Genomic DNA, 230,023 nt, shown 5'->3' with positions numbered 1-230,023 from the left:
GGAGCACGAGAATCCCGTGGAGGCCGCGGACCGGGTGCAGGCCGCATTGTCCGCGGCCGAACCGGGTACTGCCGATTCCTGACTACCGAAGGGAGGATGCGGTGGAACCGGCAATCGCGCTCGTTCTGGGAGCGCTCCTCGGGGTCCTGCTCGGCCTCCTCGGTGGCGGCGGATCCATCCTCGCGGTTCCCGCCCTGGTGTACGGCCTCGGACTCGAGTTCCGCCAGGCCATCCCCATCTCGCTGATCGTCGTCGGAGCGGCAGCCCTGTCCGGGGCGATCCCCAAGATCCGGGCCGGGCAGGTCGACTGGCGGCTGGCCGCGGTGTTCGCCGCGGCCGGCATCCCCGCGACGTTCGCGGGGACGGCGGTCGGCACGTTGCTGCCGCAGCCGGTACTGCTGGTGGGCTTCGCCGCCGTGATGGTGCTGGCGGGCATCCGGATGCTGCGCGAGAACGACGACGCCGGAACCGCGTGCACGACCGGTGACTCCGGCATCGACTGGAAGCGATGCGCGCCGAGGTCGATCCCGGCCGGTGTGGGAGTGGGCTTCCTGACCGGGCTGTTCGGCGTCGGAGGCGGCTTCCTGATCATCCCCGCGCTGGTGATCCTCCTCGGGTTGGAGATGAGCGTCGCCGTGGGGACCTCGCTGATCGTCATCGTCGCCAACTCGACGGCCGGGCTCGTCGCGCACATCGGGGACGCCGACATCGACTGGCCGCTCACTGCGGCGTTCGCCGGGGCCGCGGTCGTCGCGTCACTGGTTGCCGGTCACCTCGGTACCCGCATGGAAACCGACCGGCTGCGGCGGTGGTTCGCCTGGCTCGTCTTCGTCGTGGCCGCGTACGTGCTGGTGGACACCCTGTTCCTGCGCTGAGCCGGAACTCGTCGCGTAACCGGCGCATTCTTCGTACGCCCCCGGGTATCCGGGGGCATAGTGAGAAAGCACCGTGGGAAGGCACCGACATGGACGTATCGATCATCGAAACCTCGAGTCTCGGCGACCGCAGCTATCTGATCACCGAGGCGGACGTGGCCGTCGTGGTGGATCCCCAGCGCGACATCGACCGGGTGCTCGCGCTCGCCAACGACCGCGAAGCGCGCATCACCCACGTCCTCGAGACCCACATCCACAACGACTACGTCACCGGCGGGCTGGAACTGTCCCGTGCCGTCGAGGCCGAGTACATCGTCCCGGCCGGCGACGATGTGGACTACGAGCGACGCGCCGTCCACGACGGCGACCTGATCGACGCCGGTCCCATCCGGCTGCGGGTGATGCACACACCCGGGCACACCCATCACCACGTCAGCTATGTGCTGCTCGACGAGACCGGTGCCACGCACGGAATCTTCACCGGCGGGTCGATGCTGTACGGATCCACCGGCCGCACCGACCTCGTCGGCCCGCAGTACACCGAGGAACTGACCCACGCGCAGTTCCACTCCGTGCGACGGATCGCCGACGAAGTGCCGGCCGACACCCCGGTGTATCCCACCCACGGCTTCGGCAGCTTCTGCTCGGCCACCCCCACCAGCGGCGACTCGTCCACCGTGGGACAGCAGCGCGACGTCAACCCGGCGCTGACCCGTGACGAGCAGGCCTACGTCGACGAACTCATCGCGGGACTCAACACCTATCCCGCGTACTACGCCCACATGGGTGTGATCAACAAGGCGGGTCCGTCGTCGGTCGACCTGTCGCCACCGGAACCGGTCGACCCGGCCGAGCTGCGCCGGCGTATCGACGCCGGCGAGTGGGTCGTCGACCTGCGTGAGCGCACCGCCTTCGCCGCGGGACACCTGGGCGGCACGCTCGGCTTCGAACTGTCCACCTCCTTCGTCACCTACCTGGGTTGGCTCTACAAGTGGGGTGCGCCCCTGACCCTCATCGGCGAGAGCGACGAGCAGATCGCCGACGCCAAGCGCGAGCTGGTCCGCATCGGTATCGACGAACTCGCCGGCGCGGCCGTCGGCGAGATCCACACCCTCGTCAACGGGCACGAACTGCGGTCGTACCGCGTCTCGGACTTCGCGGAACTCACCGGGGAGATCGACAACGAGCGGGTCCGGATCCTCGACGTGCGCCAGAAGGACGAGTTCGAGGACGGCCACGTGCGCGGGGCGGTCAACATCCCGCTGCACGACCTCGCCGACCGGCTCGACCAGGTCCCGCACGGGGAGGTCTGGGTGCACTGCGGGTCCGGCTACCGGGCCTCGATCGCCGCCTCGATGATCGACCGGATCGACCGCACCGTCGTCCTCGTGAACGACGACTTCGACAAGGCGTACGACCACGGTCTGACCGACTCGTGAGGGTCCCTTCCGGGACCGACGACGAAAGAACCCCCACCGGAGCGGTGGGGGTTCTTCACTGTGCGCCCGAAGGGATTCGAACCCCTAACCTTCTGATCCGTAGTCAGATGCTCTATCCGTTGAGCTACGGGCGCAGTTCTTGCACGCAGTTGTGTCCTGCATGCAGTTCTCGTATTCAGTTGTCGCCGGTGACGCTGCACCGACGTGGCGGAGGCGAGAGGATTTGAACCTCCGGTCCCCCGTAAAGGGGACAACTCATTAGCAGTGAGTCCCATTCGGCCGCTCTGGCACGCCTCCCTGGGGGGTTTCGATTCTCTCGAACCGCCGGGACGAAAGATTACACACGTTCGGACAGCAAACGCAAAACGGCTGGTCAGCGCAGGTTCGAGTCGAACCAGTCGAAGATCCGACGCCGCGCGTCGATGATCGCCGCCTCGGCCGGATCGGTCTCGGGATCGGCCGTGTCGTGCTCGACGGGCGGCTCGTCGGGTCGATGCGCCAGCCCCGGATACCCGATCACCAAGGTGGGCGCATCGGCCCGTCCGGCCGCCTCGCGCAACTGCTCGACGTCGCCGGGCGGGGTCGTGGGATCGTCCTCGCCGTACAGACCGAGCCACGGCGCCTGCAGGCTGCGCACGGCCTCGACGAGTGCGGGGACGTCGGGCCGCAGCGGTTGCAGGATGCCGTGCGCCGCGACGGTGACCGCGGCCCCCACCCGCCGGTTCGCGGCGACGAGGAGCGCCGCCGTGCCGGCGTCGTCGAATCCGATCACGCCGACCGCGTCGGGGTAGACCCCGCTGCGGACCAACCAGTCCATCGCGGCATCGACGTCGTCGAACAGGTTCTGCCCGAACACCTCGTCGTCCTCGGTGAACTCGCGATGGAACAGGTGCGGTGCCACGACCAGCCAGCACTCGGCAGCCAGCACCTCCATGAAGGCCAGCAGGGCCGGTGGAAACTCGCGGGATTCGTGCAACACCACGATGCCACCGCGAAGGGCGCCCTCCGGCCGGAACACGGTCAGCGGTACCTGCCCCGACCCGTCCGGCAACCTGGCCGCGGCAGTGTGGATTCCCGACATACCGTCCACGATGACACGACCCACCGCGACAGTGCACGTGATCGCCGGGCGCATAATCGGCTGGTGACCCCACGGACCCGCCCCGACCTCGTCTCGATCCCGTCCTATGTGCCCGGCCGCAGCTTTCCGGGCGCGATCAAGCTCGCCAGCAACGAGACCACGGTCGGTCCCCTGCCCAGCGTGCGCGACGCGATCGCCGAGGCGGCGTACTCGGTCCACCGGTATCCGGACAACATGGCTGCCGTGCTCATCGGCGCGCTGGCCGAACGGCTGGGGGTCGAGCCCGAGAACATCGCCGTGGGCAACGGTTCGGTGAGCCTGTGCCAGGAGCTGGTGCTCTCGGCCTGCAACGACGGCGACGAGGTGGTGTTCTCCTGGCGCTCGTTCGAGGCGTACCCGGTGGTGACGGCGGTGGCCGGCGCGAAACCGGTGCCGGTGCCCAACACCCCCGAGCACGGCCACGACCTCGACGCGATGCTCGCCGCGATCACCGATCGCACCCGGGTGGTGTTCGTGTGCAATCCCAACAACCCGACCGGTGCGCTGCTCGGCAGGGCGGAGCTGGAGCGGTTCATCGACGCGGTGCCACCGCAGGTGCTCGTCGCGCTCGACGAGGCGTACTTCGAGTACACCCGCCCGAAGCCCGGCGCGGAACTGGCGGACGGGGTCGTGCTCGCCGCCGGCCGGCCGAACGTCGTGGTGCTCCGCACTTTCTCGAAGGCCTACGGTCTGGCCGGTCTGCGGGTCGGCTACCTGGTCGGCGACCCCTCGGTGATCAAAGTCCTGAACAAGGTGCACACCCCGTTCAGCGTGAGCTCGCTCGCGCAGCAGGCGGCCATCGCCTCCCTGGCGGCCGCCGACGAGCTGCTGGCGCGCACCGACAGTGTGCTCGCCGAGCGCGACCGCGTGCGGACGGGGCTCGTCGACGCCGGATATCCCGTGCCGGAGAGCTACGCCAACTTCGTGTGGTTGCCGCTCGGAGACCGGTCGGCGGCGTTTGCCGAAGCGTGCGCGGAGGCGGGCGTGCTGGTCCGCCCGTACGCGGACGACGGAGTGCGGGTGACCATCGGCGATCCGCACGAGAACGACGCATTCCTGACATTCGCGACCGGCAAGGGCCTCGACATCGCGGAAATTTCGACGTCCTGACCTGCGAGAAAGCGTCTACGAGACCCAACCGTTATCAGCGGGTGGCGATCACGTGACCAACCGTTGGCACACTCGTCCGGTCGGCTAGGGAGCGGAGTGTGCGGATGGGTTCAGGCGTGACACGCCGGTGGACCTTGTCCGCGGCCCTGCTGACCGGCGTCCTGTGGACGTCGCTGGCCGTCCCCGCGACCGCACTACCTCCGGACGCCCTGCCGCTGCGACTGATCGCCTTCCGCGACCTGCACGGCAGCCTGCTCCCACCCCAGGGTCCCCGCAGCGAGGTGGTCCGTTCCGACGGCGCGTCCGTTCCCGCGGGCGGCGCGGCATATCTCGCCGCCTACGTCCGGCAGCTGCGCGCGCAGGCGGACAACTCGGTGCTCTACTCCGTCGGCGACACGTGGGGCTCGTCGCCCATCGAATCGGCGATGTTCCACGACGAACCCACCGTGGACCTGCTCAACGGCCTCGATGTGACCGCGGCCGCCCTCGGCAACCACGAATTCGACAACGGCTACGCCGAGTTGCGGCGCCTGCGCGACGGCGGGTGCCACCCCGAGGGCTGCCGGTACGACGAGGAGTACGCCGGAACCGCCTTCCCGCTGATCGCGGCGAACGTCGCGGAGGCCGACGGCAGTCCCGCGGCCCTGCCGTTCAGCGTGGACTACGTCGACGGGGTGCCGGTCGGCGTCATCGGTGTCGCCCCCCAGGACACACCGCAGGTGGTGCGTGGCGACGACATCTCCGGCCTGCAGTTCACCGACGAGATCACGGCCGTCGACCGCACCGCCGACGCGCTCGATGCCCTCGGGGTCCGCTCGATCGTGCTGCTCTACAAGGGGGCGCTGACCCCGTCGGCGGGGACCGACCCGTGCGACCCGGCCGCCGGGCCCGCGCGCGCCCTCACCTCCCGGGTGTCACCGAAGGTCGATGTCGTCGTCACCGCGGACGGCGAGGACAGTTTCAACTGCAGCTACCCGGATCCGGCGGGCAATCCCCGGACCGTGCTGCAGGGCGCCTCACACGGACGCATCGTCTCGGTCGCGGACCTGACCATCGACCGCGAGAGCCGCGACGTGCTGCGCGACCGTACCCACGCGTTCAACCAGGTCGTCACCCACGACATCGCCCCCGACCCGCGCACGCAGCAGTTCGTGGACCGGGCGGTCGACAAGTCCCGCGACGTCGCCGAACGCTTCGTCGGCCGCATCGCCGCCGACCTGACCCGCGACACCACGGCCGGCGGCGAGTCGGCCCTCGGCAATCTCGTCGCGGACGCGCAGCTGGCGGCCGCCGAACCCGCCGGGGCGCAGCTCGCCCTCACCAATCCCGGTGGAGTGCGCGCCGACCTGCTGCATTCCGAGGACGGCGTCGTCACCCACGGCGACACCTACGCGGCCCAACCGTTCGGGAACCGGCTGCAGGTGCTCGAGCTCACCGGTGCGGAACTGGTCGGGGTCCTCGAACAACAGTTCCAGCAGGACGCCGGCGGCGCGAACCGCGAGCGGATCCTCGCCCCGTCGCACACGCTGCGCTACGTCCTCGACCGGGCCGCGGCGCCGGGCGGCCGGATCCGGGACGTCACCGTCGCGGGCCGCCCGCTCGAGCAGGCCGCGACGTACCGGGTGGTCGTCAACGGGTTCCTCGCCGACGGCGGTGACGGGTTCACCGGGTTCACGCACGCGCGACGGACCACCGGGGCGGGCGCCGAACTCGACGCCCTGAACGCCTACCTGGCGGCACACTCGCCCGTCGCGCCGCCGGCCACCGACCGCATCACGGTGCCCTGACCGATCCCGTTCAGTCGAGCCCGAGAGCGCGCTCGAGCGTCGGCCAGGCGGTGCGCAGATCGTCCTGCCAGTACGGCCACGAATGCGTGCCGTACGGGCGGTAGACGATCGTGGCGGGAATCCGCAGCTCCCGCAGTCGCCGGTCGAACCCGATCGTGCACACGAAGGCACCGACCTCGAGCGGGCCGCCCACGTCGAGGGCCTCCGCATCGGGTCCGACGTCGTACGGGCCGGGCAGACCGTTGCCGGTGCTGATGAAGATCTCCTTGCCGCGCAACCGCTCGGCGAGGACGTACGGATCGTGCGCCGCCCACGCCGGATCCCCCGGCGCTCCCCACATGTTGTCCGGATTGCCGCCCTTGTAGGCGACGGTGCCGCGGACCGCGTCCTGCGCGGACGCCTTCGACGTGTCCAGGCACCCGCTCAGCGCGGCCACGCCCCGGTACAGGTCCGGATTCCGGGCGATCAGGCTCGCCGCCCCCGTCGCGCCCATCGACAGGCCGCCGACGGCGTTGACGCCGTTGCCCGCGAAACGGGCGTCGATCAGCGGCGGCAGTTCCTTCGTCAGGAACGTCTCCCACGCGTTCACGCCCAGGACGGGATCCGGGGCGAGCCAGTCCGTGTAGTAGCTCGCGGTTCCGCCGACCGGCAGCACGACGTTCACGTTCTTGTCGGCGACGAAGTCGACGATGTCCGTGCGCTGCGTCCACGTACTCTCGCGGTAGTCCGACTCGGCTCCGGCGCTGACACCGTCGAGCAGGTAGAGAGACGGGCGCGGCGCGTCCCCGGCGGGATGCAGCACCTGCACCTGCACGACCCGCTGCATCGACGGCGAGTACACGAACACCGCCGAACGACGAGGCGTGACGGACTCGACCCGCTCCACCCGCGCGGACGTCGCCGGTTCGGCGGACGCGACGGACAGCGTGGACAGTGGCACGACGAACGCCGCGACGAGCGCCGCGACCGCAGATCTGAGCATCAAGTTCCTTCGTCCCCCGACTTCGGAAACACCGATTCCACAGTACGGACCGGGGCGGGTCAAGAAAGTGGGGCTCGTCACCAACGCGGAGCGCAGCCCTTGGTGACGACAGGACACGAGGACGCGGGCTACCGCTGCGGGACCGGTTCCGGCGGAAGCCAGCCCTGGTCCGCAGGCAGGTACGACCGGAACATCAGCACGAACTCGCCCGGCGGCGCCGGCAGCCAGTTCGGGCCGGCCGCAATCGGCGGCCGCGACGAAACCCACACGTCGAGCCCACCGTCGGGACCACGGACGAGCCCGGGCGTCCGGTCGCCGACGGCGTAGCGGTCGACGGGGTTGGCGACGAGGAACATGTCCGGGCCGTACACGGTGACGGACCAGAAGCCGCGGTCGTCGACCGGCGGCAGGCCCCCGGGTGGGAAACGCAGGAGATAGCCGGTCTCACCCCGGAGCGTCGTTCCGTCGGCCGCGACGCGGGCCACGTGGTACGTCGACTCCTCCGGCACGTTCGCGCCGAGCCCGATCGTCGCGACGACCGCGCGCTGGAGGTAGTCCGTGCCGTACCGGCCCGCGGTCGGCAGCGAATGCCACACCTCGCCGGACCCTCGATCCGAGTCGACGAGGTCCCGGATGCGTCGCTCGCCGCGGACCACCCCGGTCGCGAGTGCGGCGACGGTGTCCGCGGAACCCGTACTCGGCCGGGCGCCCGGCCGGACCCCGAGGTCCGCGAGTTCGTCGAGCAGCGGTGCGTCCGCCGGCGGGGGCGGATTCGCGGCCAGGATCGCCGACAGTTCGTCGAAGAACTGCGGACCCGACGCCGCGAGCGCCTGCGGGTCGGGGTTGCTGCCGCACGCGGTCGGCGGCAGCGGCGGCGGTGCCCCGGCGACGGGCGCGGCCAGCACGGTCAACGAGTACTGCCGTTGCGCGGCACGGGCGGCCTCGAGGTCGGTCGCCGACTCCACGAGCGTCCGGCCGATCATCCACGCGTCCCAGGTGGACGACTCGACGACGGCCGCGTCCGCGGGCAGCGGACCGTCCCACCCCGGCGGGACGACGACGTGGGCACCGGCCGCCGGTCCCGTCGCCCGGGTGCCGACGTTGGCGAAGACGTCGGTGTAGATGTCGAGAAACTGGAAGTCGAAGTACCGGGCTCCCATGTCCGGATGGGTCAGCAGCACCGGACCGCCGCGAAGATCCAGCCACGCGATCGAATACAGCGTGTCGACGTTGGGAGCGACGACGACACGCGAGGTGGGATCGGCCGTCGCGGACTGGTGGTGCAGCCGGTTCACCGGTAGCAGGCAGAGCATGTTCGCCCGGGTCCGCGCGAGCGTCACGGGTGCGTAGCCGTAGACGTAACCGTCGGCGGCCACGTCGACCGCGGTCCGTTCGGCCGCCGGTTGCGGCGCCGCGCAGGCGGTCAGCAGGCCCACTGCCAGCGCTGCCGCCGCTCGAACCGCTGCGCCGACCATGGCGCCAGTGTAGGAGGCGAGAACGCGTTCCAGGGATTGTCGGCGGGTCCGCGCGCTGTGGTGCTACTTGCGCGCGTCCGAACGCGCGCGACAAGCACTTTTCCGCGCGACCGTCCCACGAGGAAGCCCGCCACCTGACATGCAGGGGGCGGGCTCCGGCGGAAGCGGAGGGATTTGAACCCCCGGTCGCTCTCACGACGCTCGCTTTCAAGGCGAGTGCATTCGGCCGCTCTGCCACGCTTCCGTGGCAAATCCTAACCACACCGCTCGTCGACGGCCGCCTCCACCTTGGTGAAGATCTCGGAGAGGGCGCGGATCTGCGTCCTCGTGAGCAGGTCGACGAGGTTGCGGCGCACCCCGGCGACGTGGGTGGGCGCGGCCTCGGTGAGGCGGCGCCGGCCCTCGTCGGTGAGAGTGGCCAGGACCCCCCGTCCGTCCTCGGCGCAGGAACTGCGCACCACCATCGACGCCGCCTCCATGCGACGGATCTGGTGGGTGAGGCGGCTGCGGGAGGACAGCACGCCGTCGGCCAGGTCGCTCATGCGCAGCGACCCGTCCGGGGCTTCGGAGAGCAGCACCAGGATCCGGTACTCGGCGAGGGACAGACCGTGGGCCTGCTGCAGGTCGCGATTGAGTCGATCCATCAGCCGGTGATTGCCGTCGATGTAGGCCCGCCATGCCCGCTGCTCGTCCGTGTCGAGCCAGCGCGGGTCGGGACGTTCGGCATGCGGTTCGGCTGTCACGCGGGCAGTGTAAGGGCAGGCCACCACCGGTGTTACTCACTGGTCAGTTCGCTGCGTGTCGCCCCTGCGTCGGCGTGTCGCGATAGCGTCGAACCCATGCGCGCAATCACGATCACCGAACCCGGCGGCCCCGAGGCCATGCAGTGGGCCGAACAGCCCGACCCCACGCCCGGTCCCGGACAGGTCCTGATCGACGTGGCCGCGACGGCCGTCAACCGGGCCGATCTGCTGCAGCGGCGCGGCCTGTACCCGCCGCCGCCCGGATCCAGCGACATCCTGGGCCTCGAATGCTCCGGAGTGATCGCCGAGCTCGGCGAGGGCGTGAGCGGCTGGTCGATCGGCGACCGGGTGTGCGCGCTGCTCTCCGGCGGCGGCTACGCCGAGCAGGTCGTCGTCCCCGCCGGACAGGTCCTGCCCGTACCCGAGGGGGTGGATCTCGCGGTGGCCGCGTCGCTGCCCGAGGTGGCCTGCACCGTGTGGTCCAACGTGGTGATGGCGGCGGGACTGCGCCGCGGCGAGGTGCTCCTCGTGCACGGCGGCGGTGGCGGCATCGGCACCCACGCCGTCCAGGTCGGCAAGGCGCTGGGCGCGAAGGTCGCGGTGACCGCCTCGGCCGGCAAGCTCGACTACTGCCGTGAACTCGGCGCCGACCTGGCGATCGACTACCGCACGCAGGACTTCGTCGCCGAGGTCCGGAATGCGTTCGGCGGCGCCGACGTGGTGCTCGACAACATGGGCGCGGCCTACCTGTCCCGCAACGTCGACGTGCTCGCCCCCGACGGCCGGCTCGTGGTGATCGGCATGCAGGGCGGCGCGAAGGGCGAACTCAATCTCGGCAAGCTGCTCGCCAAGCGGGGGCACGTCCTCGCCACGGGTCTGCGGGGGCGACCGGAGACCGGCCGCTCCGGCAAGAGCACGATCGTCGCGGAGGTCCGTGAGCACGTGTGGCCCTTGATCGCCGAGGCCCGCGTCCGGCCCGTCGTCCACGCAGAGGTGCCGATCACCGAGGCCGGGCGGGCCCACGAGATGCTGGATTCCCCCGATACCGTCGGCAAGGTCGTGCTGCGGATCGACCGGCACTGATCCCGGTCCGCCGGATCAGGGGGCGGTGAGGTTGCGCAGTTCGCGCACGAGCTGGTCGAGCTCGTAGCGGGTGGTGTACGGGGCCAGTCCGACGGTCACCGCGCCGCCCTCGTCGCTGACGCCGAGCGAGTCGAGCAAACGACTCGTGCCGCGGCTGACCGCGACGGACGCGATGCGACGGTCGGCGAGATGCGCGGCGATCTTCTCGGCCGGCACCCCCGCGACGGTGAAGCTCAACGTCGGGACCCGGCTCGACGCACGACCGATCACCATCACGTCGGGCAGGTTGTCCAGCAGGCGCATCAGCCGCTCGAAGAGCTGGTCCTGGTAGCCCTGGAGCGAGCTGATCGACGTCTCGAGGCGCTCCCGCCGCGTACCCGTCGCCTCGTCGTCGAGGGCCGCGAGGAAGTCGACGGACGTGACGAGCCCGGCGAGCATCGCGAACTGGTGGCCGCCGACTTCGAGCCGCTCCGGACCGCGGGCGTGCGGATCCAGGGAGACCGCGGGGATCCGGTCGAGCTGCGCCGGGTCACGGAACACCAGGGCGCCGACCTGCGGTCCTCCCCAGGCGGAGGCGTCGAGGGCGAGCACGTCGGCGCCGAGCTCGTGGATGTCGACGTGCGCGTAGGGCGCGGCCCCCGCCGCGTCGACCACCATGAGTCCCCCGACCTCGTGGACCCGGTCGGCGGCGACGCGCACGTCCGGCGCGGACCCCACCAGCGACGATGCCGCGGTCAGCGCGACGAGCCGCGTCGTCGGGGTGATCAGTTCCTCGAACTGCCAGCTCGGCAGCTCGCACGTCTCGATCTCGACCTCGGCCCACCGCACCTGCGCGCCGTACCGGCTCGCGACGCGCAACCACGGCGCCACGTTCGCCTCGTCGTCCAGCCGGGACAGCACGAGCCCGGTGCCGAGCCCGAGCCGGGAGCTGAGCGACTCCGCGAGCCAGGCCAGCAGGACCGCCCGATCCGGTCCGAGCACCACACCGGCCGGGTCCCCGCCGACGAGATCGGCCACGGCGACCCGCGCCGCCTGCAGTAGCGACGCGCTCCGGCGGTTCGAGGTGTGCCGGCCCGCCGGGGACGCCGCGGCGTTGCGGAATGCCGTCGACACCGCTCGGGAGACCGCGTCGGGAATCTGCATTCCGGCCTGGGGATCGAGATGGATCCAACCGTCGCCGAGCGAGGGAATCAACCCCCGGATCCGGGCAACGTCGTAAGCCATGCGTGACACTCTAAATCCCGGTGTCAATCGGATGTCGTCCACGTCGGTCCTGCCTGCCCTCCGCAGGTGCACGTCGACGGGCGGAATGTGGGGCGAAACCTCTCGTATCGGGAACCTGACTCGGCAGGGGCAGCGGCGAGAGGACAAGATGGAACCATGACGCATTCGGAGAATGAGCACGTCCTCGTGATCGGGCCCGACGGCCGACCCGTCCCGGTCCCGCGCGACGGGACCGCCTCCGGTGATCCGCGAGAGTCGCCCGCAGAGCCTCAGGAGAAGCCGGACGACGGCGAGTCGCTCGCCGACATGGTCGAGCAGCCGGCGAAGGTCATGCGGATCGGCACGATGATCAAGCAGCTGCTCGAGGAGGTCCGCGCCGCGCCGCTCGACGATGCGAGCCGTGCCCGTCTGCGGGAGATCCACCAGTCCTCCATCCAGGAACTCGGCGAGGGCCTGGCGCCGGAGCTGCGCGAGGAACTCGAACGGCTCGCGCTGCCGTTCGGTCAGGACGAGGTGCCCTCCGACGCGGAGTTGCGGATCGCGCACGCTCAGCTCGTCGGATGGCTCGAAGGCTTGTTCCACGGGATCCAGACGGCGCTGTTCGCGCAGCAGATGGCGGCGCGGGCGCAGCTCGAGCAGATGCGTCAGGGTGCACTGCCGCCCGGCATGCTCGGGGGCGGACCGCGTCCCGACGAGCGGCACGGCCCCGGTCCGGGTGCACCCGGTACCGGGCAGTACCTGTAACGCCGGCCCGGACCCGATCCCCGGTAGGCTCGAACCTCGTGTCAGCTTCTGCCCTCGATCCCGAGCCCACCGCCGCGGACTCCCCGGTGGTGTCGGATTCGCAGACCTTCCGGCGCGGCCTGAAGGATCTGCGCGACGGCTTCGCCCAGCGCGAGCTGTGGCTCAGCCTGGCCTGGCAGGACATCAAGCAGCGCTACCGGCGCTCGGTGATCGGCCCGTTCTGGATCACGATCGCCACCGGTGTCCAGGCCACCGCCATCGGCATCCTGTACGCCGCGCTGCTGGATATTCCGCTCGACGAGTTCCTGCCGTACGTCACGGTCGGGCTGATCGTGTGGAACATGATCAGCGCCTCCATCCTGGAGGGCTCGGAGGTGTTCATCGCCAACGAGGGCCTGATCAAACAGTTGCCGTCGGCGCTGAGCGTGCACATCTACCGGCTCGTGTGGCGGCAGTTGCTGTTCTTCGCCCACAACCTGGTGATCTACGTGATCATGGTCGTCGCCTTCGGGGTGTGGCGGGACCTGACGTGGACGTCGCTCGCAGCGATTCCGGCGCTGGTCCTGATCGTGCTCAATGCCGTGTGGGTGTCGATCGTGTTCGGCATCTTCGCCACCCGCTACCGCGACATCGCGCCGATCCTGTCCAGCCTCACGCTGCTGCTGTTCGTCCTCACCCCGATCATGTGGACCACGCAGAGCCTCGAAGCGCAGGGCGGGGAGGCCGCCAAGCGCGTCAAGCTGGCCGAGATCAACCCGCTGTTCCACTATCTCGACATCATCCGGGCGCCGATGATCGGCCAGGATCAGCAGGCCTACCACTGGTACATCGTGCTGGCGATCACCGTGGTCGGCTGGGCACTGGCGCTGCTGGCACTGCGTAAGTACCGGGCACGCGTGCCCTACTGGGTCTGAGGGGCCGTCGATATGACCGAACATGTGAGCATCGAGACGCGCGGAGCGTGCGTCGACTTCCCGATCTTCGACGCGAAGACCCGGTCGCTGAAGAAGGCGTTCCTGGGCAAGGCGGGCGGCTCGATCGGCCGCAACACCTCCGACGTGGTGGTGGTGGAGGCGCTGCGCGACATCACCATGTCGCTGAAGGAAGGCGACCGCATCGGCCTCGTCGGCCACAACGGCGCCGGCAAGTCCACCCTGCTGCGGCTGCTCGCGGGGATCTACGAGCCCACCCGCGGCAGCGCCCGGATCCGGGGCCGCGTCGCGCCGGTGTTCGACCTCGGTGTGGGCATGGACCCGGAGATCTCCGGCTACGAGAACATCATCATCCGCGGGTTGTTCCTCGGTCAGACCCGCAAGCAGATGCTCGCCAAGATGGACGAGATCGCCGAGTTCACCGAGCTCGGCGAGTACCTGAACATGCCGCTGCGCACGTACTCCACCGGCATGCGTGTCCGCGTCGCGATGGGTGTCGTCACCAGCATCGACCCCGAGATCCTGCTGCTCGACGAAGGCATCGGCGCGGTCGACGCCGAGTTCATGAAGAAGGCCCGGGTGCGCCTGCAGAAGCTCGTCGAGCGCTCCGGCATCCTCGTCTTCGCCAGCCACTCCAACGAGTTCCTCGCGCAGCTGTGCGACCGTGCGCTGTGGATCGACCACGGCCGGATCCGCATGGAAGGCGGCATCGAGGAGGTCGTGCGCGCCTACGAGGGCGACGACGCGGCCGATCACGTGCACCACGTCATCGCCGAGCTGGAACGCGAGCAGGGTCTGCCGCAGGAGCGCTCGGCGTGAGTGAACGCATCGTCGGCGTGGTCGTCACCCACCGGCGGCGCGAACAGCTGGCGCAGTCCCTGAAGGTCCTGAGCGCCCAGACGCGGCCGCTCGACCACCTGGTGGTCGTCGACAACGCCGACGAGGCGGCGGTGCGTGAGCTCGTCGAGTCCTGCCCGCTGCCGACCAGCTACCTCGGGTCCAAGCACAACCTCGGCGGCGCCGGCGGCTTCGCGCTGGGGATGCTGTACGCGCTGTCGCTTGGCGCGGACCGGGTGTGGCTGGCCGACGACGACGGCCGTCCCGAGGGCCCCGACGTCCTCGCGACACTGCTCGACTGCGCGCAGCGGCACGGCCTGGCGGAGGTGTCGCCGGTGGTGTGCGACATCGACGACCCCGACCGTCTCGCGTTCCCGTTGCGCCGGGGCGTGGCGTGGCGGCGTCACCGCAGCGAACTCGGCGACGTCGAAACCGATGATCTGCTGCCGGGCATCGCGTCGCTGTTCAACGGCGCCCTGTTCACCGCCGCCGCGATCGACGCGGTGGGCGTGCCGGACCTGCGGCTGTTCGTGCGGGGCGACGAGGTGGAGGTGCACCGTCGCCTGGTCCGCTCGGGTCTGCCGTTCGGCACCTGCCTGCGCACCGCCTACCTGCACCCCAACGGCGCCGACGAGTTCAAGCCGATCCTCGGCGGCCGGATGCACACCCAGTACCCGGACAACGACACCAAGCGGTTCTTCACCTACCGCAACCGCGGCTACCTGCTCTCGCAGCCGGGCCTGCGCCGATTGCTGCCGCAGGAGTGGGTGCGGTTCGGCTGGTACTTCCTCGTCACCCGTCGTGACCCGGCCGCGCTGCGCGAGTGGGTGCGGCTGCGCAAGCTGGGCCGGCAGGAGCGGTTCGAGCGGCCCGCCTGATCGACCGAACGGTGTGTGGCCGAATGTCACATTGCGTCGATCGAACCGACGCGATGTGACATTCGGCCGTCCCGGGGGAGGGCGATTGCACCCTGTCGACCCACTGTCTAGGTTCGGGGCAAGATCTCGAGCACGGGAGGGCGCGATGCTGGGTCGGTGGCGGGCGACGACCCGGGGCAAGCTGCAGCGGGCCGTCGCCGAGGTCGTCGATCTCTCTGCGCGGCGCACCCGGGAACTGCAGGAGAACCACCACGACCGGATTCTCGCCGAGCTGACCGCGACCAGCGCGGAGCTGCGGCAGGTGCTGGCCGAACTCGCGCAGACCCGGTCCGAGGTGGGCCTGCTGCGGGAACGCGTCGCCGACCTCGAGCACCGGCAGCGCCGCGACCTGCGCTACGCGATGGACCACGCCGCCACCGACACCGCAGCGGCGTTCGCCGTCGCGAACATGCCCACCGCCGCCGTCCTCGACACCCCGCACGACACCCTGCGGTTCGCGCTCGACCGGGTGTCCCGGCCCGGCCTGGCCCTCGAGTTCGGCGTCGCGTCGGGCACCACCTTGCGGATCGTCGCCGACGCGCTGGGCGCGGACCGCCCGGTGTTCGGGTTCGACGTCTTCACCGGCCTGCCGGAGGCGTGGCGCAGCGGGTTCCCGGCCGGCGAGTTCGCGCAGGACGCCCCGCCGGAGGTGCCCGGCGCCGAGCTGGTGCCCGGCCTGTTCGCCGACACGCTTCCCCGCTTCCTCGCCGCGCATCCCGGCGACGTCGCGTTCGTCCATCTCGACGCCGACCTGTACTCGTCCACGACGACGGTGCTCGACTTGCTCGAGGACCGTCTGGTGCCCGGCACCGTGCTGGTGTTCGACGAGTTCTTCAACTATCCCGGCTGGCAGCAGCACGAGTACCGGGCGTGGACCGAGTTCGTCGCGCGCACCGGGGTCGCGTTCGAGTACCTGGCGTACACGGCCGACAACGAGCAGGTCGTCGTGCGGCTGGGGTGACTGTCATGGCCCCAGCCCGCACCACCTGGCTGACAGTGAAGGTTCATCGGATGCGACGCGTCGGCAACCACGACCGTCATGAGCTCGGCGACTCGGGTTCGGTGCCCTGCTCGAAAATTCGTGCCCAATTGTCGCGACTGGTGAGCTGTGGGAAGGCTGCCCGGTACTCGTCCTGCAGGCGGGGCGCCTCGGCGCGCAGCCGACGCAGCACCTTGACCGTCCGCATCAGCAGTTGCTTTGCAACTTCCTTGTCGCGCTGTCGAATTCGCACTCCGGACTGGGAAGCGTCAGTGACGACTGCGCAGTCGAACTTTGACACGTGCCACCAGTAGGCGTCCTCGCGGGGCACGGCCGCCAGCCCCGGCACGGTGCGGCCGAACCACTGGTCGATCGCCCGCTTCACCAGGATCGTGCGCATAAGGCTCGGCTCGCCCGGAGAGCGCCGCGTCATCAACTCCGCCGAATGCACCGGCGCCTTCGCCGCCGGGTGGTTCACCGTCTCGGGGTAGGCGGCGCGTTCCGCGCGTACCTGCGGCACCGTGGAGAGCCCACCATCGTCGAGGACGGAGGGACCGCGGAGGAAATCCTCGATTCCACGCAGGGTGGTCGCGGCCAGACCGTACTGCATCGCGACAAGAAACTCAACGATGTTGCGGAAGTACTGCTTGGACAACGCCTTCGCGTCCAGGTCGCTGTGCAGGGCGCCGACGACGAGGGCGTTGCGCGTGCTGAAGTAGCGCGCCCAGTCGTCGTAGTCCTTCCAGTAGAAATCAGCGTGCCACACGGCGGCATTGGGCAGTGTGACCGTGGCGTAACCGGCCCCGCGTGCGCGAACCCCGTATTCGACGTCGTCCCATTGGAAGAAGATGGGCAGCGGTAGACCGATCTCTGCGACGACCCGACTCGGGATCAGGCACGTCCACCAGGCGTTGTATCCCGCATCGACGCGGCGCTCCTGATTCCGCTCGAGCATGCTCGTGTTGTAGAGGGCCTTGGAGACCCGCCGCCCGTGCTGCAGCGTGGCGAAGTCGACCTCCTCGGCCCCGACGTTGAGGTAGTCCGGGTTGAGCAGGTACAGCATCTGCGCGCCCACCAGGGTGGGTTCGACGGTGCAGTTGGCGAACGCGCTGAGCCGCAGCACCGTTTCGGGTTCACAGAGGATGTCGTCGTCCATCAGGATGATGTCGGTGTCTGCACCCGTTGCGGACACCTCGTACAGGCCGCGGGTGAAACCGCCCGCCCCACCGAGATTCGGCTGACGGAGGTAGTGGAGCCGGTCGCCGAACCGCTCCGCGACCCGGGCGAACTGCTCCCGGTCGGCCACCGGATCGGTGCCCTGGTCCACCACGTACAGGGCTTCGATCGAGGAGAGCACCTCGTCGTCGGACGCGAGGGCCGTGACGGTCGCCGCGCAGTCGTCGGCCCGGTTGAAGGTGCAGATCGCCACAGCGACGGGCCGCACGACCTCCGGGGCGGGGGCCGCCCAGCGGACGTCGTCGATGTCCACGGCCGCCCCGACCGCGTCGAACTCGAGCCAGAGGGCACCGCCGTCGACGAATCTGTCGAGCGCACAGGACATCGTCACGATGCCGTCGCCGGTGGCCTCCTGCGTGTCCACTATCCGACGATGGCCGGCGATGTCCGACGCCGCTAGGCGGATCCGGCACGTACCGGCGGTAGCGATCCGGAACGTGACCCGAACATCGGTCACCGTGGTCCACCGCTGCCAGTAGCTTGCCGCGAACCGGCCGAAGTAGGTGTTGGTGTGTGCGCGCGCCCCGTCGTCGAGGTGCAGCGCGAACCGCTCACGGCGGCCGCCGCCGTCGAGCACCGCGTAGAGCCCGTCGTTGACGATGGGGGACGTCCCGGTGAACAGCCCACGTTGCAGGTCGAGCTGGCCTGTCGCGGCGCGGTCGACCCCCGGGTTCGCGGATACCGGTGCGGGTCGATTCATGACAAACTCCATACCTCGGTCGGGGATCATTTAGGCTGCTCGCGGCATCCCGAGGCTATCAATCCACGGCGGCGCCGGTCGCCTGTGCTGCTGCCGGCCCGATCCGCGCCCGGTCGTCGCGGAACACGAACTTGTCGTATGCCCAGTACCGGAAGACTACCGCGACGATCTGCCCGATCGCCGTGCCCGAGACATTGTCGGCGAGCGGGGTCGACAGGTCGAGAACATAGCGCGAGAACCCGAGGCACCCGAGTTGCAGGGCGATCGCGACGACGTTGAACAGCGCGTACAGCGCGTACTGGCGCAGCGCATTGCCGGAACGACGATGGGAGAACGTCCAGTACTTGTTGCCGACGTAGGTCACCACCGTGGCCACCCCGATCGCGACGATCTTGGCGGCGAGCGGGTGATCGAACATCGGGCCGCGGCCACCCCAGAAGACCAGCACGTTGTAGGTCCCGGCATCGACCAGGAATCCCACCACGCCGACCACGAGGAACACCCCGCCGCTGCGGAGCATCGAGCGGATCCGCCGAGCCGGGGAGGAGAGAGTCGACACGTCGCGAGGGTACCCGCCTGCCCACGCGGATTCTGTATCGGTGAGGCCATCGACTAATCTGCCTCCACGACGCATCCGATCAGCATCGACGATCCGAGGAAGTTCAGCCGGTGGATTACTCCACATTGCGGGTGGCGGCGATAGTGCCCTGCCATAACGAGGAAGCTGCCGTCGGCAAGGTCGTCAGCGACCTCAAGGCAGCTGTTCCCGGGATCGCCGTGTACGTCTACGACAACCTCAGCACCGACGGCACCGCCGAACGCGCCGCCGAGGCGGGGGCCATCGTGCGCCGCGAGGACGTCAAGGGCAAAGGCAACGTCGTGCGCCGGGCCTTCGCCGACATCGATGCCGACGTCTACGTGATGATCGACGGCGACGACACCTACGACGCCTTCGCCGCGCCGAAGATGATCGAGACCCTCCTCAGCGGTCCCTACGACCACGTGCTGGGGGTTCGCACCCAGGACGCGGACGTCAACGCCTACCGCTCGGGTCACGAAGCTGGCAACAAGGTGCTCAACGGCGTCGTCGGCTGGGTGTTCGGCACCAACGTCCACGACATGCTCAGCGGCTTCCGCGTGTTCTCGCGCCGCTTCGTCAAGAGCTTTCCGGCCGTGTCCCGGGAGTTCGAGGTGGAGACCGAACTGACCGTGCACTCGCTGCACCTGCGCGTGCCCCAGACCTCGGTACAGGTCGGCTTCCGGGATCGGGCGGCGGGCAGCGAGAGCAAGCTGCGCACCTACCGCGACGGAACCAAGATCCTGTCGCTGATCGTCGATCTCGCCCGGCACGAGCGCCCCGTAGCGTTTTACGGTCTGTTCGGCACGCTGAGCCTGCTCCTGTCGGTCGTGCTCGCAGTGCCCATCGTGATCGAGTTCTACGAGACCGGTCTCGTACCGCGGTTCCCGACGCTCTTCCTCGCGTTCACACTCGTGATGCTCGGCTGCCTGGCGTGGACCGCCGGGCTGATCCTCGACGGAATCCGGCGTTCGCGGCACGAGATGGCCCGTCTCCTCTACCTCCGCGGCGCCCTCCCCGGGGAGACCGTGGACCGTGAGTGACAAGTCCACCCTGGCGACCGAACCGGAGACGCTCGAGCCCGGACTAGCCACCCCGCAATCGCCCCGGCGCCCCCTGTTCGGCGCGGCCACCATCGCGTTCCTGATTGTCGCCGCCATCGGAGGCACGGTCTTCGCCGTGATCACCCCGGCCTTCTGGGGGCATGACGAGATCACCCAGTTCGGCCGCGCCTACCAGGTCGCGCACGGGGGAATGCTGCCCCAGCAGATCCCGGACGACCGGGGTGTCGCCTACGGCGGCGACGTTCCCGTCTCCGTCGACGCGCTGATGGCCTACGCGCTGAACGACTACGCGAACAACCCTCCCGAGCCCGAGCCGATGGTCGAGTCGCCGGAGGATTACGACCGGCTGGAGTCGGCAGCGGTATCCGACGGGCGCGCGACGATCTGGTTCTCCAACACCGCGGCGTACTCCCCTGCCACCTACCTGCCCTCGGCAGCGGGAATCCGGATCGCCGAAGCCCTCGGCTCCAGTGTCGGCGGGCTCCTGCTGTCCGCACGCCTCGCCGGCCTCGCCGCTTACCTCGCACTCGCCGGGTACGCGATCAACACCCTGCGCGCGTACCGCATCGGCTGGCTCGCGTTCACCCTCGCCCTGCTGCCGATCGCGGTGTTCCAAGCCGGCACCATCACGGCCGACACCGTCACCAACGGCGTGGCGCTGACGGTCTCCGCGCTGCTCGTCAAAGCAGTGTTCCTCGGCGCTCGTCTCACCCGGCCGGAAAGCGCCGTCCTGCTCGCCTCGGCCGTGCTGCTGCCGCTGTGCAAGCCGACGTATCTCCTGCTCGCGATGCTGGTCGTAGTGGTTCCGGTGGCGCGGCTCGGCTGGACCCGTCGGATGCGGTGGCTGCCCATCGTCGCCGCCGCCGCCGGTGCCGCGCTGTTCCTGGCCTGGACGAAGATCTCGGCCGGGACCACGGAGGGCATGGGGCGGATGCGGCCGCAGGCGCAGTGGTACAGCGTCGTCCCCGAGGAGCAGCTGTCCGGGGTCCTGCACGACCCTGCCCACTTCGTCGCGGTGTTCTTCCGGACGCTCATGCTGCGCGACCAGCTCTACTTCATCCAATTCTTCGGCGAACTCGGATTCGGCTACGTGCAGGTGCCGGGCACCGCGATCGTCAGTGCGCTCCTCGCGATCGTGCTCGCCTTCGGGATGTCCGAACGCCTGCGGTCCAGCGCCGCGCAGACCTGGATCACAGCGGCTGTGGTGCTGCTGACCGTCGGGATGATCTTCGGGACGCTGTACCTGTCCTTCTCCCCCGTCGGATACCACTTCATCGACGGGGTGCAGGGTCGCTACTTCATCCCCATCGCGTTGGTCGGAGCCGCCGTGCTGCTGCGCTGGATACCGCTGCGCGTGGTCGGCGCGACGGGGGCCCCTCCGGGGCGCGGGACCGCCGTCGCGGTCGTCGCCCTGACCGCGACCTCGCTGCTCGCAACGATCCTGCGGTACTACTTCGTCGTCTGGTGAGGTCCTGAGCCTACGTCGGCTCCGCACGCGCTCACCGATTCGCGCGCGGCATATCCACGTTCCGTCGCGTCCTTCTGCGGCCGCCACCAGTGCTCGTGCGTGCGGTACCAGTCGATCGTCGCGGCCAGGCCCTCGCGGAAGTCGCGGTAGCGCGGCTGCCAGCCGAGTTCGGTGCGCAGCCGGGTCGCGTCGATCGCGTAGCGCAGGTCGTGGCCGGGCCGGTCGGTGACGAAGTCGAAGTCGCCGCGGTCCCTGCCGCACAACTCGAGGACGGTCTCGACGACGGTGCGGTTGTCGGTCTCCCCGTCCGCGCCGATCAGGTAGGTCTGCCCGATCTCGCCCTTGTCGATGATCGTCCACACCGCCCGGTTGTGGTCGTCGACGTGGATCCAGTCCCGCACGTTCGCCCCGGTGCCGTACAGCTTGGGCCGCACCCCGTCGAGGACGTTGGTGATCTGCCGCGGGATGAACTTCTCCACGTGCTGGTACGGGCCGTAGTTGTTCGAGCAGTTCGAGATCGTCGCCGCCACCCCGAACGAGCGCACCCACGCCCGCACCAGCAGATCCGAGCCGGCCTTGGTCGAGGAGTACGGGCTCGACGGGTTGTAGGCGGTGGCCTCGGTGAACCGCGCCGGATCGTCGAGGTCGAGGTCGCCGTACACCTCGTCGGTGGAGATGTGGTGGTAACGCACCGAATGCCGGCGCACCGCCTCGAGCAGGGTGAACGTGCCCATCAGGTTGGTCTGCACGAACGGCGACGGATCGGCCAGGGAGTTGTCGTTGTGCGATTCGGCGGCGAAGTGCACCACCAGATCCGACTCGGCCACCAGCTCGTCCACCAGGTCGGCGTCGGCCACGTCGCCGCGGACGAAGCGGACCTGCTCGGCGACCGGGTCGAGGGAGGCGAGGTTGCCGGCGTAGGTGAGCTTGTCGAGCACCGTCACCTGCGCCTCGGGGCGGTCGGCGACGGTCCGATGCACGAAGTTCGCACCGATGAAACCGGCACCGCCGGTGACGAGCAACCGCATGCGGCAACCCTACCGGCGGTGCGGTCGTTGGTCCGCGTCCACCCCGGATGGGAGACTGCCCGTCATGCGCGGAATCATTCTCGCCGGCGGCACCGGGTCCCGACTGCATCCGATCACCCTGGGAGTGAGCAAGCAGCTGGTGCCGGTCTACGACAAGCCGATGATCTACTACCCGCTGTCGACGCTCATGCTCGCCGGGATCCGCGACATCCTGATCATCACCACCGCCGAGGACGCTCCGCAGTTCCATCGGCTGCTCGGCGACGGGTCGCGCTACGGGGTGAACCTGACCTACCGGGTCCAGCCGGAACCGAACGGCCTCGCCCAGGCGTTCGTCCTCGGCGCCGAGCACATCGGCGACGGCAGCGTCGCCCTGGTCCTCGGGGACAACATCTTCTACGGTCCGCGCCTGGGCACCCAGCTCACCCGGTTCGCCGACCTCGACGGCGGGGCGGTGTTCGCCTACCGGGTGTCCGACCCCAGCGCCTACGGCGTGATCGAATTCGACTCCGACGGCCGAGCCCTGTCGCTCGAGGAGAAACCCGCCACCCCCAAATCGAACTTCGCGGTGCCCGGACTGTACTTCTACGACAACGACGTCGTCGCCATCGCCCGCGACCTGCGCCCGTCGGACCGCGGCGAATACGAGATCACCGACATCAACCGCACCTACCTCGAGGCCGGCCGCCTCCAGGTCGAAGTCCTCCCCCGCGGCACCGCCTGGCTCGACACCGGCACCTTCGACTCGCTGCTCGACGCCTGCAACTACGTCCGTACCATCGAACAACGCCAGGGCCTGAAGATCGGCGCCCCCGAGGAGGTCGCGTGGCGGCGCGGCTTCATCACCGACGACGAGCTGCGTGCCCTGGCCGCGCCGCTGGTCAAATCCGGCTACGGCAGCTACCTGCTCGACCTGCTCGACCGGGAAGGACACTGACGGTGCACTACCGCGAACTGAAGATCCCCGGCGCCTTCGAGATCACCCCCCGCCAGTTCGGCGACGACCGCGGCGTGTTCTACGAATGGTTCAAACAACCCACCTTCGCCGACGCCGCCGGCCGTCCGCTCGACCTGGCCCAGGCCAACTGCTCGGTCTCCGCCGCCGGGGTGCTGCGCGGCATCCACTACGCCGACGTCCCGCCCGGGCAGGCCAAGTACGTCACCTGCGTCGCCGGCGCGGTCCTCGACGTCGCCGTCGACCTGCGCGTCGGCTCCCCCACCTTCGGACAGTGGGACGCGGTCCTGCTCGACGACGTCGACCGCCGCGCGATCTACCTCCCCGACGGCCTCGGCCACGCCTTCTGCTCCCTCGCCGACGGCTCCACGGTCGTCTACCTGTGCTCGACCACCTACAACCCCGACCGCGAACACGAGATCGACCCCCTCGACCCGCAGATCGGCATCGACTGGCCCACCACCGGCCGCGACGGCACACCCCTGCACTACGAACTCTCCGCCAAGGACAAGGCCGCACCGTCGCTGGCCGACGCCGTCGCCGCCGGGTCGCTGCCGCGGTACCTCAGGTGAGCGCGCAGCCGGTGCCCTCCCCCGATCCCGCCACCGAGCCCGCCGGCGCGCCCGGCGGGATGACGGGGGCGCCGGGTCCGCTCATGCGCCTGTTCAAGAACCAGGCCGTGGCGTTCCTGCTGGTGGGGGCGTTCAACACCGCGCTGGGCACCGCGTGGTTCATCGTGTGGCAGCTCGCCGTCGGCGACACCCTCGGCTACCACTTCGCGATCGTGGCGGGCTACGCCTCGAACGTGCTGTGTGCCTTCTCCACCTACCGCTATCTGGTGTTCCGGGTGCGCGGTCACTTCCTGCGCGACCTGTGGCGGTTCGTGACGGTCAACCTGAGCGCCTTCCTGCTGAACCTCGCCCTCATGACCGTGGCCGTCTCGGTGCTCGGGTTCCCGCCGATCCCGTCGCAGATCGTGATCACCGTCGTGACCGCGACGGCGAGCTTCTTCGGCTACCGGGACTTCTCCTTCCGTCGCGCCGAGCGCGGCTGACCGCCGCCCCGAGGGAACGGTCCGTGCCGCCCCGGAGACGAGCGAGACATTCGCTCGCCCCACGGCTCAGCGCAGGCGGAAGATCACGGCGCGCTGCACCACGAAGTTGATGACGGTGGCCGTGCCCTGCGCGACGACGAACGCCAGCGGCACGCGCCACCACTCGTCGGGCAGCGCGTCGTACAACACGTAGTTGATGCCGACCTGGACGGCGTAGGTGATCGCGTACAGGATCACCACCGCGACGAACCGGGCCCGGCTCGGTTCGGCCCTGAAGGTCCAGCGCCGGTTGATCAGGTACGCGGTGGTGGTGCCGGCGACGAACGACAGCGACTTCGCGACGTTGACGTGCAGCCCCACGGCGAGCAGCAGCACGTAGAGGCCGAAGTCCACGATCGCGGACAGCCCGCCGGTGAGGACGAACCGCACGATCTGCGTCTTCAGGTCGAGCGCCTCGTCCGCGGTGCTGTCGGTGACGGGGATCTCCACCGGTAGGGGGGCGTGATGCTCCGGTTGCGTCTGCCAGTGCGGGTGCTGCGGATGCTCGGACACGGGCGACAGCCTATGCGAGCGGGGCCCGCGTCCCCGCTGCGCGACGGAACGCAGCCGGACGCTTCCGGCAATCCGGACGCCGGGACGCCGGGCGTCACCGGCGACACACTCTCGCCGCTGCGACCGGCGGGTAACCTGTACGGCGATGTCCACGACAGCTGCAGAGCCGGCCGCCGCGCCGCTCCCCACCCAGACCCGCACTCTGACCGGCTGGGGGCGCACCGCCCCGACCACCGCGGAAGTGCTGTCCACTCCCGACGTCGAGGTGATCGCGCAGGCGGTCGCCCGGGTCGCGGAGCAGAACGAGTCCAAGCCGTCGCACCTGCGCCGCGGTGTCATCGCCCGTGGTCTCGGCCGCTCGTACGGTGATCCGGCGCAGAACGCGGGCGGGCTCGTCGTCGACATGACGGCGCTGGACCGGATCCACACGATCGACCGCGAATCGCGGCTGGTCACCGTGGACGCGGGCGTCGACCTGGACCAGCTGATGCGCGCGGCGCTCCCGTTCGGGCTGTGGGTCCCGGTGCTGCCGGGCACCCGGCAGGTGACCGTGGGCGGTGCGATCGGCGCGGACATCCACGGCAAGAACCATCACAGCGCGGGCAGCTTCGGCAACCACGTCCGGTCGATGGACCTGCTCACCGCGGACGGCCAGGTGCGCACCCTCACTCCCAACGGGCGCAATTCCAAGCTGTTCTGGGCGACGGTCGGCGGCATGGGCCTGACCGGCATCATCCTGCGCGCCACCATCGAGATGACGCCCACCGAGACGGCGTACTTCATCGCCGACGGCGTGGTCACCAGCACCCTCGACGAGACGATCGCCGTGCACAGCGACGGCTCCGAGGCGAACTACGACTACTCGAGCGCCTGGTTCGACGCGGTCGCGCCGCTGCCGAAGCTCGGCCGGGCCGCGATCTCGCGCGGTTCGCTGGCCAAGCTCGACCAGCTGCCGAAGAAGCTGCAGAAGAACCCGCTGAAGTTCGACGCGCCGACGCTGCTGACGTTCCCGGACATCTTCCCGAACGGCCTGGCCAACAAGTACACCTTCAGTGCCGTGGGCGAGCTGTGGTACCGCAAGTCCGGCAACTACACGGGCAAGGTCCAGAACCTGACGCAGTTCTACCACCCGCTCGACATGTTCGGGGAGTGGAACCGCGCCTACGGCTCGAACGGGTTCCTGCAGTACCAGTTCGTGGTGCCGACCGAGGCGGTCGACGAGTTCAAGAAGATCATCGTCGACATCCAGCGCTCGGGGCACTACTCGTTCCTCAACGTGTTCAAGCTGTTCGGGGAGGGCAACAAGGCGCCGCTGAGCTTCCCGATGCGCGGCTGGAACATCTGCGTCGACTTCCCCATCAAGGCGGGGCTCAACGAGTTCGTCCGCGAACTCGACCGCCGCGTCCTCGAGTTCGGCGGCCGTCTCTACACCGCGAAGGACTCGCGCACCTCCGCCGAGACGTTCCACGCGATGTACCCGCGTATCGGCGAATGGATCAAGATCCGCCGCTCGGTCGACCCCACCAACGTGTTCGCCTCCGATATGTCCAGAAGGTTGGAACTGCAGTAATGATCAACGCCGTCGGCAACCCCCAGACCCTGCTGCTCCTCGGTGGCACGTCCGAGATCGGACTCGCCATCGTCGAGGAGTACCTGCGCAAGGCGCCGGCCCGGGTGATCCTCGCCGCCCTGCCGAACGACCCCCTGCGCGACGACGCCGTCGCGCAGATGAAGGGTGCGGGGGCCACCAAGGTCGACCTGATCGATTTCGACGCCCTCGACACCGGCAACCACCCGGACATGATCGCCCGGGCCTGGGATCTCGCCGGAAACGGTCGCTCCGCAGGCTCCGCTCCTGCCGGGGACGTCGACGTCGCGATCGTCGCGTTCGGCATGGACGCCGATGCCGAGGAGCTCTGGCAGAACCAGGCCAAGGCCATCCGGGTCGCGGAGATCAACTACACCGCGGCCGTGTCGGTCGGTGTGCTCCTCGGCGAGAAGATGAAGGCGCAGGGCTACGGGCGCATCATCGCGATGTCCTCCGTCGCCGGTGAGCGGGTCAAGCGAGCCAACTTCGTGTACGGCTCCGCGAAGGCCGGGCTCGACGGCTTCTACCTGGGCCTCGGGGAGGCCCTGGCGCCGTTCGGTCCGCGGGTGACGGTGGTGCGTCCCGGACAGGTGCGCACCAAGTTCAGCGCCCACGTCGAGGAAGCGCCGCTGACGGTCGACAAGGAGGACGTCGCCGCGCTGGCCGTCGCCGCGTCCGCGAAGGGCAAGGAGATCGTTTGGGCTCCGGGCGCCTTCCGGTACGTGATGATGGTGCTGCGGCACATCCCGCGCGCGATCTTCCGGAAGCTGCCGATCTAGGCTGCGGGGGTGTCCGACCCAGTCGTATCCTCTTCCGACGTGGCCCCCTTCCGGCGAGCCCTCCGCACCGCCGGCGAGGGGGCCGCTGCGGTTGTCGTCGCGACGATCGTCGCCGCCGTGGGGCTGTTCGCGTTCGCGCGCGTGCAGTGGCCCGCATTCAACTCCTCGAACGTCACGCAGGCCGTCACGACGGTGCTGCAGGTGGGGGCGCTCGCCGTGCTCGCCGGCTCGGTCGTGCTGCTGCGCCGGCGACGGTGGACGGCGTTCGCGCGGGTGCTGTCGTGGGCGGGTCTGTCGGGTCTGGTCACCGTCACCCTCGGGATGCCGTTGGCGGCGACGAAGCTCTATCTGCACGGCATCTCCGTCGACCAGGAGTTCCGCACCGAGTACCTGACGCGGCTCACCGACTCCCCCGCGCTGCGGGACATGACGTACGCGGACCTGCCGCCGTTCTACCCCGCCGGCTGGTTCTGGATGGGCGGCCGCTTCGCGAGCCTGCTCGGCCTGGACGGCTGGGAGGCGTTCAAGCCGTGGTCGATCGTGTCGCTGGCCGTCGCCGCCGTCGTCGGGCTCGTGCTGTGGACCGCGCTGGTGCGGGTCGACCTGGCCGTGCTGGTCGCCACCGCCACCACCGCCATCGTCCTCGCCTACGGCTCTCCGGAGCCGTACGGCGCGTTCGTCGCGCTGCTGATCGCGCCTGCCCTCGTCATGGCGTGGGGGGCGCTGTCGCGCCCGGTGCGTCCTTTGGGCGGCTGGGGCAGCCCAAAGGACACACCGGGCGGCGGAGCCGTCGTCGGGACCGGGCTCTTCCTGGGCCTGGCCGCGACGTTCTACTCCCTCTACCTCGGGATCGCGGCGTTCGCGGTGACGGTGATGGCCGTCGTCGCCGCGGTGCTCGCGCGACGCGCGGCGGGCACCTGGCGGGCCGCTCTCCCCGTGCTGGTACGGCTGGGCGTGATCGCGGGGATCGCCGTCGCCGTCGCGCTGCTCGTGTGGGCGCCGTTCGTGCTCGAGGTGCTGCGGGGCGGGTCCACCGCCGGATCCGGCACGGCGACGCACTACCTGCCCGAGACCGGGGCGCGGCTGCCCCTGCCGATGTTCCACGGTTCCCTGATCGGGCTGCTGTGCCTGCTCGGCACGGTGTGGCTGGTCGGGCGGGCCACGTCGTCGCGGCGTGCGCAGGCCCTCGGGCTCGGCGTGGTGTCCGTGTACCTGTGGTACCTGGCGTCGATGGCGCTGACCGCGATGGGCAACACTTTGCTGGCCTTCCGCCTCGAGGTGATCCTGCTCGTGCTGCTCGCGGCGGCCGGCACGTTCGCGTTCGTCGACTTCACCCGCTGGATCGTGCTGGCCACCAGCGAGAACCAGCGGGTGCGGTGGTCGCTCATCGCGGTCGGCGCGCTGGGTGCGCTCGCGTTCACCCAGAACATCCCCCAGGTCCTCGCGAACGAGATCACCGTCGCCTACACCGACACCGACGGCAACGGTGAACGCGCCGATCAGCGTCCGCCCGGCGCGGGCGCCTACTACGCCGAGCTGGACGAGACGATCACCGCGGCGCTGGGCCGGCCGCGCGACGAGATCGTCGTCCTCACCGCCGACACCACCTTCCTCGCCTACTACCCGTATCTCGGGTTCCAGGCGCTGACGTCGCACTACGCGAACCCGTTGGCGGACTTCGAGGGACGCGCCGCCGCGATCGAGGACTGGGCGTCGGTCGAGACGACCGACGAGCTGCTCGCCGCGTGGGACGAGTCCCCGTGGCGGGGACCCGATGCGGTCGTGTTCCGGCAGGGCGCCGAGGGTTACACCCTCCGGCTCGCCGAGGACGTGTACCCCAACGACCCCAACGTCCGTCGCTACACGGTGACGTATCCGAAGTCGCTGTTCGACGATCCGCGGTTCACGGTCTCGGAGATCGGACCGTTCGTCGTCGTCGCCCGGACGGGATAGCGGGCACCACGACGGTCCGCGAACACCGTTCGCGGACCGTCGCGACGTGGGCGTGCTATCCGCGGCGCAGCGGCATCACCGACCGCACCACCGGATCACGCAGATACAGCCCGGCCCAGACGAACACACCGACGTAGACCGGGAACAGGATGGTGCTGAAGAGCGGCATCTCGTTGAACATGTTGGTGGCCACGGCGCCGCCGAGATACCCGGTCAGCAGCACCGCCCCGAGGATCGAGGTGACCGGGACCAGGTACAGCGCCAGGCACACGAGCATGACGACGCCGATGACGTAGTTGAGGTTCGGATCGAAGCCCAGATCGATCATCGCCTGCCGCGCCTGGTCGACGTTGAGGACGTGGATCGCGGCGTCGAACAGCAGGAACAGCACGACGAGGCCGGTGATCACCAGGCCGGCGATGCGGAATTTCCGGTCGGTGGGACGCTCGGCGGGGCGGGTGGTGGTCGAGATCATGGCAGGCTCCTCGGTCGGGGTGGCGGTCTCGCTACGGACTGACCGGCCGGCCCCGGAAAACTCATCGCACCGCACCGCACCGCACCGATCCGGCGACCCGAGCCGCCCCAGCCCGGTCCCGACACCCGGAACCGAGCCCCGGCTCACAACCGGGACGCCAGCAACTCGGCGAGGTGGAGGCCGCGACGCTCGGTGAGATCGGTGATCTGGGTGCGGCAGGAGTAGCCGTCGGCGAGCACGACGTCGTCGGGACCCGCCGCGGCGATCGCGGGCAGCAGCTGGTGCCCGGCGACGGCGACCGAGACGTCGTAGTGCGCCGGCACCACCCCGAAGTTGCCGGCGAGACCGCAGCATCCGCCGAGCCGGGTGACCGTTGCACCGGCCCGGCGCAGCAGCGCGGCGTCGGCGCCCCAGCCCATCACGGCGTGGTGGTGGCAGTGCGGCTGGGCCACCACCGACGTCCCGGACAGTGACGGCGGTTCCCAGTCGCCGAGCAGTTCGGCCAGCGTCACCGTCGAGTCCGCGACGGCGCGTGCCGGTTCGAACCCGAGCAGCTCCACGGCGTCGGAGCGCAGGACCGCCGTGCACGACGGCTCGAGGCCCACGATCGGCATGCCGGCCGGGAACAGTGCGGAGATGGTGCGGCCCAGGATCTTCCGGGCCGTATCCAGCTGGCCGGTGGTGATCCACGTCAGCCCGCAGCACTGTTGCTTTTCGGTCACGCACACCCGTCGGCCGGCCGCCTCGAGGACCCGCACCGCGGCGATCGCCACCTCCGGCGTGAAGTACTCGGTGAAGGTGTCGACGAACAGCAGGACGGGCTCGCCGTCCGTGCGACGTTCGGCCGCCGTGTCCGCGAACCAGCGACGGAACGTGCGGGGCGCGAACTCGGGCACGCGGCGACGCCGGTCGACGCCGGCGAGGGTCAGTCCGGCGGACGCCACCCCCGGCAGCTTGGCGAGGGTGTTCACGACGCGTGGTGCGCGACCGGCCAGCGCCGCCCAGCGCGGGAGCCGTCCCAGCGTGTAGTGCGTGGCGGGACGGAGCCGACCCCGGTAACTCTGGTGCAGCACTTCGGATTTGAACGTCGCCATGTCGACACCGGTCGGACAGTCGGAGGCACAGCCCTTGCATGCCAGGCACAGTTCGAGGGCCTCGTGCACCTCCGGTGAGCGCCAGGACCCGGTGACGAGCGTGCCGTTGAGCATCTCCTGCAGGACCCGGGCCCGGCCGCGGGTGGAGTCCTTCTCCTCCCGGGTCGCCAGGTAGGACGGGCACATCACCCCGCCGAGGCCGGCGGTGTCGGCGCGGCACTTGCCGACGCCGGTGCAGCGGTGCACGGCCTGCCTGAAGTCGCCGTCGTCGCCCGCGTACCGGAAGGCGAGCAGGTCCCGGACCCGGTGCGCGGCCGGGATCCGAAGGTCCCGGTCCACGGGAGCCGGGTCGACGAGCACACCGGGATTGAGCAGGCCCTCGGGGTCGAACACCGCCTTGACGGCGCCGAACAGTCGCAGCGCGGTCGGCGAGTACATCAGGGGCAGCAGTTCGCTTCGCACCCGGCCGTCGCCGTGCTCGCCCGACATCGACCCCCCGAACGACGCCACGAGTTCCCCTGCTGCGAAAAGGAATTCGCGGAACATTCCGGGCATCTCGAGCGGCACGTCGAGGCGGATGTGGATGCAGCCGTCGGCGAAGTGACCGTACGGATAGCCGGTCACGCCGTACCGGGACAGCAGCGACTCGAACTCGCGCAGGTACTCCCCCATCCGTTCCGGCGGGACGGCGGCATCCTCCCAGCCGGAGTGGGCGGGCCGCCCGGCGGGGCTGCGCCCGGCCAGTCCCGCCCCGTCCTCGCGGATGCGCCACAGCTGCGCGGCCTTGCCGGGGTCGGTCACGATCAGTGAATCCACCGCCACCGCAGCGTGTTCGACGGATCGCGCCCGTGCCAGGACCTCGTCGGCGTCGTCGCCGGACAGTTCGACGAACAACCACGCCGCCCCCCGCGGCAGCGGAGGCACCGCCGCCGCGCCGCGCCGCGCGCGCACGACGTCGACGATCCGCGAGTCGAGCCCCTCGCACGCGGTCGGACCGAAGCCGAGCAACGTGTGCGCGGCGTCGCCCGCCGTCGCGATGTCGGGGTAGCCGAGGGCCACCAGGACGCGGACCGCGGGGTCGGCGACGAGCCGCACCGTCGCCTCGGTGACGACACCGAGCGTGCCCTCGCTGCCGACGAAGAAGCGCAGGACGTCGAACCCGTTCTCGGGCAACAGGTGTTCGAGGGCGTAGCCGGAAGCCTGCCGGCCGAACCGGCCGAACTCGGTGCGGATGGTGGCGAGGTGGTCGAGGGTGATCCGGCGCAGTGATTCGAGAACGGGGGCGTCGTCGGGCAGCGACAGGTGCCGGCCCGCGCCGGTGAGCACCTCGAGACCGAGAACGTTGTCGGATGTGCGTCCGTAGCCGAGGGTGCGGGCACCGCAGGCGTTGTTGCCGATCATCCCGCCGACGGTGCAGCGGTTGTGGGTGGACGGGTCGGGTCCGAAGCGCAGTCCGTACGGGGCGGCGGCGCGCTGCAGTTCGGACTGGACGACGCCGGGCTGCACGGTCGCCGTGCGCGCCTCGGGGTCGATCCGCAGGACCCGGCCGAGATGGCGGGCGAAGTCGAGTACGACGCCGGGCCCGACGGCGTTGCCGGCGACGGAGGTCCCGCCGCCGCGTGAGGTGAGCGGAACGCCGTGCCGGCGGCACACCTCGAGCACGGTGCCGACCTCGTCGATCTCGCGGGGCCGCACCACCGCCTGCGGGGGCACCCGGTAGAGCGAGGCGTCGGACGAGTAGAGCGCGCGGGTGGTGGTGTCGTCGAACACCTCGGAGATGCCCGCGTCGCGCAGGGCCTCGCCGATCGTCCTCGCCCGGGCCATAGGCCGATGCTAGTGCCTGCAGGGGTCGCTTCGTCGCAGGTCGGACCGGCACGGCCGGGGTCGATGCGCCGTCAGCGGGAGGTGAGGACGACCGGTCCGTCCTCGGTGATCGCGACGGTGTGCTCACAGTGCGCGGCCCGGCTGCCGTCGGCGGTGCGCAGCGTCCATCCGTCCGGGTCGTGCCGGTAGGCGTCGCCGCCGCCGGCGTGCAGCATCGGCTCGACGGCCAGCACCAGTCCCGGCCGCAGCCGCATCCCCCGCCCCACCCGGCCCTCGTTGGGCACGTGCGGGTCCTCGTGCATGCGGCGGCCGATGCCGTGACCACCGTGGTCGGCGAGCATGCCGTAGCCGCGGGAGCGGACGTATCCGCCGATCGCCGCGCCGATGTCGCCGAGACGGTTTCCCGGCACGGCCGCGGCGACGCCGCGCGCGAGGGCGTCCTCCGCCGCGGCGATCAGGGCGAGGTCCTCGGGGTCGGCGGTCCCGACGGTGAAGCTCACGGCGGCGTCCCCGCACCAGCCGTCGAGCACCGCCCCGCAGTCGATGCTCACCAGGTCACCGTCACGGAGCCGGTAGCTGCCGGGAATGCCGTGGACGACGGCGTCGCCGACGCTCGCGCACACGACACCGGGGAACGGCGACGGCGCCCAGTCGGGGTGGTAGCCCAGGAACGGGGAGGTCGCGCCGGCGGCTCGGAGGACCTCGGCGGCGACGTCGTCGAGGTCCTTCAGGCAGACCCCGATTCCCGCGTGGGCCCGTACGGTTGCCAGCGCCTCCGCGACCACGGCACCGGCGGCGCGCATCGCCTCGACCTCGCCGGGCGTCTTCAACTCGACCATCACACCTCCAATAGAAATACCGGTATTACTATACGGGAATGGTGCGCGAACCACTTACTCCGGCCCAACTCGAGCGAGGACGACGCCTGGGCGAACGCCTCCGCGCGGCACGCGGCGCCGCCGGGATGGCGACGGTCGCCGCCGAGGCCGGCATCTCCGTCGAGACCCTCCGGAAGATCGAGACCGGACGCATCGCCACGCCCGCCTTCTTCACCGTCACCGCGCTCGCCCGGGTCCTCGGACTCTCCCTCGACGACCTGGCCGGCGACCCGACGGACGATCCCGCCGAGCACGAGGCCGCCTCCTGACCGGAGGAGGCCACCCCCGCCTCCCCCGTCCCTCGCCTAGCATCGATCCTTGTGCCCGTCGATGTCCTTTCGCCCGAAACGCCCGCTTACGCCGATACGAAGGCGCGCGTGCGCACGGCCAGGATCGTCGCGACGGTCAGCGGACTGCTCGGCATGCTGCTCGCCCTGGCCGTGCCGTTCCTGCCGGTCCGGCAGGAGGCCGCCACCGTCAGCTGGCCGCAGGGCAGCGACCTGACCAACATCGAGGCGCCCCTCGTCTCCTACGCCCCCCTCGAACTGCGCGCGAGCGTGCCTTGCTCGGCCTTCCCGCTGCTCGGCGACGAGGGTGGCACCCTGATCTCGACCGTGCCGCCGGACGCCCCCGACGCCACCGAGAACGCCCTCGTGATCCGCACGGTCCCCGGCACCGACGGTGGGCCCGCCGCCATGGAGGTGGTGCTGCGCAACTCGGTGGTCGTGTCGGCACCGATCGACGACGAGCACCGCTGCACAGCCGTCACCGTCGCCACCAACGCCGACCGCACCGCCGCCGAGATCGTCGGCCTCGGGCAACACGACGACGGGCACCACATCGCCACGCTCGACGGCGATCATCGGCCGCAGATGGTCGGCGTCTACTCCGACCTGCAGGGATCGGCGCAGGCCCTCACCTCCGGCCCGGACGCCGAGCGGCTGTCCGTCCGTGCCGCCCTCGACTCGCGGTTCACCTCCACCCCGACGCTGGTCAAGTTCGTCGCGATGCTCGTGTGCATCCTCGCGACCCTGCTGTCGCTCGTGGCGCTGCACCGCCTCGACGGCGTCGACAACCGCCGCGCCCGCCGGATCCTGCCCGCCCACTGGTGGCGGTTCACCGCGGTGGACGCGGTCGTCGTGGGCACACTGCTGCTGTGGCACGTCATCGGCGCCAACACCTCCGACGACGGCTACATCCTCACCATGGCCCGCGCCTCCGACGAGGCCGGCTACATGGCCAACTACTACCGGTGGTTCGGTGTCCCCGAGGCCCCGTTCGGCTGGTACTACGACGTGCTCGTCCTGCTCGCGAAGATCTCCACCGCCAGCGTGTGGATGCGGCTGCCCGCCCTGCTCGCCGCGATCGCCTGCTGGATGGTCATCAGCCGCGAGGTCATTCCCCGGCTCGGTGTCGCCGTCCGCCGCAACCGCATCGCGCTGTGGACCGCGGGGCTGGTGTTCCTCGCCTTCTGGCTGCCGTACGACAACGGCCTGCGCCCCGAGCCCGTCATCGCGCTCGGCGCCCTGCTCACCTGGTGCTCGATCGAACGCGCCGTCGCCACCGGCCGCATGCTGCCCGCCGCGATCGCCGTGCTGCTCGCCGCTTTCTCCCTCGCCGCCGGACCCACGGGACTCATCGCGGTCGCCGCGCTCGTCGCCGGGGCGCGGCCCGTCCTCGTCCGGCTGGTCGGCCGCCGCCGGCTCGTCGGGGTGGTCCCGCCCCTCGCCGCCATCCTCGCCGCGGGCACCGTCGTCCTCGTCGTCGTCTTCGCCGACCAGACCCTCGCGTCGGTGCTCGAGGCGACCCGGGTGCGCTCGGCGGTCGGACCCAACGTGCCGTGGTTCGACGAACGGCTGCGCTGGGACGCCCTGCTGACCGTCTCCCCCGACGGATCCCTCAGCCGCCGGTTCGGCGTGTTCGTCATGCTGCTGTGCCTGGTCGTGTGCGTGATGCTGATCCTGCGCAAGGGCCGCATCCCCGGCACGGCCCTCGGGCCGTCGCGCCGCATCCTCGGCATCGTCTTCGCGTCCCTGCTGCTGATGATGCTCACCCCGACCAAGTGGACCCACCACTTCGGCGTGTACGCCGGACTGGCCGGATCCGTCGCCGCACTCGCCGCGGTCGGGGTCGGCGCCGTCGGCATCCGCTCGGCCCGCAACCGCGCGCTCTTCACCGCCGGGGTGCTGTTCGTGTTGGCGCTGGCATTCACCGGCTCCAACGGCTGGTGGTACGTCTCGAGCTACGGGATTCCCTGGTGGGACAAGCCGCCGTCGATCTCCGGACGCGCCTTCTCCACCGGCCTGCTGGCGCTGGCCCTCGTCGCGCTGGGCGTCGCCGCCTGGTTCCATCTGCGCGAACCGTTCGCCACCCCGAGACCCGACCGCAACGGCCGCGTGAAGGCGATCGCCTCGGCGCCGCTGACCGTCGTCGCCGCGGGCGTCGTCCTGTTCGAGGTGCTCTCGCTCGTCAAGGGCGCGGTCGCGCAGTACCCGGCGTACTCGATCGCCCGGTCCAACGCCGCCGCCCTGACCGGCGGCAGCTGCGGCCTCGCCGACGACGTCCTCGTCGAGACCGACCCGAACGCCACTGCGCTGGCCCCCGTCGACGGCGACGTCGCCGGCGCCCTCGGCGCCGGCACCGCCGACGGCTTCACCCCGAACGGCGTCGCCCTCGACCTCACCGCCGACGAGGAGATCTCCACCACGGGCGGCGCCAACACCGTCGACACCGAGGAGGGCGGCACCACCACCTCCACGGGCGCCGGCACCGGCGGCGGCCGCGGTGCCGCCGGCATCAACGACAGCACCGTCGCGCTGCCGTTCGGCCTGGACCCCGCCCGCACCCCCGTGCTCGGCAGCTACCGCGCCGGCGCGCAGCAGGAAGCCGTGCTCGAGTCCGGCTGGTATGCGCTGCCCGACCGCACCGACGCCACGCCGCTGCTGGTGGTCACCGTCGCCGGCCGCGTGCACTACGTCGACCCCGACGGCGTCCTCACCCCCGGTGCGGACGTGCTGCTCGAGTTCGGCCGGACCGGCGACGGTTCGAGCGTCGAGCCGCTGGCCCGCGTCGCGCCCATCGACATCGGACCGTCTCCGTCGTGGCGCAACCTGCGGGTGCCGAGCGACCGGATCCCCGCCGACGCCGACACCGTCCGGCTGGTGGTGACCGACGGCAACCTGGCCCCCGACCAGTGGGTGGCGGTCACGCCGCCGCGGATGCCGCGCCTCGAGACCCTGAACACCGTCGTCGGCTCCACGGCACCGGTCCTGCTCGACTGGTCGGTGGGGTTGGCGTTCCCCTGCCAGCGTCCGTTCGACCATCGCTACGGCGTCGCCGAGGTCCCCGAGTTCCGGATCCTGCCCGACCGGGTCGGGGCCGACTCCACCAACGGCTGGCAGGACGACATCGGTGGCGGCCCGCTCGGCTGGATACCGCTGCTGCTCACCGCCGAGACCGTCCCCACCTATCTGAACCACGACTGGGACCGCGACTGGGGCTCGCTGGAGCGATACTCACCCATCGATCCGAGCGCGACGACTGCCGAGATCACCACCGAGGACGTCGTCCGCTGGGGCTGGTGGACACCCGGCCCGATCCGCGACGGTGTGCCCGTAATGCGTGAATGAGGTCCTACGCGTCGGTAGGGACGGTGCGTCCGCTCATCTGCGCCCGATACCATCGACAATCGTGCCCGACGACGTGACCACAGTTCCCGCCCCCTCCGCAGCCGTGTCCCGGCCGCCGGTTGCCCGGGATCTGCGGGCGCAGTACCGCACCGCCCGGCTCGTCGCCACGGTGGCGGGCCTGCTCGGTGTGCTCCTCGCCGTCGCGACCCCGTTCCTGCCCGTCAAGGTCACCGAAGCCACCGTCACCTGGCCGCAGAACGGCTCGACCGGGCCGGTCGAGGTGCCGCTCATGTCGCAGGTGCCGCTGCAGCTGAGCGCGACCGTGCCGTGCACCGCCGTCGCGAGCATGCCGCCCGGCGGTGGCATGCTCCTCGCGACCGCACCACCGAGCGGTGAGGGCGCCGCACTCAACGCGATGTTCGTGCGGGTGGGCGCCGCGAACGTGGACGTTCTCGACCGCAACGTCGTCGTGGCCACCGCCCCGCGCAGCGACGTCGAATCCGCCGCGTGCACCGAGATCAGCATCTTCTCCGACGTCGACCGCACGACCGCGGAGTTCGTCGGCCTGAGCGACGAGAACGGCAACCCGCGCGCCGGTGAGCTGACCGGCGACCTGCGCCCCCTCGTCGTCGGCGTGTTCAGCGACCTGGACACCACGGTGCCCGGCATGTCGGTGACCGTCGACGTCGACTCCCGGTTCTCGTCGTCGCCGACGGTGGTCAAGCTCCTCGCGATGATCCTGGCGGCCCTGTCGACCGCGCTGGCGATCGGTGCGCTCGCCAAACTCGACGGCACCGACGGCCGGGGCCATCGCCGCTTCCTGCCGTCGCACTGGTGGAAGTTCACCGGCGTCGACGCGGTCGTCGTCGGCACCCTCCTCGGGTGGCACTTCTTCGGGGCGAACACCTCCGACGACGGCTACCTGCTGACCATGGCCCGGGTCTCCGAGCACTCGGGCTACATGGCCAACTACTTCCGCTGGTTCGGCGTCCCCGAGGCCCCCTTCGGCTGGTACTACGACGTGCTCGCCGCGTTCGCCGAGGTCTCCACCGCCAGCGTCTGGATGCGGCTGCCCGCCCTGCTCGCCGGCATCACCTGCTGGATGGTGATCAGCCGCGAGGTGGTGCCCCGCCTCGGCCGCGCCGTCCGGCACAACGCCGTCGCGCTGTGGACCGGCGGCCTGGTGTTCCTCGCCTTCTGGCTGCCCTACAACAACGGCCTGCGCCCCGAGCCGATCGTCGCGCTCGGCGCCCTGCTGACCTGGTGCTCGATCGAACGGGCGATCGCCACGGGCCGGCTGCTGCCCGCCGCGACGGCGGTGGTGATCGGCGCGTTCACCCTCGCCGCCGCCCCCACCGGCCTGATGTGCGTCGCCGCCCTGCTCGCCGGCATCCGGCCCATGACCCGCATCGTGGTGCGCCGCCACCGCGAGGTCGGGACGCTGCCGCTGCTCGCCCCGATCGCCGCCGCCGGCACCCTCGTGCTCGTCGTCGTGTTCTCCGACCAGACCCTCGCCGCCGTGCTCGAGGCCACCCGCGTGCGCACGATCATCGGCCCGAACGAGGAGTGGTGGAACGACTTCCTCCGCTACTACTACCTGTTCGTGCAGACCGTCGACGGCTCGCTCGCCCGCCGGTTCGCGTTCCTCGTCATGCTGCTGTGCCTGTTCACGTCGCTGCTGGTGCTGCTGCGCCGGCGCCGGATCCCCGGCGTCGCGACGGGACCGTCGTGGCGGCTGATCGGCATCGTCTTCGGCACGATCTTCTTCATGATGTTCAACCCCACGAAGTGGACCCACCACTTCGGGGCGTACGCGGGCATCGCGGGGTCCCTCGCGGCCCTCACCGCGGTCGTCGTCTCCGCGAGCGCGCTGCGGTCGCGGCGCAACCGCACGATCTTCCTCGCCGGACTGCTGTTCGTGCTGGCCGTGTCGTTCGCGGGCATCAACGGCTGGTGGTACGTGTCGAGTTACGGCATCCCGTGGTTCGACAAGACCGTCTCCTTCAAGGGCAACCAGTCCAGTTCGCTGTTCCTGATCCTCTTCGGGCTCGCCCTCGGGCTCGTCGCGTGGCAGTACCTGCGGGAGGGCTACGCGCCGCCGCAACCCAGACCCACGACCCGCAAGGGCCGCCGGATCCGCAAGTTCGCCGCGGCGCCCCTGACCGTCGTCGCCGGAGCGATGGTGCTCTTCGAGGTGCTGTCGCTGCTCAAGGGCGCGGTATCGCAGTATCCGGCGTATTCGCTCGCCCGGTCCAACGTCGGCGCGCTCGCCGGCCAGACGTGCGGGCTGGCCGACGACGTCCTCGTCGAATCGGACCCGAACTCCGGTCGGCTCGCGCCCATCGTCGACCCGGACAACCCACCCCGCGGCGGCGACGCCCTCGCCGGAGCCGAACCCGTGGGCTTCGATCCCAACGGCATCCCGTCGGACCTCACGGCCGACTACGTCGAGGTCAAGCCCGGCCAGGGCAACACCGACAACCAGAGCGTCGGGCCGACGTTCGAGACCGGCGCCGGCGGCGGCACCACCGGCGGCACCGGGGCGCGCACCGTCAACGGCTCGGACGCCAAGCTGCCGTTCGGCCTCGACCCGGCCGTGACCCCCGTGCTCGGCAGCTACCAGGAGGGCGTGCAGGAACCGGCGTTGCTCACGTCGAGCTGGTACGGGTTACCCGAGCGCACCGACGACGCGCCGCTCGTCGTCATCTCGGCGGCCGGTCGCATCTGGTCCGTCGACGACACCGGCGCCACCACCTACGGCCAGTCGCTGCTTGTCGAGTACGGCAGGCGCCTGCCCGACGGCACCGTCGAACCGCAGGGCACCTACCTGCCGCGCGACATCGGGCCCGCGCCGTCGTGGCGGAACCTGCGCATCCCGCTGTCGGAGCTGCCCGCCGACACCGACGCCGTCCGCATCGTCGCCAACGACCCCAACCTCACGGGCGACCAGTGGCTGGCGTTCACACCGCCGCGCGTGCCGAAACTCGAGACGCTCGACACCGTGGTCGGCTCGGAGCAGCCGGTGCTGCTCGACTGGGCGGTGGGCCTGCAGTTCCCGTGCCAGCGTCCGTTCGACCACCGCTACGGCATCGCCGAGATGCCGAACTACCGCATCCTGCCGGACCGACCCCTGGCCGTGTCCTCCACCGACACGTGGCAGTCCGCGGACAACGGCGGACCGCTGGGCTTCACCGAGGCCCTCGCGCGCCCCGAGCAGATCCCCACGTACCTGAAGGACGACTGGGCCCGCGACTGGGGCTCGCTCGAGCGGTACGTGCGGTTCTACCCGGACGCGGTGCCGGCCGAGCCGCAGACCGAGACGGTCACCCGCTCCGGGCTGTGGAACCCGGGCACGCTGCGCGTGTACGAGTAGGCCACCCGCTGCCGTCGCATGCGGTCCTCTCGCGCCTTCCGGACCGAATGTCACACCGGTTCGGCTCCATCGACCGAATGTGACATTCGGCCAGTCGCGCCGCCGGTAACGTCGTCCGTTTCGGGCGCGATGTCACGAATGTTCGATTCTGCTCGATCGCGAACTGTTCATCGGGCCAGCGGGGGTGGGCCGGCTACGGAAGGAACTGTATGTCGAAGAAGCGTGCATTCGGACTCGCGGCGGTTACCGCCGCGGTTCTCGGCGCCGGAGTGGCGACTGCCCCGGTAGCCGTCGCCGCTCCCGAAAATGCCACCACGCTCACGCGTGTCATCGGATCGGGCGAGTCCGGCTCGTTCGGTTACGGCGGAGCCTTGGTGAACGAGGCGGTCACGGTGCGCGTCGACCCCGACGAGCCCGGCATCAGCTGGTTCGGCGGCAGCATGTGGTGCTACTGCAAGATCTCCTGGACCAACATCACCACCGGGGCCAGCGGAACCAACGAACTCCCGTCCCGGCCGGTGCTCGGCGGAGGAATGACCGGTACGCCCCGCGCCGAGACCGGCTCCGGCCGAATCGTCGCCACCGTCACCGTCCCGAACGGCTTCACGTACCTGCCGGGAGTCGGGACCTGGGTCGTCCCCTGACCGTCCGGACCGAATGTCACATCGCTTCGATTGCATCGAACCCATGTGACATTCGGTCCGTCCGTCGGTCCGCCTCGGTCCGCCCGCGACGGGTAGTCCACAACCTCACCGTTCATCCACAGATTTCGCCCACCCTCCCGTTGCACCCTCGAGCGCGGCATTTCCCGGTGATCATGGGCGGCATGAGACGCGGAACGTGGGGGGACGACGTCGAACAGCTCGTCGGGCTGAGTGTCAACGGCATCATCCGCACCTCGACACTGTTGGGATGCGGGATGAGCAGCAGCACCATCTCCGGCCGTTGCCGGAAGGGTGGTCCGTGGCAGCGGATTCTGCCCGGTGTCGTTGCGCTGCACAGCGGCCCGCTCACGCAACTGCACAGACAGACGGCAGCGCAGATGTACGGAGGCGACGAGGCCGTCATCTCGGGCCACGCCGCGCTCGGCGTGCACGGATACGCCCCCTCGGCGACGAAGAGCGACATCCTGCTACTCATCCCGCAGAATCGGCATCGCAGGAACTTCTCGTTCGTCACCGTCGAACGTAGTTGGCGTGTACCCGAACCCGTACGCAAGGGCACACTGCGGATCGCACCCGTCGCGCGCAGCCTGCTCGATGCCGGACGGCGGACGTCACGAACGGACGACTGCCGCGCCTTGTTCGCCGCCGCACTCCAACGCGGCGATGTCACCGTGGACCACCTGGCACGCGAACTCGCAGACGGCAGCAGTCGGGGAACCGCAGTGCCCCGCAAGGTGATCCAGGAGCTGGTCGACGACGCGCATTCGGTCGCCGAGATCGAGGCCCAGAAGCTGTACTCCACCTCGGGTCTTCCCCCGATGGTGCACAACCGGGAGGTCGAGGACTCGAACGGAACTTGGATCGCCCGTCCGGACGGCTGGCTCGATGCCGTGGCACTGGCGTGGGAGATCGACTCGTTCGCACATCATCTCAGCGCAAGAGACCACGAGGCAACGATGCGGCGCCGGGCGGTCATGCAGCGGCACGGGATCATCGTCGTCACCCATCTGCCCAGACAGATCCGGCACGAACCGGCGATCGTGCTCGCCGATCTTGCGGCGGCCTACCGGCAGGGTCTCGAACGTCCACGACCCGACGTACGGGTTCGGTAGCCCCGCGAGGCGAACCGAATGTCACATTGCGTCGATACGATCGACGCAATGTGACATTCGGCCCACCAGAAGGGCTAGAGCGGAAGCAAGTGATGCTTGCGCGGATTCTTGAACACCTTCTTGTCGCGCAGCAACGTCAGCGCCTTGCGGATCTCCAGACGCGTCTTGTGCGGCTCGATCACCGCATCGATGTAGCCGCGCTCGGCCGCGATGTACGGCGTCGCGATGTGCTCGTTGTAGAAGTTGATCAGCTGCTGACGGACCGCCGGAGCGTTCTCGCCGGCCGCCTCGATCTGGCGACGGCCGATGACCGCTACCGCACTCTCGGCGCCCATCACCGCGATCCGCGCCGTGGGCCACGCGAAGTTCACATCCGCGCCGAGCTGCTTGGAGCCCATCACCGCGTAGCCACCGCCGTAGGACTTGCGTACCACCACGGTCACCTTCGGCACCGACGCCTCGACGAACGAGAACAGGAACCGGCCGCCGCGCTTGATGACCCCGATCTTCTCCTGCTCCACACCCGGCAGGAAGCCGGGGGTGTCGACGACGAACACCAGCGGAATGTCGTACGCGTCGCACACCCGCACGAAGTGCGCGGCCTTGTCCGAACTCGCCGCGTCGAGCGCCCCGGACAGGTACAGCGGCTGGTTCGCCACCACCCCGACGGGCCGGCCGTCGACGCGGGCGAAGCCGGTGATGATGTTCGGGGCGACCTGCGAGCGGATCTCGAAGAAGTCGCCGTCGTCGAAGATCTTGAGCAGGACGTCGTGCATGTCGTAGCCGGAGTTGTCGGCGTCGGGCATGAACGTGTCGAGCTCGAGATCGTCCGGCGTGATCTCCGGTTCGAGGCCCGGATTGATCACCGGGGGCTTCTCCTGCGCGTTCGACGGCATGTAGCTCAGGTACTTGCGGGCCCACTCGAACGCGGCCTTCTCGTCCGGCGCGACGTGGTGCACGTTGCCGTACTCGGCCTGCTTACGGGCGCTGCCGAGTTCGTCGAGGCTGACGTCCTCCCCGGTGACGGACTTGATGACGTCCGGGCCCGTGACGAACATGTACGCCTCTTCGGTGGCGACGACCACGTCGGTGTTGATGGGCGCGTACACGGCACCCCCGGCGCACTTGCCCAGGATGATCGACACCTGCGGGCACAACCCCGACAGCGGCTCGTGCCGCTTGCCCAGTTCCGCGTACCACGCCAGCGACGTCACCGCGTCCTGCACCCGGGCACCGCCGGAGTCGTTGATGCCGACCACCGGGCAGCCGATCTTCAGCGCGAAGTCGAGGATCGCGGCGACCTTGCGGCCGAACATCTCGCCGACGCTGCCACCGAACACGGTCTGATCGTGCGAGAACACCGCGACGGGCCGGCCGTCGACGGTGCCGTGACCGACGACGACGCCGTCACCGTAGAGCGCGTCGTCACGGCCGGGCGTCTTCATGAGCGCCCCGATCTCGACGAAGCTGCCCGGGTCGAGCAGCATGTCGATGCGCTGTCGCGCACTGGGGATGCCCTTGGCGGCGCGTTTGGCCACCGCGGCCTCCCCGGCCGGCTCCTTGGCGATCTCGAGATTCTTGCGCAGCTCGGCCAGCTTCTCGGCCGTCGTCGTGGTCACTACTCGATCAGCTCCTCGTGGCCTCGATGTCGGCCAGCTTGCGTGTCAGGTCGGCCCCCACCTTCCCGATGTACGGCTCGTCGACCACCTGGAGGTGATCGCCGCCGACACGGATGACCTCCAGATTACGGACCGACTCACCCCAGCCACCGTCGGGCTGCCTGGTCCCGAATGCGGGCTCGAGTTCGATGGCGTCGTCGTGGTAGCGGTCCGCCATGTACAGCACCACGTCGCCGTCGTACGGCTCGAGCTTCGCCGTCTGGATGGCCCGGTTGTCCAGCCACGACGTGCGCTGGTGCTCGATGATGCCGCCGGGGATCCTCGTGCCGCTCATCTTGAGCAGGTCCATGAGGATGCGCACCTGGCCCTCGTCGTCCGTCGCGGCGAGCTTGTCGTACGGCAGCGGAGCGTCGACCCCGTAGGTCTTCTTCGCGAACTGCGCGTACCGCTGCCAGCGGGCGGTGATCTCCTCGGGGGTGTCCTCGACCTTCTGCCCGGCCATCACCGTGTCGATGAGGCCGACGAGCCGCACGTCCTTGCCCTCCGCGCGCAGCAGCCGGGCGACCGCGTAGGCGAGCACACCGCCCAGCGACCAGCCGTACAGCACATACGGACCGTCGCCCTGGATCTCCTTGATCTGCGGGAGGTACTCCTGGGCACGCTGCTCGATCGGGCCCTCGGTGCGTTCGAAGCCGTACATCGGGGTGCCCTCGGGCAACCGGCGCAGGAGCGGCTCGTACACGACGGTGGATCCGCCGGCGGGGTGGAACACGAACACCGGCACGGCGTCCGAGCCCTCGGGCCGCGGGCGCAGCGTACGGACGAGACCGTCGATGCGATCCGCCGATTCGAGGTGCCGGCGCACGCTCTCGGCGAGCTGCTCGATGGTCTCGGCGTCGAGCACGTCGTCCACGGTGATCTCGCCGTTCGCCCGCTCGGTCAGCCGGGCGGCGAGGCGCTCGGCCGTCTCGTCGTCGAGGATCGGCAGGGTGTTGAAGATGCCCTTCGCCGACTGCCCGGTGATCACGGCCCACGTCGCGAACGTGAGCCGCTCGGCGGCGTCGCGCGGCGGCACGTCGGTGCCGGATGCCTCCGCGACCGCCTGCCGGTCGGTGACGTCGGTGGCCTTGTCCGCTTCGGTGCTCGCAGCGGTCTCACCGCTCTTGCCTGCCTCTGCGGCCTCTGCGGCCTCTGCGGCCTCGAGGATCGCCTCCGCCTCGTGCACCACCCCGGTGTCCTCCACCGGCGAGACCGCCGGCAGCTCGAGCGACGCGTCCTCCCGAGCGGCGGTGTCGCGGTCGGCGGCCTGCTGGGCGGCGAGCGCGGCGACCTCCTCGCGGTTCTCCACGGCGTACCGCAGGTACTTCGCGACGTCGCGCAGGCTGGCGTCCTTCACCGCGGCGAGCTGCAGCTGCGGGATGTCGAACTCGTACTCGACGCGGTTCTTGATCCGCACCGCCATGAGCGAGTCCAGCCCCAGCTCGATCAGCGGAATCTCGACGGGCAGATCCTCGGGTGCGTACCCCATCGATTCGGCGACGATCAGCGCCAGCCGATCCTCGAGGGTCTGCGACCCGTTCGGATTCCACTTGTCGCCGAAGCTCTCCACCACCTCGGGCAGCGTCTCGACCGGCCCGGTGGAGCGCTCGGCCGGCGCGGGCGTGGGAGCCGGCAGCGCGTCACCGGAGGCGACGACCGCGTCGAACAGCAACCGGAACTCGCCGTCCGCCGCGTCCCGGCCGTGCACGTGCAGCGACGCGCCACCGAGGTGCCGGGTCAGCGTGGTGGTGAGGGTGCCGGTGGCGGGGACGTCACCGTACGGCACGGACGCGGTGAGGGTGACGTCGGCGAGCACCTGCGACGCGGCGGCGACGGCGAGTTCACCGAGGTCGGTGACCGCGTCGGCGCGCACCTCCCACACGTGCCGGCCGTCGGGCAGCGCGACGTGCGCGCCGGGCACGCGGGCACTGCCGCCGGTCCCGATGCGGGTCTCGAGCCAGAACGGCTTGCGCAGGAACACCGTCCGCGGCAGATCGGCGTACGCGCCGGCCGGGAGCAGGCTGTGCAGGTCCACGGTGTGGCCGTGCACGTACAGCTGAGCGAGGGCGGTGAGCACGCCCAGCGGCTCGTCCTCCTTGCGCTTGAGGGTCTGGATCAGCTGGGTGTCGATGACCCCGGCCGCGTACGCCGTCGCGGCCACGGACATCAGCGCGACCGGATTGGGGGCCAGCTCGACGAAGGTGGTGTGCCCGTCGGTGACGGCCAGCTTGACCGCATTGGTGAAGTAGACGCTGTGCCGCAGACCCTTGGTCCAGTACTCGACCTGGTGGATGCCCTCGTGCCCGGCGCGGTAGTGGGTGTCCTGGTCGACCGACGAGTACACGTCGACCTTCAACCGGCGCGGCTCGATGCCGGCGAGTTCGGCGGCGAGCTCGCCGAGGAGCGGATCCACCTGCGAGGTGTGGCTGGCGCCCTTGGTCTGCAGCACGCGGGCGAGCTTCTCCTCCGACTCCGCCCGCGCGACGATCGCGTTGACCTCGTCCTGCGGGCCGCCGATGACGGTGTGCGTCGGCGCGGCGTAGACGCAGACCTCGAGGTGCGGGTAGTCGGTGAGGACCTGCTCGATCTCCGCGGCACTGTACTCGACGAGCGCCATGAGCCGGATGTCGTCGCCCTCGAGCAGCGCCTCGGCCTCGCCCATCAGGCGCGAGCGCGCGCAGATGACGCGGACGGCGTCCTCGAGCGACAGCCCACCCGAGATGTATGCCGCGGCGGCCTCACCCATGGAGTGGCCGACGACGGCGGACGGCTCGGCGCCGTGGTGACGCAGCAGCTTCGCGAGGGCGACCTGGATGGTGAAGATGCCGACCTGCGAGGTCTCGACGTCGTAGTCCTGGGCGTCGTCGAGGAACTTCTCCTTCATGGAGTAGCCGGCCTCGTCCTCGATCAGCTCGTCGATCTCGTCGACGGCCGCCGCGAACACCGCGTTCTCGAGGTACAGCTGCTTGGCCATCTTGCGGTGCTGCGATCCGAACCCGGACAGCACCCACACCGACCCGTTGGCGGCGGGGGCGTCGGCGGAGAACACGCCCTGGGCGGGCTTTCCGGCGGCGACGGCGCGCAGCCCGGCGATGGCCTCGGCGCGGGTCGTCGCGATCACGACGGCGCGCGAGCGGCCGTGGTTGCGGCGGGAAAGGGTGCGGGCGACGTCGGCGAGCGGCGTGGTGCTGCCCGCCTCCGTCTCGAGCCAGTCGGCGAGGTCGGCGGCGGCCCGGCGACGGCGCGACGGCATCGCCGCGGACACCGCGAGCAGCACCGGGCGCTCGGCGTTCTCGTCCGAGCGAATGTGCCCCTCAGCTCCTTCAGCCGACGGAACGACACCTTCGCTCGGCTCTGCCACGGGCGCCTCGTCCGGCCCGGCCGGCGCCGCTTCGGGGCCGGTGTACTCGCGGACCACGACATGGGCGTTGGTGCCGCCGAAGCCGAACCCGGAGACGCCGGCGATCGCCTTGCCGGTGTAGCGCGGCCACTCGGCGCCCTCGGGGATGACCTTCAGGCGGGCCTGCTCGAACGGGATGTACGGGTTCGGCGCCGTGTAGTTCAGCGTCGCCGGCAGGTGGTTCTCCTGCATCGCGAGGACCACCTTGATCAGGCCCGCCGCGCCGGCGGCCGCCTCGAGGTGGCCGAAGTTGGTCTTCGCCGAGCCCAGCAGCACCGGCTTGTCGGCGTCGCGTCCGCGGCCGACGACACGGCCGAGGGCGTCCGCCTCGATCGGGTCGCCGAGCACGGTTCCGGTGCCGTGGGCCTCGACGTAGTCGACGCCGGACGGCAGGATGCGCGCGTCCCGGTAGGCGCGGCGCAGCACGTCGACCTGGGCCTCGGGGTTCGGCGCCGCCAGCCCGTTGGAGCGGCCGTCCTGGTTGACGGCGGAACCGGCGATGACGGCGAGCACGGTGTCGCCGTCACGCTCGGCGTCCTCGAGCCGCTTGAGCACGACGAGGCCGCCGCCCTCGGCGCGGACCATGCCGTCGGCGTCGGCCGAGAAGGCCTTGATGCGGCCGTCGGGGGCCTGCACGCCGAGCTGGTCGAAGCCGAGGGTCGCGGCGGGCGCGACGAGCATGTTCACGCCGCCGGCCAGCGCCACGTCGGCGTCGCCGTCGCGCAGGGCCCGCACCGCCTGGTGCACGGCCACGAGCGACGACGAGCACGCGGTGTCCAGGGCGACGGACGGTCCGCGGAAGTCGAAGAAGTACGAGACCCGGTTGGCGACGATGGACGTGGCCGTGCCGGTCAGCGCGTACGGATGCGCGGCGGACGGGTCGCTCACCGCGAGGAGCTGGTAGTCGTTGGCGGAGCTGCCGATGAACACGCCGACCGGGCGGCCCTTGAGGTCGCTGGCCGGAATGTGGGCGTGCTCGAGCGCCTCCCAGGTCAGTTCGAGGGCGAGGCGCTGCTGCGGATCGACCATCTCGACCTCGCGCGGCGACATCGCGAAGAACTCGGCGTCGAAGCCCTTGACGTCGTCGAGATACCCGCCGCGGGTGTTGGCCGCGGCGATGGCGGACGAGATCTGCGGGTCGTCGGCGAATTCGGACCACCGTCCCTCGGGGAGGTCGGTGATCCCGTCGCGGCCCTGTGCGAGCAGCTGCCACATCTCGGCGGGGGTGCTCACGTGCCCGGGCAGCCGCGTGGCGAGACCGACGATCGCGATGTCGTGTGCCCGGCCGGCCGGACCGGCGGCGTAGAAGGCGCTGTCGTCCCCCTCCGGGAGCTCGGGCTCGCCCTCGATGATGCGCGTGGCCAGCGACGCGATGGTCGGGTGCTGGTACGCGATCGTCGCGGTGAGGGTGACGCCGAGCAGTTCCTCGATCTCGCCGCTCAGCGCGACGGCGTCGCGGGACGAGAGACCGAACTCCTCCATCGGGCGATCGTCGGAGATCTGTGCCACCGGTTGCCCGGTGGCCTCGGCGATCCAGTTTCGCAGCCATTCGCGCAGCTGCGCGACGGTCATTTCAGTGTCAGCCATCAACCCACCACGCTACCCGGGAAAGAGAACAATGTTTAAACGCTATCGGGGAAGGCCTGCTGCGTGTAACCGCCGCGCAGGGTTCCCTCGATGTACGCGGCCTTGCACGCGCGCCGCGCGATCTTGCCACTCGACGTGCGCGGGATCGACCCGGCCGGAACGAGCAGGACGTCGCGTGCGGTCACACCGTGCCGTGCCGAGATCGCCGCCCGCACGGTGTCCGCAACCGGCTGCGGATCCGCCTTGCCCGCGCCCGGCGCCCGCTCGGCGACGATGACCAGCTGCTCCGAGGCGTCGTCGGGGTCGAACTGCAGGCCCGAGTGCGAGTTCTCGAACACCACCTGCGGCAGCTGGTTGGCCGGCACGGCGAAGGCGGCCACGAAGCCGGGGCGCAGCGCGGAGCTGGCCTCCTGCGCCGAGAACTCCAGGTCCTGCGGGTAGTGGTTACGTCCGTCCACGATGACCAGGTCCTTGACGCGGCCGGTGATGTACAGCTCGCCGTCGACGTACACGCCGTAGTCGCCGGTGCGCAGCCAGTGCGCGTCGGCCGGCGTGCCCTCGGCGTGGCTGCCGACGGTCAGGCGGTCGGCGATCGTGTTGCGGAAGGTCTCCGCGGTCTCCTGAGTGCGTCCCCAGTACCCGATGCCGATGTTCTCGCCGTGCAGCCAGATCTCCCCGACGTGCTCGTCCGGCACCTCGGTGGCGGTCTCGGCGTCGACGATCGCGGCCCACTGGCTGCGCGCGACGTATCCGCAGGAGACCTGCGCGATGGCGTTCGGCGCCTCCTTGTCGACCTTGACGATGCGGCCGGCGCCCAGCTGGTCGCGGTCGACGTAGATGACCTTGGCCTCGTCGGTGTGCCGGGTGGACGAGACGAACAGCGTCGCCTCCGCCATGCCGTACGACGGCTTGATCGCGGTCTTGGGCAGGCCGTACGGCGCGAACGCCTCGTTGAACTTGCGCATCGAGGACGTGGTCACCGGCTCGCTGCCGTTGATCAGGCCGATCACGTTGCTCAGGTCGAGGGTCTCACCCGGCTTCGGCAGTCCTCGCGCGGCCGCGTGCTCGAACGCGAAGTTCGGCGCGGCGGCGAACGTGCCGGCGCCGTCGGAGACGGCGGCGAGTTCCTTGATCCACCGGCCCGGCCGCTGCACGAAGGCGCGCGGGCTCATGATGGTGATGTACTTGCCGCCGATCGCGGGCAGGATGATCGTGAGCAGGCCCATGTCGTGGAACAGCGGCAGCCACGTCACACCGCGCGAACCCTCGTTGAGTTCGATGGAGTCGGCCATCTGGATGCAGTTGGTGAGGACACCGCGGTGGGTGATCTCGACGCCCGCGGGCACGCGGGTCGATCCGGAGGTGTACTGCAGGTAGGCGATGTCGTCGGTGCCGATCCGGGGTCGCGTCCACGAGTCGGCGACGGTGTCGGGGATCGCGTCGACCGCGATGATGCGGGGGCGCTGCGCGGCGGGCAGCGGCCGGAAGAACTGCCGGACCCCGGCCGCGGAGGTGGTGGCGGTGAGGATGGCGCTGGGTGTGCAGTCGCCGAGGACGGCATGCAGCCGGTCGGTGTGGCCGGGCTCGTCGGGATCGAACAGCGGGACGGCGATGGTGCCGGCATAGATGGCCGCAAAGAAGGAGACGACGTAGTCCAGGCCCTGCGGGGCAAGGATCGCGACGCGGTCGCCGGGCTCGGTGACCTGCTGCAGCCGGGCCGCGATCGCGCGCAGACGTACCCCGAACTGCTGCCAGGTCAGCTCGTGGACCTCGCCGTCACGTTCCCGCGAGTAATCGATGTAACGGTACGCAAGATCGTCGCCGTTCTCGGCGAAATGCTGCTCGAGGTGGTCGAGCAGAGTGTTGCCCTCGGGCAACACGATCTGTCCGTTCTCATCGATGAACTCTTCGAACCCGACGCTCATTCCTTCTCCCTGTCGAAGCGATCCCACAACCACTCGACATGGTTGCGCCCCGTCCTTGTCCTCGCGCTAGCGGATCGTCGTACCTGTACAGCTCAACAGCATCCGGCGGTGCATCTCACGAATCTGTCCATCGATCCGAAATCACGATTATGTTACAGATCCGCATCGGTCATTCCCCCGCCAACAGCGGAATCACCGGTGCGAACGCCTCCATCTGGGTGGGGAAGACCCCCACATAGGACATCCCCGTCTTCGCCCGCACGTTACGGATCTGTTCGGCGATCTCCTCGTAGGAACCGATTGCGAGATACGGCGATTCGAGGATCTCGTCCACGGTGAGCCGGACGTCCACCTCGATGTTCGGGGGGAAGCCCTGGTCGAGGGCAGCCAGCGCCATCTCGGCAGTCTGCTCCCGATCATCCGTGACGAGAATCATCGTGATGGTCCAGTTCAGCTCGATGTCATCGAACCGATCCCCCGCTGCGCGACGGATCACGTCCACCCGCTCCACAGTCTTGCCCATCGTGATCCCCGACAGCAACAAACGGCCGTCCCGATTCGTGGGGGTGGCCACCGAGATGATGTCGGCGTACTTCGCCGCCAGCGCGAGCATCTTCGGTCCCCCGCCGCCGACCGCGATGGGCGGACGCGGGCCCTGCCGCGGGCGCGGACTGCCCTTGAGGCCGTCGATGCGGTAGTGCTTGCCCTCGAAGTTGCATTCCCGGCCCCGCAGGAGCACGTCCAGAATCTGCAGGCTCTCCTCGAGCTTCTCGATCCGGACGCCGGGACGTTCGTAGGCGATGCCCGCCTTGTCGAACTCCTCCTTCATCCACCCTGCGCCGATCCCGAGCTCGAGCCGGCCGCCCGAAAGGACGTCGACGGTCGCGGCGTCCTTGGCCAGGATCGCGGGATGCCGGAAGCCGTTCGCGAGGACGGCGGTGCCGAGGCGGATCTTGTCGGTGGCGACGGCGAGCGCACCGAGGGCGGCCATGGGCCCGACCTGGTTACCCAGGTGGTCCGGGATCATGAAGCTGTCGTAGCCGAGCTCCTCCGCCTTGCGCGCCAGCTCGACGAAGCGCCGGGCACCGCCCTCCTCGGCGTTGCCCTCGCCACCCGCGGCGAAACGAAACTTCCGCGTGACAGCCGAGCCGGCGGTGGCGCTCATCGAACCTCTTCTCGTGTGGCGGTGGTCGCGCGTCACGGGCCCGGAAGGATTTCCCGGGTCATGACCGAAGGTCGAGTCTAAGCGCCGACCGACCAGTGAGTGTATCGGGTGGTGATCCCCGACACTACCGACCGGTAACAACGAGGAGAGTTCACTCCTCGCGAGGGGTCGGCGCCTCCTCGATCTTCTCGATCGCCCAGTTCGCCACCCACTGCGTCGCCGTCGTACCCGAATCGTCCACGACGAAGGTGTTGTACAACGCGTGCACGGGGTTGTTCATGTACTCGAGCAACCGCGGCGCGCTGGCGAGCCAGTTGCCGGGATTCAGCGCATTCGGCGGGGCGTCGCAGATCCCGTCCGTCGGTGCACAGATGTCCACCACCTTGTCCTCGAGCTCGCCGAACCCACCCGGTCGCGCGCCGGTCATGGTGATCCCCGGCAACCGCAACCCGTTCAGCGACAGCTCGGCGCCGACGCCCGCGACGGGCGGTCCGATCGTCTCGACCGTCCCCGGGTCGCGACGGCCGTCGGCGATGAGGGCCACTCCGAGCACGCGATCCGCCGGAACGGGCCCGTCACCGGCACCGATGCGCGACGCGACGTCGCCCGCGATGACCGCGCCCTGCGAGAAGCCGGTCAGCACGTAGTTGGTCAGCGGGCACTCGGCGAACCGTCGCTCGAGGATGTCCTCGGTCGCTGCGGTGCCGGCCGTCCGGCTGTTGTTGTACGACTGCTGGCCGTCCGGCGGGAGCGCCACCGGATTCGAGAACTGGGCCACGTACGGAACGGTGTACACATCGGCACGCTGCGCGTCGAAGCGCTCCTGCAGCGGACGCGTGACGTTCAGCATCAGCGAGAGCGGATTGAACGTCGGGTTGTACGGATCGTCCCAGGCGGCCGACTCCCACGTGCCCGGCACCGCCACCACCTGGACGTCGGGGCACGAGGCCGGCTGCGCCTGGGGCTTCTCGGGCCCGAGCGGCCCCGGCGGCCCCGGCACCGGGAGCCGGCCCGCGAGGATGTACCACATCGCGAGCACGGCCGCCAGGACGACCAGGATCCCGAGTACGAGGATTCCCCGCCTCCGGCGTCGTTGCTTCGCTCGGGCCGTCATGGTTGCTGCTCCTAGCAGAAGGTGTCGCGGGCGACGGTGATGTAGACGTCGGCGGTCGTCGCGGCGTCGGCGTCGGAGATCTCCTTGCCGGCGGCCGTGGCCTCGCTGCCCACTGCGGCGGTGACGATCGTCTTGATCTCCTCGGGCGAGCTGCCCTGTGCGGTCGCGGCGCAGATGTAGTTGGCCGTGTTGATGGCGATACTGCCGTCGGCGGCGGGTTCCACGCCCCGCTCGCGCAACCCGTCCAGGAACGCCTGGCCGCGGTCGTCCACCGGCACCTCGGCCGGGCCCGGGAATCCGGGTTCGGTCTCCGGCTGCGCCGGGGGTGCGGTGGCGGCCTCGCCCGGACTGGTGGTGGCCGCGCCCTCGGGAGCGGTCGTCGTCGCCTTGGCGGCGGTGGTCTCGGCGGCGGATGTCGAGGTGGTCGCCGACACGGACGTCGACGGGGTGTTCGTCGCCGTGGAATCGTCGCTTCCGCAGGCGCCCAGGAGGGCGGTGGCGGCGAGCGCCGCGGCGCCGGCGCCCAGGACGCGGGTCAGGCTCGAACGGGTCCGTGCAGGCATGTGGTGGTGTCCTCGCATCCAATCGTCGGAAATGGGCAGTGCCCAGGCTACAGATGCGAACCGGGCGGTGACCGCGACCCGTGCGTCGCGGTCACCGCCCGATCCGGTGGTTGCGGGCCGCCGCGGCGGCACCGGAACTGCGGGTGACGATCCTAGGGGCGGACGGTGGCCACGTTGTCGACCACCGTGACGAATCCGCCCTGGAAGTTCTGCTGGACACCGCCGGGGATGGGGAACTCGTCGCCGATGGGGAAGCCGAGTCGACCGTTCTCGTAGCCGGCGCTCTTCCACGCGTCGAACACGGGCCCGTTGCGAACGGACCAGGCGCCGCTGAGCGGACTCCAGTAGATGTTGCCGCCCTCGAACTCGTTGAACCGGCCGCCGTCCTTGACGGGGATCTCGCTGGTCTTCGGGAATCCGAGCCAGCCGTTCTCGTAGCCGAGTTCGGCGTACTTGCCCATGATCATCCCCTGCACGGCGTGGGCGCCGAGCGGCTCGGTCCAGTAGAGGGCGCCGATCTCGAAGCCCTGCACCACTCCGGGCTTGTTCGGGGTGGCCACCTCGTCGGCCACCGGGTAGCCGAGCGGACCGCCCTCCCAGCCCTGGCGCGCCCACTCGTCACGGATGGCGCCGCGCACGGCGTGCGCCCCGGTCTGCGGGGTCCAGTAGATCGAGCCGTGCTGGAAGTGGTTGAACCGGCCGCGGCCGTCGGGGGTGCCACGTTCCTCGGTGGTCGGGTAGCCGAGCGGACCGGCCGGCCCCCCGGCGGCCTGGTAGGCCCCGCCGACGGCACCCGCCACCGGGCGGGCGCCGCCCTCGGTGGAGGAGAAGATCCGGCCGAAGCGGAAGTCCTGGACGCGCCCGCCCGCGACGGCGTACTCCGGTGTGAGGCAGTCGCCGATCCACGGGGCGGCGGCGTCGCCGATCGCGCCGGATGCGCTGCAGTTCGGCTTCGTGACCTCCACGCCGAGGGCGTTGGCGAGCTGCGGCCACAGCTGGTGCAGCTCGAATTCCCAGTACGGCCACGAATGGGTGCCCGACGGCCGGTAGACCACCTGCGCGGGGATGCCGACCTTGTTCAGTTTGGTGGCGAACGCCTGCGAGGTGAGCCGCGACAGGATCTCGAGGCCCATGCCGGCATAGTTCGTGCTCACGCCCGGGACACCCGACGGCTGGTCGTACGGTCCGGTGCTGCCGCTGCCGCTCGAGACGTACAGGCTCACGCCCTCGAGCTTGTCCGCGAGCAGGTAGGGATCGTGGGCGGCCCACTGCTCGCCGCCGGGGGTACCCCACATGGCCGACGAGTCGAAGCCGCCGGCGTCCTGCATCGCGTACTGGATCGCCTGCGGCATGCCGAGGGTCGTGGTGGTCAGGATGCCGGAGAGCGACCCCGCGAACTTGAAGAAGCCGGGGTTGCGCGCAGGCAGGAACATCGCGGCGGTGCCGCCCATCGACAGGCCGACGACGCCGCGCTCCTTCGTGGTGCGCCAGTTGCCCTCGAGGATCGGGGGAAGTTCCTTGGTGAGGAACGTCTCCCACTGGTAGTTGCGCCCGTTGTTCTGGTCCACCCAGTCGGCGTAGAAGCTGGACTGTCCGCCCACCGGCAGCACGACGTTGACGTTCTTGTCCGCGAAGAAGGCCTCGGCGTCCGTCTCGATCGTCCAGCCGTTCTCGTCGTCGCGGGCGCGCAGGCCGTCGAGCATGTAGACGGCGGGGAACCGCGCTTCCGGTTCGATGTTCCAGTCCCGGGCCAGCAGCAACTGCACCTGGATGGGCGTGCCCATCGCCGGCGAGTTCACCCACAGGGCCACGCGCCGGTCGGTCAGCCAGTCCACCCGCTGCACCGTCACCCCGGACGGGGCCTGCGCGGCGGTGGGCTCGCTGCGGTCCACCGGCACCGCGTACGCGGCACCGACGGCGAGGGTTCCGGCGACGAGCGGGGCGACGAGGGCTGCGGCGACCGCCCCGAGGACCCGCCGGCTCCGTCGTGCGGGCGGCACCGGCTGCCGGGCGCGCACGGTTCGACGTCCGCCAAGCACAGTTCGCATCGGCATCGCTCACTTTCTGCGTTGCTGGGGCGTCGACGGGCGACCGGGCCCCGCGTCTCGAAGACTGTTTCTACACGTGAACGGGCGCCGGGTGGGGGTGCCGCGCTGTGACGGCTGTGGTTTTTGTCAACTATCCGGGAAACGGCGCATGCCGCCCCTCGTCCCTCTCGGGTCGTGGGGCGGCATGCGGACCGTCAGTGTGTGCCGGGTGGTTCGGCGCGATCAGTAGGCGTTCAGTGCCTCGAGGATCTGGGGACGAGCCTTCCACAGCTCCTCTTCCCAGTACTTCCAGGAGTGCGTGCCGCGCGCCGGGAAGTCGAAGCGGGCCTGGATGCCGAGGGTGGCCAGCTTGATCTGGAAGGCACGGGTCTGGGCGAGGGCGAGCGCCTCGAGGCCCATGGCGTTGGCGGTGTTGTAGACACCCACCAGGCCCTGCGGGTTGTCGTGCTGACCGGGCAGGCCGCTGGCCGCCGAGATGTACATCGACAGGCCGGCGAGCTTCGGCGCGAACACGAACGGATCGTTGCGCAGCCAGGCCGGGCTCCACGGCGGGCCCCACATGGAGTCGACGTTGAAGCGGCCGGCGTCGAGCATCGCGACGCGGATGGCCTCACGCATGCCGGGAGCCGACAGGTTCAGGTATCCGGAGAGCGACGACGCGAACTTGAACTGGTCGCGGTGGTAGGCGGCCAGGGTCAGCGCGGCGCTACCGCCCATCGACAGGCCCAGGATGCCGTTGTTGCTGCGGGAGACGCCGCGGGTGGCGAGGTAGTCCGGCAGGTTCTCGGTCAGGAACGTCTCCCACTTGTAGGTGACGTCCTGGCCGTTGAGGTTGCTGGGCGCGTACCAGTCGGTGTAGAAGCTCGACTGGCCGCCGACCGGCATCACCAGGGTGACGTTGTCGTTGGCGAACTGGTCGCGCGCGTTGGTCTCGAAGCTCCACGCGTTCGCGTCGTCCCGGGCGCGCAGGCCGTCGAGCAGGTACAGCGCCGCGTCACCGCCGCGGGCGGCCCACTGGATCTGCACCTTGATCGGGCCCATGTCGGAGTCGACGAAGACTTCCTCGAACCCACCGGCCGGTGCCCGGTGCGAGATCGGGGTGGCGGCTGCGGGAGCGGCGAGCGCGGCGGTGCTTCCGGCGACGCCGGCGGCAACCGGCAGAACGAGGGCTGCGGCGCCCACGCCGAGCACGCGCCTGCGGAGGCGCTGCGACAACCTCGGGACAAAACGCATGAACAATGCTCTCTTTCTCGATCTGCGGCGTCCGCGTGCGCGTCCCCCGTCGGATACCGGCGGCGACGACCGAGCGGGCCGTCACAAGTCACACTGCGGTCAAGACTGTAAAGGACACCGTGGGCTCTGACAAACCCTTGGTAACCCAGGTCGACGAACCGTGTGTCGGCTTCGATATCGGCCCACACTGCCGATGCGTTACTCGTCCGTTATCGGCTGTGATCATACCGAGATAATTCCGGCGGTCTACTCCGGGCCGCCCGGAACGAAACGACGCCGGTGTGATTCGCAGCCCGGACGCCCGCGTTCAGCCCCCGTCACGTGGGGGCGGAAGCTCGAGGCCGCAGCGCTGGATCTCGTATTTCGGCACCCGGTCGAGTCGATAGTCCGCATATTCGAACGAATTGCGAAGATTTCGCTTGAACAGCGGCCAGGTCAATTCCGCGCGGGAGGACGCGAGCAGTTCCTGCGTCTGCGGACACGTCAGCGCCACCTGCGCCTGCGCCACCCAGTCCTCGTCCAGGTAGGCGGGCAGCCACGGGTGCACATCCACCATCCCCGTGTCGGCGACGACCCAGTCGGAGTAGAGCAGCTTGTCGTGCCCGATGCGCCCGTCCTCGAGCCGCTCGGTGTGCGCCGCCAACGGGTATGCGAGCCCCATCTGATCGAGCACCTGCACGTCGAGCCCGACGTTCATGCTGGTCATGCCGAGGTTGAGGAAGTACACGGTGTGGCCGGCACCGCCCGGCGGTACCGGTTCCGGCGGCGGGACGACGTCCCAGGCGTCGAACGACGGTGTCGGCAGCAGCAGGCCGCCGTCGGGGGTGTTCGAGATCGCCTCGACCATCGCCCGCATGCGCGGATAGTCGAGGTAGTCCTCGGCCCGGACGGGATGCAGATGGCCGGTGTTGAGGGCGTAGAACGCCCGCTCGTCGACGATCCCGGAACGGCCCACCACCGCCCCCTCGGGCATTCCGGTGGTGTTCGCCGCGATCGCCGACCACACCACCACACCGAGCCACAACGCGCCTGCCGCACCCGCGACGGCCGTCGTGCGAGTGCGGCCGATCTCGGTGGGAACACGCAACGGAATCACGGCGACGGGAACGAGCAGACAGAACAGCGGCGGTAGCAGCACCCGGCCGTGCATGAAATCACCGCCGACACGAAGGGCGTAGAGCGTGAGCAACACCCCGGCGCCGAGCATGAAGACGACCACGGCGGACGGAGTGCGCAACGCCCGCTGCGCGCGGACCGCGAACGAGGCTTCCGTGTGACGGATTTCACGTTTCGACGCACCCGGTGCGAGCGGTGTCCGGTCGCGCCACGCGAGCGCGGCACCGAGCAGCAGCAACAGCAACGGCAGCCACAACAGGTACGGGCTCACCAGGTTCCCGAGATACTCGAAGCCCTGCGACCACTTCGCGCCGCCCGCATCCTTGGCCACCGCAGTGTTCGGGTAGGGCAGCCCGTAGTAGCCCATCCGCCAGATCTGATAGGCCACCGGCACGGCACCGGCCACCGCCACCATCGCGATCCGCACCCGCCACGTGAGGCCCGCGGCGAGGAAGAGCATGAGCAGGGCCGGAAGCGCGAGAAGTGCCAGTTCGGGACGCACGAGCGGGCCGAGGCCGGCCACGAACGCCGTCGCCAGCACCGACGGCGCCGACGGGGTCCCCGGCGCCGTCGCCCACCGCACGAGCAGCAGCCACAACAGGGCGATCCAGCAGATCACCAGCCCGCTCTCGAGGCCGGAGGTGGCGAAGTCCCGCGCCGGGGGCACCGCGATGTAGACGAACATGCCGGCGGGAACCAGCAGGAAGGTGGCGCCGCCGCCGCCCCGCAGCCGCCACCGGTACAGCCGGCCCGTGCCGAGCATCGCCAGCACCACCGCCGCGGTCGACAGCACGAGCGCCGTGGCCAGGACCACGTACTCGAGCCGCACCCCGGTGAGCCAGCCCATCGCGTACACGAGATACGTCCACAGGGTGGACGTGTTCGCCTCCACGCGGTCGCCGGCGTTGAACACCGGGCCGTTGCCGGCCAGCAGATTGCGCACGGTGCGCAGCACGATGAGGCCGTCGTCGGCGATCCAGCGGCGCTCCCACGCGCCCCAGAACATCAGCAGGGCCGCCAGCGCGACTCCACCGGAGAACACCGCGGTCGGCACCCACGGCCGCATGCCGTCCCGACGGGCCGGCCGGGCCCGGCGGGCCGGGGTGCCGAGATCCTCGTCGAGGTCAGAAGAGGTAGACAGCACCGCCGACCGCCCCGATCCAGGCCACCGCGAGGAGTTGCAGCACCCGGTCCTTCAGGGCGATCTCCTCCGGTTCGCCGGCCTCCCCGCCGTCCACGTCGACCGCGTACCGCAGGATCGCGATCACGAACGGAACCATCGAGATCGCGAACCAGTTGGTGTCGTTGGCCTGGTCGCGTTCGAACGCCCACAGGCCGTAGCAGATGACGACCGCCGTCGCCGACAACGTCCACACGAACCGCAGGTAGGTGCCCGTGTAGTACTCGAGCGACTTGCGGATCTTCGCGCCCGTCCGCTCCGCGAGACGCAGCTCCGCGTACCGCTTGCCCGCCGCCATGAACAGCGAACCGAACGCCATGATCAGCAGGAACCACTGCGACAGGAGGATCTCCGCGGCCACACCACCGGCGATCGCGCGGAGGAGGAACCCGGACGAGACGATGGCGATGTCCAGCACCGGCTGGTGCTTGAGCCCGAAGCAGTAGGCCAGCTGGACGGTGATGTAGACGGCCATCACCACCGCGAGCTGCCAGTTCGCCAGGAACGACAGGCCGATCGAGCCGACCAGCAGCACCACCGCCATGCCGTAGGCCAGGTTCACCGGCAGCACGCCGGCGGCGATCGGCCGGAACCGCTTGGTCGGGTGGGCGCGGTCGGCCTCGACGTCCATCGCGTCGTTGACCAGGTAGATGCCCGAGGCGGCCATGCAGAACACCACGAAGGCCAGGGCGACCGGGATCAGGACGTCCACCTCGGTCGCCGAGCCGGCCGCGAGCGGCGCCGCCAGCACCAGCACGTTCTTCACCCACTGCCGGGGGCGGACCGCCTTGACGATGCCCTCGGCCAGATTTTTCGGAGGTGCCGCGACGGCTACCGGTTCCTCGCTCATCTCTCTCCAAACTTCTTCTCGGCCCGCACGACGGCCGCGGCGGACGCGGCGCCGAGCGCAGCCCCCGCCAGCACGTCCGTCGGATAGTGGACTCCGAGCACGAGGCGGGACAGCAACATCGGCGGGACCAACACCGCCGGTAAGGGTAGCCCGGTCAGCCGGCCGAGCAGCACGGCAGCGGCCGTCGTCGAGGTGGCGTGCGAGGACGGGAAGCTGAGCCGGCTCGGCGTGGACACGTTGACCTGGACGGTGGGGTCCACGGGCCGCGGCCGCCGCACCACCCGCTTGACCACGATGGACGCGGCGTGCGCACCGACGGCGCCGACCGCGACACCGGCCCAGCGGCGCCGGCGCGGGCGGTCGACCAGTGCCCCGACACCGCCGATCACCGCCCAGCCGAAGGCGTGCTCACCGAAGTGCGACAACCCCCGGGCCGCCGCGAGCGCCCCGGGACGCGAACCGACCGTGGACTGCACGGCCTGCAGCACCTGGATCTCGGCCTCGGTGGTCGGCCATTCACGATTCGAAGACACGCTCCCACTCCTCCTTGCTCGTCAGGGCGGGAACCGCGGCCTGGTACTCGTCCTTCAACTCGGGGAACCTGCGGGCAAGCTCCCGGCGCAGCCGCACAGCCTCGGACAACAACGCCTGCGCCTGCCGCGGGTCGCGCTTACGGTAGACGACGCCGCGCCCGTCCGCGGTGGTCACGGTCACACCGTCGACCTGCGAGAGCAGGAACCAGCGGGCGTCGAGGGTGGGCACGTTCAGCTGCGGGCGCTCGTGGTGTTCCGGATGCGCCGGCCGCACGTTGTGCACCAGGCCCTTGGCGAGCCGCACCATCTTGCCGACGGCGCCGCGCGGCTCGCCGACCGCCCCGACCTCGGCACCCGACGGCAGCGGCAGCTCGGTCGACGACGGCAGCACCACGGCGTCGGAGAACCGCCTGCGCAGCGCGTGCACCTCCCCGAGCGCGGTGGGCAGCAGTTCGAACAGACGGTCCGGGCCGGCCAGGAAGTCCTCGATCGCCTTGTTCTGGATCGCCACCGTCGAGTACTCGAGGCACAGCAGGTGCTTGAGCGTGGCCTTGACGGTGTCGAGGACCAGGCCACGTCCGTCGCCCGGCATGTGCAGCGCCGCCACGACGAGACGGTTGCGCAGGTGGAAGTACGCCTGCCAGTCGATGGCGTCGTCCTTGTCGCTCCACGCCATGTGCCAGATCGCGACGCCCGGCATGGTGACGGTCGGGTAACCGGCGGCACGCGCCCGCAGCCCGTACTCGGCGTCGTCCCACTTGATGAACAGCGGCAGCGGCTGACCGATCTCCTCGGCCACCTGCCGCGGGATCATGCACATCCACCAGCCGTTGTAGTCGACGTCGATGCGCCGGTGCAGCAGCTTCGACTGCTCGCGGTCGCGCAGCGGCTTGGTGGAGAAGTCGTGGTCGTACTCGACGTTCGGCGCCGCCGTCCACATGAAGTTCGCCCGGTCGATCACCTCGCCCATCGTGTGCAGGTGGCTGCGTTCCTGGAGGTTGAGCATCTGACCGCCGACGAGCATCGGGCTCTTGGCGAACCGGGACAACGCGAGAGCGCGCAGGATCGAGTCGGGCTCGAGCTCGATGTCGTCGTCCATGAACAGGATGTACGGGCAGTCGGTCGTCTTCAGCGCCTCGTACATGATGCGGCTGTAACCGCCCGAGCCGCCGAGGTTGCCCTGGTCGTGGATGGCGAGCCGGTTGCCGAGCGCGGCCGCCGCCTCGGTGAAGCCGGGCTCGTCCCGAACCTTGCGGGTGCCCTGGTCCGGAATGATCACGGCGTCGACGACGTCGAGGACCAGCGGATCGGAGGCGAGGGCGACGAGGGCCTTCACGCAGTCCGTCGGGCGGTTGAAGGTGGGGATGCCCACGGCCACGGAGGCCTCGCCGGGCGCCTCGACCGGCGCGTACCACCCCGCCGAGCGCAATGTGACGTCGGAGTCGGTGGTGATGTCGAACCAGATCCAGCCGCCGTCCTCGAAGGGGCCGAGGTCGATCTCGAACTCGACCGTCGCGGCGTCGTGCGCGGCGGAGAACTCGCGGCCCTCGACGTGGATGCGGCTCGAGTCGGCCTTCGAGCGGTACACGTCGGCCCGGCCGTGCCCGGTGAGTTCGAGCCGCAGCACCACGGAGGTGAGGGTGCTCCAGCGTCGCCAGTAGCTCGCCGGGAAGGCGTTGAAGTAGGTGCACATCGACACCTCGGACTCGGCGCCGATGTTCAGCGACGTCCGGCCGACGGCGTGGGCGCGCCGCGCGTTGGTGGGCGATTCCTCCAGGTAGAGGGTGCGCACGTCGAGCGGTTCACCCGGACGCGGCAGGATCACCCGCTGCAGCAGCGCCTTGCCGAGCCGCTCGTCCACGGGTGCGTCGGGCTCGACGAGCAGGTGCCGGGCGCTCACGAGGCGTCCCCCGCCAGCGGGGTGCCCGAATCGAAGTACGGCGCGAGGGCGTTGTCGAACATGCTCAGGGCGCTCGCGATGGCCATGTGCATGTCGAGGTACTGGTAGGTGCCGAGCCGGCCGCCGAACAGCACCTTGTTCTCCGTGGCCTCCCGCTTGGCCCGCTCCCGGTAGGCCGTCAGCTTGGCGCGGTCCTCCGGGGTGTTGATCGGGTAGTACGGCTCGTCGTCGTTACCGGCGAAGCGCGAGTACTCGCGCATGATCACGGTCTTGTCGGCGGGGTAGCTGTCCCGCTCGGGGTGGAAGTGCCGGAACTCGTGGATGCGGGTGTAGGGCACGTCGGCGTCGTTGTAGTTCATCACCGGGGTGCCCTGGAAGTCCGCGGTGGGCAGCACCTCGGTCTCGAAGTCGAGGGTGCGCCAGCCGAGCCGGCCCTCGGAGTAGTCGAAGTAGCGGTCGAGCGGGCCGGTGTAGACCACCGGGGCCTCGGGGCTCGCGGCGCGGATCTCGTCGCGCACCTCGAACCAGTCGGTGTCGAGCCGCACCTCGATCTTCTCGTCCTTCGCCATGTTCTCGAGCCACGCGGTGTAGCCGTCGGCGGGCAGGCCCTCGTAGGTGTCGTTGAAGTACCGGTTGTCGAAGGTGTAGCGGACCGGCAACCGGGTGATGTTGCCGGCGGGCAGTTCCTTCGGGTCGGTCTGCCACTGCTTGGCGGTGTAGTCGCGCACGAACGCCTCGTAGAGCGGCCGGCCGATCAGGGAGATGGCCTTCTCCTCGAGGTTCTGCGCCTGTGCGGTGTCGATCTCGGCGGCCTGCTCCCTGATCAGGGCCCGGGCTTCCTCCGGGCTGAAGTACCGGCCGAAGAACTGGGACACCAGCCCCAGCCCCATGGGGAACTGGTAGGCCTGTCCCTTGTGCATCGCGAACACGCGGTGCTGGTAGTTCGTGAAGTCGGTGAACCGGTTCACGTAGTCCCACACCCGCTTGTTGGAGGTGTGGAACAGGTGGGCACCGTACTTGTGGATCTCGATGCCCGTCTCGGGTTCGGGCTCGGAGTAGGCGTTGCCGCCGAGGTGGTGGCGGCGCTCGACGACGAGCACGCGTTTGCCGAGTTGCGTGGCGGCACGCTCGGCGATCGTCAGTCCGAAGAACCCGGAGCCGACGACGATCAGGTCGTACTCACCGGTGGCAGGCTGGGGCGAGGGTGCAGCGGTCACGGAAGACCAGGGTAGGCGACCCGCGCGCCCGTGCGCGTTTCCGGTAGCGGGAGCGACCGGAAACACACACGGGTCAGGCGAGGTGGGCCCGCAGGGCAGACCGGACGAACGTCGCACCGTCCGGGCCGCCGTAGTTCGCGGCGAACCGCTCGTCGGCGACGTACATGTCGGCCAGGCCCAGGACGTAGTCCCGGTTCGGCTGCGCCCCGTACCCGGGGGTGCCGGGGATGCTGCCGAGCCACGCGATGTGGCGACGGGCCAGGTCCTGTCCTTCCGGGCCGGCGGGGTCGAGGCCGGCGGCCGCGGCGGCCGTCCAGTCCGCGCCCAGGCGGGCGGCGACGGTCTTCCAGTCCGCCCGCTCGTCGTCGCTCATGCCCCGCCACCAGCGGTCGCTGCTCTCGTAGGCGTCCTCGCCCCAGCGTTCGATCACCTCGTCGCGGTACTGCGTGTGGTCGAACCCGTCGAACACTTCGTCCGCCATCAGTTCCTCACCTCTCTCTGTTCTGCGGATGGTGGTGCGCACCGACTCGATCTGCCGGGCCAGCCGCCGCTGCTCGTGCTCGAGCAGTTCCAGGTGCACGCGCAGCGCCGCGGTGGCGTCGCGGTGTCCCTCGAGCACCTCCGCGATGGCGGGCAGGCTCAGGCCCAGGTCACGCAGCAGCAGGATGCGCTGCAGCCGGACCAGGGCGTCGGCGTCGTAGAACCGCATGCCGCCCGGGCCGGTGCGGCTGGGCTCGAGCACGCCGACGTCGCCGTAGTGACGCAGCGTGCGGCTGGTGACTCCGGCCGCGCGGGCCAGTTCCTGGATGGACCATTCGCCCTTCATTCGCGGGCCTCTCTCGTCGGGTATCCCCAGGATGCGTCTTGACGCTGCGTCAACGTCAAGCGCGTTCGGGTCCCGTTCGTCCGGATCCCCGCCTACGGTTTCCCTGATGCTCCGGCCGGAAGGAAAGACGGTATGACGCTGATCAGCGGACTGCCCGCCCACCCCCTGCTCGTGCACGGGGTCGTCGTTCTGGTGCCCCTGGTGTCGCTGGGACTGGTCCTGTGCGCGCTGTGGCCGGCCGCGCGGCGACGCCTGCTGTGGCCGGTCGTGGTGCTCGCGGCCGCGGCGCTGGTCCTGACCCCGATCACCGCCGAGACCGGCGAGCAGCTCGCCGGTGTCCTGGGCCCGTCCCCGCTGATCGAGACGCACGAGGAACTCGGCGAGACGATGACCCTCGTCGTCGCGCTGTTGTTCGCCGCGACGATGCTGCTCGCGGGTGCGCACGTGCTGCGCGGCCGCGACGACGGCGGCGGGCGACGAGCCCTGATCGTCGTCGCGGCCGTGCTGGCCGTCGTCGCCGCGGTGGGTGCGACGGTGCAGACCGTCCGGGTCGGCGAGTCCGGCGCCGAGGCCGTGTGGACCGGACGGCTGCCGTAGCGACAGTGCGTCAGACCGCTGCCGGTGCCCCTGTGTCCGGCGCCGCTGTGTCCGGCGCCGCTGCGTCCGGGGCCGCGACCGGGGTGCGTGCCGGTCGCAGCAGCAACAGCGCCACCGCGGCCAGGACGACCACGCCGGCGACGGCGAAGTACAGCTGCGCCGGTGACCAGCCCGCGTCGAGCAGCATGCCCGCGGCGGTGGGGGCGAGGATCGCGCCGGCGCGGCCGACGCCGATGGCCCAGCCGACGCCGGTGCTGCGCACCCGCGGGCCGTAGAGGGACGGGGCGAGGGTGTACAGACCGGCGATGCAGCCGTTGATCAGACCGCCGATCACGATTCCCAGCGCGAACGCGACGGCGAGCACCGAGATCGAGGCGAGGAACACGGCCATGGCCGCAGCCGACAGGCCGGTGAAGGTGATCAGGACGGACCGAGTCGACCACCGGCTGGCCAGGACGCCGAACAGCACGGAGCCGGCCGTGCCGCCGAGGGTGAGCATCATGCCGGCGGTCGCGCTCTGATCCTTGGTCAGGCCGGCCGTCTCGAGCAGCGACGGGGTCCAGGAATTGACGAAGTAGAAGCCGAACATGGTGGTGAAGAACGCCGCCCACAGCAGGAGGGTCGGACGGGCGCGGCTTCCGGTGAAGAGGTCCGCGATGCGACCGGCCCCCGCCCCGGCGTCGCGGCTGGAGCCGTCGAGCGAGTGGATCGGGTCCTGGCCGATACGACGGGCGATCCGGTTGATCGACGCGAGGTCGCCGTCTCGGCCGCGGGCCCCGAGGAACTCGATCGATTCCGGCAGCAGCGCGGCCAGCAGCACCAGCACCGTTCCGGTCAGCACCGCACCGACGACGAACACTGCCCGCCAACCGTATTCGGTCTGCAGGCCCACCGCGGCCAATCCGCCGAGAGTGGCACCGACGCCGTACCCGGCGGTGTAGATGCTGATGGCCAGGCCGCGCCACCGCGCCGAGGAGTATTCGCTGGCGATGACGGTGGTGCAGGCGAGCACTCCGCCGATGCCGAGACCGGTGAGCACACGCCAGGTACCGAGCTGCCATGCCGATCCTGCGGTGGCGGACAGCGCCATTCCGGCGGTGGCGAGTGCGACCGACAGGAGGATGAGCGGCCGGCGGCCGATCCGGTCGGCGACCGGGGCGAGGGTGATCGCGCCCACGGCCATGCCGATCAACCCGGCGCTGAGGAGCACACCGATCGCCGAGCCGCCGAGCGCGAAGTCGGCGCCGATGCTCTTGGCCGTGAAGGCCAGGGCCATGACGTCGTAGCCGTCGAGGATGTTGAGCACCACACACAGGGCGACGATCAGCCACTGGTAGGGGCGCATCGGCGACGTGTCGATGCGAGCACGAAGGTCCATGCCGAATTCCTTTGAGGGAGGGTGTATCCGATGACCAGGCCGTCAGCGGACGGCGAGGGTGACGGTGCCGGGCACGGCGGGAGCGCCGGGACGGCGCACCACCCGCGACACGCAGGCACACAACTTCGTCGCGGCCGCCTTCTGCTCTTCGCTGTAGAAGACGTCACGGTGGTCGACGGCGCCGTCGACTGCGGCGATGCCGACCTGGCACAGACCGCATTCGCCCTTGCGGCAGTCGAACATCATGTCGACGCCGGCGCGTTCGAGTGCGTCGAGCAGGGACTCGTCGGTTCCGACGGTGGTTTCGACGCCGAGGTCGGGAACCTTGACGACGAACTCCTCGGCGTCGAACCAGCCGCTGTTGCCGAAGGTTTCGTACCTGAGGTTCGGCAGGGGCAGCTCGCGGTCCGTCCAGGCGCGACGGACCGCGTCCATCAGCCGGATCGGCCCGCACATGTACAACTCGGTGTGCGCATCGACGCCGTCGACCAGGGTGCCGACGTCGAGGCCGGTGCCTTCGTCGTCGAGGTGCAGTTCGAGCCGGTCTCCGTGGAGCGCGGCCAGTTCGGAGAGGAAGGCCGCCGCCGAGCGGGTGCGGGCGACGTAGACGAGACGGTAGTCGGCGCCGACCCGCTTCAGCGCCGTGCCCATCGCGGAGATCGCCGTGATGCCGATACCACCGGCGAGCAGGACGTAGCGCCGCGCGCCGATCCGCAAGGGGAAGTTCTGCAGCGGTGCGGTGACGTCGAGTTCGTCGCCGGGGCGCAGCGCGTGCATGAATCGCGATCCGCCCCGCGAGGTCGGGGACAGGTGCACACCGAGGGTGACGGTCCGGCCGTCGGCGCCGGCGGAGACGACGGTGCCGGCGGTGCCGGTGGAGACGACGGTGCCGGCGGTGCCGGTGGAGACGACGGTGCCGGCGGTGCCGGTGGAGACGACGGAGTAGGACCGCACCTCGCCGGTGTCGAGGCGCACGTCGACGTGGGATCCCGGTTCCGCTCGGACCGGTGTGTCGAGGGCGAGGACGATCCGGGCGATCGCGTCGGCCGCAGGGTCGGTCGAGACGACACGGCCGCGCTGCCAGGAGGGCTGGTTGAAGGCACTCATCTCAGCGCACCGCCTCGGGGATCGAGGTGCCGGTGGCGACGATCCGTTCGGCCTCGATCATGCGCTGGATGATCCTGCGCACCCACATGCCGCCGGCGTCGATGTTGAGGTTGTAGAACTCGTGGCCGGGGTTCGCCTCGATCGCCTTCTGCTGGGCGGTGAGCATCGCCTCGTCCTCCCCGAAGACGCCGTGGACGCCGTCGCGGGTCTGGGTGGTGATCAGCTGGCTGTCGAGGCAGTAGTTGCGCATGAACGCCCAGAAGTAGAGCGCGGTCTTCTCGTCGACCGGGGAGATGGTGTTCATCACGAATCCGTTGACGCCCTGGCTGCGGTCCCCCTCGGGGGCGCCGGTGCCGGCCTTGGCGACACCGACGTCGATGCGGATGGTCGACGGCGCCTGGAACTCGATGATCTGCCAGCGGTCGACCTTGCCGCTGAAGCCGGGGAACTTGTCGCGCATGTTCTTCTGCCAGAACGGGGGCGCGTCGATGTCGAGCATCCACCGGGTGACGGTGACGGTGCGGTCGTCGTGGGTGACGGTGAAATCGGACTCGCTGAGTTCGTCCTGCCCGATCGACGACGAGTGCACGAACTCCTCGTGGGTGAGGTCCATGAGGTTGTCGAGCACGAGCTGGTAGTTGGCCTGCACGTCGATGGTGCGTCCGTCGCCGGCCCAGTCGGGTGAATCCATCTGGAACATGTCGGGGATGGTGTCGGGGTCGGCGAGCATCGGATCCCCGGGCCACACCCACACGAAGCGGTGCCGCTCGACGACCGGGTACGAGGCCACCATCGCGGACGGGTTGATCGTCTGCTGGGCGGGCATGTGGGTGCACCGGCCGGCGGAGTTGAACTGCAGGCCGTGGTAGGGGCACCGGATTCCGTCGGCGCCGACGAGGGTGCCCATCGAGAGCGGGGCGAGGCGGTGCCAGCACGCGTCGGCGAGGGCCACCGGCCGGCCGTCCTCGGTGCGGTAGAGCGCGAGCGGCTTGCCCGCGATGGTGCGGGCCAGGATCTCGCGTCTGCCGACCTCGTGGTCCCAGGCCGCGACGTACCAGGCGTCGAGCGGGTAGGCCATGTTCTTCGCGGTCGCCCCGGCGGGCCCCAGATCGGTCATGTCGTTCCTTCGGGAAGATCGGCGAGACTACCTATCGACATAGATAGTCGGTGACGTGAACCACACACTAACTATCGATATAGTGGTTGGCAAGACCGGTCCCCGAAACGAGAGGTGAGGACGAGATGAGCCTCCGCTATGCCCTGCTGGCGCTGCTCACGGCCGAACCCCTCACCGGGTACGACGCCGCCAAACGCTTCGGCGGCTCCGTCGGTTTCGTCTGGCACGCCCCCGACTCGCAGATCTATCCCGAACTCCGCCGGATGGAGAAGGAAGGCCTGATCGAAGGCGAGCAGGTCCGCTGGGGGCCGAACAGCACCAAGACCCGCTACTCGATCACCGACGACGGCATCCGCGCCTTCCGGGACTGGATGAACGCCCCGGTGGACTACGGGCCGATCCGCGACGCCCCGCACATGCGAGCGGCCTACTTCGAGTGGGCCGACCCCGACCGCGTCCGCGAGAACCTACAGCGGCACATCGACTACTACACCGAACAGCGGGCCCGATGGGCCGCGATGCGCGCCTCGATCCTCGACGCCTCCCACCCCACCATCGCCACCCGCATCGAGAAATACCCCGCGCAGGAACACGAACGGATCATCGCCTACAAGGCATTCGCCTACCAGGGACTCGTCGACCGTGCGACCGCCGAGATCGAATGGGCGCGCGACGGCCTGGATCTCGTGGACAAGCTGTCCCCTCCGTCGCCCTGATCCCGGCCACGGCGGAACGTCGCGGGGTGCAGGCACCGCCGCGGATGCGACGCCTGCGGCGATCGGGAGGTTCCGCGGGCGTTCACCGCGGCGCCCGGCGTCGTTGGCGCGCCCGTCGCCGCGGTCCGGCTCACTGAGACCGGTGCGCATCGTTCAGCTCGCCAACTTCTACGGGCCCCGGTCCGGCGGCCTGCGCACCGCCCTGCACCAGTGGGGCGGCGGGTACGTCGCGCGCGGGCACGACGTCGCACTGGTGGTGCCCGGCGCCCGGCGCGGCGAGGAACTGCTCGGGAACGGGGTCCTGCGGATCACCGTTCCGGCGCCGGTCGTGCCGTGGACCGGCGGATACCGGGTGGCCGACCCGCGACGCGTCGCGGACGTGCTGCGCGGCCTGCGGCCCGACGCGGTGGAGGTGTCGGACCGGCTGACCCTGCGCGGGTTCGGGCGATGGGCGCGACGGCGCGACGTCCGCAGCGTCGTCGTCTCCCACGAGCGGCTCGATCGCCTGCTCGGCCAGGCGCTGCCGGCACCGGCCGCACGCCGGGCCGCCGACCTGGCCAACCGCCGGATGGCTGCGGACTACGACACGGTGGTGTGCACGACGGAGTTCGCGGGTGCGGAGTTCACCCGCATCGGGACGCCGAACCTCGTGCGGGTGCCGCTCGGCGTCGACCTCGACCGCTTCCATCCCGCCCGTCGCGATCGGGGCCTGCGCGAGCGGTTCGTACCGGGCTCGGTGCGGCTGCTGCTGCACTGCGGCCGGCTGTCCGTCGAGAAGAAGGTCGAGCGCAGCATCGACGCGACCCGGTTGCTGCGTCGTCGCGGGCACGACGTGCACCTCGTCGTCGCCGGCGACGGGCCGAGACGACATGCCTTGGAACACAGAGCCAGAGGGCTCCCGGTGACGTTCACCGGGTACATCGGGGACGCCCGCCGGCTCGCCGCGCTGTTCGCCACCGCCGACGTGTCGCTGGCCCCGGGCCCGCACGAGACGTTCTGCCTGTCGGCGCTCGAATCGCTCGCGGCCGGCACGCCGGTGGTGGCGTCGCGCTCGTCGGCGTTGACGGAGATCCTCACACCCGAGTGCGGCGCCCTGTCGGCCGACCGCGGAACGGCGTTCGCCGAGGCGGTCGACGAGATACTCCGCGGCCCCGACGACGTCCTGCGCCGCTCCGCCCGTCGTCGCGCCGAGCAGTTCGGCTGGGCGGCATCGGTCGACGGGATGCTCGCGGTACTCGGCGCTTCCGGATAGCCGTTCACCGACGCGGGGCTCCCGGCCGAATGTCACATCGCGTCGATCGGATCGACGCGATGTGACATTCGGCCACGAAACCAGGTGCTACTCGGCGCTTCCCGTCCCGGGCAGCCACTCACGCATGATGCTCGAGTCGATCACCTGCGCGCCGAGGTCGGGGGTCCAGACGATGATGCCGCCGGTGAAGACGCGGAACTTGCCGCGTTCGTCGGGCAGCATCAGCTCCGGTCCGACCGGGGTGCCCAGGGCCCCGTCGTGCCCGCCGAGCTCGAGGTACTTCTCCTCGATGGGCGAGCCATGACCGGTCTCGAAGGGTTCGTCGCCGACCTCGGGACCGGGCTCGGGCGCGGGAGTGGACGGCGGAACCGCGGCCTCCGCACCCTCCTGGACGGTGAACCAGTCGGAGCGCAGCCCCAGTTTGGCGCGCGCCTCGGCACCCGTGGTCTCGACCGTGCGGTCGGCACCGACGATGCGGACGTGGGTGACGCGGCCGCCGTCGGCCCCGAGGTTGTTGCGGCCGACGATCTCGAACGCCTGCAGTTCGCCGACCCCGAAGGCCGTGCCGATCTCCCCCGCGGTCATCGTCTCGGCCCACTGCCGGTTGGGAGCGACGGCGTCCCCGAGGTCCTCCACGGAGGGGAAGGTGCCACCGGCCGAGTAGCCGCCCGTCGAGGCCGAGAACTCGCTGGCGACGACCTTGCCGTCCGTCATCAGGACGGTGCCGCGGGTCGAGTTCACCGCCTCGTTCGTGCGGGGGTCCTCCTTGCTCGACCCCGCATACACCTGGCAGTTCTGGCTGTCGCACGTCTGCCACAGCGGCGAGCGGTTCTCCGCCGCGGCGTAGGAGCGGGCGGCGATGGCCTGCGCGCGCAGCGCCTCGGCCCCGCCGGTGTCGGCCCAGCTGGGCAGCGACTCGGCCGGGACGACGCTGAGCAGGTAGTCCTCCATCGACAGCCGGTTGACGGTGCGCGGCGCCGCGCCGTCGAGGACGACACCGAGCGAGCCGCGGTAGGGGGCGCTGTTGCCGCAGAGCTTGAGGTGTTCGGCGACGGGCCGGCCCTCACCCATGTCGACGGGGTCGACCCACGGCAGGTCGGCGCGGCCCTGCCACAGCACCTCGCCGGAACAGCCGGCGGTGACGACGACGTCCGCTCCCCCGTCCGCGGTGGGCGTCAGGTGGGCGGCCTCCCCGGGCCCGGTCTGCCGGCCGGCGACGGTCATCCCGGTGTCGGAGTAGACGTCGAGGGGCGCGTCGTCCTGCCCGACGAGCCGGACCGCGATCATGGTGTTCTCGGGCAGAGCGCCGAGGGTGGTGCCGCCGTAGTAGTGGCCGAGGATGCGATCGGCGGACCAGCCGTGCTGCGAGGCGTAGCCGTAGGCACCCCACTGGCCCATGCCGCGACCGTGACCGTGACCGAAGCCCACGAAGGTGAACGGGGTGTCGGCGGCGACGGCCTGCGCCACGTCGGGTTCGGCGGTGCGCACGTGCATCACCCCGCCGATCGCGGCGCCGATGAGCAGCGCGGGGGCGAGGCCGATCGCCGCGGCGCGGGCCGTGGCGGGCCGCCAGCCGTTGCGGAGGGGGTGTCCGACGACGAGACGCCGCCGGCGATGGGTCCGGCGGATGGACATTCGTGGCATGCGCTGCACTCCCTCGTTCTCGCACCGTGTGCCGCCCGGACGCAGGTCCGCGCGTATCGGACATTCGAGACGGATCCTCAAGCTCAGGTTGAGGCTTAAGGTTGTCTGCGACTAGTGTGGCAAGAGTGACTGAATGAAGCAACAACAGCCACAGCAGTAACACCAGAATCACAAGTTGCACACGATTCTCGGCCGTTCCGCACGTCGGGTCGTCCGGATGACGGAGGATTCGGTTCGATTCGAGCCGGCTCCTCGGCCTCGGCCGAGCGCCGCCCGGCCGCCGAGGACCGCCGCGAACACCGACAGGGAGAAGCACCGTGCCGCATCGCCGACCGAAGCCGTCGATCGTCCTGGGTGCCGTCGCCGCCCTGGCCGTCGCCAGCCCATTCGCCGTCTACGGCGTCACGAGCACCACATCGGACGTCCGCACCACCAACGAGTCCGTCCCCACCGTCGTACCGCCCGAGATCGCGGAGGTCGTGCTCGCATCCGTGCCGGACATCGTGATCCCGATCCACGAACTCACCGGCCTGAACCTGCCCGATCTGAGCCTGAGGGAACTCGCCGCGGGGCTGCCGGAGATCGCCGCGCCCGCCCCGTCGACCACCCCGGCGCCGGCCCCCGCGGCCGCGGACGTCGTCGACCGCATCGGAGCGACCGTCAAGCAGCTCACCAGGGACGCCCCGTTCAGCATGATCGCGCTGGCCGCCAAGGACGTCGCCGACACCGACGCGCGCATCCGGGCCCAGCGGGAGGACGGCAGCTGGGGGCCGTGGACGGCCACCGAACCGATCGACACGAGCCGCGACGACCAGACGCCCGACGAGCGGGCTGGCACCGAACCGATCTACGTCGGCGCCACGAAGGTCGTGCAGGTCCTGCTCACCCCGCGCCCGAAACCTGAACCGACACTCGCCGGCGCCGAGATCCCCGCGCCGGCCCCGGCACCCGCACCGGCCCCCGCTCCCGCCCAGCCGGAGCTGGGCTATGCGCCCGCGTCGTCGTCACGGCCCCTGCACGCCCAGGAACCCGCCGCCACCGAGGACGTCAGCGCCGTGCTCATCGACCCGGGGTCGAGCAGCGCCGACGCCGCGCTCGACGACATCGCCGGTCCGGTCGGAGGGTCCGGGCCGAAGGTGATCACCCGAGCGCAGTGGGGTGCCGACGAGTCCATCCGCTGTCAGGACGCCACCTACGACGACTCGCTCGGCGGAGCCACCGTGCACCACACCGCCGGCAGCAACGACTACTCCAAGGCCGAATCGGCGGAGATCGTGCGCGCCATCTACGCCTACCACGCGCAGACCCTGGGTTGGTGCGACGTCGGCTACAACGTGCTCGTCGACCGATACGGGCAGATCTTCGAGGGCCGCGCCGGCGGCCTGGACAAGCCCGTGCAGGGCGCGCACGCCGGCGGCTTCAACGAGAACACCGTCGGCATCGCGATGATGGGCGACTTCTCCAACGTCGAGCCTCCGAAGGCCGCGGTCGACGCGGTGGGCCGCTTCCTCGGCTGGCGGCTCGCGAAGGCGGGGCTCGACCCCGAGGGCGAGACCACCATGTACTCGGAGGGCACGTCCTTCACCCCGTACCCGCAGGGCGCGGCCGTCGACCTGCCGATCATCTTCGCGCACCGCGACGTCGGCAACACCAGCTGCCCCGGCGACTCCGGCTACGCGAAGATGGACGAGATCCGAGACATCGCCGCGGCCACCGCCGCCGGACAGAGCACCACGCCGTCCGAGCCCAGCGACGACTCGTCCGACCTCGTCACCGACAACCCGCGCGCACAGGTGCCCGACGTCGACGCGGGGGCTCCGGCCACCGGCTCGGCGGACCGCCTGCCAGACACCGGCTCGGCGGACCGCCTGCCAGACACCGGCTCGGCCGAGAAGGTCGCGGACCTCGTCGGCGAGCTGATCCGGCTCACCGACAACTCGCCGCTGGCCCAGAAGTGGATCGCCGAGGGCGGCGAGACCGGCCGTCTGGGGGCCGCTGTGTCCGGCATCCTGCCCGCCAAGGCAGGGTACGAACGCGCCGAGTTCGTCAACGGCGCCATCTACACCTCGCCGAACGGTGGTGTGTGGACGGTGCTCGGCGAGATCTACAAGACGTGGCAGCGCAGCGGCCTCGACGCGGGTGAACTCGGCCTGCCGACCAGCGACGAGTACCGCGTCCCGGACGGCTGGCGCTCGGACTTCGAGTTCGGCTCGCTGATCTTCAACGAGCTCACCGGCGCGGTGACGAAGGTGCTGCGCGCCTACAACGACGCGTACGAACAGGCACAGACCCCGGCCGCCGCGCCGGCCCCCGAGGCCCCGGCTCCGGCCCCCCAGGCTCCGGCCCCCCAGGCCCCGGCCCCCCAGGCCCCGGCCCCCCAGGCCCCGGCTCCCGAGGCCCTGGCACCGGAAGCGCCGGCCCCCGCTCCGGCGCCCTGACCGATCGATCCGTCACCGCCACCAGCGCTCGAGGATGCGGGCCACCCCGTCCTCGGTGTTGGTGGCGGTGACCTCGTCCGCGGCCGCCTTCGCGTCCGGATGCGCGTTCTCCACCGCGACCCCGTGCCGCGCCATCGACAACATCGGAATGTCGTTGGGCATGTCCCCGAACGCGACGATCCCGTCGGCGGCCACCCCGAGGTGTTCGGCCATCAGATGCAGGCCCGACGCCTTGGTCACCCCGGAGGCGGAGATCTCGATCAGGCCGTTGTCCGTGGAATAGGTGACGTCCACCATGCCGCACAGCCGCGGAGCCAGCGCCTCGGCCATCTCGTGGCTCGTCGCCGACGCCAACCGGATCAGCAGCTTCACCGCCGGCTCGGCGATCACCTCGTGGTCGGCGAGCTCGGTGTTGTCCGGATTCAGCCACGCATGCTCGTAGCCGGGGGCGCTGACGAACTGCGGTGTCGCGGCGTCGTGGGCGCTCGCCCCGATCCGCTCGGCGGCCAGACCGCAGCCGGGCAGCACACTGTTGGCGACGTCGGCGACCCAGGCCAGTTCGTCCGCGGACAGCACGGCGGCGCTGAGAACGCGGTCGGCGGCACTGTCGTAGAGCACCGCACCGTTGGCACACACCGCCAGGGGCGCGAAGCCGAGTTGCTCGACCACCGGCGGGATCCATCGCGGGGGACGACCGGTGGCCAGGACGAACGGCGTCCCGGAGGACACCACGGCCTGTACTGCCGCGCGGGTCCGGTCCGAGACGCGCTCCTCGTCGTCGATGAGGGTGCCGTCGACGTCGGTGGCAACCAGGCTCGGCAGATCTCGTCTCACTTCGCCATTGTGCCGGTCCGCCACAGCGCGGCGCATCCGGGAGTCACCGCGCCGTAGGGCCGTCACCCGTCGGTGCCGGCATCCTTCTGCGCGCGGCGGGCCTTGCGTGCGGCGGTGTCGGCGTCGTCGAGCGCGGTGGCCTCCGCGAGCGTCGGAGCGGTGCCGCCGAGCCGCACGGGCACCCAGTAGGCACCGGGCTCGTGCACGTAGCTGCTCTGCAACTCCCGCAGCATGCTTTCCATCCTGCTGTGCAACTCCGCAGTCAGCTCCGACGCCGACTCGTACGGCCGGATGGGCTCGCCCACCGCGATGGAGATGGGCGTCTTCGTGCGGCCGAGCCGCTTCGGGTGGCCCTTGGTCCACACCCGCTGCGACCCCCACAGGACGACCGGGATGATCGGGACGTTCGCCTCGATCGCCATCCGCGCGGCACCGGTCTTGAAGCCCTTGATCTCGAAGCTGCGGCTGATCGTGGCCTCGGGGAACACGCCGACCAGCTCACCGGCCCGCAACGCGTCGACGGCGGCGCGGTAGGAGTCGGCGCCGTCGGCCCGGTCGACGGGGATGTGCTTCATCGCCCGCATCAGGGGACCGGAGATCTTGTGGTCGAAGACCTCCTTCTTCGCCATGAACCGGATGTAGCGCTTGGAGGTGCGGGCGGGCAGGCCCGCGTAGGTGAAGTCCATGTAGCCGACGTGGTTCATGGCGATCACCGCGCCACCGACGGCGGGGATGTTCTCGGCGCCGGTGACGGTGAACTTCAGTCCCTGCGCGGCGAAGACGGTCCGGGCGAGGCCGATGACGGTCCGGTAGAAGGGTTCCACAGTCGGTCAGAGTAGCCGGATCGGCGCCCGCGGGCTTCGCCCGATGTCCGCGGGCCCGCCCGATTCGGGATCAACGGCCCGTATCCGGCCCGGGTTCACCGCCTGGGCGAGGCGCCCCACCGGCGTCCCCCTACCCTTGGGGGTACGTCGGTCAGCACGTCAGGAGGCAACGAAGTGCAGATCACCAGCGTCGGACACGCCGGGTTCCACATTCAGACCGAAGCGGGATCGATCCTGTGCGACCCGTGGGTCAACCCCGCGTACTTCGCGTCGTGGTTCCCCTTCCCGGACAACACGCAGCTGGACTGGGGTGCGCTCGGCGACGTCGACTACCTGTACGTCTCGCACCTGCACAAGGATCACTTCGACCCGGAGAACCTGAGCAAGCACGTCCGCAAGGACGCGACGGTGCTGCTGCCCGACTTCCCGGTCCCGGACCTGCGTCGCGAGCTCGAGAAGCTCGGGTTCACGAAGTTCCTCGAGACGACCGATTCCGTCAAGCACACCGTCAGCGGGCCCGAGGGCGACCTGGACGTGATGATCATCGCCCTGCGCGCACCCGCGGACGGACCGATCGGCGACTCCGGTCTCGTCGTCTCGGACGGCGAGACCACGGTGTTCAACATGAACGACGCCCGCCCGGTCGAGATGGACACGATGCTCGAGTCCTTCGGGAAGATCGACGTCCACCTGCTGCAGTACTCGGGCGCGATCTGGTACCCGATGGTCTACGACATCCCCAAGCGCACCAAGGCGAACTTCGGCAAGCAGAAGCGCCAGCGCGGCATGGACCGCTGCCGCAGCTACATCGACCAGGTCGGGGCGACGTGGGTGGTCCCGTCGGCCGGTCCGCCGGTGTTCCTCGACCCGGCGCTGCGCCACCTCAACGACGACCACGGCGACGAGGGCAACATCTTCCCCGACCAGATGGTCTTCCTCGAGCAGATGCGCCTGCACGGCAACGACGGTGGCGTGCTGATGATCCCCGGCTCGGTCCTCGACGTGCACGGCAGCGAGTCGATGACGCTGACCCATCCGATCCCCGACGCCGACGTCGAGAAGATCTTCACCGACAAGGCCGCGTACATCGAGGAGATGGCCCAGCGCCTGGCCCCGGTGCTCGAGGCCGAGAAGGCGACGTGGGCCCCGGCCGAGGGTGAGCCGCTGCTCGGTCCGCTCAAGGCGAAGTTCGAGCCGATCATGGCGCAGTCCGATCTGATCTGCGACGGCATCGGCTACCCCGTCGGCCTGGTGATGGGCGACGAGACGGTCGTGCTGGACTTCCCCAAGCGGGTCGTCCGCGAACCCATCGAGGGAGAAGGCAAGTACCGCTACGGTTTCCGCATTCCTCCGGAGCTGGTGCGCACGGTCCTGCGCGACGACGAGCCGGACTGGGTGAACACCATCTTCCTGTCCACCCGATTCGAGGCGTGGCGGGTGGGCGGCTACAACGAATTCCTGTACACGTTCTTCAAGTGCCTCACCGACGAGCGGATCGCCTACGCGGACGGCTGGTTCGCCGAAGCCCACGACGATTCCGCGTCGATCGAGCTGGGCGGCTTCGAGATCCAGCGCCGCTGCCCGCACCTGAAGGCGGATCTGTCGAAGTTCGGCGTCGTCGAGGGCACCAGCCTCACCTGCAACCTGCACGGCTGGCAGTGGGACCTCGTCACCGGTCGCTGCAAGACCTCCCGCGGTCACGAGCTGCGCTCCCGCAAGCTCTGACCCCTCGCGCCGCGTGTGGTGACCGAATGTCACATCGGGTCGATGCGATCGAAGCGATGTGACATTCGGCCACGACCCAGGGCGGGGACGGCGAGCACCAGCGCCCCCGACGCGACGAGCGCGAACGGCCACCACTGCCGCTCCCCGGTCGTCGCCCCCGTCGTCACGACGTCGGGCGACGAGGCGGCCGGCGACTTCGGCAGCGCGGCCGTCGCCTCCCGCACGTTGTCGGAGACTCCCTCGATCACCCCGGTGACCGGACCCACGCCGGCCACGAGCTGCCCGGTGCCGTCGACGAGTTGCCGGCCGCCGTCGTCGAGGAGCATCAGTCCGTCGCGCAGCTGCCGCGAGCCGTCGGCAGCCTGCATCATGCCGGCGACGAACTGCGCGTTCGGGTCACTCAATTCGTAGGCGAGCTGCCGCGCACCGCCGCGCAACTGCTCGAGCTGCGCGAGCGTCTCCGGCCCGAGCCCCTCGCTGTCCAGCCGGCCGACGAGCCCGTCGAGCCGGGCGGCGGCCTCCTGGGACACCGCGTCGGGCGAGCGCCGCAGGGTGCCGGCGACGGCCGTCAGCTGCTCGGTGACGCCCGCCTGCATCTCCCCGAAACCGGCGAGCCGGTCGACGACCTCGTCGACGCCGCCGCTGACCTGGGTCGCACCGTCGCCGAGCAGGTCCACCCCGCCCTGCAGCTGCCCGAGCCCGTCGGCGAGTTGCTGCCCGCCGGCACTGGCCTGCGCGAGTCCGTCGGCGAGCTGGTGAGCACCGTCGTCGAGCTGCCGGCTGCCGTCGGTGAGCTGCCCGATTCCGCCGCCGAGCAGAGCGAGCGGCAGTCCGGCCTGCTGCAGGTTGTCGCGGGTGTCGGTGAGCGGGTCGCCGGTCGACGGGGGCGGCGCCTCGGTCGTCGTCGCGACGGTGGGCGCATGGGCGTAGGCGAGGGCACTGCCGGTGCCGATCAGGCCGAGACCGGCGGCGACGAACAGGACGGGAAGGAGACTGGCACGCACGGCGGAGGACCCTAGTCCGGCGATCTGAGAGAGCTCTGAGACGGCGGCAGCCACCGCACCGCGGCGGCGGCCAGGCCGAGCAGCGGCACCGCCCATGCCGCGAGCACCGCCGACAGCGGCAGCCATACCGTTCCCAGCGCGAATCCGGCGTAGACCGCCACGGACACGACCTCGCCGACGACGCCCGACACCGACGTCACGGTCGCGCGGGCGGTTCCGCTCATGGTGTCCTGCATCCGCGCCTCGGCGACGATCATCGCGTTGTTCAGGGCGCCGTAGCCGATCCCGATCGCCACGAAGCCCGCCACTCCGCCGAGCGCGGCCCCCGTTGCCAGCAGCAGGCCACCGACGGCGATCACCGCACCCATCGCGCGGCCGGTCGTCGCCGCCGTGCGACCGGCGGTCGCGGCGCCGAGCACCTGTCCCGCCACGGTGATCGCCACCAGCGCCGGCGCCGCGGACGTGCTCGCCCCGCCCTCGCGCGCGAGCAGCGCGAAGTACTCCTCGAAGGCGAGGCACGCCGACAGCAGCGCCGCGAGCAGCACCGCGCGGCGGACGCCGGCGCTGCGCCGCGCCTCGGCCGTCCCGGCATGCAGCACCGCGCGGTAGCGAGTTGCGAAACTGCCCGGAACGAAACCGGTCTCGTCCGCCGAGGTGTCGCGGGGTGCGGACGGCAGGGCGAGCACGAGCAACCCGTTGGCGACGGTGATCCCCACCGACAGCCATCCGACGAGCGGATAGCCGCCGAGCGCGAACAGCGGTGCGGCCGACAGCGTCGCGACGAGAACGCACATCGTCTCACCGGCGTTCGCATAGCCCAGCACCGCCGGGAACCGGTGTGCCGCACCGCGGGCGGACAGTTCGTCGTACACCAGGGCCTCGAAGGTCCCGGACTTCAGCGATTCGCTGATCCCCCACGCCACGAAGCCGGCCGCGAACCCCCAGTAGCCGGGGAACAGCAGCCAGAGGGCGAAGCCCGCGGTGAACAGGGCCGAGCTGAGCAGCAGCAGACCGCGGCGGGACACCGTGTCGGCCCACGCGCCCGACGGCACCTCCGCGACGAACGCGACGACGGACCACAGCACGAACAGCGACGAGATCTCACCCGTGCCGAGGCCGTGGTCCTCGAAGAGCAGGGCGTACACGCCGTAGAGCGGCACGAGTTCACGGGTGGCCGCATACGCCACCACCCGGAAGGTCGGAGCAGAGCCGGATCAACATCGATGTCGCATGGCTCCAGCGTGGCACGCGCGGACGGGTTTGTCACCGCGCGATACGGTCGGCAGGTGACCGAACGCCAGCGCACCTACACGTGGGACGACCCCGCCCCGACGTCCGCCGCGAACCGCGACATGCACGGCCTCGACTTCCTGCGCGGACTGATCGACGGCTCCATCCCGCACCATCCGACGTCGCGCACCCTCGGCTTCCGGGTGACCGAGGCCCGGGAGGGCTGGGTGGAGGTGAGCATGGAGCCGCAGGAGTTCCACGCCAACGCGGTGGGCAGCATGCACGGCGGGGTGATCGCGACGATGTTCGACACCGCCATGGGCTTCAGCGTGTCGAGCACGCTCGAGGCCGGTGTCGGATACACGACGCTGGACCTGCAGGTGCGGTATCTGCGCGGCATCCAGGCGGGCAGCGGCGTCGTGCGCGTGCACGGCATCTGCGAGTACAGCGGCCGTCGCACCGCGACCGCCCGCGGGGAGGCCCGCGACGAGAACGACCGGTTGCTCGCGACCGCGTCGACCACGTGCCTGATTCTGCGCTGACAACCGTCGCCGGACCTGCACACTGAAGAACATGAGCGTGGAACGCACCGCACTGGACCGCTTCTTCACCCTCTACGGGGAGGCACTCGCCGGGTTCGACGCCGAGGCCTCGGCCGCGCTGTGGGGGGAGCCGGGCACGATCCTCACCGATTCGTTCGCCGGATCGCTGCCGACCCGGAAGGAGATCACCGAGGCCCTCGCGCAGAGCAACCAGACCTACCGGGAGCACGGTCTCGCCGGTGTGGGGCACGAGTTGCTCGACCTCTCCCCGGTGACCGAGAAGATCGTGCGGGCCCGGGTGCGCTGGTCCTTCCGGGATGCGAACGACAGTGTGATGGGCACGAGCGACTACGAGTACCTGCTGCGCGACGATCCGGAGGGCCTGCACGCGTACGTGGCCGTCGGCTGCGACCCGGGCAGCTGAGCCCACCCGCCCCGCCCTCCGTGGCCGAATGTCACATTGGTTCGGTCAGATCGACGCGATGTGACATTCGGCCACCACCACCACCCACACGCAGGGGGACGGCTCACGCGGGCGGTTCGAGCACCTCACGCCCGACGAACGGCACGAGCGCCGACGGGACGCGCACGGACCCGTCGGCCTGCTGGTGGTTCTCGAGGATCGCGACGAGCCAGCGGGTGGTGGCGAGGGTGCCGTTGAGGGTGGCGGCGATCTGCGGCTTGCCGTTCTCGTCGCGGTACCGGACGCCGAGGCGGCGGGCCTGGAAGGTGGTGCAGTTCGAGGTGGAGGTCAGCTCCCGGTAACGCTCCTGGGTGGGCACCCATGCCTCGCAGTCGAACTTGCGGGCCGCCGACGAGCCGAGGTCGCCGCCGGCGACGTCGATGACCCGGTACGGCACCTCGATCGCGGCGAGCATGTCGCGCTCCCACGCGAGCAGCCGCTGGTGCTCGGCGACGGCGTCCTCGGGCTTGCAGTAGACGAACATCTCGACCTTGTCGAACTGGTGGACCCGGATGATGCCGCGGGTGTCCTTGCCGTAGCTGCCGGCCTCGCGGCGGAAGCACGACGACCAGCCCGCGTACCGCTTCGGGCCGCCCGACAGGTCGAGGATCTCGCCGGAGTGGTAACCGGCGAGCGGCACCTCCGATGTGCCGACGAGGTACAGGTCGTCGTCGGCGAGGTGGTAGATCTCGTCGGCGTGGGCACCGAGAAAGCCGGTGCCCTGCATGATCTCCGGGCGCACGAGCACCGGGGGGATCATCATCTGGAAGCCGTTGGCGACGGCCCGCTGGGCCGCGAGCTGCAGCATGCCGAGCTGCAGCAGCGCGCCGTAACCGGTGAGGAAGTAGAACCGGGCGCCGGAGACCTTCGCACCCCGTTCCATGTCGATCAGCCCGAGGGACTCCCCGAGGGCCAGATGGTCCTTCGGTTCGAAGTCGAAGGTGGGCAGCTCGCCGACGGTCTCGAGGGTGACGAAGTCGTCCTCCCCGCCCGCGGGAGCGCCCTCCTGCACGATGTTGGAGATCGCCATGTGCGCGCGCCCCAGGGCCTCCTCGGCGGCGTGCTGCTCGGCCTCGAGCTTCTTGACGTTCGCGGCGAGTTCCTTCGCGCCCTCGAGCAGCGCGGGCCGTTCCTCCGGGGAGGCCTGCCCGACCTTCTTTCCCAGTGCCTTCTGCTCGGCACGGATGTTGTCGCCGGCCAGCACCGCAGCGCGGCGGGCGGCGTCGGCCTCGAGCAGCGCGTCGACGAGACCGGGGTCCTCGCCTCGGGTGCGCTGCGAGGCGCGGACGACGTCGGGATTCTCGCGGAGGAACTTGAGGTCGATCACGAGGTCACAGCCTACTCGGCGACGTCCCGGGCCGAGGCCGGCCTACTGCGCCCACAGCTGCAGGTAGTCCTCGCGTTCGAACATCTTCGCCGAGTCCACGGCGCTCGGATGCCCGGCGTGCGGGTCGGCTCCGGCCTCGGTGAGCACGCGCACGACGTCGATCGCCCCCTTGAACACCGCGCCCGCGATGGGCGACTGCCCGCGGTCGTTGAGCCGGTCGACGTCGGCGCCCCGTTCGATCAGGGCCCGCACCGCGTCGGCGTGTCCGTGGTAGGACGCCAGCATGAGCAGGGTGTCGCCCTTCTCGTTGCACAGGTTCACCGGTACTCCGGCGTCGATGTAGGCGGCGAGGGTCTCGACGTGCCCGGCGCGGGCGGCATCGAACAGTCGCTGCGCGATCTCCTGGACTTCGGGATCGATGGGCTCCGTCATGCCCACCGAAGTTACCCGGGGCGGCGCGCACAGGCATGATGGACGGTGATGGCCGAGGAGAGTGAGCAGCAGTCCGACCGGACGACACCGTCCGCCTCGCGGGTCCGGCGTGCCCCGTCCGCGAAGCTGACCCGTCGCGCCCTGATGCTGGTCGCCGCGGGCGCGGTGCTCGCGGCCGTCGTCACGGCGGTGGTGGCGGGATTTGGCGGGTCCGACGACGAACCCGGCGATTCGACCAGTGCCGTGGTCACCACCGGCGCGGTGGCCGGCGAGGCCTTCGGCACTGCGGTCGCCGGGGACTGCCTGACCTGGACCGAACTCGATGCGAGCGACCTCGCGAAGGTGGACTGCGCCGAGTCGCACCTGTTCGAGGTGGTCGAGGACATCGATCTGAGCGTGTATCCGGGCGCCGAGTGGGGTCCCGGGTCGCGTTTCCCGTCGGTGCTGCGTTTCACCGAGCTGCGCGACGAGCTGTGCGCACCGGCCGCGATGGATTATCTCGACGGCCGGTTCGATCCGCACGGCAAGTTCAGCGTGGGCCTGATCAACCCCGGGGAGGCGGGCTGGGCGGCCGGCGAGCGGACGCTGCGCTGCGGCCTGCAGTTCTCCTCCACCACCGGCAACCTGCTGCCGATCCAGGGCAAGGTCGCCGACCAGGACCAGTCCAAGGTCTGGGACGTGGGCACGTGCATCGGCATCAACAACGGCGTGCCGGCGGATCCGGTGGAGTGCGCCCAGCCGCACGCCTTCGAGGTGATCTCCGTGGTGGACCTGTCCGGGCAGTTCCCCGGCGGTCTGCCCAGCGTCGAGGACCAGGACCGGTACCTCGAGGGGACGTGCACCGAGAACGCCAACGCCTACCTGGGCAGCCCCGACGCGCTGCGCAACAAGACCCTCACGCTGTTCTGGGACAACCTCGACTTCGACAGCTGGCTCGCGGGCAGCCGCAAGGTCAACTGTTCGGTGGGCAAGCAGGTCGAGGGCGGCGGATTCGCGTCGGTCACCGGCACCGCCAAGGGCGACATCCTCATCGACGGCCAGCCGCCGGTGCCGCCGCCCGCCGCGCCCGAGGGCCGCTCACTGCCGACCCCGCTGCCGGGCGCAGGTCCCGTGCCGGGCTCCTGAGGTGAGGGCACGAATGGGCGACGAGCGGTTCGAGGAACTCGTCGGCGAGGCCCTGGATCTGATCCCCCCGGAACTCGCGCGGGCCATCGACAACGTCGTGGTGCTGGTCGAGCCCAGAAACGAGGAAGAGCCCGACCTGCTCGGGCTCTACCACGGGATCGCGCTCACCGAGCGCGACAGCCACTATGCGGGGGCGCTACCGGACACCGTGACCATCTACCGCGACGCGATTCTCGACATCTGCGACTCCGACGACGACGTGGTGCACGAGGTCGCGGTGACGGTCATTCACGAGATCGCTCACTACTTCGGAATCGAGGATGCTCGTCTGCACGAGCTGGGGTGGGGCTAGTGGCCCCGTACCGCGGTCCCGTCGCGCCGTACTTCGGCTTGCGTTGCAGAAAGTGCGGACTGATCGTCGAAATGATCAGCAGGGCGAGCGTTCCGATGATCACCTCTGCGACGACGATGTAGACGAAAGCAATACCGACGATCTTCGCGATCTCTTCCATGTGTCGATCACCTCCGGTCCGACCGTACCGCGGGACGGCCGTCCGGACGGGGTAACCGGCAGTGCCGTTGCCGGGCCTCCGCGGCCCGGCAGCGGCGGCCGGTCACTCGATGCGGTCGAGATCGACGCCCTTGGTCTCGCGGCTGCTCAGCACCGCGACGACGGTGATCATCATGGTCACCACCAGATACGCGACGACGGTCCCGACCCCGAACCGGTCGACGAGCCAGACGGCGATGAAAGGCGCGGGCGCACCGGCGATGATGGACGAGCCCTGGAACACCAGCGAGGATCCGGCATACCGGTACCGGGTCGGGAACAGCTCGGTGATCCAGGCGGCCTCGGGACCGGCGAGAGCGCCGTGGAAGAAGGCGCCGACGCAGACCCCCACCCACAGCATCGGCACGCTCTGCATCTGCACGAGCCAGAAGAACACGGGCGCCCACACCACGAGCACCACGGCGGGGACGAGCATCGCGACGCGGCGGCCGACCCGGTCGGACCAGCGGCCGCCACCGATCATGCCGACGAACTGGAACACCGACGCGAAGGTCACGGCCAGCATCACGTCACCCCGGGCGAAGCCGTGATAGGTGGTGGCGTACGCGATGACGAAGATCGTGTACACGTAGAACGCGATGTTCTCGCCGAGCCGCATGCCGATGCCGATCAGCACCGGGCGCGGACGGGACAGCGCTTCGACGATGCTCGACCGGGGCTCGGGGCGGTCCGCCGCGGCGGCCTGCGCCGCCCGGAAGACCGGGGACTCCTCGACGCCGTGCCGGATCCAGAAGCCGATGACGAGGAGGGGAACGGCGAACAGGAATGCGATCCGCCAGCCCCATGCGTCGAACGCGTCGGCCGGAAGCAGCAGCACCAGGGTCGAGACGACCACGGCGGCGAGCACGGTCCCCGACGGCGCGCCCGCCTGCGGCCACGACGCCCAGAAGCCGCGACGCTTGGGCTCGCCGTACTCACTCACCAGCAGCACCGCCGCACCGAATTCACCGCCGAGCGCGAAACCCTGGATCATGCGCAGCGCGACGAGCAGGACCGTCGCCCAGATGCCGATCTGTTCGTAGGTCGGCAGCAGCCCGATCGACGCGGTGGCCGTACCGAGCATCACGAACGTGATGACGAGCATCGGTTTGCGGCCGAACCGGTCACCGAGATGACCGAAGACGATGCCGCCGAGCGGCCGGGCGATGAAGCCGAGCCCCTGGGTGGCGAGGGCGAGCAGCAATTTGGTGATGCCGTCGGATCCGGGGAAGAACAGAGGTCCGAGGACGGTGGCGGCGAGGATGCCGTAGATGGCGAAGTCGTACCACTCGAGCACGGCCCCGGCCATGCTGCCGGTGAGGACCCGCTTGAAGCTGCTGCGTGGCGCGTCCGGCGCGGTGCGCACGGCGATCGGGTCGAGCGTGGATCCCATGGCGGGTCCCTTTCGGATCGGGTGAGTCAGAGTCGGAGGGTCAGTCGGTCGCCGCAGGCACGCGAGCAGCAGGTCATCATCTGCCGGTTCGCCGCCCGCTCGGCCTTGGTGAGCACGGTGTCGCGGTGGTCGACCTCGCCTTCGAGGACGGTGACCTCGCAGGAGCCGCAGAGGCCTTCCTCGCAGTCGCTGGGCACGTCGATGTTGTTGGCGCGCAACGCGTCGAGGACGGTCTGGGTGGGCTCGACCCGCACGGTGAGTCCCGAGTCGCGCAGGTCGAGGTCGAAGGCGTGCTCGACGTCCGGGTCGAGTGCCGTGAGGGACGAGGTGAAGTGCTCGACGTGCAGCGCACCGTCGGGCCAGTGCCGGCTCGCGTCCTCGAGTCCGGCGAGCAGCCGTCCGGGCCCGCACGCGTAGATCTGCGTGCCGGGCACCGGCGTCGCGAGGAGGGCGGCGAGGTCGACCCGGGTGCCTTCCGCCGAGACGTGCAGGGTGGCCCGGTCCCCGTGCCCGGCGACCCGCTCGAGATAGGCCATCCCGGAACGGTTCCGGCCGCAGTAGTGCAGTTCGTAGCTCCACCCCCGGGCGCGGGCGTGGTCGGCCATCGCCAGGACGGGGGTGATGCCGATGCCGCCGGCCACGAACACGTAGTGCTCGGCGTCGGGGTCGGGCGCGAAGTGGTTGCGGGGCCCGCGAATCCGGAGCGATCCCCCCACCCGGAGCTGTTCGTGGACGTAGCGCGAGCCACCGCGGCTCTCGGGGTCCAGCAGAACGGCGATCTCGTAGGTGGGCGCGTCGGACGCGCCGCACAGGGAGTACTGCCGCGACAGCGCACCGAGGTCGACATCGATGTGGGCGCCGGGAGTCCACGCGGGCAACGCATTTCCTGCCGGAGCCCGTAGGACGACGCGCAGCACGTCGTCGGCGATCCGGTCCAGGCGCTCGACGGTGACGGTGCGTGACACCGACCGGGTGGAGGGCTCGCCGATGGTGACGGGATGGTGCCGTTGCAGCACCGCCGGGTCGGTGCGCTCGGGGTTCGCCTGCGGATCCCACTGCACCCACACGTGATCGGGACCGCGGAACGAGGTGTTCGGCAGGTAGGTGAACTCCTGATCGGGTACGAGTTCCATGTGGGGAAGCCGCGTGGTCAGTTCCTCGAGGAAGATCTGCATCTCCATGCGGGCCAGGTTCTTGCCCATGCACTGATGGCTGCCGTACCCGAAGGTGAGGTGGTCGCTCGAGTTCGGGCGCCGGATGTCGAACTCGTCGGGACGGTCGAAGTGCCGCTCGTCATGGTTGGCGGAGGCGTTGACGACGAGCAGCTTTGCGCCGGCGGGGATGTCGACGTCGCCGATGCGGGTGTCGGTGGTGGCCACCCGTCGCCACGCCGCGACCGATCCCGAGTGGCGCAGGCACTCCTCGACGGCGTTGGGGATCAGCGACGGATCCGCGCAGATCTCCTCCCACACCGGGCGGTTCTCGAGCAGCAGCTTGAACGCGTTCGCGGACGCGTTGGCCGTGGTCTCGTGCGCGGCGACGATGCCGGCCATCATCATCGAGTGCAGGTAGGAGTCGGTGACGACGTCCGGCATCTGCTGCTGCATGCGGATCCCGTAGGGCATCCAGCCGTGCCCCGAGGGGTCCTGGCGCATCTTCTCGAGCACCGTGCCCGCGTACTGCCAGAACCTGCCGACCGCCTCGGCGACGGCGACCTGCTCCTCGGGCGCGGGGCGGCCCCAGGTGTTCACGGTGTGGGCGATCGAGTACTTGCGCATCGTCGCCATGTCCTCCTCCGGCACGCCGAGGAAGTGCAGGGCGACGGTGAGCGGTACCTCCCACAGCATCTCGTCCACCAGGTCGGCCTTGCCGGATTCGACGAAGCGGTCGACGTATTCGCGCGTGAGCCGTCGCACCATCGCCTCGTGGTGCGCCAGTTCCTTCGGGGTGAACGGGTCCATGAGTGCGCGGCGGCGCGGCATGTGGGCGGGCTCGTCCTCGTTCACGAGGGTCCGGGCCATGGCGTAGTCGTAGCGGGCGAGGGTGGCGGTGGCCTCCTCGGAGACCGGGGTGATCTTCTCGAGGGCGATGGCCGGTGAGAACACGAGGTTGTCGCGGAACACCGCCTTCACATCCTCGTAGCGGGTGACCACCCAGTAGCCGAGTTCGGGGCTGTAGAACACCGGCTCCTCGTCGCGGGACCAGCGCAGCGACTCGGCCGGATCGGCCTGGTACGCGGGCCCGAACGGATCGAACGCCGCGGCGTTCGTCGACACCGGACAGCCGCCGGCCAGGGCCGCGTGATCGACGGGACACGCCGACGCCGGAACTGATGCACTCATGCTGACACCGAAAACCTCTCCACCTGCACTGTTACTTTTATCGAACAGTTCCGTCCTGTATACGGACAAGCAGCAGAGTAAGGGGCGTCACAGATCAGGTCAAGCCGAGATCCGGTCACATCCGCCGGGCTCCACGTCGGGGAACCCGCCCTCTCCCGCGGCCGACACCACCTGCGCCCGATGCCGGAACCGGACGTCCCGAGGAAACACCCGCTCGGCCGGAACGGCCCCGATCGCGCCTCAGCCGACGGCGGCTCCGAACCACTCGGACAGCCGGCCGAGCAGATCCTGCTGATCGTCGCCGACCCACGCGACGTGGCCGTCGGGTCGCAGCAGCACCGCAGGCACGTCCAGTTCCTCGCTGACGTCGACGATGTGGTCGACGCGGTCGGCCCAGCCCGCCACCGACAACCGGCCGTTCTGATCGAGCAGCAGCCCACGGCCGCCGTGCATGAGTTCGTAGAGACGGCCTCGCTTCAGTCCCACATCCCGCATCCGCCGGCCGAGCAGATCGTGCCCCGCACCGAAGTCGTAGCGGACCCCGACCGCGGTGATCATCCCGGTGATGTGCCGGTTCACCTCCTCGAGGTCCATCAGCTCCGAGAACAGTTCCCGCAGCGCGGTCGCGCCCGGATCGGTTCCCATCAGCGCGATCTGCGCACGGGTGTTCGCCAGCACGCGCGCCCCCACCGGGTGCCGCTCGGCGTGGTAGCTGTCCAGCAGCCCCGCCGGCGCCCAGCCGTCCACTGCCGCAGCCAGTTTCCAGCCGAGGTTGAACGCGTCCTGGATGCCGAGGTTGAGTCCTTGCCCGCCGGTCGGCGGATGGATGTGCGCGGCGTCGCCGGCCAGCAGCACCCGGCCGACCCGGTAACGCTCGGCCTGCCGGGTGGCGTCACCGAAGCGGGAGAGCCAGCGCGGCGAGTGCGCACCGAAGTCGGTGCCGGCGATCGCCCGCAGCTGCTGCGTGAACTCCCCGAGGGTCGGTGCGGCCGCCCGGTCCTCGCTCACCCCGTCGGCGGGCACGACGACGCGGTACATCCCGTCCCCGAGCGGTGCGGCGCCGAACCGCAGCTGGGTCTTACGGACTTCCGCGACGACGGCGGCCACCGTCGCCGGGTCCTCGGTCATCCTCATCTCCCCCAGCAGCGTCTCGACCCTGCTGGGCTCACCGGGAAAGCCCACGCCGAGCAGCTTGCGCACCGTGCTGCGGCCGCCGTCGCAGCCGACGAGGTACCGCGAGCGCAGCCGAGCGCCGTCGGCCGATTCGACCGTCACCCCGTGATCGTCCTGGCTCAGCCCGACCACCTCGCAGCCGCGCCGGATCTCGGCACCGAGTTCGAGGGCACGCTCGTCGAGCAACCGTTCGGTGACCGGCTGCGGAGTGGCGAGGCCGTACGGGTGCGCCGTGTCCAGCCGGTCCGGCCACGGCTTGACGATTCCACCGAAAAGACCGCCGAACCGGAACTTCTCGCTGACGGCGAGGAACCGGTCCAGCAGGCCGCGCTGGTCCATCATCTCGACGCTGCGCGCGTGCAGACCCTGCCCGCGCGACTGCCCGCTCGGTGCGGTCGCCTTCTCGAGCACGAGCGTGCGCACGCCGTGCAGCCGCAACTCGGAGGCCAACATCAAGCCGGTCGGTCCACCGCCGACGACGATCACATCGATCATGAAAACCCCGTTCACTGGTTGAATTTCGGCCACCCCTCCACGCGGGCCGGCGGCCCGCCCGGCGTCCCGCGCCCGCAGATCCCCACCGGCGGCGCGACTCCCCCGGGATCACGTCCGGTCACACCTGCGAATCCCCACTTTCCGCAGGTCCCGGCTTCGACTGGCGATTCTGCAGCACGACGGGGGCCTTGCGGCAAGGCCCCGTGCGCGATATACGTTGAAAGGGGCAGGGAGTCGAAGACATCCCGGCCGTTCTTTCTCCCGCACCGTGTTCGATGTGCACCGGATTTCAGTCGATTCCCGGACTCGTGCCCGGCAGCGGGGGTGTCAGTCGGTGAGCAGAACGCTCAGGCGCGCTGCCGCGTCCTGGACGGCGAGCGCCGCGGCGTCGACGTCGAGACCGGCGATGGCCACCACCCCGACGCTGCATTCGAGACCGGCCCCCCGGGGCGCGCGCACCCCGGCAGCGACACCCACGGCGCCGCGTTCGAGCTGCCCACGGGTGACGCTGTAGCCGAGCTCCCGGGCCTGCTTCACCGCGTCGGGGTCGCGGGCGTCCTCGGGCCGCAGCGCGAGGATCGCGATCCCGGCCGCACCGCGGTCGAGCGGGTGCCGGTTGCCCACCCGGTAGCCCACGTGCAGGAGCGCTCCCTCCGGCTCCGCGACGAGGATGACGATGCACTCGTTCCCGTGCGCGGCGGAGACGAAGGCCGTCGCCTGCGTGCGCTCGGCCAGGTCGTGCAGCACCGGGCCGGCCGCGTGCTGGAACTGCGGCACGAACCGCGACGAAAGGACGGCGGCACCGGCGCCGAGCCGGATCCGGCCGTCGTCGGCCCGCACGACGAGCGAGTGGGTTTCGAGCGTGGCGACGATCCGGTAGCAGATCGCCCGCGCGATCTCGAGCTCCTTGGCGAGGTCCGCGACCGTGATTCCGGCGGGTGACCGGGAGATGAGGTCGAGCGCGCGCAGACCACGATCGAGCGTCTGCAGCGTACTCATGGCTTCCTCCGTCCGTCCGGATCCGACCCTACCGGCGCGGGCATCGCGCCCGATGCAGCGCATTGCAACGCTTGAGCGCCGCGTGCCGCACTGATTGCCTTCGAGTGACACAGATCACTACGAACGGGAGTCGGCATGAGCATCGAAGGCAAGGTCGCGCTGGTCACCGGGGCTGGACAGGGCATCGGACGGGCGATCGCGCTGCGACTGGCATCCGACGGTGCGGCCGTCGCACTGCTCGATGTCGACGGCGGCAAGCTCGCCGCGGTCGAGGACGAGGTGCGGGCGGCCGGCTCGAAGGCGGTCTCCGTCGTTGCCGATGTGACCGACCGCGAGCAGATCCGGGCCGCCGTCGACCGGACGGAGGCCGAACTGGGCGGGTTCGACATCATCGTCAACAACGCCGGCATCGCCCAGGTCAACCCGATCGCCGACGTGACGCCCGAGGAGGTGTCGCGGATCATGGCGGTCAACGTCGAAGGCGTGCTGTGGGGCATCCAGGTCGCCGCCGCCAAGTTCCGCGAGCGCGGGCACGGCGGCAAGATCGTCAACGCGTCCTCGATCGCCGGTCACGAGGGCTTCGCGATGCTCGGGGTGTACTCCGCGACCAAGTTCGCCGTCCGGGCGCTCACGCAGGCGGCGGCCAAGGAGTACGCCTCCGACGGGATCACCGTCAACGCCTACTGCCCCGGCGTCGTCGGCACCGACATGTGGGTCACCATCGACGAACGCTTCTCGGCGCTGACCGGGGCGCCGAAGGGGGCGACGTTCGAGAAGTTCGTCGGCGGCATCGCGCTCGGCCGGGCGCAGACACCGGAGGACGTCGCGGCCTACGTCTCCTACCTGGCGGGCCCGGACTCCGACTACATGACCGGGCAGTCCGGGTTGATCGACGGCGGCCTGGTCTATCGGTGACCCGAACCCGCGGCACCGGAAGGACATTCCCATGTTGACCAGAACGGTACGGGCACTCACGGTGCCCCTGCTGGTGCTCCTCGACCACATGATGGCGCCGAAGCTCTGCGCCGAGCTGTTCGAGCTCTCCGAGCAACTCGCGGAACCAGCGTGCCGGCCGGTGTCCGGGGCATGTCGCCACTGACCACGATCCGGTGCGGGGGCCTGTACTCGGCGAGGCGACCGCGGAGGTGGCCGGCCGGGGCGCCGGGATCGAGGTCGGCGACGGCGAGCCGGCGACCGGCCTCGTTCAGGCTGCGCAGCTCCGTCGCACCGACCAGCGCATCGAGTTGCCGGGCGGTGTGGAACATGACCCACGCGCGCACCAGCGCCTGCAACTGCGCGTCCGGCGAACCACCCGGCCGCAGCAGCGCCCCCGGGTCATGGCGATCGCATCGTGCAGCGCCCGGGTCATGATGTCCTGCAGAATCTCCTGCTCGGACTTGAAGTGGTGGTAGATCGAGGCGACGGTGATGTCGGCGTCGCGGGCGATGTCGCGCATCGAGGTGCCGTGGTACCCGCGCTCGGTCATGTTCCGCAGCGCGGAGTCGAGGATCGCCTGCCGACCGTTGCCGGTCCCGACCGAAGTCGCCTTCGCCGCGCTCATCGTCTGCTCCGTCCCGCCGGTCGTGAACCGCTGACAGCGTAGTCGCAGGGCGTGTGCCGGAATCGGGCAGATCCGCGCCACGAACCGCCGTCTCCGCGTGCCGAACCGACGAATGTCGGTCCGACCTGGCAGCATCAGCCGCGGCAGCCTCGCCCGGGGCCGCTCACCATCGGACAACACAGGGGGCCGTCATGCCAGCACCCGTTCTCACCGACGAACAGCGCACCGCCGCACTCGCCAAGGCGGCCGAAGTGCGCAAGGCCCGCAGCGAACTGCTCGCCGCCGTCAAGGCCGGAGAGATCGACGTCCCGGCCGTGCTCGAGAAGGCCGAGACCGACGAGGTCGTGAAGAAGACGAAGGTCTCCGCCCTGATCAAGGCGCTGCCCGGCGTCGGCGCGGTCAAGGCCGCCAAGCTCCTCGAGCAGCTGTCGATCCCGGACACCCGCCGCATCGGAGGCCTCGGCGCCAACCAGCGTCAGGCGCTGCTCGACGCCACGACGGCCGCCTGACACACCGGACCCGACGCAGGTGTTCCCGCGCCCCGGGAACACCTGCCCGGGCGCGTCCTGCGCCCACCGCGCGCTCCACAGACAAGGAGACCGATCGAGCGGGAGGAGTCGGATGACGACGTCGGTGCCCGAGTCGCGACAGCAGCAGGACCGCCTGCTGTTCCGTTTCATGCTGCTCTCGCTGGCCGCCGCGGTGGTCACCATCGTCCTCAAGGCGAGCGCCGCGTGGTCGACCGGCTCGGTCGGCTTCCTCTCCGATGCCCTCGAATCGGGTGTCAACCTCGTCGCCGCGGTGGTGGCGCTGATCGCGCTGCGGGTGGCGGCCCGCCCCCCGGACGCGAGCCACCACTTCGGCCACGGCAAGGCCGAGTACGTCTCCGCCCTGGTCGAGGGCGCGATGATCTTCGTCGCCGCCACCGCCATCATCTGGACCGCGATCGAACGCCTGATCAGCCCGGTTCCGCTCGTCCAGCCCGGGCTCGGACTGGCACTGTCGACCGTCGCCTCGGTGATCAACCTCGGCGTCGGCCTCACCCTGCTGCGCGTGGGACGCACGCACCGCTCGATCACACTCGTCGCGGACGGCAAGCATCTGCTGACCGACGTGTGGACCTCCGCCGGGGTGATCGTCGGCATCGCGCTGGTCGCCGTCACCGGCTGGGAGCCCCTGGACCCGATCGTGGCGCTCGCCGTGGGCGTCAACATCCTGTGGACCGGGTACCGGCTGCTGCGCGGCTCGGTCAGCGGCCTCCTCAGCGCCGCCCTCCCCCAGCACGAGCAGGACCAGGTCAATGCCGTGCTGGACCGGTTCCGCGCCGAGTGCCCGGTCGAGTTCGCGCCGCTGCGTACCGTCGAATCCGGGCGGCAACGTCAGGTGTTCGTCGTCGTGACCGTGCCCGGGGACTGGACCGTGCGGACCGCTCACGACATGGCCGACCGCATCGAGGCGGCGATCGACGCGGTGCTGCCGCACACCGAGACCTTCATCCACGTGGAACCGGCAACCGCCGGCCCGGGCAGTGCCTGACCCAGGGTAGGAGGTGCAGCGACCGCTGCCGTCGTCTTACGCTCCCGCATTCTCCGTGCTCGCGGGACACCCCGCGAGCCCATCCGAGCCGGAGTTCCGAATTCCACTGCCGTCCGGAATGTCTCGTCACAACCCAGAAGTGACGCAGGTCAGTACCGTGCCGGCGCCGCGGCGACACCGGGAGTGCACCGCGGCACCGGTGGCAGCGAGGAACGGTCGACGGTGTGCCGTCCGCCGGCGGCAGTGTCCGACGTAGGGCTCAGCGAAGCTCCTGGATCCGCACCAGATTGCCCGCCGGGTCGCGGAAGGCACAGTCGCGGATGCCGTACGGCTGCTCGGTCGGCTCCTGGACGACCTCGGTGTCGCCGGCCTGCACCTTCTCGAACGTGGCGTCGAGATCCCGGGTGGCCAGCAGGATCCAGCCGTAGGTGCCCTTGGCCATCATCTCGGCGATGGTGCGGCGCTCGTCGTCGGTGATGCCCGGGTCGACGGCCGGCGGCGCCAGGAGGATGGACGTGTCGGGCTGACCGGCGGGGCCCACCGTGATCCAGCGCATCTTGCCCTGCCCGACGTCATTGCGGACCTCGAAGCCGAGGACGTCGCGATAGAAGGCGAGGGAGGCGTCCGGGTCGTCGTGCGGCAGGAAGCTCGTGTGAATGGTGATGTCCATGACGAGCAGGTTAGGAGCGTCTCCGTGTCCCGCGCTTCTCGATTCCTGATCGATCCGCCGAGCGCGAGTCCGTTCCTCGCCGTCGCGCGGCCGATACCGCTTCGTCGACGAACTCGCCGTCCACGCGTGGCACGCCGGAAGCGCTGGGCAACTCCGTTGCCACGTGGCACGATCGCGTACGTGACCGGGGGACCTGCTGACGCGCAGCGCCTGCGCGATCTCGCGCGGCTGCGCCGCGTCCGCGACCGCATCGACCGGGAGTACGCCCAGCCGCTGGACGTCGAGGCGCTCGCCCGCGGGGTGCACATGTCGGCGGGGCATCTCAGCCGGCAATTCCGGGCGGCGTACGGGGAGTCGCCGTACGCGTACCTGATGACGCGGCGCATCGAACGCGCGATGGCACTGCTGCGTCGCGGCGATCTGAGTGTCACCGAGGTGTGCTTCGCGGTGGGCTGCTCGTCGCTGGGCACCTTCAGCACTCGCTTCACCGAGCTGGTCGGTGTGCCGCCGAGCATCTACCGGCGTCAGGCGGCGCACGCGGCGGCGGGGATGCCGTCGTGTGTCGCGAAGACGGTGACCAGACCGATCAGGAATCGAGAAGCGGGAGCCGCGGAGCCGCAACTAGCCTGACCGCCATGACGTCACCGTTGACCCGAGCTTTTCCCCTCCCGGCAGATGGAGACCCGATGAGCATGGCCACGAAGACGGACACGCGGTCGCACGCGCCGCACGTTGCCGACAGCCACGACCTGATTCGCGTCCACGGTGCGCGGGTGAACAACCTCCACGACGTCAGCGTCGAGATCCCGAAGCGCCGGTTGACGGTGTTCACCGGCGTCTCCGGCTCGGGCAAGAGCTCGCTGGTGTTCGGCACGATCGCCGCGGAGTCGCAACGGCTGATCAACGAGACCTACAGCGCCTTCGTGCAGGGCTTCATGCCGACCCTGGCGCGTCCCGACGTCGACCTGCTCGAAGGACTGACGACGGCGATCATCGTCGACCAGGAGCGGATGGGTTCCAATCCCCGCTCCACCGTCGGCACCGCCACCGACGCGCACGCGATGCTGCGCATCCTCTTCAGCCGGCTGGGGCAACCGCACATCGGTTCCCCCAACGCGTACTCGTTCAACGTCCCCTCGGTGAAAGCCAGCGGTGCGATCACGGTCGAGCGCGGCGCCGGCAGGACGAAGACCGAGAAGGCGACCTTCCACCGGCTCGGCGGCATGTGCCCGCGCTGCGAGGGGATGGGCTCGGTCACCGACTTCGACCTGTCCGCGTTGTACGACGAGAACCTCTCGCTCGACGAGGGTGCACTCACGATTCCCGGGTACAGCATGGACGGCTGGTACGGCCGGATCTACCGGGGCTGCGGATTCTTCGACCCGGGCAAGCCGATCCGCAAGTACACCAAGCGGGAACTGCACGACCTGCTCCACAGGGAACCGACCAAGATCAAGGTCGACGGGATCAACCTGACGTACGAGGGGCTGATCCCGAAGATCCAGAAATCGATGCTGTCCAAGGACGTCGATGCCCTCCAGCCGCACATCCGGGCGTTCGTGGAACGGGCCGTGACCTTCTCCACCTGCCCCGCCTGCGGCGGCACCCGGCTCGCCGAGGAGGCCCTGTCCTCGAAGATCGGCGGCAGGAACATCGCCGACGTCTGCGCCATGCAGATCAGTGACCTGGCCGACTGGGTCCGCAGCCTGGACGAACCGTCGGTGGCTCCGCTGCTGACCGGGCTGCAGCACCTTCTCGACGCGTTCGCGGAGATCGGGTTGGGCTACCTCTCCCTCGACCGGCCGGCGGGCACGTTGTCCGGCGGAGAAGCCCAGCGCACCAAGATGATCCGACATCTCGGTTCCTCCCTCACCGACGTCACGTACGTCTTCGACGAGCCCACCATCGGACTGCACCCGCACGACATCGCCCGGATGAACGACCTGTTGCTGCAGCTGCGCGACAAGGGCAACACCGTGCTCGTCGTCGAGCACAAGCCGGAGGCGATCGCGATCGCCGACCACGTCGTCGACCTCGGACCGGGCGCCGGCACCGACGGTGGCGAGGTGGTGTTCGAGGGCACCGTCGAGGGACTGCGCACCAGTGGCACGCTCACCGGGCGGCACCTGGACGACCGCGCATCGGTGAAGCCCGCGGTGCGGACCCCGTCGGGTGTGCTCGAGGTGCGCGGCGCCGACACGCACAACCTGCAGAACGTCGACGTGGACATCCCACTCGGCGTGCTGGTCGTCCTCACCGGCGTGGCGGGCTCCGGGAAGAGCTCGCTGATCGACGGTTCGGTGGCCGGGCGCGAGGGCGTGGTCACGGTCGACCAAGGGGCGATCAGGGGTTCGCGGCGGAGCAATCCGGCGACGTACACCGGGCTGCTCGATCCGATCCGGAAGGCGTTCGCGAAGGCCAACGGCGTGAAACCGGCGTTGTTCAGCGCCAACTCCGAGGGCGCGTGCCCGGCGTGCAACGGCGCCGGGGTCATCTACACCGACCTGGGAGTGATGGCCACCGTCGAATCCACCTGCGAGGAATGCGAGGGGAAGCGGTTCCAGGCGGCGGTGCTGGAGTTCACGTTCGGCGGGCGCAGCATCGCGGACGTGCTCGCGATGCCGGTGGCCGAGGCCGAGGGGTTCTTCGGCGCGGGCGAGACACGGATCCCGGCGGCGCACAAGATCCTGCAGCGGCTCGCCGACGTGGGGCTCGGCTACCTCAGCCTCGGTCAACCGCTGAGCACGCTGTCCGGCGGTGAACGCCAGCGGCTCAAGCTGGCGACCCGGATGGCCGAGAAGGGCGGCGTCTACGTCCTCGACGAACCGACGACCGGTCTGCACCTCGCCGACGTCGAGCAGCTGCTCGGGCTGCTCGACGGATTGGTCGACGCCGGCAAGTCCGTCATCGTCATCGAGCACCACCAGGCGGTCATGGCGCACGCCGACTGGATCATCGACCTCGGTCCCGGCGCCGGCCACGACGGTGGCCGGATCGTCTTCGAGGGCACCCCCGCCGACCTCGTCGCCGCGCGGTCCACCCTCACCGGCGAGCACCTCGCGGCCTACGTCGGCGCCTGACCGTGTCCGTCGCGCGTGCGCCCCGCCGGCACGACGGTCAGTTGGGACGGACGGTGAGGATCTGGGACACGGTGCCCACGGGACCGCGGGTGTCGTGGAGGACGCTGCTCGTCAGGCCGAGACCGTCGGGACCGAACGAGACGGTGGTGTCGAAGCCGAGCCAGTCACCGCGGGGTTCGGTGAACAGGTGGGCGGTGAGGTCGACGTTGGGGAAGGCGACGTCTTTCGGGGACACCCGCGCGGTCATGCCGTTGGCGATGTCGAACAGACCGGCGGCACCGGCCGGCGCGCTGACCTTCTCGTCGAGCACCAGGGGGAGCGGCGTGCGCACCCAGTACGCCGCCCGGCCCGGCTCGAGCTGGGCGCGGCGGACCTCGGTGGAGGCGATGAACCCGCCCGGCCACACCGTCGAGGCGTCCCACGGCTCCATGGCCTCGGGCGGGTCGATCCGCGGCAGCGACGTCGCCTCCAGCGCGGGGGTGGGACGAGGTTGCATCAGCCAGGCCCGCAGCCGGACCGCGGCGCGACCGTCGTGCGTGAGGACGGCCTCGACGAGCTCGATGGTGCGCCCGGGACGCAGGACCGTCACGGTGGTCTCGACCGTGTCGACCGGGACGGTGCCGAGGATGTCGTAGGACAGGCGGGCGACGACCAGTCCGTCGTCGCGGCGGGCATCCCGGTCGCATTCGACGGCGTGGACCAGCAGCCCCAGCGCGGGCGCGATGTGCTGCTCCTGCGGGTTCCAGGCGCCGCCGACGTGGTGGGTCGGCCGGAACGCGGCCGGACCGATCCGTTCGAAGTAGGCCATCTGCTGCTCCAGAGGTCGGGGACTCGTCCAGGCATGATCCCAGGCGGGCACGCTCCTCCGCGGACCGGACGGTGCCGAGCAGGACGGTGCCTGATAGGACGGTGCCTGATAGGACGACGGCAGCCCGCCCCCTGGTCGACCAGGGGGCGGGCTGCCGTGAATTGCGGAGGTACCGCGGTCAGGCGGGGACGTGGGCCTCGGCCCAGGCGTTGTACCCGCCGAGCAGGTCCGACACGTTCTCGAAGCCCTGCGCCCGCAGCAGCGACGCGGCCACACTCGACCGCCACCCGCCGGCACAGTGCACCACGATCGGCTTGCCGGTGGGCACCTGCTCGAGCCGCGCCCGCAGCTGCGCCAACGGAATCGGCACCGCCCCCGGAATCGTCCCGAACTCCCGCTCCCCCGGATTGCGGATGTCGACCAACGCCACCGTCTCCGCGGCGAGCATCTCGTCGAGCTCGGCGACGGTGGTGCGCGGCGCGCTCTGCACCAGCTCCGCCAGCTCCGCCGGGAACACCCCGTCGTGATCGACCGTCAGATACCCCAGCGCGTTGTCCGACCCGATCCGGGCCAGCCGCACCGCCGCGTCCTGCTCCTCCCCCGGATAGGTGATCAACACGATCGGCTCCCCCACCTCGGCGACCATGCCGCCGGTCTCGGCGAACCGCCCGTCGAACCCGACGTTGACCGACCCGCGCAGATGCCCCGCCGCGAACTCGTCCACGCTGCGCGCATCGAGCACCCGGGTCCCGGCGGCCAGCTCCGCGCGCACCCGCTCCGGGCCCAGCGCCGGGATGGCCCGGCCCTGATCGAGCAGCGGATGCAGGCTCTTGTTCAACCCGGCATCGACCGAGAAGTACGACGGCGCCGCGGGCTGGCCCTCGGTGACCAGCGCGACGAACGCCTCCTCGCTCATCGGCTGCACCGACGGGTTGCTCACCCGCTGCTCCCCGATCGTCGAGGTCAGCTCCGCCGACAGGTTCTTCCCGCACGACGAGCCGGCGCCGTGCGCGGGCATCACGGTGACCTGATCGGGCAGGGTCAGCAGCTTCTCGTGCACCGTGTGGTACATCGCCCGGGCCAGGTCCTCGGTCGACGAATCCCCCAGGTTCACCAGGTCCGGCCGGCCCACGTCCCCGATGAACAGCGAATCCCCGGTCAGCACCGCCGTCGGCGTCGCCCCCGGATGCTCGCGCACCAGCACCGAGATCGACTCCCAGGTGTGCCCCGGGGTGGACAGGATCTCGAGGTCCACCTCCCCGAGCGAGAGGTGCTCGCCGTCGCGCAGCCGGCGGATCGGGTAGTCCGCCTCGGCGGCCTCGCCGAACCCGATCCACGCCCCGGTCGCCTCGAGCAGCTCGAGGTGCCCGGAGACGAAGTCGGCGTGGAAATGGGTGTTGATCACACCCTCGATGCTCAGCCCGTGCCTGCGGGCGTCGTCGAGGTACTCGGTGACGTCCCGGCGCGGATCGACCACGATCGCCCGGCCGGTGCTCTCGTCACCGATCAGGTACGACGCGTGCGACAGGCACTCGATGTAGTACTGCTCGAGAATCATCGTGGTTCCTCCGTATGAGTCGATTTCGTCCTCGATGTGGACAACCCTGCCACATACCCCCTAGGGTATGTCAAGTACCCCATGGGGTATCCAAGCGAACCCCGCTCCCCCCCGACCGGAAGCACAACCATGAACACTCCTGCCGCCCCCGTCGCCCGGACCGCCGTCACCCCCGAAGCCGATACCCAGGTGCTGCATCGGCTGCGCCGCGCCCAGGGGCAGCTCGCGGGTGTCATCGCCATGCTCGAATCCGGCCGCGAGTGCCGGGACGTGGTGACCCAGCTCGCCGCCGTCTCTAGGGCACTCGACCGAGCCGGCTTCAAAATCGTTGCCGCACAGCTTCGTCGGTGCATGCTCGACGAAGATGACGACACATGCCCGGACCGGCTCACCGAGGAGCAGCTCGAGCGCCTCTTCCTCGCACTGGCCTGAGGGCTACCGCCCGGCAACACCGAGGGCTACCGCCCGGTGACACTGAGGGCTACCGCCCGGTGACGATGTTCGGACACTGAGGGCTACCGCCCGGTGACGATGTTCGACGGGATCAGCGCCGTCGGGCCCTGACCACGGTGTCGTGCACCGTGACGACCCGTCCGTCCGGGTCGGTGACCGGCCGCGCGACGGCGGTGTCGGTGACGACGTCCCAGCCGTCGGGATCGAGCAGTGCCACGACGTCCGCCCCCGTGAAGAACAACTCGGGTCGCGGCGGACGCGGCACGGTGGTCTGCAGGTCGGAGGGGTGATGCCCGACGATCAGGAGGGTGCCGCCGGGGGCGACCGCCTCCCCCAGCCGACGGAAGAGGACGTCACGTTCCGGCGAGGGCAGGTGCATGTACTGCGCGGAGACCAGGTCGTATCGCCCTCGGCCCGGGTCCCAGGCGGTCAGGTTCTCGTGCAGCCACGAGATGCGGCCGACGACCTCGGCGCCGGCCCGGTCCGCGTGCTCGGCGGCGCGTTGCAGGGCGACGCCGGAGACGTCCACACCGTCGACTCGCCAGCCGCGCTGCGCGAGCCAGATGGCGTCCGCGCCTTCGCCGCACCCGACGTCGAGGGCGAGTCCGGGCGAGAGGCCGGCCACCTCCCCCACGAGGTGACGATTGGGCTCACCGCTCCACAGCGCGGGACGGGAACGGTAGCGCTCGTCCCAGAGTTCTTCGTCCTGTAGATGTTCGGGCACTACGACTCCTTCGATCGTCGGGAGGGGGGCGCGGCCGGCCGGCCGCGGACCGTATCGGCGAGTCGGGACCACACCGTCCGCGGCCGAGGCCCGATCAGCTCGCCCACCCGGCCGGGGAGATGCCGCTCGATCGCCGATTCAACTTCTTGCACAGAGGGATTGACGAGCGCGACCGGTCCGACGAAGACCGTCGGCACGATCTCGTCGCCGCCGCTCACTGCCCGGATCCGCGCGGCGGCGGCCCGGTCCTGCCAGATGTCGGTCTCGACGACCTCGATGCCGCGCCTGTGCAGGCCCCGGCGCAGGCGCGAGCAGAACGGACACCCGGGCCGCCACAACACCTCGACTCCGTCGACGAAGTCGGGCAATGTCATCCGGTTTCTCCTTCCGCCTACGTCTCGTCCATATACCCAGAGGGGTATACGACCTCACTGTACCGGCCCGCCCGGCGCTGCGCCGCGCGGCCGGCGCCGTTCCCCGGCACGGTGACCTTCGACCCTTTCCGGCGACGCCCGAGGGGTGGACCGTGGAACCACAGCCGCGAGGCGATGCGGAAGGAGAAGCCGTGGCCACGTGGGTCGTTCTGACCGGTGTGCTCCTGGTGGTGGCGCTGTTCGTCCTGTCGCAGGCAGTGCACGTGGTGACCCAGTACGAGAAGGGCGTGCTGTTCCGGTTCGGCCGGCTCATCGGCGTCAGGGAACCCGGACTGCATCTGATCATCCCTCTCGTCGACCGGTTGACGAAGGTGTCCCTGCGGATCGTGACGATGCCGATCCAGTCCCAGGGCATCATCACCCGCGACAACGTCAGTGTCGACATCTCTGCCGTGGCGTACTTCCGGGTCATCGATGCCGTGAAGTCGGTCGTCGCGATCGAGAACGTGGCAGCGGCGGACGAACGTGATCAACGCGAACATCCGCGAGTTCCTCGACGTGTCCACTCTGGAATGGGGGGTCGAGGTGACGCTGGTGGAACTGAAGGACATCCAGCTGCCCGACAGCATGAAGCGGGCCATGGCGCGGCAGGCCGAGGCGGAGCGGGAGAAGCGGGCCAAGATCATCGCCGCCGAGGGCGAGTCGATCGCCGCGACCGCCCTCGGGCAGGCATCCGACACGATGCTGGCCCACCCGCTCGCCCTTCAGTTGCGCAACCTGCAGACACTGGTGGAACTGGGCGTCGAGAAGAACACGACCGTGGTGTTCCCGGCCCCCATGATGAGCGCCATCTCCGAGCTGAAGACGTTCCTCGACCGCGAGATCACCGCCGCCACGGCGGGTCCGCCGCGTAGCGCCGCGGACAGCGCACGACCACCGGAATCCGGGATCGCCCGAAACGGCACCCCGGCACCCACGGTATCGGCACACGAGGGGTTGGGGTCATGACGGAACTCGACGGAGGTTCGGTCCTCGTCACCGGGGGCAGCCGCGGCATCGGCGCCGCCGTCGCCACGATCCTCGCCGGTGAAGGCGCCGGTGTCGTCGTCGCCGACGTGCTCGACGACGAAGGCACCCGCCACGCCGCGACACTCGGCAAAGGCTCGAAGTTCGTGCACCTCGACGTGACCGACGAAGCGCAATGGTCGGAGGCGGTCGCCGTGGCCGAATCCATCGGTCCGTTGCGGGCGTTGATCAACAACGCCGGCATCCTGGCCGTCGGCACCATCGAGGAGCAGACCCGAGTCGAGTTCGAACGCGTGCTGCAGGTCGATCTCGTCGGCCAGTGGCTGGGAATGCACGTCGCCGGCCCGGCGCTGCGTCGCGGGCGCGGGGTCGTCGTCAACATCTCCTCGACGGCCGGCCTCATCGGCTACGCCGGCCTCGGCGCCTACGTGGCGAGCAAATGGGCCCTGCGCGGCCTGACGAAGACCGCCGCGCTCGAGTTCGCCCCCGACGGGGTCCGGGTGTGCTCGGTGCACCCCGGCCCCATCGACACACCGATGACGGCGGGAATGGACCGCGGCATCGCCGCCACGCAGCCGATTCCCCGCTTCGGCAGTCCCGAGGAGGTGGCCCGGATGGTGCGATTCGTCGTCACCGAGGCCACCTACTCGACCGGCTCCGAATTCCTCGTCGACGGGGGTGCCACCACCGGCTCGGTGCTGGACCTCGAGACAACGGATTCCCCAGCGACACAATAGCTCGGGAAACCAGAGCACCGGCGCCGGTGGAGTGATTCGATGACCGGGTGTGCAGATGGATGGCCTACTCGGGCGAGCCGATCCTCGTGGAGGACCTGCTGTTCAAGCCCGAGCATTCGCTCATCGACCAGAGCCTGCACTCCCACCTCGGAGCCACCACCACCAACGGTGACGGATTCGGAATCGGCTGGTATGGAATAGGTTCCGAGCCGGCCCTGTTCAAGAGCATCGATCCGGCGTGGAACAACCACAACCTGCGGGAGATCGCCGGGCAGATCCGCACCCCGCTGCTGTTCGCGCACGTGCGCGCCTCGACCGGCACGCAGGTGCAGCGCAGCAACTGCCACCCGTTCCGGCACGGGGAATGGCTGTGGATGCACAACGGCGAGATCCTCGGCTTCCGGGAGATCAAACGAGAACTGATGATGGCCGTGGATCCGTCGCTGTACCCGGACGTCGCGGGTACCACGGACTCCGAGGTGCTGTTCTTCCTCGCTCTCACGTTCGGTCTCCGGGACGATCCGTTCACCGCGGTCGGCCGCGCGGTCGGGATGGTCGAAAAGGTCGCCCGCGACCACGGAATCGACGACCCCGTACAGATGACCGTGGCCACCACGGCCGGCGACACGATCTGGGTGTTCCGCTACTCCACTGAAGGCCGGACCCGGTCGCTGTTCTACTCCACCGAGGTCGCCAAACTCCGCGAGCTGCACCCCGAGGTGGAGATGTTCCATCGTCTGGGCATCGACACCCGGTTCGTCGTGTCCGAACCGCTCCGCGATCTGCCGGGCGCATGGAACGAGATGCCCGAGTCCTCGGCCGCCGTGGTCGGCCCCGCGGGCAACGACATCCGGCGGTTCCGGCCGCTCGAGCCGGTGTAGCCGAGATCCGGGACGTTGTGCCCTGTAGCTGTGCGTCGGCAGCATGCGATGGTCTAACCTGCGTGAACGCAGCAGTGTCGAGGGCCCCCGAGAGGTCGATGCCATGAGTCTCGAGAGTTCACAGAAGGGGCCGGCGACGGCCTCGGGTTCCGCCCTGGTGCTCGCGGTGCTGGCTGCGGGCCAGTTCCTGATGACGCTCGACAGCTCCGTGATGAACGTGTCGATGGCGACCGTGGCCGCGGACGTGAACACCACCATCACCGGCATCCAGACCGCCATCACCCTCTACACGCTGGTGATGGCCACCCTGATGATCACCGGCGGCAAGGTCGGCACCATTCTCGGCCGGCGCCGGGCGTTCGGGCTCGGCCTGATCATCTACGGTGCCGGCTCGTTCGTCACCGGCATCGCACCGAATCTCACCGTCCTGCTCATCGGCTGGTCCCTGCTCGAGGGCATCGGTGCGGCCCTGATCATGCCCGCGATCGTCTCCCTGGTCGCGGCGAACTTCCCCGCCGAACGCCGTCCCGCCGCCTACGGACTGGTGGCCGCCGCGGGCGCTGCGGCAGTCGCGGTGGGGCCGCTGCTCGGCGGGGCGGTGACTACGTTCGCGTCCTGGCGCTACGTCTTCTTCGGTGAGGTCGTCGTCGTCTTCTTGATCCTGCTCACGCTGCGCCGCGTGGAAGACATTCCACCCCAGCGGATCCGGCTCGACCTCGTCGGCTCGCTCCTGTCGGTGGTCGGCCTGGGAATGTTCGTCTACGGCGTGCTGCGCTCGAGCGAGTGGGGCTGGATCCAGACCAAACCCGGCGGACCGCAGATTCTGGGTCTGTCCCCCGTCATCTGGCTGCTGCTCGGCGGCCTGTTCGTGCTCTACCTGTTCCTGCGCCGGGAGACGTACCTGGCGAAGACGGGCGGCGAACCGCTGGTCGATCCCGCGCTGTTGAAGAACAGCCAGCTCACCGGGGGGCTGAGTATGTTCTTCGCCCAGTTCCTCATCCAGGCCGGAGTGTTCTTCTCCGTCCCCCTGTTCCTGTCGGTGGTTCTCGAACTCAGTGCGCTCGAGACGGGCGTGCGGATCCTTCCGCTGTCGATCGCTCTGGTCCTGGCGGCCATCGGAATCCCGAAGCTGCGACCTCACGCGAATCCCCGGCTCGTCGTCCGGCTCGGTCTCGGGACCATGGCCGTCGGCATCCTCATCCTTGTGGGCGGAATGGATCCCGGCGCCAGCGCGGCGGTCGTGTCGATCCCGATGCTGCTGATGGGTCTCGGCCTGGGGGCGTTGGCCTCCCAGCTCGGTGCGGTCACTGTGTCCGCGGTGCCGGACTCGCAGAGCGCCGAGGTCGGCGGTCTGCAGAACACGGCGACCAATCTCGGGGCGTCACTGGGAACCGCCCTGATCGGGTCCATCCTCATCGCCACCCTGACCACCTCCGTCATCGCCGGTATCGAGAACAACCCGGCGGTACCGGACTCGGTGCAGCAGCAGGCCGCCACGGACATGGCTGCCGGGGTGCCGTTCCTGTCCGACACCCAGCTCGAGGGGGCGTTGGCCGATGCCGGGGTGGACGAGTCCACTGCGGACGCGATCGTCGAGGTCAACTCGGACGCGCGGCTCGAGGCGCTCCAGGTGGCCTTCGCCGTCACGGCGCTGCTCGCCGTCGCCGCCCTGTTCGGCACCGGATCGCTGCCGCGCGTGCCGGTAGGCTCGCGGCCCGGGGAAGGTCAGCGCAGGCCCGACGAGACCGACGACGAACGCTGAGGCCGGAAGGCCAGGTCCCGGAGCCGCGCCCAGTCCCAGGTCGGTGCCGAGACCAGGGTTCCCGGACGCCGTCGGGGCACCCGCACCCGCAGCGCCTGTGGTTCGACGGTGCAGCGCACCGGTGTGGGCAGCGTCAACGCTTCCCCGTCCACCCCGACCGGTATCTCCGGGGCTTCCGCGTCGACGACCACCTCGGTGGCCACGCGCTGAACCAACCCCCGGCTGTGGGTGCGGCGCAGCAGGTCGACCGCCTGCCCCGCGCCGGCTACCGAGATCGTCACCACCCCGAGCACCCCGCGATCCAGCCGGGGCCGGCGTCCCAGCCCCGCGAGGTCGTCGGTCGCGTACGGGTCGTTGCTCACCAGGACGGCCTGCGCGCCCTCCACCGTCGTGTCGCCGTCGATGCGGGCCCGCAGCCGGGTGGCGCTGTCGCGGGCGAGCAGGTCGGGCATCATCCGCAGGGCCGTCCCGGCCTTGTCGTCCCGGTATTCCGGGCTCTGCACCACGTCGGCGTAGACGCCGAACGAGGCGTTGTTGACGAACACCCGTCCCCCGATCCGGCCGAGATCGACGCGGAGTTCCACCCCGTCCCGCAGCGCGTCCAGGCCTGCGGCCGGGTCCTCCCGGTCCAGTCCCAGGTCCAGCGCGAAGTGGTTCCGCGTGCCGGCGCTGATCACCAGGAACGGCAGCCCGTGCTCGGCCGCGATCGCCGCCACCAGGGCTTGGGTCCCGTCACCTCCGGCGACGCCGAGCAGGTCGGCGCCCCGCTCCACCGCCTGCCGGGCCAGGGCCTCGACGTCGACGGGGCCCGGCCCGGCGAGCAGGGCCACCTCGGCGCCGAGTTCCTCGGCTTTGCGTTGCAGATCGAACTTCACGACCTTGCCGCCCCCCGAACGGGGGTTCATCACCAGGAACGGGCGGTGGACCGGCGGGGCGGGGTACTCGGGCATCCCGGTGTCACGGCGCAGGGCCGCCCGCGCGCACGCCAGGGCGAGCAGCACCAGCGCGACCGACACCAACGCGACCCAGAGCACGCGTTCCCGCACGAACAGCACGGGCAGGGCGAGGGGGACGACCACCGCGAGACCCAGCGACAGCGCACGCAGCAGCCCACGGGTCGCGAGGAACCAGTACAGGGCCGCGACCGTCACCGCTGCCACCGCCACGCTCACCGCCAGGAGCGCGAGGGCGCCACGCAGGCCCGCGACGATCACCGGAACGGCGGCAGCGCCGAGGACGGCGGCGAACGCCGCCCGCGCCCACCATCGGCGCGAGGTCGGCACGTGGTCACCGGGAACGGCGTCCACCGGGCTCACGTCCCCGTCTTCGTGCCCGGGAGTTTCTCCGTCGGTTGTTCGTCCGTCGGCGGTGCCGACACCACGCCCTCCGTCGGCGGTGCCGACATCACATCCTCAGTCGGTTGGTCCCAGGTTCGTGCCGGCCGGATCAGCACCTCGAGCGCAAGCAGGGCCAGCAGGGCACCGAGAACGATCCACACGACCACCATGCCGGTCGGATAGCGCCAGAACATCAGCATCAGCGCGGCGACGCCGATGATCGCCAGCCGCAACGCCGTCCGGGCCCGGTAGGCCCCGGCTTCCACCTGGTTCGGTGGTCGCGGCTTACGGGACCGCTGCACCGCGTCCATTCCTCGCCCGAATCCACGACGGACGGCTGCCGCGGAGGCCGATCCCCCGGTCAGGTACGCCCCGACCGCGATCACCAGGCCGAGGACCGCCACCGCCCGCAGCGCGGTCCGCAGCGGCACCAACACCGTGTCGACGATCGCCGAGGCGGCGTCCGGGGACAGCACGTCCGGGGGAATGTCGCCGAGGTAGAGCGATCGGACGACGATCAGCGCGACCGCGAGGATCAGCATCCCCACGAGCAGTGCCGCTCCGACGAACGCCAGGGCACGACGACGACGGCCGGGCGGAGCCACTGCCACCGCGGCCACCGCGGCGGCGATCGTGAGCCACGGCAGCACATCCGACGCCGTGTCCAGTGCACTGACCGCCCGTTGCGCCTTGATCAGTTCCGGGGACTGGAACAGCACGAACTGCTTGTCGATGTCGGGGATCCTCTCGACGAAGGTGAATCCCCGGTCCAGCAGACGAGCCTTGACGTTGTCGATGATCGTGCCGAGGGAGATGCTGACCGTGCCGCTCTCGTCTACCGTCACCGAGGACGGCCCGCCCTCACCGGTGACGACTGCCACCAGACCGGTGTGCGCGGCTCGGTTGGCCTGGATCCACAGGTCCTCGAACTGGTCGGTCTGCACCAGCGACAGCACCGTCTCGTACACGAAGTTGCGTGCCTGCCCGGCGATCACCGGCGCGAGGCCCTCCACCGCCCGGTCCACGCGCGGCGCGTCCGCGGTCGCCGGAACGGCATCGGTCAGGGCGGTCAGCGCGTCGGACGTGAGGCCTTCGACATCGACCCGCGCAAAGATCTCGTCGGTGATCGTGCCCGCGATCTCGGTCTGCACCGCGGGATCGGAACCGAGCGGTGCCACCGTGGTGACGTACCGGTCCGTGTCGAGGATTTGGCTGCGGACGAACCGTGCCGTCACCGACGTGATCGCCAGCAGAGCGACCAGCACGGTCAGGATCGCCACCGCAGTCCAGCGAAGCCCGTGCCGCGGCGGACGCGACACGGGCGGGGGCGACGGCGGGGGCGCCTCGGGTGCGGCCTCCGTCCGCGCCCGCAGTGCGGCCACCTCGGCCCGCAACCGCTCCAGCTCGGCCCGTTCGGCGGTGTCGAGCGGAGCGGTGCCCGTGCCGCTGCGCGTAGGCTCGCTGTCCATCGTCATCTCATTCCACTCGGTGTGACACGGCGGCGGACGAAGCGCTTCAGGGGGATCGAAACCTCTGCACCCTTTGATATTCCGCCGATCGGTGGACGGCCCGGGGTCGATCACCTCGGTCCGGCCTTCACGCGAACCTAGTAGTCCAGCCGTGGATCCCAGGTCGAGACCGCCCAGATGACCACCACGTCGAGAGCGATGATCAGGATCGACCACCACGGGTAGTACGGCAACCACATGAAGTTGAGCAGGATCGACAGGGCCGCGACGACGATCGCCGCGACCCGCCCCCAGGTGGCCCCGGTGAGGAGGGCAGCGCCTACCACGATGAGGACGGCACCGGTGACGATGTGGATCCAACCCCACGTGGTGAGATCGAACTCGAAGGTGTATTTCTGCCCCACCACGAACAGTTCGCCCTCCGCGACGGCCGCGATGCCCTGCAGCAGTTGCAGAATTCCTACAGTCGCGAGAACGACGGCGGCACCGACCGAAATGCCCGTCGCGATCTTCTGCCCGACGCTCCTTTCGGCGGTACTGCCCCGGCTCACGCCGCCGTGGCCCGCACCGCCCTGACCGACACGCACATCCTCGGACACGCCCCGTCCCCTTCCCTGAGATCCGGCTCGGTGATCTGCGTTGAAACGACCTGCCGTATCGCCTCCGTTCCTCATCCGGCGGGTGAGCTTCGGAGCCGGGACGCGACTCGGGTCTGCGCCCAGGACTCGGGCCTCAGATCGTCGACCTGCACGCGGGGACCGTAGAACTCGTGAACCAGGCCTAGGACGCGGACGAGCACCTCCGCGTCCGTGAGATCGTCGCGGAGCACCAGATGCAATTGAGCCGGACTGTCGCCGGAATCCTTCGGCATCGTCAGCCGGCACACCCAGTCGCTCATCCGGGCCTCCCGACGCAAGATCTTACCCGGCAAGAAGATCGAGAATGCCGCTTCGCGCCGGCCGGCATCCCGACGGTCAACCCATCGACCATCCCGGGCTCCTTCCGACGTCGTTCCACTCCCGATCCAGGGCCGAGATCCTCCGCTTCGCACCGGCCCGGTGCACTCCGTAGAGGAGCAGCAGCGCGACACCGGAGCCCATCCCCCACACCGTGAGCGCGGCAACGACACCGGCTACGACGCCGTCCGAGCCTGTTCTGGGCGCGGCGACGGGATCACCGTTCGAGTCGATCCAGATATCGATCGTCTCGCCGGGTTTCGCACCGAAGGGCACCTCCACCCTGCCCGAGCGTGTTTCACCGGTCCCGGTCGTCCACCGCGCGGTCGCTCGATCCGGGTCGCCCGGACCCCGTGTCGCGGTGTCCGTCAGTGCATCGGCCCGCGCAGGTGCCGGTTCCTCGAGAAGGACCGCCGCCACCTGGTGCCGTTGCTGATGCTCCTGCATCGCCAGTTGGCCGATCCGGGCGTAAGTCGCCGTCCCGTAGGCGGCGGCGAACGGAATCAGGACGAGCACGAACAGTGCCACGGCCAGGACGAGTGCGGATTCCACTCGCTCGGATCGTCGCATCAGGGGATTGCCGCTCCACGGAGCGCGGCGCCACAACCGGAGGGCCAGGGGCTGCTCTGCGTTCATCTCGATACTCCTGCGTTGCTCGACTACAGTGTTCCGCCGCCGACGGCCAGTGGTGTAGAGCACAAGGTCACCGCTCGATTCGGGTGGTCGCGGGAGGGATCCGGAGCCGCCGCCCGGTGGTGAGATCGAGGGTCTTTGTCCCCTGGGGAGCGACCGGTCGCGGTGTCATTCTCGATGTGAGTCGCCCGGGTCCTCGGGAGCTCCGCCCCACCCGGGGTCCGCACACAGGAGGTGCACATCATGGATTCGTTCTGGGATTACGTGTGGTACACGGTCATCGTCTTCGCCTTCGTGGCCTACCTGATCGTGCTGTTCCAGATCTTGGTCGACCTGTTCCGCGATCACACCGTGTCCGGCTTCGCCAAGACCCTCTGGGTCATCGGGCTGGTCCTGTTGCCGTACCTGACCGCCTTCGTCTATCTGATCGCCCGGGGCCGCGGCATGGCGGAGCGGTCGATGCGCGCCCAGCAGGAGACCAAGCAGGCCACCGACGAGTACATCCGGCAGGTGGCCGGCAAGTCCCCGGCCGAGCACATCGCCGATGCGAAGGCGCTGTACGACTCGGGAGTGATCACCGAGGCCGAGTTCGAGCAACTCAAGGCCACGGCACTGGGACGGACATCCGCTGGGGAGACGGGCATGCAGGTCCGGTAGGGCCGGTCCCGCACGGCATCGCGAGGACGGGCGATCCGGTTCCGAGATGCTCGAAGCAGGCAACCAGTAGGCCGCGCACCGAACGACATGAGGTGGTTCCGGGCGGGGCCTTCCGGATGGGGTCGGAGGACTTCTGCCCCGAGGACATCACCGGCAACGTGCGAGAACGGACGACGGTGCCGACACCCACCCCGGCGGGTCCTCGAGGGCGGATCACACCTCTGCGCACCGACTGCCGGCGCTATCGGCCCGCAGCCAGGCAAGGGGAAAGCACGGAAAGGTCCACCTGCCTCATCGGGTTCCCCTGCCTCATCGCGCTTTACTGCATCGTGCGCGGTCGCTGAGCAACGCGGGTCAATCGATCGAGAACCAGGCCCGCACCTGCGCCTCGTGGTCGACGTAGCGCTCGCCGGAGACGTCGACGACGACCTTGTCGATCGTGCCTCCGGTGAAGCGGAACGGGGACACGTAGTCCGGGGTGACCGGCGAGGCGCTGTCGCGCCCGACGCAGATGCCGTCACCGACGAGGCAGAACGCCCCCGGCTGGGTGACGATCTCATCGGAGGCCACCTGCTGATCGTCGACATAGAGAGTCAGGGTGCCGGCGAAACCCGGCATTGCCGGATCGGTGTTCTTCCCCGATACGGCGAATTCGGCGGTGCACACGTGAGCGCCGGGGGTCAGGTCCCGGTCGGCGACCACGGTCTGCAGGTGCGTGCCGACCCAGTTGAAGGCATAGCGCAGACGACCGTCCTTGACGTACAGGCTGTGCCCGCCGGCCAGGCCGCCGTGGGCGTACAGAACTCCCTCGGCAGCGGCCGACTCCACGTGCACACCGGCGACGATCGTGTAGGACCGTCCGGTGATGGCGACGCCGGCCGCCTCCGGGACGTCCGCGCAGTCCGGATAGTAGACATAGTGGTCGCGCTTCTTCCCGGGATGGGGACGTTCGGCGAGCACCTGTTCGAGGGCGCTGCGATCGTCCAGCGGTAGCCCGTGGTGACGACCCGCGTAGTAGAACCACAGGCTCTTCAGAGCTTCCAGCCGCTCGGGTTCGGCGTCTGCGAGATTGTGCAGTTGGGCTCGATCCTCCGCGAGGTGGTACAGCTCCCACACGTCCTTGTCGAAGTGCCCCCACCCGGACAGGGGCGGATGCACGGAACAGACGAGCCACCCTTCGTGATACAGCGAACGCTGCCCCAGCATCGTGTAGAACTGCACGTCCTTGCCCGGTGCTGTGGGATCGGTCAGGGAGGCCGCGAAGCTCTCTCCCTCGAGTGGGCTCTGGGTGTATCCCTTCAGAACCGCGGGTGGGGTGATGCCGAGCAGCTCGTAGATCGTCGGGACGACGTCGACGGCGTGGACGTACTGCGAGCGAGGTTCGGCCGACGCCTCGATCCGCGCCGGCCACGAGACCACGCACATGTCGGCGACTCCACCTTCGTAGCCGGCCCAGCGCTTCCAGTACGGGAACGGGGTGTCGAAGGCCCACGCCCAGCCGGTGTTGTAGTGGTTGTACGACGCCGGTGTGCCCAGCTCGTCGAGGTGCGGCAGGGTGCCCTCGGTGGTGTCGGGGATCCCGTTGAAGAAGCGCCATTCGTTGAACGATCCGTTGGGTCCTCCTTCCCCGCTGGCACCGTTGTCGGAAACCACGACGACGAGGGTGTTGTCGAGCTCACCGCTCGCTTCGAGCATGTCGATCACCCGGCCGAGCTGGTCGTCCGTGTAGGAGATGTAACCGGCGAAGACCTGGGCCATCCGGACGAACAGGCGTTGCTCGTCGGCGGTGAGCGAGTCCCAGGGCCGGACGGTGTCGAGCAGCGGCCACGGCTGACCGTCGGGCCCGGTGGTGGCCGGCTCCCCGTGCGGATTGATCGGCGACAGCTCGGTGTTCCCGGGCAACAACCCGAGGTCCTTCTGCCGCTGCAGGATCTCGACGCGGATGGCCTCGTAGCCCTGGTCGAACCTGCCCTTGTACCGATCGGCCCACTCGGTGAACACGTGGTGCGGGGCGTGCCCGGCCTGCGGGGCCACGTACATGAAGAACGGCTTGTCGGGGTCGATGGTCTTGGCGTCGCGGATGAACTCGATCGCCTTGTCCGCAAGGTCCTTGGACAGGTGGTAGCCGTCCTCGGGCGTTCCGGGCGCTTCGATCGGGTGATTGTCGTAGACCAGGTCGGGGTACCAACTGCTGGATTCGCCGCCGAGGAATCCGTAGAAGCGCTCGAATCCGCGGCCCAGCGGCCACCGGCTCTTGACCGCCGACATGTTCATTTCTTCTCCCGGCGTCAGGTGCCACTTGCCGACGCAGTAGGTGTTCCACCCCCGCTCGGCCAGGACCTCCGAGACGAACCCGTTCTCGAACGGGATGTGGGTGCTGATGCCGGGGAATCCGGAGCTCAATTCGGCGATGGTCGCCATTCCGTTGGTCGTCGCGTTGCGTCCGGTCAGCAGCGACGCCCGGGTCGGGGAACACAGCGCGGTGGTGTGGAAGTTCGAGTACTTCACGCCGCGGTCCGCGATCCGCCGCATCGTCGGGGTCTCGATCGGGCCGCCGAAGATGTCCATACTGCCGTACCCGACGTCGTCCCAGGCGATGATCAGAACGTTCGGGGCACCCTCCGGCGCCTGCGCGGGCAGATACGGCGCCCAATCCGGGACGGAATCACGAATGTCGACCGCGATCTTTCCGTGGTGGGTTCTTGCCATGGCAACGCTCCCGATCTCGAGCAGACCTGTCGTTTTCCGGCATTCCGAGCGTATCGACCGGCCGAATCGCCGCACGTGCAAACGGCGCGATCCGCCGAAATTTCGTCGCACGATGTCTCGGATTCGGCAGAATATGACGACGCCGCCCCTCCGGTCGCGCCTGTCCCGGAACTCCGGTGCGGCGAGGCAAGGACCCGACTCATGATGTGGATCATCTTGGTGTTCCTGGGAGTTCCACTGTGGTCGGGTGTGGCAGCTCTCGTTCTGCCGCGCGGACGCCGATGGCCGGCCGGCGCACCCCGCCACCGCCCTCCGCCCGCGGAGGGGGCAGCATGACCTGGGCACTCCCGGCGATCGCCGGCATCTTGCTCGTCTTCGCGGCGATCTCCGGACGGGTTGCGGGCACTTCCGTCACGGCTCCGATGGTCTTCACCGTCGGCGGCCTCGTGCTGGGCGCACAGGCTGCCGGGCTGATCGACATCGAGGCGACCAGCGAAACGGTGAAACTCCTCGCCGAGGTCACCCTTGCCCTCGTGCTGTTCTCCGACGCCGCTGGTGTGGACCCGACCGCTCTACGGTCCGAGATCTCGCTTCCTGCACGTCTTCTCGGTATAGGACTGCCGCTGACCATCGCGGCCGGCTTCGCCGCCGCGGTGCTCGTGCTGGGCGACCTCTCCTGGCCCGAGGCGCTGCTGCTCGCCGTTCTCCTCGCGCCCACCGACGCCGCTCTCGGGCAGGCGGTGGTCACCCTGCCGATCCTGCCGACGCGGGTGCGCCAGGGACTCAACGTCGAAAGCGGCCTCAATGACGGCATCTGCGTACCGCTGTTCCTGATCGTGCTGGCGATCGCACGCGCCGAGTCCGGGGCGATCGGCGGCGGTGCAGCCGTACGGTTGGTCACCGAGCAGATCGGCTACGGCATCCTCGCCGGGGTAGGTGCCGGAGCGGTCGCGGCGGCGGTACTGATCCTCGCCGTCCGGCATCGCACGATCGACCCCCTGTGGGTTCAGATCGTGCCGGTGGCCGCCGCCACGCTGGCCTACACCGTCGCCGTGCCCCTCGGCGGCTCGGGATTCATCGCCGCCTTCGTGGGTGGGCTGACCTTCGGGACGATCCGGCGCCGCGCCGACGGGGAGGTCTCCCAACTGATCGACGAGGCGGGGATGTGTTCAACGCCGTGACGTTCATCGTCTTCGGGGCGGTGTTGCTCGGGCCGGCCCTCGAACACCTGTCGTGGCCGATACTCGCCTACGCCACGCTGAGCCTGACCGTCGTGCGCATGGTCCCCGTCACACTGTCGCTGCTCGGCACCCATGCCCGCGCCCCCACCCTCGCCTTCCTCGGCTGGTTCGGCCCCCGCGGACTGGCCACCATCGTCTTCGTCATCCTGATTCTCGAAGAACCCGGTACCCTGCCTCACGAAGACCTGCTACTGCTCACCGCTGTTGTCACCGTGGGCCTGTCGGTGCTCGCCCACGGAGTCACCGCCGCCCCCCTCGCCGACCGGTACGCCGCATGGTTCCGCCGCCACCCCCGACCCGAACGGAAGCCGGCACACGAGGCGTAGACGCCGCGGCCCCGGATCTGCGTCCGGAATATCCGGTCTGTCCTGCTCGGGTCCATATCAGGCGCCGTAGGTCACCGGATCGAGCGGTCTTCACCGAGCTCCTTTCCGGGCGCGGCCATCAGGTCTACCGTCGATTGCGTAGAACCCACCGGCAGACCGACTTGCCAGGTCGTCATCGGACTCTCCGACAAGCCGGCCGTCCGGGACGAGGCGGCACGTGGACGCCGCCGAATCAGACGTGGAACCCGCCACGGGTATGTGGCCTTGCCACTCCATCGACGGCAACTCGGCAAAGGAGACGACGCGATGACCGAACAGGTCGAACGACAAATCGACAGTGACATCGACGAACTCGGTCCGGTGGACTGGATCGTAGTGGAGTTCCCGGGCAGCAGGTTCAGGGGCGAGATCGCACCCGCCCTCGAAGAACTCGTCGAACGCGGAACAGTACGCGTCCTGGATCTGCTGTTGCTGAAGAAGGACACCGACGGATCGCTCGAAGCGTTCGAGCTCGCCGACCTGGACGAAGCCGAGATCGGCGCGCTGCGCTCCTACGAAGCCGAGCTGGCGATGCTGCTCAGCGAGGAGGACGTCGAGGCGGTCGCCGCGGCCGTCGAGCCCGGCAGCACCGCGGCCTTGCTCGTGTGGGAGAACCTGTGGGCCGCGCCGTTCGCGTCGGCGATCCGCCGCGCCGGGGGACAGCTGGTGGCCAGCGGCCGCATTCCCGTACAGGCCCTGCTGGCCGCAATCGAGGCCGACGAATCGGAAGGAGACTGACATGCCTCTCGCAGCCAGGCGCATGCGCCGCGCCGCAGTGATCGGGCCCGCGCCCGTGGCTCGTACGGCCACGACTGTCGCAACCGCAGCGGTGGTCGCTCACGGCGTCCGCCGGCGTTCCGACCGCCGGGAAGATCGGCGAGAAGACCGCAGAGACCGGCGCTGACCCGACGGCCGGAACACGGCCGGCTCGTCCGTAAGCCCGACAGTGGAAGGGACTGCCATGGCTGCCACGACGTCAGCGGTGTCGCCGCGCCGGCCCGCCCTCGAACGATTGCGTGAGGCCGAACACCTCGTCCTGGAACTGCCTGTCATGGGCCACATCAGCCTCCCGCCGCCCGAGCAGCTCGCATACCTCGCAGGCGTCGGCACCCTGGTGGCCCTCGAGCTCCTCGAGTGGCCGGTGGCGGTTGCCATCACCGCGGGCCACCTTCTGGCCGAGGCGCATCACCACCGCCTGCTCCAGGGAATCGGCGAGGCGCTGGAGGAAGCCTGAGCTCCAGCTCGGCGAGGCGGTCCGGCAGGCGTCCGGACAGCAACGCCGGGACGGGGCGGGCGGCGCTCTCTCGGATCAGAGACCGCGCTGAGCGGTGATCCGCCCCGCGGCGATCGCATCGACGAGCGCAGCGTGGTCCCGGACGTTCTGCTCGGCGTAGGCGACCGCGAAAGCCGCTATGGCGTCGTCGAATTCGGTTCCGGATCCGAGGTATGCGGCGATCGCGATGCGGTCGCCGGATCGGGCGTGCCCGTACGCCAGCACCCGTCCGCACAGCCGCCCGTACAGCGTCATGCCGGTGGGGGTCATCGCCTCGACGACCGCAGAGCCCTTGCCGTCCCGCAGCTGCCGCAGGTAGAAGTCGCGCCGGATCCCGTCCGGGCCGGGGCCCTGCTGCCAGCCGAGGAAGATGTCGCTGGCCGCCTGCATCAGCCGCTGGCCGTTGACCACCCGTTCGCCCTCGTTGGCGAACGTCGGTCCGTCCACGTAGTACGAGAGCACGGACCGTTGCGCCTCCTTGGCCTGCAGGAAGAGCGGGTCGTCGTCACCCGTGCCGCGCAACAGGAAGATCCACGCCCGGGTCCCGACGCTACCGACACCGACCACCTTGCGCGCCGCCTGCACGAACTCGAACTGCTCGAGCAATACCCGCCGATCCCACTGGAGGGTCGAGCGGTACTGGCGCAGGCGCTGGTGCAGGTCGGCGTAGAGTTCGTCCGCGTCCGCGTCGGGCAGCACCTCCTCGATGGGGACGATGAGCGGCGGGTTGCTGATGATCCGGCGCCGGCCGTCGACCACCTCGGTCAACTTGGCCAGCGCCTGGACGCTGTCCCGGTGCCGGGACTTCTCGAGAGTCTTGCGCAGGCGCTTCTTCATGGACGAGTCGAGTTCGTCGCGCAGCTCCGCGAGTTCCGCGCCGGCTTCGATGTGCGAATACCAGACCGCCAGATTCCCACGCTCCGCCTGCCGGGCGATCGTCTCGCGGTATTCGGCGGCACAGGCGCGGGCGATGCGCGCCTGCTGCTTGCTCGTGAATCCGTTGTCCTGCGCGGCGATCACGAGACTGGCGACGAGCCGCTTGACGTCCCACTCGAACGGCCCGGGATACGTCTCGTCGAAGTCGTTGATGTCGAAGGTCAGCTTGCGTTCCGGGGTGGCGAAGATACCGAAGTTGCTCAGGTGCGCGTCCCCGCACAGCTGAGTGAGGACGGTCGTGGTCGGCCCGCGGGACAGATCGTCGGCCATCACCAGGGCCGCACCGCGATAGAAGGAGAACGGAGTTTCTGCCATGCGGCCGTAGCGCACCGGAACCAGGTCCGGCACCCGGGACGTCGCCTGCTGCTCCAACAGGTCGAGCGGATCGGGACGACCGCTCGTATCGAACTCGGCGAGCGCGGAGAGCGGGATCCGGGCGCGTGCCGCCCGGCCGCGTTCCGCCCGCTCCTCCCTGGTGAGGTGTTCGACTGCTGTTGCGCTTCTCGAGGTCTCGGCCATCGGATTCTTCCTCTCACGTCTTCTTCTGCTGCTGGCGCCACTTCACGGCCGCGGTCAGGAAACGGATGCCGAGCGCGATAAGGACAAGGTTGCCGACCATCTGCGCCGTGACGAGCGCCCGCGCGCCCTCGGTGGTCGCGACGATGTCGCCGAAGCCCACCGTCGCGAAGACGGTCATGCAGAAGTACAGCGCGTCGATCCGCGAGAGCGGCTCGTCGAACGCTTCCGGATAGTTGTAGGACAGGACGTGATACACCGTCGAGTACCCGACGAGGTAGACGGCGACCGACAGCAGCAGCGCCTCGATCGCCTGCACGGCCGGGTACGGGGACCGCAGCACCTGCCGGATCTGCCAGGCGCACACTGCGCACACCAGGAGGGTCCCGCCGATCAGCAACGCCAGGGTGGAGACATCGTCGATGTCCTCGAGCGGCAGCACGAAGTACGCGATCACCAGCAACACCGTGGTGAGCAGCGGCCGCAGCACCGCCAGCCAGAGCAGCCGTCGGCCTCCTACGTCGGGCAGGCCGGACGGGGCGTCACCGTCGGTCATCGGCGACGTCCCGGCCTGCCGGCGAAGCCGTCAGTAGGAGTCCCGACGCGGGTTCCACGTCGACACCGCCCAGATGACGACCACATCGAGCGCGATGATCAGTATCGACCACCACGGGTAGTAGGGCAGCCACATGAAGTTCGCAAGAATCGACAGTGCCGCAAGCACGATGGCCGCAACCCTCGCCCAGGTCGCGCCGGTGAAGAGGACAAGACCGACGAGCGTGATCACCGCACCGAGCACGATGTGGATCCATCCCCAGGTGGTGAAGTCGAACTTGTACGTGTACTCGATCCCGACGACGAACAACTCGTCCTCGGCTACGGCGGCGATCCCCTGGAAGATCTGGAGGATACCGATCGTGGTGAGGATGATCGCGGCGCCGATGGACGTACCGGCCGCCACACCCTGTTTGACACTCGTGTCCTGGGACATGCCAATCGCCTTCCCTTCGCTCCGGCCCGACGTACGGTATTGTGCGCGCGTCACCGGCCACCCCGCATTGAGTTGACGATCTTCGTGCGATCCCGACCGCATGGCTGCGCGGGAGGGATCCGAAAGGTCTTCGGTCACCACATCGACCGAAGGGCGAGTCGTCCGCGGCCGAGCGGAGAACAACGCCACTGCCGGTCGTGCGCTCCAGTCACCGCCTCGACACAGCCGGACACGGCCCGGCCACCCGTTCCCGGCACAGCGGAAAGAGGAATCCCATCAGCGATGCCGACATCCTGGGTCCTGTCGACGATCTCGTCGTCGAGTTACCGCAGACCGACGGCTCGGCCCTGCCGCTGCCGGACGGCCTCGTCGCGCGCGGGATCATCGCGGTGCCGGACCTCGCCTTCGTCCGCAAGGACACCGACGCCTCCCTGGGCGGGATCGACGTCTCCGAGATCGGCTCGAGGACGACATCGACGTGATCCTCTTCGCCGGGGCGGCCACCTGCATGCTCGACGACACCGACCTCGGTGAGACCGGTGCGGCCCTCGGGTGCTCGGCGGCGATCGTCGTCTACGAGAACACCAGGGCCGCACCCTTCGCGGCCACCGTGCGCCCCAACGGCACCCGACTCGTCGCCTCACTCGAGGTGCTCGAAGACCAGACCTGAAGTGCCAGGGAGCACTGACCGAGCTCGAGGCCGAGAACTCGGTCCTCGGCTCGTAGCGGTTTCCAGGAGTTCTCTACTCCGCGCGCCATACCGGCGCGCGCTTCTCGGCGAACGCGCGGGCGCCTTCCTGCGCGTCCGCGGAGGCGAACACGGGCTCGACGAGCGCCCGCTGCGACGCGAACGCCTCCGCATCGGTGTACTGCACCGCCGAGGACATGATCTGCTTGGACGCCCGGACGGCGAGCGGCCCGTTGCCGCTGATGCGGGCGGCGAGCGCCCGCGCCCCGTCCAGCGCCGCACCCGGCTCGGTGAGGGTGTTGACCAGACCGTGCGCGTGCGCCACCTCGGCGGTGAGCGGGTCGCCGGTCAGCACGATCTCCATGGCGAGCTGGTACGGCAGCACCTTGGGCAGGCGCAGCAGGCCGCCGGCTGCCGCGACGAGTCCGCGCTTGACCTCGGGCAGCCCGAATTTAGCGCCCCGGGCAGCGACGACGAGGTCCGCCGAGAGCGCGAGTTCGCATCCGCCGGCGAGAGCCCAGCCCTCGACCGCGGCGATCAGCGGCTTCGTCGGCGGACGCTCGGTGAGCCCGGCGAATCCCCGGCCGGGCAGCGACGGCCGCTCGCCCCGGGTGAACGCCTTGAGGTCCATGCCGGCGCAGAAGGTGCCGCCGGCGCCGGTGACGATCCCGACGACCAGGTCCGGCCGCGCCTCGAACTCGTCGACGGCGGCAGCGAGCGCCTTGGCGACCTCGAGATCGACGGCATTGCGCGCCTCGGGCCGGTTGATGGTCATGACGGCGATGCCGTCGCCGAACTCGGTCAGTACAGCGCTCACGTGGCGTCTCCTCGTCGCGGGGGTTCCGGCCGCACCCGCGGCGCCGCCGGAGCGTCCCGTCGAGTCGATCACCGGACCGGCGCCCGGGACAAAGTCCGAACGGGAGATCGACCCATAGCCGAAACCTATGTAGCGGAACCCGGGCCGTGAGGTACCCGTCACTGTTCTCGCACCGAGGGGAAGAACCCGGGCGGCGGGGGGCGTTGGACTCGACCGATCGACGACGACCACGACATGGAAGGAGACACGCGATGCGCACAGCGCCACCGGCTGCCCCGCCGGAACGACCGGCGCCGCAGCCGATGCGACATCCCGTCGCGTGCGTCCTTCCCCCAGCGGGACCCCGGCAGGCGGGTTCGCCGACGACGCGACCCGGCACCTGCTGACCGCCGCCTCCGCATCCATCCGTTCCTCGACACCGTTCTGCGCCACAACGCGTTTCGTTCTGCCACGACTTCATGCCGGGGCACTGCGCCGCCCCGACCGAACCCGCATTCCATCCTCGGAAGGAGGACCTGCCCGTGACTACGATGCTCACCGACCTGCTCGCCCCGTCGGACACCACGCCGGACTGGGACCTGGCCGCGTGCCGCGGCGACGCGACGCCGGACGCCTGGTTCCCGGACCCGTCGGAGTCGTTCGACTACGCCCGCCGGGTGTGCGCCCGCTGCCCGCTCGTCGCCGCATGCGCCGCCTACGCCGGCGAGACCCGGCAGTCCGGCATCTGGGGCGGCAAGGAGTTCCGCCGCGGCCGCGTGACCCGCGGATAGCCCCTGCACGTCACGCCTGCGCCCCCGTCACCGACTCGCGACGGGGGCGCCGCGCTTTGCGCGCGACCGGGACACCTACCGATCGCTCAGTAAACCTGTCATGCTGACCGACGTGGAACACATCGCCCTGTCCGTCGCCGACGGCATCGCCACCATCACCCTCGACCGCCCCGACCAGCTCAACGCCTTCACCACCACGATGGAGCACGAGCTGATCGAGGCCTACGACCGCTGCGACGCCGACGATTCCGTACGCGCCGTCGTGATCACCGGCGCCGGACGCGCCTTCTGCGCCGGTGCAGATCTCTCCGCGGGCGCCGACACATTCGCGCAGCGGCTCGACGAACCGGGTGCCGACGACGTCCGGCGCGACGGCGGTGGTCGCGTCGTCCTGCGCATGTTCGAGTGCCGCAAGCCGATCATCGCGGCGATCAACGGCCCGGCCGTCGGCGTCGGCATCACCATGACGCTCGCGGCGGACTTCCGCCTCGCTGCCGACGACGCCCGCATCGGCTTCGTCTTCAACCGCCGCGGCCTCGTCCCCGAGTCGTGCTCCACCTGGTTCCTGCCCCGCCTGGTTCCATTGCAGACCGCCCTGGACTGGGTGTACTCGGGACGGATCTTCGACGCGACCGAGGCCCACGCGGCCGGGCTCGTCTACGCGCTCCATCCCGCAGCCGATCTGCTCGATCGGGCCCGTGCGCTGGCCCGCAGCCTCACCGAACACTCGGCGCCGGTCTCGGTGGCGTTGTCACGGCAGATGATGTGGCGCACGCTCGGCGCGGAGCACCCGATGATCGCGCACCGCATCGAGACTCGCGGCATCAACATCCGCGGCACGGGCCCCGACGCCCGGGAAGGCATCTCGTCCTTCCTCGAGAAGCGCCCCGCGTCGTTCCCGGACCGGGTGTCGAGCGATCTGCCCGACCTGTTCGGCGACGACCTGCCGACGCCGCCGTTCCATCCCTGAACGGTCACCATTGACTGTTTAGGTCGGAGGCCCCTACGCTCGGGGGCGACGAACCGAGAGGGGATCCGCATGCCGACCCACGTCCGACCCGACGTCGTCGAACGCTGGCACCACATCGTCGAGCACGGTGACGAGGCAGCCCTGGACGATCTGATCGCCGACGACGCCGTCTTCTACTCCCCCGCGGTGTTCACGCAACAGGAGGGCAAAGCCCTGACTCTCGCCTACCTGCGGGCCGCGCTCGCCGTGTTCACCGGGCGGGACTTCCGGTACGTCGGCGAGTGGTACTCCGCCGGGTCGGCGGTGCTCGAGTTCACCGCCGACCTCGACGGCATCCACGTCGACGGCATCGACATGATGCACTGGAACGACGCCGGGCAGATCACCTCGTTCAAGGTGATGATCCGGCCGGTCAAGGGCCTGCACGCCCTGATGCCGCTCATGGCCGCCCAGCTCGGGCAATCGTAAGGCCGCACCGTACGACCGCACCGCCTGCAAGACCGCACCGTCTCAAAAAGCACCGCCTCCGAAAAAGCACCGTAAGACCGCACAGCACAAGGAGTTCCGCATGGCCCTGCCCCCGATCCTGCAAGACCGGCTGCGCCTGCCCGTGGTGGCGTCGCCGATGTTCATCGTCTCCGGCCCGGACCTGGTGATCGCCCAGTGCACCTCCGGCGTCGTCGGCTCGTTCCCCTCTCTCAACGCCCGTCCCCAGGCGATGCTGCGCGAGTGGCTCACCCGCATCACCGAGGCCCTGGCCAAGCACGACGCCAACCACCCCGAGGCGCCGTCCGCGCCCTATGCGGTCAACCTCATCGTGCACCGCTCCAACGACCGCCTCGAGGAAGACCTCGCCACCATCGTCGAATTCGAGGTCCCGGTCGTCATCACCTCCCTCGGCGCCCGCACCGACGTCAACGACGCCATCCACTCCTACGGCGGCATCGTCCTGCACGACGTCATCAACAACACCTTCGCGCGCAAGGCGATCGACAAGGGCGCCGACGGGCTCATCGCCGTCGCCGCCGGCGCCGGCGGGCACGCCGGCGCCCAGTCCCCGTTCGCGCTGGTCCAGGAGATCCGCGAGTGGTTCGACGGCCCGCTGCTGCTGTCGGGCTCGATCGCGCACGGCCGCTCGATCCTCGCCGCGCAGGCCGCCGGCGCCGATCTCGCCTACGTCGGGTCGGCGTTCATTGCCACCGAAGAGGCCAACGCCGACGACCGCTACAAGGACATGATCGTCGACTCGACCGCCGCGGACATCGTCTACTCGAACCTGTTCACCGGCGTGCACGGCAACTACCTGCGGGGCAGCATCGAAGCCGCGGGTCTCGACCCGAACAACCTCGCCGTGTCGGATCCGTCGGCCATGGACTTCGGCACCGGGGAGACCTCCGGAACCGGAGCGAAGGCGAAGGCCTGGCGCGACATCTGGGGTTCAGGACAGGGCATCGGCGCGGTCGACGCCGTCGTACCCGCTGCCGAACTCGTCGACCGGCTCGCCACCGAGTACCGCGCGGCGCGCGAGCGGCTCGCCGGCCTGTAGGCGCACCGTCCGGCTGACGGCGGCCGCCACGGCCACCCCACCGAGGAGGGCGGCGAGCATCCACGCGGTGCTCGCCGCGCCGAGGGCCGTCGTCAGCACGCCCACCGTCAGCGGCGCGAACATCGCCGGCAGCGACGTGACCAGGCCGGTGGCCGCGCCGACCCGGCCCCGCACCGCGTCGGGTACCAGTTCGGCACAGCGAGCGGTCACCACCACCGACCACGACGGGGTCACCGCCAGCAGGGCCGCGTAACCGGCGGCGGCGACGAACGGCGACCCCGTGGCCGCCGCGAGGACCGCCAGAACCCCGAGGGCCGCCGAGAGCACGAGCAGACGGTGCGCCGGGATCCGGCGCCGGAGCCGCGGCACCGCCAGGGCTCCGAGCATGCCCCCGCCGTACGCGCCGGCGAGCACGATCCCCACCGTCGAGGACGGCGCACCGCTGCCGGCCAGGAGCACGACCACCACCAGCCCACAGCCGTTGACCACGAACTCGGCGACGGCCGTCAGCGCCGCGGTGGTACGGACGAACCGGTGGGATGCGAACCACCGCAACCCTTCCCGGATCGACGCCCACGGCCGCTCCGCGACCGGGCCGGGGCCGCGAGGCGCCTGCAGCGGGGTGCGGACCCGGGCCGCGGCGGCCCCCGCCACCACGAACGACACGGCATGTCCCGCGAAGGGCAGCGCGGCGCCGAGGCCGTAGAGGGTGGCCGCGAGCGGCGGTCCGGCCACGCCCGTCGCATACCCCCGTGCCTCGAAAAGCCCGTACGCCGTGCCGATCTGCTCGCGTTCGACCACCTGCGGCACCGCCGCGTCCTCGGCGAGGCCGCGCACCGCCCACCCCGCCCCGAGCACCGACACGGCGGCGAGGACGGGCACCGGGTCGAACGCGCCGCGCCACGCGCAGAACGCCAGCACCGCGGCGGCGGTGGCCGAGCAGGCGTCGACGGTGAGCATGACGCGGCGGCGATCGAAGCGGTCGACGATCCAGCCGGCGGGCACCGTGGCGGCCGTGAAGGCACCCATCGTCACGGTGGAGACCAGACCGACCGTCGCGGCCGACCCGCTGACCGCGAGCACCCACAGCATGATCGCGACGCCGTAGCCGCGGCTGCCGAGCTGCGCGACCGCCTGCCCGGCGCACAGCCGCGCGAAGTCGGGATTGCGGAGCGCACCGGACACCGGACTTCACCCGAGTCCGGCGGCAGGGTGCCCGAGCGCCGTGACCGCCAGGACCGGTTCGGCGGTGGGGTCGCAGCCGAGCAGGTCTTCGAGCTCGCGGTCGCGCATCGCCGTCGCCGTCACCGCACCGAGTCCGAGCGCGGTGGCGGTGAGCAGGACGGTCTGACTGACGTGGCCGAGCTCGACGAGGATGTCGCGGTAGGCGCGCGAATGTTCGTACCGCCACCGGGTCCGGGCCGGTACCGCCGTGTAGATGAGCAGCGCCGGGCAGTCCGACAGCCACGGCTGCTCGCCGAGCGCCGCGTCCAGCACGGACCGGGGCACGCTCTGCCCGATCCGTTCCAGCCCACCGCGCATCGGCGCGTAGTGGAAGAACCCCGGCTCGAGTCCGTCGACGCGGTTCGCGTAGAGATACAGCTCGAGGGGGGTGCGGGCACCGGCGGACGGGCTGGTCTTCAGCAGCACCTGCCCGACCTGCGGATGGTCGATCACCGTGACGGGCCCCGCCGCGACGCGCGCGACGGTGCCCACGGCGTCGAGAGACACGGGATCTGCGGTGAACTGCCGGACCGAACGGCGCTCGAACAGGGCCTCGACGAGGCCCGGACGCTGCCATCCCGACGAGTCCGGCCGATCGCCGGGTACGGGAATCATCGGGTGCTGCGGATAGGACTTGGCGGCTGCGGGCGCCGGCTGCTCGCTCGCTTTGGCAGCCGACCGCAGTTCGTCGTCGACTACGTCCGCGAACCGGACGTCCGAGCCGGTGCGGGCCGCGAAATGCAGGTAACGGGCCGACGGGCCCCACGTGCCCCATTCGACGAGCATCTGCTCCTGCTCGGCGTGCTCGGCCGAACCCTCGGCGACGAGCACCTGCGCCTCGAGCAGCCGGTGAGCGATTCCGAGGGGTAACTCCCCCAGCTCGGAGATGCTGTCGAGTTCGCGCCACGACGCGAACCAGCGCAGGACCCGCTCGCTGTCGGGGGTGAGGGCGAACTGCCGGTGGTGCAGGTAGTCGTCCCACACCAACGTGCCGTTGCGCCAGAACAGCACCGCGTACTCGGCGACGGCGACACGGGTCATCGGTTCTCTCCTCGGTGTGCGGGGACGGCGGCGGCGATCAGAGCGCGCACCGCGTTCGTGGTGTCGGAGTCACCGGCGCCGTGTTCGGCCCAGCGCCAGTCGAATTCGGGATTGACCTCGAGGAACACCGGGCCGGTGGGCGTGTCGAGCAGGTCGACGGCGGCGAGGTCGAGCCGGAACCGGTCGAGGAGCCCCCGCACCGCTTCGTCGATGCCGGACGGAATGGCACAGCGCCGCACGGTGATCGACTCCGGCCGGGTCCACAACGACTCCGGGGTGGGCCGCGTGACGGCGTACCCGATCAGGGTTCCGCCGACGGCGTGGATGCGCAGCTCCCGGTCGGCCGCCACGTACTCCTGCACGAGCACGGGTGCACCCGTGTCCTGTCGACCGTCGAGTGCCGTGCGGGGGACGCGCTGTGGGTAGATGCCGCGCAGACGGCCGGGCCGTGGTTCGACGCAGTGCCGGCCGAGGCTCTTGACCAGCAGGTCGCCGTCGCCCGGGAGGGCCCGGGCCGCGACGTCGAGCCGTGTCGTCACGAGGGTCGCGGGGACGCGCAGCCCGGCCGCGCGCGCGGCAGCGAGCTGGGTGAGCCGATCGGGGGTTCCGGGCCGCGCGGCGGGATTGAGCGTGCGCACCCCTTCGTGCGCTGCCAGGGCGGTGACGAACGCCTGCCACTGGTCCCGCACGTGCAGTGTCACGTCGGGTGCGGTGTGCCCGCTGTGCAGGGCGTCCACGTCGAAGTACCGCGACCAGCACACCCGGGGCCGGAACGTCCGGCCGTCACGGACGAGCAGGCCGTCGAGCGGGTCCCACTGCACGTCGGTGCCGGCGCAGCGGTCGCTGTCCAGACGCACCAGCGCGGTGCCGCGCGCGGCGAGCCACAGTGACAGAGCGTCGACCTCGCGGTCGGCGGCCCGGGTGAGGACGAGGACGCACGGCGCGGGATCCGGCGCCGTGGGATGTCCGACGCGGGCCTGGAAGTCCAGGGATTCGGCCGAGGCCGTCGTGACGTGGGGGTGCGGGCGCAGCAGCAGCGGCAGCGCAGCGGTCATGGGGGTTCCTCCGGTGGCGGTCGAGGGGACGGGACGGCCGGAGCACCGTGGTACTCCGGCCGTTGCACGTCCGTCGATCAGCCGCCGTGACACCCCTTGCAGCCGGGCCGGGTCATGGCTTCGACGTAGTCGCTCGCATACGCGGCGAAGGTGGCGTCCTCGATCGCCGCGACGCTGCGCAGCGCCGCTTCGTCATCGAGGGTGAGCAGGGTCCGGGCCATCTCTTCGACGTTCATGGCGTCCGCCTTTCCTGGGGGTTCCGCCGTCCCCGGGACCGGGTGGGCGGGCGTCGATCCGACATACCGATCGTCGACCACGGCGTCACCCGTGCCCAGGCACCCCAGGGCGGAATCTGCCCACCCCCTGCCGGTCAGACCTCGTCGAAGTAGGTCAGCTTCGGCGCGCCGGCGAGCAGCGGGCCGAGTTCGGTGATGGCGCCGGGCCCGGCCCGGAACTCGCGGTAGGCGGCGTCGTGCTGTTCGGACTCCCACTTCTCCACGACGACCCAGTGCGCCTCGTTCGACCGGTCGGCGAGCACCTCGATGCCGAGGCACCCGTCGAACGCGCGGGTCTCCTTCAGAACCCGGTCCATCAGTGCGCGGCCCTCCCCGAGCGTCTCGGGCTTGAACTCGAGCTCCAGGAATGCGGTCAGTGCCATAGTTCCTCCTCGTGGACGATTCTTGCTGGACAACATTTCCGGCGGCTCAGAAGATCGAGTATCCGCCGTCGATCAGGGTGGACGATCCGGTCTGGAACGCGGAAGCGTCACTCGCAAGGTACACGGCGATGCCGGCGAAGTCCTCGGGAGTTCCCCACCGGCCCAACGGTACTCGCGAGATCACGTGGGACTCGAACGTCTCCGAGTCCTGCAGCGGCCCGGTCATGTCGGTGGCGATCCAGCCGGGCAGCACGCTGTTGACGCGGATGCGGTGCCGGGCGAGTTCCACCGCGCAGCCGTTGGCCAGCGCCAGGACCCCGGCCTTGGTGGCGGCGTACGCCTGATTGCGTCCGGCGCCCTGGATCGCACCCAGGCTCGACGTGACGATCATCGATCCGCCGGTGCCCCGGCCGACGAGCACCCCGGCCGTCTCCCGCAGGGTGAAGTACGCGCCGTCGAGGTTGGCCGCCATCACCTTCCGGTAGTCCTCGGTGCTCGAGTCGACGAACCGCGCGAGCGGCACCCCGATTCCGGCGTTGACCACGACGACGTCCAGCCCGCCGAGTTCCTCGACCGTCGCGGCGACACCGTCGCGGACGGCCGCTTCGTCGGACACGTCCACCGATCGGGTGAGCACGCGGACCCCGGTCGCCTCGAGGTCGGCCGCCGCCTTCGCGAGCCGGTCGGTGCCGCGGCCCCACAGCGCGACGTCGGCGCCCGCGGCGGCGAGTCCCCGCGCCATGCCCAGGCCGATGCCGGCCGAGCCGCCGGTGACCAGTGCCCGCTTCCCGGACAGATCGAACATCGTGTCGCTCCTTCGAAGGTGGCGTGGATCAGGCGTATTCGGCGGCGATGTCCCGGCCGATGATCTCCTTCATGATCTCGGTGGTGCCACCGTAGATGGTCTGGATGCGGGTGTCGACGTAGGCGCGCCCGATGGGGTACTCCATCATGTACCCGTAGCCGCCGTGCAACTGCACGCACCGGTCCACGACGCGCTTCTGCAGCTCGGTGGCCCACCACTTGGCTTTGGCGGCGTCGACGGCGGTCAGCTCCCCGGCGTTCAGTGCGAGCACGCACCGGTCGACGTGCGAACCGGTCACCTCGATCTCGGTGAGCATCTCGGCGAGGGCGAAGCGGGTGTTCTGCAGGTCGCCGATCGGCTTGCCGAATGCCGTGCGTTCGAACACGTAGTCCTTGGTCCACCCGTACGCCGCCCGGGCCGCGGCGACGGCACCGACGGCGATGGAGATACGTTCGAGGGGAAGGTGTTCCATGAGGTGGACGAATCCCTGACCCTCGGTCCCGAGCACGTTGCCCGCCGGCACCCGTACGGCGTCGAAGGACAGCTCGGCGGTGTCCTGGCCGGCCAGGCCCACCTTGTGCAGTTTGCGGCCGCGGGTAAAGCCCGGCATGTCGCGTTCGACGACGAGCAGGGAGAAGCCGCGGGCGCCGGCCTTCGGGTCGGTGCGGGCGACGGCGATCACCAGGTCGGAATGGATTCCGTTGGTGATGAACGTCTTCTGCCCGGTCAGGATCCAGTCGTCGCCGTCGCGCACCGCGGTGGTCTTGATCCCCTGCAGGTCGGACCCGGTGCCGGGCTCGGTCATGGCGATGGCCCCGATGAGTTCGCCGGCGGCCATGCCGGGGAGCCAGCGGCGCTTCTGCTCCTCGGTGCCGAGGTCGGCGATGTAGGGGACGGCGATGTCGTCCTGCAGGCTCATGCCGGAGCCGAAGGAGGTGGTGCCGGTGCGGGCGATCTCCTCGGCGACGACGCAGCGGAACCGGTAGTCGGTCACGCCGGACCCGCCGTACTCCTCGGGGACGCCGAGGCCGACGACGCCCGCCTTGCCCGCGGCGATCCAGGCGGAGCGGTCGATCAGCCGCTCGTCCTCCCAGCGTTCGTAGTTCGGTTCGACCTCGCGGGCGAGGAACTCGCGTACCGTCTCCCGGTACGCGTCGTGGTCGGCGTCGAAGAAGTGGCGCTTCATGAATGTCCCTGTCTCGGTGTGCACGGTCTCGGTGTGCAGGGCGGGCGGTGCGGCCCGGCAGTCACCCTGTGCGCGCCGCCGCGGACGGGCACCCCACGATGCGCAGCGCGATGACGGTGTAGCGTGCGGCGACCTGGTCAGGGGTCAGGGGCCCGCCGATCCGATACCAGCGGGCGATGGACTGGCACATGCCGAGCAGGGCCCGCACCGCCTCGGCGATGTCGTCGACGACGAACACGCCGCGTTCGACGCCCTCGCCGACGAGATCGAGGGCGATCAACTCGACACGCTTGCGGGTTGCGGCGTAGTGGCGGCGATTCTGCGGCGACACGTGGCGCAATTCGGAGTCGAGGGCGGACTGCCGGGATCGGTAGGTCGAGTTCAGCACGATCGCCTCGACGAAGTGGGTGAAGCGCCGCACGGGGTCGTCGCCGCCCGCGGCGACGGCCGCGAGGGCGCGCTCGGTGAGATCACGTACGGCGGTGTGGAGGAGCGCGACGAGGACGGCTTCCTTGTTCTCGTGGTGGTAGTACAGCGCGGGTACCGTCACCCCGACCCGGCGGGCCAGATCCCGGACGCTGGTGCCGTGGAAACCGTTCTCGCCGAAGGCGTCCAGGGCATGCTCGAGGATGGGGTCGAGCTGCAGCGCCTCGAACTCCCGCCAGTTCGCCAACCGGCGGAGTTCGGGCTGGGCAGTCATCGACCCCGTCCTCTCACATGTTGCTCGTGTGCGACGATCAGCGCGGGGCCATGCGGATGGCACCGTCGAGGCGGATGACCTCGCCGTTGAGCATGGGGTTGGAGACGATGTGCGCGGCCAGGGCGCCGTACTCGGACGGGTCGCCGAGGCGGGCCGGATGCGGGACCTGCTGACCGAGGGACTTCTGTGCCTCCTCCGGCAGCGACCCGAGCAGCGGGGTCTTGAACAGGCCCGGCGCGATGGTGACGACGCGGATGAGCAGCGACGCGAGGTCGCGGGCGATCGGCAGGGTCATGCCGACGACACCGCCCTTGGACGCGGAGTAGGCGGCCTGCCCGATCTGACCGTCGAACGCGGCGACGGAGGCGGTGTTGATGATGACGCCGCGCTCGCCGTCGACGGGCTCGGTCTTCGCGATGCGCTCGGCGGCCAAGCGGATGACGTTGAACGTGCCGAAGAGGTTGACGTCGACGACCTTCTTGAACGCGTCGAGCGGGAAAGCGCCCTTCTTGCTCACGGTCTTGACGGCGTTGCCGATGCCGGCGCAGTTGACCGCGACCCGCAGCGGGCCGAGCGATTCGGCCAGGTCGAGGGCCTCGGTGACGGCGGCCTCGTCGGTGACGTCGGCGGCGGCGAAGCGGACGCGGTCGCCGAGTTCCTTGGCGATGGTCTCGCCGTTGGAGGACGGCAGGTCGATGATGACGACCTGGGCGCCGTCGGCGAGCAGGGCCTCGACGGTCGCGAGGCCGAGGCCGGAGGCGCCCCCGGTGACGACGGCGACGCTGTCGTTGACGATCATGTTCTTCCCTTCGGTTCTGTTGTGTCTCAGAGGCGTTCGATGACGGTGGCGTTGGCCATGCCGGCACCCTCGCACATGGTCTGCAGGCCGTAGCGGCCGCCGGTGGCCTCGAGATGGTTCACCAGTGTGGTCAGCAGGCGGGTGCCGGACGAGCCGAGGGCGTGGCCGAGGGCGATGGCGCCGCCGCGCGGGTTGAGCTTGGCCGGGTCGGCGCCGAACTCGTGTGCCCACATCAGCGGCACCGGGGCGAACGCCTCGTTGACCTCGTAGGCGTCGATGTCGTCGATGCTGAGCCCGGACTTGGCGAGGATCTTGCGGGTGGCCGGGATGGGCGCGGTAAGCATGAACAGCGGGTCGTCGCCGGCGACGGCGAACGAGTGGAACCGGGCCCGCGGCGTCAGGCCCAGCTTGGCCGCGGCCTCCTCGCTCATGATCAGCGCCGCGGAGGCACCGTCGGACAGCGGCGACGAGTTGCCCGGCGTGATGTGCCACTGCGCCTCGGGGAAGCGCTGGGCGTACGCCTCGGTGTAGAACGACGGCTTCAGCCCGGCCAGGCCTTCGACGGTGGTCGCGGCGCGCACCGTCTCGTCGACGGTGTGCCGGACCTGCGCACCGGCGGCATCGGTGACCGTGATCGGGACGATCTCCTTGTCGAAGAAGCCGGCGGCGATCGCCTCGGCGGCCCGCTGGTGCGACTGCGCCGAGAACGTGTCGAGCGCCTCGCGGTCGAACTTCCATTTCGCGGCGATCAGTTCGGCGGAGATGCCCTGATTGACCAGGCCCTCGGGGTAGCGGGCGGCGATGCCCGGGCCGGAGGCGTCCTGGCCCATCGACGAGGTGCCCATCGGCACGCGGCTCATCGACTCGACACCGCACGCGATGACGATGTCGTAGGCGCCGGCGATGACGCCCTGCGCGGCGAAGTGCGCGGCCTGCTGGCTCGAGCCGCACTGGCGGTCGATGGTGGTGGCCGGCACCGACTCGGGGAAGCCGGCCGACAGCAGGGCAGTGCGGGAGATGTTGAGGGCCTGCTCGCCGGCCTGATTGACGCAGCCGCCGATGACGTCGTCGACCAGCGCCGGGTCGAGGTCGTTGCGCGCGGTGATCTCCCGCAGGACGTGGGCGAGCAGTTCGACGGGGTGGGTGCCGGACAGGGCGCCGCCGGGCTTGCCCTTGCCGACCGCGGTGCGGACCACGTCGACGATGACAGCGTTGGTCATGAGGAATTCCTTTCGAGGGGTTGGAGCGGCCCGGGTGTCCCGGAGGGATCGACGAGACCCCGGGCCGAGATCAGAGGGTCAGCGACCCGTCCAGACCGGCTGCCGCTTCTGCGCGAACGCGGTCGGGCCTTCCTTGGCGTCCTCGCTGGTGAAGACCGTCCGCAGCGCGGCGTCGTTGGCCTCCCACACCCCCGGCTCCCAGTCGTCGCCGTGCGCGGTGCGGTGGATCATCGCCTTCGATTCGCGCACCGACAGCGGCGCGTTCGCGGCGATCGTCTCGGCGAGGCCCAGCGCCACCTCGAGCGCGGTTCCCGCGGGGGCGACCCGGTTGACCAGGCCCAGTTCCCTGCCCTGGGCGGCGGAGATCGGCTCGCCGGTCAGCGCGATCTCGAGGGCGATCTTGCGCGGGATCTGCTGCTGCAGGCGGATGACCCCGCCCGCGGCGGCGAACAGGCCCCGCTTGACCTCGGGCAGGCCGAGTTCGGCGTCCTCGTCGACGACCGCGAGGTCGGACGCGAGCACCAGCTCGGTGCCGCCGCCGAGGGCGAACCCGTTGACCGCGGCGATGGTCGGCTTGCTGATCCAGTGCTGGGCGTACCCGGCGAAGCCCCATTCGGGATGTCCCTCGGCGGCGAGACTCTCGCCGGTGGCGAGGGCCTTGAGGTCGGCGCCCGCGCAGAACGCGCGGCCGGCGCCGGTGAGGACCACCACGCGCACCTCCTCGTCGGCCTCGGCCTGCTCGAGCAGCGTGCCGACCGCCGTAGAGAGCGCCGCGTTCACGGCGTTGAGCGCCCGTGGGCGGTTGAGCGTGATGACGGCGACGTTGCCGCGGCGCTCGTACAGCGCGGCAGCTTCGGTGACGGTGGACTCCTCGGCCATGGGGCTCCTGTCGGAAACGGTCAGGTCTACTTATCGATCGCTAAATCACTATCACGGACCGATCGATCGGTCAATGGTCTCGTCTAGCTAGCGTCCGATCAGGACGTTCTGGTATGGATGAGCGGTACGCGATCACCGGGCCGCGGAGCACCGAAACCCGCTCGGCCACAAGGACGGCAGGAGAGCCCATGCAGGCCGTGCAGTTGATCGACAGAACCGGACCCGAGGGCGTGCGGCTCGTGGACGTGCCCGAACCCGACCCGCACGGCAGCGTCCTCGTCGATCTCCACGCCGCCGGAGTCTCGTTCCCGGACCTGTTGCAGACCACCGCCGGCTACCAGGTCGTGCGCCCCCTGCCATGCGTGCTCGGCGTCGAAGGGGCCGGCGTCGTGCGCTCCGCACCGGCGGACAGCGGCCTGACACCGGGACGACGGGTCGCCGTGCTCGCCGCCGCCGGCGCGTGGCAGCAGACCGTCGCGGTGTCCCCGGAATCGGTGTTCCCGCTTCCCGATTCGGTGTCCCTGACCGCCGGCGCCGGGTTCCTCATGAACTACCTCACCGTCCACTTCGCGCTCGACGAACGCGCCCGGTACCGCGCCGGCGACACGGTGCTCGTGCACGGCGCCGCGGGCGGTGTCGGCGTCGCCGCCCTGCACGTCGCGGCCGCCCTCGGCCTCGAGACCGTCGCGGTGGTGAGCACCGCGGAGAAGGCGGCGGTCGCGAAGGCCAACCGCGCCACCCACACCGTCCTCGCGGACGGCTTCAAGGACCGGGTCCTCGAGCTCACCGGCGGCCGCGGGGTCGACATCGTCCTCGACCCCGTCGGCGGAGACCGGTTCACCGACAGCCTGCGTAGCCTGGCACCAAACGGACGCCTGGTGGTCCTCGGCTTCACGGGCGGCGAGATCCCCACCGTCAAGGTCAACCGCCTGCTGCTCAACAACATCTCGGTCCTCGGCGCCGGATGGGGCGAGTACGTGCGCACCTTCCCCGGCTACACCGCCCGCCAATGGGCGCAGCTCGAACCGCTGCTGCGCTCCGGGGCCCTGCAGGTCCCCGAACCCACCGTCCACCCCATGGCGCACGCCGCCACGGCACTGCGGTCGCTCGCCGACCGGACCGCGACCGGCAAGGTCGCCCTGAACCTGCGCCCCTGATCGTCCCGAGCACCCGACTCCCCGGAGGACCCATGACCATCGACCCGATCGGAGTCGACGTGACCGTCGACGACGGCATCCTGCGTATCACCCTCGACCGGCCCGCCCGGATGAACGCCGTCACCGCCGCCACCCTCGAGGCCGTCGCCGACGCCTTCGAGAAGCACGCCGGCGACGACGCCGTGCGCGTCGCGGTCCTCACCGGTGCCGGCCGCGCGTTCTGCACCGGTGCCGACCTCGCCGGCAAGGACCTGTCCGCGCCGCCGTCGGCCGAGACCATCGACGCGGCCAACCGCACCGTCGCCGCGATCCGCGCTTTCCCGCGGCCGGTCGTCGGCGCCGTCAACGGTCCCGCTGCCGGTGTCGGTGTGTCCCTCGCACTGGGCTGCGATCTCACCGTCGCGGCGGAGTCGGCCTACCTGTTGCTCGCCTTCACCCGCATCGGCCTCATGCCCGACGGCGGCGCGACGGCACTCGTCGCCGCGTCGATCGGTCGGGCCCGAGCGCTGAAGATGGCGCTGCTCGCCGAACGGCTGCCCGCGAGCGAGGCCCTCGCGGCCGGCCTGATCGCCGAGGTGTACCCCGACGACGGTTTCGCCGCCGCCGTCGACGCGCTCGCCGCCCGGCTCGCCGCCGGCCCCGTCGAGGCCTTCCGCTCCACCAAGGACGCGATCAACGACGCGACCCTCGGCGAGCTCGACAACGCGTTCGGCCGCGAACGAGCCGGCCAGCTCGAGCTGCTGGCGTCCGCGGACTTCCACGAGGGCGTGAGCGCCTTCCAGGAGAAGCGGACGGCGGTGTTCGGGCGGAGCTGAGCCGGCCCGTCAGGCCGTCGAGGCGGGGGTGGCGCCGACCGTCTTGAGGGCGATCGCGACGTACTTGCGCGCCACCTCTTCCGGAGTCAGGGAGCCCTCGCGGTGATACCACCGCGGGATGGACTGGCACATGCCCAGCAGCGCGCGGGTGGTCTCGGCCGGGTCCTCGACGTCGAACACCCCGCGCCGGGTCCCGTCCTCGACGATCTCGAGGACGAGCTTCTCGATCTCCTTGCGCACCGCGCGGTAACGCTGCCGGTTCTCGGGACTGAGGTAGCGCACCTCGCCCTCGAGCGCGGCGAGTCGGGGACGGTTCGTCATGCGCAGCACGATCGCCTCGACGGCATTGGCGAGCCGCTGCACCGGGTCGTCGCCGCCGTCGGCGTCCGCGGCGTAGGCGCGCGCCATCACGTCACTCGTCGAGAGCTCGAGCAGCGCGATGAGCAGGCCTTCCTTGTTCTCGTGGTGGTAGTACAGGGCGGGCACGGTGACGCCCACCCGGCGGGCGATCTCCCGCACGGAGGTGCCGTGGAACCCGGTCTCGTAGAACGCATCGAGCGCCGCGGAGAGGATGGGAGTCAGCTCCATCGGCTCGAGACGTCGCCAGTCCGGCCCAGCGACACCGTCCGCGACGGTGCCGTCGGTGGAAGTTCCCATGTGCCGTACCCAACCTATCGATCGCTACGTTCGGACGGCTCGAGGATACCCGTGCGCCGGCAGCACCCGGGACGCCTCCGCGTCCGGGCGCTTCCAGGGCGGACGGTGGGGGCGAACTCAGCCCATCGGATCGTCGGCGCCGGCGCGCCCGGTGTCGTGGAACGGCCCCTGGAAGGTGCCCCAGCGGACGCACTCCCAGCCGCCACCCGGCAGCGGGACCAGCTCGACGCTCTCGGTGTTGGCGAGGTGGTTGCTGGTCGCGAAGCTGCCCGGCACCCGGCCGAGGTGGGCGGCGACGAGGCGGATCGCGGCACCGTGGCTGACCACCACGACGTCCCCCGAACCGCTGTCGAGATAGTCGGCCCGCACCGACTCGACCACCGGCAGGTAGCGGTCCAGGACGTCCATGCCCGATTCACCGCCCGGCACCCGGTCGCGCAGGTCGCCGGTGTGCCAGGACTCGTACACCTTCATGAACAGCGTGTGGGATTCCTCGTCGCTGCGGTCCTCGAGCTCCCCGACCTGCACCTCGTGCAGGCCTTCGCGGACGACGGTGGTCACCCGCGCGGCGAGTTCGACGTGCTCGGCGGTCTGCCGGGCGCGCAGGGCCTGCGAGGCGAACAATGCCGTCGGCGGCTGCTGCGCGAACCCCCGCCCGAGGGTGCGGGCCTGCGCGACGCCGAGCTCGGTCAGTTCGGCGCCCGGCAGTTTGGTGTCGAGGCGACGCGCGACGTTCGCCACCGTCTGTCCGTGCCGCACCAGGATCAATCGGCCGCTCAACGCTCTTCCTCCCCGCGCCGCAGCCGTTGCAGCCACCGCGCATCCTCTTCGTCCGACACCGGGGCCACACCGTGCTGGGACACCGCCGCCCAGGAGCCGAGGAACCGCACCTGCGCGAAGCGGTGCAGCGCCTTGAGCGCCTCGGCGACGAGCGCGTCGTCGATGTGGCCGACACAGTCCAAGTGAAAGAAGTAGGTCCCGTATTCCTGACGGGTGGGACGGGACTCGATCCGGGTGAGGTCGATGCCGCGGGTGGCGAACTCGGTCATGGCCCGCACGAGGGAGCCCGGCTCGTTGGGCAGCTGCAGGATCACCGAGGTGCGGTCGACGCCGGTGCGGGCCGGGGTGGCGGCGGGCCGGGTGGCCAGCACGAAGCGGGTGCGGGCGCCGGAGTGATCGGCGACGCCGTCGGCGAGGACCTGCAGGCCGAGTCGCTGCCCGGCCAGCGCGGTGGACACGCCCGCGTCGGCCTTGCCGGCCGCGACGTCCTCGGCGGCCCCGGCGTTGGACGAGGCGGTCACCACCTCGGCCTGCGGCATGTGGTCGGCGATCCACTGGCGCACCTGTGCGGCGGCCACCGGATAGGCGTGCACGGTGCGGGCCTCGCCGAGCGTGACGCCGGGCCGGGCCACGACGGTGAAGGCCACGTCCAGCTCGGTCTCGGCCACGATCTGCAGGCGCGGGCCCACCGCGAGGGCATCCATCGTGGGGGGCACGGAACCCTCCACCGAGCTCTCGATCGGCACCACGGCAGCGTCGACCGCGCCGTCGCGCACGAGTTGCAGCGCCGCGGGCGGGCTGGCGGCCGACACCCGCTCGACCGGACCGTCGAAGGTTCCGGCATCCTCGAACCGGGCGAGGGCCATCTCCGTGAAGGTTCCGGTGGGACCGAAGTAGGCGATGCGTGGCACGCCTAGAAGGGTACGCACCGAATTCGTCCGGACCCTGTCGTCACGGCAAACGTCGTCACGGCAAACGGAATCATCGCGGCGGCAGGCCGAGGCCGGCGAGGTCCTGCGCGACGGCCGGCGGGTCGTCGACCTCGACGGCGAGCAGGATCTCGCGCACCGCGGCCGCGGCCTCGGGGATCAGCCGGGTCAGCCGGGCGGGGTCGGGTGCGGCGAGCGCGGCGCGCACGTCGTCGCCGCGCAGGGCGGCGACGGTGGCGGCGAGCAGGGCGAGCACCTCGTCGGCGTCGCGGGCGCGCGCGGCGAAGCCGGTGCCGGCGTGGGCGAGGACGGACAGGAAGTCGGCGACCTCCCCCGCCTCGCGCCCGGCGGGCAGGCCGGGGCTGTGCCCGGCACCGACGAGCGCGCGGGCCGTCTCGGGCAGGTCACCGGCGTCGACGTAGACGGTCAGGGGGGCGGGGACGGCGATCGCGAGCGCCACGTCGAGCTCTTCCGCGGGGCAGTCGAGCTGGTAGCGGACCGGGACCGGATGCAGGCCGGACAGGCGTTCGGGTGCGACGTCGAGTTCACCGACGATCCGCAGCGTGGCGGCGCTCCCGGCGAAGGCCTCGGTCAGCGCGGACACCGGCACGACGGGGTCGCCGATCGCGGTGTGGGCGGGGGCGGCGAGTGCGTCGGCGAGGGTCGGGTGCCGGCGGGTGAGCAGGGCGGTGAGCAGGCCGCGGGGCTCCTCGCGGGACGGCGGCATTCCGAGCGTGAGCGGGATGGGCACCTCCTCAGGTTAGTCGCCGGGAGGTTGCGACCCCGGTCACCATGACTTAGGTTTGCCTCACCTACTAATCGAGGAGGATCCGATGCCGGCCACCACCGCCCTTCCCGCACCCTCGACCGCCGAGACCGTCCGCACCGCCATCGTCCGTGCCGGCTCCGCCGTGCTCGCCACCGGCTCTGCCGTACTCGCTACCGACGGAGCCGCGCCCGTGACCACGGTGCTGCACCACCTGCACAGCGACGGCGACCTGCTCGTCGTCGTCCCCGACGACTGTGCCGCCGTCGCGCTGACCTGGCAACGGGGCGCCGCGGGTCTGCACGCCGTGCTCGAGCTGACCGACCATTCGCCGCTGCGCCTGCGCAACCCCGTCCGCTCGCTCATCTGGCTCCGCGGCACCGCACACACCGTCGCCGAGCCCCGGCGGCTCGCCGCCGACATCGCCGCGACCCTCCCGCACCCCGCGCTGCTCGACGTCGGGCACCGCGCCGAACTGCTGCGTCTGCGGCTCACATCCGTCGTCGCCGCCGACACCACCGGCGCCGAGGCCGTCGAGGTCGCCGACGTCCTCGCCGCCGCCCCGGACCCGTTCGCCGCCGTCGAGTCCGCCTGGCTCGAGCACCTCGAGCAGGACCACGGCGACCTCGTCCACCGCATCGCCCGGCACATTCCCGCCGCCGAGCGGCGTGGCCGCATCCGGCCCCTCGGCCTGGACCGCTACGGCCTGCGCCTGCGGCTCGAGTCCGGTCACGGCGACCACGACGTGCGGATTCCGTTCCCCGAACCCGCCGACGACGCCGAGTCCCTCGGCCGCGCCCTGCGCCGCCTCGTCGGCTGCCCCTTCGCCAACGGGCTGCGCGCCAGGCACTGATCTTCCCGCCCGCTTCGGCGGTATCCTCGAGTCAGCAGTGCGTCGCATGTCGAAAGCCGCGAATCATGGCCGATTTCGATCCGGAAGCCACCCGTCCCGCCGGGCAGGGGATCGCGGCCGAACTCGCCGCGGCGGGATTCGACGATGCCCTCGTCGTCGGCCGAGGCGGCTTCGGTGTGGTCTATCGGTGCCGGCAACGCTCCCTCGGACGCACCGTCGCGATCAAGGTGCTCTCCTCCGACCTCGACGCCGAGAACCGCGAACGGTTCCTGCGCGAGGGCTTCGCGATGGGCGGACTGTCCGGCCACCCGAACATCGTCAACATCCTCCAGGTGGGCGTCACCTCCACCGGCAGGCCCTACATCGTGATGCCGTACCACCCCAACGACTCGCTCGCGGTGCGGGTCCGCCGCGACGGTCCGATGCCGTGGTGGGACGTCGTGCGCGTCGGGGTCAAGCTCGCCGGCGCCCTCGAGACCGCCCACCGCGCCGGCACCCTGCACCGCGACGTCAAGCCCGCCAACATCCTCGTCACCGAGTACGGCGAGCCACAGCTCACCGACTTCGGTATCGCCCGCATCGCCGGCGGTTTCGAAACCGCCACCGGCGCCTTCACCGGATCGCTCGCGTTCACCGCCCCCGAGGTGCTCGAGGGCAAACCCCCCACCCCCGCCTCGGACATCTACGGCCTCGGCGCCGCCATGTTCGCCCTCATCACCGGCCGCGCCGCGTTCGAGCGACGCACGGGCGAGGAGATCATCGCCCAGTTCCTGCGCATCACCAGCCAGCCCATCCCGGATCTGCGCCCCCACGGCATCCCCGACGACGTGTGCACCGCCATCGAGCACGCCATGTCGGTGGATCCGGCCCGCCGGCCCGCCACGGCCGCCGACTTCGGCCGCGAGTTGCAGCAGGTCCAGGCCCGGCACGGCCGTCACGTCGACGACATGGCCCTGCCGGGCGAGTCGCGGTTCCACGACCAGCCGACGGGCCGGCACCCTCTCGTCGGACCTGTCACAGCCGGGCCCGGCAGCACCGGCCCCGGCGGTACCGGGCCCGGCACAGCCGCGCCTGCCACGGTCACCGCGGTCTCCCCGGGGTCCGCCCCACCCCGACCGAACGGCCCACCACCGTCGTCCGGCCCCCCACCGCGGTCCGGGCCCCCGTCGTCCGGTCCGCCGCGTCCGGGCGAGTCACCCGCGCGACGAACCGCGCGGCTGCCGGTGCTGCTCGCCGTGCTCGCCGTCGCGCTGCTCGCCGTCGCGGCCACGGCCGTCTTCGTGGCGACCCGGCAGGCCGGCGACGCCGGGACCGCCGCGGCGGGCGAGACCACCGAGGTCGCCCCGACCGCCGGTTGGCGACCGCTGCGGGACGCGCCCACCGCCCGCCAGCAGACCGCCGCCACCGTCGCCGACGGCACCGTGTGGGTGTTCGGCGGCCTGGACGACTCCGGCTCCTCCCCCGCTCACGAGGGCTACGACCCGGCCATCGACACCTGGAAGGCCGGACCGGACCTGCCGATCCCGCTCAACCACGCGATGGCCGTCACGTGGGACGGCGTGCCCGTCGTCCTCGGCGGCTGGATCCCGGACGGACCCGACCTCACCGCCACCGCGTCGAACCGGGTCTTCGCCGTCCGCAACGGCGAATGGGTGGAGATGCCGCCGATGCCCCGCGCCCGTGCCGCCGGGGCCGCCGTCACCATCGGGGACCGGATCTACGTGTTCGGCGGCCAGGCCGACGACACCCTGATCCGTCCCACCGACGTGTTCGACGGCACCGCCTGGAGCACAGTCGCCGACATCCCCACGCCACGCGAGCACCTCGCGGCCGCGACCGACGGCACCTACGCCTACGCGCTCGGCGGCCGGGACCTGGCCGCCGACAAGAACGTCGCCACCGTCGAACGCTTCGACCCCACCACTGGATCGTGGACCGCCCTGCCCGACATGCCCACCCCGCGCGGCGGGCTCGGCGCCACCTACATCGACGGCCGCATCGTCGCCGCCGGCGGCGAGGAACCCACCCGCGTCCTCGCCGACGTCGAAGCGTTCGACCTGACCACCGGCACCTGGTCCGAGCTACCGGACCTGCGGACGCCGCGGCACGGGCTGGCCCTCGGCGCGGTCGGCGACACCGTCTACGCCATCGACGGCGCCACCGAACCCACCCACGCCGAGTCGACCTCCGTCACCGAGGCGCTGCAGATCCCGCCGCGCCGCGTCCAGCCCGGCCCGGCGTGGCGGCAGCTGCGTGACGCCCCGACCGCCCGCCAGCAGACCGCGGCCGCCGTCGCCGACGGCACCGTGTGGGTTCTCGGCGGTCTCGACAACAACGGGTCCACGGCCCGGGTCGAGGGCTACGACCCGGCGATCGACACGTGGAAGGTGGGACCCGATCTCCCTCTTCCGCTCAACCACGCGATGGCCGTCGAGTATGCGGACGAACTGGTGGTGCTCGGTGGATGGGTGCCGGAGGGCGCCGATCTCACCGCGCGGCCGTCCGATCGGGTGTTCGCGCTGCGCGGCGGCGAGTGGGCCGAACTGCCCGCCATGCCGCAGGCCCGTGCCGCCGGGGCCGCCGTCACCATCGGGGACCGGATCTACGTGTTCGGCGGCCAGGCCGACGACACCCTCCTCACCACCACCGACGTGTACGACGGCAGCAGCTGGAGCACCGTCGCCGACCTGCCCACCCCACGCGAGCACCTCGCGGCCACCACCGACGGCACCTACGCCTACGCGGTGGGCGGCCGGGACCTGGCCGCCGACAAGAACGTCGCCACCGTCGAACGGTACGACCCCGGCACCGACACCTGGACCGCGCTACCCGACATGCCCACCCCGCGCGGCGGGCTCGGCGTCACCCATCTCGACGGCCGCATCGTCGCCGCCGGGGGCGAGGAACCCACCCGCGTCCTCGCCGACGTCGAAGCGTTCGACCTGATCACCGGCACCTGGTCCGAGCTGCCACCGTTGGGCGTCGCCCGGCACGGTCTCGTCGTCGCGACCGTCGGCACCACCGTCTACGCCGTCGACGGTGCGCAGCGGCCCACCCACGCCCAGTCCACCGCGCTCGCGGAGGCACTCGACTTCTGGTGACAGGCCGCTCCGCGGCCCGTGTGCCTTTTGGGCTGCCCCAGCCGCCCGAAAGACACACCGCCTGTACCGCTCCGTGCCCGCACTCCGCGGGTCACGGCTTCGGCGTGGCGGAACGCGCCCGCCACCAGCCCACCGCCCCGGTGACGAGCAACGCCCCCACGAGCGAGCCGATGATCCCGCTCGGTCGTAGCGACAATCCGTCGCCGGCCAGGAGACTGACGAGCAGCCCGCCTACGAACGACCCGGCGAGCCCGGCAGCGAAGGCGAGGGTCCAATCGATCCGTCCCGCCGACCTGCCCAGCAGCAACTGGGCCGCGGCGCCGACGACCATCCCGAATACAAGGATTCCGATGAGCAGCATGGCGACAGCATAGACTCCGAGTTCGCCAGCGAATGATTATCGGGGCGAACGTTTTTCGACACTCCCGCTGCTATGGGTGCCCACCGTGGCCGACCGGAGGGACCCCGCACAGCGCACGTCGGGCCGCGCGGCCCGTCGGGTGCGCTCCTCGAGAGCCGCGAACCCGGTCTCGGAAATAGTGCCTGTGCCGAGCAGTTCCTTCGCACGCCCGATCACGCGATCAGGATCAGGATGTGAGCGGTCCGCGGCGACGCGGCACAATCGCGACCGTGACGATCCGCACCTGGCTGACCCCGCCCCCGCGCCGCCCGGCCGCACCGCTCGATCCGTCGGACCGGCGCGCGCTGTGGATCGAGATCACCATCGTCCTGCTCGTCACCTTCGGTCTGAGCGGGCTGTCGTCGATGCTGTCGCTGCTCGAGTCCGCGCTGGCGCCGGCGCCGCTGTCCGACCAGACCGTCGCGCTGAACGTTCCCCGCTCGTCGCAGCAGCTCATCGACCTGGCCCGGCAGCTGCTCGGCATCGTGCGGCTGCTGGCGTGGGCGGCGCTCGGGGTGTACCTGCTGTGGCGCAGCGGCATCGGCCCGAGGGCGATCGGTTTCGCCCGGGACCAGGTGCGGCGCGGCCTGCTGCCCGGTGTGGGGCTGGCGGCCCTCATCGGGATCCCAGGTCTCGGCCTGTACCTGGTGGCACGCGCGGCGGGCCTCAACCTCACCGTCGCCCCGAGCACCCTCGAGGACTACTGGTGGCGGCTGCCGGCGCTGGTGCTGTGGGCGATCGCCAACTCCGCCGCCGAGGAGGTCCTCGTCGTCGCGTATCTGATCACCCGGCTGCGGCAGCTCGGCTGGTCGGAGAACTCGTCGCTGCTCGCGTCGGCGCTGCTGCGCGGCAGCTACCACCTGTACCAGGGGGTCGGAGGCGGGATCGGCAACGTCGTGATGGGCCTGGTGTTCGGCCGGTACTGGCAGCGCACGTCGCAGCTGTGGCCGCTGGTGGTGGCGCACGCGTTGATCGACAGCGTCGCATTTGTCGGTTACCAGGCACTTCGCGGGCAAGTGTCCTGGCTGCCCTGACCCGGCCTGCGTACATTGGGAGGTCGTGAACGGCGACCATCCCGACCCTCGACCCCGGCCGCCGCGGCAGCCTCCGCAGATGCCGCCGCCGCGCCGACCGGCGCCGATGGGCCGGCCGGCACCGCCGCCGTCGCCGGAGGGACCGCAGATCATCCGCCGCGACGGACGTCCCCCCGCCCCGCAGCAGGCCTGGTCGCAGGCGCCCACCCCGCAGTACCGGCCGCCGGCGCCCCCGCCGCGGCAGCAGCCGCCGAGGCAGCCCCCGAGGCAGCCGCGCGACTGGGCGCCCACCCAGACTCCCGAGCGGTACGACGAGCCGCGCCGCGCGGCCTCTCCCCCGCCGTCACCGCCCCCACCGTCGCCGCCCCCGCCGCGGCGCCGGCCCGCTCCGCCCGCGCCCGAACCGGCCCCCCGCCGCCGGCCCGGCGTCGCCCGTCGCGTCGTGCGCCGCGCCGCGATCGTCGTGCTCGTGCTGATCGCCCTCGTCGGTGCGGGTGCCGTCTACCTCGACGGGAAGCTCACCCGCGTCGACGCGCTCGCCGACTATCCCGACCGCATCGGCGACACCACGGGGACCAACTGGCTGCTGGTGGGCTCCGACAGTCGCACGGGCCTCAGCGCGGAGCAGGAGCAGGAGCTCGCGACGGGCGGGGAGACCGGTCCGGACCGCACCGACACCGTCATCCTGATCCACGTGCCCAGCGGTGGCGGGCCCACCACGATGGTGTCCCTCCCCCGCGATTCGTACGTCCCGGTCCCCGGTCACGGCCAGGACAAGCTGAACGCGTCGTTCGCGCTGGGTGGCCCGTCGCTGCTGGTGCAGACCGTCGAGGGCGCCACCGGGGTGCACATCGACCACTACGCCGAGATCGGGTTCGGGGGCTTCGCCTCGATCGTCGACGACCTCGGCGGTGTGGACGTGTGCCTGCCGCAGGCCATCGACGATCCGCTGGCGGGAATCTCCCTGCCGGCGGGATGCCAGGAACTCACCGGTCCGCAGGCCCTCGGCTTCGTGCGTACCCGCGCGACGGCACTGGCCGACCTCGACCGGATGAACAACCAGCGGTTGTTCATGTCCGCCCTGCTGAGCAAGGCCACCGGCCTGAGTACGCTGCTGAATCCGGTGCGGATGTGGTCGCTGGCCTCCGGGGTCGCCGGTTCGCTGCGGGTCGACGAGGGCGACCACATGTGGCACCTGGCCCGGCTCGGATGGGCGATGCGGGGCGAGACGGTGACCGCCACCGTCCCGGTCGGCGGCTTCCAGGACGTCTCCGGGATCGGCAACGTGCTCGTGTGGGATCGGTCGCGGGCCGTCCCGTTCTTCGACGCCCTGGCCCGGGACGAGCAGATCCCGCCGGAACTGCTCACGCCGCCGTCGTAAGCAGTTCCGGCTGTCGTGCCGCTCGCCCCGGGGGCAGGTTCAGCGCAGGGTGACCTGACGGCTGCGCAGGCCGTCGCGCGAGCGCCGTTCGGCGGCGGTGAGCGGCCCGTCCACGGCCAGCGCCTCGTCGAGCCGGGCACCGAACTCGGCGGTGGGTGCGACCCACTCGTCCGGGTGCCGCTCCGGATCGAGATCGAACACCGGCACGAGCAGCCCGTGGGTGCGGAACGACCCGGCGAACCGGGAACCGTCCCCCAGGTGCAGCCCGCCCGCGGCGTGTACCCGCGAGAGCGCGGCCATCAGCGCGTCCTCGTCCTCCGGCCGCACCCAGCGCAGGTGCGCCTTCTCCCCGGCGTCGACCCACCACGCGGCGACGAGTCCTTCGCCCTCGAGCCGCGCGGACGGCATGATCGCGTCGTTGGCGTGCCGGACGGTGTTCGCGACGTCGGGCGAGACCTCGACGCCCTCGGGGATCCACCAGTCGAAGTCCCGGTGCACGGTGATCGCCGGGACGACGTCGACGTCGAGCAGGTCGTGCAGGCGCGGCCGGTCCGGCCCGGGTTCGGCGACGGCGAGGGACGAGCCGGCCTCCGCGTCCCGCGCCCACGCGAGCGCGGCGCCGAGTTCGGCGGCCGGGTCGGGGCCGGCGGCGGCGAGCTGCAACCCGATGTACGCGGCGGTCTCGTCCCCTTCCTCGCGGACGAGGGCGGCGACGGCGCCGGGCAGCACCGTGGCCGCCTGGACGACCCGGCCGGGGGTTCTCGTCGGCAACGGGAACACCGCCGACGGCACGAATTCGCGCAGGGCCACCAGGTCGCATTCGAGGGCGAGACCCTCGAACGGCCGGGTGACCGTGGCGGCCTCGGCCTCCCGGGCGAGCCGCCGCTGCTCGAGCTTCGCGGCGCGGTTGCCGCCGGGCTTGGGTCCGCTGTTTCTCTTACTCTTCTTGGCCACGGCGCAAAACTACACGCCGCGGGAAGCGCCGAGCCGAAGCTTGGTGCGCCCCGGATGGTTGGTGGCCACCCAGCCGACGCCCAGGTCGCGACACAGGTCGACGTCGGCGGGATCGTCGACGGTCCAGCAGTAGGTGGCGCGGCCCGCGGCGGCCGCCTTGTCGACGAGTTCGGGATGCTGGCGCAGCGTGAAGATCGACGGGCCGATCGCCGTGGCACCGACGGTGGTGGCGGCACTGCCCCCGAGATAACGCGACGTGTCGCCGAGGAGCACCGTCGGCAGCAGCGGCGCGGACCTGCGCACCCGCCACACCGCGGCCGCGGAGAACGACATCACGACGACGCGGGAGAAGTCCGCGGAGGCGGGGGTGGCAAGCCGGAAGCGCGCCAGTTCGGCGAGGAGTTTCGCCTCCACGAGACCGCCGTAGCGCACGGGATGCTTCGTCTCGACGAACAGCTTGACGGGCCGGCTGGTCCAATCGAGCGTCAGCTCGATCAGCTGCCGCAGCGTCAGCAGCCGCGCCGGCTCGCCGGCGGTGCCGTAGTCGAGTTCCTCGAGCTGGGCGAGGGTCATCTCGCTCACCATGCCGCTCCCGTTGGAGGTGCGGTCGACGGTGCGGTCGTGGACGCACACCAGATGCCCGTCGCGGGTCAGCCGTACGTCGCATTCGAGGCCGTCGGCGCCTTCCTGCAGCGCCAGTTCGTAGGCCGCGAGGGTGTGCTCGGCCTTGGCGGCGGAGGCCCCCCGGTGGGCGACGACGCGCGGTTCCCAGCCCGCGGTCACGAGGCCACCACCTCGTCGGTGCGGGCGCCGACCGGTTCGATCGGAGCGATGGGTTCGGATTTCGGGCCGGTCGCCACGGTGCGGCGGGGCAGGCGACGGGGACGGCCGCGCAGATCGTGGTCGTCGAACAGCCGCACGACGTGCAGGGCCGCGACGGCGACGGCCGCGGCGAGGGCCGCGGTCACGGCGGCGAGCAGCACGCCGTCGGCCTGCGCCTGCAGGGCATCCCGCTGCCGCCACAGCACGTTGACGACGAACAGCACGCCGCCGAGCACCCACAGCACCCACCACGTCCGCACGGCTCGTCGTAGCCGCGGGTCGCCGGGACCGGTGACCTCGGTGAGAAAGACCCCGGGCAGCGCGAGGTTCACTCCGGGCACGAGGCAGCCGAGCAGCAGCGACAGCCGGCCGCGGGGGTCGGCGAGTCCGCGGGCGGCGAACAGTTGTCGCCGCACCCGGATCAGGCGCAGCGTCGCCGCGACACCCGCGGCGAGGGCGACGGCGGGTCCGCACAGCTGGGTGGCCCACACCAGGGCGTCGGAGGCGGCGAGAGCGAGGGGATCCACGAGGCGCGTGCGGTTGTACAGCAGCAGCCCGTACCGGATCGCCTCGGCGACCGCGGCGAGGCCGAAGACGACGGCCGCGCCCGCGAGGAGCGTCGGCGCGAGGTCGACGAGGGCGTCCTCCCGCGACGGTTCCGTCGGTTCGTCGGCCGGACGCGGGTCGGCGAGGCCCCAGCGCGGTACCTCCCGGTAGTGCGGGGTAGGTCCCGCGGACCGGCGCCGGGGCCGGTCCGCGGCGGACCGGGTCTGCGGCGGCCGTGCGACCCAGCGGAAGTTGCGGCGCCCCGGCGGCACGGGGGCGGCGGTGTCGTCGGGGGACAGCAGCAGGCCCCGGCAGCCCGGGCACCACTGCCGGGGCTGCCAGGACACGGGCCAGCGGTGCCCGCAGCGGACGCAGATCTGGTAGGCAGCCATCAATAGATCTTCGCCGGGGTGTCGCCGTCGGCGGTGAGGGGCAGTCCGTTCTGCTGCCAGGACACCATTCCGCCGTGGACCTGGATCGCCTCGTAGCCGACGTGGGACAGGTATTCGACGACGGCGAGTGAGCGTCCTCCCTGGCGGCACACGACGTACACCTCGGCGTCGATGTCGATCTCGTCCAGGCGGGCGGGAACGTCGCTCATGGGGATGTGCAGAGCCCCGGGAGCGTGCCCGAGGTCCCATTCGTCGGATTCGCGTACGTCGAGCAGTACGACGTCGGGGCCGATCGGCGGCACGTCCGAGACGGTGACGGTGGGCACGTCGGAGAAGCTCACATCGTCAATACTGGCACGCCGCCGGGGCGTATGCAGCGAGCACCGGCATCCCGCCGCGACCCCGCAGAACTGGAACCCGTCCGATTCCCGGGCTCCACCGGCGCCGCGTGAAAATGCCTCCGCGCGGGAGTTATCCACAGTTTCCACAGCTTCATCCACAGAAGGCACAGTTTCCACAGCCGCACATCGCCTCACTCCGGGAACATTTCGGCGGTGAGATGACGACGCACCCACGTCATCCATTGCCCCACAGACATCTTCTGCACCACAGACATCTTCTGCACCACCACGCACAGCTCGTAGGTCTCCGGCGACGGCACCGCGAAGATCGCGCCGCGTCGTCCACCTCCCCCGCACGCCCGTGCTTGCGCGAGAGGGCCTCGGCGACGGCCCGATAAGGGTGAGGGAGGATCGGTTGCGTCCGAGGAGGGCGTCCTCCCGCACAGGTCCGTTCCGGCGAGAACGTCGGTGCGGCGCAGACCCACGTCGTCTTCGTCGAGCTGAAATGATCGACGGCATGGAACTACGGATCTTCACCGAACCTCAGCAGGGTGCCACCTACGAGGACCTGCTCGCCGTCGCGCAGACGGCCGAGCGGCTCGGCTACGGCGCGTTCTTCCGTTCCGACCACTATCTCGCGATGAACTCCGCGGGCCTGCCCGGTCCGACCGATGCCTGGATCACGCTGGCCGGCCTGGCGCGGGAGACCTCCACGATCCGGTTGGGCACGCTGGTGACCTCCGCGACGTTCCGCCACCCCGGCCCCCTCGCGATCTCCGTCGCACAGGTCGACGCGATGAGCGGCGGCCGGGTCGACTTCGGGCTGGGCGCCGGCTGGTACGAGGAGGAGCACCTCGCCTACGGGATCCCGTTCCCGTCGCTGAAGGAGCGCTTCGACAAGCTGGAGGAGTCGCTCGCCGTGATCACCGGCCTGTGGCAGACGCCCGTGGGCGAGACCTTCTCCTACGAGGGGGCGCACCACCGCATCGTCGATTCGCCGGCGCTGCCCAAGCCGCACCAGCGTTCCGGTCCGCCGATCGTGATCGGCGGCGGGGGCAAGCGCCGCACCCCGGCCCTCGCCGCCCGGTACGCGGACGAATTCAACATCCCGTTCCAGTCGGTGGAGGCGACCGCGGCCCAGTTCGCGCGGGTGCAGGAGGCGTGCCGCGCGGCCGACCGCGACCCGGCCGAGCTGACGTACTCCACCGCGCTCGTGCTGTGCTGCGGTCGCGACGAGGCGGAGATCGCCCGCCGCGCCGGTCGGATCGGACGCGAGGTGGACGAGCTGCGGGAGAACGGCCTCGCCGGCACCCCCGCCGAGGTGATCGACAAGATCGGCCGCTACGCCGAGGCCGGGTCGCAGCGCATCTACCTGCAGGTGCTGGATCTGGCCGACCTCGACCACCTCGAACTGGTGGCGCGGGAGGTCATGCCGCAGGTGTGACGAGCCGGCGCGGTCAGTGGCTGCTGGTGGAACCGAGGAAGGCCGCGATCTCGCGGCTCCACTCCCGGCGGCGTGTGCGATCCAGCCGCCACCGGCCGTAGCCGAACATCGCGGCGGCGAGCAGGGCCGCGGCGCACCAGAGGGCGACCCCGACCAGGACCGAGGAGATCTTCGCGCTCGTTGCGCTCAGCGGTGCGAGAGCCTGTTCGCCGTTCGGATCGACCCAGATCTGCACGTCGGCGCCGGCCGGTGTGCCGTAGTCCACGGTGACGTCGCCGCGGCGCTTCTCGTCGCCCCACATCCAGGTGGCGGGGGCGGCCGCGGAGGCCGTCATCGCGAGTTCGCCGACGGTGACGTCCGTGGTCTCGGCCGGCGCCTGCGTCGTCGCCGTCACGAGGGTGCGCTCGGCGGTCTGCTGCACGGCCAGAGCGGACTGGGTGTCCCAGGTACGGGCGCCGACCCAGCCGGCGAGGGGGATCGCCGCCAGGAGAAGGACCAGCACCGCGACCACCAGGCGCGCCTCGACGCGATCGGTGCGCCGGATCAGCGGGTGGCGACCCCGCAGCCCGCGCCGCAGGACCCGCAGATATCCGCTCGTGTTCCCCATCATCTCGGCCTCGATCCTCTCCCCCGTGACAACTCCCTCACTCCAGGGTGATACGCACAGCTAAGGACTGCAAGGTGTCCCGGCCAACGTCACAGAAGCGCCGGACGTCGCCGAGGCCGATCCGCTCGGCGGGGGCGCTGCGTCAGGCGCCGAGCCCGACCGGGCAGCTCACCCCGGTGGCGTGGACGGGGCAGTACCCGTTCGGATTCTTCGCCAGGTACTGCTGGTGGTAGTCCTCCGCGTAGTAGAACTGCGTGAGCGGCGCGATCTCGGTCGTCACGGCGCCGTAGCCGGCGGCGGCGAGGCGGGCGCCGTAACTCTCGGCGGTGGCCTCGGCGATCTCGATCTGCCCCTCGTCGAACGTGTAGATCGCCGAGCGGTACTGGGTGCCGTGGTCGTTGCCCTGACGCATGCCCTGGGTGGGATCGTGGTTCTCCCAGAACTGCTTGAGGATGCCCCCGTAGGAGATCACCTTCGGATCGAACACCACCAGCACCACCTCGGTGTGCCCGGTCCGGCCCGAGCAGACTTCCTCGTAGGTGGGGTTCGGGGTGTATCCACCGGCATATCCCGCGGCCGTGGAGTACACGCCCTCGAGCTGCCAGAACTCCTTCTCGGCTCCCCAGAAGCAGCCCATCCCGAGGACGGCGGTCTGCAGTCCCTCGGGGAACGGCGGGGCGATGCGGTGTCCGTTGACGTAGTGGGTGTCGGGGACGGGCAGCGGCTCGGCCCGGCCGGGCAGCGCCTGCTCCTGCGCGACCATCACCGATTTCGAACCCGCACGGGCAAGGATGTCGTCGAACCAGGACATGCCTCGATGCTACGCGCGCGGCTTCTCCACGGGTTCCACCTCGGCCGTGACCTGGGGCGACGGGCGGGGCGGGAGCCACCGGGCGCTGATCCAGCGGGCGGCCGGCACCTCGACGCCGCGGTAGAGCAGTTCGGAGACGGCCGCACACACCACCAGGAACGCGAGCACGGCCCCGGTGCGGCCCAGATGGGCGACCGTGTTCTCGTACACCCGGTACAGCACCAGCGTGTGCACCAGGTAGATCGCATAGCTGCGGGTCGCGGTCCAGTGCAGCACCCGCGAGCGGGCGAACCGGCCGTCGATGCGGGAGATCAGCACCACGCACGCGGTGACCACGACGATGGTCCACAGGTAGCGGCTGCCGGCCCAGTACACCTGGTAGTCGGTGGCCAGGTGGATCACCTGGACCTGGGCGAGCAGCGCGACGATCAGCCAGCGACGGGACGTCAGCCGCGCCCAGCCGAGGTACACGATCTGACCGAGGAACACGGTCGGCATCGTGGCCGCGATCTTGGACAGGAACGGCACGGTGTACGGCTCCGGCAGGTACAGGTTGTACAGCAGCACCAGCATGCACGCCACCGCCCCGAGGACGGGGACGACGATGGGCCGGGTGCGCAGGAGCGGCCGGGCGGCCACGCAGTACAGATAGAAGGTGATCTGGACGGCGAGGGTCCAGGTGACCCCGAGCACCGCCACCTCGGGCTTCAGGAAGAACCCGCCCAGGAAGAAGCTGAGTACGGCCTCGGCGTCGGAGACGCCGGTCTGGCCGCTGAACATGCCGTTGACACCGAGCCGCACCAGCAGGATCGCGGCCAGGATCGCCACCCAGAACGCCGGGATCAGCCGCGCGCTGCGGGCGACGAGGAAGCGGCGCGGTTCGTCGCGGATGGCGGAGCGGGTGATGAGCAGCCCGGTCAGGGTCATGAACATCGCGACGCCGAGGAAGGACAGGTGCTGGTTGAGACCGGCCCCCTCGACGAGCACCCGGTACACGACGTCGATGACCCACCAGCCGGTGCCGAGGTCGTCGATCAGATAGAAGGAGATGTGCGAGTACAGCACCGCCAGGACGGCGACGGTGCGGAGCAGGTTCACACCCGGCAGGTCCACGCGCGGCGCCGGGGCATCGCGCGTCCCGTCGCTCGCGAAGGGCCGAAACACCCGCCGATGTTAAGCGGCCGTTCATGTGCCGGCCGAATTGCGCGGCGTTTCCGCAGGTAGACGCTCCGCCCGTGGCCGGCCGGCGCCGTGACCCCCGATGTCCCGGCGCCGACCGGCTGCGCAGGCGATCTTGCAGAGGGTGTACTTATGGGTTTGGGTGGAAACCCAGGAGTACTTGAAAATCACGCACGGGCCCCACCGGGCCCGAACAGAAGGGACCCTTCGTGGCTGAGTACACACTTCCGGACCTGCCCTACGACTACGCCGCGCTCGAGCCGCACATCTCGGCGAAGATCATGGAGCTGCACCACAGCAAGCATCACGCGACCTACGTTGCCGGCGCCAACACCGCCCTCGAGAAGATGGCGGAGGCACGGGAGAACGGCACGATGGCGGCGCAGGCCACCAAGCTGGAGAAGGACCTGGCCTTCCACCTCGGCGGCCACACCAACCACTCCGTCTTCTGGAAGAACCTGTCGCCGGAGGGTGGCGACAAGCCGGACGGTGAACTCGGTGCCGCGATCGACGACGCGTTCGGTTCCTTCGACGCCTTCCGGGACCACTTCTCGGCGAACGCCAACTCGATCCAGGGCTCCGGCTGGTCCATCCTGGCCTGGGACTCCATCGGCCAGCGCCTGATCATCGTCCAGCTGTACGACCAGCAGGGCAACATCCCGATCGGCCTGACCCCGCTGCTCATGCTCGACATGTGGGAGCACGCCTTCTACCTGCAGTACCAGAACGTCAAGGCCGACTACGTCAAGGCCTTCTGGAACATCGTCAACTGGGCCGACGTGCAGGCCCGCTTCGAGCGCGCCCGCACCCAGACCTCCGGTCTGCTGGTCTAGTCGCGTCGCACGTCGTGAAGGGGACGCCGGATTCCGGCGTCCCCTTCGCGCGTTCCCGGGGCTTCGGACGGAGCTGGCACTCGGGGGCTCTTGTGTGCCAGCGGACGAAACGGTCATTCTTCACCTACCCAACGGCGTGTATCGGTCATCGACTGTCGTCACACCGAGGAGGTAGCGGGATGAACGGGAACGAACAGATCGGCCTCGCCGCCTTCCACACCGCCGGATCCCTGCGGGGATTCGTGGTGTCGGGGCGGTGGCCGGAGAGCACCCGCGAGTGGGCGCAGTTGCTCGCGGTGACGGTGCGGGTGGCGTCGCTGCCCGGCCTGCTGACCACGTCGACGGTGTTCGGGGTGCGTGAGGAACTGCCGGACGACCCCGAGCCGGGCACGGTGGGCCTGGTGCTCGCGGAGGGACCGGTGATCGGCGACGAGGCGGTGGAGCCGGGCCGGTTCGCGGCGCATCAGCCGCCCGCCCTGATCGTGCTGCACCCGCCGTCCGAGACCCGGCCGTCGCTGCCGGAGTGCACGGGGGCGGCCTCGGGTTGCGTGCTGCTGCCGGGGCTGCCGCACCTGGGTCTCGAGCACCGGGCCGCGTGGGTGGAGGCGGAGGCCGACGGAACGGTGACGTCGCTGGTCAGCCGGGTCGGGGTGGACCCCAACAGCGATCCCGACACCGCGGTTCTGGCCATGCTGCTCGCCGCCTGACCGGGACCCGCACCGAAAAGTTCGGGTTCCCAAACTTGTTGGCGCCTTTGCGATTTCGCGCCGCTCCGATTATGGTTGCCTAAGCGAAGGGGAGTAGCCCGCAATCGCCCGGTCGACATACTGGCGTTCAGCCCGGCCCGGCGAACCGGAATCCGTACCGGTGGGCGAGACCTTCGGCCGCGACGCATCCGCGTCGTCCGGCCGGAGGAAGGTCCCCGCCTCCTCCACACGACACGAGGAGGAGCAACCCCGGCATGTGGTCCGCCCTGGTTCTGAGTTTCGTCGTGGTGTTCGTGGCCGAGCTCGGCGACAAGTCGCAGCTCATGGCGATGACGTTCGCCCTTCGCTACCGCTGGTGGGTGGTGCTGTCCGGCATTCTCGCGGCCACGACCGCCGTGCACCTCGTCTCCGTCGCCGTGGGCCACTACCTGGGTTTGGCGATCCCCACCTCGGCGATGGCGATCGTCGGTGGCCTGGCCTTCCTGTTCTTCGGCCTGTGGACGCTGCGCGGCGACTCCCTCGACGAGGACGAGCAGGGCAAGGCGGCCCGCGTCACCCGCTCGGCCTTCCTCGCCGTCCTGTCGGCCTTCTTCCTCGCCGAACTCGGCGACAAGACCATGCTCGCCACCATCACCCTGGCCGCGGACAACGACTGGGCCGGCGTGTGGGTCGGCTCGACGGTCGGCATGGTGGCCGCCGACGCCCTGGCCATCGTCCTCGGCGCCGTCCTCGGCCGGCACCTGCCGGAGAACGCGATCCGGCTGGCGGCGTCGGCGCTGTTCTTCGGGTTCGGCGCCTGGATGCTCGGCGAGGGCCTGGCCCCCGGCACGCCCGTCGGCCCCGTCGCGGGCGGTGCGACCCTCGCCGTCGCGCTCGCCGCCGTGACCGGTCGCGCCCTGCTGCGCCGCCGCGCCGAGACCCGCCCGGTCCCCGCCGCCTCGGACTCCGTCGAACGATAGAGAGTGCCCTCCGGACGCCTGCGCGACCGCCCGCCCAGGAGTATGCTTGCCGATAGGCAACTAAATGGAGGTGGCATCACGCCCGCACACGATCGCTTCGACGACGAGGACGTCAACCGCCTGCGCGTGGCTCTCGGCCGCATCGCGCGCCGCGTCGACCGCCGCACCACCGGCGCGGGCGGGCTCACCCGCTCCCAGTTCTCGATCCTCGCCACCGTCGCCCGCCGCGAGACCGTCGGCGTGCGCGAACTCGCCGAGATCGAGGGCCTCAACCCCACCATGCTCTCGCGGATGCTCGGCAAGCTCGAGGACGCCGGGCTGCTCACCCGCTCGCCCGACCCCGACGACAAGCGCGTCGTCCGCGCCCACATCACCGAGGCCGGTGCCCGCACCTTCGCCGACCTGCGTCGCATGCGTACCGCGGTGTTCACCGAGCACCTCGCGGAACTGTCCCCCGATCGGCTGCACGCCCTGCACGACGCCCTCCCGGCGCTCGAAGCGCTCGCCGAGCAGATGTGCCGTCGCTCCGCGGAGGAGGGCCGATGACCGTCCTCACCGACCTGCGCGGACAGACCTTCGCCGCCTTCCGCGGCGCCAACTTCCGGCGCTACCTCAGCGGACAGGCGATCTCCCTGATCGGCACGTGGATGCAGACGGTCGCCCAGTCCTGGCTGGTGCTCGAACTCACCGGTTCCGGCACGGCCATCGGCCTCGTCCTGGCCCTGCAGACCGTGCCGATGCTGCTGCTCGGCCCCTACGGCGGCGTGGTCGCCGACCGCGTCGACAAGCGCCGGCTCATGATCGGCCTGCAGTCCGCGATGGGCGTACAGGCCCTCGTCCTGGGCCTGCTCACCGTCACCGGCGCCGTCCAGCTGTGGCACGTCTACGTCCTCGCCGTCGTCCTCGGCCTCAACCAGTGCTTCGAGAATCCCGCCCGCCAGTCGTTCATGCTCGAGCTCGTCGGACCGGAGGACCTGCGCAACGCCGTGAGCCTGCAATCGGTGCTGGCATCCGTCGCGCGCCTGATCGGCCCGGCCGTCGCGGGACTGATCATCGCCGTCGGCGGTCTCGGGGTGTGCTTCCTGCTCAACGCACTCAGCTTCGTCGCCGTCGTCGCCTCCCTCGCGAGCCTGGACCTGTCCCTGCTGCGCCCGTCGCCCCCCGCCGCCCGCGCCCGCGGGCAGCTCCGCGAGGGGTTCGCACACGTGCGGCAGACCCCGGCCCTCGCGGTGCCGTTGCTGACGATGGCACTGGTCGGCTGCCTGGCCTACGAGTTCCAGGTGGTGCTGCCCGTGGTCGCCCGACAGACCTTCGGCGCCGGCGCCGAGACCTACGGCTTCCTCACCGCCGCGATGGGCGCGGGTGCCGTCGTCGGCGGTCTCGCCGTGGCGACCTGGGGCCGCACCGGCACCACCGCCGTGGTGGCCACCTCCGCGGTGTTCGGTGTGGTGCTGCTCGCGGCCGCGGCGGCGCCCACGCTCGAACTCATGCTCGCCGCGATGGTGCTGGTCGGCGTCCTGAGCGTCGCGTTCACCGCCACCACCAACAGCTCCCTGCAGCTCGCCGCGGCCCCCGGCATGCGCGGGCGGGTGATGGCGCTGTTCGCCGTGGCCTTCCTCGGCTCCACCGCCGTCGGCGGCCCGGTCGCGGGGTGGGTCAGCGAGCAGTGGGGTGGCCGGGCCGGGCTACTGCTCGGTGCCGCGGCGTGCCTCGTCGCGGCCGGTATCGGCGCGACGCGACTCGGACGCGGCGACCCGCGGTAGGTTCCCGCTCTCCGCGCCGGCGAGAGCGGAACGGGGATCCACCGGCGCGGACCGACACCGTGAACGTCCCCTTTCAGGACGGAGCCGGCCGGGATGCGGCGACGGGTTGCGGCGACGACCGGACTCCTCGCACACCGTCGGCCACCGTGTTCCGTCGGCTGACCCCCGAGGGGCACAGACGCTCCTGGCACACCCGCCCGGACCGTCACCCCACGCGAATACCCGCGTCGGCGAGGAACTCGCGGGCACGACCCAGTCGGCGGTCGGCGACGAAGGCGTCCCAAGGGTCGGCAAGACCCTCGTGGTGGACGAGGTCGCGGAAGCGACGGAAGGCGCCCTTGCCCTCGATCGCCCGCTGCAGCCGCTCCCGCAGCGCGACATCCTGCTGCCGCTCGGCGAAGGCCGCCATGTCGCGCCAACCGTCCCGCGCGCCGGTGCGGTCGAACCGAAGCCACCGGTCGGGCTCGGTCTCGACGTCGACGGCGACGTCTTCCCCGACCATCATCGGGTCGGTACTGCTCTCGTCGTACACCTCCCCGGTGCGCAGATCGATGTACCCACCGGTCGATACGCCCGGATCGCCTTCCAGCGCGGCACTGAGCATCTCGAGGTCGACAGGTAGCACCCGGCCGGTCAGCGACTCGCCGTGCAGACACGCGAGCAGGTCCTCGGCCAGCACCTCGTCACCGGGGCCGCCGCGCCGAGTCAGCCGGTCGATCACCGACAGTGCCACCGGCTCGGCTTCCCGACGCCGCTGCTGCAGGGCCGTCGGTATGCCGGCCCCCACCTGCTGCAGCAAATCGTCGACCTCGTGTCCCCGCACCGCAGCGAGGAAGCGGGGTGCATCTGCAGTCGCCACAGCCGCGCGCAGCTCGGACGGGTCGACCACCTGCTCTCGTGCGGGCCAGGCGTGCACCAGCATGGGATGCGGACGACTCGGTCTGCGCGGCGCTCGGCTCTGCCCGTCGTCGTCGGCCCACCGGCGCCCGTACTGGTCCGGGATGTCGCCCCACCCCCAGTACGGCAGGGGCTTTGTCGGCGCGGTTCCCAGCACTTCCACGGGGTCGACTTTCTCCTTCCCGATCACGCACCGGTGCGTCCAGTCGTCGCCCAGGTCGAAGGTGAACTGGAATTCCGCTCCAGGCCCCAGCAGCCGAGCGACCTCGGACGACTCGATGTCCACCGGCTCCGTGATGGGCCCACCGATCGACCCGGCGATCTCGGCGCCGGTCTGCGCGTCGGTGACCACTCGTCCGCCGGGCAGGATGAACATCGACAGGTGGGAGCGGTCCCATCGAGCGAAGGCATCGTTGATGGCACTGGCCAGGTCCTCGAAGGTGTGCGACGGTCCGACCGCGAAGACGCGGCCGGGCCACGGCCACAGCTGCTCGCCGCGCCCACCGAGCAGCTCCACCGTCACCGACAACCACGTCCGTGCCATCCCCCGAGGATGGCATGCGGTCCGCCGCCGCACCGGACGGAGCTAGCGCGCGCTAAGGTGCCACCGTCGACAAGGCGCACGCCGAACGGTGGCGCCACGAAAGGAGCACGGCAGTGGAAATTCAGGGAACCGCCGCACTGGTCACCGGCGCGGCGTCCGGTCTCGGCGCAGCCACCGCCCAGCGTCTCGCCGACGCCGGCGCGACCGTCTTCGGTCTCGACCTCGCCCAGTCCATCGAACGCGTCGGCGACAAGGCGCCCGCCGGCGTCACCCTCATCGCCACCGACGTGACCAGCGCCGACGACGTGCAGGCCGCCGTCGACCAGATCGTCGCCTCGGGCGTGCCGTTGCGCATCGTCGTCAACTGCGCCGGCGTCGGCTGGGCCGGCCGGGTCCTGTCGAAGAACGGCCCGCACGACCTCGAGCTGTTCCGCACCGTCATCACCGTCAACCTGCTCGGCACGTTCAACGTGCTGCGCCTGGCCGCCGACGCGATGACCAAGACCGAGCCCGTCGACGAGTACGGCCAGCGCGGCGTCATCGTCAACACCGCCTCCGTCGCCGCGTTCGAGGGCCAGATCGGCCAGATCGCCTACTCCGCCTCCAAGGGCGGCGTCCACGGCATGACCGTCCCCGCGGCCCGCGACCTGGCCCAGTACGGCATCCGGGTCAACACCATCGCCCCCGGCATCGTCGACACCCCGATGCTCGCCGGCGTCACCGAGGAGTACCGCAAGGGCCTCGAGGCGGGCGTGCCCTTCCCGTCCCGCCTCGCCCAGCCGGCCGAGTACGCCCAGCTCGTGCAGATGATCGCCGAGCACGACTACCTCAACGGCGAGACCATCCGCATGGACGGCGCGCTGCGCATGGCGCCGCGATAGGCCGCTCCGCGGCCGGTGTGTCCTTTGGGTTGCCAGGGCCGCCCAAAGGGCACACCATCCAACTCATGCGCCTGCTATGGGTCGTGGTCGCGGTCGTCGCGGTGCTCGCGTCGGCGCTGTGGTTCGGGCAGCGCCGGCTGATCTACCTGCCCGACCGGGCCCCGCCCCCGCCGGCGCAGTCGCTGCTCCCCGGTGCCCGCGACGTGCGGCTGACGACCTCCGACGGGCTCGAACTCGGCGCCTGGTTCGTCCCGGCCCGCGACGCCGCACGCGGCTTCACGGTGCTGCTCGCCTCGGGCAACGGCGGCAGCCGCGTCGACCGCGCCCCGCTGGCGACGGCACTCGCGGAGGCCGGTTTCGCCACCCTGCTCTTCGACTACCGCGGCTACGGCGGCAACCCCGGCCGCCCGAGCGAGGACGGCCTCGCCCGCGACGTGCGCGCCGCCCGGCAGTACCTCCTCGACCGCGAGAACGTCGCTCCGGACCGGCTGCTCTACCTCGGGGAGAGCCTGGGCACCGGCGTGGTGACCGGCCTCGCCGCCGAGCATCCGCCCGCCGGCATGCTGCTGCGCTCACCGTTCGTCGATCTGCCCACAGTCGGCCGGCACCACTACCCGCTGCTGCCCACCGGGCTGATGTGGGACCGCTTCCCGATCGCCGAGACCGTCGCGCGGCTCGACGTGCCGATCACCGTCGTCTACGCGACGGCGGACACGATCGTCCCGCCCGGCCAGAGCGAGGCCGTGGCCGCCGCCGCCCGCCGGCTCGTCGAGAAGGTGGCCCTGCCGGGCGCCGAGCACAACGATCCCGTGATGTTCGGCCCGCCGGTGGTCGACGCCCTGATCCGGCTCGCCGAGGCGGTGCCACCCCCGCAGCAGTGACCCGGTGCCGCCCCGCAGCAGTGACCCGGTGCCGCCCCGCAGCAGTGACCCGGTGCCGCCCCGCAGCAGTGACCCGGTGCCGCCCCGCAGCAGTGACCTACAGGTCCGAGATGTGCGGGATCTCGTGCACCGCACGCTCGCTCATCCACTCACGGAGCACCTTCGTGGCGATCACGTCGTCCTCGTTGTACTCGAGCAGCCGGCGTCGCTGCTGCGGGTCCGGGTCCCCGTCGTAGCCGACTGCCTCGCGGTACCAGCTCATCGACGCCTCGCCGCCGGCCTCCTCGTCGCGCCAGCGGTGACCCGCGATCGGTGCGATCTTCTTGAGGCCCTTGCCGTTCGGGCACACGAACTGGTCGGTGACGACCTGGTAGATGTCCACCCACTGCGGCGAGTCGATGAACTCGCGCACCTCGGCCTCGCTCGGCACCCCCGGGAACCCGGCGAACCGCCGAGCCGAACCGAGTAGCCACTTGTCCTCCGCGGTACGTGAATAACAATAGGCCGCAAAGGTTTTCCCGCTCGCCGCAGCGGCGGCCCGCTCCGCGGACAGCCACGTCCAGAACTCGGCGAACGAGCGCGCCTCGTCGTCGGTCGGTACCGGATCCCAGCTGACGAACGCCCGGTACGCGGAGATCCCGTCGACGTTGAGCAGCGTGCCCCACAGGTACGCACCGTGCTCGTGGTAGCTCTCCATGTCGATGTCGATCTCGATGTCCGCCCGGCGCACGTGCACGTGGTCGTGCCGTCGCACCAGCGGCGCACCCGCCAGCCACGCCTTGGCCACCACGACGGTGTCCTCGAACGAACCCTGCGGCCAGACCTCGGGCGGGTCCCCCTCCCAGCGCGCCAGCTCGTCGATCGTGTGCACACCCAGCTCGCGCAGCACCGTCGCGCGTTGCCCCGGGGCAACCAGCGACACGTCGTGCGTCGCACTCAGCTGCTCGCGGCACCGCGGCCACCACGGGCAGGTCTTGCACTCCCCGATCTGCGACGGCTCCGTCGGGGTCTCGCCCCGCGCGATCGCGAGCCGGTCGGCGAGCCGGGCGTCGTAGTCCTCGAGGATTGCGCCGAGGTCGTGCACGAGGATGCAGTCCCCGCCGTACCCGATGGCGCCGCCGACCTGTGCCGGGCTGGCCAGGCCGTGACGCTCGAGCATCCGGTACAGGTGAGCCACCCGCATCTGGTCGCGCACCTGACCGCGCACCTTGCGGGTCTCGTCGACCGCCGGTTCCCACACGAACAGCCCCGAGGTCGTCGCACCGCGGCCCGGGTCGGTGACCTTGTGATTGACCACGATCACCGGGATGTAGCCGCCGCGCTCGACGTCGCGCAGCAGGATCTCGGCCCGGCCCCGCCGACCGGTGTCGGGCTCCGCCGGCAGGACCGCCCCCCAGATCCGGTCCGCGCCGCGACGGCACGCGTCGAGGGTGGCGTCGGCGCGCCGCGACGCCGGGCCCTCGGGGTCGATCCGCACCCATCCACCGGGGTGGGCGTCGAACAGCCGCTGCCGCACGGCCTCGCGGTGAGTGGCCGCCGCCTCCTGCCGCTGCTTCGCTCCCGGATGCTCCGGGGCCGCGCTCAACTCGTCCGGAAAGGCCGCGTCCAGATGGACCCGGTGCCGGCACCGGGTCAGCGCGCTCGCCTCGATCAGGGCCGGCGAGGTCCGCCTCTCGCTGGATACGTTCACACTGAAGAACAGTATTCGTCCACCTAGGGTCAACCGGAAACGACCGTCACGGATAGGCTGATCGTGGCGCCGTGGGTGCCGTACACCGAATGGAGGGTCCTGTTCGATGGCGTTGTTCAGCAGGCGGAAGCGCCGCGCCACCCGCAAGGCGGAGGCGAAGGCTCTCAAGCACAAGGCGAAGCTCGAGGCCAAACTCAACGCGAAGAACCAGCGCCGGCGCGACCGCCGCCTGGCGAAGGCCGAGATCAAGGCGGCCAAGGCGCAGGTCAAGGCGGACAAGGCGCTGATCGCCGCGCAGTCCCGGGTCGAGAAGCAGCAGATCGCCACGCTCAAGGCCCAGGAGAAGGCGGCCGCGCAGAAGGGCTTCACCGCGGCGAAGGTCCGGCGCTACCTGGCCGTCGTGCGACTGCTCGCACCGGTACTCGTGCCGCTGGTGTACCAGGGGGTGACCGCGCTGCGCGGCCAGCTCGACGCCGCGCGCGCCCAGCGCATGGGCGTCGCCGTCGACCAGCTCGGCGAGTACACCGGTCACGGCGCGCACCTGAGCGCCCGCATCGCCGGGGCCGAGAAGTCGCTCGCCGAGATCCTCGAGCGCCATCCCAAGGACCCCGAAACCCAGAAGTTCGCCGACGCCATCCGGGGCCGCCTCAGCGACCTGACGGCGGCGGTGCACGCGGCCGAGCAGATGCCGGCGCCGCGCCGCAAGGCCGCACATGCCGGTATCTCGCGGGAACTGGACGGCATCGAGGCCGACCTACTGGCCCGGCTCGGCGTGCGCTAGCGACGACCACCGTGGCACCCGGCTCGCCCCTGCGCGGCACCGCCGCGGGAGCGCTGACCGCCGCCCTGGCGGTCGCCGCCCACGGCAGTGCGGGCGGCGGCGTGCCCGGCAACGCCGAGGTGACGCTGCTCGTCGCCGTCGCGGCCGGGGTCGGGCTCATCGCGGCCCACCTGCGCGCGGTGCCCACCATCGTGGTGCTCGCGGGCGGGCAGGCCGCGACGCACCTGGTGCTCGCCGCGGTGACGACGGGTCACCTGCACACGTCGGTGCCGATGCTCGCCGCGCACACCGTCGCGGTCGTCGCGTGCGCGGCCCTGCTCGAGGCGGCGCAACGCCTGTGCGGGCCGCTGACCCGGGTGGTGCGGGCCGCGTGGCTCACCGCGCCCCCTCGCGTCGAGGCGGTTCGGACGCTGCTGCCGCCCGCGACGGTGCGGCCGGTCGCGGCGGCGCGGGCGGCACCGGGCATCTCCCGGCGGGGGCCGCCCGTCGCGGCATGACCGCGACCGACCCCCTCGAAGAGAGAAATCCATGAACATCCCGAACACCGTCGCCGCGCGCCGGCGACAGACCCCCCTCGTCCTCGCCCAGCTCGCTGGGCTCCTCGGCGCGGTCGCGGCAGCGTTGCTGTTCGCTGCCGGGCCGGCGGCCGCGCACTCGGTCGTCATCGCCAGCACACCCGCGCCGGGCGAGCAGATCGCCCAGGGTCCCGAGCGCGTGAGCCTGACCTTCAACGAGGCCCTGCAGGAATCCTTCGCCGCCCTGACCGTCGTGGGTCCGGACGGCAACCTGTGGTCCAAGGGCGATCCCCTCGTCGAGGACGCCACGGTGTCCGTGGCGGTCGGTGATCTCGGACCGGCCGGCGAGTACACCATCGCCTACCGGGTGACGTCCGCGGACGGGCATCCCGTCACCGGCACCCAGGTCTTCACCCTCACGCAGGACGGTCCGGGCGCTCCCGGTGCGGCGGCCGCCGCCGGTGCCGCGGCGCCCGCGTCCGACAGCGACGAGGACAGCGGCCCGGCCGTGTGGATCTTCGTCGTCGTGGGCGTCGTCGTCCTCGCCGGCGTGCTGTGGTTCGTGCTGCGCAAGCCGAAGAAGGCCTGACGCCGGTGGCCGGGCGTTGACGACGAGCGGTACCGGCACCGCCGCGCACCGCGCGTGGTTGCTCACCGCCGGCGCCGGCGCCACCGCGGGCGTCGCCGCCGGCTGGTTGTTGGCGAACCCGGCCGCGTCGAGCTGGGTCCGGGCGTTGTCGCTGTGTCTCGGTGCGACGGTTCTCGGCCTGGCCGCGCTCGGGGTCATGGTGCGCGACGAGCGGCGGCCCGGCGTCGCCCCGGCCGACCTCTGGCGCACGATCGCCGGGCTCGGTGGATTCTGGGTCCTGACGGAGGCCGTGCAGCTCGTGCTGCAGGCCGCGGACACGACGAACGTCCCCGTGTCGCGGCTCGGGCTGTCGCGCTTCGCGGAGTATCTCGGCAGCGCGGGCGCCGGCCGGATCGGGGTGGCCGCACTGGTGTGCGCGCTGGCGTGCACGGTCGTCGCGGCGCTCGCGTATCGCCGGTCGGCGACGTGGTCGACGGTGCCGGTCCTCGTCGCCGCGGCGCTGGCGGTCATCGCCCGGCCGGTCACCGGGCACATGTCGCAGCAGACCCTCGGATCGCTGCTCGACGCCGCGCACGCGCTCGCTGCGGCGCTGTGGTTCGGCACGCTCGTCGCGCTGGCCCTGACGGTCCGGTCCCGCGGCGCGTGGGCCCGGCTGCTCCCCCGCTACTCGGTGCTCGCGGTGCGATGCGTCGCCGTGCTCGCCGCGACGGGCGTCGTCGACGCGGCCGTTCGGCTCGGCTCGGTCGCGGCCCTGATCGACACCGGTTACGGGCGCATCGTGCTGGCCAAGGCCCTGACCCTGCTGGCGCTGCTGGCGCTGGCGTGGTGGTGGCGACGGACGTGGGTGCCGGCCGCGACCGCGCACCGGGTCACCGCGGAGGTGTCGCTGCGCAACGCGGTGCTCGAGGTCGCCGCGACGTCGGTCGCGTTCGGGCTCGCGGCGGCGCTGGCCACCAGCGCCTGAACCGCCCGCGAATCTTCGACGAGCTGGCCTCCGGGCGCTTCGACGTCATCGCCTCCGGCACCACCGTCACCGAATCGCGCCGGGAGCGGGCTGCGTTCTGCGCGCCGTATTTCGGGTCCGGGCAGTCCGTGGCGGTGGACACCGCCCGTCAGGCGGTGGACACCGCCCGTCAGGCGGTGGACACCGCCCGTCATCCCGCGGTGAGAGGGGTGGCGGACCTGGCAGGCCTGACCGTCGTGGTGCAGCAGGGCAACACCAGCGAGCCGGTGGTGAAACGCCTTCTCGCCGAAGGCCGTATCGGCGGGATCCGGGTGTATGCGTACCACGAGATCGACCGTGCCCGGGACGAGCTGTCGACCGGCGGCTGCGACGCCTTCATGAAACTCGGTCCCGTGCTGAGGTGGCTCACGCGCGTCCGCCCCCACGTCGACGTCGTCGAGTACGACATCACCCGCGAGGAGATCGCGCTCGCGGTGCGCCTCGGCGACGACGTGCTGCGCGGTGAACTCGAGGATGCGCAGCGTGCGCTCGCGCAGGACGGCACGCTCGGTGCGCTGGTCTCACGCCGGCTCGCCCCGGGCGACGGCACGTCTCTCGGCACGCGATGACGCCGGGTGGCCGGCGAGCAGGACGACCGCCAGCACCGCGATCCACAGCACGAACGCACCGAACATCACCCGTTCGACCGCGCCCATGCCGGGGGTGGGTTCGGCGGCGGCGACGGCCGGGACGTACCGGCCCGTCCACGCGCCGAACACGAGGATCGTCGCGACCGTGCCGGCCGAGTACACCCGGAACCAGGTGCCGAAGGCCGCGGCCGCGAATCCGATGAGCGCGCACCACAGCGACACCGTCACCACGCTGAGCGCCAGGTGCATGGTGTCGGCGAGCGGCATCGCTGCCCCGGCCTCGATGTCCTCGCGTCCCGTCATCGGGAACGGCAACCACAGCGGTCCCACGAATGCATAGGCCACCAGGAGAACTCCCGCGATGCGCAGGGGGCGGACGCCGCGGCCCGTGCGCCACACACCGATCCCGAAGGCGACGATCAGCGCGTCGTACACGAATCCCGCGACGGTCAGGGGCGCCCGGGTCGGCGCGCCGATCGACGTCAGCTCGCTGATCGCCTGATCGAAGCGGTTGTAGCCGTCGTAGAGGGCGGCCGCGAGTACCTCGTGCGCCCCCACGTACAGCAGAGACGACACGATCCCGCAGGCGAGCAGCACCGTCGATGCCGTGTCCGGACGTCGCGGACCGTCGCGCCGGAGCTGGGGTGTGTACGGATCAGGAGTGGACACCGTCGGCCTCCCGGGACGCCGACTCGGCGGTGCGGGCGCCCGCTGGGTCCAGCATGATCCGGCCGGGGAGGCGACGCCAGAGACCTTCGTCCCCGATCGTCCGCCGAGTGTGAGCTGTCCGTCTGCCCGTATGCCATGCCACGGCCGGTGCCGCGTGCCACGCTGACGCACCGGGCCACGGACGCGCCGAGGCGGAAGGAGCGACGGTGTATCGGAAGATCGAACTGCGGGGTCGGCACGGCTTCGAGGCGATGGCCCCCGATGCCGGGAACCGCACCGAGCTGTCCGTCCCCGACGTGACGCAGTTCCGGTTCCGGATGGAGATCTGCGACGTCGGGGCGCTCACCGTCGGCCGGGTGCAGATGTCACCGCATCGTGCTCTGCCCGGCCTCGTCGAGGACGGCGAGGTCGCCAACCTGTGTCTGATGCTGTCCGGCAAGCAGGTGGTCGACGACGGGACGACCCGCGTGCACATCGAGGTCGGCCGGATCGTCCTGCAGGTCGGGTGGAACCGATACGAGGCCGTGGATGCGGACGGGTCGGACCTTCTCCTCGTGCGCATCCCCCGGCACCGGCTCGAAGAACGCGGACTCGATCTCGAGGAGACGTCCGTGACGTTCGGGCCGGCAAAGCCCACCATGTCGGTGCACGCGCTCAATGCGGTGGGGATGACCATGCTTCGTGAACGCGGTCGCCACAACACGACCGCGGCCCCCCGCAGCGTGGAGAACGCCCTGATCGAGCTCGTCGTGGGTCTGCACCACGAGTCGCTCGGGTACGGCGCCGATTCGGGTGAGCTGCGTGGCAGCGTCTACGCCCGCGCCCTCACCCTGATCCGAGCCCATCACCACGACCCGACGCTGACCCCCACCGTGATCGCGGAACGCCTGCAGCTGTCGTTGCGAAGCCTGCAGCGCGCGTTCGCAGCCCACGACACCACGGTGGCGTTCCAGATCCGGCGGCTGCGCGCGCACCGCGCGGCGGCGCTTCTGCAGGAACCCGGCTATACCCGCACAACGGTCGCCGAGATCGCCGCGATCACCGGTTTCGCGTCCAGCGCCGAGCTGCGTCGCGCCCTGCGCACGGTGCGCGGGGTGAGTCCGGCGGAGCTGCGACCACGCTGAGCTCGACCACGCTGAGCTCGACCACGCTGAGCTCGACCACGCTGAGCGCGACCACGCTGGCTCGACCACGCTGAGCGCGATCGCCCACGGAATGGGCGTGGTGCATTTCGCGCCACCGCCGCACATTCCGCGTCGCCGTGTTCCAATGTGCGGCGAAGACGGTGTACCTGTTTACGTCCGGGTGTCCTTTCCGTCCGTTTCCCGGGCACCTCCGAACCTGAAGGGCGTGTGTGATGCTGGATTCGTTGTGGGACCTGTTGTGGTACACGCTGGTCGTCTTCGCGTTCGTCGCGTACCTGCTGATCCTGTTCCAGGTGCTGACGGACCTGTTCCGTGATCGCTCCACGTCCGCCGTGGTCAAGGTCGTGTGGATCATCTTCCTGATCGTCCTGCCGTACCTGACCGCCTTCGTCTACCTGCTGGTGCGGGGCCGCGGCATGGCCGAGCGGTCCGCCGCCGCCCACGACGCGGCCCAGCACGCCGCCGACGACTACATCCGCAAGGTGGCCGGACGATCCCCCGCCGCCGAGATCGCCGAGGCCCAGGCCCTGCTCGAGGCCGGGACGATCACCGGCGACGAGTTCGACCGGCTCAAGGCCAAGGCCCTGCGCTGACCGCCGCGGCCGAACTCGAGCACGAGCGGGCGGGCGCGCCGCGCGCTCGGCTGCGCAGCTACGGGCGCCGGTTCCACCCGGTCGGCCTGGGGCTGGCGCTGCTGTTCTTCGTGGGGTCGATGACGCCGTCGCTGCTGCCGCGCGTGTGGTACCTGCAGGCGGTCGCGACGGGAATCAGCGTCGCCATCGGCTACGGGGTGGGCTGCCTGATCGCCTGGGTGGTCCGGCGCTGCGGCGTCGAGCCGCACTGGTCCGAGCGGACCCGGCGGATCGGCTGGTGGGTGCTCGCCGGCGCGGCGCTGGTCCTGGCGCCGACCTTCCTGGTGCTCGGGTCGTGGTGGCAGCAGATCGTCCGCGATCTGGTGGGCGTGCCGCGAGCGCAGCGCGCCTTCTACCTGCTGGTGCTGCTGATCGCGCTGGCCGTCGCGTTGCTGCTGCTCGCGGCGGCCCGCGCCGTGCGCCGGGGCACCGACCGGTTGACCCGCTTCGCCGGCCGGTTCGTGCCCGGGCCCGTCGCCCGCGTGGCCGCGGTGCTCGTCGTCGTGGTGCTGGCGGTGTTCGTGCTCGACGGCGCCGTCGACCGGGTCCTGCTCGGCGTCGCGGAGCGGTCGGCGGCCGTCGCCGACACGGGCACCGCCGAGGGCGTCACCCAGCCCCAGCTGACGGAACGGTCCGGGTCGCCGGCGTCGAACGAGCCGTGGGACAGCCTCGGCCGGGAGGGCCGCACCTTCGTCGCGGGCGGCCCGGCCGCCGAGCAGATCGAAGCCGTCACCGGCGCGCCCGCGCGCACCCCGATCCGGGTGTACGCCGGCCGCGAATCCGCGGACTCCGTCGAGGGGATCGCCGAGCGGGTCGTCGCCGAACTCGAACGCACGAACGCGTTCGACCGCCGGGTGCTGGCGGTGGTGACCACCACCGGCCGCGGCTGGGTGAACGCGAACGTCGCGGGGGCATTCGAGTACGTCAACGGCGGGGACTCGGCGATCGCCGCCATGCAGTACTCGTTCCTGCCCAGCGCGCTGTCGTTCGTCGCGGACCGCGACACCCCCCAGCAGGCCGGGCGGGCGCTGTTCGAGGCGGTGTACCGGCAGTGGTCGGCCCGGCCCGAGGGGCAGCGTCCGAAGCTGGTGGTGTTCGGCGAGAGCCTCGGCTCGTACGGCGGGCAGGCGGCGTTCGCGTCGGGACAGGACATCGTGGCGCGCACCGACGGGGCGCTGCTGGTGGGCACCCCCAACTTCGCGCAGCCGTGGGGCCGGATCACCGCGGACCGCGACCCCGGTTCCCTCGAGCGGCTGCCCGTGGTGGACGACGGCCGCAACATCCGGTTCGCGTCCCGGCCCGGCGACGCGGACCTGCCGGGGCCGTGGGAGTTCCCCCGCGTGGTGTTCTGGCAGCACGCGAGCGATCCGATCACCTGGTGGTCGTTCCGGCTGCTGCTGCAGCGGCCGGACTGGCTGCGCGAACCGCTCGGCCCGGATGTGGACCCCGGGATGCGCTGGCTGCCGTTCGTCACGTTCTGGCAGGTCACGCTGGACATGGTGTTCTCCGCGGACGTGCCGTCCGGGTTCGGGCACGCCTACGGTCCCGAGGCTGCCGAGCTGTGGGCGGACATCCTGGCCCCCGCGGGCTGGGACGGGGCCGCGACCCGGCGGGTGCAGGACGCCCTCGCCGGGACGGACCCCGACGACTGAACCATGGACGACTGAACCACGGACGACTGAACCACGGACCGGCGCTGCGGCAGGATGCCTACAGCACGCCGGCGGCCACCCTCAGGTCGGCGACCAGCCCGGCGAGCGCCTCCTCCCGCTGCGCGCTCGGTCCGCGCAGGATCGCCGACGGGTGGATCGTGGCGACGACGGCCGGATCCGACGGGACCCGCACGTCCGGGTGCAGGATCTCCCCGCGGTGGGCGGTCACCCGGAACGACGGCCCGAGCAGCGACTGGGCCGCGGTGGCGCCGAGGCACACGAGCACGTCGGGTCGCACGGCCTGCAGCTCGGCGACCAGCCAGGGCCGGCACGCGACGATCTCGCCGCGCGCCGGTTTCTTGTGGATGCGGCGCCCGCCGGCCGCGGCCCGCTCGAACTTGAAGTGCTTGACCGCGTTGGTCACGTACACCTCGTCGCGGTCGATGCCCGCCTCCTCGAGCGCCCGGTCGAGCAGCCGCCCGGCGGGGCCGACGAACGGCTCCCCCGCGCGGTCCTCCTGATCGCCGGGCTGCTCGCCGACGAGCACGAGCCGGGCGCTCGCCGGTCCGGCGCCGAACACGGTGCGTTCGGCGTTCCGGTACAGCTCGCACCCGCGGCAGTCACCCGCCGCGGCGGCGAGCTCGGCCAGGTCGGTGCTGTCCGGCACGAACTCCTCGGCTCCCGGTTGCCTGCTCACCGCCACCTCCCTCACGTCGGTGCCGGACGGGTACCCAGCCCGGCTCAGGACATGCGCAGCCGCGACACCCAGGCCCGAGTGTCGCCGGGATCGATGACGTCGTCGAGCTCGAAGATCGTCGCGGCCTGCAACGCCTTGCCGTGCTGGTAGGCGGCGGCGACGAGCTGCGCGAACAGTTCGTCGCGCGCGGCCTGATCGGGTGCGGCCTCGAGTTCCTTGCGGAAGCCGAGCCGCACCGCGCCCTCGAGTCCCATGCCGCCGATCTCGCCGGTGGGCCATGCCACCGTGAACTCGGGGGCGTGGAAGGAGCCGCCGGCCATCGCCATGGCGCCGAGACCGTAGCCCTTGCGCAGGATGATCGTGCCGAACGGGACGGTCAGGCGCGCACCGGCGACGAACAGCCGGCCGAACCGGCGGACCGTGGCCTCCTTCTCCGACTCGGGCCCGACCATGAATCCCGGTGTGTCGCAGAGGCTCACGACGGGCAGGCGGTGCGCCTGGCACAGTTCGAGGAAGTCGGCGGCCTTGTCGGCGGCCTCGGCGTCGATCGCGCCGCCGAGGTGGTGGCTGCTGTTGGCGAGCACCCCGTACGCCGCGCCCTCGACGCGGATCAGGGCGGTGACGATGCCGACGCCGTAGTCGCCGCGCAGTTCGAGCACCGAGCCGACGTCGGCGACCGCGTCGATCGCGGCGCGCACGTCGTAGGCGCGCAACCGGTTCTCCGGAACCGCGTGCCGCGCGAGCCGCGGATCGGGGGCCTGCCAGTCGTCCGCCGCGGTGGTGAAGTAGCCGAGGTAGTGCCGGGCCAGTTCGACGGCGTGCGCCTCGTCGCGCGCGGCGAGGTGTACGACGCCGTTGCGGCGCTGCACGTCGACCGGGCCGATGTCCTCGGGCCGGAAGACGCCGAGGCCGCCCCCTTCGATCATCGCGGGCCCGCCCATGCCGATGTTGGCCTCGGGGGTGGCGATCAGCACGTCGCACACGCCGGCGAGGGCGGCGTTGCCGGCGAAGCACCGACCGGAGACCACCGCGATCGTCGGCACGCGCCCGCGCAGGGCGGCCATCGCCCGGAACGTCGACAGTTCCAGGCCCTGGCCGGGTCCGGCGTCGACGTCGCCGGGGCGCCCGCCGCCGCCCTCGGCGAACAGCACGAGCGGCACCTCGCGTCGTGCGGCGAGCTCGAGCAGCCGGTCGGTCTTGGCGTGGTTGCGCATGCCCTGCGTGCCGGCGAGGACGGTGTAGTCGTAGGAGAGCACCACCGATTCGGCGCCGTCGATGCGGGCGAGACCGCCGACGAGGCCGTCGGCGGGGGTGTTGGCGATCAGGTCCTCTTCGCTGCGCCGGCTGCGCTGCGCGGCGAGCACGAGCGGCCCGTACTCGACGAAGGTGCCGTCGTCGACGAGGTCGGCGATGTTCTCCCGCGCGGTGCGGCGGCCGACCCGGTGCCGTTTGGCCACGGCGTCGGGGCGGGCGGCGTCGAGGGTGCGCTCGTGCCGGTCCCGGATCTCGGCGAGGTCGTCGCGTACGGCGTCGAGGTCCCGCGCGTCCCCGTCGCCGGTGGCCGCGTCGCCGGACCCGGCGCGCACCACAGCGAGCACCTCCCCCGGTTGCACGGTCTGTCCGGGCCGCACCAGCAGCCGCACCACGGTGGCGGGTCCGGACGCGGACACCACGTGCTGCATCTTCATCGCCTCGAGCACGACGACGGGGGCGCCCGCGGTGAGCGCGTCGCCGTCGGCGGCGGTCTCGACGACGGTGCCGACCATGTCGGCACGCACCGCCTCCTCCCCGGCGTGCAGTTCCGGTGCGACGACGGGTGCGTCGTCGGGGCCGGCGACGGCGAGGTCGGCGATCCGCTCGTCCAGCCACGACGTGTGCACGTCGCAGGCGGCGAAGTCCTTGTCGCGCAGAATGTTCTGCAGGAAATCGGTGTTGGTGGCGACCCCGGCGACGAGCAGGTCCCCGAGTGCGGCGTCCGTCTTGCGCAGCGCCGCGGCGAAGTCGTCGATGCGGGTGTGGGTGATCACCTTGGCCAGCAACGAGTCGTAGCGCGGGCTGGTCGTCAGCCCGGGACGGCCGTAGGTGTCGACGCGGATGCCCGGGCCGGTGGGCGGGGTGAACGCGGTGAGCGTGCCGGACGCGGGTACGGCCCGCCCGTCCGGGCGCATGGTCTCGGTGTTGACGCGGGCCTGGACGGCAATGCCCTGTGCGGCGGCGGGCTCGCCGCGCACCCCGGCGCCGTCGGCGGTGACGCCGCCGGGCAGGCCGAGTTCGCCGAACCGGGCACCGCGGGCGATCGCCACCTGCGTCGCGACGAGGTCGATTCCGGTGACCTCCTCGGTCACCGTGTGCTCCACCTGAATTCGCGGGTTCACCTCGAGGAACACCGCCTGATCGCCGGCGACGAGGAACTCGACGGTGGCGAGGCCGCGGTACCCTACCGACGCGCAGAGCCGGGCCGCGGCCTCGTGCAGCGTGCGTCGCACGGTCGCGTCGAGCCGTTGCGCGGGAGCGACTTCCACCAGTTTCTGGTGGCGCCGCTGCACGCTGCAGTCCCGGTCGCCGAGCGCGAGGGCCCGCACCCCGCCCGCGTCGTCGGCCGCGGCGACGATCTGCACCTCGATGTGCCGGGCCCGGTCGCACAGGGCCTCGGCGAACAACGCGCCGTGCCCGAAACCGTGTTCCGCCTCCGTGGTACACGCGCGGAAGGCGTCGTCGAGGGTCGCTGCGTCGCGCACCACCCGCATGCCACGGCCGCCGCCGCCGGCGAGGGCCTTGAGGACGATGCCGCCGGGGTGGGCGGCGAGGAAGTCGCGGGCCGCGCCGACGGTGACGCCCCCGTCGGTGGCGGGCAGCACGGGCACCCGGGCGGCGACGGCGGCGCGGCGGGCGGCGGCCTTGTCGCCGAAGACCCGCAGCACCTGCGGGTCGGGTCCGACGAACGTCACCCCGGCCGCGGCGCAGGACTCGGCGAATTCGGCGTTCTCGCTGAGGAATCCGTATCCGGGGTGGACGAGGGTGCAGCCGGTCTCGGTGGCGGCGCGCAGCAGGGCGGCGCCGTCGAGGTAGGCGGCCGGCCCGGCGCCGGTCAGCGCGACGGCGCGGGTTGCGGCTGCGACGTGGGGACTGTCGGCGTCGTCCTCGGCATACACGGCGACGGTGTCGATGCCGAGTTCGGTGGCGGAACGGACGACGCGCAGCGCGATCTCGCCGCGGTTGGCTACGAGCAGCATGGGTGTCGGGGGTCCTGTCGGTCGGGGCCGGTCAGCGGAAGCCGATGAGCCGTTCGGACATCGCGATCATGTCGTCGATGTAGGAGAGCTGTTCCTGTCTCGGGGCGTCGAGCAGGCGCACCGCGCCGACGCGCTGGGCGTCGACGAGGGTGCGCGCGATCCGTTCGGGATGCGCGCTGAGCGTGACGTCGCCGGTGGCGTCGATACGCTCGACGAAGCGGACGTAGCGCCCGACGAGCCGCTCGCGCACGCTCACCCATTCCGTGCCCACCTCGTCGTCGAGGCGGGCACGGTGCTCGATCAGCTCGAGGATGCGGCCGTTGACGTACATGGACTCGATGGAGGCCCGGGTCGTCGTGCGCAGCACCTCCCGCAGGTCGTCCACCGTCGGCCCCTCCACGTGCTGGGCGTCGAGGAACTGCCGGCACACGAGGGTGGCGAGGGCGCGGAACACCTCCTCCTTGGACGAGAAGTACGCGTAGAAGGTGGCGCGGGAGACGGCGGCGCGTTCGGTGATCACCGCGACGGTGGTGCGCTCGTACCCGAGTTCGCCGAAGCAGTCGCGGGCGGCGTCGAGCAGCTCCCGCCGGCGGGGTCCGTCGCTGTCGCGTCGCGCGGATCGGGCCCGTTCCTGGGCTTCGCTCGTGGTCACCCGCACAGCATGCGTCGACGTTGACGTCAATGTCAACGGACGTGGGGCGCCCGGCGACCGGGACCCGAGCCGGGGCACGACGCGACCCGGCAGGTATTGCGCAACATCGGCGTGCCCGAAATAGGCGGCGTATCAACGACATCCGTTGTCCGAGCACCCTGTTCGGAGGCACGGTGCGGCACTAGCATGGTGGGCAGCCCTCAGTGGACACCCCCCTTTCGGGAAGGTTCGATCATGACCACGATGGAAATGCCGCACGTCACCGAGTGCAGCGTCAGCACCTGCTCCTACAACCACGACGGCTGCCACGCCTACGCCATCAACGTCGCCGGCCACAACGGCAGCGCCGACTGCGAGACGTTCATCCCGCTGTCGACGAAGGGCGGCCTGGACACCGTCACCAGCATGGTCGGCGCCTGCCAGCGCGCCGACTGCATGCACAACCAGGATCTCGAGTGCACCGCGAGCGAGATCCGGGTCGGCGGCAGCGGCAGCGGCGAGCACGCCGCCAACTGCCTGACCTACCAGGCCCGGTAACGGATCGAACCGTTCACCGCCCCACTCCCAGCACTGCCCGCACGGCGCCGGTGAGGGCCGCGGCCGGCAGGTCGGGGGTGATCGCGCGCTGCAGGCCGAGGCCGATGCCGAGCCCGAGCAGCATCGTCGCCGCCTGCTCGGGCTCGATCGCCGGTTCGAGGCCGAACCGTGCGGCGAGCGACCGGATCAGTTCGGCGATCAGGGTCCGCACCCCGGCGGCCCCGGCCGCGATCCGGGAGCGGATCTCCTCGTCGTGCCGCGAGCGCACCGAGAATTCGATCTCGAGCAGGGTCCAGCGCCGGTCGCCGATGGTGCGCTCGGCCCAGGCGCCGAAGGCGGCCACCACGTCGTCGAGCGACGCACCGGCCTCGAGCGTCGCGGCGATCTCCCCCATGCGCTCGGCCCGGATCCGGTCGAGCACCGCGAAACACAACTCGTCCTTGTTGCGGAAGTTCGAGTACACCGCGCCCTTGGAATAGCCGGCGTCCTCGGCGATCTGCTCGAGCGACGCCGCGCTGTAACCACGGTCGAGGAAGTGCTCGGTGGCCGTGGCGAGCAGCTCCTCGCGCGTGCGTGCCTGGGTCTGCTGCCGGGTCTGTCGTGCCACGACTCGACGGTACCGGAGCGACCCGAATTCGGATACTGTGGTTATCCGAATACCGACGGTATTCGGAATGGACGCAGACGAGAGGCGACACGATGGACGAACACCGGGTGGTGGTGATCGGTGCCGGGATCTCCGGCATCGGCGCGGCGATCGCCCTGCGACGGCGCGGCATCACCGACGTCGTCGTCCTCGAGAAGGCCGACAGCCTCGGCGGGACGTGGCGCGCCAACACCTACCCGGGCTGCGCGTGCGACGTGCCGTCGCTGCTGTACTCGTACTCGTTCGCGCGGAACCGCGACTGGAGCCGCCTGTTCGCCGGGCAGCCGGAGATCCGCGACTACATCGAGCACACCGCCGCCGCACAGGGCGTGACGTCCCACGTCCGGTTCGGAGTCGAGGTGCTGAGGGCGGACTGGGACGACGTCGACGCCCGCTGGACGCTCGCCACCACCGCCGGCACCGTCCGGGCGCGTTTCCTCGTCGCCGCCGCGGGGCCGTGGAACGAACCGCTCGTGCCCGAGATCCCCGGTCTCGACCGCTTCCCCGGCGAGGTGTTCCACTCCGCGCGCTGGAACCACGACTACGACCTGCGCGGCAAACGGGTCGCCGTCGTCGGCACCGGCGCCTCGGCGGTCCAGTTCGTCCCCGAGATCGCTCCCGACGTCGCACGCCTGCACCTGTACCAGCGGACGGCGCAGTGGGTGCTGCCCAAACCCGACCGGCACCTGTCCGCGGCCGAGCGCCGGCTGCTCACCCGTCTCCCGGGTGCGCGACGGCTGGTCGAGGCGATCGAATACGGCCTGATGGAGGCCCTCGGCCTCGGCTTCCGGCACCCGTGGCTCATGCGTCGGCTGCAGTGGATCGGCCGGGCGCAGCTCCGCGCGCAGGTGCGCGACCCGCGGCTGCGCCGGGCCCTGACCCCCGACTACACCCTCGGCTGCAAGCGGCTGCTCATGTCGAACACCTACTACCCCGCCCTGACGCGGCCCGACGTCGAGGTCCACCCCGCGGCGGTGCAGGAGGTCCGCGGCTCCACCGTGATCGCCGGGGACGGCAGCGAAGCCGAGGTCGACGCGATCGTCTTCGGCACCGGCTTCCACATCCTCGACATGCCCATCGCGCGCCGGGTGTTCGACGGGCGGGGCCGCAGTCTCGACGAGCACTGGCAGGGCAGCCCCCGGGCGTACCTCGGCTCGTCCGTCGCGGGCTTCCCCAACGCGTTCGTCCTGCTCGGACCGAGCCTGGGCACCGGCCACACCTCGGCCTTCCTCATCCTCGAAGCCCAGCTCGACCACGTCGTGACGGCCATCGACACGGCCCTGCGCCGCGGCTGGCGCACCCTCGAGGTGCGCCGGGAGGCCCAGGACGCCTTCGACGACGAGGTTCAGGCCGCCCTTCCGGGCACCGTCTACAACTCCGGCGGATGCCGCAGCTACTTCTTCGACGTCAACGGCCGCAACAGCTTCAACTGGCCGTGGTCGTCGGCCGCGCTCCGGCGCCGGGTGTCGGCGTTCGACCCGGACGTCTACGCCGTCACGCGCGACGACGAGCGCGTGTCCGCCGGGTGATCCGGGCCCCGGCGCAGGGACTGTCGGGGTACCGTCGGGTCGAGGCACCCGACACGAGGAGGACCCGGAAATCTTCGTTCGTCTCCGCAACCCGTACCACCGCGTCGAGGCGCTGCCCAGCAGCCGGCACGTGCAGGTGTCGATCGCCGGCGCGGTCGTCGCCGAGACCCGCAAGCCCGTGCTGCTGTTCGAAACCCGGCTGCCCGTGCGGTACTACCTCCCGTCCGCGGACGTCGACTTCTCGGTGCTCGAAGAGACGGACCTGCACACCGAGTGCCCCTACAAGGGCACGGCCCGGTACTGGAGTTTCACCGGACCACCGGGGGCCGAGAACCTCGCGTGGTCGTACCCGAATCCCCTTCCCGCCGTCGCACCGATCGCCGGCCACGTCGCGTTCTACGACGAGAAGGTGGACCTGGTCGTCGACGGTGTGCCCGTGCCGCGTCCCGGCGGCTGACCACGCGGCCTCAGCGGGCGATCCGGATCCACGGATCGTCGTCCCCGGCCTGCAGGCGGGTGCCGAAGCCGGCCGACGCCTCCGCGAGTGTCGCGCGCAACCACCGCTGCTGCGACTGCGTGACGTGCTCGAGCCGCATCCGCCGCGCCTGCACCGGCAGCATCCGCACCTCCTGCAGCTCCCCCGTGTCCGCGTCGAGGGTGACGAGGTACAGCAGCCGCAGCTCGTCGTGGAAGCGCTCGTAACCGCCGATGCCCTCGTAGTCGTTGATCAGGTCGCCGCACCCGTACAGCACGGGCTTGCCGCGGTAGATCTCCAGCGGGCGCGGGTGATGGGACGAGTGCCCGTGCACCACGCCGACGCCGCCGTCGATCAGCCGGTGCGCGAACCGCACGTGCGCGTCCGGCACGGCGTAGCCCCAGTTGGAACCCCAGTGCACCGACACCACCACCACGTCGCCGGCCCCGCGGTCGGCGTCGATCCGGGCGAGCAGCTCGTCGGCGCCCGCCTCCGACACCGGCAGCAGGGCCACTCCCGGCCGCGTCGGCGTGGCGGCCCACGACGGGGTGATCCCGCTCGACACCGCACCGACCGACCACACCCGCACCCGGGGCGATCCGGCGGCGACCGTCGCCGGCCGCCACGCCGCCCGGTCGTCGTCGCCCGCACCGGCGAGCCGCAGTCCCGCCGCCGTGAGGACCTCGACGGTCTCGCGCAGACCACGGACACCGAAGTCGAGCACGTGATTGTTGGCGAGCGTGCACACGTCGACCCGCGCGACGGTGATCACCCCGACGTTCGCCGGGTTCATCCGGTAGTGGATGCCCTTGTCCGGGGCGTAGTCCCGCGACGTGGTCACGGACGTCTCCAGGTTGACGACCCGCACGTCCGGGGCGCATTCGTCGAGCACCGGCAGCGCGACGCCCCACGGCCAGTCGAAGCCCGCCGGCCGCGGGATCACCCCGCTGCGGGTCTCGGCGAGCTCGACGTAGTCCCGGGCGTCCTGCGCGTAGGACTCCCGCAACCTCGGCCCTCCGGGATGCGGGAGGATCTGGTCCACGCCCCGGCCGGTCATCACGTCCCCGGCGAGGAACAGCGTCACCGTGCGCGGCACACCTGAAAGGGTAGTCGCCGAACCGGATCCGCGCGGTCACCGAGCGGCGGTCACCGGGACACGTAACTGGGCTGTTCGGTGACGTCGCCGAGCACCACCAGCGTCGCCAGGGTGTTCTCCCACCGGATCCGGGCGGCGCCGACCGTCGCCTGCACCACGGTCCCGTCCGGCCGGCCGAACTCGCACAGCTGCCCGGTCCGGTCGTGCAGCGAGCGGACGGTGACAGACCTGTCGGGCCAGGTGCCGCCGGTGAGGACCTCGTGCAGCGGCCGGTTCTCCACGTTCCGGGCGTCGACGCCGAACAGCGTGGCGAAGCACGGATTGACGTAGGCGACGGTCCCGCCGTCGCGCACGGCGAGGATGGGGACGGGCAGCAGATCGAGGACATCCGGCAGGGGCAACGGGGCCAGCCGGTCCGGCAGTTGAGCCCAGGCCGCGGCCTTCGCCCGATACAGGTCCATGTCGGCGTCGTGGTACAGGTCCATGGGGTCGCTGACGACGCCGGCTGCGACCCCGAAGCTGACCGGCACGGGATTCGCGCGGGCCAGGCCCTCGAGCACCGCGCGCCCTTCCTCCTCGTCCGTGTCCGGGAGGACGACGAGGAATTCGTCGCCGCCGAGGCGGGCCAGGATCCCGCCGCGCGGCACCTGCTGCGCCCACGCCTCGGCGGCGTCGCGGAGCAGGGCGTCTCCCGCGGGATGCCCGTGCTCGTCGTTGAACGCCTTGAACCCGTCGACGTCGAGCAGACCGAGGCAGACCCAGGCGCCGCGGTCGCGCGGCCGCGATCGCAGTTCGAGGTCGAGGCCGGCGCGGTTGCGCAGCCCGGTGAGCGGATCTCGGGTCGCCGCGTTCACCAGCAGGCGCCCGACGGCCCCGAAGATCGCACCGGAGCCGAGCAGCGCCGCGGCGACGACCACGTAACCGACCCACAGCAGGCGCGTCGGGGCCAGGGCCGCGGCGCCGAGGGTGGCGGCGGTGAGCGTCCCGATCCACAGGACGGCCTGCCGCGGCGGCCAGAACGCCGCGAGATACATCGACAGGAACATCGAGCCCATGACGCTGATGAGGATGCGGGAGGGGTCGACGTGGAACGCGATCACCGCCGGCATCGCGGCGACCGCGCACGCGGTGGCGGCGACGATGGGGGTGCGCCCCAGACGCCGTGGCGTCCACCGCAGGATCACCAGCCCGGCGATGCCCAACGCCAGCGCCGAGGCCATGCCGGCGAAGCTGCCGGATCGCGCGACCGCTGGATCGAGCAGGGCCGCAACGATTCCTACTGCGACGAGCCCGGTGCTGATCGCCAGGTACCACGCGAGCAGACGGCGCCGCTGGACGCGGAGATTCGCCGTCGCACCGTGCAGCACCTGGCGATCGCCCACACCAGGATTATCCCGTTCGTCGCACCGTTCGTGTCCGGCTCGGCGAAATGCCGCGGGTCACCGACCCGGCAGCCACTGCATCGCCTTGACGAACGGCGGCATCACCTTCGACCACAGCTTCGGCGGAACCCCGCGGGGTCCACCGAGATTCATCACCCGGGTCGTCGCGATCGTCTGCGGCTCGGTGTACTTGATCAGGCCCTCCGCGCCGTGGCGCCGGCCCATGCCCGAGATGCCCATGCCGCCCATCGGTGCGTCGGTGCTGCCCCATGCGGGCGCGTAGCCCTCGTCGACGTTGACGGTGCCGGCCCGCACCCGCGCCGCGATCGCCTCGCCCTGCGCCTTGGTGCCCGCCCACACGCTGGCGTTGAGTCCGTACTCGGTGTCGTTGGCGCGGCGGATCGCCTCCTCGACGTTGTCCACCGGGTACACCGACACGAGCGGACCGAACGTCTCCTCCCGGTAGCACTCGGCGTCCTCGGGAACGTCGGTGAGCACCGTCGGCTCGTAGAACAGCGGGCCGAGGTCGGGCCGGGCCTTGCCGCCGGCCACGACGGTGGCGCCCTTGGCGACCGCGTCGTCGACATGTCCGGAGACGGCCTTGACCTGGGTCTCGTTGACCATGCTGCCCATTTCGACGCCGTACTCGTAGCCCGGGCCGAGCGTCATGTTCCGCACCCGCTCGCCGAGCATGCGGATGAATTCGGGGGCGACGGACTTCTCGACGTAGATCCGTTCGATGGAGATGCACAGCTGCCCGGAGTTGGAGAAGCACGCCCGCACGGCGGCGTCGGTGACCTCACGCAGATTCGCCCCGGCGGTGACGATCATCGGGTTCTTGCCACCGAGCTCGGCGGAGAACCCGATCAGGCGACGGCCCGCCTGCTCGGCGAGGAGGCTGCCGGTCTGCGAGGAGCCGGTGAACATCAGGTAGTCGGCGTTCTCGACGAGGGCGGTGCCCACGACGGAGCCGGGTCCGGGCACGACGGCGAACAGGTCGCGCGGCAGGCCGGCCCGGTAGAGCAGTTCGACGACGGCCAGCGCGCAGTAGGGGGTCTGGCTGTCGGGCTTGAGGACGACGGCGTTGCCGGCGAGCAGTGCGGCGATCGCGTCGGAGACCGCGAGGGTCATCGGGTAGTTCCACGGCGCGATGACCCCCACGACCCCCTTCGGGTGGTAGTGCACGGTGGTCCTCGTCAGGCCGGGCAGCATGCCCGTGGCGCGGCGCGGACGCAGCAGCTTGGGAGCGGTCCGCGCGTAGTAGCGCGCGGTCAGGGCGATGTCGAGGACCTCTTCCTGCGCCGAGGCGCGAGCCTTGCCGGTCTCGGCCTGGGCCATGTCCATCAGCTCTTCGCGGTGCGCCAGCACGAGGTCGTGGTAGCGGTGGAAGATCTCGGCGCGTTGCTCGACGGAGCGGCGCGCCCAGTCGGCCTGCGCGACGCGGGCACGCTCGAGGGCGGCTCTGGCGTCGTCGGCGGTGCCGACCGGGACCGTCGCGAGTTCACGACCGGTGAAAGCTTCCACGACCGAGCGGGTGGGACGGCTCGCCGCGTCCGGGATGGCGATGAGCTCGGCCAACCGGGCGAAGGTGGCAGCGCTGGGAGCTGGCATGTCGAACCCCTACTGGTGAGTAGTTCTGGCGGTTACACCAACCTACCGTGCAGCGTGGCCCTTGTCACAGGGCGGGCTGGTCCTCTGCACACCTGTGCCGCGCGGTCGGCGCACCGAGGTATCGAACCGTCGGCGACGTCGCGGAGGCGGGGGTCGAGTCGTGCACGCGCGGCCCCCGGACCGGCCGGCGTGTCGGATGCGGCAGCAGAGCCGTGAAGAGGACGGAGTTCGTGGGACGACAAACCCCGCCGGAGAGAGCTTGGGGCAACTCCGGCGGGGTCTGGGCCACCGTGCAGGGGGGTGACGGTGGCTGTGAGAGATCATACCGAGCGCATGACAGCACTGTGAGGGATTCGCCCGACACGACTCGCGGCCTGAGCGGAGGTTTCGATCCTGTCGTCCCCCGGACCTGCAGACCGCCCTTCCCGTGCCCGGCTCGTGCGTCGCGGGGATGTCGTTATCCGAGTCGCCCTCCCCACCCGCACCCGCGGGCGCAGAACCCCACGACGCCGATGTCGCGGCGGGAGCCGTCCGCGAACGACATCACCTCTGCCACGGCGACAGCGTCGGCCCCACACGCCGGGCACCGATACCCGGGCACGGACACGGAATCCGTGTCGACCGGCCACAATGTCTCCCCCACAAGGGGACCATACGCGCGGGAACAACCGGTTGGGCGGTATTTTCGACGACCCGTCGCTCGGAGGCAGTCCGTACCGAGCCTGCGCCGCAGTCAGGCCGGCAGGTCCGCCTGCCAGGACATGGTGACCGTCGTGCCGGTTCCGGCGGTACTCACCCGGGTGTGGGTGGTGAGCGCCGCGATCAGCTCCAGCCCCCGGCCCCGAGACCCGGTGTGCGACGCGCGCATCCCGGCTCGCCACCGGCCGTGGTCGGCGACGGTGATCTCCAGGTCCCGCTCGTGGGCGACGAAGGTCGCATCCACCTCCACCACCCCACCGGGGAGACCGGCGTCCCGGCCGGGGTAGGCGTGTTCGACGACATTGGCCAACGCCTCGTACACCGCGGCGACGACGTCCTGGCGGCATCGGTCGTCGACACCGATGCGGGCGAGCCAGCCGGCCAGGGCGCGGCGCAGCGAGGTGATCTCTGCGGCGGTGGCCGGAGCTTGCCGATACCAGCAGACGGTGGAAGTGATCGACGGATCGAGCGGATGCCGGTGCATAGCGGTCCTCGCGGTCTCTGGCACAGTAGATCCCCGGCTGAGTGAAACCGTCGGCGAACAGGTCGACCACCGCACGACTTCGCTTTCGGGTAAGCATATTCGTTTTTCGGCACACCCTGGGAGTGGATGTCCGCGCGCAGGCGGACAGGCGCGCGTCGGCACCGGATCCGAGCCGGCGGTGACCGAGGCGGGCAAGCATCGCATCGACGCACCGAGACGGGTAGGTTCGAGGTGAGCGGGTCGCAGCGGCGGCCGCGGGAACCGGCCGAAGGAGGCACGCGATGACGCCTCCACGAAAGCCGGAGTCGGACGCCCTGGCCGCGGTCTATGCGGGAATGTCGGGGCTGGCGCTGTCGGAACAGACCCTCTCGAGTGTGGTGGAGTTGACCACCTCGCTGACCAAGGACACCCTGCCCGGTTCGGTCGGGGCCGGCATCACGCTGCTCGCCGGAGACGGCGCCGAGACCACGACGGCGGCGACCGATCCGGTGGTCGAGCGGCTCGATGCGCTGCAGTACGAACTCGGGGAAGGACCGTGCCTGACTGCGCTGCGGGACCGGGTCATGGTGCGGGTCGACGATCTGGCGACCGAATCGCGATGGCCGCGGTGGTCGGCACTGGCCGCGCGAGCCGGAATGGGTGCCGTGCTCAGCGCCCCGTTGGTCTCGGCCGACCGCACGCTCGGTGCGATCAAGGTGTATTCGGCGCGTCCGCATGCCTACACCGGCGCCAGCGAGGATCTACTGCGGCGGTTCGCCGCCCAGGTCGCTCTGCTGTTGGCAAACGCGTCCACCCTCGCCGGCTCCGAGCGACTCGGCGATCAGCTCAAGGAGGCGCTACGCACCCGGGACCTGATCGCCACCGCCAAAGGGATCGTGATGCTGCGCGAGCACCTCGGCGCGGACGAGGCGCTGCGATGGATGCTCGCGTCCGCCGAGCGTGAGCACACCCCGATGCGGGAGGTGGCCGCGGCGATCCTCGCTACTGTCTTCGAGCAGTCGTGAGTCGCGCGATGGAACACTATCCCGAGCACCGCCCCCGCCCGATGCGGAGTATGCCCGACGGCAGCGATCGCCACCGGTTCCTGGCGGCGCTGCGGGCCAGTGGGTTGAGTGTCGAGCAGTTGTGGTTGCGGTATTTCGGTCTCGGTGGTGAGGCCGGCAAGGTGGAGATCGAGGCGTATCTCAGCGGATTGCTGCCACTGCCGCCGTTGCAGCACGACCTCCTCGCCCACGCGATCAACGAACGGCTCGACGAACTCGCCCCACCGCGCGCTCCGTATTCCACCGACCTGCCACCGTCGGCCGCCACCGACGGCTGTGCGCCGTCGGCGGCCGGCCCGGACGGCACCCACCCGGACGGGCACCGCCCCACCCCACGAACCGACCCCGGCCACGCCACCGATCACGACGACGGCGACCGCAACGACGGCGCCGGGAGCGATCGAGACGGATCCTCCGGATAGGGGGAAACGGACGGCGAACTTCGCAGTTCCGGCGAGGCGACCCGGGTTCGGTCGAGAACGACCCGACCGCCGACGGAGGCGGGCATGGGCGTCCCCAGCCCCCTGCGCCAGGGCGCGACCCGCCCCGTCGGCGGTTGTGACCGGGCGCGGCTACCGCAGGGAGCAGGAAGGCGGCGGACCGCCCTCGGAGCCCACCGGCACACTCGGCGCCCGGAGCGCACCTGCGGTGCACCCAGGCGGAACACACCCACCACATCTGTTCGTTCCGGGGGTCAGTGTTTTCGTTTTCGACGGCGGCGACGACGAATACCGGGGTCCGTTCCAGCAACCGAACGATCCGATCCGGGGCTGCTCCGCCCCGGCGCCGAAGCGGGGTCGGTCACGCGGACAGGGTCTGGCTGGGGAGCCGGCCGTAGGCGGCACGGTATTGCTCGGCGAAACGTCCCGTCTTGGCGAAGCCCCAACGGGCCGCGATCGCGGACACGGTGTCACCGCCGGCCGGATCCGCAGCCAGCAGATCGCGGTGGGCTCGTTCCAGCCGCACCCGGCGCAGGTAGCCGAGCGGCGTGATCTGATGGTGGCGCAGAAAATCGTACTGAAGCGCCCGCGCACCGATCCCGGCAGCCGCGACGATGTCCGCCAGCCGGATCCGGGACTCGGCGTGAGCATCGATGAAGGCGATCGCGCGCTGCAACGCGGCAGGTTCGCCAGGACGTGCCAACGTTTTCCGGATCACCGGCGGCTCGTCGGTCCGGCCCGAACCGAGCACCGACTGCGCCAACTCCAGCAGCGGCATCCCCGCCTCCCGCGACGCCGACACCAACACACCACCGGCATGCTCGGCGGTCAGGCGATGACGTTCCATCAACACACCCGTAGCTCGCTCGACCACCACCCGGGACGCGAGCGCCTGCTCCCACCCCTCTCCCTCCCGCGTGCCGGTACCGACAGCGGAGGGCAGGCTCTGCCCGAAAGACGAATCGATCACCTCCTCATCACAGCACCGACTGCCACCATCGCGCACCCCCCCCCGCACCCCGGGCTTGCCCGGCTCGATCTCTACCGAGTCACCCTGATCCATAGTGCCGTCGATCTTCGGAAGGTAACTGCGAGACCGAACGCTATTCGGACTCCGAAGGTGGGGACACGTCACCCGTGTGGGTTGTCGGTCGTGTCGCCGCCTGTTCGTACAGTGCCGGTGTGGAGAACACCGAACTGACCGTCGCAATCTGGAACACCATGTGGGCCAACGCCTCCAGCCCCCGCGGGCAGCGCATCCGGCACGTGCTGCGCGAGGCGGATGCGGACCTGCTGATCGTCACCGAAGGCCAATGCGACCTGCTCCCCGACGGCGGTCATGTCGCCGACGCCGGTACCGACTGGGGCTACGACACCACCGCGCATCCGCTGCGCCGCAAGACGCTGCTGTGGTCCCGGTGGCCGCTCACCGACCTCACTTCCTTGCCCACCGGTGCCGGGGCCGGTCGCGTGTTGACCGCGAGCGCCGACTCCCCACTCGGCCCGATCCGGGTGCTGGCGGTGTGCATCCCGTGGGCGAGCGCGCATGTGACCACCGGGCGTCGGGATGCGACGAACTGGTCCGAGCACCTCGAATGCTGCGGCCAGATCGAGAAGCTGGCGGCCCAGTTCGACCCGCGGATCCCCACGATCGTCGCCGGCGACTTCAACCAGCGGATCCCGCGGCGACGCCAACCCATCCGGGTGTTCGAGCGGCTGCTCGAAGTAATGGACCGATGGACCTTGCACACCGGCGGCGAGGTCGAGCACGGACCGTTGATCGATCACATTGCCTCCGACCTGCCCTGCACCGGTCTGCGGACCTGGGCCGGCAGTGACGAGGCCGGAAAGCTGAGTGATCACGCCGGGGTGGTCTGCACCCTGCGCGCCACCATATAGAGCCGCCCGACGCGGATACCGTGCTTCCCGGTTCCTTGCGCCGCCGTACGCGTGACCGATCGCCGCAATCCGTGAACGTCAGCCGGCGCGGAGAGGAATCCTCGTGCCGAATTGCAGCCTCGGACGATCGACGATTCGGCGAACCCCGCGTCATGTCCTCGCCGCCGGCGAACACGGGCAACCGCTACGGCTACGTCCGGGGTGATCTGCACGGACCGCTGCAGCCGTGCGTAGCCCAGCCGCAGGACCCGCTCAGCGGTCTCCGGGTCGGTAGATGTGGGCGCGGGGTCGACGCCGACGATCAGGAGGACACGGTGCTCGTCGTCGACACGGAGCAGGATGCGGTAGTCGCCGCGGCGGGCGCTGCGCAGGCCCTCCAGCTCGTAACGCAGCGGCTTGCTCATCCGGTGAGGATTCTCTGCCCGCGGGCCGGAGAGGAACTCGACGACCACACGCACGATCCGTCCGGGTAGCCGGGACAGCGCTCCAGATCCGGAAGAGCCCGTACAGCGGCACCATGGGGCTATGGACATCGCGCCCGAACCCGCCGATCCCGGGTCGGGAAGTAGATGCCGTGGTGGTCGGGGCCGGGTTCGGTGGGCTGTACATGGTGCACCGGCTGCGGGAGATGGGACTGACGGTGCAGGGCTACGAGTCCGCTCCGGACGTAGGGGGAACGTGGTGCTGGAACGGCTACCCGGGCGCGCGGACCGACTGCGAGGGGTACTACTACTGCTACTCGTTCGACCCGGAGATGCTGCAGCAGTGGAACTGGACGGAGCGGTATCCCACCCAGCCGGAGATGCGGGCCTACTTCGGGTACGTGGCCGACAAATTGGATCTGCGGCGCAGTTACCGGTTCGGGACTCGCGTCGAGGCGGCGGTGTTCGACGAGGACTCCGGGCGGTGGCAGGTGCGCACCGAGGCCGGTGAGCGGACCTCGGCGACGTACCTGATCACCGCCGTGGGAATCCTCTCGGCCCCGAACCTGCCGAACTTTCCCGGCGTCGAGTCCTTCGAGGGGCAGTGGTACCACACCGCGTACTGGCCCGAGGAGGGCGTGGACCTGGCCGGCAAGCGAGTCGGGATCATCGGCACCGGCTCGACCGGAGTGCAGGCCATCCCGCTGCTGGCCGAACAGGCCGAGCACCTGACCGTGTTCCAGCGGACCCCGAACTATGTGATCCCCGCCCGCAACCGGCCCGTCTCACAGCAGGAGATGGACGAGGTCAAGGCGCGTTACGACGAGGTATGGGCCAAGGTGCGCCGGCACTGGTTCTCGTTCCCGTTCGACATGGCCAACCTGCTCGCGGGCTCGACGGACGAGGCCGAGCGCACCCGGATCTACGAGCAGGGCTGGGCAAACGGCGGATTCCCGTTCCTGTTCACCTTCGACGATCTGCTGTTCGATCCCGTCGCGAACGAGTCGGCAGCCGAGTTCGTGCGCACCAAGATCCGTGCCGCGGTCGAGGACCCGGCCATGGCCGAGTTGCTGTGCCCGCGCTACCCCTTCGGCGCCAAGCGTCCGCCGTCGGGCACGGGCTACTACGAGACGTTCAACCGAGACAACGTAGCCCTGGTCGACGTGGCCACCAACGCGATCGCCGAGATCACCCCCCGCGGAGTCCGGTTGGCCGACGGCACCGAACACGAGGTCGACGTGCTGTTCTTCGCCACCGGCTTCGACGCCTCCACCGGAGCACTGACCCGAATGAACATCGTCGGCCGCGACGGACGCGTTCTCGCCGACAAGTGGGCCCCCGGCCCGAGCACTCACCTGGGTATCGGTACGCACGGCTTCCCGAACATGTTCATGATCACCGGACCGCAGAGCCCGTTCACCAACATCCCCCCGTGTGCGCAGAACACTGCCGACTGGATCGCCGAGGCCATCGCCCACCTCCGCCGCGAAGGCGCGACCCGCATGGAAGCCACCGAGGCAGCCGAGCAGGCCTGGACCGAACAGATCACCGCCATCGCCGAACAAACCCTGCTCACCGCCGGTAAGGACGTGCACTCCTGGTTCACCGGCACCAACGTCGACGGCAAGGCCGCCGTCATCAACGTCTTCTTCGGCGGCGCCGACAAGTACATGGACATCTGCGAGCAGGTCGCCGCAGACAACTACTCCGGCTTCGAGATCACCACCACCGAGCCCGCCTACGCCCACTAACCCATCTCTAGTAATCAGGAGTACCGACGATGACGAACGACGTGCGCACCGACGCTCTGCGCGATCTCTACGGAAGCTGGGCCAAGCGGGCCGCCGACAACCCCGACATGGACCTTGCCACCATGCGCGACATCTACGAGGAAGCGCATCTTCTGGCGACCGAACCCGAGGACGTCACCTACCGCGAGGTCGACGCAGATGGCGTCAGCGCGATGTGGATCGTTCCTGCGGGCGCACCCGACAACGCCGCCATCATCTATACCCACGGGGGCGGATGTTCGGTGATGTCGATGCACAGTCACCGCAAACTCGCCGGCCACCTGGCCAAGGCGGCCGGTGTGAAAGTGCTGAACGTCGATTACCGCCGCGCACCCGAATACCCGTACCCCACCCAACTCGACGAGGCACAGAAGGTCTACCGGTGGCTGCTTGCCCAAGGGATCGAGCCGACACGCATCGCCACAGCAGGGGACTCGGCCGGCGGCAATCTCGCCACCACCCTTGTCCTGGCTCTGCGCGATGCCGGTGAACGCCTTCCGGCCGCGATTGTCGCGTTCTCGCCCTGGTACGACCTGGAACACAGGGGCACCACCCTCGAAACCAATGTCGGCACCGACGCTCTCATCGACCGGGCCGTCGTGGAGATGATGGCCCAGATGTTCCTCGGCGAGAACGGGTCACCCACCGATCCGTTGACCAACCCCCTCTACGCCGATCCCGCCGGTCTGCCGCCGATGTACCTGACCGCCGGCGGCTACGAAACGCTTCGGGACAACGCGGAACGCTTCACCGATCTGGCACGCGGCGCAGGGGTGGAGGTGACTCTGGAGATCACACCGGAAATGCAGCACGTCTTCCAGTTCATGGCTGGACGGTCTCCGGAAGCCGACGCGTCCATCGCGACGGCAGGCGCCTTCGTCCGTCGACACCTCGACCTCTGATTCATCAGCGACATCTCACACACCTACCTGTGGCCGGCGGGGGTCCGATATCGATTCGGACCCTGCCGGCCGCAGGTGCGGCCTCCGTGGTCGCCGCAGCCAGACAGGAGCCCCGGTGAGCGTCTTCGAACTCTCCGAACGCACTCAGCACTACCGAGCCGAACTGCTCGACTTCATGGACTCGCACATCTACCCCGCCGAGTCCGTCTACGACCGGCAGATGTGTGAGTCCGGAGATCCTCACTTCCAACCCCCGATCCTCGAAGAACTCAAAGACGAGGCACGGCGGCGCGGACTGTGGAACCTGTTCCATCCGCATCCGGAATGGGGACCAGGATTGACCAACCTGGAGTATGCACCCCTCGCCGAAATCATGGGTCGCAGCCACATCGCATCGGAGGCCTGCAACTGCAGTGCACCGGACACGGGAAACATGGAGGTGCTCACACTCTTCGGCACCGACGAGCACAAGCGGACATACCTCGAACCGTTGCTGGCCGGGGAAATCCGCTCCGCCTTTGCCATGACCGAACCCGCAGTTGCCAGCTCGGACGCGACCAACATCGAACTCCGGATGGAACGCGACGGTGACGCCTATGTGCTGAACGGCCGCAAGTGGTTCGCCTCCAACGCCATGCACCAGAACTGCCGCGTGCTGATCGTGATGGGAAAGACCGATCCGTCCGCGCCACCGCACCGGCAACAGTCGATGATGGTGGTGCCGATCGACGCCGAGGGTGTCACCGTGGTGCGTAACCTCCCGGTCTTCGGTTATGTCGACCGCGAGGGCCACGCCGAGGTGCTCTTCGACAACGTCCGCGTACCGAAGGAAGACCTCCTCGCCGGGGAAGGAGAGGGCTTTGCGATCAGCCAAGCGCGACTGGGCCCCGGACGAATTCACCATTGCATGCGTGCAATCGGAATGGCCGAACGAGCACTGGAGTTGATGTGTACCCGGGCGCTCACGCGCACGACCTTCGGAGAACCACTCGGCGAACGTGCCAACATTCAGGACTGGATCGCCGAGGCTCGCATCGACATCGAAATGGTCCGTCTGCTCACCTTGAAGGCGGCTCACATGATGGACACCGTCGGCAACAAACAGGCCCGAACCGAGATCGCCGCGATCAAAGTGGCCGCGCCCCGCATCGCCCTGAAAATCGTCGACCGTGCCATCCAGGTGCACGGCGGCGCCGGTGTCACCGACGATTTTCCGCTGGCCATGGCGTACGCCCACCTGCGCACACTCCGGATCGCCGACGGGCCCGACGAGGTCCACCTGCGTGCCATTGCCAAGGGAGAACTGAAGAAGTACAGGTCCGCCAGCCGGGAAGCGGTAAGGCCCGACACTGCGAAGGTCGCGGTCGTCCGATGAGCCCATACGAGTTGAAAGGACGCACCGCGCTCGTCGTCGGTGCCTCCCGTGGCATCGGATTGGCCACAGCGCAGGTGTTCGCTGCCGCCGGCGCCGACGTCGTACTCACATCCCGCTCCGCTCAGTCCGCTGACGCCGCTGCTGCAGAGGTCGGGGGGACGGCGATCGGGGTAGGCGTGCACGCCGTCGACGAAGACGGTGCCCGGCGGTGCATCGACGACGTCATCGAGCGATTCGGCGGTCTCGACATCCTGGTGACCAATGCCGGCACGAATCCCGCCTACGGCCGGATGACAGAACAGGATCATGGGCGATTCTCGAAGACGTTCGACGTCAATCTCTGGGCACCGTTGCTGTGGAGCGGTCTCGCCGCGAAAGCATGGATGGCGGACAACGGTGGCGCGATCGTGAACACCGCCTCGATCGGAGGCATGGTCGCCGAGAGGGGAATCGGCGTGTACAACGCCTCGAAGGCAGCATTGATCCATCTCACCAAGCAGCTCGCAATGGAACTCGCACCGGCGATCCGCGTCAACGCCGTGGCGCCAGGAGTGGTGCGCACCAAGCTCGCCGAAGCGCTATGGGCGGAACAGGAACAATCGGTGGCCGCGGCCACCCCACTCGGAAGGATCGGTGAGCCGGACGACGTCGCATCGGCGATCCTGTTCCTCGCCTCCGACGGTACCCGCTGGATCACGGGCGAGACACTGGTCGTCGACGGTGGTCAACTCCTCGGAGATGCAAGGAACTTTGCAGGATAGACCGCGGCCTCGACGGTGTGCCGGATGTCATCCGGTGGGACCCGGACCGACGGGCACTACTGCGTGCCGACCTCGATGCCGCGTTCCTCCACCTGTACGGGCTAACACGTACCGAAGCCGAGCATGTACTCGACTCGTTCCCGGTCGTCCGCAAGTCCGAGGAACGAGACTTCGGCGAGCACCGCACCCGACGGCTTGTCCTCGCCGCCTACGACCGCATGACCGCAGCCATTGGCGCCGGCGGCCAGGGGTGGACCTCTTCGACCGAACAGCCCGCAGGAGAAGGCAAGAGGCACAGTCAGTAACCTGCTGGGTCGCTCAGGCGACGTCATCACCGTCGACGTGCCACCACGACCGTCCCAGTTCCTTGGTATTGAGACAGCCCATGCTCACGCGTCGAACTGTCGAGAAGATCGGGAAAGCGCGTCTCAAAAGTTAATCCCATAACTGCGTGTCGAAATCATGGTACGGACACAACTTTCGATACTCTCCGGCGCATGGAACTGGGCTATGCGCGGGTGTCGACGACCAGACAGGACCTCGACCGACAGATCGACGCACTCACCACAGCGGGGGTGGACCCGCAGCGCATCTACGTCGACAAGAAATCCGGGGCCACCACCGACAGACCGGGCCTGGTGGCGCTGCTTGAGTACGCCCGCGACGGGGACATCATCGTGGTGCACACCCTCGACCGATTGGGCCGCACCGTGCGGGACACGCTGAACCTGATCCACGACCTGCGCGAGCGCGGGGTCGGGGTACGTAACCTCGCCGATCCGATCCGGATCGACTCGTCGGATACGGACGATCCGATGGCGCAGTTGGCGGTGGTGCTGCTGGCGCTGTTCGGGCAGATGGAACGCACCTACAGTCTCGAGCGGGCCGCGCACGCTCGGGCGGTGGCCACGGCGCAAGGACGCCGGATCGGCCGGCCCTCGGTGGTGTCCGAAGCGCAACTGGCCTACGCCATCCAGCTTCGGGACGGCGGCGCCACGGTCGCAGAGATCGTCGCGAAGACCGGGTTGACCCGTTCGACCCTCTACCGGCACCTGCCTGCGCGACCGGCCGATCCGGTCACCGCCGCTCCGATTCCGCCCGCCCACACCCCGACGGTTTCGGCCGAGCCCGATACGGCAGCCGGATCCGGGGACCGGCTCGAGTGCCCGACCTGCGGGTACCGGCCGGAAACGCGCCGCGAGATGATTCCGCATCTCGACGATCTCGACACCGTCTGGCTGCATCTCGACCCCGGCGGGCAGGTGCGTGAGTGTCGGCATTGTGCGCACTGTCAGCCCCACGAGCAGGTCGTGGCGGTCAGTTGCACGCGCTGCGGGGTGGGGCCGCTGATCAGCGGCATCGACGTCGGAGGGGAGCTGCCTGCTGCGGTTCTGCGGTGGCTCGAAATGCGAGGCTGGGCCACCGGCACGAATCCGGTGTGCAGTCTCCACTCCTGACCGGTCGTGTCGTCGGTGAGTTCGGCCGGTAGGCGAGCGAGCCGGAGCGTGGCTACTCCACCCCGGTGGGCATGTGCTGCCGGTGCTGGATTGCGTGTTCGGCAACGGTCCGATCGGCCTGTGGAAACCGCCGTCAGTGTTCCCGATCCGGGAAGAGCTGGTTTGTGGTCGCGCACTTCGGGGTGGACTGTCCACCAGAAAACGATGTTGCACTTGTAAGTGAAATCGGGTTACGGTCGGTGCAGACAGCAGGGAGGTCCGAGACGATGAACGCGGTGATCGACAGTGGCGTCGGGAAGACGACCCTGACGGTGACATCCGATCAGGTGGCGCAGGCCGGGGCGTTCGACCCCACAGCTCTGCGGTCGGTGGTACCGGCTGAGCTGGCAGGGGTTCTCGCTGAGGTGGTGAGGATCGTCGCCGCCGGTGGCACGGTGACGATTGGGTCGATGCCGCAGGAGCTGACCACTACGTCGGCGGCGGATCTGCTCGGCATCTCGCGGCCGACGTTGATGAAACTGGTCCGGGATGGTCAGATCGTTGCGCACAAGGTCGGCACCCACACCCGACTGAACACCTCCGATGTTCTCGCCTACCGGGATCGGCTGCGTGAGCGGCAACGGGCGGCGCTGCAGCAGTTGCGTGACTTCGAAGAGGCGGAGGGCCTGGACTACTGACGGTCCGAGACCGGTGGTGTGACAGGGTGGTCGGTGCCGGCGCCTATTGTCACTCGGGTGAGTTCACGAGTTCCGAACGTGCTGCCGGACGCGAACGTGCTGTATTCGCGGACGCTGCGGGACTGGATCTGCCTGTTGGCCACCAGGTCCGGTCCGCCGCTGTTCCACCTGCGCTGGACCGAGGACATCTTGGCGGAGTTGGTCTACCACCTGCGGAAGAACCACCCGCACTTCTCCGATCGTCAGATCGGGGGAGTGCGGGACAAGATCGTCGACATCGTCGCCGAACACGGCCGGATCGCCGGATACGAGATCGACCCGGACCTCGCGTACACCGACGAGTACGACGCGCATCTGCATGCCGCCGCAGAGCATGGTGGTGTCCAGTACGTCCTGACCAATGATCGCGGATTCCACGACTTCGCCGCGGCCAACGACGAGCGCCTCGACTACGAGGTGTACACCCCGGACGACTTCCTGATGCTCGTCCACCGGGACGCGATCGCCACGGTCCGCGAAGCGTTGCTCGACCAGATCGGGTACTACCGCCGGCTCGGCAGGCCGTTCAACCTCGCCGCCCGTCTCGAGGCCGCTCAGGCCCCGAAATTCGCTGCCGCGATCCGCGAGATGATGCAGGCACCTGCCGTTGCTCGGGCCCTCACCCAAACACCCGAGGACGATTGAGGGGGACGACATCCCGTTGCTGTGTGGAAGAGATGTCGGTGTGCCCCGATAGCGTAAGAACATCTAGTGGTGACATCGATGTGATTCGCCTACATGTTGTGGCGGTCGGGTCGAGGTTCCGCGGGATACGCGTCGACAGCAAAGCCCCGACCGTCGGGGTGAGCCGACAGGCCAGGGCCTGCACAAGATTGGAGCCTTGTTAGGTCACGGTAACGCACTGCACCAGGCACTACCCCAGATGGGGTGAACTCCGGTGGGAACGGTGCGTCGGCTCGTTTTGGCTGTCAGTCGCACGCTCTCTTGAGGAGGGAGCAACGCCATGAGCAAGAACCCCAGCAACCACGGCAAGGCATGGACCAGCAACGACGATCAGCAGTTGCGTCGGCTCGCCGATCAGAACACCCCGACCCGCGTGATGGGACTCAAGCTCGGACGCACCGAGGATGCCGTCCGTACGCATGCATCCGATCTCGGCGTCAGCCTGAAGCCGACCAACCAGTCGCCGTACAACAGGCGGAGCAAGTGATGTTCGAGAAGCAACCCGACTACCCTTGCGCGGTCACCAACAGCAGTTCGGCAGACCCGACTGCCATCGAGCGCGCCTTCCGTTGGGTGCGCCAGCGCAAGCAGCCGGGGCAGAAGATCCTGTTGTGGACTCCGCAGAAGAGCAACATCCGCAACGATCGCCAGGTGGAGGCCATCTCACGCCATCCAGACGTCCTCGTCGGGACGTCCCGGGGTCGGTTCTCCTCGGGCTGGTACGAGGGCCCGGTACTCGGAATGTGGCAGGACACCGAGGACCTGGCCAAAATGCCGATCGGTAGGCCGACAGCCATGTGCATCGTGCCGTGGGTGCCCGAGCGCCTTGCCGGGTGGGTGCGGGCCGTTGACGCGGAGATCCTCGGCGACGGCCGCGACTGGCAGTTGACCACTTCTGCGGGTCAGGGTCTCGACCCGGTCGTTGTTCGAGGGATGGAGAGCATCACACTGCTCATCAACCACAGCAACACGATCAAGGCCGGCTACGAGAAGCGCGATGTCGTCAGCGCGCTGCTCGCGCTGCACGATGCGGGATACGAGCTTCCTGCGGAAGCGATTCAGTCCTGGGCGCTGGGCCACGGTTGGCGCGCACAGAACGCCAACCACCTGGCCGACTACTGCGCCCAGATCAACCGCGGAAGCCGACCTCGGTTCACCGGCGCTGGCGCCCTGCGCCCCGACATCGTCGCTCTCTGGCGCGACGAGGTTGCCTGACACCAGGTCGCATTGCCCCCTGTAGGTGTAGATCCGGCCCTGCGATTGGTTCTCGCAGGGCCGGATCTACTTCTCATGGGGGTCTTCTCCGGATTAACTCCGTAGGGGCCCCGAGCGGTTCCGGGACACCCGGCCGGCCACCGCCGCCCGCCGGCGCGACCTGGGTGCGGCGTTCAGTGGCTGCACTCGTGTGCGGGGGCGCACCGGCCGATCATCTCGATGAGAGTTGGCTTCTGCCTGGAGATGAGACCCCAACCGAGTGTGTGCTGTTGACGATCCTCGAGCAGGACACTCAAGAGCACGCCGGAGAGGACAGTCACCTGCGGTGATGCTTGGTTCTCGGTCCTGGTTACCCGTGCTGCATGCCGGTCCGGTGTGGCTATTCCCTACCGGGCCGCGTGTCGTCGTCGAGGGGTCAGGGGGTGATGACGGCGCGGGCGGTAGCGGCCACGGCGGGGTGGCGGCCGGTGGGCCGACCGCCACGGGTGGTGCCGGCGAGGATGTCGAACACCTCGAGGGTGGGATTGACGACCGCGGCAGGAGTAAGAGAGCTCCTGCCCTGGCTGCGCCAGCCCAGTGCCTGCAGCAGGGCGGCGATCTCGGTGTGCCAGTGCTCGGCAGGCGCCCCGCCGGCGATCACCGCGGCGGTGATCCAGCCGGCCTGCCGGTCGAAGTCGGTCCTGCCCACCGGTAGCCGGGAGATCAGGTGCTGCCACAACGCCAGGGGCCGGTGGCGGTATCGGCGGGCCACGGCCGTCGGGGCCAGGCGCCCTGTGCGCACCCCGATCAGGCCGAGGGTGCGCGCGCTGGCCCGCAACCGGGCCACCGGGACGGTCAGGTCTTCACGATTGGCGGCGCCGATCCACCATCCGGTCACGCCGGTCCGTTCGGCGAGGTGCCCGACCAGCGCCGGGGGCAGGTAGCCGGCAGCGGTCAGCTGCACCCCGTCACCGATCGCCTCGAGCAACAGCAGATACGGCTCGAGCAGCTGCGCGGCCTCCGCCTCGCCGACCTCGATCACCGCCCCGGTGGTGGCGTGTTCCAGCAGGAGGGTCAACGCCGGATCGCCGTGGAGTTCGAGTCGGGTGCGCAGGGCGGCGAGCTCGGCGGGCACCGCAACCGGTGGGGTGATCGCCGCGGCGATCGCGGCGGTGGCCTCGGCGGGATCGAACCGGTCCGGATGCCAGTCGAGCGGCAGCCAGTCGCGGGCATCGTCGGCGGTGTCGAACGGCGCCGGGACCGCCACCGGATCGCAGCCTCCGCGCACCCAGGCCGCCAGGTCCGCATAGCCCCAGATGCCGCCGCAGTCCTCCGGTGGGCAGGCATTGCGGCCGGTGGTGCAACGCACCGTGGTGGGGGGTTCGTCGAGGACCGCTTCGACCTGCACCACGTGAGCCCATCCGTCACCGAAGTCGTAGTCGTACCAGAGGCGATCACCGGATTCGGTGAGCAGCTGATCGAGCCGCACGGTGTCCTCAAGGATCCCGTCCTCGCCGTCCTCGACGTCGAAGGCGGTCACGAAATAGGGGGCGCGGGAGTCGTTGCCGGTGCGGAAGCGATGCAGATGGCAGTCGAGCCAGCCCATCGCGGCCTGGAGCACCGTGTGCAGCCGGTCGAGGGTCAGATCCCCGGGCAGCTCGAGCCGCCGCCACACCGGCGGCTTGGCGCCGAGCAGATCCACCCGCACCCGCACACCCCGGACCCGATCCGGTACCTGACCGACCACCGGTTCCGGTGTGCGCAGCAACTCGTCGAGCCAGTCCCGGGCGCTGCCGGCGCGCAACGCCTCCACCATCGCCTGTTGTTCCTGCGGGCTCAGCGCGGCGATCAGCTCGTCGGCGCGCCGGCGTGCATCATCCGAAGCCGTCACGATCCCCAGTGAACCACCGGCCGGGCACCTCTCCACGCATAGGCCCGACGACGCCGTGCCGACAGGCACCGCCCCATCCCGGTGCCGGCCCCGCCACGGCGGCGGGGCCCGACCGGGCCGGGCCGGGGCTTTCACCCGGTTTCCAGCACGCCGATGAGATCGTCGAGCAGCGCCTCGGCCCGTGCCTCGATGTCGTCGAACAGATCGGACAGATCGTCGAGGCTCTCATGGTCACGGCGCCGGGCGGCGACACCACGGTCGTAGTAGCCGGGATCGAGGTTGATCTCCGGCTCGACGCAGGCGTCGATGGCACCCTGTGGCGAGACGGGCAGCGCCCTGCGCACCGGGGCGCGGCCGGACAGGTGCGCCCGCACCAGCATCGACACCGCCTGCGGAGTCATCGACTGCGCGTGCGGGAGGTGTCCCCAGCGGTCGATCGGACACAGCAGCGGCTGGCGGGCCTGCTCCGCATCGAACGGATCGGTGACGATCGCGGTCGGGTTGGTGAGGTGATGGCGCAGCAGGTGCGTGCCCGGGTACTGGTCGAGAAACGCCTGAATCTCTGCCCACCGCCGGTAGATCCCAACCGCGGGATTGTCCCCGGCCTCGGGATCCGGTGCGATCGGGAAGCGTTCACCAGCGCGGGTCGTGACCACCAGGGTGTTCCCGTCGAGGCGGAGGTCGCGGCGGCGCAGGCGGGTGATGTCGGTGAAGGTCATCCCGGTCGCGGCAAGAACCAGCAGGAGGGCGTCGCGACGGCCGAACAGTCCGCTCGGCCAGCCCTCGGTGGGTAGCTCATGCGCTCGCTGTATCAGAAGGCATCCGAGCCGATCGAGGCGTTGAGCACGAGCGGCGTCGAGGTGCCGGCGCACCGTCTCGGTCCGCCCCGGGGCCGGGTAGCCGTGCCGGGTATGGACGGCATTGATCGCCGAGAGTCGGCGTCGCTGGGTCGCCGCCACGGCGGGGTGTTCGTGCAGGAACAGCGCGAGCGTGTCAGGACTGGCCGGAATCGGCGACCGATCGGCGGCAGCGCACCAGTCCGTAAACAGGGCCCAGTCGTGGCGGTACCGCGCCGGGACCCGCAGCCCACGCTCCGTGTCGTGGATGTCGTCGGGTCGCCGCGGGGAGGTGTCGGTGCTGGTCATCGCTCACAGCCCCAGATTGGTGACAGCGTTGCCCAAGAGGGGTGCGTGTTCGCGGGCGTAGACCTCGAGCATGGCGGGGGTGGTGTGCCCGGTCTGGCGCATGATCGCGTGCGCGGAGGCGCCGTTGCGGAAGGCCTGGGTGACGAACCCGGCCCGCAGCGAATGCCCCCCGAGCTGCTTCACGATCTCGGGGTCGTAGCCGGCCGACTCGGCGCGGCGGCGGATCGCGTGGTGCACCGCCGCCCCCGACAAGGCGGTGTCGGAGAGGTTGCCGTTCTTACGGATCGCCCGCAGCAGCGGCGCCCCCGAGGTGGTGCGGGGGCGGGTGCCGCGGCACACGTGCGCGTCGAACGGCTCCGCACCCCGCAGCAGCCGGATCACCGCGGGCCGGCCACCCGCATCGTGGGCGGCGATCACCTGGGCCCACCGCAGCCACGCGCACGGCGGGCAGCTGGTGTGGCTGTGCGTGAAGGGCAGGGCCCGGACGGTGCCGCGGCCCTCCTGGTCGGTCTTCGACTTGCGGAGTTTGATGTGCAGGCCGTCGAGCCGGTGCAGGGACACGTCGCTGCAGTTCAGGGCGACGAGTTCGCTGCGGCGGAACGCCCCGGCGAAGCCGAGCAGCAGGAGGGCGGTGTCGCGGCGTTCGACCACCTCGTCCGCCCAGCCCTGGCAGTCGGCGCGGGCCTTGTCGACGATCGCCACGATGTCGGCGGTGAGCAGCGGCGCCCGCGGGCTGCGCGGCCGCTCCCCCGTGGTGGCGTAACCGCGGCGGATGCCGGACATGGTCGCTTTTACCAGGTCGTCGCCGGTGGGAGTCGGGTGCCCGCTCTGGCGGTGGTGGTGGGCGATCGCGGCGAGGCGATGCGCCAGGGTCGCCGGGGCGTAGGCCCGCTCCCCCGCCTCGGTGACGGTGTCGGCGCAGGCGACGAGGTAGGCAGCGACGGTGACCGGGTGCGCCGGCACCGCGGTGTGGCCCTCGCGCGCGCACCAGGTGGTGAAGGCCCGCCACGCGGAGGCGTAGGTGCGGCGGGTCCCGGCGGCCCGCGCCGACGCCACCGACTCCGCGATCCGGGAGGCAGTCGTCGCCGTGATGTCCGGCAGCGCGGGTGTCAGGTCCCGTCTGGTGTGGCGAGGCTGATCCTCGTTGAACTGCGGCTCGCCATTCGGGGTCCGTGCTGCCATCTGTAATTGATTCCCGTCTGAAGTGGCGGATTTCTGGTCGGGGGGGGGTGGGTTCGTGCGCGTGGCGGTCCTGGCTGTGGCTTCGGTAGGTGAATCTGTAGGTGTCTCGGTGCTGGGCTTGGTGCTGGTCGCCCCTGCGGCGTAGTAGCGGGTGTCGACCAGCCGATCCCCATGACGACCTGCGGAAGCGACTGCCACGGCAGCCTCCGCCGGTCACCGGACAACATCACGAACTCCACCTTGAAACAGGAATTACCCCAGGCACTCGCATCGTCTCGGAGCTCAGAAGCAGCAGTCGGCACCGAACATCTTCGCCACTTCAGGTGGGAACCCGCCACCGACCCGCCACTTCTCATGGGAATCCGCCACTTCGATCGGGAACCGACAGCGGGCCCCGCCGGGGTCCCGGGTACCGCGAGCTGGCCTCCGTCGGCGGGTTTCGGCTGGTGCTCCACGGGTGGGAACAGTACCGGACGGCTCCGACTGTCCTCGCTCAATCTATCTGACGCAGAACGCGTTACCTGAGCTGCGATGCGACAACTTGGTTGGACGGCCGCAGGATCGAATCGTCCAAGTTAGTTGTCGCACATCGTCGAATCAGCCCACCGTTTCGGCGGGTCGAGTCCGGGCACCGGGACGATGCCTGATGTACCGCGTGAGCAGCGAATCGAACACGCCGGCTGGGACTGCGCCGTCGGTGACGGACTCGATGAGACCCCCGATCGCATCCTGTTGACCGGGTGACTCCATCGTGAGCACCCGATTCCGCCACGCGGTGTCAGCCAAAGACGTCGTGAGCGCAACGACAATCGGGTATTCGGCTGCCCGGCAGATCGCTGCGGTCAGATACCACCGGTTGGGGTTGGGCTCGAGAACTTCCAACCGAGCGTGGACGGGTCGAAACGGCCACGGCAGCAGGTTGTGCCACTCGTGGACGATGGAGGATGCATCCTCGAACGCGCGGCGAACCGGCTCGCGGCCGAAGCGTGCGATCAGTCGGTGGTGGTGTCGGTGCGCCCGGAGAATGTCGGGAAGGGCGGTGATGTCGATCCGCGGCGATCGATCCGTACAGGTCAGTATGGGCCCGCCGGTCCAGACCCGGTGTCGCTGGCACAGTACCTGCTCGTGAGTGGCCCACACGTGCACCGCTCGGGTGAGGCCGTGCCGACGTGCACAGCACGGGCAGGAGTTCGCCGCGCCGACCGCCGCCGGGCTTCCTCGCAGTTCCGGATAGTTGGTGATGTCGTCGGCCGTGCGAAGTTCGGGGAGGGCGAAGACCAGCGTTCGCTCCGGTAGGCCGGTGAGGTCGTGGACGGCCTGCCGGCCCGCGATGCCGGTGTTCGTGACGTGGTTGCCGAGTTCGTGACCCGGCAGGCCGTTTGCCTCGCCGAGTCGGTGCAGATAGCTCGACAGATGCTCACTGGGGAACGGGGCGACGCGGCGCGGCAGACGGGGCAAGAAGCAGTAGCGGGCCGCCGGGGACATCATGGGTGGATGTCGGTGCGGTGGGAGGTCGCGGTCTCTGCGGCGTGGTCGATGATGGTCTCGTCGAGTGTGCCGCGGGTGATGGCCTCGTCCCCGGAGAGGATCGCGCCGATCGCTGCCACGCGGACCAGGTGCGAGAGGCTGCTGATCGATCCACCGGTGCGTTGGTGCAGGTATTTCGCGTTGCGGGTGAGTGTGCCGGGTGGGTGGGAGTGGAGTCGCAATGCGGATTCGAGGGAGGCGACGAGCGATTTCCATTCGCGGTCGTAAGGAAACGGTCCGGTGCGTACCAGTACCGAGCGGGCGGAGATCTGTTGCCCCCGCACCCCGGTGAACAGGCCGGAGCGTTCGACGTTGATGCCGGCGTAGATGAAGGTCGCGGGCATGTGCTCGGTGAAGTATTTCAGGTGATCGGACATGTCCTCGCCGACGCTGGTGGCCAGGTTCAGGTTGTGGATCTCGTCGACGATGACCAGGTCGGTGCGGGCCTCGGTGAGTACCCGGCAGACCGCGTCGGCGATGTCGGTGGTGTTGTGGCGGGGTTTGTCGGGGATGCCGAGAAAGTGCGCGAACTCGGAGGCGAGTTTGCGTGGGGACCCTTTCGGTGGGGTCGTGATGTACACGACCGGGATGCGGTCCTGGCCCGGGTATTTGCGGCGGACGTTCTGCTCGTGGACCTTGCCGAGCAGTTTGATGCCGGTCGTCTTGCCGCTGGCCCACGGACCGGAGACGATCAGGGCGCGACGGGCGCCGCATTCGCGTTGGTTGAGCAGCGTCAGCAACCGCCCCTGGTGGGTGAGGTGACGGACGGTGGAGGTTTCGATGATCACCAGTTCCGAGTGGTAGGCGATGCGCCGGTCGTCGTATGCCGTCCGCTGCGCGGATGAGAGCGCGTCCCGGACGTGGGCGTCGAGGAGGGTGCAGGTGGCGGGTGCGGCGTCGACGAATTCTCGCCATCCTTCGAGTGTCACCGAGGGGAGCTGACGGGGATCGAGCTGCCCCTCGTCGGCCGATGCTGCTACCACCATGTGCGGGACTGCCTGTCGGCATCGAAGACGGGCAGCGGGACGATGTCGGCGATGTCCTCGTCTTCGGGTGCGAACATCGTCGCCGCCGGCGGCGGGGATCCGGGTATCGGTGGCATCTCGCCGGTGGTGGCTCGAGTGCGAGCCGCTACCCGCTTGTCCCTCGCGGTCGGGGCCCGGCTCCTCGTGGCGGACCGGGCCGGCGGTGCCGGTCCGGCCCGGTCGAGTAGGTCGTCGACGGCGGCTTTGATCGTCTCCTCCGACGGTGTGCTCGCGCCTCGCTCGGCGACGATCCTGCGGGCATGCTCCCACGCGGTGTCACCGAACGGCTGCGGCATGGCGTGCAGTTGCCGCCAGTAGGCAACGATGAACCCGCCGTCGCGGTGGTTGCGCACCCAGACCCGGGTCACGTCGTACGGGTCGTAGTGCACCTCCCACCGCTTGCCCAAGGGTTTCGGGCCCGAATGTTGGCCGCGATAGCCGTTGAGCTCGTCGCTGTCGTAGACCCGGTGGTTGATCTTGATGCCGTAGGAGTTGATCACCCGAGGAGTCGACGGCAGCAGCGCGATGTAGTCGTCCCCGGACAAGGGGGTGGGCACGTAGCCGGCGACGGTGAGCAGGGCCGCGTACTTCTCGTTCGGGGTCAGCACCCGCTGCGGGTTCAGCGGGTCACGCAGTCCGTCGTGTGGGCGGTTCTGCCAGTGGGTGAGGATCCATTCGTCGAGCAGATCCTGTAGCTCGATCAGGGAGAACACAGCCCGCTCGTCGGCGCCGGTGCCGCGGTGTTCGATCGACGCACCCAGATAGCCCGTAACATACTGGGCGAATAGCGTTTTCACCGATCCCAGGGTGCGTTCGATGATCGGCTTGTCGGTGGGAGTGTCCGGGTGGGCGGGCTGCGCATTGATCCCGAATCCGTGACAGGCGCTGCGGAAGGTCGACGACAGGTACACGCTGCCGTGGTCGTAGACGATGGTCTCGGGCATGATCACCGGCCGGGCCGCGGCATTCTCGAGCCGGGCATCGATCGAGCGCATCACCCGGTACGGCAGCGCCGAGTACGCCATCGACACCGCCTGCGGCCAGCCGGGACGCATCGGCTCCGGGGTCATCGCCTTCGCCAGCAGCAGGGACGCGTCCACCGCCTTGGTCGTCGGACGCAGGACCGCAGCGGCGATCGTGCGGGTCGCGACATCCACCAACGCGGTCAGCTCGACCCGCCCGGCCAGATCCTCGTCGAGGCGCACTGCGACATCGAAGGGGGTCGAGTCGATCTGCATCCACTCTCCTGGCCGGGTAGCCACGACCGTCCCGAACGGCGCCTGCGGTTGCCTGTCGAGGGTGCGCCGGGTGCGAGCGGACCCGGTGGCGTGGCGACCTTCCCGCAGACGCCTGAGCAGCCTGTTGAACGTTTGATGTGAAATCAGCGGTACGGCCCCCGCTCCATGCGCTGCCACCACCCTCTTCTCGACTTCACGCCGGAGTCGAGCCGCGGTGCCCGACGAGGAATGGACGTTCTCGGCGAGGACCTCCTCGAGCGCGGCCAGGTAGCGGGGATCGGTGCGGCCGGTAACAGGATCTTCGCGGATCGCCCGGCGGTCGATGAGCCCCGCAATCCCCTCACGCTCATACCGTTGCCGGTATCGCTGAAACACCCTCAGTACCATGTGCTCCCCGTCCGCGGCGAGTTCGGCGATCTTCGTGATCTCCCGTTCCCGCAGCGAGGTGCTCGTGACGTCGTATCCCCGGCGCGGCGACGTTCCGGGCGCCGCGTCGATCGGGACTCCATCGACAACCTCGGTAACGTGTCGCTCGAGCCGACAGGCCCGCTCGCGGACCGTCACCGGCAGGGCCTCGAAGTAGTGCGGTCGGATGCGACGCCGCCGGAATGTGGTGGCGACCGGCTCGAAGGTCGGGTCTGCCAGCAGAGCCGTTAGTTTGATCGCCACCCGCATCGCGCCGGCTCCGTCGCGCACGGTCAGAAAGACGATCTCGCCGTCGAGTCCGGCGATCTCGTACAGACCGTCCCGGAAGCGCACATGGTCACCCAGCTGGAGGGCACCCGGCGGTCTACCGGCCATGACAGAGGTTCTCCGTGACCATCGATTCGGTCGACAGCAGCAGCTCGTCCAACCGCGTCTGCAACGCGTGCGTCCACAGCAGGTGAAACAGGCTCGGCAGGACCGCAACAGGATGGCCGACCCGACTCGCCAACTCCCCTATCGAGACCTGACCCTGTCCGCGCACCAGGGTTACCAGTTCCCGGCCCACGTCCACGTCGAAAACGCGTCGATGGCGGTATCCGGCGAGCCAACGCAGGTTCGACAGCCGCACCGGTGGGAGTTCACCGACGCGGCGATAGCTCCAGCCGACCTGTTCGCACACCCGAGCGGTCTCGCCGAACACAACCCGATCCCCGGGCCCGATCAGAGCATCCGGACGCACATCGACCACGTCCCCACGCCCATCGTCATATCGGAGGAAGAAGTCCGGGACGTGAGAGCAGGCTTCGCCGTCGATGACGAAATCCAGCCGAAAGGGCTGGGCTGCCATCCCGACAACCGCACGATCGTGATCGGCGCTGATCACAAAATCCCGCTCCACCCACGACTCGTACTCCACGTGACGATTCGTGGTGGCACACCACCAGAGCCCGGCGTAGTTCTTCTGCCCTTTGTACGAGGCGATCCGCCTGATCGGCGACGCCACTTCCAGCGGCTGCGCATCCCAGTCGAAGCCGAGCCCAGCGGACACCGGCTCGCCCTCCGCCGGCAAGTACGTGATGCGTTCGACGACTCGCACAGGAGCCGCCGCGGCCGCCTGCATGGATTCGACACTAAACGACAGGACGCCCCCGAACCGTGCAACCGACACCGCGTGTCGCACAGCGTGCGACAACTATCTCGGACGACGCCTTCCGGATGCGACACCTATCTCGGACATCGCACCGACAACGTGGACAAGGACACCGACAGAGTCTCTGCGCGGGAAAGCACGCTCACCTCGGGATTCTCGGCGATAGCTGCGTAAATGGCAATTTTCGTCACCATCTGTAAGCCGTAAACCTAGACCGAATGCAGAAGTGTCTTCATCGTCCCCCGCAGGCGGACGGTGCCCCCAGGCCACGACCCCGGCGAGACAGCCGCGAGGTTCGTCGCGCAGTGGGTGCGGCTCACCGACGCGATCACGGACCGACGCCGATCGCGCGCCGGTCCCTCGACCTGTCCGTGCTCGACCGGACCGGGCGCCGCACCGCCCGGCGCGCACCGCGGGTGCTGCGGGCGGCCGCGGCTCCCGCCCACGCCCGACAGCACCGGCAGGCGCGGTAAGCGTGGGCCGGAAGCCGGAGTGAACAGCCCAAACCCTCCCCGCGGTGCGTGCGGCCTTTCTAGACTCGGGGTATGACAGCGCTGCGAATCTCCGACGAGCCGGTCGACCACTCGAAGATCGAGAAGCGGGCACCGTCGGTGGCTCAGCTCTTCCTCGACCGAATTGCGGCCAGCCCCGGCACGGAGGCGTTCCGGTTCCCGAAGGACGACGGGTGGGAGAGCGTGACCTGGCAGCAGGTCGGTGACCGCGTCCGTCTGCTGGCGGCCGGGTTGATCGCGCTCGGCATCGAGCCCGAGGACCGGATCGCGCTGGCGTCGTCGACCCGGTACGAGTGGGTGATCGTCGACCTCGCGGTGATGTGCGCGGGCGCTGCGACCACGACGGTCTACCCCACCACCAAGGCTCCCGACGTCGGGTTCATCGTGTCCAACTCGGGCAGCCGCGTGGTCGTCGCCGAGGACAGGACACAGGTCGACAAGCTCGTCGAGCAGCGTGCACAGCTACCGGACGTGCAGCAGGTGGTCGTGATCGACGGCCCCGGCGACGGGAACTGGGTGATCACCCTGGCCGACCTCGAGGAGCGCGGTCGGCAGCTGATCGCGGAGTCGCCGAACGTCGTCGAGGACCGGGTCCGGGAGATCCGGCCGGATCACCTCGCCACCCTCATCTACACGTCCGGCACCACCGGCAAGCCGAAGGGCGTGCGGCTGCCGCACTCGGCGTGGACGTACACCGCCGCCGCTGTCGATGCCCTCGGCATTCTCGGTCCGGACGACCTGCAGTACCTGTGGTTGCCCCTGTCGCACGTGTTCGGCAAGGTGCTGCTGAGCCTGCCCCTGCAGGTGGGCATGCCCACCGCCATCGACGGCCGGGTCGAGAAGATCGTGGAGAACCTCGCCGTGGTGCAGCCGACCTTCATGGGCGCGGCGCCACGCGTGTTCGAGAAGGCCCACGCGCGCATCGAGGCGATGATGGCGGAGGAGGGCGGCGCCAAGAAGAAGATCTTCGACTGGGCCGTGGGGGTCGGAACACGGGTCTCGAAGGCCAAGCAGGAGGACCGCAACCCGTCGCCGCTGGACCGGCTGCAGTACAAGCTCGCCGACAAGCTCGTCTTCACCAAGATCCGGGAGCGGTTCGGCGGCCGGCTGCGGTTCTTCGTCTCCGGGTCCGCTCCGCTGGACCGCGACGTCGCACAGTGGTTCGATGCCGTCGGCATCATCGTCCTCGAAGGCTACGGACTGTCGGAGACCTCCGCCGCGTCGTTCCTCAACCGGCCGCTCGCGTACCGTTTCGGCACGGTCGGCTGGCCCTTCCCGGAGACCGAGGTCAAGATCGCGGAGGACGGGGAGATCCTCATCAAGGGTCCCGGTGTGATGAGCGGTTACCACGATCGTCCCGACGCGGACGCCGAGGCGTTCGAGGACGACGGCTGGTTCCACACCGGGGACATCGGCGAGGTCGACTCCGACGGGTTCCTGCGGATCACCGACCGCAAGAAGGACATGTTCAAGACGTCACAGGGCAAGTACGTCGCGCCGTCCGCCATCGCCGCGACCTTCAAGGGTCTGTGCCCCTATGCGAGCGAGATCATCGTCCACGGCGAGGGCCAGCCGTACTGCGTGGCCCTGGTGGGCCTCGATCCCGAGGCGATCCACGAGTGGGCCGAGAAGAACGGCCTGGGCGGCAAGTCGTTCGAGGAGATCGCGCACGACGAGAAGACCCGCGACCTGATCGGCGGCTATATCGATCAGCTCAACGATCAGCTCAACCGGTGGGAGCAGGTCAAGAAGTTCACCATCATCGACCGCGAGCTGTCGGTGGAGGCCGGGGACCTCACGCCGAGCATGAAGCTGCGTCGCAAGATCGTCATCGACAACTTCTCCGACCGGCTCAGCGGGTTGTACGGATGAGCGGCCTATCCTCGGTGGCATGACGAGTAGTGCGCGACCGAGTTTCCCCCAGTACGTCGGATACCTGTTCGGCCGCACGCTCCCCGACTCCCTTCGGGACTGGGTCCGCAACGACCTCGTCGGCCCCGGCGCGACGGTGCGGTACCTCGTGCGGTTCACCCTGCCGATCGTGCCGTTCCTCGCGCTGTTCCTGCTCATCCCCGGGCCGGTGTGGGTGCCGCTGGCGATGATGGCGCTGCTGTTCATCCCCCTGGTGTACTTCGCGATCGCCCTGATGCAGATCTGGCGGCGGCACCGTCTGGAGCAGCACGGTCTGGACCCGAACCTGCTCGGCGAGAAGGCGCGCGTGCGGGCCGATCGCGAACGCGACGAGTACGAGCGGCGATTCGGGCGCTGATCCGGCACAGATCGAGCCGAGCGGGAGGTTCCGCCGCCGAACGGGTGGTTTCCGTCGATCTCACTCGCACGTCGGCGCGACAACCGCCCGCTCGCCGCGAGTTCCCCCGCTTCGGCGGCTCGGCTAGGACAGGACCTCGACGAGGGTGGTCGCCGAATCACCCGTCATGTACTGCTCGACGCTGTCGAGGTGCCTGCGCCAGAATGCTTGTGCCGCTTCGGAATCGCCTTCGCGCAGCAGTGTGACGAGCTTGCGGTTGGCGCGCAACGCCACCGCCGCCTCGGGACGATCCGCCGCATCGGCGCGCGTGGAGAGATACAGCGCGTTGTGGGCGTCCATGATGTCGAGCAGCATCCCCGCGAGGGCCGCCATCGTCTGGTTGCCGGCCAGTTCCATCACCGCCCGGTGCACCTCGGTGTCGTACCTGGCGAAGGCCGCGGGGTCGCCGAGGAGGCCCTCGCCCCGCTCGACCAGTTCGGCGAGCGTGTCGATCCGCCCGGCCGGGGCGGCGGCGAGCAGGCCGACGCCGTCCACCTCGAGTTCGGTGCGGGCGCGGTACACGTCGGCGAGCGGGACTCCCCGGTACTGCAGCAGCAGGCCGGTGTAGCGGGCGGCGGTCGAGCCGTCCGGTGCCTGCACGCGGGCGCCGCCGTGGGCGCCGCGCAGGACGGTGATGATGCCTTCCGACTCCAGGATGCGGAAGGCCTCCCGCAGCGTGGGACGGGAAACGCCGAAGCGTTCCATGAGCGCGGCCTCGTTCGGCAACGGCTCGCCGGCGTGCAGTTCCCCGGTGATGATCTGCCGGCGCAGGCTCGCGGCGATCAGCTCACCTGCCTTGGGCACGCGAACAACCGTCGAGCTTCCGTCGAGTGGCATTTGACCGTCCTGTGTGCGAAATCCATCCCAGCCCCGATGGCTCTTAGGATACAAGAATCTACCCGTTTGGAACTCAAACAGGCAGATGATCTGCCGGTATCCGCCCCGCGCCGACCGGACGGCGTTCTCCTACTACTCTCGGCGACATGAGCGAACCCTCCACCCACGACGTTCCGGCCACCGCCGACCTCGCCGACGAGATCGGCCCCGACATCCGCAGCTGCGACACGCAGTTCATCCAGTTCGGCGGCCACGAGGTCTTCGCCGGCCGGATCACCACCATCCGCTGCTTCCAGGACAACCTGCTCGTCAAGCAGACCCTGAGCGAGCCCGGCAACGGCGGTGTCCTCGTCGTCGACGGCGACGCCAGCGTGCACACCGCTCTCGTCGGCGACATCATCGCCGGCCGCGGCGTCGACAACGGCTGGGCCGGTGTCGTCGTCAACGGCGCGGTCCGGGACTCGGCGATCCTGCGCACCCTGGGGATCGGCATCAAGGCACTCGGCACCAACCCGCGCAAGAGCACCCAGACGGGGTCCGGCGAGAAGAACGTGCCGGTGGAGTTCGGCGGCGTCACCTTCAACCCCGGCGAGATGCTCTACAGCGACCACGACGGCATCGTCGTCCGCGCCGAGAACTGACCGGGGGCCGGCATGCTCATGGCGCTGCGTACGGCGCGGACATTTCTTCGCGCCCGCAAGGCGGATCCGGTCCGGCCGCACGAGACGGTGCACACTCCGTTCCGCGTGGCCGTCGCCGACCTCGACGCGGCGATGCACATGAACAACGGCCGGTACCTCACCATTCTCGACCTCGGCCGGTTCGAGTTGTTCGTCCGCACCGGACTCTGGCAGGCCCTCCGCCGACACCGGTGGCAGACGGTCGTCGTCGTCCAGACGGCGACCTACCACCGGTCGCTGCGGCATCGGCAGCAGTTCGACGTGGCGACCCGCCTCCTCGGTACCGACGCCAGGAACCTGTACGTCGAACAGCACGTGACGGTGGACGGGGCGAGCAGTGCCCGGGCCGTGATCGGACTCCGCGTGCTCGATCGCGACGGCCGCTCCGTCCCGCCGGACACCGTCGCGCAGGCGTTCCCCGCCCTCACCGACCTGCCCGACCTGCCCGCCTGGGTGCACGACTGGTCGCAGAACGTCCGCGCGGCGCACGCCTCCTGAGGTCGCGCCACACCGGGATGGTGGCGCGGTCCGGCGACAGTGCCCACACTGGAGGAATCACGGCCGCACGCGCGGCCCGCGACCTCAGGAGGCCCTCATGGGCGAGAACAACCCGTTCGGATTCGACCCGGAGGACCTCGACCGTGTCTTCCGCGACGCCGGGGAGGGGCTGCGCGATCTGGCCGCCAAGATCGGCCGGCTCGTCGAGCAACCGGACGCCGGAATCCCGTGGGCGAGCATCTTCCCCGACCTCGCGGGCGCACCCCGCACCCGCCCGGCACCGCCCACCGCCGGCGAGACCGGCGACGGTGTGTGGGTGATCTACACGCTCGACGACGACGGGACCGCCCGCGTCGAGCAGGTCTTCCCCACCGAACTCGAGGCGCTGCGCGCGCACAAGAACAACACCGACCCGCGCCGATCGGTGCGCTTCCTGCCGTACGGCGTCACCGCCGGGATCCTGGACCGGCGCGAGGAGAAGGACCACGGGGACAAGGACACGGACGAGACCGGCTGACAACACATCCGGGACGGCGTCCGTCTCCCGCACCCGGGCATCGGCTGCCGGCCGGTCCGGTGCGGCGAGGTCGACCGAAAACGGGTGCGCCCCGGCCCGTATGCGCGCACACTGATAACCAGGAGGTCGTCATGCGAGCGCTGAAGGGCCTGCTCAATGCGGTGCTGGGGATCCTCACGGCCGTGCTCGGCGCGGTGGTGGGACTCCTCGCGGCGGTGGTGTGGCTCGTCGGCGGGGTGCTGTGCGTGACGATCATCCTGATTCCGCTGGGCATTCCCGTCATGAGGCTCGCGCACCGCCTGTTCGCCCTCGGCAAGCAGGTGCGGCAGCTCCCCTGAAAATCGCAGGGGTTCGAGGATTCCGGAGACGGCAGCTGTAGTCGTACCGCCGTCACCTCGGGGCTCACGCCCCCGACGTCACGCGCGCGGCGGCGGTCCCGATCTCCACGACGTCCCCGACGTGCAGCTGCCGCCCACGCCGCACCTCCACCTCGCCGTTGACGCTGACGAGCCCCTCGGCGATCACTTCCTTCGCCTCGGCGCCGGACTCGATCAGGCTCGCCAGCTTGAGGAATTGACCGAGCCGGATGGACTCGTCGCGGATGGGCACCTCGAACACGTCGGACATGGGGCCAGTCTCTCACCGGGCCGACAGCTACCCGCCCGCCCGGGCCCGTTCTCCCGCACACTGGACGGGTGAGCCGCCCCGGTATCGTCTGGTTCCGCCGCGACCTGCGGCTGCGGGACCTGCCCACCCTGCTGTCCGTCGCCGACTCCACCGACCGTGCTCTCGCACTGTTCGTGCTCGACGAATCGCTGCTGCGTCCCTCCGGGTCCCCGCGCCGCACCTTCCTGATGCGGTGCCTGCGCACCCTCGACGAGGATCTCGGCGGACGTCTGCTCGTCACCCAAGGCGACCCCGCCACGGTCGTCCCGGCGCTGGCCCGGGAGCTCGACGCCGACGCGGTGCACGTCAGTGCCGACCACGGGCCCTACGGCACCCGCCGCGACGAGGCCGTCGAGCGGGCGCTCGGCGACGTCCCGCTGCTGCGCACCGGCTCGCCCTACGCCGTCGCGCCCGGACGCATCCGCAAGGCCGACGACACCCCCTACAAGGTGTTCACCCCCTTCCAGCGGGCGTGGCACGAACACGGCTGGCGCGCACCCGCCGCCACCGACGCCGGCACCGTCGAGTGGATCGACCCCGGCGATCTCGACGCGCGCGTAGCGATCCCCGCCGACGACGATCTCGACGGCACCACGCTGCCACCCGCCGGGGAAGCCGCCGCGCTGCACCGCTGGCACGAGTTCCGCGACGACGACCTGCCGCACTACGACACCGACCGGGACCGGCCCGACCTCGATCGCACCAGCCGCCTCTCGCCGTACCTGAAATTCGGGTGCATCCATCCGCGCACCCTCCTGCACGACGTGCGCTCCGACCGCAGCGCGGGCGCGAACCGCCTGCGCAGCGAACTGGCCTGGCGCGACTTCTACGCGGACGTGCTGCACCACCGGCCCGACACGGCCCGCCGCAACTACAACCGCCGCTTCGACGACATCGCCTACGACAGCGGACCCGACGCCGAACGCAACTTCGCCGCATGGCAGCAGGGCCGGACCGGCTTCCCCATCGTCGACGCGGGCATGCGGCAGCTGCTCGCTGAGGGCTGGATGCACAACCGGCTCCGCATGATCGTCGCGTCCTTCCTCGCCAAGGACCTGCATCTGCCGTGGTGGTGGGGTGCCCGGCACTTCATGGACCGGCTCGTCGACGGCGACCTGGCCTCGAACCAGCACGGGTGGCAGTGGACCGCCGGCAGCGGAACCGACGCCGCGCCCTACTTCCGGGTGTTCAACCCGATCACGCAGGGGGAAAAGTTCGATCCGACGGGTGAATACGTGCGCCGCTGGGTACCCGAGCTGCGAGGTGTGAACGGCAAACGCGTGCACCGGCTCCCGGACGGTCCGCCGGACGGGTACCCGGAGCCGATCGTCGACCACGCCCACGAGAGACAGGTAGCGCTCGACCGGTACGGGCGGATCGCCGGAAAAGGCTGACCCATCCGGGTCGCGCGCTACTCCGAATACCGAGGGGACGGAACGCCCGTCCCGGACGGACAACCGAGAGGAACACCACCGTGCGAGAACTCGTCGAGACAGCGTTCATGGCAATCCACACTCCTCTGGTGAACGCCTACACCATCCTGATCAACATGATCCCCAGCTGATTCCGCGGCGGCGCCGGGGTCGCTCCCGGCGCCCGCTTCCGCGAACCCGGACCAGGCGGAGGAAGGCACGATGGGCATCACGTATTCGAGCGTCGTCGACGCGCCGCGCGACGACGTCTTCGACTGGCACAGCCGACCGGGCGCGATCATGCGTCTGCTCCCCCCGTGGCAGCCGCTGCGGGTGATCTCCGAGGCCGAGTCCCTGAAGTCGGGCCGGGCCGTGCTCGGCCTGCCCGGCGGACTGCGCTGGGTCGCCGAACACCAGGCCGACGCCTACGACCCGCCGGCGCGGTTCGTCGACAGCGTCGGCCGCGACGGGCTCACCTCACTGCCCGCCGGACTGGTGATGCCGTGGCGGCACGAGCACACCTTCGAGGCGCTCGGCTCCCGTCGCACCCGGGTCGTCGACCGAGTCGACACGCCCGTCCCGGAGTCGCTGCTGAAGCAGACCTTCTACTACCGGCACCGCCAGCTCGCCGACGACCTCGCCGCCCATCAGTGGTCGCACGAGCAGGGAGTGCGACCCGCGACGGTCGCCGTCACCGGATCGTCGGGTCTCGTGGGCACCGCGCTGTGCGCCTACCTGAGCACCGGCGGCTACCGGGTCGTCCGGCTCGTGCGCGGCGAACCGCGCGGCGACGACGAACGTCGCTGGGATCCGGACTCGCCCGCGCCCGACCTGCTCGAGGGCATCGACGCCGTCGTCCACCTCGCCGGCGCCTCGATCGCCGGGCGCTTCAACGCCGCCCACAAGGCCGCCGTCCGGGACAGCCGGATCCGGCCCACGCGGCTGCTGGCCGAACTCGCGGCACGCACCCCCAACGGACCGGCGACGTTCGTGTCCGCGTCGGCGATCGGGCTCTACGGCTACGACCGCGGCGACGAACCGCTCGCCGAGGACGCGCAACGGGGGTCCGGGTTCCTCGCCGACGTAGTCGCCGACTGGGAGGCCGCCACCGCCCCTGCCGCCTCCGGCGGACTGCGGGTGGTGCTGGTGCGGACCGGGATCGTGCAGACCCCGCGCGGCGGACCGCTGCAACTCCTGCGCCCGTTGTTCGAGGCCGGCCTCGGTGGCCGGCTCGGCAGCGGCCGGCAGTGGCTGTCGTGGATCGACCTCGACGACCTGCTCGACGTCTACCACCGGGCCCTTGCCGATCCGAGGGTGAAGGGTCCGATCAATGCCGTTGCGCCCGAACCGGTTCGCAACGACGAATACACCCGCACGCTCGCGCGGGTACTGCACCGGCCGGCGCTGTTGCCGGTGCCGGGGTTCGGGCCCCGGCTGCTGCTCGGCGACGAGGGCGCGCGGGAGGTCGCCACCGCCGATCAGTTCGTGGTTCCGCAGTGCCTGGTCGATCACGGACATCGGTTCCGCCGGCCGAAGCTCGAAGCCTGCCTGCGACACCAGCTCGGACACATCGTGGAGAACGAATGAACACCCCTGTGTTGCGCATCCTCGTCACCGGGGCCACCGGCTACATCGGGGGCCGGCTCGCGCCGCTGCTTGTCGACGCGGGCCACCGGGTGCGGGTCCTGGCCCGCACCCCGGACAAGCTGCGGGACGTGCCGTGGGCCGGCGACGTCGAGATCGTGCGCGGTGACCTGACCGATCCGCAGTCCCTAGCCGTCGCCTGCCGGGACGTCGACGTCCTGTACTACCTGGTGCATTCGATGGGTGGGCGCGGGGAGTTCATCGACACCGAGCGCGCGGAAGCCGAGAACGTCGCCGCCGCTGCCCGCGCGGCCGGGGTGCGGCGCATCGTGTATCTCGGTGGGCTGCATCCGGACACGGCCGACCTCTCCACCCATCTGCGGTCCCGGGAGCAGGTCGGCCGGATCCTCGTCGAATCCGGGGTGCCCACCCTGGTGCTGCAGGCCGGGGTGGTGATCGGTTCGGGCTCCGCGTCGTTCGAGATGATCCGGCACCTGAGCAACCGCCTGCCCTTGATGACCACCCCGAAGTGGGTGAACAACAAGATCCAGCCCATCGCGGTGCGCGACGTACTGCACTACCTGGTGGGCGCGGCCACCGCTCCGCTCCCCCGCAGCCGCACCTACGACATCGGCGGCCCGGACGTGCTGCGCTACGGCGAGATGATGCAGGTGTACGCCGAGGTCGCGGGTCTGCGCCGGCGGCGCATCCTGGTGCTGCCCGTGCTCACCCCGAAGCTCGCCGGGTTGTGGATCGGGCTGGTCACCCCGATCCCACCGTCGCTGGGCCGGGCGCTGATCGAATCGCTGAGCAACGACGCGGTGGTCTCCGAACACGACATCGACGACGTGATCCCGCCGCCGCCCGGCGGACTGACCGGCTATCGCGAGGCGGTCCGGCTGGCGCTACGCAAGATCGAACGCGGCGACGTCGAAACCACCTGGGCGAGTGCGTCACCCGTCGGCGCACCGGCCGAACCGCTGCCGTCCGATCCGCACTGGGCCGGCGAGGTGGTCTTCGTCGACGAACGCTGCATCGACTGCGACACCGACGCCGGCACGGTGTGGGAGGTCGTCGAGAGCATCGGCGGCGAGAACGGCTGGTACTCCTTCCCCCTCGCCTGGACGATCCGCGGATGGCTCGACCGCTTCGCCGGCGGCGTCGGTCTGTCCCGGGGACGCCGCAATCCGCGCACCCTGCACACCGGGGACGCGCTGGACTTCTGGCGCGTCGAGCGCCTCGAGCGACCCACCCTGCTGCGGCTGCGGGCCGAGATGCGGGCGCCGGGCGGGGCCTGGCTCGAGTGGCGTATCGAACCGCTCGATCCGGGCCGGGCCCGGCTGCACCAGCGGGCGATCTTCTTCCCGAAGGGGCTTGCGGGACGGGTCTACTGGTACGCGCTCGTGCCGTTCCACGGCATCATCTTCAAGGGCATGCTCGAGAACATCGCCGGCGCCGCGCACCGCGCCGCCCGCGATCCGGCACGCACCCCGTCTGCCGGCGACCCGATGTCACATCCGGTCGATTCGATCGACGCAATGTGACATTGGGTCGCGGCGGGCGGGCGCGGCGGACTGACGGTCGCGGCGGGCGTCAGTCGCGGGTGGTCGCGCGTCGCTCGTCGGCTTCCCGTTGCGCGACGCCCTCGGCGGACTCGGCGAACTCCGGGGTGTCGAACACCTCGCCGCCTAGGGGGTCCTGCGGGCGGGCACCGTGGTCGATTTCGACCCGTCCGGTGTCGGCGTCGACGCTGACCGAACGGGCCGGCAGCTCGTGCACGGCGACGACGAGCGGTGCGCGGGTCTCCGGCGCTGCGGCGCCGTTTCCGTTGGTGTCGAGGCCGGCGAGCGTCGCGGAGATGCCCCGCCGGTGGGGGGCGCCGTGGCCGCCCGGGGCGGGCGTCGCCGCGCTCACCGCAATCTGGAGGTACCGGGGCGCGGTCGCCACCTCGTAGCGGAACGCCTTGAGCATCGACACGCAGGCCAGCACCATGACGATCGAGAACGGCACCGCCGTTGCGATGGATGCGGTCTGCAGCGCGGTCAGCGATCCGCTGCCGCCGACGAGCAGCAGCACCGCCGCCGCGATCCCTTCGAGCACCGCCCAGTAGACGCGCGTGATCCTCGGGGTCTCGAGGTTGCCGCCGGTGGCGAGGATGTCGATCACGAGCGAACCCGAGTCCGAGGATGTCACGAAGAAGAACACGACCACGAGGATCGCGAGCAGGCTCGTCACCACGGCCAGCGGAAGGCCGTCGAGGAGGACGAACAGCGAGGTGTCGGTGTCCACGGTGCCGTCCGCGGCGAGCATGGTGCCCTCGTCGCGCTGCCGCAGGATTCCGGAGTCGCCGAAGATCGTGAACCACAGCGACGCGACGAACGTGGGGGCGAGCAGAACACCGAAGACGAACTCCCGGATCGTGCGGCCGCGGGAGATGCGGGCGATGAACATGCCGACGAACGGCGCCCAGCTCATCCACCAGCCCCAGTAGAAGATCGTCCACGCGCCCGACCAGCCGTCCTCGGCGAACGGTGCGGTGCGCAGCATCAGCTCCGGCAGGGCCTGCGCGTAGCCGCCGAGGTTCTGCACCCACGACTGCAGCAGGAACAGCGTCGGCCCCAGCAGCAGGACGAACACCGCAAGCGAGGCCGCCAGCACCATGTTGATGTTGGACAGCCATTTCAGGCCGCGCGAGACGCCGGAGACCACCGAGAAGGTCGCCAGGCCCGTCACCCCGACGATCAGCCCGACGGTGAGCCAGTTGTTCGTCTCGACCCAGCCCAGGTAGTCGAGGCCCGCCGAGATCTGCTGGACGCCGAAGCCGAGAGAGGTGGCGACGCCGAAGAGGGTGCCGACGATCGCGATCGTGTCGATCGCGTGCCCGATCGGTCCCTCGACGCGGGCGCGTCCGAGGAGCGGTTCGAGCAGCCAGCGCACCGACAGCGGCCGGCCCTTGCGGTACGTCATGTAGGCCAGACCGAGGCCGACGACGACGTAGATCGCCCACGCGTGCAGACCCCAGTGGAACATGGTCAGTTCCATCGCCTGATTGGCGGCGGCGTCCGTCGAACCGGGGATCCGGCCTGCCTGCGGGGGATCGACGTAGTGCGAGAGTGGTTCGGCGACACCGTAGAACACCAGGCCGATGCCCATGCCGGCGCTGAAGAGCATCGCGAACCAGGACAGCATTCCGAACTCGGGTTGTTCGTCGTCGCGGCCGAGTTTGATGTTGCCGACGCGGCTGAGGCCGCAGTACAGGGCGAAGATCACGAATCCGGTGGCGATCAGGATGTACCACCAGCCGACGCCGTCGGTGATGGCACGGTTGAGCGCGTCGACCGCCCCCTCGGCCGATCCCGCGTAGACGACCGCGAACACGATCATCCCGAGGATCACGAGCGAGGCGGGAACGAAGACGGGCTTGAGCAAACCCCGCCATGCGTCGCGGATCATCTTCACCAGCTCCTCGTGTCGCGACGAGCCGGGTCCGACGATCGGAAGGCTCGTCCACGTCGCGAATCGAACCTAACAGAGCCGGGGCGTGCCCGGGGGAACGCATCCGGGCTCCGGCGCCGCCCGCGCGCGACCGAATGTCACATGCGATCGATGGAACCGACGCAATGTGACATTCGGCCGGGCAGGCGGGGCCGGGGTGAGTCCGCTACGCGCAGAACACCGTTCACACGGTGCAGAGCGGCTTGATCTCCTGTAGGCCCTCCGTGGTGGGCGAGGTGAGCATGAGGCAGCTGTTGTAGCCCTGCTGCTCGACCACCGACCGGATCTGTTGCCACGCGGCGGCGTCGACCACCGGTGACCGGGACAGGACGAACCCGGAAACCCGGGTCGGATCCCCCACGAGCGCCCACGAGTAGTCGTCCGCGAGGTAGCCGACGATGTAGTTGCTCGGCCCGTCCAGGGAATCCTGGGTCGGCACGCCGGGGAAGCTCACATGCAAGGAGGCGGTGTCGTTCACTCGCGCGTTGCCGACGATTCCGCGCCGCTCACCGGTGACGGTGGTGCACGAGTTCTCCACCCGCACGTTGCGCTCGTCGATCAGCGTGTAGTTCGCGGTGGTGTCGAGCACGCAGTCGAGATTGAAGGGCGCGGGATTGGCGGCCAGTTGATACCAGGTGCCCATGTACCGGTTCACGTCCAGCTCCGCCACCGGGGTGAGCGGAGCTGCCTGCGCCGGTGCCGCCGTGAGGGCGGCGCCCGCGGCGGCCAGAGCGGCCGCCGCGAGGCCTCGGATCGTTCGTCTCACGTCACTCCTCGGGTGCTACCGGGTCACTGCTGCGGCGCCGGCGGCATCAGGACGGTGTCGATGAGGTAGACGGTCGCATTGGCCGTCTTCACACCGCCACAGATGACGTTGGCGTCGTTGACCTTCCATTCCTCGCCTTCACCGGTCACCTCGACGGTACCGCCCTGGACCGTGGTCTGGGTGCCTTCGATGTCCGACGGCGGGATCTGACCCGGCACCACGTGGTAGGTGAGGATGCTGGTGAGGGTGGCCGTGTCGGTCTTCAGGCTCTCGATGGTGGCCGGATCGATCTTGGCGAAGGCGTCGTCGACCGGCGCGAACACGGTGAACTCGCCACCGTTGAGCGTGTCGACCAGGTTCACCTCGGGGTTGAGCTGACCCGACACCGCTGCGGTCAGGGTCGTGAGCTCCGGGTTGTTCGACGCAGCGACGGCCACCGGCTCCTGCGCCATACCCTCGATCGAGCCCGGCCCGGTCGGTACCGCGGCCGCGTAGGCGTCACAGCCCGGGCCGACGAGGCCCGACGCCATGGCGTCCTCGGAGGTGGTCGGCGACATCGCCGACGTGGCGTTCTCCATCGCCGACGTGGCCGACGTCGCCGTCGAGGAACCGGAGTCGTCGGACGAGCACGCCGCGACACCCATCATTGCCATCGCGCCGATTCCGACTGCCGCCAAGCTCTTTCGCGTGTTGATAACCATGGCCCTCTTCCCTTCGGTGTCGTGATCCGTGCGACCACGTCGGTCAGGTGTGTCATCTGCCATTCGGCACGGCCGGGAGGGCGGATGGGTGGGTGTGGAGAATTTTTTTCGACCCATCCGATTCGGGCCACGCTCCGAACACCGGGCATGGAGATCGCATCGAACCGGCCCCGCGCTCACGTGCTGGTTCTCCCGGGCGGCAAGCCGGTCAGCACATCCGCCGCCCGGCCGTGGCACCTGTCCGCGTTGCGGATGACATTGCTGACCGAGTCCCTGCGTTCCCGGCTGAGCATGTACGACATCACCGTCGGCCAGGTGCACTACACCTACCGCGGCTGGAACGGGGACCGGATGAGTCCCGTCCACGATGCACTGCACGCCCTCGACGAGGTGCGCCGGCGGCGCGGCGACGTCCGGATCGGGCTCGTGGGTCACTCCATGGGCGGACGGGTCGCGGCCCACCTCGCGGCCCAGCCGGGTGTCGGGGCTGTCGTCGCGCTGGCACCGTGGTGGCCCGAGGACGACGGCGCGCTCGTCCCGCCCGAGCGCCGGCTCCTGGTCGTGCACGGCACCGCCGACACGCGGTGCGACCCGCGCGTGAGCGCGGTGCAGACGGCCCAGGCCCGCGGGCGCGGCGTCGACGCCCAGTTCCGGCCGCTGGCGGGCGGCGGTCACTTCCTGCTCACCAAGCCGGGCTGGTGGCATGCGGTCACCGCCGAGTTCCTGCGGGAATCCCTGGCCCCGGCCGGCCGGCCCACCGGAGGTGACCATGTCTGACGTCCCACGCGCTGCAGCCCTCCGGATGCCCCGGAGGTGATCGCGGTGCTCGATTCGACCCTTGCCCCGCCCCCCGGCCCCGGCCGCCGGGACGGTCCGCCGGCGGATGGCTTGAGCCGCCCGAATCGCCCGACTAGGCTTTCGCTCGATGAGCGGACAGAGCCGATGACCGGCGTCGGCGGACGTACCGACACACTCGACGCGTTGCTCGCGCGCGTAGCGGCGCAGGATGCGGCTGCATTCGCCGAGTTCTACGACCTGACCCGTGCCCGGGTGTACGGCATGATCCTGCGGGTCCTGCGCGATCCCGGCTACAGCGAGGAGACCGCGCAGGAGGTCTACCTGCAGGTCTGGCGGTCGGCCTCCGGGTTCGACGCCGCGCAGGGTTCGGCGCTGTCCTGGCTGATCACCCTGGCGCACCGCCGCGCCGTCGACCGGGTGCGGTCCGAACAGTCCGGGGCCGACCGCGAGGCCCGCTACGGCGCGAGCAACGTCGACTCGGCGTTCGACGTCGTCAGCGAGGAGGCGGCCCGGCGCGAGGATCGGCAGCAGGTCACCCACTGTCTGGGCACACTGACCGATCTGCAGCGGCGGTCCGTCGAACTGGCCTACTACGGCGGCCTGACGTACCGCGAAGTGTCCGAACAACTTTCGGTCACGCTACCGACCGTAAAATCGAGAATCCGCGACGGACTACTCCGTCTACGCAAATGTCTGGGGGCGCAGGGCGATGAGGAGTGAGGCCCGGCCCGGTTTCGGCGATTCCGACCGCGAACTGATCGACCTCGCGGTCGTGTATGCGCTCGATGCGGTATCCGACGCCGAGCGCCGCGACATCGAGGCCCGGGTGGCCGGAGCCGATCCCGAAGTGGTGACGGCGTTCGACCGGGAGACGGCGGCCGTGCGGGAGACGATGGCGGTCGTGTCGGCGTCGACGGCCTCCGAGCCGCCTGCACGTCTGCGTGAGCGCCTGCTCGACGCGGTCGCGGCCGAGTCCGGTCCGCCTGCCGCACCGGTCTCGCTGGACGAGCGGCGCAACCGGCGACGTAACTTCCTGCTCACCGCGGCGGCCGCGATCCTGATCGCCGTGGGTGGATTCGCCGTTGTGACCCAGCTGCAGGAGAAGACCGCGACCACTTCGGAGCAGGTGTTCGCGGCGGAGGACGTGCGCACCACCTCGGGTGAGATCGAAGGCGGCGGAGTCGCCACGGTGGTGTACTCGAAGGAAGCCGACGCCGGTGTTCTGGTGATGAACAACGTGACACCGCCCGCCGAGGGCAGTGTCTACCAGATGTGGCTGATCACCCCCGAAGGCCCGGAATCCGCGGGCATCATGGACGCCGAGGCGGTGGCGCCGTCCACCACGGCCGTCCTCGAGGGTGTCGGGCATTCGACCGCGCTGGCCTTCAGCGTCGAACCGCCGGGTGGGTCGACGCAACCGACGCAGATCTTCGCACAGTTGCCGCTGGGCTGACCCGCCGGACGGACCTGTCCGCCGCGGTGCGGCAGGTCGACGCAGCCGCGGTGCGGCAGGTTAACGCAGCCGCGGTGAGGCAGGTCGACACAGCCGCGGTGCGGCAGGTCAACGCTGTGCCGATCGGACCAGTTCGATCAGAAGGGAGCGCAGGGTGCCGGGGTCGGATACCACCGCGGTCGGTTGCGCATCGGTGCGTTCGAGTTCGATCATCGCCCGGTACAGCTCGTTCCCCGACTCGGTGATCTGCACACGCATGCGCCGCTCGTCGGCGGGATCGACGGTGCGCGTGACGAGGCCGGACCGCTCGAGGTGCTCGACGGTCCGGCTCATCGTCTGGTCGGTCACCCGGCAGGCCCGGGCCATCTCCCGCTGGGAGCGGGGTCCGTCCGCGATCGTGTGCAGGGCGACCAGGCCGGCGTGGGTGAGGCCGTGCGCGCGCAGAGTCGATTCCCAGGCCTGTTCCACGAGCCGGGCGGCCGTGGACAGCAGCCGGCCGGTCGGCCAGCTCTCGAGATCGTCGCTCATGAGATACCTTTTCACTATTGTTCAGCTAGCTGAGTAATTTGGGCTCGGCGTAGTCGCATTCTCCTGGAGGAAGATTGAACACCGTCACCGCGCCGGCTCGTTCACCTCGCCGCATCCGCTGGCTGCTGCCCGCGCTGCTGCTCATCGCGTGGCTCGCGATCGCGGGCGCCGGCGGCCCCTTCGCCGGCAAGCTCAGCGAGGTCCAGCAGAACGACAACAGCTCCTTCCTCCCGGCGTCCGCGGAATCCACCCGGGCGGGCGAACTCTATGCGGACTTCACCGACACCCGGTTCGTGCCCGCGATCGTCGTCGCCGAACGCCCGTCCGGCATCACCCCCGACGACCTCGCCTACCTCGCGGGAGCGTCCGCCGGCCCGCCGCCGGTTCCGTCGCAGGACGGTCAGGCCGCACGGCTGATCGTGCCCGTCGACAGCACCGGAGAGGTCGGCGAGGCCGTCGACGAGTTGCGCGCGGAGCTCGCGAACCCACCCGAGGGGCTGACGGTCCTCGTCACCGGACCCGCCGGGCAGATCGCGGACCTGACGACGGCATTCGAGGGCATCGACGGCCTGCTGCTGCTGGTCGCCGGCGGCGTGGTCCTGCTGATCCTCGTCGTCGTCTACCGCAGTCCGCTGCTGCCGTTCGTGGTGATCCTCTCGGCGGTGTTCGCCCTCGCACTGGCGAGCCTGCTGGTGTACCTGCTGGCCGACGCCGGCATCATCGCCCTCAACGGACAGAGCCAGGGCATCCTGTTCATCCTCGTCTTCGGTGCCGCGACCGACTACGCGCTGCTCCTGGTGTCCCGATACCGCGAGGAACTGCGCCTCGAGCAGGACCGGTTCGCCGCGATGCGCACCGCGTGGCGGGCGACGCTGGAGCCCATCGCGGCGTCGGCGGGCACCGTCATCGCCGGCGTGCTGTGCCTGCTGCTGTCCGACCTGAACTCCAACCGCGGCCTCGGCCCCGTCGCCGCGATCGGCATCGTCGCCTCGTTCGTCGCCTCCATGACCTTCCTGCCGTCCGCGCTCGTGCTGCTCGGCCGCGCCGCGTTCTGGCCCAAGCGGCCCACCGTCGACCCCGACGCCGATCGCGACGACCTCGCCTCGGCGCACCGGTTCTGGAGCGCCCTCGCCCGGAAGGTCGGCGCCCACCCGCGCCGGATCTGGGTCGTGTCGAGCATCGTGCTCGTCGGCTTCGCGATGCTGCTGCCCCAGTTCGAGGCCGACGGCGTCGCGCAGTCCGAGATCTTCCTGCTCGAGACCGAGTCCGTGACCGGCCAGGAGGTGCTCGGCAGGCACTTCGATGCGGGCACCGGATCGCCCGCGGTGATCATCACCCGTGAGTCCGCGGCGGGCGACGTCGCCGCCGCCGCCCGCATCGAGGGCGTCACCGAGGTGGTACCGGTGACCGGGCCGGACGGCGCGACGACCGTCGTCGACGGCCGCGTCGCGCTGCAGGCGACCCTGTCGGACCCGGCCGACTCGCTGGCCGCCGAGGACACCGTCGAACGCATCCGCGACGCGGTGGCCGGGATCCCGAACGCCGAGGCGCTGGTCGGCGGCAACTCGGCGGTGGACCTGGACACCAAGAACACCGCCACCCGCGACCGCACGGTCATCATTCCCGTCGTCGTCGCCGTGGTGCTGCTGATCCTCGTCCTGCTCCTGCGCGCGATCGTCGCCCCGGTGCTGCTGATGCTGACGGTCGTCGTGTCCTTCGCCGCCACCCTCGGGGTGTCGTCGCTGGTCTTCGACCACCTGCTCGGGTTCCCCGGCGCCGACCCGGTGGTGCCGCTGTTCGGCTTCGTCTTCCTCGTCGCGCTGGGTATCGACTACAACATCTTCCTGATGACGCGGGTGCGGGAGGAGAGCGCGCGCGTGGGCACCCGGCGTGGCACGCTGCGGGCCCTGACCGTGACCGGTGGTGTGATCACCTCGGCGGGCATCGTCCTGGCCGCGACGTTCTCGGCACTGGCGGTGATCCCGCTGCTGTTCCTCGCCCAGATCGCGTTCATCGTCGCGTTCGGCGTGCTGCTCGACGCCCTGCTGGTCCGGTCGCTGCTCGTTCCCGCCCTGACCATCGACATCGGCAAGCGGGTGTGGTGGCCGAGCGCGCTCTCCCGCCGCGAACCCGAGAACCCCGGCTAGACGGACCCGGCTAGACGGACCCGGGTTGCCGCCCGTCGTCGTGCTCGGGTGGAATCGGAGCGGGCGCGGTGCGGAACCCGGGGGATCCCCTCCGGCCGTATCGCCGGACCGAGAAGGAGACAGATCGATGCAGATCCAGCTCAACAAGGACAGCCACATCCAGATCGACGACGACATCGCCGACCGCCTCGAGAGCGAGCTCGCGTCCGCGGTCGAGCGGTTCGCCGACCGGATCACCCGGCTCGAGATCCACCTCAGCGACGAGAACGCCGGGAAGTTCGGCACCACGGACAAGCGGTGCCTCCTCGAGGCCCGCATCGCGGGTCAGCAACCGATCGTCGTCACCCACAACGCCGGCTCGGTGAAGGAAGCGTTCGACGGTGCCGTCCACCGCCTGCGCAGCCTGCTCGATTCCAAGCTCGGCCGCTCGAGCGACCACAAGGGCGGTCCCTCCATCCGCCACATGGGCGTCGAGGAGTAACCGGCCGCGACCCGGAATCCGCTCGGGAACCACCGGGCGGATTCCGTCGCGCGAGTCACGCGCGACGGCTCAGTCCACCTCGTGCTCGGCCGGGTCGACCGGAGACTCGGCCACGGCCCGGAACCGGGCGAGGTCCTCGGGGTGGTGCCCCGGCTCGGCGGCCACGGACTCGACGAGCAACCGCAGTTGCCGCTCGAGCTCCGGTACGTGCTCGTCCCGGTCGGCGGCCCGCACATGGTCGGTCAGCATGCGCAGCACCCGCGCGACCGCGGTGGCCACGTGCAGTTGCCGCGGACACGCCTGCCGGATCTGCTCGAAGGCGTGCTCGACGTACTCCGGCGGGGACAGCATCCACGGGCGCAGCAGCACCCGGCCGTCGGCGCCGGCGACCGACAGCGGCGGCACCTCGGCGGTCAGGAGCGTCCGCAGCAGACTGCCGATGCGCAGGACCACCTCGGTCGCGGTGGTGGGGTCGTTGATCGCCGAACTGAGAGCGCGCAGGCCGATGTCGACCAGCTGGCGCAGCGCGAAATCCACGTCCTGCTGCATGGTGCGGGTGTCGGAGATCTCCACGGCGGCCTCGAGCCGGCGACGGACCCTGTCGGCACGGTCCGGGACCGGCCACACGCGCAACAGCACTTCGCCGCGATGAATGTAGGCGCCGGGACGCGTTTCCAGGCGCACCACCGTCGACGGGGGTACCGACGCGAGAAGATGCTCGGTCGGCGCCTGGGTCACCCAGCCGTCCCGGACCGCCGGAACCGTCATGATCGCGTCGGAAGCCGGCCGGGACACCGCCGCGGCCGGGCGTTCCGTGCGGCTCTCCCGAACCGCTGCGTCGAGCACCCCGTCCGCTTCGGTGGCGATCGTGCGCACCACCTCACCGACCTGCAGTCCGTGCGCGAGCCTGTCGAGATAGGCGACGATCAGGACGACGGTTGCCACCGTCAGCACCAGGGCCACGGTCATCGACACCCCCGGCGCCGGTTCGGCAGCCTCGGCTCCCACGTGCCGCAGCGTCAGCACGCAGTAGACGAACGTCGCCACGAGCATGCCGATCACCGTCTGGCTCACGCGGTCCCGGATGAACGAGCGCATCACCCGGGGCGAGAACTGGCTGCTGGCCAGCTGCAGGCTGACCACGGTCAGTGAGAACACCACCCCCGCCGTGGTGATCGTCGCGCCCGCCACGGTACTGAGCAGCCACGTCGCGCCGTTGCTGTTCATCTGCACGGCCCACCCCGCGACGTCGGTGGGGAGGGTGCGGTCGAGGTACGCGGTCACCTCGGCGAGGATCACCCCGGCAGCGACGATCAACGTCGGCAGCGCGAACAGGCTCTCGCGAAATCGGTACGCGGCAGCCGCCATACGCAGCTGCGGCAGCGGTCTCGGACGGGCACTCATACCCGTCGACGCTATCCGCTGACCAGCGTCCGGTCTCGGAACCCGCGGGCACTGCGCCGCCGGGACCCGCACCGGCGTGTAAAGAACTCGTCAGGACATCGACCGCGGGCATCAAGATTCCGTATGGATCGCCGTCGAGGGAAGCGCACGGTGCAACAGTGTGGTGCGGGGCGCCGATCGGCGCCTGATTCGTGTCTACGACAAGGGAAGACGACATGGCCGACGCCGCGTACGTGGTGCTGATCCTGGCTGGGTTCCTGGTGTGCGCTCTGGTCCTGCGTGCCCTGCACGCGCGAGGGGCGAACCGATGACCTGGGCGGGCGCGGCGAGTGTCGCGCTCGTCGTGATCGCGGTGGCACTCGTGGCGTACCTGCTGATCGCGCTGCTCGATCCGGAGAGGTTCTGACGATCCGATGACTCCAGCTGTTGCCGCGGGACTGCAGATCGCCCTGGTCGTCGCAGTCCTGGCATTGGCATACGTTCCGCTCGGTGACTACATGGCGAGGGTCTACACGACCGACACCGACCTCCGGTGGAAGGACCTGCGGATCGAGTCGCTGATGTACCGGGTGTGCCGGATCGATCCCCGCGCCGAGCAGACCTGGTACGGATACGCCGCAAGTGTGCTCGGCTTCTCCCTGGCGAGCGTGCTCTTCTTGTATCTCCTGCAGCGCGTTCAAGGCATCCTGCCGCTGAGCAACGGGCTGGCGGGGGTGAGCCCGGCCGTAGCGTTCAACACGGCCGTCTCGTTCGTCACCAACACCAACTGGCAGTCCTACGTGCCCGAGACGACGATGAGCCCACTCACCCAGTCCGCCGGGCTCGCGGTGCAGAACTTCGTCTCGGCGGCGGTGGGGATGGCGGTCGTGACCGCCCTGATCCGTGGTCTGGTGCGCGTCGGACGCGGCGGCGAGATCGGCAACTTCTGGGTGGACCTGGTCCGCGGGACCCTGCGGATCCTGCTACCGCTGGCATTCGTGATCGCCCTGATCCTGCTGAGCCAGGGCGTGATCCAGTCGTATCGCAGCGGCTTCACCGCGACCGGACTGGACGGCGACACGGTCACGAACGCGCTCGCGCCGGTTGCCTCGCAGGAGGCGATCAAGGAACTCGGCACCAACGGCGGCGGCGTCCTCGCCGCGAACTCGGCGCACCCGTTCGAGAATCCCACCCCCGTCATCAACATCGTCGAGATCCTCGCGATCCTGCTGATCCCGGTGGCGCTGACGCGCACGTTCGGCACGATGATCGGCAACCGACGGCAGGGCCTGACCGTCCTCGGCGTGATGGCGGTGCTCTACGGCACCGTCCTGGCGGTGGCGCTGGCCGCCGAATCCGGTACGCGGGGTGTGGCGGCGAACGCCGCCGGCGCGATGATGGAGGGCAAGGAAGTCCGGTTCGGGATTCCCGGTTCGGTGCTGTTCGCGGTGTCGACCACCGGCACGAGCACCGGTGCGGTGAACTCGGCGCACGACAGCATGTCCCCGCTGGGCGGCGGGGCCGTTCTGCTGAACATCCTGCTCGGCGAGATCGCGCCCGGCGGCGTCGGCACCGGCCTGTACGGCATGCTGGTGCTCGCGGTGCTCGCCGTGTTCGTCGGGGGCCTGCTCGTGGGGCGCACCCCCGAGTTCCTCGGTAAGAAGCTGCGCAGGCGCGAGATCACCCTTGCCGCGCTGACGGTCCTGGTCATGCCGGCCCTGGTACTCGTCGGCACCGGAATCACGGTGATCCTCTCGCCCACCACCGGGTATCTCGGCAACTCCGGGGACCCGGGCACGCCGGGCGCGATCCACGGCTTCACCGAGGTGCTCTATGCCTATGCCTCGGCGTCGAACAACAACGGCAGCGCGTTCGGCGGACTGACCGTCACGAGCGATTGGTTCCAGTCCTCGCTGGGGATGTGCATGCTGCTCGGGCGGTTCCTGCCGATCGTGTTCGTCCTGGCTCTGGCCGGCTCGCTCGCCTCCCAGCGGCGCACCCCGGCCGGGGCGGGCACGCTGCCCACCACCGGTGTGGCATTCGCCGGGCTGCTCACCGGAACCGTCGTACTGGTTGCGGCTCTCACCTTCTTCCCGGCCCTGGCCCTGGGCCCCGTCGCGGAGGCACTGCATTGACCGTCGATGTTCATTCCCACCGGGAGACGATCGCCTCCCGCCCGCATCGTGTCGGCGGGGGCGTGTTCAGCCCCCGTCAGCTGGCAGACGCCCTGCCGGGAGCGATCCGCAAGCTCGATCCCCGGCATGTGGCGCGGAATCCGGTGATGTTCGTCGTGCTGGTCGGGTCGGCGGTCGCCACCGTCGCGGCGATCGTCGAACCCACCCTGTTCGCCTGGTCGATCGCGGCGTGGCTGTGGTTCACCGTGCTCTTCGCCAACCTCGCCGAGTCGGTCGCCGAGGGGCGAGGCAAGGCGCAGGCGGCGAGCCTGCGAAAGGTCAAGCAGGACACGGCAGCCCGTCGCCTCACCGGTCCGGCCGCCGAGGAATCCGTATCGGCCACCGAGCTGCGCGTGGGCGATCTCGTCGTGGTGGAGACCGGTGGGACGATTCCCGGGGACGGCGACGTGATCGAGGGCATCGCCACGGTCGACGAGTCGGCGATCACCGGAGAATCCGCCCCGGTGATCCGCGAGTCGGGCGGCGACCGGTGCGCCGTCACCGGCGGCACCACCGTGCTCTCCGACCGCATCGTCGTGCGGATCACCGCCCCACCCGGGCAGACCTTCGTGGACCGGATGATCGCTCTCGTCGAAGGCGCCGCCCGGCAGAAGACCCCGAACGAGATCGCCCTGAACATCCTTCTCGCGGCGTTGACGATCGTGTTCCTGCTCGCGGTGGTCGCGATCGCTCCGATGAGCGCGTATGCCGGTGTCGAGCAGGGACCGGTCGAACTGATCGCGCTGCTGGTGTGCCTGATACCCACCACGATCGGAGCCCTGCTGTCCGCGATCGGCATCGCCGGCATGGATCGGCTGGTGCAGCGCAACGTGCTGGCCATGTCCGGCCGTGCCGTGGAGGCCGCCGGGGACATCGACACCCTGCTGCTGGACAAGACCGGAACCATCACCTACGGCAACCGCCGCGCCACCGCACTGCACCCGGCTCCCGGCATCACGGATGACGAAATAGCTTCCGCGGCAAGGATGTCGAGCCTGTCCGACGGTACCCCCGAGGGACGCAGCATCGTCGAACTCTGCGCCGAGCGGTACCACCTCGATCCGGGGCCGTCGGACGCCGAGCGCTCCGCCGAGTTCGTCGCCTTCACCGCGCACACCCGGATGAGCGGCCTCGACACCGTCGCCGACGCGGACACCCCGGTCCGAATCCGCAAGGGGGCCGCCGATGCGGTGAGCCGCTGGGTGGCCGAGGAGGGCGGACGGACGCCCGACGCGGTGAGCGCCGTCGTCGACGACATCGCCCGCGTCGGCGGAACGCCTCTGGTGGTGGCCCGGTGCGACGCCCGGGGCGCGTCGGTGGTCGGCGTCGTCGAACTGTCCGACGTCGTCAAACCGGGCATGGCACGGCGGTTCGCACAACTGCGCGCGATGGGCATCCGCACGGTGATGATCACCGGGGACAACCCGCTCACCGCGCGGGCGATCGCGGCCGAGGCGGGGGTCGACGACTACCTGGCCGAGGCGACTCCCGAGGACAAGCTGGCGCTGATCCGCTCGGAACAGCAGGGCGGACGGCTGGTCGCGATGACCGGCGACGGAACCAACGACGCGCCCGCCCTGGCACAGGCCGACGTCGGGGTGGCGATGAACACCGGCACCTCCGCGGCCAAGGAGGCGGGGAACATGGTCGACCTCGACTCCGATCCGACGAAGCTCATCGAAGTGGTCGAGATCGGCAAGCAGCTGCTCATCACGCGCGGGGCACTGACCACCTTCTCCCTGGCCAACGACCTGGCGAAGTACTTCGCGATCCTGCCCGCCCTCTTCAGCGGGATCTATCCGCAGCTGGCGGGGTTGAACATCATGGGACTGGCCACCCCGCAGTCCGCGATCCTGTCGGCGGTGATCTTCAATGCCCTGGTGATCGTGGCGCTGATACCGCTGGCCCTGAAGGGTGTGCGGTACCGGCCGGCGAACGCGTCGTCGCTGCTGGGGCGGAATCTGCTCGTCTACGGCCTCGGTGGGGTGATCACCCCGTTCGTCGGGATCTGGCTGATCGACCTCGTGGTGCGTCTGGGAATCGGGTGACACGGATGGGATTCGGGAACTTCTTCGCAGGATTGATCCGGCAGGTGCGGGCCGGCCTGCTGATGCTGGTCGCACTGACCGTGATCGTCGGAGCGGCCTATCCGGCGACGGTATGGGTGGTGGGACGACTCGGTGCGGCGAGC

At 70.3% G+C, this 230,023-nt stretch carries 208 protein-coding genes, 3 tRNA genes and 5 pseudogenes (2 of these 216 only partly in view); 108 read left to right on the top strand and 108 right to left on the bottom strand.

All coding sequences use genetic code 11. The features are described 5' to 3' along the window. The 3 genes from F1734_RS03450 to F1734_RS03440 form a co-directional block, all read left to right on the top strand. Nucleotides 1-82, top strand: the 3' end of a protein-coding gene (locus F1734_RS03450; RefSeq protein WP_048774344.1) for a very short patch repair endonuclease. Its footprint begins 344 nt before the window's first position; only the last 82 of its 426 coding nucleotides appear in the window; its start codon lies off the left edge, out of view; its stop codon occupies nt 80-82. A gap of 19 nt (nt 83-101) precedes the next feature. After that, complete coding sequence (locus F1734_RS03445; protein WP_010596145.1) at nt 102-875, top strand: sulfite exporter TauE/SafE family protein; 774 nt, start codon at nt 102-104, stop codon at nt 873-875. Between the two features lie 89 nt (nt 876-964). Next, nucleotides 965-2,314: an MBL fold metallo-hydrolase gene (locus F1734_RS03440; protein ID WP_048774342.1), complete on the top strand. Its 1,350-nt coding sequence runs from the start codon at nt 965-967 to the stop codon at nt 2,312-2,314. A gap of 61 nt (nt 2,315-2,375) precedes the next feature. Here the strand turns inward: F1734_RS03440 and F1734_RS03435 are convergent. The 3 genes from F1734_RS03435 to F1734_RS03425 form a co-directional block, all read right to left on the bottom strand. Beyond that, nucleotides 2,376-2,448: transfer RNA gene (locus tag F1734_RS03435), tRNA-Arg, on the bottom strand. Nucleotides 2,449-2,519: 71 nt separating this feature from the next. Next, nucleotides 2,520-2,611: transfer RNA gene (locus F1734_RS03430), tRNA-Ser, on the bottom strand. 76 nt (nt 2,612-2,687) lie between these two features. Further along, nucleotides 2,688-3,395, bottom strand: coding sequence for a dienelactone hydrolase family protein (locus F1734_RS03425; protein WP_026138073.1), 708 nt, complete (start codon nt 3,393-3,395; stop codon nt 2,688-2,690). A 63-nt stretch (nt 3,396-3,458) separates the two neighbouring features. Between F1734_RS03425 and hisC the strand changes: the two genes are divergently transcribed. Then, nucleotides 3,459-4,544 carry a histidinol-phosphate transaminase gene (hisC, locus tag F1734_RS03420; protein ID WP_010596148.1) on the top strand — a complete coding sequence of 362 codons (1,086 nt, stop codon included), beginning with the start codon at nt 3,459-3,461 and terminating at the stop codon, nt 4,542-4,544. 104 nt (nt 4,545-4,648) lie between these two features. Further along, nucleotides 4,649-6,331 carry a bifunctional metallophosphatase/5'-nucleotidase gene (locus F1734_RS03415; RefSeq protein WP_203011361.1) on the top strand — a complete coding sequence of 561 codons (1,683 nt, stop codon included), beginning with the start codon at nt 4,649-4,651 and terminating at the stop codon, nt 6,329-6,331. A gap of 10 nt (nt 6,332-6,341) precedes the next feature. Here F1734_RS03415 and F1734_RS03410 read toward each other — a convergent pair whose 3' ends face one another. The 4 genes from F1734_RS03410 to F1734_RS03395 all read right to left on the bottom strand — a co-directional run bounded on the left by F1734_RS03410 (nt 6,342) and on the right by F1734_RS03395 (nt 9,531). Continuing rightward, on the bottom strand, nt 6,342-7,313 hold the full coding sequence (locus tag F1734_RS03410; RefSeq protein WP_010596150.1) for an alpha/beta hydrolase: 972 nt from the start codon (nt 7,311-7,313) through the stop codon (nt 6,342-6,344). Between the two features lie 128 nt (nt 7,314-7,441). After that, the gene (locus F1734_RS03405) at nt 7,442-8,749 is read right to left on the bottom strand and encodes a DUF1254 domain-containing protein (RefSeq protein ID WP_010596151.1); all 1,308 of its coding nucleotides are present in this window, start codon (nt 8,747-8,749) and stop codon (nt 7,442-7,444) included. 198 nt (nt 8,750-8,947) lie between these two features. Continuing rightward, nucleotides 8,948-9,032: transfer RNA gene (locus F1734_RS03400), tRNA-Ser, on the bottom strand. Nucleotides 9,033-9,042: 10 nt separating this feature from the next. Continuing rightward, nucleotides 9,043-9,531, bottom strand: a complete 489-nt coding sequence (locus F1734_RS03395; protein WP_010596152.1) for a MarR family winged helix-turn-helix transcriptional regulator — start codon at nt 9,529-9,531, stop codon at nt 9,043-9,045. A gap of 96 nt (nt 9,532-9,627) precedes the next feature. On the opposite strand from F1734_RS03395, the gene F1734_RS03390 reads away from it, so the two are divergent. After that, complete coding sequence (locus tag F1734_RS03390; protein ID WP_010596153.1) at nt 9,628-10,614, top strand: NAD(P)H-quinone oxidoreductase; 987 nt, start codon at nt 9,628-9,630, stop codon at nt 10,612-10,614. 15 nt (nt 10,615-10,629) lie between these two features. On the opposite strand, the gene F1734_RS03385 is transcribed toward F1734_RS03390, so the two are convergent. After that, nucleotides 10,630-11,838, bottom strand: a complete 1,209-nt coding sequence (locus tag F1734_RS03385; RefSeq protein ID WP_017682062.1) for a cysteine desulfurase-like protein — start codon at nt 11,836-11,838, stop codon at nt 10,630-10,632. A gap of 156 nt (nt 11,839-11,994) precedes the next feature. On the opposite strand from F1734_RS03385, the gene F1734_RS03380 reads away from it, so the two are divergent. From F1734_RS03380 to F1734_RS03360, 5 genes are all read left to right on the top strand, one after another. Further along, a complete protein-coding gene (locus F1734_RS03380; protein WP_010596155.1) occupies nt 11,995-12,582 on the top strand; it encodes a bacterial proteasome activator family protein in 588 nt (195 codons plus the stop codon). Nucleotides 12,583-12,620: 38 nt separating this feature from the next. Further along, nucleotides 12,621-13,496 (top strand): galactan export ABC transporter permease subunit Wzm/RfbD, encoded by an 876-nt coding sequence (gene wzm / locus F1734_RS03375; protein ID WP_026138070.1) that lies wholly within the window; start codon nt 12,621-12,623, stop codon nt 13,494-13,496. Between the two features lie 12 nt (nt 13,497-13,508). Next, a complete protein-coding gene (gene wzt / locus F1734_RS03370; protein WP_203011360.1) occupies nt 13,509-14,333 on the top strand; it encodes a galactan export ABC transporter ATP-binding subunit Wzt/RfbE in 825 nt (274 codons plus the stop codon). Next, a complete protein-coding gene (glfT1, locus tag F1734_RS03365; protein WP_203011359.1) occupies nt 14,330-15,229 on the top strand; it encodes a galactofuranosyltransferase GlfT1 in 900 nt (299 codons plus the stop codon). Before wzt ends, glfT1 begins: the two co-directional genes overlap by 4 nt. A 145-nt stretch (nt 15,230-15,374) precedes the next feature. After that, on the top strand, nt 15,375-16,229 hold the full coding sequence (locus F1734_RS03360) for a TylF/MycF/NovP-related O-methyltransferase (protein ID WP_124258823.1): 855 nt from the start codon (nt 15,375-15,377) through the stop codon (nt 16,227-16,229). Between the two features lie 76 nt (nt 16,230-16,305). Here F1734_RS03360 and F1734_RS03355 read toward each other — a convergent pair whose 3' ends face one another. Together F1734_RS03355 and F1734_RS03350 are read right to left on the bottom strand one after the other, a co-directional pair. Further along, nucleotides 16,306-18,183: a glycosyltransferase gene (locus tag F1734_RS03355; RefSeq protein WP_124258824.1), complete on the bottom strand. Its 1,878-nt coding sequence runs from the start codon at nt 18,181-18,183 to the stop codon at nt 16,306-16,308. A gap of 58 nt (nt 18,184-18,241) precedes the next feature. Then, nucleotides 18,242-18,742 (bottom strand): GtrA family protein, encoded by a 501-nt coding sequence (locus F1734_RS03350; protein ID WP_238424095.1) that lies wholly within the window; start codon nt 18,740-18,742, stop codon nt 18,242-18,244. A 110-nt stretch (nt 18,743-18,852) separates the two neighbouring features. Here F1734_RS03350 and F1734_RS03345 point away from each other — a divergent pair, with 110 nt between their 5' ends. Next, on the top strand, nt 18,853-19,803 hold the full coding sequence (locus tag F1734_RS03345; protein WP_124258826.1) for a glycosyltransferase: 951 nt from the start codon (nt 18,853-18,855) through the stop codon (nt 19,801-19,803). Continuing rightward, a complete protein-coding gene (locus F1734_RS03340) occupies nt 19,796-21,292 on the top strand; it encodes a DUF2142 domain-containing protein (protein ID WP_124258827.1) in 1,497 nt (498 codons plus the stop codon). The genes F1734_RS03345 and F1734_RS03340 overlap by 8 nt, the downstream gene beginning before the upstream one ends. Here F1734_RS03340 and rfbB read toward each other — a convergent pair. Next, nucleotides 21,274-22,320, bottom strand: coding sequence for a dTDP-glucose 4,6-dehydratase (gene rfbB / locus F1734_RS03335; protein ID WP_203011358.1), 1,047 nt, complete (start codon nt 22,318-22,320; stop codon nt 21,274-21,276). The two genes, F1734_RS03340 and rfbB, sit on opposite strands and share 19 nt — an antisense overlap. Nucleotides 22,321-22,384: 64 nt before the next feature. On the opposite strand from rfbB, the gene rfbA reads away from it, so the two are divergent. The 3 genes from rfbA to F1734_RS03320 are packed head-to-tail and all read left to right on the top strand — an operon-like array spanning nt 22,385 to nt 24,329. After that, on the top strand, nt 22,385-23,257 hold the full coding sequence (rfbA, locus tag F1734_RS03330; protein WP_010596168.1) for a glucose-1-phosphate thymidylyltransferase RfbA: 873 nt from the start codon (nt 22,385-22,387) through the stop codon (nt 23,255-23,257). Nucleotides 23,258-23,259: 2 nt separating this feature from the next. Beyond that, nucleotides 23,260-23,847 (top strand): dTDP-4-dehydrorhamnose 3,5-epimerase, encoded by a 588-nt coding sequence (gene rfbC, locus F1734_RS03325; RefSeq protein WP_203011357.1) that lies wholly within the window; start codon nt 23,260-23,262, stop codon nt 23,845-23,847. Continuing rightward, nucleotides 23,844-24,329 (top strand): GtrA family protein, encoded by a 486-nt coding sequence (locus F1734_RS03320; protein WP_029540188.1) that lies wholly within the window; start codon nt 23,844-23,846, stop codon nt 24,327-24,329. Before rfbC ends, F1734_RS03320 begins: the two co-directional genes overlap by 4 nt. A 66-nt stretch (nt 24,330-24,395) precedes the next feature. Here F1734_RS03320 and F1734_RS03315 read toward each other — a convergent pair whose 3' ends face one another. After that, nucleotides 24,396-24,818: a GtrA family protein gene (locus F1734_RS03315; RefSeq protein WP_051009409.1), complete on the bottom strand. Its 423-nt coding sequence runs from the start codon at nt 24,816-24,818 to the stop codon at nt 24,396-24,398. Between the two features lie 208 nt (nt 24,819-25,026). On the opposite strand from F1734_RS03315, the gene F1734_RS03310 reads away from it, so the two are divergent. Genes F1734_RS03310 through F1734_RS03300 form a run of 3 tightly spaced genes read left to right on the top strand, consistent with a single transcriptional unit; the run spans nt 25,027 to nt 29,201 of the window. Next, the gene (locus F1734_RS03310) at nt 25,027-26,451 is read left to right on the top strand and encodes a decaprenylphosphoryl-beta-D-ribose oxidase (protein WP_140188206.1); all 1,425 of its coding nucleotides are present in this window, start codon (nt 25,027-25,029) and stop codon (nt 26,449-26,451) included. Continuing rightward, on the top strand, nt 26,451-27,248 hold the full coding sequence (locus F1734_RS03305; protein WP_017681187.1) for a decaprenylphospho-beta-D-erythro-pentofuranosid-2-ulose 2-reductase: 798 nt from the start codon (nt 26,451-26,453) through the stop codon (nt 27,246-27,248). Before F1734_RS03310 ends, F1734_RS03305 begins: the two co-directional genes overlap by 1 nt. Before the next feature lie 39 nt (nt 27,249-27,287). Continuing rightward, complete coding sequence (locus F1734_RS03300) at nt 27,288-29,201, top strand: galactan 5-O-arabinofuranosyltransferase (protein WP_203011356.1); 1,914 nt, start codon at nt 27,288-27,290, stop codon at nt 29,199-29,201. Nucleotides 29,202-29,256: 55 nt separating this feature from the next. On the opposite strand, the gene F1734_RS03295 is transcribed toward F1734_RS03300, so the two are convergent. From F1734_RS03295 to map, 3 genes are all read right to left on the bottom strand, one after another. After that, nucleotides 29,257-29,676, bottom strand: coding sequence for a DoxX family protein (locus F1734_RS03295; RefSeq protein WP_191902803.1), 420 nt, complete (start codon nt 29,674-29,676; stop codon nt 29,257-29,259). 143 nt (nt 29,677-29,819) lie between these two features. Next, nucleotides 29,820-32,594, bottom strand: a complete 2,775-nt coding sequence (locus F1734_RS03290; RefSeq protein WP_203011355.1) for an FAD-binding and (Fe-S)-binding domain-containing protein — start codon at nt 32,592-32,594, stop codon at nt 29,820-29,822. 71 nt (nt 32,595-32,665) lie between these two features. Then, nucleotides 32,666-33,433, bottom strand: a complete 768-nt coding sequence (map, locus tag F1734_RS03285; RefSeq protein WP_040270436.1) for a type I methionyl aminopeptidase — start codon at nt 33,431-33,433, stop codon at nt 32,666-32,668. Between the two features lie 38 nt (nt 33,434-33,471). Between map and F1734_RS03280 the strand changes: the two genes are divergently transcribed. From F1734_RS03280 to F1734_RS03260, 5 genes are all read left to right on the top strand, one after another. Then, nucleotides 33,472-33,741, top strand: a complete 270-nt coding sequence (locus F1734_RS03280; RefSeq protein ID WP_026137866.1) for a helix-turn-helix domain-containing protein — start codon at nt 33,472-33,474, stop codon at nt 33,739-33,741. 108 nt (nt 33,742-33,849) lie between these two features. Next, nucleotides 33,850-37,101 carry an arabinosyltransferase domain-containing protein gene (locus tag F1734_RS03275; protein ID WP_140188203.1) on the top strand — a complete coding sequence of 1,084 codons (3,252 nt, stop codon included), beginning with the start codon at nt 33,850-33,852 and terminating at the stop codon, nt 37,099-37,101. A 61-nt stretch (nt 37,102-37,162) separates the two neighbouring features. After that, a complete protein-coding gene (locus tag F1734_RS03270; RefSeq protein ID WP_140188202.1) occupies nt 37,163-40,474 on the top strand; it encodes an arabinosyltransferase domain-containing protein in 3,312 nt (1,103 codons plus the stop codon). A 209-nt stretch (nt 40,475-40,683) separates the two neighbouring features. Then, a complete protein-coding gene (locus F1734_RS03265; protein ID WP_010596183.1) occupies nt 40,684-41,118 on the top strand; it encodes a hypothetical protein in 435 nt (144 codons plus the stop codon). 182 nt (nt 41,119-41,300) lie between these two features. Beyond that, nucleotides 41,301-42,251 carry a hypothetical protein gene (locus F1734_RS03260; protein ID WP_029540190.1) on the top strand — a complete coding sequence of 317 codons (951 nt, stop codon included), beginning with the start codon at nt 41,301-41,303 and terminating at the stop codon, nt 42,249-42,251. 74 nt (nt 42,252-42,325) lie between these two features. Here the strand turns inward: F1734_RS03260 and F1734_RS03255 are convergent, their stop codons facing one another. From F1734_RS03255 to F1734_RS03190, 14 genes are all read right to left on the bottom strand, one after another. Continuing rightward, nucleotides 42,326-43,870, bottom strand: a complete 1,545-nt coding sequence (locus F1734_RS03255) for an acyl-CoA carboxylase subunit beta (protein ID WP_010596185.1) — start codon at nt 43,868-43,870, stop codon at nt 42,326-42,328. 7 nt (nt 43,871-43,877) lie between these two features. Continuing rightward, on the bottom strand, nt 43,878-48,881 hold the full coding sequence (gene pks13, locus F1734_RS03250; RefSeq protein ID WP_203011778.1) for a polyketide synthase Pks13: 5,004 nt from the start codon (nt 48,879-48,881) through the stop codon (nt 43,878-43,880). Between the two features lie 50 nt (nt 48,882-48,931). Further along, complete coding sequence (fadD32, locus tag F1734_RS03245) at nt 48,932-50,821, bottom strand: long-chain-fatty-acid--AMP ligase FadD32 (RefSeq protein ID WP_040270427.1); 1,890 nt, start codon at nt 50,819-50,821, stop codon at nt 48,932-48,934. A gap of 169 nt (nt 50,822-50,990) precedes the next feature. Beyond that, on the bottom strand, nt 50,991-51,986 hold the full coding sequence (locus F1734_RS03240; protein ID WP_017681177.1) for an LLM class F420-dependent oxidoreductase: 996 nt from the start codon (nt 51,984-51,986) through the stop codon (nt 50,991-50,993). Between the two features lie 151 nt (nt 51,987-52,137). After that, complete coding sequence (locus F1734_RS03235) at nt 52,138-53,100, bottom strand: cutinase family protein (RefSeq protein ID WP_040270425.1); 963 nt, start codon at nt 53,098-53,100, stop codon at nt 52,138-52,140. 11 nt (nt 53,101-53,111) lie between these two features. Then, entirely contained in the window at nt 53,112-53,663 is a 552-nt protein-coding gene (locus tag F1734_RS03230; protein WP_010596188.1) for a DUF732 domain-containing protein, read from the bottom strand. Nucleotides 53,664-53,815: 152 nt separating this feature from the next. Beyond that, a complete protein-coding gene (locus F1734_RS03225) occupies nt 53,816-55,711 on the bottom strand; it encodes an alpha/beta hydrolase-fold protein (protein ID WP_274382441.1) in 1,896 nt (631 codons plus the stop codon). A gap of 222 nt (nt 55,712-55,933) precedes the next feature. Then, nucleotides 55,934-56,944, bottom strand: coding sequence for an alpha/beta hydrolase (locus F1734_RS03220; protein ID WP_029540191.1), 1,011 nt, complete (start codon nt 56,942-56,944; stop codon nt 55,934-55,936). A gap of 307 nt (nt 56,945-57,251) precedes the next feature. Beyond that, nucleotides 57,252-59,126, bottom strand: coding sequence for an arabinofuranosyltransferase AftB family protein (locus F1734_RS03215; protein ID WP_010596190.1), 1,875 nt, complete (start codon nt 59,124-59,126; stop codon nt 57,252-57,254). 58 nt (nt 59,127-59,184) lie between these two features. Next, the gene (locus F1734_RS03210) at nt 59,185-60,090 is read right to left on the bottom strand and encodes a decaprenyl-phosphate phosphoribosyltransferase (protein WP_010596191.1); all 906 of its coding nucleotides are present in this window, start codon (nt 60,088-60,090) and stop codon (nt 59,185-59,187) included. After that, nucleotides 60,087-60,623, bottom strand: a complete 537-nt coding sequence (locus F1734_RS03205; RefSeq protein WP_017681171.1) for a phosphatase PAP2 family protein — start codon at nt 60,621-60,623, stop codon at nt 60,087-60,089. Before F1734_RS03205 ends, F1734_RS03210 begins: the two co-directional genes overlap by 4 nt. Continuing rightward, the gene (locus F1734_RS03200; protein ID WP_064066435.1) at nt 60,607-62,523 is read right to left on the bottom strand and encodes a glycosyltransferase; all 1,917 of its coding nucleotides are present in this window, start codon (nt 62,521-62,523) and stop codon (nt 60,607-60,609) included. The genes F1734_RS03205 and F1734_RS03200 overlap by 17 nt, the downstream gene beginning before the upstream one ends. Then, nucleotides 62,520-63,740 (bottom strand): UDP-galactopyranose mutase, encoded by a 1,221-nt coding sequence (glf, locus tag F1734_RS03195; protein WP_010596195.1) that lies wholly within the window; start codon nt 63,738-63,740, stop codon nt 62,520-62,522. The genes F1734_RS03200 and glf overlap by 4 nt, the downstream gene beginning before the upstream one ends. A gap of 73 nt (nt 63,741-63,813) precedes the next feature. Further along, entirely contained in the window at nt 63,814-64,566 is a 753-nt protein-coding gene (locus F1734_RS03190) for a MerR family transcriptional regulator (RefSeq protein ID WP_064066436.1), read from the bottom strand. 132 nt (nt 64,567-64,698) lie between these two features. Between F1734_RS03190 and F1734_RS03185 the strand changes: the two genes are divergently transcribed. Continuing rightward, a complete protein-coding gene (locus F1734_RS03185; protein ID WP_010596197.1) occupies nt 64,699-65,163 on the top strand; it encodes a DUF2231 domain-containing protein in 465 nt (154 codons plus the stop codon). Nucleotides 65,164-65,173: 10 nt separating this feature from the next. On the opposite strand, the gene F1734_RS03180 is transcribed toward F1734_RS03185, so the two are convergent. The 3 genes from F1734_RS03180 to F1734_RS03170 are packed head-to-tail and all read right to left on the bottom strand — an operon-like array spanning nt 65,174 to nt 68,765. Beyond that, a complete protein-coding gene (locus F1734_RS03180; RefSeq protein ID WP_140188199.1) occupies nt 65,174-66,541 on the bottom strand; it encodes an MFS transporter in 1,368 nt (455 codons plus the stop codon). 42 nt (nt 66,542-66,583) lie between these two features. Continuing rightward, on the bottom strand, nt 66,584-67,648 hold the full coding sequence (locus tag F1734_RS03175) for a PDR/VanB family oxidoreductase (protein WP_203011354.1): 1,065 nt from the start codon (nt 67,646-67,648) through the stop codon (nt 66,584-66,586). A 1-nt stretch (nt 67,649) separates the two neighbouring features. Next, nucleotides 67,650-68,765 carry an aromatic ring-hydroxylating dioxygenase subunit alpha gene (locus F1734_RS03170; RefSeq protein WP_017681164.1) on the bottom strand — a complete coding sequence of 372 codons (1,116 nt, stop codon included), beginning with the start codon at nt 68,763-68,765 and terminating at the stop codon, nt 67,650-67,652. A gap of 125 nt (nt 68,766-68,890) precedes the next feature. Between F1734_RS03170 and F1734_RS03165 the strand changes: the two genes are divergently transcribed. Continuing rightward, a complete protein-coding gene (locus tag F1734_RS03165; RefSeq protein ID WP_010596201.1) occupies nt 68,891-69,481 on the top strand; it encodes a PadR family transcriptional regulator in 591 nt (196 codons plus the stop codon). A gap of 142 nt (nt 69,482-69,623) precedes the next feature. Beyond that, nucleotides 69,624-70,733, top strand: a complete 1,110-nt coding sequence (locus F1734_RS03160) for a glycosyltransferase (protein ID WP_010596202.1) — start codon at nt 69,624-69,626, stop codon at nt 70,731-70,733. A gap of 87 nt (nt 70,734-70,820) precedes the next feature. Here F1734_RS03160 and F1734_RS03155 read toward each other — a convergent pair whose 3' ends face one another. Further along, nucleotides 70,821-72,368 (bottom strand): SpoIID/LytB domain-containing protein, encoded by a 1,548-nt coding sequence (locus F1734_RS03155; protein WP_082170430.1) that lies wholly within the window; start codon nt 72,366-72,368, stop codon nt 70,821-70,823. A 326-nt stretch (nt 72,369-72,694) separates the two neighbouring features. Here F1734_RS03155 and F1734_RS03150 point away from each other — a divergent pair, with 326 nt between their 5' ends. Further along, on the top strand, nt 72,695-74,815 hold the full coding sequence (locus F1734_RS03150) for an N-acetylmuramoyl-L-alanine amidase (protein ID WP_203011353.1): 2,121 nt from the start codon (nt 72,695-72,697) through the stop codon (nt 74,813-74,815). Nucleotides 74,816-74,827: 12 nt separating this feature from the next. Here F1734_RS03150 and F1734_RS03145 read toward each other — a convergent pair whose 3' ends face one another. Beyond that, nucleotides 74,828-75,649, bottom strand: coding sequence for a Cof-type HAD-IIB family hydrolase (locus F1734_RS03145; protein WP_010596206.1), 822 nt, complete (start codon nt 75,647-75,649; stop codon nt 74,828-74,830). Nucleotides 75,650-75,711: 62 nt separating this feature from the next. Then, nucleotides 75,712-76,473 (bottom strand): lysophospholipid acyltransferase family protein, encoded by a 762-nt coding sequence (locus F1734_RS03140; protein WP_010596207.1) that lies wholly within the window; start codon nt 76,471-76,473, stop codon nt 75,712-75,714. Nucleotides 76,474-76,647: 174 nt separating this feature from the next. Here F1734_RS03140 and F1734_RS03135 point away from each other — a divergent pair, with 174 nt between their 5' ends. Then, the gene (locus F1734_RS03135; RefSeq protein WP_010596208.1) at nt 76,648-78,198 is read left to right on the top strand and encodes an MBL fold metallo-hydrolase; all 1,551 of its coding nucleotides are present in this window, start codon (nt 76,648-76,650) and stop codon (nt 78,196-78,198) included. Between the two features lie 29 nt (nt 78,199-78,227). On the opposite strand, the gene F1734_RS03130 is transcribed toward F1734_RS03135, so the two are convergent. Next, a complete protein-coding gene (locus tag F1734_RS03130) occupies nt 78,228-79,202 on the bottom strand; it encodes a membrane protein (protein WP_010596209.1) in 975 nt (324 codons plus the stop codon). Between the two features lie 11 nt (nt 79,203-79,213). Beyond that, nucleotides 79,214-80,392 carry an MFS transporter gene (locus F1734_RS03125; RefSeq protein ID WP_048774114.1) on the bottom strand — a complete coding sequence of 393 codons (1,179 nt, stop codon included), beginning with the start codon at nt 80,390-80,392 and terminating at the stop codon, nt 79,214-79,216. A gap of 162 nt (nt 80,393-80,554) precedes the next feature. Between F1734_RS03125 and F1734_RS03120 the strand changes: the two genes are divergently transcribed. After that, nucleotides 80,555-80,974 (top strand): PaaI family thioesterase, encoded by a 420-nt coding sequence (locus F1734_RS03120; protein ID WP_371851047.1) that lies wholly within the window; start codon nt 80,555-80,557, stop codon nt 80,972-80,974. 31 nt (nt 80,975-81,005) lie between these two features. Continuing rightward, nucleotides 81,006-81,398, top strand: a complete 393-nt coding sequence (locus F1734_RS03115; protein ID WP_203011352.1) for a hypothetical protein — start codon at nt 81,006-81,008, stop codon at nt 81,396-81,398. Between the two features lie 103 nt (nt 81,399-81,501). Here the strand turns inward: F1734_RS03115 and serS are convergent, their stop codons facing one another. Continuing rightward, nucleotides 81,502-82,764 (bottom strand): serine--tRNA ligase, encoded by a 1,263-nt coding sequence (serS, locus tag F1734_RS03110; RefSeq protein WP_010596214.1) that lies wholly within the window; start codon nt 82,762-82,764, stop codon nt 81,502-81,504. 42 nt (nt 82,765-82,806) lie between these two features. Next, entirely contained in the window at nt 82,807-83,196 is a 390-nt protein-coding gene (locus F1734_RS03105; protein WP_010596215.1) for an ankyrin repeat domain-containing protein, read from the bottom strand. A gap of 48 nt (nt 83,197-83,244) precedes the next feature. Between F1734_RS03105 and F1734_RS03100 the strand changes: the two genes are divergently transcribed. Together F1734_RS03100 and F1734_RS03095 are read left to right on the top strand one after the other, a co-directional pair. Continuing rightward, entirely contained in the window at nt 83,245-84,321 is a 1,077-nt protein-coding gene (locus F1734_RS03100) for a septum formation family protein (RefSeq protein ID WP_017681156.1), read from the top strand. A 13-nt stretch (nt 84,322-84,334) separates the two neighbouring features. Beyond that, a complete protein-coding gene (locus tag F1734_RS03095) occupies nt 84,335-84,673 on the top strand; it encodes a metallopeptidase family protein (RefSeq protein ID WP_017681155.1) in 339 nt (112 codons plus the stop codon). A gap of 262 nt (nt 84,674-84,935) precedes the next feature. On the opposite strand, the gene F1734_RS03090 is transcribed toward F1734_RS03095, so the two are convergent. The 4 genes from F1734_RS03090 to F1734_RS03075 all read right to left on the bottom strand — a co-directional run bounded on the left by F1734_RS03090 (nt 84,936) and on the right by F1734_RS03075 (nt 91,273). Beyond that, the gene (locus F1734_RS03090) at nt 84,936-86,264 is read right to left on the bottom strand and encodes an MFS transporter (protein ID WP_017681153.1); all 1,329 of its coding nucleotides are present in this window, start codon (nt 86,262-86,264) and stop codon (nt 84,936-84,938) included. A 26-nt stretch (nt 86,265-86,290) separates the two neighbouring features. Beyond that, nucleotides 86,291-88,606 carry a cytochrome P450/oxidoreductase gene (locus tag F1734_RS03085; protein WP_203011351.1) on the bottom strand — a complete coding sequence of 772 codons (2,316 nt, stop codon included), beginning with the start codon at nt 88,604-88,606 and terminating at the stop codon, nt 86,291-86,293. A gap of 240 nt (nt 88,607-88,846) precedes the next feature. After that, nucleotides 88,847-90,274, bottom strand: a complete 1,428-nt coding sequence (gene rox / locus F1734_RS03080; protein ID WP_026137859.1) for a rifampin monooxygenase — start codon at nt 90,272-90,274, stop codon at nt 88,847-88,849. Between the two features lie 327 nt (nt 90,275-90,601). After that, nucleotides 90,602-91,273 (bottom strand): IclR family transcriptional regulator, encoded by a 672-nt coding sequence (locus tag F1734_RS03075; RefSeq protein WP_040271453.1) that lies wholly within the window; start codon nt 91,271-91,273, stop codon nt 90,602-90,604. A gap of 135 nt (nt 91,274-91,408) precedes the next feature. On the opposite strand from F1734_RS03075, the gene F1734_RS03070 reads away from it, so the two are divergent. Both F1734_RS03070 and F1734_RS03065 read left to right on the top strand, forming a co-directional pair. After that, the gene (locus tag F1734_RS03070; protein ID WP_048774109.1) at nt 91,409-92,188 is read left to right on the top strand and encodes an acetoin reductase; all 780 of its coding nucleotides are present in this window, start codon (nt 91,409-91,411) and stop codon (nt 92,186-92,188) included. Nucleotides 92,189-92,219: 31 nt separating this feature from the next. Further along, complete coding sequence (locus F1734_RS03065; protein ID WP_202637501.1) at nt 92,220-92,372, top strand: hypothetical protein; 153 nt, start codon at nt 92,220-92,222, stop codon at nt 92,370-92,372. Between the two features lie 76 nt (nt 92,373-92,448). On the opposite strand, the pseudogene F1734_RS03060 reads toward F1734_RS03065, so the two are convergent. Next, nucleotides 92,449-92,834 (bottom strand): annotated as a pseudogene (locus F1734_RS03060) (TetR/AcrR family transcriptional regulator); the annotation flags it as partial. A 191-nt stretch (nt 92,835-93,025) separates the two neighbouring features. Here F1734_RS03060 and mihF point away from each other — a divergent pair. Then, complete coding sequence (gene mihF / locus F1734_RS03055; protein WP_017681145.1) at nt 93,026-93,343, top strand: integration host factor, actinobacterial type; 318 nt, start codon at nt 93,026-93,028, stop codon at nt 93,341-93,343. A gap of 112 nt (nt 93,344-93,455) precedes the next feature. After that, nucleotides 93,456-94,370 (top strand): cation diffusion facilitator family transporter, encoded by a 915-nt coding sequence (locus tag F1734_RS03050; protein ID WP_017681144.1) that lies wholly within the window; start codon nt 93,456-93,458, stop codon nt 94,368-94,370. A 259-nt stretch (nt 94,371-94,629) separates the two neighbouring features. On the opposite strand, the gene F1734_RS03045 is transcribed toward F1734_RS03050, so the two are convergent. Then, complete coding sequence (locus F1734_RS03045; RefSeq protein WP_017681143.1) at nt 94,630-95,040, bottom strand: VOC family protein; 411 nt, start codon at nt 95,038-95,040, stop codon at nt 94,630-94,632. Between the two features lie 180 nt (nt 95,041-95,220). Between F1734_RS03045 and F1734_RS03040 the strand changes: the two genes are divergently transcribed. After that, nucleotides 95,221-95,670: a helix-turn-helix transcriptional regulator gene (locus F1734_RS03040; protein WP_017681142.1), complete on the top strand. Its 450-nt coding sequence runs from the start codon at nt 95,221-95,223 to the stop codon at nt 95,668-95,670. Nucleotides 95,671-95,726: 56 nt separating this feature from the next. After that, nucleotides 95,727-98,120 carry an ATP-binding cassette domain-containing protein gene (locus F1734_RS03035; RefSeq protein ID WP_374121866.1) on the top strand — a complete coding sequence of 798 codons (2,394 nt, stop codon included), beginning with the start codon at nt 95,727-95,729 and terminating at the stop codon, nt 98,118-98,120. A gap of 37 nt (nt 98,121-98,157) precedes the next feature. Here the strand turns inward: F1734_RS03035 and F1734_RS03030 are convergent, their stop codons facing one another. Then, the gene (locus F1734_RS03030; RefSeq protein WP_059174670.1) at nt 98,158-98,928 is read right to left on the bottom strand and encodes a thioesterase family protein; all 771 of its coding nucleotides are present in this window, start codon (nt 98,926-98,928) and stop codon (nt 98,158-98,160) included. Nucleotides 98,929-99,106: 178 nt separating this feature from the next. Next, nucleotides 99,107-100,486 (bottom strand): MBL fold metallo-hydrolase, encoded by a 1,380-nt coding sequence (locus F1734_RS03025; protein WP_203011350.1) that lies wholly within the window; start codon nt 100,484-100,486, stop codon nt 99,107-99,109. A gap of 129 nt (nt 100,487-100,615) precedes the next feature. Here F1734_RS03025 and F1734_RS03020 point away from each other — a divergent pair, with 129 nt between their 5' ends. After that, nucleotides 100,616-100,918: a metal-sensitive transcriptional regulator gene (locus F1734_RS03020; protein ID WP_054373386.1), complete on the top strand. Its 303-nt coding sequence runs from the start codon at nt 100,616-100,618 to the stop codon at nt 100,916-100,918. A 112-nt stretch (nt 100,919-101,030) separates the two neighbouring features. Here the strand turns inward: F1734_RS03020 and F1734_RS03015 are convergent, their stop codons facing one another. Both F1734_RS03015 and F1734_RS03010 read right to left on the bottom strand, forming a co-directional pair. Beyond that, nucleotides 101,031-101,663 carry a class I SAM-dependent methyltransferase gene (locus F1734_RS03015; RefSeq protein ID WP_203011349.1) on the bottom strand — a complete coding sequence of 211 codons (633 nt, stop codon included), beginning with the start codon at nt 101,661-101,663 and terminating at the stop codon, nt 101,031-101,033. Continuing rightward, on the bottom strand, nt 101,663-102,037 hold the full coding sequence (locus F1734_RS03010; RefSeq protein ID WP_010596017.1) for a glutaredoxin domain-containing protein: 375 nt from the start codon (nt 102,035-102,037) through the stop codon (nt 101,663-101,665). The genes F1734_RS03015 and F1734_RS03010 overlap by 1 nt, the downstream gene beginning before the upstream one ends. A gap of 191 nt (nt 102,038-102,228) precedes the next feature. On the opposite strand from F1734_RS03010, the pseudogene F1734_RS03005 reads away from it, so the two are divergent. The 4 genes and pseudogenes from F1734_RS03005 to F1734_RS02990 all read left to right on the top strand — a co-directional run bounded on the left by F1734_RS03005 (nt 102,229) and on the right by F1734_RS02990 (nt 106,443). Continuing rightward, nucleotides 102,229-103,045: pseudogene (locus F1734_RS03005) on the top strand (SPFH domain-containing protein). Next, nucleotides 103,042-103,800 (top strand): SDR family NAD(P)-dependent oxidoreductase, encoded by a 759-nt coding sequence (locus F1734_RS03000; protein ID WP_203011348.1) that lies wholly within the window; start codon nt 103,042-103,044, stop codon nt 103,798-103,800. Before F1734_RS03005 ends, F1734_RS03000 begins: the two are co-directional and overlap by 4 nt. A gap of 59 nt (nt 103,801-103,859) precedes the next feature. Next, on the top strand, nt 103,860-104,681 hold the full coding sequence (locus F1734_RS02995) for a class II glutamine amidotransferase (protein ID WP_010596014.1): 822 nt from the start codon (nt 103,860-103,862) through the stop codon (nt 104,679-104,681). A gap of 103 nt (nt 104,682-104,784) precedes the next feature. After that, on the top strand, nt 104,785-106,443 hold the full coding sequence (locus tag F1734_RS02990) for an MFS transporter (RefSeq protein ID WP_124258907.1): 1,659 nt from the start codon (nt 104,785-104,787) through the stop codon (nt 106,441-106,443). Here the strand turns inward: F1734_RS02990 and F1734_RS02985 are convergent. The 4 genes from F1734_RS02985 to F1734_RS02970 form a co-directional block, all read right to left on the bottom strand. Then, a complete protein-coding gene (locus F1734_RS02985; protein WP_203011347.1) occupies nt 106,407-107,759 on the bottom strand; it encodes a diacylglycerol/lipid kinase family protein in 1,353 nt (450 codons plus the stop codon). The two genes, F1734_RS02990 and F1734_RS02985, sit on opposite strands and share 37 nt — an antisense overlap. Continuing rightward, nucleotides 107,756-109,255 carry a hypothetical protein gene (locus F1734_RS02980; protein ID WP_203011346.1) on the bottom strand — a complete coding sequence of 500 codons (1,500 nt, stop codon included), beginning with the start codon at nt 109,253-109,255 and terminating at the stop codon, nt 107,756-107,758. Before F1734_RS02980 ends, F1734_RS02985 begins: the two co-directional genes overlap by 4 nt. A 131-nt stretch (nt 109,256-109,386) precedes the next feature. Continuing rightward, nucleotides 109,387-109,848: a DUF7144 family membrane protein gene (locus F1734_RS02975; RefSeq protein WP_420803902.1), complete on the bottom strand. Its 462-nt coding sequence runs from the start codon at nt 109,846-109,848 to the stop codon at nt 109,387-109,389. A gap of 375 nt (nt 109,849-110,223) precedes the next feature. Beyond that, entirely contained in the window at nt 110,224-110,841 is a 618-nt protein-coding gene (locus tag F1734_RS02970; protein ID WP_203011345.1) for an Rv1733c family protein, read from the bottom strand. 240 nt (nt 110,842-111,081) lie between these two features. On the opposite strand from F1734_RS02970, the gene F1734_RS02965 reads away from it, so the two are divergent. Further along, nucleotides 111,082-111,495 (top strand): SHOCT domain-containing protein, encoded by a 414-nt coding sequence (locus tag F1734_RS02965; RefSeq protein ID WP_054373417.1) that lies wholly within the window; start codon nt 111,082-111,084, stop codon nt 111,493-111,495. 354 nt (nt 111,496-111,849) lie between these two features. Here F1734_RS02965 and F1734_RS02960 read toward each other — a convergent pair whose 3' ends face one another. Then, nucleotides 111,850-114,204: an arylsulfatase gene (locus F1734_RS02960; RefSeq protein ID WP_203011344.1), complete on the bottom strand. Its 2,355-nt coding sequence runs from the start codon at nt 114,202-114,204 to the stop codon at nt 111,850-111,852. A 332-nt stretch (nt 114,205-114,536) separates the two neighbouring features. Here F1734_RS02960 and F1734_RS02955 point away from each other — a divergent pair. The 3 genes and pseudogenes from F1734_RS02955 to F1734_RS02945 all read left to right on the top strand — a co-directional run bounded on the left by F1734_RS02955 (nt 114,537) and on the right by F1734_RS02945 (nt 117,044). Next, nucleotides 114,537-115,771, top strand: a pseudogene (locus F1734_RS02955) (cation:proton antiporter). Nucleotides 115,772-116,077: 306 nt separating this feature from the next. Further along, the gene (locus F1734_RS02950; RefSeq protein WP_003939438.1) at nt 116,078-116,548 is read left to right on the top strand and encodes a DUF6325 family protein; all 471 of its coding nucleotides are present in this window, start codon (nt 116,078-116,080) and stop codon (nt 116,546-116,548) included. Nucleotides 116,549-116,771: 223 nt separating this feature from the next. Then, a complete protein-coding gene (locus tag F1734_RS02945; RefSeq protein ID WP_003939437.1) occupies nt 116,772-117,044 on the top strand; it encodes a hypothetical protein in 273 nt (90 codons plus the stop codon). A 75-nt stretch (nt 117,045-117,119) separates the two neighbouring features. Here the strand turns inward: F1734_RS02945 and F1734_RS02940 are convergent, their stop codons facing one another. Genes F1734_RS02940 through F1734_RS02930 form a run of 3 tightly spaced genes read right to left on the bottom strand, consistent with a single transcriptional unit; the run spans nt 117,120 to nt 119,526 of the window. After that, nucleotides 117,120-118,538: a DUF2252 domain-containing protein gene (locus F1734_RS02940; RefSeq protein WP_010596002.1), complete on the bottom strand. Its 1,419-nt coding sequence runs from the start codon at nt 118,536-118,538 to the stop codon at nt 117,120-117,122. 13 nt (nt 118,539-118,551) lie between these two features. Further along, a complete protein-coding gene (locus F1734_RS02935; RefSeq protein ID WP_003939435.1) occupies nt 118,552-119,091 on the bottom strand; it encodes a potassium channel family protein in 540 nt (179 codons plus the stop codon). Between the two features lie 30 nt (nt 119,092-119,121). Further along, complete coding sequence (locus F1734_RS02930; RefSeq protein ID WP_003939434.1) at nt 119,122-119,526, bottom strand: DUF7144 family membrane protein; 405 nt, start codon at nt 119,524-119,526, stop codon at nt 119,122-119,124. A gap of 275 nt (nt 119,527-119,801) precedes the next feature. On the opposite strand from F1734_RS02930, the pseudogene F1734_RS02925 reads away from it, so the two are divergent. Continuing rightward, a pseudogene (locus F1734_RS02925) lies at nt 119,802-120,196 on the top strand (DUF6325 family protein). Between the two features lie 73 nt (nt 120,197-120,269). On the opposite strand, the gene F1734_RS02920 reads toward F1734_RS02925, so the two are convergent. Continuing rightward, nucleotides 120,270-121,031, bottom strand: coding sequence for a crotonase/enoyl-CoA hydratase family protein (locus F1734_RS02920; protein ID WP_010596001.1), 762 nt, complete (start codon nt 121,029-121,031; stop codon nt 120,270-120,272). Between the two features lie 521 nt (nt 121,032-121,552). Here F1734_RS02920 and F1734_RS02915 point away from each other — a divergent pair. From F1734_RS02915 to F1734_RS02900, 4 genes are all read left to right on the top strand, one after another. Continuing rightward, complete coding sequence (locus F1734_RS02915) at nt 121,553-121,801, top strand: WhiB family transcriptional regulator (RefSeq protein WP_017681556.1); 249 nt, start codon at nt 121,553-121,555, stop codon at nt 121,799-121,801. Between the two features lie 112 nt (nt 121,802-121,913). Further along, complete coding sequence (locus F1734_RS02910) at nt 121,914-122,771, top strand: crotonase/enoyl-CoA hydratase family protein (protein WP_193788770.1); 858 nt, start codon at nt 121,914-121,916, stop codon at nt 122,769-122,771. Nucleotides 122,772-122,840: 69 nt separating this feature from the next. Continuing rightward, nucleotides 122,841-123,239: a nuclear transport factor 2 family protein gene (locus F1734_RS02905; protein ID WP_203011343.1), complete on the top strand. Its 399-nt coding sequence runs from the start codon at nt 122,841-122,843 to the stop codon at nt 123,237-123,239. A 100-nt stretch (nt 123,240-123,339) separates the two neighbouring features. Next, nucleotides 123,340-124,317, top strand: a complete 978-nt coding sequence (locus F1734_RS02900) for an NAD(P)H-dependent flavin oxidoreductase (RefSeq protein ID WP_203011342.1) — start codon at nt 123,340-123,342, stop codon at nt 124,315-124,317. Here F1734_RS02900 and F1734_RS02895 read toward each other — a convergent pair. From F1734_RS02895 to F1734_RS02845, 11 genes are all read right to left on the bottom strand, one after another. Beyond that, nucleotides 124,210-125,502 carry an MFS transporter gene (locus tag F1734_RS02895; RefSeq protein WP_203011341.1) on the bottom strand — a complete coding sequence of 431 codons (1,293 nt, stop codon included), beginning with the start codon at nt 125,500-125,502 and terminating at the stop codon, nt 124,210-124,212. The genes F1734_RS02900 and F1734_RS02895 overlap by 108 nt on opposite strands. A 6-nt stretch (nt 125,503-125,508) precedes the next feature. Next, complete coding sequence (locus tag F1734_RS02890) at nt 125,509-126,582, bottom strand: SagB/ThcOx family dehydrogenase (protein ID WP_040271429.1); 1,074 nt, start codon at nt 126,580-126,582, stop codon at nt 125,509-125,511. Then, the gene (locus F1734_RS02885; RefSeq protein ID WP_010595994.1) at nt 126,579-127,637 is read right to left on the bottom strand and encodes an ATP-grasp domain-containing protein; all 1,059 of its coding nucleotides are present in this window, start codon (nt 127,635-127,637) and stop codon (nt 126,579-126,581) included. Before F1734_RS02885 ends, F1734_RS02890 begins: the two co-directional genes overlap by 4 nt. 77 nt (nt 127,638-127,714) lie before the next feature. Further along, the gene (locus F1734_RS02880) at nt 127,715-127,873 is read right to left on the bottom strand and encodes a hypothetical protein (RefSeq protein WP_010595993.1); all 159 of its coding nucleotides are present in this window, start codon (nt 127,871-127,873) and stop codon (nt 127,715-127,717) included. 134 nt (nt 127,874-128,007) lie between these two features. Beyond that, nucleotides 128,008-128,295, bottom strand: coding sequence for a putative quinol monooxygenase (locus F1734_RS02875; RefSeq protein WP_010595992.1), 288 nt, complete (start codon nt 128,293-128,295; stop codon nt 128,008-128,010). Nucleotides 128,296-128,341: 46 nt separating this feature from the next. Then, the gene (locus F1734_RS02870; protein WP_119699298.1) at nt 128,342-129,100 is read right to left on the bottom strand and encodes an SDR family NAD(P)-dependent oxidoreductase; all 759 of its coding nucleotides are present in this window, start codon (nt 129,098-129,100) and stop codon (nt 128,342-128,344) included. A gap of 28 nt (nt 129,101-129,128) precedes the next feature. After that, on the bottom strand, nt 129,129-130,286 hold the full coding sequence (locus tag F1734_RS02865) for an acyl-CoA dehydrogenase family protein (RefSeq protein ID WP_203011340.1): 1,158 nt from the start codon (nt 130,284-130,286) through the stop codon (nt 129,129-129,131). 61 nt (nt 130,287-130,347) lie between these two features. Next, nucleotides 130,348-130,986: a TetR/AcrR family transcriptional regulator gene (locus F1734_RS02860; RefSeq protein WP_124258904.1), complete on the bottom strand. Its 639-nt coding sequence runs from the start codon at nt 130,984-130,986 to the stop codon at nt 130,348-130,350. Nucleotides 130,987-131,023: 37 nt separating this feature from the next. Beyond that, on the bottom strand, nt 131,024-131,785 hold the full coding sequence (locus tag F1734_RS02855) for a 3-hydroxyacyl-CoA dehydrogenase (RefSeq protein ID WP_010595988.1): 762 nt from the start codon (nt 131,783-131,785) through the stop codon (nt 131,024-131,026). Between the two features lie 26 nt (nt 131,786-131,811). Then, nucleotides 131,812-133,005 carry a thiolase family protein gene (locus F1734_RS02850; RefSeq protein WP_010595987.1) on the bottom strand — a complete coding sequence of 398 codons (1,194 nt, stop codon included), beginning with the start codon at nt 133,003-133,005 and terminating at the stop codon, nt 131,812-131,814. Between the two features lie 78 nt (nt 133,006-133,083). Beyond that, on the bottom strand, nt 133,084-133,884 hold the full coding sequence (locus F1734_RS02845; RefSeq protein ID WP_010595986.1) for a crotonase/enoyl-CoA hydratase family protein: 801 nt from the start codon (nt 133,882-133,884) through the stop codon (nt 133,084-133,086). Nucleotides 133,885-134,072: 188 nt separating this feature from the next. On the opposite strand from F1734_RS02845, the gene F1734_RS02840 reads away from it, so the two are divergent. Further along, nucleotides 134,073-135,041, top strand: a complete 969-nt coding sequence (locus F1734_RS02840; RefSeq protein WP_203011339.1) for an NADPH:quinone oxidoreductase family protein — start codon at nt 134,073-134,075, stop codon at nt 135,039-135,041. Nucleotides 135,042-135,073: 32 nt separating this feature from the next. Beyond that, complete coding sequence (locus tag F1734_RS02835) at nt 135,074-135,856, top strand: enoyl-CoA hydratase (protein WP_059174810.1); 783 nt, start codon at nt 135,074-135,076, stop codon at nt 135,854-135,856. A gap of 9 nt (nt 135,857-135,865) precedes the next feature. On the opposite strand, the gene F1734_RS02830 is transcribed toward F1734_RS02835, so the two are convergent. From F1734_RS02830 to F1734_RS02815, 4 genes are all read right to left on the bottom strand, one after another. Beyond that, a complete protein-coding gene (locus F1734_RS02830) occupies nt 135,866-136,513 on the bottom strand; it encodes a TetR/AcrR family transcriptional regulator (RefSeq protein ID WP_017681565.1) in 648 nt (215 codons plus the stop codon). 117 nt (nt 136,514-136,630) lie between these two features. Then, complete coding sequence (locus F1734_RS02825) at nt 136,631-137,293, bottom strand: histidine phosphatase family protein (RefSeq protein WP_026137966.1); 663 nt, start codon at nt 137,291-137,293, stop codon at nt 136,631-136,633. After that, complete coding sequence (gene pheA / locus F1734_RS02820; protein ID WP_064066213.1) at nt 137,290-138,204, bottom strand: prephenate dehydratase; 915 nt, start codon at nt 138,202-138,204, stop codon at nt 137,290-137,292. Before pheA ends, F1734_RS02825 begins: the two co-directional genes overlap by 4 nt. A 70-nt stretch (nt 138,205-138,274) precedes the next feature. Beyond that, nucleotides 138,275-138,949, bottom strand: a complete 675-nt coding sequence (locus F1734_RS02815) for a hypothetical protein (RefSeq protein WP_140189089.1) — start codon at nt 138,947-138,949, stop codon at nt 138,275-138,277. A gap of 106 nt (nt 138,950-139,055) precedes the next feature. On the opposite strand from F1734_RS02815, the gene F1734_RS02810 reads away from it, so the two are divergent. After that, on the top strand, nt 139,056-139,841 hold the full coding sequence (locus F1734_RS02810) for a DUF2470 domain-containing protein (protein ID WP_203011338.1): 786 nt from the start codon (nt 139,056-139,058) through the stop codon (nt 139,839-139,841). A 65-nt stretch (nt 139,842-139,906) separates the two neighbouring features. Continuing rightward, nucleotides 139,907-142,942 (top strand): Kelch repeat-containing protein, encoded by a 3,036-nt coding sequence (locus F1734_RS02805; protein ID WP_203011337.1) that lies wholly within the window; start codon nt 139,907-139,909, stop codon nt 142,940-142,942. 91 nt (nt 142,943-143,033) lie between these two features. Here F1734_RS02805 and F1734_RS02800 read toward each other — a convergent pair whose 3' ends face one another. Then, complete coding sequence (locus tag F1734_RS02800) at nt 143,034-143,303, bottom strand: hypothetical protein (protein WP_006944638.1); 270 nt, start codon at nt 143,301-143,303, stop codon at nt 143,034-143,036. A 269-nt stretch (nt 143,304-143,572) separates the two neighbouring features. Here F1734_RS02800 and F1734_RS02795 point away from each other — a divergent pair, with 269 nt between their 5' ends. Both F1734_RS02795 and F1734_RS02790 read left to right on the top strand, forming a co-directional pair. Next, nucleotides 143,573-144,376, top strand: a complete 804-nt coding sequence (locus F1734_RS02795) for a CPBP family intramembrane glutamic endopeptidase (protein WP_040271487.1) — start codon at nt 143,573-143,575, stop codon at nt 144,374-144,376. Nucleotides 144,377-144,524: 148 nt separating this feature from the next. Then, nucleotides 144,525-145,757, top strand: a complete 1,233-nt coding sequence (locus F1734_RS02790) for an LCP family protein (protein ID WP_230831761.1) — start codon at nt 144,525-144,527, stop codon at nt 145,755-145,757. 39 nt (nt 145,758-145,796) lie between these two features. Here F1734_RS02790 and F1734_RS02785 read toward each other — a convergent pair whose 3' ends face one another. From F1734_RS02785 to F1734_RS02770, 4 genes are read right to left on the bottom strand one after another with little or no spacing between them, the layout of a single operon-like run. Continuing rightward, nucleotides 145,797-146,711: a DUF5926 family protein gene (locus tag F1734_RS02785; RefSeq protein ID WP_048773841.1), complete on the bottom strand. Its 915-nt coding sequence runs from the start codon at nt 146,709-146,711 to the stop codon at nt 145,797-145,799. Nucleotides 146,712-146,720: 9 nt separating this feature from the next. Then, a complete protein-coding gene (locus F1734_RS02780) occupies nt 146,721-147,494 on the bottom strand; it encodes a glycerophosphodiester phosphodiesterase (protein WP_203011336.1) in 774 nt (257 codons plus the stop codon). Further along, nucleotides 147,491-148,471, bottom strand: coding sequence for a DUF4328 domain-containing protein (locus F1734_RS02775; RefSeq protein WP_203011335.1), 981 nt, complete (start codon nt 148,469-148,471; stop codon nt 147,491-147,493). The genes F1734_RS02780 and F1734_RS02775 overlap by 4 nt, the downstream gene beginning before the upstream one ends. Next, nucleotides 148,471-148,812, bottom strand: coding sequence for a rhodanese-like domain-containing protein (locus F1734_RS02770; protein ID WP_017682051.1), 342 nt, complete (start codon nt 148,810-148,812; stop codon nt 148,471-148,473). The genes F1734_RS02775 and F1734_RS02770 overlap by 1 nt, the downstream gene beginning before the upstream one ends. A 517-nt stretch (nt 148,813-149,329) precedes the next feature. Here F1734_RS02770 and F1734_RS02765 point away from each other — a divergent pair. Beyond that, a complete protein-coding gene (locus tag F1734_RS02765; RefSeq protein WP_203011334.1) occupies nt 149,330-150,256 on the top strand; it encodes an LLM class F420-dependent oxidoreductase in 927 nt (308 codons plus the stop codon). Nucleotides 150,257-150,269: 13 nt separating this feature from the next. On the opposite strand, the gene F1734_RS02760 is transcribed toward F1734_RS02765, so the two are convergent. The 3 genes from F1734_RS02760 to F1734_RS02750 all read right to left on the bottom strand — a co-directional run bounded on the left by F1734_RS02760 (nt 150,270) and on the right by F1734_RS02750 (nt 152,787). Continuing rightward, nucleotides 150,270-150,866 carry an Rv1733c family protein gene (locus tag F1734_RS02760; RefSeq protein WP_203011333.1) on the bottom strand — a complete coding sequence of 199 codons (597 nt, stop codon included), beginning with the start codon at nt 150,864-150,866 and terminating at the stop codon, nt 150,270-150,272. 139 nt (nt 150,867-151,005) lie between these two features. Then, a complete protein-coding gene (msrA, locus tag F1734_RS02755) occupies nt 151,006-151,674 on the bottom strand; it encodes a peptide-methionine (S)-S-oxide reductase MsrA (protein WP_010595968.1) in 669 nt (222 codons plus the stop codon). 9 nt (nt 151,675-151,683) lie between these two features. After that, nucleotides 151,684-152,787: an acyltransferase family protein gene (locus tag F1734_RS02750; RefSeq protein ID WP_026138067.1), complete on the bottom strand. Its 1,104-nt coding sequence runs from the start codon at nt 152,785-152,787 to the stop codon at nt 151,684-151,686. Nucleotides 152,788-153,062: 275 nt separating this feature from the next. Between F1734_RS02750 and F1734_RS02745 the strand changes: the two genes are divergently transcribed. The 5 genes from F1734_RS02745 to F1734_RS02725 all read left to right on the top strand — a co-directional run bounded on the left by F1734_RS02745 (nt 153,063) and on the right by F1734_RS02725 (nt 157,115). Further along, a complete protein-coding gene (locus F1734_RS02745; RefSeq protein ID WP_003939397.1) occupies nt 153,063-153,686 on the top strand; it encodes a superoxide dismutase in 624 nt (207 codons plus the stop codon). A gap of 179 nt (nt 153,687-153,865) precedes the next feature. Next, nucleotides 153,866-154,393 carry a hypothetical protein gene (locus tag F1734_RS02740; protein ID WP_010595966.1) on the top strand — a complete coding sequence of 176 codons (528 nt, stop codon included), beginning with the start codon at nt 153,866-153,868 and terminating at the stop codon, nt 154,391-154,393. Nucleotides 154,394-154,647: 254 nt separating this feature from the next. Beyond that, entirely contained in the window at nt 154,648-155,352 is a 705-nt protein-coding gene (locus F1734_RS02735; RefSeq protein ID WP_017682046.1) for a TMEM165/GDT1 family protein, read from the top strand. Between the two features lie 126 nt (nt 155,353-155,478). Further along, nucleotides 155,479-155,898 carry a MarR family winged helix-turn-helix transcriptional regulator gene (locus F1734_RS02730; RefSeq protein ID WP_017682045.1) on the top strand — a complete coding sequence of 140 codons (420 nt, stop codon included), beginning with the start codon at nt 155,479-155,481 and terminating at the stop codon, nt 155,896-155,898. Beyond that, nucleotides 155,895-157,115: an MFS transporter gene (locus tag F1734_RS02725; RefSeq protein WP_203011332.1), complete on the top strand. Its 1,221-nt coding sequence runs from the start codon at nt 155,895-155,897 to the stop codon at nt 157,113-157,115. The genes F1734_RS02730 and F1734_RS02725 overlap by 4 nt, the downstream gene beginning before the upstream one ends. A 205-nt stretch (nt 157,116-157,320) precedes the next feature. On the opposite strand, the gene F1734_RS02720 is transcribed toward F1734_RS02725, so the two are convergent. Then, nucleotides 157,321-158,556 (bottom strand): UPF0158 family protein, encoded by a 1,236-nt coding sequence (locus tag F1734_RS02720; protein ID WP_010595962.1) that lies wholly within the window; start codon nt 158,554-158,556, stop codon nt 157,321-157,323. A gap of 113 nt (nt 158,557-158,669) precedes the next feature. On the opposite strand from F1734_RS02720, the gene F1734_RS02715 reads away from it, so the two are divergent. Together F1734_RS02715 and F1734_RS02710 are read left to right on the top strand one after the other, a co-directional pair. Next, nucleotides 158,670-159,437: an SDR family NAD(P)-dependent oxidoreductase gene (locus F1734_RS02715; protein ID WP_119699290.1), complete on the top strand. Its 768-nt coding sequence runs from the start codon at nt 158,670-158,672 to the stop codon at nt 159,435-159,437. 65 nt (nt 159,438-159,502) lie between these two features. Next, entirely contained in the window at nt 159,503-160,318 is an 816-nt protein-coding gene (locus F1734_RS02710) for an alpha/beta hydrolase (protein ID WP_119699289.1), read from the top strand. Between the two features lie 97 nt (nt 160,319-160,415). Here F1734_RS02710 and F1734_RS02705 read toward each other — a convergent pair whose 3' ends face one another. Then, nucleotides 160,416-162,008: a TM0106 family RecB-like putative nuclease gene (locus F1734_RS02705; RefSeq protein ID WP_017682041.1), complete on the bottom strand. Its 1,593-nt coding sequence runs from the start codon at nt 162,006-162,008 to the stop codon at nt 160,416-160,418. 106 nt (nt 162,009-162,114) lie between these two features. Here F1734_RS02705 and F1734_RS02700 point away from each other — a divergent pair, with 106 nt between their 5' ends. The 5 genes from F1734_RS02700 to F1734_RS02680 are packed head-to-tail and all read left to right on the top strand — an operon-like array spanning nt 162,115 to nt 165,465. Next, a complete protein-coding gene (locus F1734_RS02700) occupies nt 162,115-162,789 on the top strand; it encodes a DUF6474 family protein (protein ID WP_017682040.1) in 675 nt (224 codons plus the stop codon). Between the two features lie 11 nt (nt 162,790-162,800). After that, on the top strand, nt 162,801-163,286 hold the full coding sequence (locus tag F1734_RS02695; protein ID WP_203011331.1) for a hypothetical protein: 486 nt from the start codon (nt 162,801-162,803) through the stop codon (nt 163,284-163,286). A gap of 31 nt (nt 163,287-163,317) precedes the next feature. Continuing rightward, entirely contained in the window at nt 163,318-163,893 is a 576-nt protein-coding gene (locus tag F1734_RS02690; RefSeq protein ID WP_048773848.1) for a copper resistance CopC family protein, read from the top strand. Between the two features lie 16 nt (nt 163,894-163,909). Further along, entirely contained in the window at nt 163,910-164,857 is a 948-nt protein-coding gene (locus F1734_RS02685) for a CopD family protein (RefSeq protein ID WP_040272827.1), read from the top strand. Beyond that, complete coding sequence (locus tag F1734_RS02680) at nt 164,854-165,465, top strand: transporter substrate-binding domain-containing protein (RefSeq protein ID WP_415649103.1); 612 nt, start codon at nt 164,854-164,856, stop codon at nt 165,463-165,465. The genes F1734_RS02685 and F1734_RS02680 overlap by 4 nt, the downstream gene beginning before the upstream one ends. Here F1734_RS02680 and F1734_RS02675 read toward each other — a convergent pair. After that, nucleotides 165,418-166,155: a DUF998 domain-containing protein gene (locus F1734_RS02675; RefSeq protein WP_228287145.1), complete on the bottom strand. Its 738-nt coding sequence runs from the start codon at nt 166,153-166,155 to the stop codon at nt 165,418-165,420. The two genes, F1734_RS02680 and F1734_RS02675, sit on opposite strands and share 48 nt — an antisense overlap. A gap of 206 nt (nt 166,156-166,361) precedes the next feature. Between F1734_RS02675 and F1734_RS02670 the strand changes: the two genes are divergently transcribed. From F1734_RS02670 to F1734_RS02660, 3 genes are all read left to right on the top strand, one after another. Beyond that, nucleotides 166,362-167,279, top strand: coding sequence for a helix-turn-helix domain-containing protein (locus F1734_RS02670; protein ID WP_010595951.1), 918 nt, complete (start codon nt 166,362-166,364; stop codon nt 167,277-167,279). Nucleotides 167,280-167,512: 233 nt separating this feature from the next. Further along, complete coding sequence (locus F1734_RS02665) at nt 167,513-167,893, top strand: PLDc N-terminal domain-containing protein (RefSeq protein WP_017682033.1); 381 nt, start codon at nt 167,513-167,515, stop codon at nt 167,891-167,893. A 119-nt stretch (nt 167,894-168,012) separates the two neighbouring features. Further along, nucleotides 168,013-169,584, top strand: coding sequence for an alpha/beta hydrolase (locus F1734_RS02660; protein ID WP_040272825.1), 1,572 nt, complete (start codon nt 168,013-168,015; stop codon nt 169,582-169,584). A 58-nt stretch (nt 169,585-169,642) separates the two neighbouring features. On the opposite strand, the gene F1734_RS02655 is transcribed toward F1734_RS02660, so the two are convergent. From F1734_RS02655 to F1734_RS02645, 3 genes are read right to left on the bottom strand one after another with little or no spacing between them, the layout of a single operon-like run. After that, complete coding sequence (locus F1734_RS02655; protein ID WP_372446897.1) at nt 169,643-170,281, bottom strand: UdgX family uracil-DNA binding protein; 639 nt, start codon at nt 170,279-170,281, stop codon at nt 169,643-169,645. Nucleotides 170,282-170,325: 44 nt separating this feature from the next. Continuing rightward, on the bottom strand, nt 170,326-173,514 hold the full coding sequence (locus F1734_RS02650) for an acetyl-CoA carboxylase family protein (RefSeq protein WP_203011330.1): 3,189 nt from the start codon (nt 173,512-173,514) through the stop codon (nt 170,326-170,328). 31 nt (nt 173,515-173,545) lie between these two features. Beyond that, nucleotides 173,546-174,172, bottom strand: a complete 627-nt coding sequence (locus tag F1734_RS02645) for a TetR/AcrR family transcriptional regulator (protein ID WP_040272821.1) — start codon at nt 174,170-174,172, stop codon at nt 173,546-173,548. A gap of 228 nt (nt 174,173-174,400) precedes the next feature. Here F1734_RS02645 and F1734_RS02640 point away from each other — a divergent pair, with 228 nt between their 5' ends. Continuing rightward, on the top strand, nt 174,401-174,703 hold the full coding sequence (locus tag F1734_RS02640) for a DUF1540 domain-containing protein (RefSeq protein ID WP_010595945.1): 303 nt from the start codon (nt 174,401-174,403) through the stop codon (nt 174,701-174,703). A gap of 13 nt (nt 174,704-174,716) precedes the next feature. Here F1734_RS02640 and F1734_RS02635 read toward each other — a convergent pair whose 3' ends face one another. Further along, nucleotides 174,717-175,310: a TetR/AcrR family transcriptional regulator gene (locus F1734_RS02635; RefSeq protein WP_040272819.1), complete on the bottom strand. Its 594-nt coding sequence runs from the start codon at nt 175,308-175,310 to the stop codon at nt 174,717-174,719. A gap of 92 nt (nt 175,311-175,402) precedes the next feature. Here F1734_RS02635 and F1734_RS02630 point away from each other — a divergent pair, with 92 nt between their 5' ends. Together F1734_RS02630 and F1734_RS02625 are read left to right on the top strand one after the other, a co-directional pair. Continuing rightward, nucleotides 175,403-176,878, top strand: a complete 1,476-nt coding sequence (locus F1734_RS02630; RefSeq protein ID WP_203011329.1) for a flavin-containing monooxygenase — start codon at nt 175,403-175,405, stop codon at nt 176,876-176,878. 130 nt (nt 176,879-177,008) lie between these two features. Continuing rightward, nucleotides 177,009-177,335: a DUF427 domain-containing protein gene (locus F1734_RS02625; RefSeq protein WP_140188168.1), complete on the top strand. Its 327-nt coding sequence runs from the start codon at nt 177,009-177,011 to the stop codon at nt 177,333-177,335. Nucleotides 177,336-177,345: 10 nt separating this feature from the next. Here F1734_RS02625 and F1734_RS02620 read toward each other — a convergent pair whose 3' ends face one another. The 4 genes from F1734_RS02620 to F1734_RS02605 all read right to left on the bottom strand — a co-directional run bounded on the left by F1734_RS02620 (nt 177,346) and on the right by F1734_RS02605 (nt 182,625). Then, a complete protein-coding gene (locus F1734_RS02620; protein WP_017682118.1) occupies nt 177,346-178,449 on the bottom strand; it encodes a CapA family protein in 1,104 nt (367 codons plus the stop codon). A gap of 50 nt (nt 178,450-178,499) precedes the next feature. Beyond that, on the bottom strand, nt 178,500-179,831 hold the full coding sequence (locus F1734_RS02615) for a GGDEF domain-containing protein (RefSeq protein WP_010595940.1): 1,332 nt from the start codon (nt 179,829-179,831) through the stop codon (nt 178,500-178,502). 57 nt (nt 179,832-179,888) lie between these two features. Beyond that, complete coding sequence (locus tag F1734_RS02610) at nt 179,889-181,442, bottom strand: succinic semialdehyde dehydrogenase (RefSeq protein ID WP_010595939.1); 1,554 nt, start codon at nt 181,440-181,442, stop codon at nt 179,889-179,891. A gap of 733 nt (nt 181,443-182,175) precedes the next feature. Continuing rightward, nucleotides 182,176-182,625, bottom strand: coding sequence for an ATP-binding protein (locus F1734_RS02605; RefSeq protein WP_048773850.1), 450 nt, complete (start codon nt 182,623-182,625; stop codon nt 182,176-182,178). 281 nt (nt 182,626-182,906) lie between these two features. On the opposite strand from F1734_RS02605, the gene F1734_RS02600 reads away from it, so the two are divergent. Together F1734_RS02600 and F1734_RS02595 are read left to right on the top strand one after the other, a co-directional pair. Then, a complete protein-coding gene (locus F1734_RS02600) occupies nt 182,907-183,629 on the top strand; it encodes a GAF and ANTAR domain-containing protein (protein ID WP_010595937.1) in 723 nt (240 codons plus the stop codon). 50 nt (nt 183,630-183,679) lie between these two features. Further along, entirely contained in the window at nt 183,680-184,090 is a 411-nt protein-coding gene (locus tag F1734_RS02595; RefSeq protein ID WP_238424087.1) for a hypothetical protein, read from the top strand. Between the two features lie 379 nt (nt 184,091-184,469). On the opposite strand, the gene F1734_RS02590 is transcribed toward F1734_RS02595, so the two are convergent. Beyond that, complete coding sequence (locus tag F1734_RS02590; protein WP_238424086.1) at nt 184,470-185,171, bottom strand: helix-turn-helix domain-containing protein; 702 nt, start codon at nt 185,169-185,171, stop codon at nt 184,470-184,472. A 119-nt stretch (nt 185,172-185,290) separates the two neighbouring features. On the opposite strand from F1734_RS02590, the gene F1734_RS02585 reads away from it, so the two are divergent. Beyond that, nucleotides 185,291-186,007: an endonuclease/exonuclease/phosphatase family protein gene (locus F1734_RS02585; RefSeq protein ID WP_203011327.1), complete on the top strand. Its 717-nt coding sequence runs from the start codon at nt 185,291-185,293 to the stop codon at nt 186,005-186,007. Between the two features lie 252 nt (nt 186,008-186,259). On the opposite strand, the pseudogene F1734_RS02580 reads toward F1734_RS02585, so the two are convergent. Next, a pseudogene (locus tag F1734_RS02580) lies at nt 186,260-186,540 on the bottom strand (type II toxin-antitoxin system RelE family toxin). Between the two features lie 41 nt (nt 186,541-186,581). Here F1734_RS02580 and F1734_RS02575 point away from each other — a divergent pair. From F1734_RS02575 to F1734_RS02535, 9 genes are all read left to right on the top strand, one after another. Continuing rightward, the gene (locus tag F1734_RS02575) at nt 186,582-188,180 is read left to right on the top strand and encodes a flavin-containing monooxygenase (protein ID WP_234420148.1); all 1,599 of its coding nucleotides are present in this window, start codon (nt 186,582-186,584) and stop codon (nt 188,178-188,180) included. Nucleotides 188,181-188,209: 29 nt separating this feature from the next. Continuing rightward, nucleotides 188,210-189,121 carry an alpha/beta hydrolase gene (locus F1734_RS02570; RefSeq protein WP_203011326.1) on the top strand — a complete coding sequence of 304 codons (912 nt, stop codon included), beginning with the start codon at nt 188,210-188,212 and terminating at the stop codon, nt 189,119-189,121. Between the two features lie 115 nt (nt 189,122-189,236). Next, nucleotides 189,237-190,496, top strand: coding sequence for an acyl-CoA dehydrogenase family protein (locus F1734_RS02565; RefSeq protein ID WP_203011325.1), 1,260 nt, complete (start codon nt 189,237-189,239; stop codon nt 190,494-190,496). Continuing rightward, a complete protein-coding gene (locus F1734_RS02560) occupies nt 190,493-191,257 on the top strand; it encodes an SDR family oxidoreductase (RefSeq protein WP_203011324.1) in 765 nt (254 codons plus the stop codon). Before F1734_RS02565 ends, F1734_RS02560 begins: the two co-directional genes overlap by 4 nt. Nucleotides 191,258-191,754: 497 nt before the next feature. Further along, complete coding sequence (locus tag F1734_RS02555) at nt 191,755-192,714, top strand: recombinase family protein (RefSeq protein ID WP_064066377.1); 960 nt, start codon at nt 191,755-191,757, stop codon at nt 192,712-192,714. Between the two features lie 266 nt (nt 192,715-192,980). Continuing rightward, the gene (locus tag F1734_RS02550) at nt 192,981-193,391 is read left to right on the top strand and encodes a helix-turn-helix domain-containing protein (protein WP_064066409.1); all 411 of its coding nucleotides are present in this window, start codon (nt 192,981-192,983) and stop codon (nt 193,389-193,391) included. Nucleotides 193,392-193,448: 57 nt separating this feature from the next. Beyond that, nucleotides 193,449-194,075 (top strand): PIN domain-containing protein, encoded by a 627-nt coding sequence (locus tag F1734_RS02545; RefSeq protein WP_230811266.1) that lies wholly within the window; start codon nt 193,449-193,451, stop codon nt 194,073-194,075. Between the two features lie 319 nt (nt 194,076-194,394). Beyond that, nucleotides 194,395-194,601 (top strand): hypothetical protein, encoded by a 207-nt coding sequence (locus F1734_RS02540; RefSeq protein WP_064066379.1) that lies wholly within the window; start codon nt 194,395-194,397, stop codon nt 194,599-194,601. Then, the gene (locus F1734_RS02535) at nt 194,601-195,329 is read left to right on the top strand and encodes a hypothetical protein (RefSeq protein WP_064066380.1); all 729 of its coding nucleotides are present in this window, start codon (nt 194,601-194,603) and stop codon (nt 195,327-195,329) included. Before F1734_RS02540 ends, F1734_RS02535 begins: the two co-directional genes overlap by 1 nt. 415 nt (nt 195,330-195,744) lie before the next feature. On the opposite strand, the gene F1734_RS02530 is transcribed toward F1734_RS02535, so the two are convergent. From F1734_RS02530 to F1734_RS02500, 7 genes are all read right to left on the bottom strand, one after another. Beyond that, a complete protein-coding gene (locus F1734_RS02530; protein WP_064066381.1) occupies nt 195,745-197,199 on the bottom strand; it encodes a plasmid pRiA4b ORF-3 family protein in 1,455 nt (484 codons plus the stop codon). A gap of 131 nt (nt 197,200-197,330) precedes the next feature. Beyond that, nucleotides 197,331-198,344 carry a hypothetical protein gene (locus tag F1734_RS02525; protein WP_006934770.1) on the bottom strand — a complete coding sequence of 338 codons (1,014 nt, stop codon included), beginning with the start codon at nt 198,342-198,344 and terminating at the stop codon, nt 197,331-197,333. A gap of 3 nt (nt 198,345-198,347) precedes the next feature. Continuing rightward, nucleotides 198,348-199,526, bottom strand: a complete 1,179-nt coding sequence (locus F1734_RS02520; RefSeq protein WP_238424084.1) for a site-specific integrase — start codon at nt 199,524-199,526, stop codon at nt 198,348-198,350. A 597-nt stretch (nt 199,527-200,123) separates the two neighbouring features. Next, nucleotides 200,124-201,014 (bottom strand): TniQ family protein, encoded by an 891-nt coding sequence (locus F1734_RS02515; protein ID WP_203011323.1) that lies wholly within the window; start codon nt 201,012-201,014, stop codon nt 200,124-200,126. Continuing rightward, entirely contained in the window at nt 201,011-202,039 is a 1,029-nt protein-coding gene (locus F1734_RS02510; RefSeq protein WP_203011322.1) for an ATP-binding protein, read from the bottom strand. The genes F1734_RS02515 and F1734_RS02510 overlap by 4 nt, the downstream gene beginning before the upstream one ends. Beyond that, entirely contained in the window at nt 202,030-204,117 is a 2,088-nt protein-coding gene (locus tag F1734_RS02505; protein WP_203011321.1) for a Mu transposase C-terminal domain-containing protein, read from the bottom strand. Before F1734_RS02505 ends, F1734_RS02510 begins: the two co-directional genes overlap by 10 nt. After that, the gene (locus F1734_RS02500) at nt 204,107-204,862 is read right to left on the bottom strand and encodes a TnsA-like heteromeric transposase endonuclease subunit (protein ID WP_203011320.1); all 756 of its coding nucleotides are present in this window, start codon (nt 204,860-204,862) and stop codon (nt 204,107-204,109) included. The genes F1734_RS02505 and F1734_RS02500 overlap by 11 nt, the downstream gene beginning before the upstream one ends. Nucleotides 204,863-205,437: 575 nt before the next feature. Here F1734_RS02500 and F1734_RS02495 point away from each other — a divergent pair. After that, nucleotides 205,438-207,276 carry an AMP-dependent synthetase/ligase gene (locus F1734_RS02495; RefSeq protein ID WP_203011319.1) on the top strand — a complete coding sequence of 613 codons (1,839 nt, stop codon included), beginning with the start codon at nt 205,438-205,440 and terminating at the stop codon, nt 207,274-207,276. 19 nt (nt 207,277-207,295) lie between these two features. Then, the gene (locus F1734_RS02490; RefSeq protein WP_064066384.1) at nt 207,296-207,673 is read left to right on the top strand and encodes a DUF5313 family protein; all 378 of its coding nucleotides are present in this window, start codon (nt 207,296-207,298) and stop codon (nt 207,671-207,673) included. Between the two features lie 123 nt (nt 207,674-207,796). Here the strand turns inward: F1734_RS02490 and F1734_RS02485 are convergent, their stop codons facing one another. Continuing rightward, nucleotides 207,797-208,549: a FadR/GntR family transcriptional regulator gene (locus tag F1734_RS02485; protein WP_026137856.1), complete on the bottom strand. Its 753-nt coding sequence runs from the start codon at nt 208,547-208,549 to the stop codon at nt 207,797-207,799. Between the two features lie 146 nt (nt 208,550-208,695). On the opposite strand from F1734_RS02485, the gene rraA reads away from it, so the two are divergent. From rraA to F1734_RS02465, 4 genes are all read left to right on the top strand, one after another. Beyond that, nucleotides 208,696-209,190, top strand: a complete 495-nt coding sequence (rraA, locus tag F1734_RS02480; RefSeq protein ID WP_010595520.1) for a ribonuclease E activity regulator RraA — start codon at nt 208,696-208,698, stop codon at nt 209,188-209,190. A 12-nt stretch (nt 209,191-209,202) separates the two neighbouring features. Continuing rightward, nucleotides 209,203-209,727: an acyl-CoA thioesterase gene (locus tag F1734_RS02475; RefSeq protein WP_010595519.1), complete on the top strand. Its 525-nt coding sequence runs from the start codon at nt 209,203-209,205 to the stop codon at nt 209,725-209,727. Nucleotides 209,728-209,824: 97 nt separating this feature from the next. Next, nucleotides 209,825-210,244, top strand: coding sequence for a hypothetical protein (locus F1734_RS02470; RefSeq protein ID WP_010595518.1), 420 nt, complete (start codon nt 209,825-209,827; stop codon nt 210,242-210,244). A gap of 131 nt (nt 210,245-210,375) precedes the next feature. Then, complete coding sequence (locus tag F1734_RS02465) at nt 210,376-210,582, top strand: hypothetical protein (protein WP_010595517.1); 207 nt, start codon at nt 210,376-210,378, stop codon at nt 210,580-210,582. 64 nt (nt 210,583-210,646) lie between these two features. Here F1734_RS02465 and F1734_RS02460 read toward each other — a convergent pair whose 3' ends face one another. Next, the gene (locus F1734_RS02460) at nt 210,647-210,871 is read right to left on the bottom strand and encodes an RNA-binding S4 domain-containing protein (RefSeq protein ID WP_010595516.1); all 225 of its coding nucleotides are present in this window, start codon (nt 210,869-210,871) and stop codon (nt 210,647-210,649) included. Nucleotides 210,872-210,939: 68 nt separating this feature from the next. On the opposite strand from F1734_RS02460, the gene F1734_RS02455 reads away from it, so the two are divergent. The 3 genes from F1734_RS02455 to F1734_RS02445 all read left to right on the top strand — a co-directional run bounded on the left by F1734_RS02455 (nt 210,940) and on the right by F1734_RS02445 (nt 215,450). Next, complete coding sequence (locus tag F1734_RS02455; protein ID WP_203011318.1) at nt 210,940-212,304, top strand: cryptochrome/photolyase family protein; 1,365 nt, start codon at nt 210,940-210,942, stop codon at nt 212,302-212,304. A gap of 240 nt (nt 212,305-212,544) precedes the next feature. Next, entirely contained in the window at nt 212,545-213,909 is a 1,365-nt protein-coding gene (locus F1734_RS02450) for a TIGR01777 family oxidoreductase (protein ID WP_203011317.1), read from the top strand. Then, nucleotides 213,906-215,450 (top strand): SDR family oxidoreductase, encoded by a 1,545-nt coding sequence (locus F1734_RS02445; RefSeq protein WP_203011316.1) that lies wholly within the window; start codon nt 213,906-213,908, stop codon nt 215,448-215,450. The genes F1734_RS02450 and F1734_RS02445 overlap by 4 nt, the downstream gene beginning before the upstream one ends. Before the next feature lie 49 nt (nt 215,451-215,499). Here F1734_RS02445 and F1734_RS02440 read toward each other — a convergent pair whose 3' ends face one another. The 3 genes from F1734_RS02440 to F1734_RS02430 form a co-directional block, all read right to left on the bottom strand. Next, nucleotides 215,500-217,359 (bottom strand): BCCT family transporter, encoded by a 1,860-nt coding sequence (locus F1734_RS02440; RefSeq protein WP_043805608.1) that lies wholly within the window; start codon nt 217,357-217,359, stop codon nt 215,500-215,502. A 226-nt stretch (nt 217,360-217,585) separates the two neighbouring features. Then, on the bottom strand, nt 217,586-218,167 hold the full coding sequence (locus F1734_RS02435) for a lipocalin family protein (RefSeq protein ID WP_010595511.1): 582 nt from the start codon (nt 218,165-218,167) through the stop codon (nt 217,586-217,588). 23 nt (nt 218,168-218,190) lie between these two features. Further along, nucleotides 218,191-218,814: a fasciclin domain-containing protein gene (locus F1734_RS02430; RefSeq protein ID WP_228287136.1), complete on the bottom strand. Its 624-nt coding sequence runs from the start codon at nt 218,812-218,814 to the stop codon at nt 218,191-218,193. Between the two features lie 201 nt (nt 218,815-219,015). Here F1734_RS02430 and F1734_RS02425 point away from each other — a divergent pair, with 201 nt between their 5' ends. The 3 genes from F1734_RS02425 to F1734_RS02415 all read left to right on the top strand — a co-directional run bounded on the left by F1734_RS02425 (nt 219,016) and on the right by F1734_RS02415 (nt 221,119). Beyond that, complete coding sequence (locus F1734_RS02425; protein WP_040273153.1) at nt 219,016-219,645, top strand: dienelactone hydrolase family protein; 630 nt, start codon at nt 219,016-219,018, stop codon at nt 219,643-219,645. A 165-nt stretch (nt 219,646-219,810) separates the two neighbouring features. After that, on the top strand, nt 219,811-220,386 hold the full coding sequence (gene sigK, locus F1734_RS02420) for an ECF RNA polymerase sigma factor SigK (protein ID WP_203011769.1): 576 nt from the start codon (nt 219,811-219,813) through the stop codon (nt 220,384-220,386). Beyond that, nucleotides 220,376-221,119, top strand: a complete 744-nt coding sequence (locus F1734_RS02415) for an anti-sigma factor (protein ID WP_010595506.1) — start codon at nt 220,376-220,378, stop codon at nt 221,117-221,119. The genes sigK and F1734_RS02415 overlap by 11 nt, the downstream gene beginning before the upstream one ends. Before the next feature lie 108 nt (nt 221,120-221,227). Here F1734_RS02415 and F1734_RS02410 read toward each other — a convergent pair whose 3' ends face one another. After that, nucleotides 221,228-221,647: a MarR family winged helix-turn-helix transcriptional regulator gene (locus F1734_RS02410; RefSeq protein WP_040273150.1), complete on the bottom strand. Its 420-nt coding sequence runs from the start codon at nt 221,645-221,647 to the stop codon at nt 221,228-221,230. 74 nt (nt 221,648-221,721) lie between these two features. Here F1734_RS02410 and F1734_RS02405 point away from each other — a divergent pair, with 74 nt between their 5' ends. Then, the gene (locus F1734_RS02405; RefSeq protein ID WP_017681115.1) at nt 221,722-223,794 is read left to right on the top strand and encodes an MMPL family transporter; all 2,073 of its coding nucleotides are present in this window, start codon (nt 221,722-221,724) and stop codon (nt 223,792-223,794) included. A 127-nt stretch (nt 223,795-223,921) separates the two neighbouring features. Then, a complete protein-coding gene (locus F1734_RS02400) occupies nt 223,922-224,275 on the top strand; it encodes an HPF/RaiA family ribosome-associated protein (RefSeq protein ID WP_010595503.1) in 354 nt (117 codons plus the stop codon). A gap of 69 nt (nt 224,276-224,344) precedes the next feature. Here F1734_RS02400 and F1734_RS02395 read toward each other — a convergent pair whose 3' ends face one another. Beyond that, a complete protein-coding gene (locus tag F1734_RS02395; protein ID WP_010595502.1) occupies nt 224,345-225,643 on the bottom strand; it encodes a DUF2254 domain-containing protein in 1,299 nt (432 codons plus the stop codon). A gap of 343 nt (nt 225,644-225,986) precedes the next feature. Between F1734_RS02395 and kdpF the strand changes: the two genes are divergently transcribed. The 4 genes in view from kdpF to F1734_RS02375 are tightly spaced (at most 7 nt apart) and all read left to right on the top strand, a layout consistent with a single transcriptional unit that may run on beyond the window. Continuing rightward, the gene (gene kdpF / locus F1734_RS02390) at nt 225,987-226,085 is read left to right on the top strand and encodes a K(+)-transporting ATPase subunit F (protein ID WP_017681113.1); all 99 of its coding nucleotides are present in this window, start codon (nt 225,987-225,989) and stop codon (nt 226,083-226,085) included. 7 nt (nt 226,086-226,092) lie between these two features. Next, complete coding sequence (gene kdpA, locus F1734_RS02385; RefSeq protein ID WP_203011315.1) at nt 226,093-227,793, top strand: potassium-transporting ATPase subunit KdpA; 1,701 nt, start codon at nt 226,093-226,095, stop codon at nt 227,791-227,793. After that, nucleotides 227,790-229,880 (top strand): potassium-transporting ATPase subunit KdpB, encoded by a 2,091-nt coding sequence (gene kdpB / locus F1734_RS02380; protein ID WP_040273148.1) that lies wholly within the window; start codon nt 227,790-227,792, stop codon nt 229,878-229,880. Before kdpA ends, kdpB begins: the two co-directional genes overlap by 4 nt. Nucleotides 229,881-229,885: 5 nt before the next feature. Beyond that, a protein-coding gene (locus tag F1734_RS02375) for a potassium-transporting ATPase subunit C (RefSeq protein ID WP_010595499.1) crosses the window boundary here: on the top strand, nt 229,886-230,023 show its 5' end (the start). The gene runs 522 nt beyond the window's last position; only the first 138 of its 660 coding nucleotides appear in the window; it begins with the start codon at nt 229,886-229,888; the stop codon falls past the right edge of the window.

Source organism: Rhodococcus ruber (assembly GCF_016804345.1).
GTDB lineage: Bacteria > Actinomycetota > Actinomycetes > Mycobacteriales > Mycobacteriaceae > Rhodococcus > Rhodococcus ruber.
This window is presented reverse-complemented; position numbering and strand designations above follow the sequence as displayed.

Excerpts from the sequence above, each read along its gene's own strand:
- F1734_RS03440 (WP_048774342.1), top strand. The coding sequence starts at position 965 with ATGGACGTATCGATCATCGAAACCTCGAGTCTCGGCGACCGCAGCTAT.
- F1734_RS03425 (WP_026138073.1), bottom strand. The coding sequence starts at position 3,395 with ATGTCGGGAATCCACACTGCCGCGGCCAGGTTGCCGGACGGGTCGGGG.
- F1734_RS03415 (WP_203011361.1), top strand. The coding sequence starts at position 4,649 with ATGGGTTCAGGCGTGACACGCCGGTGGACCTTGTCCGCGGCCCTGCTG.
- F1734_RS03410 (WP_010596150.1), bottom strand. The coding sequence starts at position 7,313 with ATGCTCAGATCTGCGGTCGCGGCGCTCGTCGCGGCGTTCGTCGTGCCA.
- F1734_RS03390 (WP_010596153.1), top strand. The coding sequence starts at position 9,628 with ATGCGCGCAATCACGATCACCGAACCCGGCGGCCCCGAGGCCATGCAG.
- F1734_RS03385 (WP_017682062.1), bottom strand. The coding sequence starts at position 11,838 with ATGGCTTACGACGTTGCCCGGATCCGGGGGTTGATTCCCTCGCTCGGC.
- F1734_RS03380 (WP_010596155.1), top strand. The coding sequence starts at position 11,995 with ATGACGCATTCGGAGAATGAGCACGTCCTCGTGATCGGGCCCGACGGC.
- wzt (WP_203011360.1), top strand. The coding sequence starts at position 13,509 with ATGACCGAACATGTGAGCATCGAGACGCGCGGAGCGTGCGTCGACTTC.
- F1734_RS03360 (WP_124258823.1), top strand. The coding sequence starts at position 15,375 with ATGCTGGGTCGGTGGCGGGCGACGACCCGGGGCAAGCTGCAGCGGGCC.
- F1734_RS03355 (WP_124258824.1), bottom strand. The coding sequence starts at position 18,183 with ATGAATCGACCCGCACCGGTATCCGCGAACCCGGGGGTCGACCGCGCC.
- rfbB (WP_203011358.1), bottom strand. The coding sequence starts at position 22,320 with ATGCGGTTGCTCGTCACCGGCGGTGCCGGTTTCATCGGTGCGAACTTC.
- rfbA (WP_010596168.1), top strand. The coding sequence starts at position 22,385 with ATGCGCGGAATCATTCTCGCCGGCGGCACCGGGTCCCGACTGCATCCG.
- F1734_RS03310 (WP_140188206.1), top strand. The coding sequence starts at position 25,027 with ATGTCCACGACAGCTGCAGAGCCGGCCGCCGCGCCGCTCCCCACCCAG.
- F1734_RS03305 (WP_017681187.1), top strand. The coding sequence starts at position 26,451 with ATGATCAACGCCGTCGGCAACCCCCAGACCCTGCTGCTCCTCGGTGGC.
- F1734_RS03295 (WP_191902803.1), bottom strand. The coding sequence starts at position 29,676 with ATGATCTCGACCACCACCCGCCCCGCCGAGCGTCCCACCGACCGGAAA.
- F1734_RS03290 (WP_203011355.1), bottom strand. The coding sequence starts at position 32,594 with ATGGCCCGGGCGAGGACGATCGGCGAGGCCCTGCGCGACGCGGGCATC.
- map (WP_040270436.1), bottom strand. The coding sequence starts at position 33,433 with ATGGTCGAGTTGAAGACGCCCGGCGAGGTCGAGGCGATGCGCGCCGCC.
- F1734_RS03280 (WP_026137866.1), top strand. The coding sequence starts at position 33,472 with ATGGTGCGCGAACCACTTACTCCGGCCCAACTCGAGCGAGGACGACGC.
- F1734_RS03265 (WP_010596183.1), top strand. The coding sequence starts at position 40,684 with ATGTCGAAGAAGCGTGCATTCGGACTCGCGGCGGTTACCGCCGCGGTT.
- F1734_RS03260 (WP_029540190.1), top strand. The coding sequence starts at position 41,301 with ATGAGACGCGGAACGTGGGGGGACGACGTCGAACAGCTCGTCGGGCTG.
- pks13 (WP_203011778.1), bottom strand. The coding sequence starts at position 48,881 with ATGACCGTCGCGCAGCTGCGCGAATGGCTGCGAAACTGGATCGCCGAG.
- fadD32 (WP_040270427.1), bottom strand. The coding sequence starts at position 50,821 with ATGAGCGTCGGGTTCGAAGAGTTCATCGATGAGAACGGACAGATCGTG.
- F1734_RS03240 (WP_017681177.1), bottom strand. The coding sequence starts at position 51,986 with ATGAGCGCCACCGCCGGCTCGGCTGTCACGCGGAAGTTTCGTTTCGCC.
- F1734_RS03235 (WP_040270425.1), bottom strand. The coding sequence starts at position 53,100 with ATGACGGCCCGAGCGAAGCAACGACGCCGGAGGCGGGGAATCCTCGTA.
- F1734_RS03230 (WP_010596188.1), bottom strand. The coding sequence starts at position 53,663 with ATGCCTGCACGGACCCGTTCGAGCCTGACCCGCGTCCTGGGCGCCGGC.
- F1734_RS03225 (WP_274382441.1), bottom strand. The coding sequence starts at position 55,711 with ATGCGAACTGTGCTTGGCGGACGTCGAACCGTGCGCGCCCGGCAGCCG.
- F1734_RS03220 (WP_029540191.1), bottom strand. The coding sequence starts at position 56,944 with ATGCGTTTTGTCCCGAGGTTGTCGCAGCGCCTCCGCAGGCGCGTGCTC.
- F1734_RS03215 (WP_010596190.1), bottom strand. The coding sequence starts at position 59,126 with ATGCGGCCGTGGGTGCCGACCGCGGTGTTCTCCGGTGGAGTCGCGCTG.
- F1734_RS03210 (WP_010596191.1), bottom strand. The coding sequence starts at position 60,090 with ATGAGCGAGGAACCGGTAGCCGTCGCGGCACCTCCGAAAAATCTGGCC.
- F1734_RS03190 (WP_064066436.1), bottom strand. The coding sequence starts at position 64,566 with ATGAAGGGCGAATGGTCCATCCAGGAACTGGCCCGCGCGGCCGGAGTC.
- F1734_RS03185 (WP_010596197.1), top strand. The coding sequence starts at position 64,699 with ATGACGCTGATCAGCGGACTGCCCGCCCACCCCCTGCTCGTGCACGGG.
- F1734_RS03180 (WP_140188199.1), bottom strand. The coding sequence starts at position 66,541 with ATGGACCTTCGTGCTCGCATCGACACGTCGCCGATGCGCCCCTACCAG.
- F1734_RS03175 (WP_203011354.1), bottom strand. The coding sequence starts at position 67,648 with ATGAGTGCCTTCAACCAGCCCTCCTGGCAGCGCGGCCGTGTCGTCTCG.
- F1734_RS03170 (WP_017681164.1), bottom strand. The coding sequence starts at position 68,765 with ATGACCGATCTGGGGCCCGCCGGGGCGACCGCGAAGAACATGGCCTAC.
- F1734_RS03165 (WP_010596201.1), top strand. The coding sequence starts at position 68,891 with ATGAGCCTCCGCTATGCCCTGCTGGCGCTGCTCACGGCCGAACCCCTC.
- F1734_RS03155 (WP_082170430.1), bottom strand. The coding sequence starts at position 72,368 with ATGTCCATCCGCCGGACCCATCGCCGGCGGCGTCTCGTCGTCGGACAC.
- F1734_RS03120 (WP_371851047.1), top strand. The coding sequence starts at position 80,555 with ATGCACGGCCTCGACTTCCTGCGCGGACTGATCGACGGCTCCATCCCG.
- F1734_RS03115 (WP_203011352.1), top strand. The coding sequence starts at position 81,006 with ATGAGCGTGGAACGCACCGCACTGGACCGCTTCTTCACCCTCTACGGG.
- F1734_RS03105 (WP_010596215.1), bottom strand. The coding sequence starts at position 83,196 with ATGACGGAGCCCATCGATCCCGAAGTCCAGGAGATCGCGCAGCGACTG.
- F1734_RS03100 (WP_017681156.1), top strand. The coding sequence starts at position 83,245 with ATGGCCGAGGAGAGTGAGCAGCAGTCCGACCGGACGACACCGTCCGCC.
- F1734_RS03095 (WP_017681155.1), top strand. The coding sequence starts at position 84,335 with ATGGGCGACGAGCGGTTCGAGGAACTCGTCGGCGAGGCCCTGGATCTG.
- F1734_RS03090 (WP_017681153.1), bottom strand. The coding sequence starts at position 86,264 with ATGGGATCCACGCTCGACCCGATCGCCGTGCGCACCGCGCCGGACGCG.
- F1734_RS03085 (WP_203011351.1), bottom strand. The coding sequence starts at position 88,606 with ATGAGTGCATCAGTTCCGGCGTCGGCGTGTCCCGTCGATCACGCGGCC.
- rox (WP_026137859.1), bottom strand. The coding sequence starts at position 90,274 with ATGATCGATGTGATCGTCGTCGGCGGTGGACCGACCGGCTTGATGTTG.
- F1734_RS03075 (WP_040271453.1), bottom strand. The coding sequence starts at position 91,273 with ATGAGTACGCTGCAGACGCTCGATCGTGGTCTGCGCGCGCTCGACCTC.
- F1734_RS03070 (WP_048774109.1), top strand. The coding sequence starts at position 91,409 with ATGAGCATCGAAGGCAAGGTCGCGCTGGTCACCGGGGCTGGACAGGGC.
- F1734_RS03065 (WP_202637501.1), top strand. The coding sequence starts at position 92,220 with ATGTTGACCAGAACGGTACGGGCACTCACGGTGCCCCTGCTGGTGCTC.
- mihF (WP_017681145.1), top strand. The coding sequence starts at position 93,026 with ATGCCAGCACCCGTTCTCACCGACGAACAGCGCACCGCCGCACTCGCC.
- F1734_RS03050 (WP_017681144.1), top strand. The coding sequence starts at position 93,456 with ATGACGACGTCGGTGCCCGAGTCGCGACAGCAGCAGGACCGCCTGCTG.
- F1734_RS03045 (WP_017681143.1), bottom strand. The coding sequence starts at position 95,040 with ATGGACATCACCATTCACACGAGCTTCCTGCCGCACGACGACCCGGAC.
- F1734_RS03035 (WP_374121866.1), top strand. The coding sequence starts at position 95,727 with ATGAGCATGGCCACGAAGACGGACACGCGGTCGCACGCGCCGCACGTT.
- F1734_RS03030 (WP_059174670.1), bottom strand. The coding sequence starts at position 98,928 with ATGGCCTACTTCGAACGGATCGGTCCGGCCGCGTTCCGGCCGACCCAC.
- F1734_RS03025 (WP_203011350.1), bottom strand. The coding sequence starts at position 100,486 with ATGATTCTCGAGCAGTACTACATCGAGTGCCTGTCGCACGCGTCGTAC.
- F1734_RS03020 (WP_054373386.1), top strand. The coding sequence starts at position 100,616 with ATGAACACTCCTGCCGCCCCCGTCGCCCGGACCGCCGTCACCCCCGAA.
- F1734_RS03010 (WP_010596017.1), bottom strand. The coding sequence starts at position 102,037 with ATGACATTGCCCGACTTCGTCGACGGAGTCGAGGTGTTGTGGCGGCCC.
- F1734_RS03000 (WP_203011348.1), top strand. The coding sequence starts at position 103,042 with ATGACGGAACTCGACGGAGGTTCGGTCCTCGTCACCGGGGGCAGCCGC.
- F1734_RS02995 (WP_010596014.1), top strand. The coding sequence starts at position 103,860 with ATGGCCTACTCGGGCGAGCCGATCCTCGTGGAGGACCTGCTGTTCAAG.
- F1734_RS02990 (WP_124258907.1), top strand. The coding sequence starts at position 104,785 with ATGAGTCTCGAGAGTTCACAGAAGGGGCCGGCGACGGCCTCGGGTTCC.
- F1734_RS02980 (WP_203011346.1), bottom strand. The coding sequence starts at position 109,255 with ATGACGATGGACAGCGAGCCTACGCGCAGCGGCACGGGCACCGCTCCG.
- F1734_RS02970 (WP_203011345.1), bottom strand. The coding sequence starts at position 110,841 with ATGAACGCAGAGCAGCCCCTGGCCCTCCGGTTGTGGCGCCGCGCTCCG.
- F1734_RS02965 (WP_054373417.1), top strand. The coding sequence starts at position 111,082 with ATGGATTCGTTCTGGGATTACGTGTGGTACACGGTCATCGTCTTCGCC.
- F1734_RS02960 (WP_203011344.1), bottom strand. The coding sequence starts at position 114,204 with ATGGCAAGAACCCACCACGGAAAGATCGCGGTCGACATTCGTGATTCC.
- F1734_RS02950 (WP_003939438.1), top strand. The coding sequence starts at position 116,078 with ATGACCGAACAGGTCGAACGACAAATCGACAGTGACATCGACGAACTC.
- F1734_RS02945 (WP_003939437.1), top strand. The coding sequence starts at position 116,772 with ATGGCTGCCACGACGTCAGCGGTGTCGCCGCGCCGGCCCGCCCTCGAA.
- F1734_RS02940 (WP_010596002.1), bottom strand. The coding sequence starts at position 118,538 with ATGGCCGAGACCTCGAGAAGCGCAACAGCAGTCGAACACCTCACCAGG.
- F1734_RS02935 (WP_003939435.1), bottom strand. The coding sequence starts at position 119,091 with ATGACCGACGGTGACGCCCCGTCCGGCCTGCCCGACGTAGGAGGCCGA.
- F1734_RS02930 (WP_003939434.1), bottom strand. The coding sequence starts at position 119,526 with ATGTCCCAGGACACGAGTGTCAAACAGGGTGTGGCGGCCGGTACGTCC.
- F1734_RS02905 (WP_203011343.1), top strand. The coding sequence starts at position 122,841 with ATGCCGACCCACGTCCGACCCGACGTCGTCGAACGCTGGCACCACATC.
- F1734_RS02900 (WP_203011342.1), top strand. The coding sequence starts at position 123,340 with ATGGCCCTGCCCCCGATCCTGCAAGACCGGCTGCGCCTGCCCGTGGTG.
- F1734_RS02890 (WP_040271429.1), bottom strand. The coding sequence starts at position 126,582 with ATGACCCGTGTCGCCGTCGCCGAGTACGCGGTGCTGTTCTGGCGCAAC.
- F1734_RS02885 (WP_010595994.1), bottom strand. The coding sequence starts at position 127,637 with ATGACCGCTGCGCTGCCGCTGCTGCTGCGCCCGCACCCCCACGTCACG.
- F1734_RS02880 (WP_010595993.1), bottom strand. The coding sequence starts at position 127,873 with ATGAACGTCGAAGAGATGGCCCGGACCCTGCTCACCCTCGATGACGAA.
- F1734_RS02875 (WP_010595992.1), bottom strand. The coding sequence starts at position 128,295 with ATGGCACTGACCGCATTCCTGGAGCTCGAGTTCAAGCCCGAGACGCTC.
- F1734_RS02870 (WP_119699298.1), bottom strand. The coding sequence starts at position 129,100 with ATGTTCGATCTGTCCGGGAAGCGGGCACTGGTCACCGGCGGCTCGGCC.
- F1734_RS02865 (WP_203011340.1), bottom strand. The coding sequence starts at position 130,286 with ATGAAGCGCCACTTCTTCGACGCCGACCACGACGCGTACCGGGAGACG.
- F1734_RS02860 (WP_124258904.1), bottom strand. The coding sequence starts at position 130,986 with ATGACTGCCCAGCCCGAACTCCGCCGGTTGGCGAACTGGCGGGAGTTC.
- F1734_RS02855 (WP_010595988.1), bottom strand. The coding sequence starts at position 131,785 with ATGATCGTCAACGACAGCGTCGCCGTCGTCACCGGGGGCGCCTCCGGC.
- F1734_RS02850 (WP_010595987.1), bottom strand. The coding sequence starts at position 133,005 with ATGACCAACGCTGTCATCGTCGACGTGGTCCGCACCGCGGTCGGCAAG.
- F1734_RS02845 (WP_010595986.1), bottom strand. The coding sequence starts at position 133,884 with ATGGCCGAGGAGTCCACCGTCACCGAAGCTGCCGCGCTGTACGAGCGC.
- F1734_RS02840 (WP_203011339.1), top strand. The coding sequence starts at position 134,073 with ATGCAGGCCGTGCAGTTGATCGACAGAACCGGACCCGAGGGCGTGCGG.
- F1734_RS02835 (WP_059174810.1), top strand. The coding sequence starts at position 135,074 with ATGACCATCGACCCGATCGGAGTCGACGTGACCGTCGACGACGGCATC.
- F1734_RS02830 (WP_017681565.1), bottom strand. The coding sequence starts at position 136,513 with ATGGGAACTTCCACCGACGGCACCGTCGCGGACGGTGTCGCTGGGCCG.
- F1734_RS02815 (WP_140189089.1), bottom strand. The coding sequence starts at position 138,949 with ATGCCGCCGTCCCGCGAGGAGCCCCGCGGCCTGCTCACCGCCCTGCTC.
- F1734_RS02810 (WP_203011338.1), top strand. The coding sequence starts at position 139,056 with ATGCCGGCCACCACCGCCCTTCCCGCACCCTCGACCGCCGAGACCGTC.
- F1734_RS02805 (WP_203011337.1), top strand. The coding sequence starts at position 139,907 with ATGGCCGATTTCGATCCGGAAGCCACCCGTCCCGCCGGGCAGGGGATC.
- F1734_RS02800 (WP_006944638.1), bottom strand. The coding sequence starts at position 143,303 with ATGCTGCTCATCGGAATCCTTGTATTCGGGATGGTCGTCGGCGCCGCG.
- F1734_RS02775 (WP_203011335.1), bottom strand. The coding sequence starts at position 148,471 with ATGGCTGCCTACCAGATCTGCGTCCGCTGCGGGCACCGCTGGCCCGTG.
- F1734_RS02765 (WP_203011334.1), top strand. The coding sequence starts at position 149,330 with ATGGAACTACGGATCTTCACCGAACCTCAGCAGGGTGCCACCTACGAG.
- F1734_RS02760 (WP_203011333.1), bottom strand. The coding sequence starts at position 150,866 with ATGATGGGGAACACGAGCGGATATCTGCGGGTCCTGCGGCGCGGGCTG.
- msrA (WP_010595968.1), bottom strand. The coding sequence starts at position 151,674 with ATGTCCTGGTTCGACGACATCCTTGCCCGTGCGGGTTCGAAATCGGTG.
- F1734_RS02740 (WP_010595966.1), top strand. The coding sequence starts at position 153,866 with ATGAACGGGAACGAACAGATCGGCCTCGCCGCCTTCCACACCGCCGGA.
- F1734_RS02735 (WP_017682046.1), top strand. The coding sequence starts at position 154,648 with ATGTGGTCCGCCCTGGTTCTGAGTTTCGTCGTGGTGTTCGTGGCCGAG.
- F1734_RS02725 (WP_203011332.1), top strand. The coding sequence starts at position 155,895 with ATGACCGTCCTCACCGACCTGCGCGGACAGACCTTCGCCGCCTTCCGC.
- F1734_RS02720 (WP_010595962.1), bottom strand. The coding sequence starts at position 158,556 with ATGGCACGGACGTGGTTGTCGGTGACGGTGGAGCTGCTCGGTGGGCGC.
- F1734_RS02710 (WP_119699289.1), top strand. The coding sequence starts at position 159,503 with ATGCGCCTGCTATGGGTCGTGGTCGCGGTCGTCGCGGTGCTCGCGTCG.
- F1734_RS02700 (WP_017682040.1), top strand. The coding sequence starts at position 162,115 with ATGGCGTTGTTCAGCAGGCGGAAGCGCCGCGCCACCCGCAAGGCGGAG.
- F1734_RS02690 (WP_048773848.1), top strand. The coding sequence starts at position 163,318 with ATGAACATCCCGAACACCGTCGCCGCGCGCCGGCGACAGACCCCCCTC.
- F1734_RS02665 (WP_017682033.1), top strand. The coding sequence starts at position 167,513 with ATGCTGGATTCGTTGTGGGACCTGTTGTGGTACACGCTGGTCGTCTTC.
- F1734_RS02660 (WP_040272825.1), top strand. The coding sequence starts at position 168,013 with ATGACGCCGTCGCTGCTGCCGCGCGTGTGGTACCTGCAGGCGGTCGCG.
- F1734_RS02650 (WP_203011330.1), bottom strand. The coding sequence starts at position 173,514 with ATGCTGCTCGTAGCCAACCGCGGCGAGATCGCGCTGCGCGTCGTCCGT.
- F1734_RS02640 (WP_010595945.1), top strand. The coding sequence starts at position 174,401 with ATGACCACGATGGAAATGCCGCACGTCACCGAGTGCAGCGTCAGCACC.
- F1734_RS02630 (WP_203011329.1), top strand. The coding sequence starts at position 175,403 with ATGGACGAACACCGGGTGGTGGTGATCGGTGCCGGGATCTCCGGCATC.
- F1734_RS02610 (WP_010595939.1), bottom strand. The coding sequence starts at position 181,442 with ATGCCAGCTCCCAGCGCTGCCACCTTCGCCCGGTTGGCCGAGCTCATC.
- F1734_RS02605 (WP_048773850.1), bottom strand. The coding sequence starts at position 182,625 with ATGCACCGGCATCCGCTCGATCCGTCGATCACTTCCACCGTCTGCTGG.
- F1734_RS02600 (WP_010595937.1), top strand. The coding sequence starts at position 182,907 with ATGACGCCTCCACGAAAGCCGGAGTCGGACGCCCTGGCCGCGGTCTAT.
- F1734_RS02595 (WP_238424087.1), top strand. The coding sequence starts at position 183,680 with ATGCCCGACGGCAGCGATCGCCACCGGTTCCTGGCGGCGCTGCGGGCC.
- F1734_RS02590 (WP_238424086.1), bottom strand. The coding sequence starts at position 185,171 with ATGGATCAGGGTGACTCGGTAGAGATCGAGCCGGGCAAGCCCGGGGTG.
- F1734_RS02570 (WP_203011326.1), top strand. The coding sequence starts at position 188,210 with ATGACGAACGACGTGCGCACCGACGCTCTGCGCGATCTCTACGGAAGC.
- F1734_RS02560 (WP_203011324.1), top strand. The coding sequence starts at position 190,493 with ATGAGCCCATACGAGTTGAAAGGACGCACCGCGCTCGTCGTCGGTGCC.
- F1734_RS02555 (WP_064066377.1), top strand. The coding sequence starts at position 191,755 with ATGGAACTGGGCTATGCGCGGGTGTCGACGACCAGACAGGACCTCGAC.
- F1734_RS02550 (WP_064066409.1), top strand. The coding sequence starts at position 192,981 with ATGAACGCGGTGATCGACAGTGGCGTCGGGAAGACGACCCTGACGGTG.
- F1734_RS02540 (WP_064066379.1), top strand. The coding sequence starts at position 194,395 with ATGAGCAAGAACCCCAGCAACCACGGCAAGGCATGGACCAGCAACGAC.
- F1734_RS02535 (WP_064066380.1), top strand. The coding sequence starts at position 194,601 with ATGTTCGAGAAGCAACCCGACTACCCTTGCGCGGTCACCAACAGCAGT.
- F1734_RS02525 (WP_006934770.1), bottom strand. The coding sequence starts at position 198,344 with ATGACCAGCACCGACACCTCCCCGCGGCGACCCGACGACATCCACGAC.
- F1734_RS02520 (WP_238424084.1), bottom strand. The coding sequence starts at position 199,526 with ATGGCAGCACGGACCCCGAATGGCGAGCCGCAGTTCAACGAGGATCAG.
- F1734_RS02515 (WP_203011323.1), bottom strand. The coding sequence starts at position 201,014 with ATGATGTCCCCGGCGGCCCGCTACTGCTTCTTGCCCCGTCTGCCGCGC.
- F1734_RS02510 (WP_203011322.1), bottom strand. The coding sequence starts at position 202,039 with ATGGTGGTAGCAGCATCGGCCGACGAGGGGCAGCTCGATCCCCGTCAG.
- F1734_RS02505 (WP_203011321.1), bottom strand. The coding sequence starts at position 204,117 with ATGGCCGGTAGACCGCCGGGTGCCCTCCAGCTGGGTGACCATGTGCGC.
- F1734_RS02500 (WP_203011320.1), bottom strand. The coding sequence starts at position 204,862 with ATGCAGGCGGCCGCGGCGGCTCCTGTGCGAGTCGTCGAACGCATCACG.
- F1734_RS02495 (WP_203011319.1), top strand. The coding sequence starts at position 205,438 with ATGACAGCGCTGCGAATCTCCGACGAGCCGGTCGACCACTCGAAGATC.
- F1734_RS02490 (WP_064066384.1), top strand. The coding sequence starts at position 207,296 with ATGACGAGTAGTGCGCGACCGAGTTTCCCCCAGTACGTCGGATACCTG.
- F1734_RS02485 (WP_026137856.1), bottom strand. The coding sequence starts at position 208,549 with ATGCCACTCGACGGAAGCTCGACGGTTGTTCGCGTGCCCAAGGCAGGT.
- rraA (WP_010595520.1), top strand. The coding sequence starts at position 208,696 with ATGAGCGAACCCTCCACCCACGACGTTCCGGCCACCGCCGACCTCGCC.
- F1734_RS02475 (WP_010595519.1), top strand. The coding sequence starts at position 209,203 with ATGCTCATGGCGCTGCGTACGGCGCGGACATTTCTTCGCGCCCGCAAG.
- F1734_RS02470 (WP_010595518.1), top strand. The coding sequence starts at position 209,825 with ATGGGCGAGAACAACCCGTTCGGATTCGACCCGGAGGACCTCGACCGT.
- F1734_RS02465 (WP_010595517.1), top strand. The coding sequence starts at position 210,376 with ATGCGAGCGCTGAAGGGCCTGCTCAATGCGGTGCTGGGGATCCTCACG.
- F1734_RS02460 (WP_010595516.1), bottom strand. The coding sequence starts at position 210,871 with ATGTCCGACGTGTTCGAGGTGCCCATCCGCGACGAGTCCATCCGGCTC.
- F1734_RS02450 (WP_203011317.1), top strand. The coding sequence starts at position 212,545 with ATGGGCATCACGTATTCGAGCGTCGTCGACGCGCCGCGCGACGACGTC.
- F1734_RS02445 (WP_203011316.1), top strand. The coding sequence starts at position 213,906 with ATGAACACCCCTGTGTTGCGCATCCTCGTCACCGGGGCCACCGGCTAC.
- F1734_RS02440 (WP_043805608.1), bottom strand. The coding sequence starts at position 217,359 with ATGATCCGCGACGCATGGCGGGGTTTGCTCAAGCCCGTCTTCGTTCCC.
- F1734_RS02430 (WP_228287136.1), bottom strand. The coding sequence starts at position 218,814 with ATGATGGGTGTCGCGGCGTGCTCGTCCGACGACTCCGGTTCCTCGACG.
- F1734_RS02425 (WP_040273153.1), top strand. The coding sequence starts at position 219,016 with ATGGAGATCGCATCGAACCGGCCCCGCGCTCACGTGCTGGTTCTCCCG.
- sigK (WP_203011769.1), top strand. The coding sequence starts at position 219,811 with ATGACCGGCGTCGGCGGACGTACCGACACACTCGACGCGTTGCTCGCG.
- F1734_RS02415 (WP_010595506.1), top strand. The coding sequence starts at position 220,376 with ATGAGGAGTGAGGCCCGGCCCGGTTTCGGCGATTCCGACCGCGAACTG.
- F1734_RS02410 (WP_040273150.1), bottom strand. The coding sequence starts at position 221,647 with ATGAGCGACGATCTCGAGAGCTGGCCGACCGGCCGGCTGCTGTCCACG.
- F1734_RS02400 (WP_010595503.1), top strand. The coding sequence starts at position 223,922 with ATGCAGATCCAGCTCAACAAGGACAGCCACATCCAGATCGACGACGAC.
- F1734_RS02395 (WP_010595502.1), bottom strand. The coding sequence starts at position 225,643 with ATGGCGGCTGCCGCGTACCGATTTCGCGAGAGCCTGTTCGCGCTGCCG.
- kdpF (WP_017681113.1), top strand. The coding sequence starts at position 225,987 with ATGACCTGGGCGGGCGCGGCGAGTGTCGCGCTCGTCGTGATCGCGGTG.
- kdpA (WP_203011315.1), top strand. The coding sequence starts at position 226,093 with ATGACTCCAGCTGTTGCCGCGGGACTGCAGATCGCCCTGGTCGTCGCA.